A 230686-nucleotide genomic window follows, 5' to 3' on the forward strand; every position below is an offset into this window, starting at 1 on the left:
CAAGAAGAAACTTTTGGATGAAATCGAATGGATTCAGTGCCGAAAGCAAAGGGGTTACAACCGGGAGAGTAGCCCGCGATAATTATCGGGGGCCGCCACATTATTCAAGCCAGCTATATCAGCTGGCTTTTTTTTGTTAATCCTCTTCCTAGCATGTAGTGACAATGGTTGTTTCTGCCGTAGCTTCGTAGGAGTAAAATTGAGATGGGTTCCAAGAAGAAACTTTTGGATCAAATCGAATGGATTCAGTGCCGAAAGCAAAGGGGTACACCCGGGAGAGTAGCCCGCGATAATTATCGGGGGCCGCCACATTATTTAAGCCAGCTATAACAGCTGGCTTTTTTTTTGTTAAATTCAATACCTTTTCCATTTTTCATTTTTATAATATTGTTGCAGTTTTGTAGCAAAGTTCAAATACATGTCAATTCTCTTTCAAGGATTAAAGGTGATATCTGCCAATGAGGTTCAAAAACCTCAAGATTATGTTTTTCATAAAGGAAAATTAGAGTTAGCATCTTCAGATGATTTGCCATCAAATCTAGAAACTATTGATTGCTCCCAAATGCTTGCTTCTAAAGGTTGGGTCGATCTACGATGTGGGGTAGGAGAGCCAGGCCTTGAGTACAAAGAAACAATTGACTCTCTTTGCCAAACTTTAATTGGAAGTGGCTTTACCGCAGCTGTAATCCTTCCCAATACAGAGCCTGTCATCCAAAGTAAAAATGACGTTGACTTTTTAATCAATAGGTCTAAAAAATATTCTGTTGATCTTTTTGCTCAAGGGGCAGTGACGAAGAATACGGATGGAGAGAACCTAACAGAAATTTTGGACATGCACCATCAATCAGGTGTCAAGATTTTTGGAGACGGCACTAAGCCTCTTTCTAATGGAGATAGGTACATGAAAATCCTTCAATACCTTCAGAAATTCGATGGAGTTCTATTTGACCATGCTTATGACCCATTGCTCTCTATCTTTGGACAAATGCATGAAGGAGATAATTCTACTATGTTAGGAATGAAAGGTATTCCTAGCTTAGCGGAAGAGGTCGCCATTCAAAGAAATATTGAAATCTTAAAATACACGGGAGGGAAAGTTCATTTTCAAACCATCAGCTCTGCTAAGGCAGTTAGCCTGATCCGTCAGGCGAAAGAGGAAGGTTTGAATGTAACATGTGATGTCTCCATCTACCAATTGTTGTTTACAGATAATGACTTGATGGACTTTGATCCTAATTATAAAGTGAAGCCTCCTTTTAGAAGTGAATTAGACAAACAAGCCTTATTAGAGGGGGTGAAGGATCATACAATCGATGCGATTGTTTCTAATCATCAACCTCAAGATTATGACTCCAAATTCATGGAGTTTGATCTTGCTGCTTTTGGAATGATTGGTTTGCAGACCTTTCTTCCTGCTATGGTTAAACTAGAAAAGGAATTAGGTTGGCCATTGTTAATGGAAAAAGTAGGAGGGAAGCCTTCGGAGATTATAGAGTTACAGAATGACTCTTGGACGATTTTTAATCCTAATGAAGAATGGCTTTTTAACCGAAAGACAAATACTTCTAATTCACAAAATTCTCCATGGTTTGATCAAAAGTTAACTGGAAGAGTTAATTATGTTATTCAAAAGGGGGAATTAATTAAACTCGATGAATAAGTATTTTAAGTCGGCCTACTTATTTGGAGTACTTGGCGGTGTTCTAGGGCTTGTTTCGTTTTTGGTTCTTTCTATATTTTATGAGGATCCTACCACGCTCAACCTTGTCTTCGGGTATGTTATAACTCCTGTATCCATATATTTGGCGTTACGATATTTTAAAGACTATTTTAATCAAGGCTACCTTTCTTTTGCAGAAGGAATGAGTGTTGGTTTTGTAACTTACATGCTCTTAGCAATTATTTCCTTTCTAGGGATCTATGTTGTTTTGGCGATCAGTCCTGATTTCTTTGAGCTAATAAAAGAAAATAAGGTTCAGACATTAATAGATAGTCGAGAAACCATTGTTTCTCAGGTGGGAGAAGCCTCATTTAATGCTACCTTAGATAGTGTTAAAGAAATGGTGAATTCTGATGTGGCCTTGAATGACGCAATTTGGAAAATCATTCCTGGACTGTTTTTTACTATTATTATTTCTATTATTTTGAGAAAAAACCCTAACTAATATTTTATGGAAGAGCAACAAAGTCCCTTTAAAGCCGCGATCCAACCAGGTTTAACAATCGGTTTGGTGTCCCTAGCGATTACTTTTATTGCATATTTTATTGATGCAACTCTCTTAGGCTCGGCTTGGTTTGGCCTTATTGCCTTGGTCGTTTTCTTTGTTTTGATTATTTATTTTGGGAGACAATACAGAACTGAAATAGGTGGCTTTATATCTTTCGGTGCTGCTTTCAACTTCAGTTTCATAGCTATATTGATCTCAGGTATTATCAGTTTAATAGGACAGGTCTTATTATTTCATGTCATAGATCCTTCTCTCCCTGGGGTTTTAAGTGATTTGGCATTTGAGAATAGTCTGAAGATGATGGAGAGTTTTGGGGCGTCTGCTGATTCGTTAAGTCCTGAACAACTTGAAGAAATGAAAGCCAGTACTTCAAATCAATTCACACTTAGTGGCCAATTGATGGGATTTGGTATTGGAATAATTATTTATGCGATTATTGCTCTAATTTTGGCAGCTATTCTTAAGAAAAGAGATAAATCTCTGGATTATTAATAAACCATGCTTCAAATTTCCGTAGTAGTTCCCGTTTTTAACGAAGAGGAATCATTAGCTGAATTAACTCAATGGATTAGCCGTGTCATGAATGACCACGGCTTTTCTTATGAGGTAATATTTATCAATGATGGGAGTACCGATGCTTCATGGGAAGTAATTAATTCCTTGGTGGCAACAAATCCCTCAGTTAAAGGGCTGAATTTTACGAGAAATTATGGGAAGTCAGCTGCTTTGGATGCTGGCTTTAATAAAGCAACTGGTAAAGTAGTGATTACCATGGATGCTGATCTTCAGGATAGTCCTGATGAGATTCCAGATTTATATAGCATGGTCAGTGAAGGTGGCTTTGATGTAGTTTCAGGTTGGAAGAAAAAACGACATGATCCAATCAGTAAAACTATCCCCTCCCGATTTTTTAACGCTGTGACAAGATGGATATCAGGGATCAAACTCCATGACTTTAATTGTGGGCTAAAAGCTTATAGCAATAAGGTGGTCAAGAATATTCAGATTTATGGAGAAATGCATCGTTACATTCCTCTTTTGGCCAAATGGAATGGTTTTACCAAAATTGGTGAAAAGATCGTTTCTCATCAATCTCGAAAATATGGGTATTCCAAATTCGGGATAGAACGCTTTTTAAATGGATTTCTTGATCTGATTTCCGTTTCATTTGTGCATCGGTATAAAAAGAAGCCTATGCATTTTTTTGGCCTGTTAGGTACGCTTTCTTTTTTCTCAGGCTTTATCATTACTTGCTGGTTGATATTCCAAAAGGTCTATGGAATAAAAATGGGGCTACCTGTTCGTGAGATTACAGATCAGCCCTTATTCTTTTTAGCTTTGGTGGCTTTAATCATCGGTGTTCAGCTTTTTGTAACAGGCTTTATTGCAGAATTAATGACGTCCAATCAATCCAAGGAGGCTGAGTATAAAGTAGACGAGGAGCTTAATTTCAATTATTAATGTTCTTTTCGGTTATAATACCGGTCTTTAATCGCCCAGAGGAATTAGCTGAATTACTAAGGAGTCTGAGTCAACAATCATTTAGGGATTTTGAAGTTTTAGTGATGGAGGATGGTTCTACCATTGATTCTCAATCTATCATTGAGCAGTTTAATGAAAATCTGACCCTCTCTTATATTTATCAGGATAATCAAGGGCAAGGATTTGCCAGGAATGACGGGATGAAGCACGCTAAAGGGGAGTTCTTTGTGATCTTGGACTCTGATGTCATTTTACCAAATAATTACTTAGAACTCCTTAAAAAGGCTGTCAGCGAAAGGAATTTGGATGCATTTGGTGGCCCAGATGCTTCAAATTCTGATTTTAGTATACTTCAGAAAGCAATGGATTTTGCAATGACCTCTTTTTGGACTACTGGAGGAATCAGAGGAAAATTAAAAGATCCCTCAAAATACCAAGCAAGAGGGTTTAATATGGGCGTGTCTAGAAAAGTGTTTCAAATCATTGGTGGTTTCTTAGATCCCAATCAAGGAGAGGATATTGAGTATAGTATCCGAATCAAAAAGGCAGGATTTAAGCTAGAGCTAGTGGAAGAGGCCTTTGTATATCATAAGAGGAAAAACACCTTGTCTTCATTTACCAAGCAAGGATTTTCCTTCGGAAGGAACCGGGTAAATGTCTCCAGGTTTCATTCTGATGCTATTAAAGCAGTTCACTTCTTACCCACCATGTTTCTGTTGTTCTGTATTTCTTGTATTGCTACTTACTTTTTATTTAGCCCAATTTTTTATCTACAGATGCTGATATTATTGTTTTGGGCCGCTGCAATAATAATTCAGTCGAGCCTTAGATATAAGTCTATAATCGTTGGAGGATTAAGTTTGGTTACTTCGGTGATGCAACTATGCTCCTATGGGAGTGGCTTGGTTTATGAATTGTTTAGGAAGCAGGTTTACGGTTGATCAGCCTTTGCTACAGACAAAAATTATCTCATTAGGTGGTAGCGCGTATTTCTTGATCTTATCTGCGGGGAGATTTTTCACAAATTTATTTTCCTCCATGCCGATTCCAGATTTCCTTAATCGCTCGGCATAATCATTTCCATATTTTCTGACATGATCGCGCTGTCCAAAGATTCGCTCTCTTTCAGCCGGCTCGGTCACGCTGGAATCTTCTAAAGTATGTTCAAGTGGATAAACTGGAGATTGGATGATACCCCATCCATTGGCTTTCAAAACACGATTGATTTCTGAACATGCCTTCAAGTCATCTTCTACATGTTCCATGACATGGTTGCAAAAAACCACATCAAAAGTATCCTCCTCGAAAGGTATTTCATGGACGTCCATTTTGACTTTTGCTAGTGGTGATTCCAAGTCAGCTGTGACATAATCTAAATTCTCTAATGCTTCGAATCTTTTTATGAAGCAATGCTCAGGAGCAATATGAAGTACCTTTAATTTGCCGGTAAAAAAGTTGGTCTTTTCTTTTAGAAATAACCACATCAAACGATGTCTCTCCAAGGAAAGGCAGTTTGGGCAAAGTGCGTTTTCCCTAGCAATTCTTCCGTAAGGCAGGAACTTTTTGTACTGGTGATCGCATACTGGGCAAGTTACATCCGAGCCTTTATTGGTCAGTGCCAGGAACTTCATCGCAATCGGACTGACCCGTTGTAAAAATGGTCTGGGTATGTACCGGATGACAAAACTGATAATGTTTTTCATAGCTTATTTTTTCCGGGTACAAGTTACTCAAACTAGCACTTTGAGCCCAGATCTTTAGATTCTTTTAATTCTTTAGGAAGTTTTAGCATTTGAAAGGCAAAAGTCTTTTGGTAAAGAATAATCTCTCATTATTTTAGTTCAATTCTTTTAATCCATATAACTGCACATGAAATATTTTTGCTTTCGATCAGTTCTTGCTGTTTCAATTTTGCTTTTAGGGTCTTCTGTTTTTACTGAAACCTGTGCTCAAGATTCGGTTTCCTATACGCTTCAAGAGATGGTGCAGCGGGCTAAAGATCGCTCCCCAGCTTCATTAAGAGCCAAAACCGCCAGGGAAAATAGATATTGGCAGTACAGGCAGTTTAAGTCGAATTATAATCCTCAGCTACGTTTAACAGGTACTATTCCGGCCTATTCACAAGCCTTCAATAATGTAACTCAACCTGATGGTACTATTGAATTTAGACCGGTGAAGCAAAACTTGGTTGATTTGGGCTTAGGGCTTCAGCAAGTTATTTCTCCTACCGGTGGAATGGTGTCAATCAATACTTCAACAAGCCGGTTTGATAACTTTTTGGCTGGAGACAATGAAATCCAAACAAGGTGGTCTGGTATCCCTATGAACGTTAGTTTGGATCAGCCCATTTTTGCATACAATCCTTATAAATGGGATAAGAAAATTATGCCCTTATTATTTGAAGAAAGTAAGAGGGAGTTTGTAGAGGAATCGGAGCAAATTTCCATGATGGTGACGGAGTTATTTTTTAACTACCTGATCGCACAGGTTAATTTTGAAATTGCTACTCAAAACCTCAAAAATACAGAGCAAATCTTCGGTATTGAGCAAAAGAGGTACGATTTAGGAGCCACTTTTGAGGATGAGCTTTTGCAGGTAGAATTACAAACTTTACAAGCAAAGCAAGATTTGGCAAAAGCTAAATTGGACTTAGAGAGTTCTTCTTTGGCGGTCAACTCTTTTATCGGCCTAAATCAAGCAGCGAATATTTTGTTAATTCCACCTTCTGAAGTTCCCGAGTTTGATGTGGATGTTAATGAAGCGATCGAGTATGCTTTTCAAAATAGATCTGAAGCATTGGGTTTTGATCGGCAACTTATTGAAGCGGAAGCCACAGTGGCAGAGGCCAAGGGTCAAAGAATGCAAATGAATCTTAGGGCGAGTTATGGATATAATAATGCAGCATTTACGCTGTCTGATATCTATCAAAATCCAAATACCCAAGCGTTGGTGAATTTAGGAATCTCTGTCCCTATTCTGGATTGGGGAAGAAATAAATCAAGAATGTCAATAGCCAAGGCCAATCAACAGTTTGTGGAGTATACGGTAGAGCAGGAAACGATCAATTTTGAGCAAGAGATATTCACGAAAGTCAGAAACTTTTTAATGATACGTGAGCGAATCAATGTGACAAGAAAATCTGATGAGGTAGCGGAAAAGCGTTACCAGATTGCATTGAATAGGTATCAGACAGGGAATGTGACTGTCACTGACTTAAATATTGCACAAGGGCAAAAAGATGATAATAAAAGGGCTTATTACAACTCTTTAAAGGAGTATTGGATGGCTTATTTTGAATTAAGAGCCCTGACTTTATATGATTTTGAGAATGATCAACTTCTTTATATCCCTGAGGAGGAATAGGTTTTCTTTTCAAGAAAATTCATGAATTAGAGAATAGTAAATAGAGATTGATGTATTTAATCGTCTGAGCCGGAAGGTCTCTTTTTAGGGGACCTTCCGGCTTTTTTTAATGCTTCATGGATGATCCATTCCAGCTGACCATTGGTGCTGCGGAATTCGTCAGAAGCCCATTTTTCTACAGCCTTCATCATGTTTTCATCTAGTCGAAGTGCAAATGGCTTCTTTTTAGGCATTTTCTTCCTCCTTCCAATATTGGATAAATGATTTTAGTTTTCGTTTTTCGGCTGTTCCCAATAAGATTTTTCGCTTTTCTCCAATATCAATTAGCAAACCCTCATCCCCCAGAATGTTATATAGTTTGGTGGTTTTATTTCGTTTCATTCCCCATCCACCGTAGTCAAACAATGGGTTGAAACTGATTACTTGAAGGCTTTTGATTTTTTCTTTGGGAATGGTTCTCCAGTTTCTGATGAATGGGGAATATTTATAATGAATTCCAGAATGGTCAATTCTCGTCTTTAAGGATATGTTCAATAGGAGCATAAAGACTAAAACCATGATTACCATGACGAAAAAAAGGGCAATCCCTATTTCTCGCCTGTCTTCAGATGTAAAGAAAAGCACCAACATTAAAACTAATGTCGGTACTTCGGTAAGTAGGACCATGTACATGACCCAAGAACCGCGATAGGATTGCTCTTCATTGTAAACTTGGTAACTCATTTCTATTGATTTAGAGTGCCCACATTTAATACTGGGCTTGCGCTTTTATCCGAACAAAGAACTACCATTAAGTTAGATACCATCACTGCTTTTTTATCATCATCAAACTCGATGATGTCTTTGATTTTAAGATCTTCCAAAGCCATTTCCACCATTCCCACAGCGCCTTCGACAATTTTCTGTCTAGCTGCAACGATGGCTGTAGCTTGTTGTCTTTGCAACATGGCCGAAGCAATTTCCGATGAATAAGCCAAGTGAGAAATTCTTGCCTCGATCACTTTGATTCCAGCATGATGTAATCTTTCACTGATTTCTTGTTCTAGAGAATGATTGACATCCTCTACCCCAGAACGTAAAGTGATTTCTGCCTCTTCATCCTCAAAATTGTCATAGGGATATAAACCTGCCATTTTTCTGATGGCCGCATCTGATTGGAGGTGAACAAAATTCTCATAATCATCTACATCAAATGTCGCTTTAAAAGTGTCCTCCACCTGCCAAACTACAATGGTACCTATAAGTACAGGATTACCGATTTTGTCATTTACTTTGACAGGCTTGTTTTCAAAGTTTCTCACTCGAAGTGATATTTTCTTTTTGGTCATAAATGGGTTGACCCAATAGAACCCGTTGGCTTTGACACTGCCTTTATAATCTCCAAAGAGTAAAAGTACCATGGCTTTATTAGGTTCAACGATAAAAAACCCTGCTATAGAAATAAGTGCTACTATCACAGATAAGATTCCCACTATTATCATTAGTTGCTTAATAAACAATGCAACTGCAAATACAAGCAAGCCCAATACAAACAGGATCATAAAATATCCTGACATAGGTTTTGTTATTTTTTCCATGTTATTATGATGTTAAAATGATATCATATTAAATTACGGTAAAAGAATTGGTAAAGTTTGAAAAAATAGCAAAAAAAATACCCCGAGGTTTTCGGGGTATGTCATTTAGAATGGTTTTTCTTATTTTTTGGAGAAGAGGGAGTCTACAAATTCCTTCCTGTTAAATAGTTGAAGGTCAGTCATCTTTTCGCCCACGCCAATGTATTTGACAGGTATTTTAAATTGATCAGAAATCCCGATTACTACACCACCTTTGGCTGTCCCATCCAATTTAGTGATTGCAAGAGAAGTGATTTCGGTCACCTTTGTAAATTCTTTTGCTTGAATAAAGGCATTTTGTCCAGTGGACCCATCTAAAACTAATAGAATTTCATGAGGTGCATCTGGAATAAATTTCTGCATAACTCGCTTAATCTTACCCAGCTCATTCATAAGATTGACCTTGGTATGAAGTCTACCTGCAGTATCTATGATCACTACATCAGCCTGGGTATCTACCCCTTGCTTCACCGCATCAAATGCTACGGAAGCTGGATCGGTATTCATGCCATGCGAGATCACTGGGACACCTACACGATCTCCCCATAAAATCAATTGGTCTACAGCTGCGGCTCGAAAAGTATCTGCAGCTCCAAGGATTACATTTTTGCCAGCAGATTTAAATAGGTTGGCCAGTTTGCCAATAGTGGTAGTCTTGCCTACGCCATTTACCCCAACTACCATGATAACGTAAGGCTTTTTGCCTTCAGGGATATCAAAATCAAGTAGGTCTTGCGTATTGTTCTCCTCTAAAAGACCGGATATCTCTTCTTTTAGAATTTTATCCAGTTCTTCCGTATTGACATATTTGTCTCGCGCTACGCGCTCTTCGATTCTGTTGATTACTTTGATCGTAGTGTCTACGCCTACGTCAGAGGTGATCAGAATTTCTTCTAATTCATCTAAAACTTCCTCGTCAACTTTAGATTTTCCAACTACAGCTTTGCTGAGCTTGGAAAAGATGTTTTCGCTAGATTTTTGTAAGCCTTGATCTAGACTTTCTTTCTTGTCTTTAGAGAAGAAACCAAAAATTCCCATGGTATATTAATTAAGCCGGAATATAACGAAAAAGTCCCTGCTGACCTTAGACCAGAGGGACTTAAATGCATGAAGATGCACTTGGCACTTATTTACTTAAAGTTTCCTGTACCAGAGTGGAAGGAACCATTTCTTCTCTAAAGGTGTAAGCACCAGTTTTATCAGACTTTACAGCCTTGATGACCTTAGCGTATGTTACACCGTCTTTTTTCTTAAGGGTTGCTACTACTTTCTTAGCCATATCTTTGTCGTTTTACAGGATAAATCCTGAGCTAAATTACTTAATTTCTTTGTGAACAGTAACCTTCTTAAGAATTGGGTTGAATTTCTTCAATTCCAATCTCTCAGTGGTGTTTTTTCTGTTCTTCGTTGTGATGTATCTAGAGGTACCTGGCATGCCAGAGTCTTTATGCTCTGTACATTCCATAATCACTTGTACTCTGTTTCCTTTCTTAGCCATCTTCGTGTTTTTTTAAGGTCGTGACTTTGATTATCTGATTACGATCATGCCAGATTCCTCAGCTTCTTTCAAAACTGCAGAAATTCCTTTCTTATTGATAGTCTTCAATGCCTTAGTGCACACTTTAAGTGTGATCCATGCGTCCTCTTCAGGAACGTAGAAAGTCTTCTTGTGAAGATTTGGGTAAAATCTACGCTTGGTCTTGTTGTTTGCATGGGACACGTTGTTACCTACGCGAGGTCTTTTTCCGGTAATGTCACAAACTTTTGCCATGATATAATATCGTAATTTGTATGCGTTTCTGTAATGAGTCTGCAAATATCGGAACTTTTTGGTAATTAACAACAAAGCGTTCCGAAAATATTCCCAATTTCTTTAACCTTTTGGGTAGGGACAGTGTTTACAGCCGTTTCCGCAGCAATAACCCCGTTTCAAATGATACGTTGCAGTAAATACCATCAACCCATCTTCATTAATATAGTAATCTTCAGGTTCTAAACAAGTTTGGTTTTGGTTTGTCTTTTCCTCTTTCATATCTAGGGAGTACAGCCAATTATCCTATTTTTGCCTGTAAGAAGTTGAAGTTTTGAAATACAAAAATAAACAAATCATGCAGACTATCACCTCAAGTCAAGAAGCGATTGAGTTAGAAAATAAATATGGAGCGCATAATTACCATCCGCTACCCGTAGTTTTATCCAAAGGAGAGGGTGTCTTTTTGTGGGATGTAGAAGGGAAAAAGTACTATGATTTCCTCTCTGCTTACTCAGCGGTTAATCAAGGCCATTGCCACCCTAGGATTTTGGAAGCTTTGATAGCTCAGGCGAGTCAGCTTACCCTTACCTCGAGAGCCTTTCATAATGATGTGCTTGGGCCTTTTGAGAAATATTTGACTGAGTATTTCGGTTTTGATCAAGTGCTACCAATGAATACGGGGGCTGAAGGAGTAGAAACAGCCATAAAAATTGCTCGAAAGTGGGGTTATGAAAAGAAAGGTGTAGCTGAGAATCAAGCAAAAATCATCGTTGCCGAGGGGAATTTTCATGGGCGTACGACTACCATCATTTCTTTTTCTAATGATCCCGTGGCTCGTGAAAATTTTGGACCATATACTAAAGGCTTTATAAAAGTACCTTATGATGACGTAGAAGCTTTAAAGTCTGCTTTATCAGACCCAGACGTAGTAGGTTTCTTGGTGGAGCCAATACAGGGAGAAGCGGGTGTCTATGTTCCTCATGAAGGTTATTTAGCTGCAGCCAAAGCAGCTTGTGAGGAGAAGAGCGTACTTTTTATCGCTGACGAAATTCAAACCGGGATTGCAAGAACAGGTAAGTTATTGGCTGTGGATCATGAGAATGTAAAGCCAGATATGTTGATTTTAGGAAAAGCGATCTCCGGAGGTTTTTACCCAGTATCTGCTGTGTTAACAAGTACTTATATTATGAGTGTAATCAAACCTGGTCAGCACGGCTCTACTTTTGGAGGAAATCCCTTAGGAACTAAGGTGGCTATGGCTGCATTAGAAGTAGTGAAGGATGAAAAACTTGCAGAAAACGCGGAAAAATTAGGCGTGGTTTTCAGAGATAGGATGCAGCGTTTAGTTGAAAAGTCAGAGTTGGTGAAACTTGTAAGAGGTAAAGGGTTGTTAAATGCAGTGGTGATCAACGATTCGGAAGATAGCTCAACAGCCTGGGATATTTGTGTAGCGCTGAAGAACAATGGGCTTTTGGCTAAGCCAACCCATGGAAATATTATTCGGTTCGCTCCACCATTGGTCATGACAGAAGAACAGGTTCACGAATGCTGTGATATTATAGAAAAGACAATTTTAGATTTTAAAAAGTAGTATGCTTAAGGCAGTAATCTTTGATATGGATGGTGTGATTTGTCATACCAATCCATATCATTCCAAGGCATTTCAGATATTTTTCCAAAAGAGAGACTTAAATCCGTCTGAGGAAGAGTATCAAGAGCACATGTATGGAAAGAACAATGGCTATATATTAAGTCATTTCTTAGGGAGGAAAATAGAAGGGGAAGAGTTGCTGGAGTTGGAGGATGAAAAGGAAAGTTTGTTTAGAGAAATATATAAGGATGAAGTGAGCCCAATTCCGGGTTTCATGGAATTCTTCGAGGCCTTAAAAAAACAACAATTGTTAGTAGGGGTGGCGACTTCGGCACCAAGGGCTAACTTGGATTTGATCATTAATACCTTGAAGATTGGATCAAAGATGGATTCTCAATTAGCTTCAGAGGATGTGGTTAAGCACAAGCCTGATCCTGAAGTCTACCTGAAAACTGCCAATAAAGTAGGGGTTAAGCCTGAAAACTGCCTAGTGTTTGAAGATTCCTTTTCCGGAGCATCGGCGGGATTAAATGCAGGGATGAAGGTGGTAGGAGTCTTGTCGAGTCATACCAAAGAAGAATTACCAGAGTGCCACTTATATATAGAGGACTATAATTCGATAGATATTGAAGTGGTGAATACCTTATTTAAATAATATGCAAAGAAGACCTAGGAGAAATAGGAAGTCGCAAGCCGTCAGAGAGCTTGTGGAAGAAACATCTGTCTCAGTAAAGGATTTGATTTTCCCCTTGTTTTTGGTGGATGGAAATAAGAAAAAAATCGAAGTGGGTTCCATGCCCGGAATTTACAGGTATTCTGTTGATACGATGCTTTCGGAAATTGAGTCCTGCCTTAAATTAGGAATCAAGTCTTTTGATGTATTTCCTGCCTACCCGGAATCTTTGAAGGATAGTCAGGCCAGCGAGAGTTATAATCCAGAAACGTTTTACCTTAAAGGACTAAGAGAAATCAAGAAACAGTTTCCTGAAATCTGCTTAATGTCTGATGTTGCCATGGATCCTTATAGTAGTGATGGTCATGATGGCATAGTAAAAGACGGTAAAATTTTGAACGATGAAACGCTTCAGGTTTTAGGTAGGATGTCTTTGGCCCAGGCAGACGCAGGGGTGGATATATTAGGACCTTCTGATATGATGGATGGAAGAGTGGGGTTTATCAGGGATCTACTTGATGAGCATGATTTTAAGGATACTTCTATAATGTCCTACACTGCCAAGTATGCCAGTGCATTTTATGGGCCCTTTAGGGATGCGTTGGATTCGGCTCCTAAGTTTGGTGATAAAAAGACTTATCAAATGGATTACTCCAATACAAAAGATGCACTGATAGAGGCGGACCTAGATGTAGAAGAAGGAGCTGACTTTTTGATGGTAAAACCAGCTTTATCTTATCTCGATATCATAAAGCTATTGAATGATAATTATTCTTTGCCTATTGCAGCCTATAATGTGTCTGGGGAATATAGTATGGTGAAGGCTTCTGCTGCAAATGGATGGATTGAATCCAATCGTGCAATGGTTGAGATCTTGACCAGTATCAAGCGTTCGGGGGCAAAAATCATATTAACCTATTTTGCCAAAGAATTTGCTGAATTGAGCCAATAGTACTTATTAGTTGTATTTGAAATTAGAAAAGCCGGTTTATCCGGCTTTTTTTATGAGTAAGGGTATTATTTGAACCCATTTTTTATAAAACAGCAAAAATTTTTTACTGATGTGATAAAAAAAATATCATAAACATGAAAATTTATGTTTTTCATAAAATCTCCTGTTTGATGGAAAATCCTGTTAGAAGGGAAAAATAAGAATAATATTCTGTTTCGAATTTAAAAAAAATAAGAAGGTTTTGAATTGCCCTTTTTGGAATCGATTTCAAAGAATAAATAATACCCTTTCCAAATAATATTTTTTTATTCAACACTATTGCGATATAGTTTGTTTTTGGTCAAAAATTGAAAATTCATTAAAAATTGGGTAAAAATTGAACCTGTTTTCAATATAAATATGTAAAAATTGTAAAAACGGTATTTTTTTATTGCTAATAATCTGTTTACATTCGATTCTGTTTCAAATATAAAACCTATCGAAAATTTTGAAATAAGTTCAAAAGTTAAATAAAACCTATGATGAATTTTGTACCCCTGTTGGCCCAAGAATCGGCCGCAACAATCGATGTAAGCGCTCAATTGACGCAAAATCTCCTGACGACAAACAATGTTTGGATGATGCTATCCACCGCTTTGGTGTTTATCATGCACCTAGGGTTTGCAGGAGTTGAGGCTGGATTTGGTCAAGCCAAAAACACAGTGAACATTTTGTTCAAAAACACGATCACCCCGATCCTTGGTATTATTACTTATGCTCTTGCGGGCTTTTACCTGATGTACCCAGGATTTGAAACTCCAGGGTGGTTTGGTTTCGATGCAGCCGGATGGAGTATGTTCTGGTTTTCTCCAGGAGATGCAGATGTGACAGCAGCTTATGCAGATGCTGGCTACACTTACTGGACTGACTTCTTATTTCAAGCCATGTTTGCCGCAACTGCTGCAACAATTGTATCTGGTGCTATTGCTGAACGTGTGAAGCTTTGGTCTTACTTAATCTTCACCTTGTTTTTTGTAGGTATAGTATATCCTATAATAGGTAGCTGGAAGTGGGGCGGAGGAGCTCTTGATGCAATGGGATTCTATGACTTTGCTGGTAGTACTTTAGTTCACTCTGTAGGTGGATGGGGAGCATTAGCAGGTGTGATTCTCGTTGGGCCTAGAATTGGTAAATATGTAAATGGTAAAACTGTAGATAAGCCTGGTGCTTCTGTTCCATTGGCTGTAATAGGTGTATTCCTTCTTTGGTTAGGTTGGTTTGGATTCAATGGTGGATCTGTACTATCTGCTGATCCAGGGCTAGTTTCTTTTGTTTTAGTGACTACAAGTTTAGCTGCTTGTGCAGGTGGATTAGGAGGCTTTTTGGCCGGATACTTTGTCTTTAAAAGACTAGATCTGGGAATGGTCTTGAATGGAATCTTGGCGGGCCTAGTGGGTATCACCGCAGGAGCTGATGTGATCAATCCTGGTTCAGCCGTGATCGTTGGGTTTATTGCCGGTATTCTAGTTGTTCTTTCTGCTGTTCTTTTGGATAGTTTACGTCTTGATGATGTAGTAGGAGCTGTTTCTGTTCACTTGACTTGTGGAGTTTGGGGAACATTGGCAGTAGGTATTTTTTCAACCAACCCAGACCATTCATTCATTACACAATTGATAGGAGTAGCCGTTTGTGGTGTCACTGCCTTTGTGTCTGCTTTCGTGATTTTCTATGTACTAAAAATGACTATCGGTATCAGAGTGTCTGAAGAGCATGAGAAGAGTGGATTGGATTCACATGAACATGGAATTAGAGGTTACACTATTGTTTATGACGAATAGTCAAATCTCCTTACTGTCCTGCCATGAATTAAGCTTGGCTTCTTTCAATGGCAGGTTAGTACACCCTTTAACTATCAAAAACCAACATATTAAAAATAAAAAATGAAAAATATTAAATTACTTATACTCGCAATTCTTTGTTCAGTTTCGACCTACAGTTTTGGTCAAGAAGAGGAAGAGACTTCAAAATTCACATTTTCAGGTTCTGTGGACGCTTACTTCAGAACGAATTTCAATGCTCCTAACAAAGGAGAAAATTTTCAGGCTCCAGGAAGTTCATTTGGTAACCTGCCAGGGTTCTCTTTAGGTATGGCGAATATCATAGCTACCTATGAAGGTGAGAAAGTAGGTGCAGTAGCTGACTTGGTTTTCGGACCTAGAGGTGAGGATGCGGTATTCGGTTCTCCATTATATGCTGGAGGAATGGCAGGAAGTTCGCAGATTATTAATCAATTGTATGTGTACTGGAATGTCAATGATGTAGTAACTCTGACATTAGGAAATTTCAATACCTTCCTAGGTTATGAGGTTATTTCTCCTACTGGAAACTTTAATTACTCTACCTCTTATATGTTTAGCTACGGACCATTCTCTCATACGGGTTTGAAAGCAGACTTTGCGCTTTCTGATAACTGGTCTTTAATGGCTGCGGTGATGAACCCAACAGATATGACAGAGTTTAATCTGAATGGTACTTATACATATGGTGCTCAGCTTGGGTATTCTACTGAAGCAGGAAGTACTTATCTGAACTTCGTATATGGTGATCAAGATGGAAAATTGGATGTAGATGCAGGTGGTTTAGCTCCAGGGCAAACTTCTATGGGGAATACTTTCCAAGTAGATTTAACAACAGGTTTTAACCTAAGCGAAGCTTTGTATTTAGGTGTTAACACAACTTACAACACTACTTCTTCTGGAGAGGTGTTTAACGGAAGTGATGCTCAGGATGTAGATGGTGATGGTTCTGGATTCTATGGGTTTGCGGGTTATCTGCAAGCAAGTACTTCTGAGAATTTCGCAATTGGTTTGAGAGGAGAATATTTTAGTGTATTCAATAACGGCCTTGATGGGGTTGTTGGGTTAGATGGCGAAGGTGATGGAAATGTTTTTGCGGTTACCCTTTCAGGAAATGCTAAAATTGGAAATAACCTGACATTAATTCCAGAATTAAGATTGGATACTATGGGTGAAGATGACTTCTTCATGAATAAAGAATTGGCAGGAAGTAAAAGTTTGTCGTCATTTTTACTTGCGGCAGTTTTTGCATTCTAAGAAATAAACAGGGTCTATTGTCAATAAAGCCGGGGTGATTTTCATCCCGGTTTTTTATTTTTTGTCACTTTTTGGAATTTGGAAGGGTTCTCCATTGCCTTCTATTCTGAGTTTTTCTGCAATATTTTAATTTTTAGGATTGCTTAGAAACCATATTTTTTTAATGATATATGAAAAAATTAAAATTATATTTTTGATATCCGTCAAATTGATTAAATAAATTTTGATTTTTTTGAAACCTATGGGTTGATTTTCAGTATATTTTATTGAACGTCAACCCAATTACAAAACAATGAAAAGACCGTTTTTATTTCTAGCGGCCATGCTAATTGCAATCAGTTCTTACTCACAGAATCTGACAGGGCCAAAGGCCAAGAATGCCAAGATTTCTGAAAAAACTAAAAATTCTATTGCTGTAGTTTATTACGATCAACCCCAAGACTTAAAGGGACCAGCGGCAAAAAATGCTAAAATCTGGGATAAATCCGGAAAATTATGGGGCATTTCCACTCGGAAAAACATTAACAACCCTAAAGGATTAAAAGCTAAAAACAGAAAAGTTTGGGAAGATCCGGAATTTGCAGCGACTGGTTCCAAAGCCAGTTATAAATTACCGAAGTCCATGAGGAAACGAAAATTCTGGTGGCATTAAAAAAATGAAGCCCGGCTCAGCCGGGCTTTTTTATTGCTATTTTTTTATCCTAAAGATCTTGCTCTCTTTCAAGCATCAAAATAGAACTTTGGGGAACGACAAAGTATTTTTCACCTTCATAGATTACTTCAAAAGAACCAGTTTGTAAAAAGATTGCCAAGTCTCCTTCCTTTGCTTGAAGTGGTACATATTTTACAGCTTCTTCCTTTTCCATCCAAGGCTCATGGTTGTCAGTAGCCATTGGGATAGGATATCCGGGTCCAGTTTTGATGATATATCCTTGCTGAACCTTCTCTTTTTCCTGAACACCTGGAGGCAAGTAAAGTCCTGAGCCAGTTTTCTCGCTGGGCTTCTTCAATTTAATAAGTACGCGGTCTCCCACGACGATCAAATTTTTCAACTTGTTATCTGCTGTCAGTTGCATGGTTTAATTAGCCTTTGATTTGTCTTGTAACAAATAACGGCATCTGCCTTTCAACAGATGCCGTTTTGAGTTGGTTTAGCAGAAGTTATTTCTTGTCTTCGCTAACTTCTTCATAATCTACATCGGAAACTCCGTCTCCATCTTCACTTGAACCTGCCTCAGCATTTGCATCTGGCCCTGGTTGAGCACCTTCAGCGCCTGCGGCATTGTACATTTCTTGAGAAGCAGCTTCCCAAGCTTTGTTCAATTCTTCCATCGCACCGTCAATACCTTCTAGGTTTTGAGCTTGATGTACAGACTTCAAGTTTTCAAGAGCTGAGCTGATAGCAGTTTTGTTTCCTTCAGAGAGCTTGTCTCCGTATTCTTTCAACTGCTTTTCAGTCTGGAATACCAGGCTGTCAGCTTGGTTAAGCTTCTCGATTTTTTCTTTTTCAGCTTTATCAGAAGCAGCATTCGCTTCTGCTTCATTCTTCATTCTGTCGATTTCCTCTTGAGAAAGTCCAGAAGAAGCTTCAATCTTAATTTTTTGCTCCTTACCAGTTCCTTTGTCTTTTGCAGAAACATTCAAGATACCGTTTGCATCAATATCAAATGTTACTTCGATTTGAGGAACACCTCTTTGAGCAGGAGGAATATCAGAAAGTTGGAATCTACCAATTGTTCTGTTGTCCTTCGCCATTGGTCTCTCACCTTGAAGTACGTGGATATCTACTGCAGGCTGATTGTCAGCAGCTGTAGAGAATACCTCAGACTTTTTGGTAGGAATGGTCGTGTTGGACTCGATCAATTTCGTGAATACTCCGCCCATAGTTTCGATACCCAATGAAAGTGGCGTAACATCCAATAAAAGAACGTCTTTCACTTCACCAGTTAATACCCCACCTTGGATAGCAGCACCGATCGCTACTACTTCATCAGGGTTTACACCCTTAGAAGGCTTCTTACCGAAGAATTTTTCTACTTCTTCCTGGATTTTAGGAATTCTTGTTGATCCACCTACCAAGATTACTTCGTCAATATCAGAAGCGCTTAGTCCAGCATCATTCAATGCTTTTTTACATGGATCCATGGATCTTCTTACCAAATCCTCAGATAATTGCTCAAACTTAGATCTGCTCAAGTTTCTAACCAAGTGCTTTGGTCCAGACTGAGTAGCAGTAATATATGGCAAGTTAATCTCAGTAGAAGAGGAGCTAGAAAGTTCAATTTTAGCTTTCTCAGCAGCTTCCTTCAATCTCTGAAGTGCCATAGGATCTTGTCTTAGATCAATTTGCTCTTCTCCTTTGAACTCGTCTGCAAGCCAGTTGATGATTACTTGGTCAAAGTCATCACCACCTAGGTGAACATCACCATTGGTAGATTTTACTTCAAAAACGCCATCACCTAATTCCAAAACAGAAATATCGAATGTACCACCACCAAGGTCATACACTGCAATCTTCATGTCTTTGTCTCTATCATACCATAAGCAAAGCTGCTGCCGTGCTCGTGATGATACGTTTATACGTTTTACTTCCAAACCTGCAATTTGTCCTGCCTCTTTGGTCGCTTGACGCTCAGAGTCATTAAAATATGCCGGAACTGTAATCACAGCTTCAGTTACTTCTTGTCCCAAGAAATCTTCTGCAGTAGACTTCATTTTCTGAAGAATCATAGCAGAAAGCTCTTGTGGAGTATATGATCTGTCACCGATTTTTACTGCGATAGTGTCATTTGATCCTTTTTCTACTTTATAAGAAGCATGTTTCTTTTCTTCAGAAACTTCGGAAAACTTCTTACCCATAAATCTCTTTACAGAAGAAATTGTATTTGCTGGGTTCGTAATTGCTTGTCTTTTAGCAGGGTCACCTACTTTGCGCTCTCCGTTACCGTTGTCAAGAAAAGCGACAATAGAAGGAGTAGTTCTTCTTCCTTCACTATTCTGGATGACTACAGGTTCATTACCCTCCATCACGGCTACGCAGGAGTTGGTGGTACCCAAGTCAATGCCGATAATTTTTCCCATAATTATATTTGTTTATTAGTTTCAATGAGTTACATCTCCCTTTCTTCAAGGGATGTGCCATTACTAAAATTTGAGGATTTTGTGTCAGATTGGCAGAAAGACTGGCAGGTATAAATTTATTCTCCTCCAGATATGTCACCTTATAACCTGCGTCACTTCATTTCTGACAGATTTTTTTATTTTTTCACGACAGCCTTGCAACCTTCCTCTGACAATTGGCATCTACTTTAATATGAGGCGGGATTTTTTTCGACATAACCGAGAAAGGTATAAGTGGTTATTGGTGTTTTTACTAGGCACCCTATTGATTCAAATTAATATACAGTTTGATGTATTTCCTTTTTGTCTAGAGTATTTGAAAACCTCTATTTCAGAATTTAGTTCTTCGATTTTTCTGGGTTAATACAGTTAATACTACTGATTCTCTTATTTTTAAAGATGAATCAAAATCTAACTATTAAGGATATTTTTATTTATCCTATTAAATCTCTTGGAGGTATTCGAGTGGAGGAAGCGTATGTAGAGGAAAAGGGTTTGCAATACGACAGAAGATGGATGTTAGTGACTCCTGATGGAAATTTTATCAGCCAGCGAAAGTTACCTCAACTGGCCTTGTTGCAAGTGGTATTAGCCCAAGATGCCTTATTGGTTTTTGATAAACGTAACCGTTCAAAACAGATCAGAATTCCTTTTGATTCCACCACCGGGAAAACCATTCAAGTTCAGGTATGGGATGATTCCATGGATGCGGAACTGGTGGGAAATGAATTTGACTTTTGGTTCAGTAAAATGCTAGGGACTGAAGTGCTTTTGGTGAGGATGCCTGAGAAAACAAAGAGGCCTGTAGATAGAAAATATGCTAAAAATGGTGAAACTGTCAGTTTTGCTGATGGCATGCCTTACTTAATTATCGGGCAATCTTCCTTAAATGATTTGAATTCTAAAGTTTCCGAAAAAATAACCATGGATAGGTTTCGGCCGAATGTGGTTTTCTCTGGAGGTCCCGCTTTTTTTGAAGATCAAATGAATTTCATCAAAATAGGTGATATAGGATTTTCTGTAATAAAGCCTTGTGCCAGATGTGTCATGATCACGGTAGATCAAAAGTCTGGAGAAAAAGGAAAGGAGCCATTGAAAACATTGGCTGCATATCGTAGTAAAAATAATAAAGTGCTATTTGGGCAAAATATGGTTGCTATGAGTTTTGGGAAAATCCAGGTTGGGGACCCATTGCTTTTGATGGATTGAAAAAATAAACCCTGAATAAATGACTTATTCAGGGTTTCTATTGGATTTAGAATCCTTTTACTGTTTCTATAAATACTTTTACCTTTTCTGGTTTGATGTCTGGGTAGACTCCATGTCCGAGGTTAGCGATATGTCTTTTTCCTTTAAACTGCTCCATCATTTCTAAAGTCGCAGATCTTACTTCTTCTGGGTTACCATAAAGTGCCGCTGGATCAAGGTTACCTTGAAGCGTTTTATTTGCCCCGATTAGTTTATACGATTCTTCAATTCCCATATTCCAGTCCAGCCCTATAGTTTCGCAATTCAATTTCCCCATTTCCTCTCTGGCAAAAAATGCTCCTTTGGCAAAAACGGTAACAGGGACCTCATTGATGGCATCACAAATTTGAGAAATGTATCGATGAGAAAATTCCAGATATTGTTTAGGGCCTAAAATTCCTGCCCAGCTATCAAAAACTTGAACTAAATCTGCTCCCGCTTTTATCTGAGCTTTTAAATAATTGATCGTACTATCTGTGATCATTTGCATCAACTGGTGTGCAAATGCAGGTTGGGTGTAAAGGATTTCTCTTGCTCTAGAAAATGTCTTGCTACCACTTCCTTCTACCATGTAAGCAAAAATAGTCCATGGTGCTCCGGCAAAACCGATCAATGGAACTCTACCATTTAAATTTTTCTTGGTGATTTCTATTGCTTTGATGACATAGCTTAAGTCATTAGCTCCATCCGCAACTCTCAATTTCTTTAGATCCGCTTCTGTTCTTACAGTCTCTGGAAACCAAGGCCCTTTTTTTTCTATCATTTCATAAGGGAGTCCCATGGCTTCTGGGATCACCAAAATGTCAGAAAAAATGATCGCTGCATCCACTCCTAATAAATCAACAGGCTGAATGGTAACTTCTGCAGCAAGCTCCGGAGTTTGAGCTAATTCTATAAAACCACTGACGCTTTCGCGGACTGCTCGATATTCTGGTAGTATTCTTCCTGCTTGACGCATGAGCCAAACTGGGGTTCTTTCCGTCTTTTCGCCTTTGGCCGCTCTCAGCAATAGATCATTTTGTAATTCCATGCCGCAAAGATAACAGCCAAATTAATTTTGACACTGAAAAAATTGAACATAAAAAAAACAGGACTCTCGCATGGCAAAAATCCTGTTTGTGGTAATCAGTTGGTTTAGGTAGTGTTATTTATTTTTTCAATTCTATTTTTGTAAAATCTTCATCTGTTAAACCTAAGTGTTTGGTGACAGCTTCATAATCTGTCCAGTCAATTCTAGCGCCTGAGAAATCTCCAGGAACCACTACAACTCTAAATAGTTGATTGTCTGTCCAGTCTGATGTCAATAGACTATAATCTAGAGGTCCATCTAGAAATACGCTAAAATCACCACTTGTAAAGTCGTAATTGTACATCAAAACGCCTTCTTCGAAGAAAACTGTTTGAGGTAAAGCTCTCCAGATCGGAGTTCCACCGTCGTTTTCCCACTGGATGAAAGCCAATACAACATCACTTTCGACTATAGCTGGATCAAAGGTGAATATTTCTTGGTACCCATTCCCATCATTGAAGTCCACTTCAACCTCAAAAACTTCTGAAACTATATTTACCCCGTCTTGGCCATCAAAACCATCTAATCCAGGAGGTCCTTGTGGCCCAACAGGACCTTCACATGCTTGGAATGAAATGATCCCTATCAGACCAAGGATTGCAGTAATTTTTCTCATTTTGGCGTGGTTTAGTTGAAACATATATCTTTTCACGGTAAGAGTGGGACTTTGGTTGGTTAATCTTACTAACTAAGCCTGTTAAAAAACGTGAATTAATTATCAGCTTTGATCGGAGCAATTACCTGAACCTCGGTCTCAGATATAATTTTATCAATGAATATGCCAGTAAGTTCTAATTGATGATTTTGTGCAAATTCCTTAAGCTTTTTTTGTACAGTTGTAGGGTTTGGCATAACCCATTTACTGCTTTTAATTGTGGCTAGAAGATATTTTGACTCCTTAAAACTCATGGTTTCAAAATTCTGTACAGGCAATGGTTGATCAATTCCCACAAAAACTTCCATGGTGTCCAGCTTTCCAGCGGGCTCAGAATAGTAAATGGTATGTAATTTCGATCCAGGATGTAGGTCCATTTCTGTTTCTACAGAATTAAAGGCTTCTTCCAATTTGGGGTCTTGAGGAGTACCTCTATAATTTAAACCAACTAGTGTAGGAGGTGATTGATCTATGACTTGGATGTCAATAGGCGCATTGCCTCCCAATCGGTTAAATCCCCAATAACCAATACCTGTCAAAAGGATCAGGGTGATTAGGATAACAGCAAACTTTTTACTCATCATTAGAAAAGGTAACGGACACCGATGCCACCTTGAGCTTTAAGATGGCCAATGCGATCCACTAGCTCCATAAAAACCCCGAATTCTGCAAAAACATTCATGGGTAGGTCTGAAAAATAATACTCAGAACCAATAAATGCCTCAGGACCGAAGTCCACATTAGTCCGCTCATCTTTTAAGAGATTTCCATTACCTACTTGCTCAACCGTATAGCTATAGGTTACTCTATTTGTTCGAAGCTGGATTCCAGCTCCACCATAGGCTAATAAATAGCCTTCGGTGATCCCGAAACTATCCGTAAAATCTTCATGGTATGCTGAACGGACATTGAAAGAAAGTCCTTTTTTGACGCCATGACTGATATAGAAGGCATTTGATTCCGGTGGGTTGTTTTCAAAATCCCTTTGGTAATAGCTAGATCCATTTACACCAGCACTACCTATCATTCCTTCTATGGAAATATAATCGCTGATAAAATCTTTATAAGTAATAGAAAATGGTTCTCCTACACGTAGGCCTACTCCTCTTTCTTGGGAAAAAGCTAATACTGGGATAAATAAAATAAGCGCTAGAATTCTAAATTTCACTGGGTAATCTATTATATGGTTTATTAATCTTTTTAAATCGCCATGGTTTTTAACTGCATCTGATGAAGTTGGGTGTAAAAACCGCCTTGCTCCAGCAGGCTATCATGTGTGCCTGTTTCCACAATCTCACCTTTATGAAGAACGATAATTTTGTCAGCTTTTTGAATAGTTGATAATCTATGGGCAATGACGATGGAAGTCCTACCTTTCATCATATTGTCAATTGACTGTTGAATTAATTCCTCGGTTTCTGTGTCCACAGAGGAAGTTGCCTCATCCAGAATGATGATTTCTGGATTATAAACCATCGCTCTTACGAATGAAATCAATTGTCTTTGTCCCACAGATAAGGTGGCTCCTCTTTCCATGACATTATATTGAAGTCCTCCAGGAAGCCTTTCTATAAACTTTCGGGCCCCCACTTGATCCGCAGCATACCATACTTGCTCTTCTGTGATATCTGGGTTGCCTAAGGTGATGTTATAAAAGATCGTGTCAGAGAAAAGGAATACATCCTGAAGTACTACTCCTATATGTTTTCTCAATATCCCCAATTCAAAATCTTTGATATCATTTCCATCGACCGTAATAGAACCTTTGTTTATTTCATAGAAACGAGAAATCAAGTTTATTATTGAGGACTTTCCTGCGCCAGTTGCCCCGACAAGAGCCACTGTCTGACCGCTTTTTACCTCAAAATTGATGTCTTTTAATACATATTCCTCATCGTTATAGGCAAACCAAACATGTTCCAACTTTATGTTTCCTTTGACAGAATCTGGTCTTAAATCTCCTTCATTATCAATATGCTCTTGGTTATCCAAGAGTTTGAAAATTCTGGAGGAACTTACCACACCCATTTGAAGTGTATTGAATCGATCGGCAATCATTCGAATTGGGCGGAAGAATAACTGGAGGTACATGATAAATGAAATCAATACTCCGACTTGAAGCTCCATTCCCAAAACGCCTACGGCACCATACCATACTACTAAACCAATGCCTATCGCTTGAATAATTTCGGCAACAGGAAAATAGATGGAGTAATAAAGGACAGATTTAATATGGGCTGCTCTATGCTCCCGATTGATTTCTTTGAATCTAGAAAACTCTCGTTCCTCTCGATTGAATACCTGAACGATGTTCATACCTGTAATGTGCTCCTGTAAGAAAGAGTTGAGGTTAGAAACCGCATTACGAACATCATTAAAGGTGACTTTGATTTTTTCTTTGAAAATATAAGTGGAAATAATCATTAATGGCAGTGTACATAAACTCACCAAAGTCAGTTTCCAATCGATATAAAACATGACAGCTAAAATCGTGACCAACTGAAGTAAATCACCGATAATAGCAGCTAAACCTTCACTAAATACATTGGCGAGGGTTTCGATGTCAGACACGTTTCTTGTGACGAGTCTTCCTATAGGTGTGTTGTCGAAGAATTTGAGTCTAAGTTTTAATAGGTGTTTATAAAGATTGATTCGAATGTCTCGAATGATCACCTGCCCAATCCAGCCTGAATAAAACGTATGAGCCCATTGAACCAGTGCTTGTAAAATCAACAGTCCTACTAAGATGTAGATGATTTGAAGCAAACCTACGCCATCACCTTTTGCCACATAGTCATCTATCGCTACCTGTATAAAATAAGGGCGTGTAGGTGCCAATGCAGCTAGGGCTACCGTAAGGAAGATCAGGAAATAAAACTGGAGACGGTAGGGCTTTACATGTCGGTAAAGCTGCTTTAATACCTGGGTGTCTACAATTTCACCGGATGAATGTTTTTCTTTCTCTAAACTCAAAATCAGTTAGTCTAAATAGATTTTTTCTGGATAAATAATCCGGCTTAAAAATAGCCCTCTTGCAGGAGCTGATTTTCCAGCGTTTGATCGGTCCTTGGATAAAATAATTTTTTCCATGTCTTCAGGAGCCTTTTTCCCAAGACCCACTTCCATTAAAGTTCCCACAATGGCTCTCACCATTCCACGTAAAAAACGGTTTGCGGTTATATGAAATAACAATTCTCCGTCTTTTTGTTCCCAACTACACGATTTTATATCACAACGAAAATGTTTGACTTCGGTATGAACTTTACTAAAACATTCAAAATCATCATGTTTCAATAAGGTTTCTGCCGCCAAATTCATCTTTTCTAAGTCTGGAATAAAATAACTATGCCAAGCCAATCCGTCTAGAAATGGGTTTTTTTGGAAGATAATTCTATAAACATAAGATCGACTGACAGCGTCAAATCTAGCATGTGCATTTGGGGTGACTTGACGGATAGACATAATAGATATATCAATTGGCAATATACCATTGATTGCTTTTAGAAACTTGCCATAATCTATGTCATCAGCTAAGTCGAAATGGCATACTTGCATTTTTGCATGAACACCAGTATCAGTTCTTCCGCTGCCCATCACAGTTATTGGGCTGCGAAAATAGGTAGAAAGTGCAGATTCAATACATTCCTGAACCGAAAATGCATTATTCTGTATTTGCCAACCGTGATACTTGGTGCCTTTATAGCTAAGCTCAAGAAAATAACGCTTGATTTTTTCCATTGGATGCAAAGATACTATTCCGCAGCAAATCCGATAGAGTTTCCTTCAATCCTTGGTAATGATCTTTTAAGCCTGTTAATTTGCCAAAAAATTATAATAAAATGATTCAACGCGTTCAAACGATATTCTTGTTTTTGGTGGCTGTGGCCATGGGGCTGACCATTGGCATGGAACTTTGGCTTCAGGTAGTTCCTGATTCCAGTGAAACTTATACGCTTTCAGCATTTTCTATGCAGCATCTTTCTTCTTCAGGAGAAGTACTTTCTTCAAATTCTACTTGGTATTTGGCGGCGCTGGCTGCTTTTGTAGGATTTTTAGCGATCATCTCTATTTTTCAATATAGAAGCCGAGCAAGGCAAATGATGATAAATATGATCAATTCCTTGTTTATGGTAGGGATTGTGGTGATAGTATTCTTAACTACTAGCGGAGTTAATACAGAGATAGGAGCCGCTGATAATGGTACTTATAAGATAGGGTTTTGGGCTATTTTAGTTGCAATGGTCTGTAATATGCTTGCCAATAGATTTATTAAAAAAGATGAGGCTTTAGTAAAGTCTGTAGATCGAATTAGATAAAATCTACCTTTGAGAAGTAATCAAAAAAAAGCCCGGATATCACCGGGCTTTTTTTGATTATGCGAACCCATTACCAAAACCTGATTCCTACCGTAGGGTAGAAGGTTTTAAAATTCTCAGTAGCAATCACACCTACTTGGATTGATAGATTTTTATTTAGCTTTCTATTATAATAAGCCTGCATGGTCGTCCCGTTAAATAGCTGGCTTTTTTCGTTTTTGATCAGGTATCCTACTCCAAAAGTATTTCTTCTAGGACCTTGTAGGTTCCCAAGTTCCCAGGCAAACTCTGCGTTGGCAAACCAGTTGCTATTGACTTTTACATTGTTTTCCGATCTATCTGGGAAATAAACTGTGTTTGTAATTGAACCGCCCAAGGAGAAGTTTCTCCAATTTAAATGTGCTCTAAAGCCAACGACGGGAGTGAAATCACCACCTGTATAGTCTAGGCCGACAGGAAAGGTCATTTCTATGCTGTCCACATAGGGGACGTATTTTTTCTCTAATTGATATTTTACATTTTTTAGTGCTGTGGGATGAAAATTCTCTCCAAGCCGATAGGCTATAGTTGTGAATTCAGGGAAATCTGTGGCTTTGCGAAGCAAGGGTTCAAACTCTTCAGTCAATTCAGAAGCTGTATATTCTGTTTTATTGAAATAAAGTACCAATGCACTTTCGTTTGGGAAATCAAAAACCAAGGTGTCAGTGATAGGCCAATCTCGGTCAAGCCATTCCTGAAGGTTATTGGAAAGTTCATTTTCAACTTCCTGAGCTATGCTTTGAAAAGAGCATAGCAATGCCAGGAAAGGAACTAATAATAGTCGTTTCATAATCTTAGATTTAAAGAAGGTTCAGTGAATTATTATTTTTGAAATTTTATTTTAATCGAATTCTTGGAGGGTTCGACTCGACTTACCTGCTGGTTTAATAAAGGATCTGTCTCGCTTTTTCCGAATTGTGTTCTTACTTTAATTTTTTCCTTTAACCCCCAGGATATTTGCACTTTGTGAAAAGTCTCTTGCGCGATCGCTTCTTGTTTAGGAGGGATAATGAGCTCCGAGAAGAACGTATTTTCAAGAGTTAATCCAGTCCGTTCGATCGCTGGTAACTCCAAAGGTTCAGTGTATTCCCGATTGATTTTAGGCTTAGTAGGTATAGGTATCTCCTGCTTAGGCGCTTGTGAATCACTATTAATAATTACCTCTTTGCTTGGTTCTGATTGAACCGGAGAATTATTTTCTGATTTTAGGGTTTCTTCCGCTGGGACCACCAGTTCCGAAATCAATTGTTCATCTGTTTTATTGTCTACAGACTGCCAATAGGCAAGCCCGGAAAGCATCAGGATAAAGGCAAGTGATGCAGCTATTGATACGTACTTCCAAAGTGGAACTACAGGTTTTTTCTGGTCAAGTTCTTTTTCTATCGCATTCCATAGATCAGTCCTTGGCATCCGCTGTGGTAGATTGGAAGCATGCGCTTTCACTTGACTTTCAAAGTCTTTCTGCTGTTGGATTTTACTCCATAAATCCGGTTTTGGTGAATGCTCTTTCATGCTTGGAGTAATTTTGTGATTCGTTTTTTAAGCAGGTTTTTAGCGTAGTTCAGCTGAGATTTTGAAGTGCTTTCAGAAACACCCAACATTTGGGATGCTTCACGGTGAGAATATCCTTCCACAGACAGTAATAAGAATACTGCTCTTGCCCCATTCGGTAAACTTTCTATCGCTTGATCTAGTAATTCAGCGTCAAACCATGCATCAAAATTCTCACTTGTTTCCACCTGGATATCCTCAATTGGTTCGAAGTAAATCTTCTTTTTGCTATGCGATATTGCCTTACGGATCGTAATAGTCTTCATCCAGCTCAATAATGCTTCGGTATGCTTTAGCGAGTATAATTTTTGGAAAATCTCAACATAAGCATCTTGTAATACATCATTTGCCTCATCCTCATCATTGATGATTCTATAGCAAGTTGTATAGAGCATCCCTTTGGTCAATTCGAAAAGCTGAAATTGCGCTGATCTGTCATTTTTCATGACCTGATCTATTAATGTTTTGTCTAGCTTTTGAACTGTCATTGTTTAGGCTTCTAATTCAAAGAGGGATAAAAGTCCCAAATGGTTGGAATCAACTCAGGATTTTTTTTCGTTGTCATGGCATTTTACAAATTCTTTTCTCGCTCAGGGAAATATTGGTAATTTCATGCGCTGCCTTTTGCAAGTATTAACACTCAATTTATGAAACTCGAAACTTACGCCATTCATGGAGGTAATATTGTCTCTGATACAGAAAAACCTGTAGTGCAACCTATCACGATGAGCACCACATTTGTCCATCAGCCTGAGTCGATGATTTATACCCGGGCCAATAACCCCAACCGGAAAGCACTTGAGCAATTGTTGGCAGGTTTAGAAAAAGGTGTGGATGCAGCGGCATTTTCTTCTGGGAATGCAGCCGGAGTGGCGGTTTTTCAAGCGCTTGAGCCTGGTTCACATTTAATCGCACCTGACGATATGTATCATGGGTTGAAAAATGCGATTCTTACGATTTTCAAAGGTGTTCTTGAAGCCACTTTTGTGGATATGACAGATTTGGAAAAAGTGGAGGCCTCATTTAGGCCCAACACTAAATTGGTCTGGGTGGAGACTCCATCGAATCCTTTGTTGAAGGTTACGGACATTGAGGCTGTCGCAAAGTTGGCAAAAGAAAAAAAAGCTCTTCTTGCTTGTGATAATACTTTTGCTACACCGGTTTTTCAGAACCCTATTGATCTTGGAGCTGATATAGTGATGCATTCAAGTACTAAGTTTTTTGGAGGGCATTCCGATATTTTAGGTGGAGCCTTGATTACTAAAGTGGAAGATGAATTTTGGGCTAAAGTAAAAAATGTGCAAACAGGGGGAGGAGCTGTCCCTTCACCAATGGATTGCTATTACTTATGCAGAAGTATCAAGACTTTGCCTTATCGAATGAAAGGGCATGCCGAACATGCGATGGTATTGGCAAATTTCTTATCCAATCATGCTGCGATAGAAAGAGTCTACTATCCGGGCTTAAACGAACATCCCGGACACGACATTGCATCTAAGCAAATGACAGGTTTTGGTGGAGTCCTTTCATTTCAAGTAAAAGAAGGCGCAGAAGCAGCTGATAAGTTGATCCAAAAACTTAAATATTTCACAAACGCTACTAGCTTAGGTGGGGTAGAAAGTTTGATCGAAAGGAGAGCAGCTGTAGAAGGTCCTGATACTTTGACTCCTCAGAATTTAATTCGAGTATCAGTAGGGTTGGAACATTTGGATGATCTTTTAGAAGATTTAGATCAAGGACTTAAATAAAAAAAAGGCTGCTAGGAGCAGCCTTTAGATCTTAAGGGAACTTAAGTTGGTGAATTAATCAACTTTAATCATTTGATTTATTATATAAATTAAATACTTTTTTTTGAATATGAAATGCTTTTAACTAAATGTTTTTCGATAAATAGGAAAATATTTAGATTTCTGAATAATTATCAAGACTCTTTGACTGTTCCTCTCTACCTCTAAATTATATAGGATATAATTTTCTTTATTTAAGTTTAACCTCAGAGGTAGTTAAATTGTTTTGAGGTTGTTTTGGGTTAATACATCATCAACTTGATTTCCTGTGTTTAATGTGCTTGATGGCTCAAAAAGCATCACGGATACTTCTGTTTTTGCTACAGGTTTGTGTTCTACTCCTTTTTGTACAATGATAAATTCATTTTTTTTCAAATGAACTACCTTATCCCTGAAGTGCATATCAAATTCACCATCTAATACATAAAACATTTCATCCTCACCCTCATGGTGATGCCAAATAAATTCGCCTTTAAATTTTACGAGTTTTACATGTTGGTTATTTAATTCACCAACAATCACGGGGTTCCAATAATCTGAAACTTTACTCAGTTTATCGGCAACGGATACTTTTTCGGAAGACATTAATTTTTAAAATTCTGTGGGATAAATATAGAAAAGTAAAATTAGTTTTCTGGGTACCAATTGCGAAGCCTTACTTCCACATTGGGTGCTGTGGCATTAACAAGTTCCTTAAACTTTTCAATATCACCCAGCCCATTGGTTCCTCTATAATGATAAGGGTAAACAATCATAGGTTTAAAGTCAATCACTGCACTGGCTGCCTGATCCACGTCCATGGTATAGGGTAGGTTCATGCAGATAAAAGCGATATCAATGTTTTTTAAGGATCTCATTTCAGGAATATCCTCTGTATCTCCAGATAGGTACACTTTTTTATCACCCATTGTCAGGATATAACCATTTCCTCTTCCCTTGGGATGACGGCTATCATCGGTTTCAGGTAAATTGTACATGGGAATGGCAGATACTGTGATATTTTCTATGGTTTTGGTTTCACCGTTAGATATCACGTCAATTTGTTTGCTGCTATTTTTAGGTAACTTTTCTGCAACAGCCTGTGGGACTACCATGACAGTATTTTTTAAGTCTAGACCATCTAAAGTTTCTTGATTATGATGATCTCCATGAATATCTGTGATCAATACGATATCTGGTTTCTTTTGACCTTCAAAAGCTTCAGCTCCTCCATAAGGGTCCACATAGATGGTCTTTCCTTGATACTCCAGAACTAGCGTCCCATGTAGGATGGGTGTAATTTTAATGTCACCACTAGCAGTGGAAATCATGTCTTGGCCGAAAGCCGTAAAAGAAAGAAAAATGAGTATTGCTGTCAGTTTTTTCATCAAAATGTTATTCTTATTTATTGTAGGAAACCTATTAAAATGTAAAATGGTTTGACCGAATGATTAATTAATATAAAGAATAAGCTTTTATGATTTTGCAAAAGGCCTACGTAAAGTATTGATATTTTAATAAGTTTTACTGTTTTATATGGGTGATAATCACGTTGGATTGAAAAATTCGTAAAATAATCACTATCTTTTATCACTATTAAATTATAAAATATAAATAACTGACTGGTGCAACCAATAGAAATGATTTTAGGGCGACAATTTGCAGATAGTCTCAGTATGCCTGTTTTTTTGGTTGACAAAGAAGGTACTTTGATATTTTATAATGAGCCAGCGGAAGCTATTTTAGGTTTAAGGTTTGGAGAGACAGGTAGTATGAAGGTAGATGAATGGGCCACAGTATTTAAACCCACCGATCAAGATGGAAATATTTTGCCTCCCGAAGGTTTGCCTTTAGTGCAAACCCTAACCAATAAAAAGCCCGCCCATGGATCCTTTTACATTAAAAATCTGAAAGGAGAAAAGCACTTTATTACAGTAACCTCATATCCTATTGAAGGAAGGCCTGATAGGTTTTTAGGGGCTATGGCCATTTTTTGGAATTCAAATTTCTCATGAAAATAAAAATATGGGGATGTAGAGGTTCATTGCCTTCTCCAGGTCCTGAAAATATGGTTTATGGAGGTAATACTTCATGTATCCAAGTAGTTCATAAAGACACTTGCATCGTTCTCGATGGTGGATCTGGTATTCAGAGGTTAGGAAAATATCTGGAACCAGAATTCTCTGAAGTGCATATTCTTTTGACCCATTTACATATTGATCATACAATGGGTTTAGGGTTTTTTCAACCCCTTTATGATCCCAAAGTGAACGTTCATTTCTGGGGTCCTTCTTCTACCTTCGAACCGCTTGTTCAACGACTAAGACGGTATTTTTCTCCACCTTTATTTCCTGTTAGAATGGATGAGCTACCTACCCATCCCGTTATTCATGAGTTAAATAACATGGAGTTTTCAATTGGGGATATCAAGATTACCACCAGTTATATTTGTCATCCTGGCCCAACATTGGGCTATAGGTTAGACGACGGAGAAAGTGTTTTTACTTATTTGCCTGATCATGAGCCTGAGTTGGGTTCCTCTAGTTTTCCTTATGACCCTGAATGGACCAGTGGATATGATTTAGCAAGAAATGCTGACCTTTTGTTTCACGATGGTGAATATACTGCCGAGGAATATAAATCTCGAATTGGTTGGGGACATAGCTCAATAGAAGCAGCTATTGATTTTGGCAAACTTTGTGGCGTCAATAAATTGGGGATATTTCATCATGATCCGCTAAATTCTGACGAAAAGCTAGAAGAATTATTCAACAACAGTATGCAGGCCAAAAAACCACAATTTAATGTGGAATTGTGTAGGGAAGGAGCTGAATATAACCTTGGAGGGGGAGAGTAATTTCAACCTGCCCAGCCTTCTCGATCTAAGCTTCTATATTGGATTGCCTCCGCTAAATGCTCTACTTTAATTTGATCGGATTCTGATATGTCTGCAATTGTCCGAGCAACTTTTAAAATCCTATCATAAGCTCTAGCAGATAAACCTAATCGATCCATTGCTGTCTTGAGCAAGGTTTTACAAGCTTCATTTATTTGACAAACCTCCTTTACTTGATGTGAAGGCATCATTGCATTACAAAAAACTTCAGGGTTATCCTTAAATCTCTCATTTTGTCGCTGACGCCCCAATATTACCCGTTCCCGAATTGCTTGACTTGATTCGCTCTTTCGGGTTGAAGTCATCTCATCAAATTTTACTGGAGTGACTTCTACATGAAGGTCTATGCGATCTAATAAAGGTCCTGAAACTTTGTTGAGATACCTTTGGACGATTCCAGGTCCACAAACACATTCTTTTTCCGGGTGATTATAATAGCCACAGGGACATGGGTTCATGCTGGCTATCAGCATAAAGTTTGCCGGGTAATCCACGGAAATTTTAGCTCTGGAAATGGTCACTTTTCTCTCCTCCAGAGGCTGTCTCATGACTTCCAAGACTGTTCGTTTAAATTCAGGAAGCTCATCTAAAAAAAGCACTCCATTATGGGCAAGTGATATTTCACCCGGTTGGGGATTTCCTCCTCCTCCTACCAAAGCCACATCAGAAATTGTATGATGAGGACTACGAAAAGGTCTTTGCGATAACAAACTTCCGTTTCTACCCAATTTGCCGGCCACGGAATGGATTTTTGTTGATTCTAATGCTTCCTGCAAGCTTAATGGAGGCAGGATCGAAGGTAATCGTTTTGCTAGCATGGTTTTCCCTGCTCCGGGAGGGCCAATCATGATCACGTTATGTCCACCGGCAGCAGCAATTTCCATTGCGCGTTTAATATTTTCCTGACCTTGAACATCAGCGAAATCAAATTCAATCTCATGGAGTGAGTTGAAGAAAATGTCTCTGGTATCAGTAACCAGCGGTTCAATTTCCAATTCACCCTGTAAAAAGAGGGAGGCTTCCTCCATGGTATTTACAGGAATAATATCCATGTTATTGACTATAGAAGCCTCTTTTGCATTTTCCTGTGGAAGTATAAAACCCTTAAATCCTTGTTTCCTTGCCTCAATAGCTATAGGAAGCACTCCTTTAATTGGGCGTAATTTTCCATCAAGTGACAATTCCCCCATGATTAAGTACTTCTCAAGGTCTGGAAATTCCACCTGCTCGGAAGCTTGTAAAATCCCCATGGCAATGGGAAGATCATAAGAAGAACCTTCTTTACGAATATCTGCCGGAGCTAAATTGATCACAACTTTTTGGCGAGGCATCCTATATCCGAAAAATTTCAATGCGGATTCTACACGTTGTTGCGATTCTTTTACTGCCGAATCTGGCAGTCCTACCATGTAAAAGCTAGTCCCTTGCCCAACATTTACTTCAATGGTAATAATATTAGCATCCACGCCGGAAACGGCACTTCCAAAAGTTTTTGCTACCATAGTTTGAAAAAAAGAAAAGGTTTCTTCTTTTTAATATACATTATTTAGGAGAATTAAAGACTTAAAAGCAATTGAAATTTCTTTTTCGCCATTGAAAAGGGGTTATGGTTTTGGAATTACCTTATTCGCTTTAGCCCAATTCTGCCATAAACTATCTAACTCCTGAACTACTTCAGGAAAGTCTCCAGCTACGTTTTTCGTTTCCGTTTGGTCTTCTGTAATTTGAAAAAGCTGCCATGGCTCATTGGCTGCTAAGGTGACAAGTTTCCATTTTTCGGTACGCACAGACCTTCCGCCCTCATGCTCATTGAAAAGGGTAGGGTGCCCTTCCCGTTGTTGATCTTGAAAAACAGGAATTAAACTTTTTCCAGCAATTGGTTTGATCTTATTTCCAGCAAAATCACTTGGGTATTCTGCACTTGCTGCATCAATGAATGTGGCCATGAAGTCCATGACATGGCCTACCTGATTAGAAATACTTCCAGGTTCTGCACTGATTCCATTTGGCCAAAAAGCAATCATAGGAGTATGCACTCCTCCTTCAAAAGATTCCATTTTCCAGTAACGAAATGGAGTGTTGGAAACATTTGCCCATCGCTGACCGATGGAAGTGAAAGTTGTTTGAGGGCCCGGCATTACATCCTTGTCGACTGGGTAAGCGATCGGCTCGCCCTTACGTGTTTGGCTAGGTCGATCAAAGCCAGGACCGTATCGCATACTGCTTTCAGAGCTAGCTCCATTGTCACTTAAGAAAACGATCAAGGTGTTTTCTAGCTCGCCAGTTTCTTTTAGCGTTTCTATAATTCTTCCAATACCTTGGTCCATTCTATCAATCATGGCAGCATGGACTGCCATAGCTCTTGCGTCAAATTCTTTGTCTGGATTATCTTCCCAGCTTAACTCATTATTCCATCGTTCGGAAAGAGGGTAGCGTGCTTCATCAATTATTCCGAGTTCAATTAATTTTTTATAGCGTTGCTCTCGAATGGCATCCCAGCCAACAGTATAAGTGTCTTTATATTTCTCAATATCTTCAGGTAAGGCATGTAAAGGCCAATGGGGAGCTGTATGAGCTACATATAAGAAGAAGGGTTCGTCTTTTTCCACAAACTCCTTAATATAAACTGAGGCAGTATCGTTTATTGCATCGGTGTGGTAATAGTTTTCAGGAACTTCCTTTACCGGCTCGGTGCCATTTACTAAACTAAAGGGGTCAAAGAAATCTACTACTCCCCAGATATTTCCGAAATACTTTTCAAAACCCCGATTAGTTGGGTATTGCTCGATCGGTGAAAAAAGAGGGTGATGCTCCTGGTGATTCAACCAAGCCAATTGCTTTTCTGGTGTGTCCTGAACCACTGTATTTGAAACATGCCATTTCCCCACCATCCCAGTAGAATAGCCTGAACTTTTCAAGACCTCTGCGATGGTGACAGCGGAATTAGAAATGTGCCCACGGTAGGCTTCCTGCCCCGTGTCAGTAGTCATGTGGCCAATCCCCGCCTGATGATTATACAATCCAGTCAATAAGGATGCACGCGTTGGGCAACAACGTGAGGTGTTATAAAATTGGGTGAATCGGATTCCTTGATTTGCCAGCCAATCCAAGTTTGGTGTTTGAATTTCTCCGCCAAAACTACCTAAATCGGAAAAACCCAGATCATCAGCCAAAATAAGAATGATGTTTGGAGCATTTGCTACTTTTGCATCTTCCTTCGCTGTTTTTGTAGAGCAGGAAAAAGCGAAAAGTAGACATAGGAAAATAAGGTTGGGAATCGATCTTTTCATTTTAAACAGGGTACTGTATTTTAATTGAGTGGTTTTTGAAATTTAAGAAAAGTAAAATTGAGTTTTTTGAGATAGAATCTCTAAGACTTTTCAGTCAGATTCTGCGAATGAATCCCCATTTCCGCTGTTATTTCTACAAAAAAAGGAAACTGTTTAAGTTTCCTTTTTTGATTTTGAAAATAGGCGACCTAAAAGATCATTTATGATCAATCGGTATAATTTTGTCTAGGCTTGATTCCTGATTCATCAGACTCTGGATTTACCTTCGAATCGGGGATGTTTTGTTTTTTTGGATTTGCAGGGCTTGGGTGTTCCAGATCATACAATTTAGATTTAAGCTCATGCATTTCGGCTTCTTTTTTCGCCAACTGTTTGGTCATCTTGTTAAGTGTCATTGTGCCGGCTAACCAAGTGATCAGAAAAATAAAAAGACCCCCAAGCATGATTTTTACCATGCTGTCTGAAGTGACTTCATCCATGCCAAAAATGCCTCCTAGCGTATTGAATGCAATGAAAAACACAAGGTACGCCAAAAAGAAAAGCAGTAAGGCTATCTGTGATATCTGATGAAATTTTTTCATAAAAACGTTATTTATATACGAATATACTAAACCGACTGTATACTAGAAAGTTTCTGATACAAGCCTGTTTTCTGCATGAGCTCAGTATGTGTTCCGCGTTGCACAATTTCTCCTTTTTCAATAACTAATATTTCATCTGCGTGCTGAATTGTACTTAAGCGGTGGGCGATGACTAATGTGGTTCTATTGGCCATTAACTTAGTCAAAGCTTCCTGAACTAATAATTCTGATTCTGAATCCAGGGCCGAAGTTGCTTCATCTAAAATTAAAATTGGAGGATTTTTAAGAACCGCTCTAGCAATACTAATTCTTTGGCGTTGCCCTCCGGAAAGTTTGGATCCCCGCTCACCAATTGATGTTTGATACCCATTTTCCATTTGAGAGATAAACTGATGTGCGTTGGCAATTTTTGCTGCCTCTATTACTTGCTCCTCGGTAGCATTTTCTACCCCAAAAGCAATGTTGTTGAAAACTGAATCATTGAATAAAATAGACTCTTGGGTAACAATTCCCATTAGGGACCTTAGATCTACTAAGCTAAAATCCTTTAAGTTATTTCCATCCAGTAAGATTTCTCCTCCTGCAGGGTCATAGAATCTAGGGACTAAATCTGCCAAAGTAGATTTTCCTCCACCGGAAGGGCCCACTAAAGCAATGGTTTTTCCTCTTTCGAGGGTGAATTGAATGTTTTTTAATACCAATGTATCCTCATAGGCAAAACTGACATTCTTAAATTCTATTTCCTTCTCAAACTTCGAAAGTTTCACAGGTTTCTCAGGAGAGTTAATCTGCGGGTTGGTATCTACCACTTCAAAAATTCGATCCGCTGAAGCAATTCCTCTTTGTATGCTGCTTACCGCTCTCGAAATTTCCTTGGCTGGGTTCAATACTTGGGTGAAAATAATGATGTAAGTAATAAAGTCACTGGCTCCTAATTGGGACTCTCCACTTAAGACCAAGCTACCTCCATAAACCAGAATACCCGCAACAACAGTCACACCCAGAAATTGAGAAATCGGAGAAGCCAATTCATTTTTCCGGGCCATGTTGACATTGACGCCAGAGTAATAATCCGTCTCCTCGTCAAACTTTTTCTTCATAAAAAACTCACCATTAAATGCTTTAATGACTCGCATTCCTCCCAATGACTCATCCAGAATATTGACTATTCTCCCCAGTGATTGCTGGCTTTCTACTGCTTTCTTTTTCAGCCTTCTGGTAATTCCACCAATAATTGCCCCGGTGATAGGGATAATCAAAATCGTGAAAAAAGTCAGTTTCGCAGACATGAAAAACAAAACTGCGAAGTATAGAATGATGGTTGCCGGCTCTTTAAAGACAACTCTCAAGGATTGCACAATAGAGTTTTCTACCTCCTGAACGTCATTTGTCATTTTAGACATGAGGTCACCTTTTCGTTCATTGGAAAAATACCCAATATGAAGTTTGCTGACCTGATTAAAAATATCCATTCGCATCCTTTTGATGACTAAGGCACGAACTTTAGCCAAAACTACCCCTGATAAATAGGTGAATAGATTGGATAAGAATACTGAAATGACAATAATGCCGCAGACATAAAACAGCGTTCCCAGTTTACCATACTCTGAAGCAACCTCAAGAAAATAATGATTGAAAAGATGAGAGAAATATTCTACTGAGAAGCTGAAATCTGGTTTTTGTTGGTAGACTTCTAGTACTTGAGGATCCACCTGCTCAAAGATCACATCGAATAAAGGCTTTAAAAGAGTGAAGTTTAGGAGCCCAAAAACAATGGAAAGAAAAGCATATACTATATATACGGGCACGAACTTTCCGTAAGGCTTGGCATAGGAAAGGATTCGTAAATAGGTCTTCATAAACAAATAGTCATGGAATAATCCGCAAGTTACGGAAAAATGGCGCCTGAAGTTTCCAATTAGTAATTGTAATCAGGCCTAGTGAAGTTCCATCGGAATGCTAATTGTAGATAATTGCTTGTCTCTGGACTGTTTAAATCCTGAGCAGTTCTTTGTCGAAATGTATGTGAAGCATCGATAAAGAAATTATGCCTTAGCATATAACTGGCGTTGAGGTTGGATTGAACAACCTTGTTTTCAATCCCCTGCCCAATTTCATTTCCAAATAATCCTGTGGGGCTACCTTCAAGCCTATTTTTTAATACATCACCACCCCAGTTGGTTTCGGCGTCAGGGTCAGCTCCATAAAACTGATACATTCCTGTCAAGGTTAAATTCAATTTGGGAATTGGTTGATATCGGATGATTCCCAGCATCTCCCGGAAGTTGGCTCCTCTAGGGTGTGTAAGCGGAGTTCTCCAGTTGCTGTAGGATTGGAAGTCAACTTTTTCTTGAAAAGTGTAAGGTCTTGCTGAGTTAAATTCCAATTGGAGATCCAGGTTGGAAATTTTGAACAAGTCAATGTATTTGAAGCCTGCCTGGATACCGTATTTATTTCGCTTGGAGCCTTTGCCATCTTGACCGAAAAACTCGGAGAAGACAAATTCATCCAAAGCAAACTGACCATAGAATTGCATCCCTGGATAAAAATTCCACTTACCATCAATTCCCAGCATAACTTTATCCGGTGTTCCTAAGGATTGCTCCACCCACCGGTAAAAACAATTGGATTGAAATAGTTAAAGTCAGCCTTATCAGTCATGACTGACTCAAAGAACCCTAGGTTTATGCTTTTTCCAATGTTGAAACCTAGGCGATGGAATGAAAACCACTTTTGAGTGTACCTTCCATCTGTAGGTCTACCACGATCATAATCTACATCCGCTGTCATTTGAGTCCAGATATTGGTTAGCTGGAACTTCCAAATGCGTGTATTGAATTTGACAAACATGTAGGGATTGGAGAAATCAGAAAGAAGGAAAGAGCGATAACCTTCCCCTATGAAATTTCGATCATGCCCAACTTCCACTTCAATATGCTTAGTGATATTATAGCTAATATGTCCCATTGCCGAGAAATAGCTGTAGCCGTTTCCATTATATTCTTTCCAGAATCCTTGTCCGGGTACAGCACCGTTGTTTTCAGCGTAGCCTTTGACCCAGCTGGGGAAAAATGCTTCCGAGGTCGTGAAATAGGTAAAGAACCCTACCTTCTTATCTACAGATCCTCGTAGAACTACACCTCTGGAAAGTCGATTGGGGTTTTGCTCATTGTCTGGCTCAATACCTCCATTTAGATATATGACAGGACTTACGTGAATGTCAAAATCATCACTATAATAATGTGCAAAATCTCCAGGTCTTCTATAAAGTGCTTTCAGAAATGGTTTCTTGGACTCTGGAGTTTCATGGCTCACAAACTCCCAATTGTCTTGGCTTAGGTAGGCGAGGTTGAATTCATCTACTCTAGATTTAATCACCGGGTCATCCACCAAACTATCCAAGAAGGCTCCCACATCATCTCGGCGATATGGTTTGGTTGCTGACCTATAGACAGGATTATTCCGCCCACGGAGAATGTCATATCGATCCAGGGTATGATAGTAATCTCGATTATAAGGGATGTAGGAACCTTGGGCATTAGCCAAAAAAGGACTGAAAAGGAAGGCTAGAAGGACAATCCATTGAAGATCAGCAGATCCAAGTGATTTTTTTTGCATTAGAATTTGGCTAAAAAAGGTATGTAATACTTAAATAAAGGCAGTATTTTTGAATTTTATAGCGAAAGTTGACTGATTTTGATAAAACCATCAGAAATACTTGATAAAGATTTGGTGGATTTTCTGAAAAAGAATAACTTTGTGCCTCATTTGAAAAAGGTACTAAAAACTAACGATACAATGAAAGCCGATATTCATCCAAACTACAGAGACGTGGTTTTCTATGACACTTCTAGCGAGTTTAAGTTCTTGACCAAGTCTACTATCGAAACTAGCGAAACTATCGAATGGGAAGATGGGAAAGAATATCCTGTGTATAAAATCGAAGTGAGCTCTCAATCTCACCCGTTCTACACTGGTAAGAAAATGATGCTTGATACAGCAGGTCGTGTTGAGAAATTCAACAGAAGATACGCGAAGAAGAAGTAATTCTTCCGAAAAGAATTCTAAAAAGTCTCCTGGGGTATGGAATCCGGGAGACTTTTTTATTTTTGCTCCATGGATAACTTATTGCTGTTTGATGATCCGGCTATTCGGGGATCTTTACTTCCTTTTACTTTTACCAGGCCGGTCGCAGATATCCGAATAGGGATTTTAAAAATTTCTGAAAAATGGCAGGCCTATTCTAAGGCAGAAGTATCCTATTTTACTCAAAAGTATTTGCAGGATAAATTTCCAAGGTCTTCAGGGGATCATTTGGCAGTGAATGGTGCGTGGCTTCCTGGCGAGAAAGAAGTGGCACTATTGAGCAGTCTGAAGAAAAATCAGTCACTTTATTTTGGGAAGATACTCCTAGCCTCACATATCAGTTCTGAGGAGAAGAAATTGGATTCAGCAAAAGAGAAGGAGGTTGTTCAGATTGACTTTGAACCCATGCTTCTTCAAAAAACCTGGAATATCTTCCAATTCAACGGAGCTCAAATAATTTCAGATTATCACATTATCACCCATGGTAGGGTTTCTGAAAAGTTGTCCGATCCATTTACAAAAGTATATGCTCCTGAAAATATTTTTATAGAAGAAGGGGCGAATGTCAAAGCAGCAGTTTTAAATGCAGAAAACGGGCCTATCTATATCGGGAAAAATGCTGAAATTCAGGAGGGTGCATTAATCAGGGGGCCTTTTGCTCTTTGTGAGGGATCTACTGTAAACATGGGAGCTAAATTAAGAGGTGATACCACTGTAGGTCCTTTTTCAAAAGTCGGAGGAGAGATTTCTAATTCCGTATTTTTCGGATATAGTAATAAAGGTCATGACGGCTTTCTTGGTAACTCGGTGATTGGAGAGTGGTGTAATATGGGAGCAGATACCAACACGAGCAATCTTAAAAACAATTATGCCTCTGTCAAGCTTTGGGATTATACCAAAGGTAGTTTTTCAAACACAGGTCTGCAGTTTTGCGGCTTGATGATGGGGGATCACTCGAAGTGTGGTATTAACACCATGTTTAATACAGGGACAGTTGTCGGTGTGGGAGCCAATATATATGGTGGAGGCTTTCCAAGAAATTTCATTCCATCCTTTGCTTGGGGTGGATCTGAAGGTTATTCCACTTATCAATTTCTTAAATTCAAGGAAACTGCAGAGTTGGTCATGGGTCGAAGAAAAGTACCTTGGACTAAAAAAGATGAAGAAATCCTGCAATGGATTTTTGAATTAACCAAAACCTATAGAATTTGGGAGACTTCTTATTGATTAAATAGAAACATGCGTTTTGCAGATATACCGGGGCTTCCCGAAACAAAAAAGAATCTAATCAGTGCCGTCAAGAATAATCATTTGGCCCATGCTTTACTTTTTCATGGTCCAGAAGGTTCTGCCAATCTACCGATGGCTTTGGCACTTTCTACCTATTTATTCTGTCAGAATCCTGGGGAAGAGGATGCCTGTGGAGAATGCTCTTATTGTAAGAGAATGGAAAAGCTGATCGTTCCTGATTTAAATTTCGCTTTTCCATCCATTTCAAAAGAGAAAAAGGATTCTGAAAGCGAGGATGAGAAAAATCACGAGCTTGCCAACTTCAGGAATTTTGTTCTGGAGAATCCTTATGGTAATATCCATGACTTCATTTACTATAGCGGGTTTGAAAAGAAGCAGTTAAATATTTCCAAAAATGCCGCGAAGAGGATCATTCAGTCTCTTTCTCTGATGTCATTTGAAGGAGGCTATAAAATTATGCTGATCTGGGGTGTAGAATATTTACACCCTTCTGCAGCAAACTCCCTCCTGAAAATAATTGAGGAACCACCGGCAAAGACGGTGTTTATGTTGATCACCTCTCAACCAGACCAATTGCTAACAACCATTTTATCCCGAACGCAAAAGGTTTTAATTCGAGGCTTTTCCGACGAAGAAATAGTGAGTCATTTGGTGGGTTCAGAATCCTGTGACCAAAAGACCGCAGAGCAGGTTTCCATGCTTGCAGATGGGAATTTGAGAGAGGCTAATCGCTTGATCAATAAGGTTGAAGATGAGCAAATTAGTAAAGTAAGGCGGTTGTTTCTTTCTTGCTATACCAAGAAGTTTAAAGATATTTTCAATTTTGCCGATGAGTTTCAAAAGTATGACAAGGAGGCTCAAAAGTCCTTCATGCTTTCTGGTTTGAACGTGTTGAGGGAAGTGATGTTGAAAAATGCAGACTTGAATGAATTATTAAGGACAACTGGCTCGGATAGAGAGTTTATAGACAAGATCAGTAAGACGGTATTGGATGAAAATCATGTCATGAAACTCTACAATACCTTTAATCAGGCACATTATCATTTAGAAAGAAATGGCAATGCCAAATTGATTTTCGCAGACCTTTCTATGAAGGTTTTAAAAGCTATGATGAGTAGAACGCATTGACATGGAAAAAAAGATAATAGGAAGAAGAGAGAAAATTTCTATCCCAGAATTTGGGCTCAATTTAGTTTGGGCAAAAGTGGATACAGGTGCCTATACAAGTAGTATACATGCAGAAAATATTAAGGTAGTAGAGGAAGATGGCAAACGAATTTTGACTTTTCAGGTTCTGATGCCAGGTCTAAGGGGCTATACAGGTGAAGTTCTGCGATACGAGAATTTTCGTGAAAAGAGTGTTAAAAATTCATTTGGGCAGGCCGAAATCCGATATTTGATCGAAATAGGATTCAAATTTGCAGGAGAGGAGTACACTGCAGAGTTTACACTTTCTGACCGGTCTAGCATGAGAAACTCCATCTTGCTGGGAAGGAAAATCTTATTTAAGAGATTCCTTGTAGATGTCTCAGGTTATAATCTAGCCAAAATTTATCGTCAAAAGAAGGCTGTAAAATAAAGCCAGACTTTTGTAAAAAACATTCCCATGAAAATCGCTATCCTTTCGAGGAACCCAAATTTATATTCCACCAAACGCCTGTATGAGGCAATAGTGGAAGCTGGTCATGTGCCAATGATTATCAACCATAGTGTTTGTGATTTGATCATTGAGCAAGAGGGGCCATCCATCATCTATAAAGGAGAGAAAATTACCGATGTAGATGCGATCATTCCGAGGGTAGGTGCTTCGGTAACCTTTTACGGAACGGCTGTAGTAAGGCAATTTGAACTCATGGGGGCTTTTTCGGTGGTAAACTCTCAGGCGATTGTCCGAAGTAGGGATAAGTTGAGAAGCTTACAGATTTTATCCAAAGCTGGCTTAGGAATGCCTAAAACAGCATTTACTAATTTTTCAAAAGGCGGAGAAAAGCAAATCATAGAACATGTAGGAGGGGCACCTTTAATTATAAAATTGCTGGAAGGGACCCAAGGTCTTGGGGTAGTTTTGGCAGAGACAAAAAAGGCAGGTCAATCAGTTATTGAAGCTTTTCATGGCCTAAAGGCAAGGATCATTGTCCAAGAATTTATAAAAGAGGCAAAAGGTGCCGATATTCGCGCTTTCGTAGTGAATGGTAAAGTCGTTGGTGCGATGAAGCGTCAAGGAGCAGAAGGAGAGTTTAGATCTAATTTGCATCGAGGTGGAATGGCCACAGTGATTAAACTATCCAGGGCGGAGCGATCTGCAGCGTTGAATGCAGCCAAAGCTTTGGGCTTGGACGTTGCCGGAGTGGACATGCTTCAATCTGCCCGCGGACCGTTAATTTTGGAAGTTAATAGTTCTCCAGGTCTGGAGGGAATAGAAAAAGCTACAGGTCTGGATATAGCAGGCGAAATAATAAAATTTATAGAAGTAGGAGTCAATAAGAAGACTTCAAATACAATCAAAAATCAATGAGTAAATTGATCAAGATCGGTACCAGAGGTAGTAAACTAGCTCTCTGGCAAGCATATTATGTGGAGGAGTTGCTGGTGAAAGCCGGGTTGAAAGCTGAAATTGTGATTATCGATACCAAAGGTGATCAGATTTTGGATGTTTCCATTGCTAAGATTGGCAGCAAGGGTGTTTTTACCCAAGAATTGGAAGATCAGCTTCTTGACGGTAGGATCGATATTGCTGTACACAGTGCCAAAGACATGCAGTCAAATCTCCCTGAGGGATTTGAAATTATAGCATTTACAGAGCGAGAAACAGAGAATGATGTATTGGCTTCCCACAAAAAGGATATTGATCTTTCCGGTGCTTCAAAACCTCTTACTCTAGGAACTTCTTCTACCCGAAGGGTGGCCACGCTTAAGCATTTCTACCCACATGTGAAGACTGTGGAAGTGAGAGGAAATTTACAAACCCGGATTCGAAAAATGGAAGAAGGACTTTGTGATGCACTATTGCTTGCCTATGCGGGAGTTCACCGAATGGGCTATGATGAAATGATTGCTCAGAAACTGGACTTGAATGAATTTACGCCGGCAGTGGGACAGGGTTCAGTGGCTATTGAAGTAGCTGAAAAACTTGACCCTGAGGTGAAAAAACAGATTATTGATGCATGTAATCATACGGAGACATCGCTGAAGCTTCGGGCTGAAAGGGCTTATTTGAGAGTCTTGGAAGGCGGATGTAGTATTCCGGTTTTTGCCTTGGCAACAATGGAAGGCGAGGAAATTAAACTGAAAGGCGGTATCGTTAGTCTCGATGGTTCCGAAAGGATTTCTCTATTGGTTTCTGGTTCTGCTTCAGATCCGGAAAAAATAGGTAAGCAATTGGCTAAAGAAGTCTTTGCGGCTGGAGGAAAGGTTATTCTGGATCAAATCAAATCAACATTAGGAAAGTAATGCGTACTCTAACATCACTTCTTTTACTAGTAGCACTGAGTTTCACTTTTTCCTGCTCAAGTAATAAGGATTCAATTGCTACCATCCATACAGAATATGGAGATATCGTGGCTGTGTTCTTTGATGACACCCCTAATCATAAGTCTAATTTTATCCAACTTGCCGAAGAAGGACGCTTTGATTCCACGGAATTTCACCGGGTGATGAAAGGCTTTATGGCACAAGGAGGAGATGTGTTTACCAAAGAAGGTTTACCTCCGGCAGTTTGGCCTACCCAAGCGCATGAAATCAGACCCAATCATTTTCATAAAAGAGGGATGATTGCCGCGGCTCGTCAGCCAGACGGAATAAATCCAGAAAAGAGGTCTAATGGTTCTCAGTTTTATATCGTATTAGGGCAAGTTTACACAGAGGAAGAGCTATTGGTAGATCTGAGCAAGTTGCAGCCTGCATTTATGAAATACATACAATTGGGCAGCCAAGAGGATTTGAAAAACGAATATATGAGGCTCTATGAAGCGGAGGAATTTGATAGTCTGACCACTTTGTTGATTTCTAAAAAAGATGAAATCGAGGAATCACTAAATATCAATGTGTCAAAGGAATTCTCAGATGAGCAAATCCAGGCCTATACTACTGTGGGAGGAACCCCTCATTTGGATGGAGAGTATACCGTTTTTGGACAAGTGCTGGAAGGTATAGATGTGGTAGAACGAATAGGTGACCAGCCAACAGGTTTCAGAGATAAGCCGACTGAGCCTATCTATATGTCTGTCACTGTAGAAAAAATGTCCAAAAAGCAAATCGAAAAAAAATATGGGTACAAATACCCCGAAAGTAAATAAAAAGAAGCTTTTCATTACGGGAGTCAATGGCTTGCTTGGTCAAAAGCTAGTGGCTCAACTGTTGGAAAAAGATGAATTCGAAGTCATTGGATGTGGAAAAGGTGAAAGCCGTTTGCCATTCGGTGGGTTCAAATATGTCTCTCTGGATATCACTGATGAGGCGAAGGTTCAGGAAGTTTTATCGGAAATAAAGCCAGACATTTTGATTCATGGAGCTGCCATGACCAATGTGGATGAATGCGAGTTGAATCAGGAAGCTGCATATGATGCCAATGTCAATGCTACTTCCTATTTGTTACAAGCATCTGAGAAATTGAATACACATTTCATCTTTGTTTCCACTGACTTTATTTTTTCTGGTGAGGAAGGACCTTTGGATGAAGAAGCTATTGCAAAACCTGTCAATTACTATGGTGAGACCAAGCTAAAAGCAGAGCAATTGGTCATGAATTCTACTTTCAAATGGGCTATTGCCAGAACCGTGTTGGTGTTTGGGATTGCTCATGATATGAGCCGTTCCAACATCATTTTATGGGTTAAGTCATCCTTGGAGTCAGGTAAGAATATTCAGGTGGTGGATGATCAATATCGAACGCCTACATTAGCGGAAGATTTAGCAGCTGGGTGTATATTAATTGCTGAGCAAGGAGCTGAAGGAGTATATAATATTTCAGGTTCAGACTTTATGACTCCATACGAAATGGCGATCATGACGGCAGATTATTTTGACTTGGATAAATCCCTAATTGCCAAAGTTGATTCAAAAATCTTTACACAGCCTGCAAAAAGACCTTTAAAAACTGGATTTATCATAGAAAAAGCTCGAAAAGAGCTTGGTTATCAACCGAAAACTTTCCGAACGGCAATTGGTATTTTAGCAAAACAAATTATCTTAGCCAGCTCGTAAAACTGGGTGAATTTCCCAAATAGTTACTTTAGTATCACTCAAATTTAATTCAATAAAATAATTATGGCAGCAAGTCCAAACACCGAAGAAAGAGGTCAGTGGGGGTCAAGCCTCGGTTTTATCATGGCCGCGGCAGGTTCGGCAGTAGGTCTGGGGAATATATGGAGATTTCCATATTTAGTAGGTGAAAACGGAGGAGGAGCCTTTGTTTTTGTATACATCATCTGTGTTCTTTTAATCGCACTTCCATTGTTGTTCAATGAAATTGCTTTAGGTAGAAGATCTGGTAAGAATCCTATCGGTGCTATTAGAGAAACCGGAGGAAATAAATTTTGGCAATCTGCAGGCGTACTTTGTGTATTAGTCTGCTTTTTTGTTTTTAGCTACTATTCAGTGATTGCTGGATGGACAGTTGGATACATTTTTACAGAAATCATCAATATTCCGATTGATTTCGAAGTGTTTGTGGAGACACCATTGTATGTGATTCCTTTGACCTTCATTTTCATCATGATGACGATTTTGATTGTGCTAGGAGGGGTTTCCGGAGGAATTGAAAAAGCCTCTAAATTCTTGATGCCAGTCTTATTCATCATCATTATTTTCATTGCGGGAAGATCTGTGACATTAGAAGGTGCCCAGGCTGGTATCGAATATTATTTGACGCCAGACTTTGCGAAGATCAACCCTACGGTGATTCTTCAAGCGCTAGGACAAGCCTTTTTCTCCATGTCTGTTGGATGGGGTCTGATGATTACTTTCGGGTCTTATTTGCCTAAAAAATCTAATATTATCCAGTCTGCGGGTTGGATTGCAGGTATGGATACATCAGTAGCTCTTTTGGGTGGTTTGATGGTATTCCCCGCTTTATTTGCCTTGCTTCCTGGGAAAGATCCAGCGGCTGGACCAGCCTTGGTTTTCGACGTTTTGCCTAAAGTTTTTGACGCGATGCCAGGTGGAAATATCATTGGAGGTTTATTCTTTATCCTTTTGATGGTAGCGGCCTTGACATCTACTATTTCCATGTTGGAAGTGCCGGTGGCTTATTTGATCGATGATAGAAAATGGGGACGTAAAAGATCCACTTGGACTGTGGGAATCGCAGCAATGGCACTTTCTGTTCCATCCGCGTTATCTCAAATCCCAGGTAATTTCTTCCATAATTTCCATTTGAATTTCTTCGGAAACAAGTTGGAAGGCTTTTTCGGAATCATGGACTTTGTATTCGGTACCTTCGCAGTGATTGTGATTTGCTTGATGCTGAGTTTATACACGGGTTGGGGTCAAAAAATCTCGGATTATGCAGATGAATTGGCTTCTGGTGCTCCTGGATTTAAAGGTCCTTTCCGTTCTGGTTGGATGTTCTTTATCAAATGGGTTTGCCCATTGGTGATCATTTTATTGATCTTAAATATGGTAGGCGTGTTTGGTGATCCTCAAGCTGCATAAGATTTAATTTACATACTAGTCTATTTAAGAGGCTGTCTCGGAATGCTATTTATAGCCAGACTGAGACAGCTTTTTTTTTGCGTAATTTTTTAAGAGAGTGAATTCGCTGAAATAAAATGGCAGGGGAATTGTTAATTTATTTAAAAAACCTGCGTTAGTATTTTCTAAACCAACGATAGCTAGCATGAAAAAACTTCTTTTTACCCTCGCCTTTTTGAGTTTTGCCCTAGTCGGGTGTTCTCAGGATTTTGCCATTGGACCCAAAGTAGGGATTAGCCAAAGCAAACTGGATCTTTCAAAAGAACATTTCCAATCTGGAGATGCTAAATTCGGATACCATGTCGGTATTTTCGGAAGAATCGGACTTGCAGGTTTCTTTGTTCAGCCAGAGGTTTTGTATACCCAGACGAAAGCAACATTTTCTTTTGATAATATGGGGACAGAGCCAAGAAGTGAGTATGAGTCTACCTTCAATAGACTGGATGTGCCCATTATGGTAGGGTTTAAGTTATTTAACCTTCTAAGACTACAAGCAGGTCCCATCGCAAGTTTTGACGTGAATTCAGAGCTTAAAAATGCCGGGGATGATTTACAAGATGCAGATTTTAAAAAGTCAACGATAGGGTATCAGGCTGGTTTGGGGCTTGATATTGGAAATTTGATAATAGATGCCAAATATGAAAGTGCCTTAGGGAATATTTCTTCCAACGTGGGCTCCTATGAGACGGATCATCGATTGAATCAATGGATTCTTTCTCTAGGTTTCAGACTCTTTTAAAAATTGAAAAAATAAAATCCCGATAGAAATCAATCTATCGGGATTTTTTATGTCTTTATTTTTCGACTATTCTGGTTTTATAAATTACCGAATAGTCGTTTTCCGCTTCCGAAAAATTAAGGGAAAACCAAACCTCATCTTTTGAAACAAATTTGTTTAAGTTTCCAAGGATTGAAGGCTTATGAATAGGCATGCTCAATTCGGAGCCATTAAAAATTACGAATCCCCCTTTATTTATTTTTCCGATTTCTTCCCATGGTTGTTCGCCATTTTCTTCGGCAACTGAATTCGCCTCGCTGTATTCTTCTTTGGTGATTCCACCTAAATAATCTACTAAGAAATGGTTGTCATCTATAACATGGATGCTGTTAATTGTTCCAGCATATAATTCACTGATTTCTATGTTATTGTTGACTTTGTCATCTTTCGGTTCATTTTGGACAAAGGTTTCAAAAGGCAATGTTTTCGTAGACCCTAATTGATTTAAATCGGATAAGGGATAGCCAAATATTTTTGGTTCATGTCGGTAGGAAATAAATAGACTGTCTTCGGATAAGGTCAGTGTTGGGTAATAAGAATAGAATTTATAAGCTTTTTCATTACTGCCGAATTTGGATGTGTTTGGGAATTTGATGGCAGGAGTGTATTCTTCTTTTTGGAGATCTAAAACCTCAACATGAGTTGATTTTGTCTGGTAATCTACCCCTTGCTGTCCGTATTCATTTGAGCCTCTTCCCGGAAGGTTGAGATAGACTTTTTCGTCTTTGATGAATAAATTATCCCTCCCGGAGATAATTATCTGAGCCATACCGGTAAAATCTGGTTTGTAATGTTTGATGAGCTTTCCCTGTAGCTCATATCGATAAACACCACCAGTAGTAGGAATTAAAAACTCCTCATCCGTAAGAAATTGATATAATCCATATAGCCTTTCCTTAAATTGATTTGGCCCTTCACCACTTAGTTTAAATCTTTCTAATATATCACCTTTATTATTTGACACGAAAATGCTGTCACTGTTTTGGTCTCTTAATAAGAAGGTTTTTTGATCAGGACTTACATCTTGTAATTCCATAGTGCCAAGATAATCGACAACAAGAGAATCATAAATTTCAAATTCTAAGGCTAGTTCTGAAAGAGGAGTGGCCGGCTTGGTTTCATCTTTTTCACCTGAGCAGGCAGACATACTTATCGCAGCTATTGAAAGAAGCAATAGGTGGTTCAGTTTTTTCATTTTTGCACCAATTGTAATTTGTAAAAAGTTAGGTATTCCTGCTCTTCGCCGATGTATTCGTCGTTTCGTAAAGCGAAAAATGGTTTGGCAGGATCCTCCATAGCAAAGAGTTGTTTGACTTTATTAGAAATTGGTATCTCATTCGACCAGCCTTTTTCTGTGTCGTAAACTTTGAAATAAGATTGGTTTAGAGCAATAAGTTTGGTGAAATCTTCAGGGAACTTGAATTCAAAGTTGCCAAAAACCTCTTCAGATATCCCTTGGGAATAGTGCACGACCATCAAATTCTTATTAGTAAATACCCCGAAAACATTTCCTTCGATCAATTTTTCGTAGCCATAACGTTCAGTTTTGTCTTTCAATTCTGGAGCTTCGATGAATTTGGAAGGGTTAAATTCTAGGGTCTCAATGTGCCTCCCTGAATCTAGTAGATTAAACCTGTGGATTTTGGGTTCATTATTAAAGTAAAGCAATAGATCATTGTCAGAAAGCGTAAATGAAATAGATGGTCTTTCGTAAAGCAGGCCTGTACTGAATTTTGAAGTGCCAGGAGTACGAATTAATGGACTGCTTTCTCCAGTAACAGGATTTAACTTTTCTAGTAAAAAACTTTCAGATAGATAAGTGTCTGTGTAAGGGCTTTCTTCATCTCTTCCAGGAAAGTGAATTATTATATTGTCTTGCCAAAACTCAAATGATTTCTCATCCATTAAGCCACCAAATGATTGGGATGGAAAGGGCAAGGCAATATTTCTTTTGACGGAAAGATCTTCCTCTAATTTATAATATGGGCCTCTATAATTACCGATGTAGGGATTTCCATCCGGATCAAATTTGACAGTGGAAATAAAGGAAATTGAATTAGGTCCGTCTTTGGCGAAAGTATGAGTGTTCAACACTTGCCCTTCATAATCGATTTTGATTAAAGTATTGGACTTGTAGTCATAGAGCAAACCCTTTCCGTCTCTAAAATCACCAGTAGAAATTTCCCCTAAATAATCCACCTGTATGGAATCAAGGATCTGCAGTTCCCATTCGTTAGAAGTCTGGGCGGATTGGGATTCTTTATTTTCTTTAGTAGCGCAGGAAAGGAGTGAGAGGGTTAAAAAGAGATTTAAAAAGCCTTTATTATTCATTTTCAACTAGTTTCATTTTATAAATTCTCAAAAAATCTTCTTCTACTTCTTCATCCTTTTCTTTTTCCATCCATAAATACCCTCCAGCTGATACAAAACCATCTTTATTGATGTATTCGGGTAACATCAGGTTTTGCTCCAGCGCAAGCGTGTTCTCATCAAAGATTAATACGCCTTGATTGAGTTCAGACTCTAATTTTTTATACAAAGCTTCTGCTTCTTCTGACTTTCCTTGTTCCCAAAGTGCTTCCGCCTCTGATATTTTAGCAGGGTCATGACCTGGATAATAATGGAGAAGAATTTTCCCTTCGGTCAAATGGATATTCCTAATAGCTGGAGTCCCGCCGTTGATGGTGATGGTGCCTTCTGCAAATTGAGCAAAATCCTTTGGCTCTAATTCTTGAAATCCGGGGATAGTGAAAGAAATAACTGTGTCTAATTCAACTGCTGTTTCGGAAAGATTATAAACATTTAGCTTTTGCTCTGCTCCTAAACTGATGTATAGCTTTCCATTTTTTGAAGTAAAGGCAGGAGAGTAATCGCTTTCATAATAGCCTGTGCCATTTAAAAACATACTTCCTTCCTCAAAAGGGACGATCTCTGTTAGTTCTTCGGATTCAGGGTTGATTAGTTCCAATGCTCTGAAAGAATCGTAAAACTTCGATTCTCCAGCAAAACTATCATGCATTCTTACTGATTTTGAGAGCAAGAAATCCTTCCCGTTTAATTTTGTGGTCTCCGTATGTTTCCCGGGGAAACTCATAAAACCCGCCCCGCCTAATGATTCTGGATGATCTAGTTTTTGAATCATATTGCCATCTAAATCATATATGAAAACCCCTTTCATACCCACTACTACCAATTGATCTGATTGGTAAAAACCAGGGATTTCCATCATAAAGCCATAGGCATCGGGAGTGTCCTCCGTTTTAGAGAATTGACTTTTAATGTTTCCTTTTCCATCCGTGACAATGATCCCCTTGCTGGCATAATCATAAAACAAGAGATTTGACCCATCAGGACTGACGTCGGCGATCAAGGGATTTCCTAAAAATTCCAGATCTACAGAGTCCTTGACTTCCCAGGTATAATCAGCTTTTTTGGAGATTTCTTCTTTTTTGCTTTCTGAGCAAGAGAAGAGAGCTATAAGAATTAAAAAACTGAAGGATTTAATAAAAGTGTTCATGTGGCTTAGTTTACTGAAAAATACTAAAATGTAAGTTGTTATAAAAAATAGCATAAAAAAAAGACCTCTAATTCTTGAAATTAGAGGTCTTTTAAATTTTTTTAACCGATTAGGTTACCTTCATCATCCCATTGAGCGACAATTCCTCGCTCTTCTGGTTTTAAATAAAGGGGAACATATTTTTCTGGTAACTTAAAACCATGTTTGTCCATTACTTCTTGTGGAACCCCATCCCAAACGTTAGGCTGGTTTCCTCTATAGTCAATGTACTTCCATCCTGCCTCGGTAGAGAAATATCCTGAGCAAGTTAGATCTCGAAGCATATTAAACCATTTGACAGCACCAGAGTATTCAGGAGCAGCCTTGTCTGGCCAAGCAACTAATTCTACAATCTCAATCACCTGATCATTACTGAGTTCAAGGAAAGGTTTCCCGAACTTTTCATCTGCTTCATAATCCAGCCACATTAAACCTCCTCGCATTGGGGTTTGGAAATGGGGCATGTCTTTCACGATGAATTCCATAAATTCAGGAACTTTCACTTCTGTAGCAGAAGGCGATTCCGAATCTTTTGGAATGATGATATCTACCAAAACGTCAAGTTTTTTCATCTCATCTTCTGTAAAGAAGGTTTCTGAAAGTAACTCTTGGTCTCTTTGGCGTTCCTCGTCAGTTCTATACCCTTTTGTGCCTCCAGTTAGCAATGCGTTCGTTGGAAGGGCTTGCTCTTCAGGCGAGCATCCAGTTAACATTAATCCTGTACCGAGCGAACCGGTAAAGAGTAATTTTAGGTTTTCTCTTCTGTTCATGGCTTAAATGTTTTTCTGTTTTAACTGATCCACAATGTAATCTGATGTTCTCCAGCTAAGTGCCAAAATGGTCCAGGTTGGGTTTTTGTCAGCTTGGGATACAAATGGTCCTGCATCTACTACAAAAACGTTGTCACAATCATGTGCCTGACAGTTAGAATTAACTACAGAAGTTTTTGGATCATTTCCCATACGGGTAGTACCAACTTCGTGAATGATTCTTCCTGGAGCATGAAGCCCATATTCAGATTCAGGTCCTGGCTTGGATCCCAATAGGATTGCGCCTGCATTGGTTAGAATCTCTTCAAAGGTGTCATGCATGTGCTTGGCTTGCTTCAATTCCTGATCACTCCAAGTGTAATTGAATTTCAATACAGGAATACCAAATTTATCTACTGTGTTCGGATCGATTTCGCAGTAATTCTCATGTCTTGGAATACTTTCACCTCTTCCTGACATTCCAAGAGTAGATCCGTAAATTCTTCGAACGTCTTTTTTCAAGCCTTCACCATACCCGCCATTTGGACTTGGTTTTCCAAATTCATCTTTCAGGTATTTTCTCATGGTGTCCATGCCGCCACCTGCACCGTACGAGGGTTGACCCATGCCTCCCCAGTACTCAATGTGGTATCCTCTGGCAAAATCTAGCTTTTTATTATCTCCCCACCAAGGTGTGTACATGTGCATGCCACCTACTCCATCTTCATTATATCTTTCTCGGTCCATAAGATCTGGCAAGATTCCCATTCTGTCAGCTCCAGTAGAATCATGAAGATATCTACCTAATGCATTAGAATCTCCACCGATTCCATTCGGATGTGACTTGGATTTGGAGTTCATCATGATTCTTGCAGACTCGCAAGCAGATGCTCCCAATACCACCACTCTTGACTTAAGTTTGTACTCTTTCATGTCAATTTTGCTGACAAAAGAGACTCCTGTTGCCTTTCCTTGGTCGTTAGTAGTTACTTTTCTCACCATGGAGTGGGTATATAAATCCACCTTACCTTTTTTCATGGCAGGGTGTACAAGGCATGTTCCTGCAGAGAAATCAGCATATACCTGACAAGCTCTATTACATTGCTTACAGAAAAAGCAAACTCCTCTTTCATTATTGATAGGTCTGGTCAACATAGAAAGTCTTCCAGGAATCATTGGCACATTTGCCTTATCAGCACCTTTCTTAAGGAAAAGTTCGTGAAGTCTTGGCTTTGGAGGAGGGAGGAAAAATCCATCAGGTTCATTGTAGATACCTTCTTTTGATCCAAAAACTCCGATCAATTTATCTACACGATCATAGTAAGGCTTGAGATCGTCATAGCCAATAGGCCAGTCTGTTCCCATTCCGTCAATACTTGCTCTTTTAAAATCATTTGGTCCAAAGCGAAGAGATATTCTTCCCCAGTGATTCGTTCTACCTCCAACCATTCTGGATCTAAACCAATCAAATCTAGTCCCATTGTTTCGGGTATAAGGTTCTCCATCGATGTCCCATCCACCAATGGCCGCATCAAAGTCTCCGAAAGGTCGAACCTTAGTTCCGGCTCCTCTTCTTGGGGATTCCCAAGGTGGCCTTAATTGAGTTCTATCTTCGTCTTTTGCCGGGTCAAAATCTCCACCAGCTTCTACTACTGCTACCGATAAACCGGCTTCAGAAAGAATTTTTGAGGCCATGCCACCTCCCGCTCCAGATCCAACTATGATTGCGTCATAGGTGTCTCCAGAAGATTTTATCTGAAAACTCATTTTTGAAATTTTTAATGAAGTTTAAAAATTACTTCAATTTTTTCGAAAATGAAATTTCAATTCCATAATGACGGATTATTTTTAATAAGCGGTGGATAAATTTGAATTTTCAGCACGATGCGAAAGACTAGACCTTCTCTTTTAAAATTTCCCAAACAGTTTCCGCAACAATTATATGGCCTTCTTCTGTGGGGTGAATTCCATCAGGTAAATTTAATTCTTTGATACCGCCGACATCCTGTAGTAAAAAGGGGATTAATTCTACGTCTTTTTCCTCGGCAACTTTAGGGTAAATAGCCTGAAACTCTTGAGTATATTCGATTCCCATGTTTGGAGGAATCTGCATTCCTGCCAAAATGATTTTTGTACTGGGGTACTTAGTTTGAACTTTGTCGATAATAGCTTCCAGATTTTTTTTGGTCTCAGCCAATTGGATTCCTCTTAAACCATCATTTCCACCTAACTCTAAAATAAAAATAGAGGGTTCGTCTTCCAGAAACCAATCAATTCTACTTAATCCACCTGCTGTAGTTTCTCCGCTAAGTCCTCCATTGATGACTTTGTAGTCTTTTCCTAAACTGTCCAAACGATCTTGAATTAACCCGGGAAATGCCAAATCCTGCTCTATCCCATAGCCTGCGGTTAAACTATTGCCGAAGAATAGGATAATCTTTTCGTCGGAGGCTACTTCCTCTTTCTCAGCCTTGGTTTCTGTTTGTACTGATTCTTTTTTCTCCTCTGAACAAGAAGAAAACAAAATCACTAATCCAAAAGAAAATAAGAATAGCCTGCTAAGTGGAAAGTTCATATTGATTAATTTATTGAGGTATAAAACTATTAACTCAAAAGGATTTTTTGATGGAAAGGTTCGGAAATTAAGCTGTTTTTAAGATTTTGAATCAAAGCGGAACTAATTGGCCGTAGGAAAAGGACTCCTAACTGCGCATTATTTGCTGATTAAGGGCATGATTGCTATCTTCCACCAACACTTTGAAGGGTTTACCGTTAAGTTAGGGCTAAACCTTTTATTCACGCCTGTTTTTCACCTATGAGCATTTTATCAGTTTCTGACCTGAGTAAGGTTTACCAAAGTGGCAGTAGAAAGCTTACTGTCTTAGATGATGTAACATTTAATATTGACCACGGAGAAATTATTTCTATCGTGGGGCCCTCAGGAAGTGGTAAGACCACACTTTTGGGACTTTGTGCTGGTCTGGATTCTGCCTCAACGGGTAGCGTCAGCTTGAATGGACAAAATCTTCAGTCTCTCAATGAAGATCAAAGAGCTGCTGTAAGAAATCAACATGTAGGGTTTATTTTTCAAAACTTTCAACTGTTGCCCACTTTGACCGCTTTGGAAAATGTGATGGTGCCTCTTGAATTGAAAAAAAGGAAAGACGCCCGATCCAAGGCTAAGGAGTTATTGGAAAAAGTAGGTTTGGGTGATCGATCTACCCATTATCCTACCCAGCTTTCCGGAGGAGAACAACAAAGAGTCTCAATTGCCAGAGCCTTTGCCAATGAGCCTAAAATTTTATTTGCAGATGAGCCAACAGGGAATTTAGACACTGAAACTGGTGAAATGATCGAAAGGTTGATTTTTGACCTGAATAAAGAACAGGGTACTACGCTAGTTTTGGTTACCCATGATTTAGAATTGGCAGCAAAGACCCAAAGAACCATTCATATTAAAGGAGGAAAAATACAGGAGGAAGCTGATGCCTGATTTCGGATGGATTATAAAGATGGCTTTGCGGGATTTCCGTAAAAACATCTCGCGCCTTTTACTTTTTGTTTCTTCTATTGTAGTGGGTATTGCCGCATTGGTGGCGATCAGCAGCTTTGGAGAAAACTTAACCTCAGATATTGATAATCAGGCCAAAGAATTATTAGGGGCTGATTTGGTGCTTGAAAATAATCAACCACTCGGCGATCAGCCATTGGATACCATGGCGATTCAAAGTGCCACGGAAGTGAATTTTGCCTCTATGGTGGCCTATCCAAAATCTGGGGCAAGTAGGTTGACTCAAGTAAGAGCATTGGAAGGAGAGTTTCCTTTTTATGGGATATTGGAAACAATTCCTGTATCAGGTGAATCTGACTTTCGAAATGGTGGAAAAAAAGCCTTGGTAGAAAAAGCCTTAATGGCTCAATTTAATGCTCAGGTTGGAGATGAAATAAAAGTAGGAGAGGTCCTGTTTACTGTGGTTGGAGAACTGCAAAAAGTGCCAGGTCAAACGGGAATTACTGCAACTGTCGCTCCCGCTGTTTACATTCCCAAAGCCTATTTAGAAGAAACAGGTTTAGTTCAATACGGTAGTAGAGTTAATTACAATCGCTATTATCAATTTGAACCAGGTACGAATGTGGAAGAATTGATTGAGCCTTTCCAAGATCAATGGGATATTGATCGGGTGGATGCAGATACTGTAGAGGATAGAAAACGATCTACCGGAAGGTCTTTTGGGAATATGGCAGACTTTCTAAGCTTGGTTGCATTCATCGCACTTTTATTGGGTTGCGTGGGTGTAGCTAGCGCAGTTAATGTCTTTGTCAAGGAAAAATTAGCTTCTGTAGCCGTGTTGAGGTGTTTAGGGGTTTCTTCCCGAGATGTATTGCTCATCTACCTGACAGAAATAAAAATCATGGGCTTGGTGGGAGCTCTATTAGGAGCTTTTCTAGGAACACTTCTTCAATATATTTTGCCAGTTGTATTTGCCGACTTTTTACCTGTAGAGGTGAGTTTTGGTATTTCTTGGATCTCCGTCGGCTTTGGGGTGATAACCGGGCTATTCGTTGCCGTGTTATTTGCCATGTTGCCACTATTGAAAGTTCGGAATGTTTCACCCATGGCCACTTTAAGGCCAGAAACAGGTGATTCAACCCTGCTAAAAGATCCACTTCGTTGGCTAGTAATAATAGGTATTCTAGGTTTTATTTTTGGTTTCAGTTTCTTCCTTTTGGATCGCTGGACCATGGCCTTAGGTTTTACAGCTTTCGTGGTTTTTGCCTTCGGAACACTCTGGGGCATTGGGCAGCTGATTATGTGGGCTGTCAGGAAATTTTTACCAATTTCATTTGAGTATACCTTGAGGCAGTCTTTGGCCAACCTTTATCGACCAAATAATCAAACAGTATCTCTAATTGCTACAATTGGACTGGGCACAGCGATGATTAGTACTCTGTTTTTCTTGCAAAATCAATTGTTAGAGGAAGCCAAATTTGCTGATAAAGAAGATCAGCCAAATATGTTATTATTCGATATTCAGAGTTCGCAGTTGACAGAGGTGAAAGATAAAATCCTTTCAAGGGATTTGCCGATCATGCAGGAAGTGCCGATTGTCACCATGAACCTTGATGAAATTAATGGAATAGATAAAATAGAAAATGAAGAGCTTCCAGAGGAGGAAGATTATTCTAGATGGATATACAACCGTGAGTTTAGAGTGACTTATCGGGATACTTTGATCTCCTCAGAGACTTTGACAGATGGGGAATTGATCCCAGTGGGAGTTAGGGGAGATAGTGTTTTTGTTTCCTTTGAGAAAGGTTTTGGAGAAGGTAATGGAATTAAGCTCGGTGATGAGATTGTGTTTAATGTGCAAGGAAGGCCCATTAAAACTTATGTAGGAAGTTTTAGGGATGTGAAGTTTACCCAAGTGTCTACCAATTTTCTTGTTCTGTTTCCAACTGGAGTTCTGGAAGCTGCTCCAAAATTCCATGTGTTGATTACCAAAACAAGAAATGACCGGGAAGCAGCAGATGTACAGGCGGATGTTGTGAGGGCTTATCCGAATGTTTCCATTATCAATTTAGGAACCATTGTAGAAACCTTGGAGGAGATCCTAGGGAAAATCAGTTTTGTGATCCAGTTTATGGCATTCTTTAGTATTGCTACAGGAGTTTTGGTATTGATCAGTTCACTGATTATCAGTAAATATCAAAGAATGCGTGAAAGTATCTTGCTCCGGACTTTGGGTGCAAGTTCCGCTGTCGTCAGTAAAATAAATACCTTGGAATACTTCTTCTTGGGTAGCCTCGCCTCACTTTCAGGTATTATTTTGTCCTTTCTAGCCACTTGGTTGCTAAGTGAATTCCTGTTTGAAATTCCATTCCGTGGAGCCTGGGGAGCGGCCTTGATCCTTTATCTCTCAATTACTGTTTTAACGATTGTTTTGGGATGGCTAAATGGACGAAAAATCATCAATAAAGCCCCAATGGAAATTTTGAGAGGGAATTAAGAAATCAGAAAGCAAAAATCAGAATTCCGAACTAATTGGAAAGGCTCGCAGAAATGTGAGCCTTTTTTATTTGGAATATGGATTATGTGTAAAAAGAAAAAGCCCGCTTTTCAGCGAGCTTTTGTACCCAGGGCCGGACCTGCCTGCCGGCAGGCAGGGTCGAACCTATGTTAGAGAAGAGATTTAAGGTATTCTTTACCTATTCCACTTTTAAGATATTTCTCTCTTGCCCTAGCTTCCGTTCTGGTTTTTAACTCTTCAAGGTAGATTCTGACAAAAGGTGCATAAGGCTTTGTGGTCCTGTTATATCCTTTGTTGTGCTCCTCTAATCTTCTTTCAGGGTTGTTGGTTAGACCTACATATATGTAATTCCTGGAAAGGCTTTTTAGCGCATAGACAAAAAAAGTTTTCATTCCTAAATTTAAAAAGAAAAAGCCCGCTTTTCAGCGAGCTTTTGTACCCAGGGCCGGAGTCGAACCGGCACGCCCGAAGGCATTGGTGTTTGAGACCAACGCGTCTACCAATTCCGCCACCTGGGCAGGTGCAATAAACCAAGGTGTTTAAGACTAATGTCTACCATCCCGATTTTATCGGGACCGCCATCTGGGCTATTGGTAAATCTTGATTTCTCAAGATCTCGGCCCGTCACTTCCGTAACGGGATGCAAATATGAGTAAAGAATTTTTTTTCTACAAATTCATTTTTCTACTTCCTGCAAAAAAATTGAACTAAATGCCATTGGTTTATCCTGGAAAAGAGCTTTTGTAAACTTCCATACGGATTTAAAAAGCTCAGAATCACGGTATTGGTTCAGGTGTGCCTCACTTTCCCATTGACTATGGGTAAGAAAAATATTTTTTTGATTTGGGTCTTGCCAAAGCTCTAAATGTTGGCAGCCGGGAAAATTTCGGATGGATTTCTTATGTAATTCAAAGTTTTGAAGGAAATCTTCTACTTTTTCCGGTTGGAATGCCATACGTACAATCCGGATAATCATGCTTCTGAATTAAAGCTTACGTACACCACGCTATCCAACTTCAATCCTAATAATTCCGCACCATTCCCCAGATTGATTCCTATTTCCAATAGGTTTAAACTGTTGAAAAAAGCAAAGCAATCTCCAGGCTCCACTTGCTCATATCCTTTGTCCAACTTATTCAAGGATTCTCTTCCAAATTCAATGGTAAAAGAGCCCGGGTTTAATTGTTCAAAAACCTCTTTTTTGATATTTGTGATCAAGTTACCATATCGGTCCACACGGATCACATGTCCTATGATTTGTTCGCGAGTAGCCTTGGCTTGACGGGACATTAACTTGCGGAAATTGGTCAATGGGCCTCCAAAATCATGGATCGCCGCTCCACTTGCCACTTTAGCAGCTATTGGCGCCAATATATCCTTAGCGGGGAAAGTCGTGTCTTTTAAATGGATGTCAGCAAACTGAACCATAATTCCCGGCTCATGATCTGCCAATAAGCTTAGAATTCCATTGTTAGGGCCGATGAAGATGTGTTCTTCAAGTTTGATTCCAATGTAACCTTGAGTAAATGTGCCAGAGGTATTGATAGCCACCAAATGCACCGTTCCCTTAGGGAAATCACGAAAAGTTGATCGAAGGACAAAGGCTGCATGGGCAATGTCAAATGATTCAATTGAGTGAGATATATCGATGATATTCAATTGAGGATTAATAGCCAGCATTTTGGCTTTTACAGCGGGTACGTAGTAATCTTGGTTTCCAAAATCAGATAGGAATGTCACCAAAGCCATAGGAGCATGTCAATTAAAATTGTGTACTTTTGTTATAAGAGCTGTGGACAAAAATAGAAATTTATTTGTTCGCCTTTAGGATAATCTAATCAAAGAAAACAGATTGGTAGAAAAAGTAATCACTTTAGAAAATGTGCCGTTGGCTGAGTTTTTAGGTACTGCCAACGAAAATATCAAACAGATCGCTAGGGCATTCCCCCAAAGTAAAATTATTTCTAGGGGAAATGAAATTAGAATCAAGGGAGGAGCTCCTGAGATTTTAAGGATCAATGATGTGCTAAACCTGCTTTTAGAGCATTTAGAGAGGTTTGGGCATCTTACGCCGGAGAACGTCAAGGATTACCTTGATGTGGAAGGAGTGCCTTTTGAGGAAGCGTCCAAAGATCAAGTGATCGTGTTTGGTAATAAAGGCCTAGTCATCAAACCTAAGTCTCCAAATCAAAGGAAACTGGTAGAGTCTGCCATGAAAAATGATTTGGTTTTTGCTTTGGGACCTGCAGGTACCGGTAAAACTTATATTGCCGTTGCCTTAGCGGTAAGAGCTTTGAAAAACAGAGAAGTCAAGCGGATCATTATAACCCGACCAGCGGTAGAAGCCGGAGAAAATCTAGGGTTTTTGCCCGGAGATCTTCAGGAAAAGTTAGATCCTTATTTAAGGCCTATTTATGATGCCTTATCTGATATGGTTCCATCCGAAAAGTTGAAATTTTATCAGGAGACGCGAGTCATAGAAATCGCCCCTCTTGCTTATATGAGAGGTAGAACCTTACATGATGCGTTTGTATTGCTAGATGAGGCTCAAAATACCACGAGTGAACAAATCAAAATGTTCCTCACGAGAATGGGACCTAATTCAAAAGTGATCATTACAGGGGACCAGACTCAGGTAGATTTGCCGGTTAGACAAAAGTCGGGACTTTCCGAGTCACTTAAGATCTTAAACAATGTCAAAGGCATCGGGATTGTCAATTTGAGTGGAAAAGATGTTATCAGGCATAAACTGGTGAAATCTATCATTGAAGCTTATGAAAAAGATCAATCAGAAAAAGACCGTCTAAAGAATGAAGGTGGAAGTAAGAAAGATTACGGAAGAGCTTGATTTTAAAGAAGCTTTTTCCATCAGGGAAAAAGTATTTGTTCTAGAGCAAAAAGTAAAAGCAGAAGATGAATATGATGAATTCGAAGATTCCTCAACTCATTTTCTGGCGATTCTAGACGAAGTGCCTGTCGGTACTGCTAGGTGGAGGATTACTGATAAAGGAGTGAAGCTAGAGCGCTTTGCCGTGCTTGGACAATCTAGAGGAAAAGGTGTAGGAAAAGCATTGGTTCAAAAAGTTTTAGAAGATATAGATGCCAGCCCAAAAGCAACTGGAAAAACAAAGTACTTGCATGCACAGTTAAAAGCAGTGCCATTGTACAGTTCATTTGGTTTTAAGGAAATAGGTGATATTTTTGAGGAGTGTAATATTCTTCATCAAAAAATGAAAAAGGCCTAAAAATCGTGTTGAAATATTAAAGATAATAATATGAAAAAATCAATTTTTACACTTGCATTGTTTTTTACTTTCTTAGGCTCAAATATGGCACAGGAAGTAATATCTAGTAGCTCTGGTAATAACTATACAAATGATTTTACGAATGAGGTTCATGTGAATTTCCTGAACCTGATTATGTTGGGCTCATTTGAAGTTGGGTATGAGCGTTATTTGGATCATGATCATTCCTTGGAATTTAAGGGTTTTATCAATGATCGGTTCAATATTAATAATGAGAAAAAAGGGAAGAAATATAAGACCAATTCAGTCCAGGTGTCTATGAATTTCTACTTTGGAGGAAGTGAAAAAGGAAGAATTTTCTTGTTTCCTTTAGCCAAATTAAGGTTTGGAGATTTTGAAGAACCAGGTGATAATGGGGAGATAGTAACGACGGATATGAATTCCTTTATTTTGGGAGCAGGCGCTGGTTACAAATGGGAATTATCCAAAAATTTTGCTTTTGGGCCTTATGCCAGCATTGGTAGAAATTTCAGTGATGAAGTTACAGAGCGATTTGCATCTATAGAATATAACTTGGGTTTTAACCTAGGGTATAGATTCTAAAACATTAATAAATAATAGATTAGAGCCCAATTGGGCTCTTTTTTTTGTGCTAAAAATTATTAACTTAAAGTTTAATTGTTTAGCAGATGAGGTTTTCGGATTTTCCATTTTTACGATACCTACCTTTTTTAATAGCAGGAATCTTTATTGAAAAGCAAGTATTGCTTTCCCCAGTATACCTTTGGATTAGTGTCGGCTTTTTATGGTCGGCTTACTTGGGAATTCTTCTATTTATAAATAAGAAAACCTGGGTAATGAAAACCAGTTTCTTAGCCTATATGATTTTAGTGCTTTTCGGAGCAGCAATCGAGTCAAACCGTATTCAAACTCAGAATAAATCAGATTGGGAGGGAGCCCAAGGGTATATAGCTGAGGTATTGCAGTACGATATGGAAAAGCCAAATTCCTCTGAAAATCGAGTTTTGGTCAAGGCTATACTTCGAAATGGACTTTGGGAAAATACAGATGAGCAACTCTTAATCTACCATCAGAATATTGATCAGTTGGAACCGGGTCAGGTGATTTGGGTAAATAGTGCTCCTGATACCATTCCATCCCCGACCTTTCCTGAGGAGTTTAACTATTCAGAATATTTAGCTAGAAAAGGCATTTTTAGAAGACAGTTTATTGGTCAGGATTTTCTGCTGATTGGAGAGAATCCGAACTCATCCTACTTATATGCCTTAGACCATTTTCGTCAAAGATTGAGTTTGATGTTGGAGGAGCAGATTCCGGATGAGGAAGCAAGGCAAGTCGCAAATGCTCTATTACTTGGACAAAAGCAAAATTTAGACAAGGATGTCCGTCAGGCCTATTCTGCATCGGGAGTCATGCATATTTTGGCTGTCTCAGGCTTGCATGTTGGTATCATCTACCTCATGCTCATGTTTTTGGTAAAGCCGCTGAAGTTAAAAGGGAGGAATCAAAAAATGTATTTCTTATTCGTGGTCCTATTGATTTGGGTTTATGCGGCCTTGACTGGAATGTCTCCCTCTGTCATGCGAGCATCGACCATGTTTTCGCTGATAGCGCTAGGGCAATTGAGAGATCGAAAACCCTCTATCTTCAATGTCTTAGCATTCTCTGCAACCCTAATGATCACCTTTAATCCTTCCGTGATATTTGAAGTTGGGTTTCAGTTGTCCTACCTGGCAGTATTAGGAATTGTCATGCTGCAGCCTCTGATTTTGAAATGCTGGAATCCTCCCAATAAGTGGTTGGAATATTTTTGGCAAATAGTGGCTGTGAGTATCGCTGCTCAATTAGCTACTTTCCCATTGACTCTGTTTTATTTCCATGCTTTTCCAACGTATTTCCTTTTAGGGAATTTGATCATAATTCCCTTGGCATTCCTCATCATGCATTTGGGAATTCCTCTCTTGGCTTTTGGATGGGTACCAGTGCTTGGAGAGCTGCTCGGAGTTTTGGTCAGTAAAACCATTCTATTCCAAAATTTCATCGTCCTTAGAATTCAAAGTCTGCCATACCCTCAGATTGACCAGATTAGCATTGAATGGTATAGCATGTTTTTAGTCTGGGTGCTTTTACTGATTTGGTATTGCTGGCCAGATATGAAAAAAAGAAAACTCGCTTGGATAGGTCTTTTTTCTTTGTTTTTGTGGGCTGGTCTTCGGGTTTATGATCAAACTCAAATTCCCAAGAAAGAGATGATCCTCGCAAGAACAGAATCAGGGGTTTTAATAGAGATTTCCAGTTTTGGAGATTTGATGAGTTGGAATAAGGGGGTAAGGCCAGGTGATATCAGTTTTAAAATTGATCCTTACAGGCTAAAAAATGGCTGGAATCAAATCCCTAAATCCTTACAAGCAATTTCTGTGAATGATTCCTTATTGAGCTTCCCGGTTCATGGGTTTCATTTAGATACAAAAGGCCAAAAGGTTAGGATGCTTAAGGGGAACCCTTCCAAGATTGAAATTTGGTCTTCTGGTAAGTGGTCGAGTTTAGATATTACTGATGAAATTCCATTTCAGAATACTGCTGTAAGAATTCTTTTTTAATTCCTTTTTGGGAATGGCAGTTTATGAAACTAAATTGATTCTTTACAAAAGAAAGAAGCCAATGAATGATGCAGTGATCACCCGAATAGAGGATAGGAAAGGATTTATCAAATTGAACAGACCTGAGAAAAGGAATGCAATGAGTCCTGAATTGATCTCAAGTCTGCATCAGAGTTTTGTGGAAATGAATCAAAATGAGGAGGTGAAAGTAATTATTCTGGAGGCAGAAGGAAAGGCTTTTTGTGCAGGGGCGGATTTGTCGTACATGCAGAAACTTCAGGAGTTTTCCTATGTAGAGAATTTAGAGGATAGCAAGCATTTGAAAGACCTTTTTACTTTGATTTACACACTCCCTAAAGTAGTGATTGCTCAAATTCAAGGGCATGCATTGGCAGGTGGTTGCGGTTTAGTGACTGTATGTGATTTTGCTTTTGCTGTTCCGAATGCACTTTTCGGGTACACCGAAGTTAGGATTGGTTTTGTGCCGGCTTTAGTATCGGTTTTTTTAGCAGAACAGATTGGGATGGCCAAAACACAGGAGTTGCTGCTTTCAGGTGAATTGATTTCGGCAGCAAAAGCTGCAGAATTAGGTTTGATCACGGAGGTCTGTCATGATGAATTTTTGGAAAAAGGAGTTTTGGATTTTGCAGATAAGCTTATCCATCAGAATTCTGGCGCTTCCATGGCCACCACTAAAAACCTGCTAAGATCTATTCACCAGGTTAATAGACAGCAAAGCCTGGAACATGCCTGCGAAGTAAATGCGAAAGCAAGGTCCCATGAAGATTGTGTCAAGGGAATTTCATCATTTTTGAATAAGACTAACCCCAACTGGTAATTGGAAAATAGGGCCAAAGAGATACTCCAGCAGGTTTTTGGATTTGATGAATTCAGACCTGTTCAAAAGGAGGTGATTGATGCTGTGATTTCCAAGAGGGATTCCTTGGCATTGCTTCCTACGGGAGGAGGGAAATCTTTGTGCTTCCAAATTCCTGCATTAGTAAAAGAAGGTATTTGTCTTGTGGTAAGTCCTTTGATTGCTTTGATGAAAGATCAAGTAGATGGACTGAAAAGCAAAGGTGTAAAAGCAGCGGCTATCTATTCGGGTATGAGTTATCGTGAGATTGATAATACCTTGGATAATTGTATTTATGGGGATTACAAATTTTTGTATGTTTCTCCGGAACGGCTAAAAGTTGATCTTTTTATTGATCGGTTTAAACAAATGTCTGTCAACTTAATCGCAGTGGATGAAGCGCATTGCATTTCCCAATGGGGATATGATTTTCGACCCCAATACCTCGAAATAGCTTCTATCAGGCAGTATCATCCCAAGGTGCCAGTTTTGGCTTTGACAGCATCCGCAACCCCAAAAGTTTGTGAAGATATCCTGGAGAAACTTCTTATGAAATCTCCAATGGAGTTTCGGCAGAGTTTCGCTAGGGAGAATTTGAGCTTTAGCGTTCGACTCGTAGAAAACAAGTTCGAAAAAGGGGTAGAGGTTTTAAATAGAGTGCCTGGTTCAGCGATTTGGTATGTCAGAAATAGACAAGGCACACAGCAAATTGCTCGTTCTTTAAGCCAGTTGGGTATTTCTGCCAGTGCTTACCATGCCGGCATGTCAATGCCGGATCGAAATGCCGCCCAAATGGCATGGAAGTCAAATCAGATCAGAGTGATGGTTTCTACCAATGCTTTTGGGATGGGGATAGATAAGGCAGATGTGCGAGTGGTGCTCCATAGTGACTTGCCAGAAAACCTTGAAAATTATTACCAAGAGGCAGGTAGAGCTGGAAGAGACGGACAAAAAGCATTTGCCGTACTGATGAGTAATGAGCAAGATTTTGAGTTGTTGATGGAAAGGGCTGCTTTAGTCTATCCACCTATTGATTTTATCAAAAGGGTCTACCAATGTTTGGCAAATTATTACAAACTGGCTGTTGGCAGCAATATGTTCAGCAGCTTTGATTTTGAATACAGTGAGTTTGCCAAAAACTATGATTTAGGAGTTTTAGAGACTTTTTATGCTTTGAAAGTGCTGGGTGAAGAGGGACTGATTTCCTTGAATGAAAGTTTTTTTGCTCCCTCAAGAGTACATTTTCTTGTAGATCCTGCCAGATTATATGAGGTTCAAATTGCTCATGCCAAGCTAGATCCCGTAGTCAAAGTATTAATGAGAACCTATGGAGGTAATTTGTTTTCGGAGTACATGTCTATTCAGGAAAGAAAGCTTGCCAAAACCATTGAGATTTCAGAGAATGAATTGATCAAAAGGCTTCAGAAATTGAATGAATTGGAGGTGATGGATTACGATCAGCGAAAAGATAAACCTCAGCTTACCTTTTTAACTCCGAGGTACGATGCGGGAAAACTCCCTTTGAATTTTAATAGAATAGAAAGCAGGAGAGAGCTGACAATGGATCATGCGAAAAGTATGGTGGCTTATGCCCATCAAAGTCAGATTTGCCGTACCCAATTTATTCAGGAATACTTCGGAGAGGCTACTGATAAGCAATGCGGGATTTGTGACTGGTGTCTGGAGCAAAAGAAAGCTAATTCTCAGGATAAGGAAGAAAAAAAGCTTGAAGAGCTAATCTTGGAAACCATCCAAAAGAATGAGGGGTTATCAGAGGGTGAGTTATTTGAGAAGATGGAAAAACCAGCAAATCAAAAGACTCTTTCCATTTTGAGAAAAATGGAAGAAAGAGGTGAGATCACCTTACTTTCCACAGGGAATTATATACTTTCAGATAATGAGTAATTTCTTTGATGATTTGTTTAATAAAGTGTTTCGGAATTCTGATGATTCTACAGTAAATCACAAGGAGAATTTTAAGATAAAAGAGGCAGAATTAAAGGAGGCTGTTCAATGGGCTGAATCGGAGGATGGAGAGGAAAAAATGAATTTGGTATATAAGAATTACCATTTCAAAAAAACTCAAATTGATGAAACCCCTCAAATTCACGTTTTAGATTCTCCCTATGCTAATGGATTTGCTGTTATTTATGATTTTCCATTTAATGACAAATCTTTTTCCATGCTTTTCTTGGCTTTTAGCCAGCGTGTTATAGCTTTGGGTTATCGTCAAGTAAGTTTGGACAGGAAATTTGAAGAAGTTAACGATCAGGTAAGACTTATAGAAAAGTTTTATTTCAAACCACCCCTCCAAACTCCTATTCAGGGCGAACTGATTTCCCAGCTGTACGGGAATGTAACCCTCGAAAAGGTAACTGTGGATAACCGGCCAAGTTTTATTAAATTTTTGGTAACGGTTTATTCAGACAGATACTATGATAGCCCAAGACCTTTTGATCAATTGCTGGATTTACTATTTAATGTAAACAAAGATGGATAGAACGATATTAAAAAGTCAATTAGAGCGATATAGAACTCCATATGAAGAAGAATCCGCATTCATAGATTCTTTTATCGACTTGACTAGTGATCCTTTGGCTTACAAAAGGGAGCGATTGGAAGGGCATTTTACTGCCTCTGCTTGGATAGTGAATAGAAGGCGAACGCATACTTTGCTGACTTTACATAGAAAATTAGGTCGGTGGCTTCAACTGGGAGGGCATGCCGATGGAGATGAAAACCTGATCGAAGTGGCAATGAAAGAGGCGAAAGAAGAGAGTGGTTTAACTTCTTTGGATTTAGTGGACTCAACTATTTTTGATCTGGATAAGCATATTATTCCAGAGCGCCCACATGTTCCCGAACATTATCATTTTGATGTGCGGTATATCTTGGAGGCTGATATCAACGAGCCTCTGCATATCAGTGATGAAAGTATTTCCTTGGCCTGGATCACCTTTGATTCAGTAGTGGATATGATAGGGTACAATCCCTCCATTCTTCGCATGTTGGAAAAAACCAGTAAGTCAGAAATATTGCTATAATGAGTAAAACGGCAAATCCCGAATTGCTGGATGCTTTCGATTTTTCTATCCCTTTACAAATTCGATTCTCAGATATTGACGGTTACCAGCATGTCAATAATGGAGTATATTTCAATTACTATGAGCATTCCAGAGCAGTTTTCCTTTCGGATGTATGCGATTGGAATGTAATGGAAATAGGTGTGGTGGTAGCCAAAATTGATATTGATTATTTCAGGCCAATTCATCTTCAAGACACTGTTTCAGCTTATGTAAGATGTTCTAAGATTGGGAACTCCTCTTTCGTTTTGGAACAAATTTTAGCAGGTAAAGCAGCAGGGGGAGAGGAAGTGATTTTTTCAAAATCCAACTGCACCATGGTTTCTGTGGATATGAAAACCATGAAGCCTGTTTCTGTACCAGAAGCTTATCGACTTAAACTTGGCGCATAGATCGTTTTGCCACGTTAGATTTCCTATCTTTGCCGAAAAATTAGCCCTGTGAAACGTATATTAATAATTGGCCTTTTAGGCAGTATTTTGATGAGTTGCCAACCTAGTGAGGAAGAACTTCTTCAAGCCGGTATAGAAAAAATGGATCAGCAATCCTGGTCTGAGGCTATTCCCTATTTTGACAGGGCTTTAGAACAGAACCCTGAAAATGCAACGGCCTTGAATGCTAAAGGTGTGGCTTTATTTCAACAGGAAAAATTTGAGGAGGCTATCCCTGTTTTTACAGCAGCGATCGAGTCTGACAGTAGTATTTATAAGCCGTGGTTCAACAGAGCCAATGCAAATTTTGAATTGGGAAATTTAAAGGAGTCGCTAGCTGATTTCAATATGGCTAATGGACTTGATCCTTCTCAAACGGATATTTATTACAATAGAGGTGTCGCTTTATTGGGTTTGGAAGAGTATGAAGATGCAATATTAGATTTTGATGCGGCACTTCAAGTAAACCCTAATCAAGCACTTGTTTACTTTAATAAAGCAAAAGCGCAATTAGGAAATAATAATCCTGCTGGAGCCCTTGAATCCCTGACTAATACCGTAAATCTTGATGCGAAAAATGCTGCAGCTTACTATCTTCTTGGGGTTACAAGAATGAGTGCTACAGGTGAAAAGGAGGAAGGTTGTGCTGATTTGAAAATGGCGCTAAACTTAGGTTATACGGAAGCCAAAACTTGGATAGACGATTTTTGTGACTAAGCAATGGCGGTAATCGGTCAAGACATAGCAAAAGCCAAAAGATTTCTAGATGAAGGGAAACTTGTGGCTATCCCAACAGAAACTGTTTATGGGTTGGCAGGAAATGCCTTAAACCCATTGGCTGTAGCTTCTATTTTTGAGACGAAAAATCGTCCAAGTTTTGACCCGCTGATTATTCACACCTCTTCCATGGATCGGGTAAAAGATTTTGTGGAGGAAATACCTGATCCATTATACAAATTAGGAAAGTCAATTTGGCCAGGGCCTTTGACGCTTTTGCTTCCCAGAAAAGCCATTATTCCTGATTTAGTAACTTCTGGTCTCGATCGTGTGGCGATCAGAATTCCCAATCACCCTTTAACACTTGAATTGTTAGAGTCACTTGATTTTCCTTTAGCTGCTCCAAGCGCAAATCCCTTTGGATACATTAGTCCCACACAGCCCAGACATGTGGAGGCACAATTGGGAGATAGCATTCCTTATATTTTGGATGGTGGAAATTGCCAAGTGGGCTTGGAAAGCACCATCGTCGGAATGGAGGAGGGTCAGGTTGTTATTTACCGTTTGGGAGGATTGGAGCTAAATGAAATAGAGGATTTGATTGGTCCTGTTCAGGTGAAAAGCCATAGTACTTCCAACCCACAAGCTCCGGGATTATTGGCAAGTCATTACGCACCTAGAAAGCCTTTTGTGCTTGGAGATCTTGACTTATTGATCGAAAAATACAGTCTGGAAGGCACTTCTTTTGCACTGATAAGTTTAGAAAAGTCTTTTTCTGACATTCCAGAAGCGCATCAAATAGCGTTAAGTAAAAATGGCGATTTGAAAGAAGCAGCTAAAAACCTTTTTGCCAGCATGAGGCAATTAGATGAGCTTGATGTGGAAGTGATCTTGGCAGAAAAAATGCCAGCTAAAGGACTTGGTCAAGCGATAAATGATCGCTTAAAAAGGGCAGCAGCAGAAGCTTAAGCCTCAAAAAATGCAAGGATTTTAAATTGAAATGCTCCAAAGGTCGATTTTTGATTGAATCTTTGATAAATTCACCTTCTTTTTAAATAAAAGCCGAATACCATAAATCTATTTTCCTACTATGAATCTTAGAATCAAAAATATCGATAACCTCAGCTTTGAGGGTAAAAAAGCCTTGGTTCGTGTCGATTTCAATGTTCCTCTTGATGGAGAGTTTCAAGTGACTGACGATACGAGAATTCAAGCAGCATTGCCTACTATCAATAAAATATTGAATGATGGCGGAGCAGCAATTTTGATGTCCCACCTTGGAAGGCCAAAATCAGGACCTGAAGATAAATTCTCATTGAAACACATTGTTTTGGAATTAGAGAAGGCTTTGGGTCGACCTGTGAAATTTGCACCTGACTGTATTGGGCAAGAGGCTGAGTTATTAGCTGAATCATTGAAGCCTGGAGAAGTCTTATTACTTGAGAACTTAAGGTTTTACAAGGAAGAGGAAAAAGGCGATGTTGAATTCGCTGAGAAGCTTTCAAAGCTTGGAGATATTTATGTCAATGATGCTTTTGGAACTGCCCATAGAGCGCATGCTTCCACATCCGTTATAGCACAATTCTTTAATGACAAAGTTTGTGGTTACTTGATGCTTTCTGAATTGAAGAATGCTGAAAAAGTTTTGGGTAAACCTGAAAGACCTTATACAGCCATCATGGGTGGTGCAAAAATCAGTGATAAGATCCTTATCATCGAAAAGTTATTGGATAATGTAGATAACCTGATCATTGGCGGTGGCATGTCCTACACTTTTGCGAAAGCTCAGGGAGGTACTGTAGGTGATTCATTGTTAGAAGCGGATAAGTTGGATTTTGTGTTAGAATTGATGGCAAAAGCCCGCAAAAAAGGAGTAAATCTGCTTTTGCCTGTTGATACTGTTATTTCTAAGGCTTTCGCCAACGATGCTGAGCAGGGATTAGCTGTAAGCGGTGAGATTCCTGACGGTTGGATGGGATTGGATATCGGTCCTGAAACGAGAAAACTATTTGCTGAAACCATCTTAAACTCTAAGACTATCCTATGGAATGGTCCTATGGGAGTTTTTGAAATGGAATCTTTTGATAAAGGGACCAAAGCAGTGGCAGAAGCATTAGTAGAGGCAACCAAAGCTGGTTCTTATTCACTAATAGGAGGAGGAGATTCTGCAGCAGCCATCAATAAGTTTGGCTTTGGAGGAGATGTTTCCTTTGTGTCCACTGGAGGTGGAGCTTTACTAGAGCATATGGAAGGTAAAGTGCTACCTGGTGTAGCTGCACTTGAACCATAAAAAACAAAGACTATTTCAATAGTCTTCTCAATAGAAAAAGGGCTGCTAAATTTTTTAGCAGCCCTTTTTGTTATTTAGTTTTGTGATTATCTGCAATCTTGCCAGTACCCAAAATTTCTTTGCTCACATTGCCAGAAGATAAAAGATAGAAGCAAGCAAAATTTTTATAATCTCATTATCATATGATGCTTTTGAATACTTACTGGTAAAAATTGGTGATACATACAATTAATTAAGAAATTCTAGACCCTATCGGGGTCAAAGCTTTATAGCCCAGGGTTTCAACCCTGGGCTATAATGGATTAGATTTCTCCAAGCGCTGGCCCGGGATTTTATTTCTGAGACGCATCGTTTTGCCAGCAAGATGGAACCAAATCTTATAATGCTTTTGGATATTTACTGGAATAAAAGCGGATATACATAATTAGTTTTTTATCCAAGCTTATTTGAAATCCAATTCCACTAAAACTGGAAAATGATCGGAGGGATATTTTTTTCCATAGTTGTCAGATAGAATCCCATGTCTGATGACTTCTATTGGGCCATAAACAAATACATGATCTATAATTCCATCAGGCATTCTCTCCCAGTCAAAGCCTGTAAAGGTTCCTTTCGGTCCATAAGAAGGTATTTTTGAAATAAGTCGTGAATCCTTCCATGCTGGATTAGACGTAATGGTAGTATAAGCAGGATTGTCTGGCGTGACATTAAAATCCCCCATCATGATAGCAGGGGCTCCCTCTGGATTTAACTTAGCAACTTGATTCATTACCAGCTTGCTACTTTCCTCACGAGCTTGTTGACCTATATGATCGTAATGAATGTTGAAAATAAAAAAAGTGACGCCTTCCCGATCTTGAAATTTACCCCAAGTGCAAATTCTATTGAGTGCAGCATCCCATCCTTTGCTTGGTTTTTCCGGTGTTGGAGAAAGCCAGAAAGTCCCCGAGTCAAGTAATTTAAAATTATCCTGATTGTAAAGGATAGCAGCGTATTCACCTTTTTCGGTTCCGTCGTCACGTCCGACACCAATAAATGAATAGCCCAAGCTATTACTTAGTCCTACCACTTGATCATGTAAGCCTTCTTGAATCCCTACAATCTCAATTTGGTGGAATTGTATCAATTTGCTGACTTCTGGAAGACGGTTCTCCCATAAATTTCCAACATCATTATTATTCGCATAGCGAATATTGAAAGTGGCAAAATTGTGTGTTTGGGCTTGACTCATCAAACTTGTACTGAAATAGAACAAGCATAAAAAGAGTAAGCTGAAGAATGAATTAAACAGGGTTGATTTCATAAAAGATAAACTTTATCATGTAAAAGTATTCAAGTTCTAAAATTGCATTCTAAATTCAGAAAATGAAAACCTTTTATCCCAAAGACCTATCTACTTTACAGTTTTATGGACTGCTCCAAGGAGCGGTAGCGCCAAGGCCAATTGCTTTCGCGAGTACCATTGATAAAGCAGGAAATGTAAATTTAAGTCCCTTTAGTTTTTTTAATCTTTTTAGTTCACAGCCGCCCATATTGATCTTTTCCCCTTTGAGGAGAATGCGTGATAATACTACCAAGCATACCTTAGAAAATGTGCTGGAAGTCCCAGAAGTGGTAATCCATATCGTGCATTATGGTATGGTAGAGCAAATGTCCCTTGCCAGTACAGAATATGCCAAGGAAGTAAATGAATTTGAAAAAGCAGGTTTAACAGCTGTTGAATCCAATGAAATTAAACCACCAAGAATTGGCGAAGCCCATGTGGCATTTGAGTGTAAGGTCAATGAGGTGAAATCTCTTGGCGAAGGAGGAGGAGCAGGAAATCTGGTCATCTGCGAGGTGTTGGCGGCTCATGTTAATGAGGAGATATTGGATGAAAACGGCGTAATTGATCCGAAAAAATTGGATGCCGTGGCCAGATTAGGAGGCAACTGGTATTCGCGTGCCAATGGGGACTCCCTCTTTCAAATCCCAAAGCCATTAAGGAACCTGGGGGTAGGAGTGGATCAAATTCCTGAAGAAATCAAGAATAGCACGATTTTGACTGGAAATAATCTGGGGAGACTGGGGAATGTGGAAGAGTTACCGACTGCAGAAGAAGTCTTGGATTACAGCCATCGGGAAGAGATCCAGGAAATAAGAGTACGATTTGTCAACGACAAGGAATCCTGGTTGGATCATCTGCATTTACTTGCCAAAGAAAAATTGGAGCAAGGAGAGATTGAAGAGGCTTGGAAAATACTGCTACAAAAAAGATGAAAATAGAGGCTGTCTGAAAAAAGGGGGAAATCCCAATTTTCGAAACAGCCTCTTTTCTTTTATCGAATAATATAGTCTTGGGGAAGTCTTACCATAATTCCCTGATAATTTTTCAATTTTTTCGACTGCTCGTAGATAGCAAAATTTTCACCTAATTCTGATTTGAGGATTCTCAACTGTACATTATTCGAAAACTCATTCATGATGGTTTCAAACCAAGGTTTTTGCTGAGGATAATAAATAACACGATAATCCGAGCTAGCATCGATTCGTTCTGCAGCAAGTTCAATGGTGTCATCCAAGCTTCCTAGAACGTCTACCAAACCTCTTTCTTTGGCTTGATTTCCTGTCCAAACCCTTCCTGAAGCGACTTCTTTCACCGCCTCGGCGCTCATTCCTCTACCTTCAGAAACTCTGGAGATAAAGGTTTCATAGCCTTTTTCTACATTGGTTTGTACAATCTTTCTTTCTATATCAGTCAATTCTCGGGTAGGGTTCATGAAATCGGATAACTGCCCAGTTTCTACTACATCACTGGTGATTCCCAATTTTTCATTTAATAGCTCTTGCGCATTAAACCATATTCCAAAAATCCCTATGGAACCTGTGATTGTGTTAGGCTGAGCTACGATCGTATCGGCAGGTGCTGAGATATAATATCCTCCTGAAGCAGCTACCTCACCCATGGAAACGTAAAGTGGTTTCGCTTTTTTTGCTTCTGTCATTTCTCTCCAGATAACTTCTGAAGCCAATACGGAACCTCCTGGAGAGTTTACTCTTAAGACGATAGCTTTGATGTTATCATCTTTTCTAGCCTTACGAATTTCTTTAGCAAACTTATCTGAACTGATTGCTCCTTCCACACTACCATCCACAATTTCACCTTCAGCTAAAATCACAGCGATTCGATTAGAGGATGTGATGTTTTTAGTCTTTACCGTGGTATTTAACTTGGTGGCATTTATCGTACTGATATCATCATCTTCTCCTAATCCTAGTTTTTCACGAAGTTTTGAGTGGATTTCATCTTCATAAGCTAATCCTGTAACCAATTTGTAAGTAACCGCATCTTCAGGCTCCCTCACGAGCATCATATTATTGGTTTTTGTTAAGCTATCAAGATTAACATCTCTAGATTCTGCGATGTTTTTCAAAGCAAAGTCGTTCATGTCAGATAGAAAAGCTTCAGTTTGAAGTCTATTTTCTGGTGACATTTGAGTGAGAATAAATGGCTCAACGGCACTTTTGAATTCACCTACACGAAATACTTCAGGCTTCACTCCAACTTTGTCAAACAAGCCTTTTAAAAATAGCGTGTTTGAAGAGAACCCGTTAAAGTCAATTCCTCCCATTGGGTTCAGATAAATCTCATCCGCTACAGAAGCTAGGTAATAACCTCCTTCGGTAAATATTTCATCATATGCCAGAATAAATTTCCCAGAGCTTTTAAAATCTTCTAAAAACTCTCTTATCTCAAGCAAATTAGCCTGACCAGCATTTACCAGTCCGGTATTTAAATAAATTCCCTGGATGTTATCGTCTTCTTTTGCAGCTTGGATAGCCTTTTTTAGATTAACAAGTCCAGCGGTCATGGGACCGCCAAAGCCGGAGCCAAAAATTGATAGGTCAAGATCGTCATCGGCAGTCCTTTCTACAATGGTTCTGCCATTAAGGTTAAGGTGTAAGATGGTATTTTCTTTCACTGTCACTTCCTCTGATCCGGAGGCAGCTATCATTCCGATGATACCAAAAGAAACCAAAATGCTCAAAACACTAAATATGATCAAACCCACTATGACTGCGAGCACATTACCTAAGAATCTCATAATTGATTAATTTAAGATGCGAAAATAAACTATTTTGCCGTAGGATTAAAGAGCTATCCTACCGAATGATATGAAGTCTTTAGTAACGTTAATTTTAGGCGGGAATCGAGGAGATAGAAAAATCTTACTTGATTCAGCTGTCGATGCCTTGGCAAGCAAATATGAACTGGTTAATAAATCCTCTGTTTATGAAACTGAAGCTTGGGGTGGAGTAGCCAAAGGGCTATTTTTAAACCAGATAATACAAATAAAAACCGATCAGGCACCCTTGAATTTTTTGGCCTTTATTCAGCAAGTTGAAATGAGTCTTGGTAGGGTAAGAGATGAGTTTTGGGGAGACCGAACAATGGATATCGACATCTTGTTTTGGGATGATTTGATCATTGATTCTCCTACCTTAAAAATTCCCCACCCATACATGAAGGCGAGAAAGTTTGTGTTAGAGCCCCTCAATGAGCTTTCTCCGGATTTTATACATCCTGTTTTAGGAAAGACAATAAACGTTCTCCTACAGGAGTGCAAGGATAAATCAAAAGTAAGACGGATAAAAAAGTAAACCCGCCGGAGCGGGTTTAACTATTTTAGATTCCAGCAACTTCAGCTTCGGAATGTATTTTTTTGACAAGACCTTGAAGTACTTTTCCTGGTCCGCATTCTATAAATTGTTCCGCGCCATCTTTCACCATGTTTTGAACGGACTGAGTCCATTTCACTGGTGCAGTTAATTGAGCAATAAGGTTGGATTTTATATCTGCTACATCACTGACAGCAGTGGTGCTGACATTTTGATAAACGGGACAGATTGGTTTAGAAAATTCAGTTGACTCAATCGCTTTTTGAAGTTTTTCACGTGCTGGCTCCATCAAAGGAGAATGGAATGCGCCACCAACTGGAAGAGGTAAGGCTCTTTTAGCACCTGCAGCTTTCATCTTTTCACATGCAATTTCAATCCCTTTGTTGGATCCTGAAATCACGAGTTGACCCGGGCAGTTATAATTAGCAGGAACGACGATTTCTTCTGTGATTTCCGCACAAATTTCTTCTACTTTCTCATCTGCAAGACCCAAGATCGCAGCCATGGTGGACGGGTTGATCTCACAGGCCTCTTGCATAGCCAGGGCTCTTTGATAAACAAGTTTCAAACCGTCTTCAAATGCCAATGTACCATTTGCTACAAGGGCAGAAAACTCTCCTAAGGAATGTCCAGCAACCATGTCTGGAGCAAAATTAGGAGTGGTTTTAGCCATGATTACAGAAAGAAGAAAAATGGCAGGTTGGGTGACTTTTGTCTGCTTTAACTCTTCTGCAGTCCCATCAAACATGATGTCAGTAATTCTAAAGCCTAAAATCTCATTGGCTTGTTCAAACAATGCTTTTGCTTGTGGATTTTCCTCGTAAAGGGCTTTTCCCATTCCTGGGAATTGGGCGCCTTGGCCCGGAAACACAAATGCTTTCATTCAATTGGATTTTGTTGTTGGGCAAATATAATGCTTTTCGATCAGCAGATTAGCTACAGACCTACTGAGAGATAATCAGGGAGTTTTTCTTGAGTTAAAAATTTATCCTGCTCCTCTTTTGTGGGAAGTCTACAAGTCGATTTTTTACCGTACCATTTGTACCTATTCTTTCCTATCCAATTATAAAAGTAATCTCTAAACCCTACGGGCAAAAAAATCAGCGGGTATAACACTGGCCAAAGTCCGGACAGGTTTTTTGCGATTTTTAGTGCAGCTGTGCTTTTATAAAAAATTTGATTTGCTTCTAAAAGCACGATGGAATCCAAATAATTTTTATCCACTGAAAACTGGGATAGTATTTTTTTACTCACCTCATCTTGCAATGCTCCCACAAGATATTTGTTATCCTTATCTCTTTGAATAACAAAGTCTATGGAAGCATTGCAGAGGTTGCAGACACCATCAAAAAAGATGATGGATTGCTTATGACTCATCGTAAAATCTGGATCGTTCCTTTTAAGCTCTCTTTCTGCTGGTTAGGGTCCAAAACATCGTAAGTAACCGAACCGGAATAGAAGTAAGTTCCTGCTGGAAGATCATTTCCGTTTTTGTCTTTTCCATCCCATCTGATGAAAATGTCATTTTCATTAGACTCAAGACTGTTGTAAGTGAACACTTCAGCACCCCATCTATTGACAATCAATATTTCAACGCCTAAAACAAATCTTGGACACTGGGAGAATGGATTATCGAAGGCCATAAAGGTTTCATTCAACCCATCACCATTTGGTGTGAAGGCGTTCGGTAAATTATAAGTTGGGCAGTTCTCAACACAAACGACGTTACTAGGCTCACTTTCATTACCTGATCTATCCACAGCGGTGATATAATAACATCCGCGGTAGGTCATTAAGTCAGTAACTCTTGTTTGAAGCTCCAAGGCAGAGATTTCCTTGATCATGGTATACTCGCTATCCTCGCCTTCATTCGTATAGTAAAGTCTGTAAGAACTTAACTCATCATCACATTCGCCACTAAAGTCAGGAGTCCAACTTAAGTCATGATAGAATGTGGAGGTGTTACATGGTTGCTCAGCCAAGTATTCTTCGCAAAGAGGTCCTTCAAAGGTCAAGACTGGAGGACAAGGAAGTCTATTGTCATCTGGTTTTGCACAGACAATTTGAGATTTGTTTTCCAGAGGATAGACAAGGCCGTCCACATTGTAAGAACCCTTGGTAATAACGTAATAGCAATAAGAAATATCTTTTTCCAGTGGTACACCATTAAAGCTTCCATCATCCAAGAATTTGAACCCATCCTGTGTGACATCCACATCCGCAATTTTCACGAAAGTGTCAGCATCCGAAGAGTTAGCATCCGTTCTATTTCTATAAACCTCGTGTTCATATTGAGCCACGCTGTTGTTCCATGGCACGGAAAATTCCCAAGTCAACTCAATGGACTCATTGATGATAGTTGGTTCCAGCCAAACTGAAGAAGCTTTTGAGGAGGTGTCTATTTTGGTGCCTCGGTCTAACAGAATCACCTCGTAATTATAAACTAGGTTTTCGGTATTTAATCCTGTATCAGTTAATAGAGTGTCTGAGGTTACTCCTAAAGAAACTTGATCTTGATTTCCCGTAAAGCCTGTATTTCGAAGAAGCTCATAAGTAAAAGGTCCAGGATATACGGTCCTATCAATGTCGTAAGGAGGTGTCCATTTTACGAAAATCTCGCCTGCTGTAGGGTCAGTTTCCTCAACACTAACATTGGTGATAATTGGAACATCCACATCAACGGTAATACAGAATTCTTCAGACACGACGCTTTCTCCTAATCTTGGAGCAGGGAAAGCGGCTACAAGTCTGTAACAATACGTGTTTCCTGGAGCTAAACCGTCATCGTTATTGGTGTCGGTAAAGCTAAATGTTTCCATGTCAGTAATTCCTACCAACTCATATCCAGCTCTAATGCCTGTTTCACAGCTGTCTGGCTCGTAAGGATCTGAATTAATTCTTCTCCATACCTGCATTTCAGCTGCGGAATTCGAACAAACATAAGGGTCCCAAGAGATCTCGGCAGACCTACCTGCCTGTTGCTCTATTTGATCAACTTCTGGAGCAGGTCCAATAACTTTTATTCTCCACGTTTGAATATCTACTAAGCTTGGTCCTGAATCAGGTTGATCCGAAATTCTTACGCGTACATCGTATTCTCTGGCTCGGATATGATTACAGATTGTTTGCCATTCAAAATTAACAATGCCTGGACTGGGTTGAAATTCAGCTTCAGGAGAGTAACTAGCAGGCGAAGTATCTATTTCCATTGGCTCACCATACAATTCTATTCTTATCGGGTCTCCGTCAGGATCTGACCCTTGAATGATATCAGTGAGTAAAGTGCCCGCTTCCACGCAGACATCATCAGGAAGAATTAACTCTGGCCTTCGATTATCTGAGTTTTCTATTATTATCTGCATATCCCTGACGACATAGCCTATTTGGACCCATTCACCATCGAGTTTTCGAAACTCTTTTATTCGAAAAGCCACGTTAAATTGCCCCGCAGTTCCCGGGGCATCCCAAATTAAATCTCCAAAAATGGGATCTAAAGTGAGAGTAGCAGGGGTGCTACCGTCTTGCTTGTTAAAGCTAAATTCAGAGGAAGCAGGGCTTCTATAATTATTTACAGGTCTTTGGAATTGCTGCTTAGGCACATCCATTTCATAAGCCAAACTATCCCCATCTGGATCATAGGCTCCGGGATTATGAATATATCTAGAGTTGATGGCACCATTATCTACTGGTGGTATCGTCAAAACCGGAGAGTTATTCACTCCTATGAAAGGGTCAATTGTAATTTGAGTTTCCACATAAAACGGCGTATCTACCGAATTGTCCATATTTAAGGTTCTGTCATTTCTATTGAATTCTTGAAAACGAATAGTGTAAACACCTGGACCTTGAAATGTGTGCTCAATGACAAAAGTGTTTTTTTCAATTTGGTTTCCTAAGTCTGTAACAAGACTAAAAGCACTTTCAGTATTCAAGCCATCGACCACCCGACCATCACCGAAATCAATTTTTCCCGGGCCAAAAACTACTGAAGATCTTGTATCGGTATATCCGACCACAATGATGTCATACTTAAGGGTTTGAACAGATGTTCTTTGGACTCTGATCTCACCTGCTCTGATGTGTGTGGCCATTGCTTCAGTCAAGCCTATCAGAAAGAACAATAAAAATAATCCTAAGGAATGTTTCAGTTTCATGTTGGTCAAATTGCTCTGGTCACTTATTGAGATACGTGTAATCTACAAAAAGTGGTTCGATGGTAATCAATATCGATCGATTTTCTACCTATACGAATAAAACGGAAGAAAGTAGAAAATCCTCTTAAAATCAAACAATAAAAATTCATTGCTTGTTATAATGACGTTCAATTTAATAGATGGCTACAAAAACACCTAGTTATTTAGAACAGTTTAAAATAAGCAATCCTTTTTTAGTAGGATTGTTTAGTACCTCATCCAAATGTAAATTTGGCGGTAATAATCAAAGATTTCGTTCTAATCTAATCGCAAAAATTGTATGAGCTGGGTTACAAAAACCTTGAGTAGCACAATAGGCAGGAAACTGATCATGGCATTGACCGGACTTTTCCTGATCCTGTTTTTAACAGGTCACGTTTCGGGAAATTTACTGTTGTTTAAGGATGATGGTGGTGAGGCATTTAATATTTATGCCAAGTTTATGACCACCAACCCCGCAGTAAAGCTTCTATCGTACCTGACTTATATTTCGATCATTGGTCACGTGATATTTTCCATTTGGCTTTCTAAAACAAATAAGTCAGCACGACCTGTTGGTTATGGCGTCTCTACTCCGCCGTCTACTACTCTTTCCTCCCGTAACATGGGAATCTTGGGAACGATCATTTTGATTTTCATTGTTGTTCACATGCAAAGCTTTTGGGCTCAGATGCATTGGGGAGATTTACCCTTTGTGACTTATGAGGGTGAGCAATACAAAGATCTGTACAGTATCGTGACTTTTGCTTTCCAAAATGAGTTGATGGTAATTGGGTATGTGGTAGCCATGGCTTTCTTGGCATTCCACCTTTCTCATGGATTTTCAAGTGCCTTTCAGACCCTTGGTTTGAACCACGCGAAGTATTCACCAGCCATCGAGGTGATCGGAAAAATTTATTGCATTCTGGTGCCGATTCTTTTTGCCAGCATGCCAGTTTATATCTATTTCACACAGAGCTAATCAATAGTCCCCTATGATACTAGATTCAAAAACCCCAATCGGACCTTTAGCCGAAAAGTGGACTAAACATAAGTTTAATAGTAAGCTGGTGAACCCAGCAAACAAAAGAAAATACGAAGTAATCGTGGTTGGAACCGGTCTTGCCGGAGCTTCAGCGGCTGCTTCTTTGGCAGAGCTTGGCTATAACGTGAAAGCATTTTGCTTCCAGGATAGTCCTCGTCGTGCGCACTCTATTGCAGCACAAGGAGGAATCAATGCTGCTAAAAACTACCAAAATGACGGTGACTCGGTTTATAGATTGTTCTACGATACCATTAAAGGTGGTGATTACCGTTCTCGTGAATCCAATGTGTACCGTCTTGCAGAAGTATCTGTCAATATCATTGACCAATGCGTAGCGCAAGGGGTTCCTTTTGCTAGAGAATATGGTGGATTGCTTGCCAACCGATCCTTCGGTGGAGCGCAGGTTTCCAGAACTTTCTACGCGAGGGGCCAAACGGGACAGCAGTTGTTACTTGGAGCTTATTCTGCTTTGAGCCGTCAAGTTGCCAATGGTAAAGTGAAGCTTTATCCTCGTACCGAAATGATGGATGTCGTGACTATCGACGGACATGCTAGAGGTATTGTGACAAGAAACTTGATCACCGGTGCAATCGAAACTCATGCTGCTCACGCAGTACTATTATGTAGTGGTGGATACGGAAACGTATTTTTCCTTTCTACCAATGCAATGGGATCGAATGTGACCGCAGCTTGGAGAGCGCATAAAAAAGGTGCTTACTTCGCTAATCCTTGCTATACACAGATTCACCCTACCTGTATTCCTGTTTCAGGAGATCATCAGTCCAAGTTGACTTTGATGTCAGAATCCTTGAGAAACGATGGACGTGTTTGGGTGCCAAAGACAAAAGAAACGGCAGAGAAACTTCGCAAAGGAGAAATTAAGCCAAAAGATATTAAGGAGGAGGATCGTGATTACTACTTGGAGAGAAAGTATCCAAGTTTTGGTAACCTGGTTCCTCGTGATGTGGCCTCCAGAAATGCGAAAGACGTATGTGATGAGGGCCGCGGAGTGAATGAAACAGGTCAAGCTGTATTCCTTGATTTCCGTGATGCGATCAATCGAGACGGCGAGGATGCGATCCGCGCGAGATACGGTAACTTGTTTGATATGTATCAGCAGATCACTGGAGAGAATCCTTACCAGACTCCAATGAAAATATATCCTGCAGTTCACTACACCATGGGTGGACTTTGGGTTGATTATAACTTATCTACCACCGTTCCGGGTCTTTATTCCCTTGGTGAAGCTAACTTCTCAGATCATGGAGCAAACAGATTGGGAGCTTCGGCTTTGATGCAAGGTTTGGCTGATGGATACTTTGTGGTTCCTTATACGATCGGTGATTATTTGGCACAAATAGGCCCAGCACCTGTAGATGCAAATCATCCTGAATTTGCGAAAGCAGAAAAAGGTGTGAAAGATGCGATTCAAAAGCTTTTAAGTATCAACGGAACCAAAACTGTCGATTACTTCCATAAAGCTTTGGGACATATCATGTGGGAATACTGTGGTATGGCAAGAAATGCTGAAGGTTTGACCAAAGCAAAAGGCATGATTCAGGAGCTTAGAAAAGAGTTCTGGAAAGATGTAAAAGTACTTGGTGCAAACGAAGAGCTGAACCAGACTTTGGAGAAAGCGAGCCGAGTAGCTGATTTCTTGGAGCTTGGAGAATTGATGGTGGACGACGCATTAAACAGAAATGAATCTTGCGGTGGACACTTCAGAACAGAATCTCAAACTCCTGAAGGGGAGGCTCTGAGAGATGATGAGAACTTTGCTTATGTAGCTGCTTGGGAATTTATGGCAGAAAATGCGCCTGAAACGCTACACAAAGAGCCGCTTGTGTTTGAAAACGTGAAGTTGACTCAGAGATCCTACAAATAAATTCAAGACTTTAATTCATAACTATTAATTATGAAACTGACATTAAAAATATGGAGACAGAAAAACGCCAACGATAAGGGCGGTTTTGTCACCTATCCAATAGATGGTATTTCCACTGACATGTCATTCCTAGAAATGATGGATGTCTTGAATGAGGAACTAGCTGTCAAAGGAGAAGATCCAGTGCATTTTGATCATGATTGCCGTGAAGGTATTTGTGGCATGTGCTCACTTTATATCAATGGTCATCCTCATGGCCCTAAACAGACGACTACTTGTCAGCTACACATGCGTTCTTTCTCTGATGGTGATACCATCACGATTGAGCCTTGGAGAGCTGCAGCTTTCCCCGTGGTGAAAGATTTGGTAGTAGAGCGATCTGCTTTTGATAGAATTATTCAGGCAGGTGGATATGTCTCTGTAAACACAGGTGGTGTGCCAGATGCAAATGAGATTCCTATTCCAAAGAGAATAGCTGATGAAGCTTTTGATTCGGCTACTTGTATCGGTTGTGGAGCTTGTGTTGCAGCATGTAAAAATGCTTCCGCAATGCTATTTACCTCTGCGAAAATCTCTCAACTGGCGATGCTTCCACAAGGTCAAGTGGAAAGAATGTCCAGAGCAGAGAAGATGATTGCCCAGATGGACGAGGAAGGTTTCGGAGCTTGTACTAACACAGGAGCCTGTGAGGCTGAATGCCCTAAAGGAATCAGCTTGACGAATATTGCTAGAATGAATAGAGAGTTTTTCTCTGCTTCTGTGAAAAGTGAGAATGTATAATTGAATCAAGTATTCTTATAGAATTTAAAAGCCGGCGAGAGCCGGCTTTTTTTGGTTTGGAGTGAATCATGCTGTAGCATGAAAGAGGTTCGTATATATTCGGTTTAAAGGGGGGCTGTGAAACTTTTGATTTTAGAGAGGTGCAAGGTTATTTTTTTACTGTTTTTGTGGAAATTTTTGTGGAAATCTTAGTAGAATGATGGTGGGAGAGTGGGTTTGAAAAGGTTTTTAGAGAAGAATATTTCTTAATTTGATCAGCTGAAAGCTTACCGGAAAATCAGAGCTAACTTATTGAATAGATAACCTATACTATGACTGAGCAAGAACTATCCAACCTTAGTGACGAAGAATTACTGGAGCACGCTAAAAATAATAAGCCCTCCCCCATCTTTGATGCGTTCTTTATCGGCTTTCTGATAGGGATACTTATTTTTGGTTTCCTCGCTGATGGCATGGGATTTCTTGCCTTAATTCCTCTTTTCCTGATTTATCTTTTTCTGAAGAAACCTAAAAAACAAGCCATCATTAAGAAGGAGTTACAGCGACGCAATCTTTCATAATCTCAGTACTAAACAAAGAAAAGTGTTTAAGAAAAAATGATAGGGATTTTCATTATAGCTGCAGTTTCCTGGTTGCTTTTATATCTGGTTGAAAAGAAAAATATTTCTGTATTAGGATTTCTTCCAATTGGCAAAAGATTAAATCAATTCTTAATCGGGTTTTTAATCACTGGAATACTCTGCATTCTTGTTCAATTTTTAGAATCATATCTTAAATCCTCTACTTGGATATTGAATAAAGATATTACTGGCGGTATTATTTTAGAATCATTTTGGTGGGATTTTAAATCAGTATTAACAGAAGAATTGATTTTTCGAGGAGCATTATTATATATTCTAATCCAAAAAATAGGCTCAGCAAAAAGTGTTTTAATTTCCGCAATCGCTTTTGGAATTTATCATTGGTTCTCATTCGGCGTTTTAGGGAATTTGATGGCAATGATTCTAGTTTTTATCGGTACTGGATTAATGGGCTACGCATGGGCTTTGGCTTTCTCAAAAACGAAATCGATCCTGCTACCATTTGGGCTTCATCTGGGATGGAATTTTGTTTACAATACCATTTTTTCAAATGGTCCCTTGGGTGATCTTGTTTTGATTTCAAAAGGTGGAATCGAGTTAACCGATTGGGTTTCCTTATTGAACTTTGTTAGTGGTTTGGTATTCGTTCCAATTATAGTCTTGATTTATGTCAAGTATTTTGTAAAAGATGAAACCGAAAAAATAAAGAAATAAAGTCTGCCTAAAACCATTTCTCAAACCAATAGTTGGTATTAAAGTGATTTTACCAATTAGTAGGTAAGTTTTGGACTTAAAAAGTAGGGTATGAAGGGATTTTGACTCATTCTAATCCTGCTTTTCTTAAATCTAAAAAATTATATTAATTAAGTATTATTTTGCACTGTTTGACTAATTTTTACATTAAAATACTTAAAATTCGCTTAATTAAGCATTAAAGCATAACTTTGAAAAGTTATAATTTAGAATGAATTTATTACAAATAAAAAATAGGTATGAGTTGGATAGATCTGGGGATCTTTTTGGCCTACATGATAGCGATGCTGGGTGTAGGATTTTTTTATATGAAAAAGAACACAGGTCAGGAGGATTATTATGTTGGCGGAAGAAGCATAGGTAGCTGGCATATTGGGCTATCTGTTGTTGCTACAGATGTAGGTGGAGGATTTTCAATCGGATTAGGAGGCTTAGGTTTCGCCATGGGGATTTCAGGTTCCTGGATGCTTTTTACTGGACTTCTTGGAGCATGGTTGGCAGCCGTATTATTGATTCCAAGAGTAAAAGCAGATCCCGCTTTTGCCAAATTTTTTACTTTCCCCCAAATCATGGGGCATTTGTATAACTCCAATGCAGCAAGAGTTTCAGCCATCATTTGTTTCTTGGGCTATTTAGGATTTACCTCCTCCCAATTATTAGCTGGGGCTAAGCTTGCCTCTGGAACTTTCGAAGCTTTGGATCTAGATGTTGCCTTATTGATTATGGGTGGGATTGCCGTCATTTATACTGTATTGGGAGGTCTTAAAGCCGTGATCTATACAGATACTGTTCAATGGATCATTTTGATGCTAGGTTTGATGTTTATAGGAGTGCCCATGGCTTACAATTTTGTAGGTGGTTGGAGTGGTATTTCTGAAACTTTACCGGCTTCTTTCTTTTCATTTAGTAACTTAACATGGCAAGATTTAGCAAATTGGGGAATTACTATCATCCCAATTTGGTTTGTAGGTATGACTTTGTACCAAAGGATCTTTGCTGCAAGGGATGTCAAGTCAGCAAAGAAGGCATGGTTTATTGCCGGTCTCTTTGAATGGCCCATCATGGCATTTCTAGGAGTATCCTTAGGCTTACTTTCCAGGGTAGCCGTGGAACAAGGAGTTCTGGAAGGCTTTGATTTAGGAATGGATCCAGAAATGGGCCTTCCTGTATTGCTAAGCCAAATATTACCGGCGGGGATTTTAGGATTGATGATGTCAGCCTATTTTTCCGCAGTGTTGTCTACAGCGGATTCTTGCCTAATGGCAGCTTCTGGTAATATGACAACAGATTTATTGGGGAAGTTTTTGAAAGGAAAAACCCTCAAAGAAGAAATGAGAGTCAGCCAGGTCTTGACTTTGGTGATTGGAGGAGTAGCAATTTTGATTGCGATGCAAATGACGGAGGTTTTGAGCCTCATGCTTTATAGTTATGCATTTATGGTCTCTGGTCTATTAGTCCCTGTCATAGGCGGCTTGTTCTTTCATCAAAACAATGGGACTGCCGCGGTAGTTTCTATGATTGCCGGAGGAGCCGTCACTGCAGGCTTGACCATTTCTGAAATAGCATTGCCTTTTGGACTTGATGCCAATTTATTTGGTTTGACAGTCTCCTTGCTGGCTTTTGTGTCAGTTATAAAAATTCAAAAAGAAACTAGTTCTAAGTTAAAATCTATATGATCAAGCTCGAAACTTTATCCGCGATTGATTCCGCGACCTTCCTACAAAAAAATGAAATAGCAGATTTTCTTTTCCACCACCTGGGAAAGTATGGTGATCCAAAAGATGACATTATGAAATGCTTGGATTATGCCCTTGACCAAGGATTACATGGGGGAGGATATGTGGTGCTAGCTAGAGAAAAAGGCGAAATCGTGGGTGCATTAGTGATGAACAAGACGGGAATGTCTGGTTATATTCCGGAGAATATATTAGTTTATATTGCCGTTGATGAGAAACAACGTGGAAAAGGAATCGGAGGGAAAATCATGACTACAGCCATAAACATGGCAAGTGGTGCTGTGGCACTTCACGTAGAACCTGATAACCCTGCTAGGAAACTTTACGAAAGACTCGGTTTTACCAACAAATATCTCGAAATGAGATTGACCAAATAAAATGGCTTTACTGACTTTACACCGTACGAAACTCAAAGAGAATTTTGAGTTTTTGAAAGAACTTTTTGATTCACAAAAAATATCCTGGGGCGTTGTTTCCAAATTACTTTGTGGAAATAGAATGTATCTGCAGGAGTTGATAAACCTGGGAGTGCGGGAGATTCATGATTCTAGGATCAGCAATCTAGCCATGGTCAAAAAGATTAAACCATCTGTACAAACAGTCTATATCAAGCCCGTTTCCAAAAGAAATGTGGGTAAAATGGTGGAGTTTGCAGATGTCAGCTTAAACAGTGAGTTAAATACAATTCATTGGATTAGCGAAGAAGCTGTGCTTCAGAAAAAGAAGCACAAAATCATCATTATGGTGGAGACCGGTGACCTGAGAGAAGGAGTGATGGGGGAACAGTTAGTGGAATTTTATTCCCAAATTTTCCAGTTGCCAAATATTGAAGTCATCGGTTTAGGGACGAATCTCAACTGCCTGAATGGGGTAATGCCATCTACAGATAAATTGATTCAGCTTTCTCTCTACAAGCAAATCATTGAGCTTAAATTCAATAAAAAAATACCTTGGGTTTCTGCCGGTACTTCTGTGACTATACCCTTGATGTTGACTCATCAATTACCATTGGGAATTAATCATTTCCGTGTTGGTGAAACCTTGTATTTTGGCTTGGACCTTTTTGAAGAGAAGTTGATAGAGGGAATGCAAGGAGATGTTTTTGTGCTTCACACAGAAATTGTGGAAATGCAAGAGAAACCTATGTTACCCGTTGGTAATCTGGCAAATAACCCACAAGGAGAGACAGCTGAAATAGATACAGAGTTGTATGGGCAAAGTTCTTTCCGGGCTATTTTGGACATAGGTTTATTAGATGTGGATCCAAAATATTTGATTCCAAAAGATCAGGGAATTGAGATTTTGGGAGCTAGCTCTGATATGATCATTATCAATCTTGGGAAGAATCTTCAAAATTATAAAGTGGGAGATTCTCTAACTTTTGATCTGAAATATATGGGGGCCCTTGGACTACTGAATTCTGATTACGTGGATAAGAAAGTAATCAGCTAAAAATTAATCAAAACCACTTTTCTAGGATTTTTTGGCATTGACTTAGTTTCAATTGAGGGGAAACCAAAATTGAAAACATGAAAAAGCTATTGCTAATTATCGCCCTAGGATTCATTGGAATTTCAGCATCTCAAGCACAATCAGAAAAATTAGGAGGATTTGGAGTCCGAGGTGGAGCCAGCCTTTTCAACTTCGGAGGTAGTGATGTTTCTGAAAATGATTATACCAATCGTGTAGGATTCCATGTAGGTGGATATACGATGCTGTTTATGACAGAACGTCTTTCTTTGGAACCGGGATTATATTATTCTGTCAAAGGAACTCAAAACGATGACTTTGCAGACAGTAGAGCGATTTTGAATTACTTGGATATTCCAGTGCTTTTCAGAATGTACCCTTCAGAAGGGATCAACATCTTTGCTGGACCACAGATTTCTTTCTTAATGAATTCGAAGTTTGAAGGAGATTTCTTTGGAAACACTATTTCCTATGATTCTGATGCCATCAAAGAGACCGACTTAGGTCTTGTACTGGGTGTTGGTTATAATTTACCAAAAGGATTTAACGTACAAGCGTCTTACGATTACGGCTTTACTCCGATTTTCAAGGACAGTGATGCGGATGTGTATAACAGAGGATTTAAATTATCTGCTGGATATACTTTCTAAATTTAAGCAAAAAACAAAAACACCTCTGAGATAAAGCAGAGGTGTTTTTTTTATGTAGGAGTGCCAATAAAAATCACTCTGAACGCCTGACTGATATAAGTAAGAAGTCGAAGCGTTCTTGACATTTCTCGGATTGACACACTTTCCGAACCTTTAGTTAAACTCTCGATTTTTGTAAACTCGAGTTCTAATTCATACTATTAATCCAGTCTTTGATTAGTTGCACGCCTTCTATGTGCACTGTAGTTCTTCCAAGTTCTGGCATCGCAATACCCACTTCGGTGGAATTCATACGGTGAGTAATGATCGATTCATCTGCCTTTCCTGGGACAATGTCATAATCAAAACTTCCAGCTCCATTTCCAGCAGCAACAGGAGTTTTCATAACCCCTAATTTCATCTGATCCTCTTGATCAAAAGTTAAAAATAGTCCAGAAGTACTTGCAGGTCCCTCGGCGCTGTGACAATGAGAGCAATTGACATCAAGGTAAGCCATCGCCCTCTTAGACAAGGCTTGTGATTCATCCTGATAATTGATCATTGATGGGTAAGTTTCTTTACCTTCAAATCCCTCTAGAATTCCGGACTCTTGCCAATGCGCCAATTGATTTAATGTAGTGTCTTGATAGTTTAAATCATGATTCAAATGCTTGATTTGAGCCCCTATTGGAGCTAAAACCTCTGATTTATTGTGGCAGGTCTTGCATTGATTTTTGTTTGGGATCAGGTAATTGATCACTTGATCTTCTCCCTTTAAATCAGTGAACTTCACCGTTTTTTCTCCACCCACTACTTTCAATACTGCTTCCGTCTGTTCCTCATTCCAAATGTATGGAAAGGCCTCCCAGCCATTTTCCTCTAGAATCAACAACCGGGTTTCTATAATCCTTTGCTTACTCGTCTGGTCTCGAAGATCCTCAGTAAAGTAAAAATTCTTGATTAAAATAGTCCCTATTGGGTATTGGAGTTCTCCTTCAGAGATTCCAGCTTTCTGACCAGAAGGGATCTTGATAAAGCGTTTTTTGAGCGCATAGTCAGTAAATAAAGAGGATGCAGGCTCATAAGGGATTACTTCTTCCCTTGGATTTAAGTTGGCAAGCTCCCCTTGGAAGAATTGATAGGTGGAAAGTTTTTTGTAGGGCAAATTTCCATCTGCAATTTCTTCAGGTAATGGTTCAGATTTCTGGGTTGCATCCTGAACAGATGAGTTGTTACAACCAGCAAGTTGTATTGCCAAGATGAAGGGGATTGCTCTGAAAATATAACTTTGGATACTCATCTTTTTAAAGGGAAGCCAAACTTGAAACATCTGTTGAAACGCTCACCTGACAGTTTTGAAAGAGTTCGTAATCTTTGAAAGCCTGAATGTTCTCATCTCCATCCATCAAGTAAAAACGAGTAAAATGCATATTCTCTATTCCTTCTTCTTGAATACAAATCTTCATTGGATTCGTCTCTATCTTTTCGCTGATGGAAGTGTCCCAAATACCATCATAAACAATGTCTTGGGTTTTTCCTTTGCCATGGGCATTATAGACTGATATCAATTGACCTAGTTCTCTGGATAAATCAGGTATTTTCAGTGTTCTTTCGTAGTGATTTCCATGAATGTATACATCTCTGCTGTATGGTGACCAGTTAGGTGCCTCTGATGGGAAACCGGTAATTTGGTAGCTCGCAATTGCAACACCAGTCGTTTTATTACCTACGATGTTGTTATTGAAAATCTCTACTTCTTTTGCTGCGAGTAGCACAATTCCAGATCCTGGAGGGATCATCGTAACCGTATTTCCATTAGGTCCTTCGCCTAATGGAGTGGCAAAGTTTTCATGATTGTTTTCGATGATTTCGTTATCATATATCTTAGTTCCACGTCCGTCGGCTTTTGGTAAGCCAGGTAGATTAAAAACTAGAATTCCTCCCGAATTATCTCTAGCGACGTTATTGAATACTTCCGCATTGTCACAATTTTCAATTTCTATACCTGCCACATTTCCGAAAGCAAGCGAGTTTTTTACAATGATGTTCTCAGATTGACCTACGTAAATGCCAGCGTCTTTGGAATGAGAAGCGATGCAATTGTCTATCACTACATTTTTGCATTGAACAGGGTAAATGGCATATGTTCCGTTTTTGGATTTATCTCCATTTGTCCAGGTTACATTTATTTCCCTGAAAGTTATCCCATCCGTATGCTGCGCTTTTACACCATCACCGGGAGCATCTTCAATACTGAATTTCTCAAGTAAAATATTGTTCCCTACAATTTTAACTCCCTCTCCGCCGCTATTAAGGCCTCTAAAGGATAGCACAGATTCCTCCATTCCTGAGCCAATGATTTTGATGTTTTTCTTATTGTCAAGAATCAATTGTGTCTTTAGCTCATAGAAGAGAGGTGCTATGGTAATGGTACCTCCATCCTCAACCATAATAAAGTCTTCAACCAATTTGTCTACTTGCTCTTGGCTTGCTCGAGGAAGCTTTGAGGAGTCAAATGATTGCTCGTTAGAACTACTTGAGCAGCTAGCTAAGCAAAACAAAAAAAGAACTGAGAAAAAGAGATTTATCCTGACCATGGCTTGATTGGGTTTTATTCAAAACTATGAACCTCAAAGATTGCCGGTCTTCAGAAAAAATACTATTGATAAAAATCAACAAATCAGATTTTTGCGCGGATCCGGCTTAGTGTTTCTATACTCATATCCAGATAAGAGGCTATATGCCCAACAGATGCTTTCTGTATCACTTTAGGTCTATACTCCATCAGTTCAAGGTAGCGTTCTCGAGCTGATTTAAATTTTGAAAATATCTGTTGCTCCTCTAAAACAATGTAATATTCTTCCAGAATCATCCGGTAAGCCCTTTCTGTTTCAGGATGATTTTCAAACATATTTAACAAGGTGTCATGCGAAATTCTATAGGCAATGCTCTTTTCAAGAGTTTCTATATTTTCATAAGAAGGTTTCCGGGTAATGAAAGAATGCATGGCTGTAACGAACTCTCCATCTAGAGTAAAAGAAACAGTGATGTCACGATTTTCTCGGGTGTAATAACTACGGGCAGATCCTGTCAAAAAATAATAAAGGTACTCACTGACCTTCCCTTTTTGTTCCAGTAATTCCCCCTTTTCAAATTTCACCTCTTCCAGATTACTCAAAAAACCGGCCTTAGCGTTGTCGCTTAGAAAGGGGAATTTGTCAAATATTCCAAGAAAATTTTCCATAGTATCTTACTAAATAAAGTTGCTAAAAATCATTTTTTTCAAAAAGCTTCTGTTAGATTCAAAGATTGATTGAAAAAATATAGCTTACTGATATACTTTTACGAACAATTGATTTTAAACCTCAATTTAACAATCGAAAGCAAGTCTTTTATAGAATAGCGTTAAAATAAAGGCAGATGAAGTATTTTTTACCCCTAATTATATTCTCAATCCTTTCTTTAGAGAGTTTTGGACAAGCTGGTATTAGAGCAGGGATGAGTTCGGGAAACTTTACCAATTCTAATTACAAAGCCATGCTCGGGATACACGGGGGAGTTTATTATCGGGCTGAGTTAGGCTTTATTTCCATCGAACCTGGGGTTCAGTTTGCTCAGAGAGGATCGAAGAGAAACGATGGGCAAACAGGTAAAGTCATCACGGAGAGGCTCAATTACGTGGATGCACCACTGCTTTTCAGAATCAATTTTCTTCCAGAAGTTCATTTATTTGTCGGGCCACAGGCTTCATTTTTGATTTCTAGGAAATATGAATTTGAAGGAGATGTGGATACCAATTCAGAAGCTTTCCCAAAAACAGAATTTGGAGGAGTAGGGGGAATAGGCGTTAGTTTTCCTTATGGCGTTAATTTCCAAGTCAGTTTTGATATCGCTAAAACAGATTTGGGAGACTATTATCCAGATAAAAGAAATAAGGTGCTGAAGCTTTCTTTGGCATTTGACTTGTATTGATATCAGCCTAATAGCTAATTATTCCCTGTTTGTGTATTAAAATATTTAATCTTTTAGGTTTAAATTCGCATTAAATAGGTTCTTTTTAGAAAAAGGCATTATAAATCAAACCAAATAAATTTAACAGGACACATGAAAAAGTTGTTGTTTTTAATCTTTTCGATTGGGCTAATCTCTACGGCCCAAGCCCAATTTGGAGTGAGAGCTGGGTATAACTCATCGAATTTCTCTGATACTAATTTTGATAGCAAGCATGGTTTTCATGTGGGAGCATATTATAAAATTGATGCTCCAGTGGTTGCCATTGAACCTGGGATTCAGTTTACTCAAAAAGGATATACAGGAATGGACGCTGCAAGTGGTGATGATATCACAGAAAAAGTGAATTACATAGACGTTCCAGTTCTAGTTAGAGTGAATATTTTGCCTATTGTCAATGTCTTTGCAGGTCCTCAAGCCTCGGTTTTGATCTCTAGAGATTATGAATTAGGAAATACCTCAGATTCAAGTACAGAAGTGATCAAAGGATATGATATTGGCGCTGTATTAGGTCTTGGAGTGAATTTACCTTTAGGACTTAACTTGCAGGCTAGTTACGATTTGGGATTGTCAGACCTGAATTATTTTGATACAGATGTGAAAAACAGAGTGTTTAAACTGTCACTAGGTTTAGACCTTTAAATAAAAATTTTACCACAATGTGAAAGCCTGGCGAAAGTCAGGTTTTTATTTTTTCACTCTGTCTGGATTGTCTTCAATGAATGATTTCCAGCCCTTACTTCTTCCTCTTGTCTGTACACGGCCTTCATGAAAATGATGACATAAGGCTACAGCCAAAGCATCGGTTGCATCCAGCATTTTGGGGAGCTCTTTCAAATCAAATAAAGTTTGTAGCATGGCTGCTACCTGTTCTTTGGAAGCATTCCCATTTCCAGTCACAGATTGCTTGACCTTCTTAGGGGAATATTCGGTGATCGGTATTTCTCTGGCTAAAGCAGCTGCCATGGCTACTCCCTGCGCTCTTCCTAATTTGAGCATGGATTGTACGTTTACTCCGTAGAAAGGTGCTTCCAAAGCAACCGAATCGGGTAAGAATTCCTCAATTATTCCAGAAATTCTCTCAAAAATCTTCTTCAATTTCAGTTCGTGAGTCCCATATTTTTTCAAATGGATCACACCATATTGAAGCAGCTCGTATTTTTTGCCTTCAGTCTTGATCAAACCATAGCCCATCACATTGGTACCAGGGTCTATGCCTAAAATTATTTTTTCCTTCGTGGGATTTTTCACTTCTTTACTCACCTTCGCAAGTTAGCCCAAAAGATGCTAAAATTTTACCTGATAGGAATTCTCTGTTACTGCCTGCTACTTTGGTTGATGGCTAGGACTTGGCCTAAAGCGGTAAAAAGTCTTGAACTCCCAAAGTCAAAAATTCCTATCAGTTTAGTAATTGCTTGTCGCAATGAAGCTCTTAGAGTTCCCTCCCTAGTGTCGCAAATAAGAAATCTGGACTATCCCTATTTAGAAGTGATATTGGTAGATGATCATAGTGAAGATCAAACTTTTGATCTCCTAACTGCTGAATTAGAAGGGGAAGAGCATGTGAAAATTCTCAGAGGGGTGGGAGTTGGTAAGAAAACTGCCATTTCTCAAGCGGTTTCTATTGCTTCCGGAGAATTGATTCTCTGTACTGATGCTGATTGTAACTGGCCTCAGGATTGGTTAGAAACCTTAATGGCTCCCTTTAGTGATCCTAAAATTCAGCTGGTTGCCGGTCCAGTTCTCTGTGAAGAAAATGAGCAATTCCTGTCTAAATTTCAAAAAATAGACTGGTTGAGCATATTGATGGTCAGCAATTTTGCGATACAAAAAGAGAGGCCAATCATGTGCAGTGCGGCGAATATGATGTATAGAAAAACTGCTTTTGAAAAGGTAAATGGTTATTCTGGAAATGAAAAATATTGGTCTGGAGACGATGAGTTTTTGCTTAAAAAGATGGTTTCACATTTTGGCCCTGAGGCAATTCAATACCTGCCGTTTCAGCAGTCTTTGGTGAAAACCCAAGCAGAGTCAAATTGGAGCTCATTGTTTAACCAACGAATTCGATGGGCAGGAAAATGGAAAGCGCATGAGTCAAGCTTTCATATTTTGTCTGCTTTCCTACCGTTTTTGATGCAGTTATTCTGGATATCCTCTTTTGTATTGCTGACTTTAGATTGGGAAGGGGGCATGATATTTCTTGCGGTCTGGGGAATTAAAATTGTGGGAGAAGCACTAGCTTTCGGAAGGATTACAAGAAGTCTGAATACTCCCTTATCTTTGAGTAACCTAATCTTGACTTCATTTATTCATCCATTTTATGTGCTTGGAATTGGGATTGGGTTGATTCGAGGGAAGTACAGTTGGAAAGGCAGAAAGAATCTCGCATTATCAAAGATTGAAAAAACATGACAGACCGGGAATTTGATTTGATGGATGAATTGTACTTTGTGCAACCCTTTCAATACTTACAAGAGACATTGGGTTGGGAGGAAAAGGTAATTCTAGAGTCACTAGAAAGCTTGTACAAGCGGGGCTTGATAAAATGCCTGAAAAGTCCGGATGAGGAATGCTTTTATCAGGTGAACATCCAGGAGGAAGGCAGTAAATTATATTTTCTAGCGACTAAAAAGGGGCTTATGGCTCATAACACGATTTAATCATTGGATACAGAAACTTTTAAATATCAACGTAAAGAGTTAGAGCTAAAGGCTTTATTGGAAATCACTCAGGCGATTAATGAGAATCAGTCTGAGGTAGTTTTGAGCAATATTTTCAAGTTTACCTGTTTGGTGCATTTGAATATTAAAGCATTGGTCTTATATCTGGCGAAGGATGGGGCTTTTGAGAAAATGATTTCTCATGGAGTCAAAGCAAAAGTGCCTCAGCTAATTCCTCTTGATGATATTCAAGATGAAAAATCCTCCGGACAGCTTCGAATAGAGCTTGCTGATGAATTCTCTTTTAGGGAATTAGAGACCTACCTTCCAGTTTATCACAAAGATAAGATGCTGGCTATTTTGTTTTTGAAAAGGAAAGATCTCGACCAAAGTTTAGATTTAGATTTCACAGAGGCATTGACCAATATTTTGGTTGTTGCTTTGGAGAATAAACGCTTTGCAAGAAAGCAATTACAACAAGAGGTTTTAAATAGAGAGATTGCGATTGCTAGCCAGGTGCAGCAGATGCTGTTTCCGGCAGAACTGCCAGATACCGAGGATTTAAAAGCTAAAGTCACCTATTTCCCACACAGCATGGTGGGTGGAGATTATTATGATTTAATCCAACGAACAGAAGATGAGGTGTTTTTCTGTATCGCGGATGTGTCAGGAAAAGGGTTTTCTGCAGCCTTATTGATGTCAAATTTTCAAGCCACCTTACGAACCCTGCTTCGAAGTGATGCTGATTTGAAAATGATAGTCAATCAACTGAATTTTACACTTTTTGAAAACACAAAAGGAGAGCGATTTATCACTTTCTTTCTGGGGTATTATAATTTCAAAACCAAGAAGCTCCATTATGTAAATGCAGGCCACAATCCTCCGATTCTATGTTTCGATGAGAAAAAGGAAAGTGAGCAACTGGATGCAGGAACCACTATTTTGGGGGCATTTGAGGAGCTTCCTTTTATTGAAGTGGGAGTCCGGGAAAACTTAAATCAATTCACCATTCACTTGTATACTGATGGATTGACTGAAGCGCTCAATAAGGAGGAAGAGGAATATGGGGAAGAAAGATTAGAGAAGTTTGTGGACGAGCATCTATGTGTAGATCCAGATGATTTTCATCGTGAATTCTTTAAAGAAATGAGAGCGTTTTCTGAAGATATTCCGCTGAGAGACGATTTGACTTTGCTGAGCATTAGCGTTCGATAGCCATGGTTTTTCATACCGTTCCAAAGCCCGTACAGAAACTTTTTCCAAATCGGATTTGGGATATGGAAAGCAATTCAAATGAGGTGTTTCTCACCTTTGACGATGGTCCTGTGCCTGGAATCACAGATTTTGTTTTGAATGAGCTTGCCAAAAGAGAAATGAAAGCAAGTTTCTTTATGGTAGGGGATAATATCAAAAAGCATCCGGAATTGGCTACTGAGGTTTTGAAAGCTGGGCATCAGATAGGGAACCATACCTTTCATCATTTCAATGGTTGGAAGACAGGTAAAGAGGCTTATCTGAAAGACATTCAAGACTGTGATCGTATCATTCAGGAAGTACTCCAGACTCAAACGCATCTGTTTCGCCCTCCCTATGGGTTAATCGGCCCATCACAAGCTTCAAAAGTAGCGGAGTCAAAAAAAATTATCATGTGGAGTGTTTTGAGTGGGGATTATGATTTGAGTCTCCAGACCCATACGATATTGGAAGAGACCGTGAAAAATACGAGGGCTGGATCAGTGGTATTATTTCACGACCAGGAAAAAACGCGGCATAATTTACCAGAAATTTTACCGGCGTATTTAGACTTTATTCAAGAAAAGGGGTGGAGGACAGCGATACTACCATAATCTTTTTTGCAATCATTCTGGCAGGATTACTCCCTGTTCAGTATGTGATATTGCTCTTACGGGCAAAGCTTTTTTGGGTGAATTTTTCATCTGCTACACCCAAGGTATTGCCAAAAGTTTCTGTGTTAATATCTTCTAGAAATGAAGAGAAAACCTTGCCTTCACTACTGGCATCCCTTGAAAAGCTTCAGTACCCCCAAGAGAAAATAGAATTCCTCCTGGCCGATGATGAAAGTACGGATCAGACTAATATGATCTTAGAAAAATGGTGTGCCCAAGAGGGTAATCGTCAGCTTTTTGTTTTGGATACTCAAACTGTCAGAAAAGCTCATTTAAATGGAAAAGCTAATGCTTTGGCATGGATGGGAGAAAAGGCTCAAGGGGATTATTTGTTTTTTACTGATTCGGATTGCCAAGTAAACCCTAATTGGATTTTAGAAGGTGTCCAAAGCATGGGCAAAAACACGGGGGTTCTCAATGGAGTCACAGAGGTGGTACCCCAATCCTTATTGGGAGAATTTCAAAAATTGGATTGGTGGAACACCCTAGGAATCATCAAGATTGTGTCGGATTGGGGTGGACACACCACTGGACTAGGCAACAATATGGTTATTTCCAGAGAGGCATATTTGACTTCGGGAGGTTTTCCCGGCATTCCACCAACTTTAACAGAGGATTTGGAAATCGCCAGATTAATAAAGGATTCGGGCTATGAGGTGCATCAGCAAGTAAGTCCTAATATGCTTGTTTTTACCAAAGAGGAGAATTCCTGGAAGGGCCTTTTGAGTCAACGTACGCGATGGATGAAAGGTGTATTGACTTTGCCTTTGGGATGGAAACTAGCCTTGGGTACCCATCTCTTATTTTTCATTGCAATTACCTACTTATTTGTTCAGAATATTGCCTTTGGGCTTTCCATTTGGGTAGTAAAGATTCTTCTACAATCCTTGTTTTTAATTCAAGTTTCCAAGAGAGCCGGAAGGAGACTTTTCTGGGCTTGGCTACTTTTATATGATTTTTATTATTTGCTTGCAAGCACACTTACTATTCTTTATTATTTTTGGCCTTCCAAAATCACGTGGAAATCGAGACAATACCCATGAACCTAATAGAAACACATGCCCATATTTACTCTAAGAAATTTGATGCTGACAGGGATCAGGTGATAGAGGATATCCGAAATGCTGGAATCGAACGTGTCTATATGCCCAATGTGGATGTGGAAACGATAGATGCCATGCTGGAGTGTGAGCAAAAGTACCCTGATTTGTGTATTCCGATGATGGGATTACACCCATGTGATGTGAAGGAGGATTTTCATGAGCAACTCCGCGTGATGGAAGACTGGTTAAATAAGCGTCCATTTGCTGCAGTTGGAGAGATTGGCTTGGATCTTTATTGGGATAAAACTTTTTTCGAACAACAAAAGGAAGCATTGAAAATTCAGATTTCCTGGGCAAAGAAAATGGAACTTCCTATTGTTTTGCATTGTAGAGAATCGATGGATGAAACCATTGAAATTATCAAAGAGGAACAGGATGGAAACTTAAAAGGCATTTTCCACTGTTTCACCGGATCAGTAAGTCAGGCAAATGAAATTATAGACCTTGGATTCCTGTTAGGAATTGGAGGAGTTGCTACCTTTAAAAATGGAGGTTTAGATAAAGTAATTCCAGAGATTGGTTTAGAGAGTCTAGTTTTGGAAACAGATGCGCCCTATTTGGCGCCTGTTCCCAATAGAGGGAAAAGAAACTCACCGGCTTACTTGCCACTTATCGCAGAGAAAATCGGAGATTACCTGTCGATTTCGAAGGAAGAGGTGGCGAAAAAAACGAAATTGAATGCATTGAACTTATTCAGGGAGCTTGAGCAATGAATTATAAGATAGTAAGATTAAATACAGGGCTTCGCACAAGCAAAACCTCATCGGTATTGATTATTTATACGGGAGGAACTTTAGGGATGGCATATGATGATTCAGGTTCTCTTGTCCCGTTTAATTTTGGTCAGATTCTGGAGAAAATACCTATTCTCTCGAATATGAATATTGCGATTACCGTGATTTCATTTCCCGAACCTATTGATTCATCCAATGTGTCCATGAGTCACTGGAAGGACATGGCTTATATCGTCTATGAAAACTATGATAGCTACGATGGATTTGTGGTATTGCATGGTACGGATACGATGGCATATTCTGCATCCATGATGAGTTATATGCTACAGGGATTGAATAAGCCGGTGATCTTTACGGGAGCACAGCTGCCCATTTCTGCTATGCGTTCAGATGCAAGGGAAAATTTGATGACCTCTTTAGAGATCGCTACTGCAAAAATTAATGGTAAGCCGATTGTTCCTGAAGTATGTATTTTCTTTAATCATATGCTTTTGCGTGGAAATAGATCCAAAAAAGTACAGTCAGTCCATTTTGATGCATTTGAGTCAGAGAACTTCCCTCCTCTGGCTGAGGCAGGAATTGTCATTGATTACAATACCGCTGCTATTCGACCTTATCAGCCACAAGAGGAGTTGGTTTATATCAACAAGCTTGACAATCGTGTGATGGTTCTTAAGCTTTTCCCAGGCATTACAGCGGATATTATGGATGCCTGCTTTGCGATAAAAGGGCTTCGAGGAGTTGTTTTGGAGACCTATGGATCAGGAAACTCTCCCAGTGAGGGTTGGTTTATGGAGTCTTTGGCCAAAGCTGTGAAGAAAGGATTAATCATTTTGAATGTTTCTCAATGTAATGGGGGTCGAGTGATCCAGGGGAGGTATGAAACCAGTAAAGAGCTGCTTAATGTGGGAGTGATCAGTGGAACAGATATGACCACAGAAGCTGCCGTAACAAAACTGATCTTTTTGCTGGGTCAACATCAATCTACAGAAGAAGTCAAAAAGAAATTGGTCGTGCCTATGGCCGGTGAAATGACAGCCTAAAAGTTAAAATCAGGATTTTTTCAAGTAAGTCTTGGAAACGGATTTAATAATATTTTTCTTTGCACTCCGATTTGCAAAGGCAAGTCTAGATTAATCCTACAGAGAGGTGTCCGAGTGGTTGAAGGAGCACGCCTGGAAAGCGTGTATACCCGTGAGGGTATCGAGGGTTCGAATCCCTTCCTCTCTGCAAAACAAGCCTTTTCGCCTAGCGAAAGGGCTTTTTGCTTTTTAGCCGTCAAGCTTGCTTGAGTGGCTAATGAGCAAAAAGACCAAAACGAATGAAGTGAGTAGGCTTGGGTTGCAGCCCACCTCCCCTTTGGGAAAGGCGAAGCCAATCCCTTCCTCTCTGCAAAACAAGCCTTTTCGCCTAGCGAAAGGGCTTTTTGCTTCTTAGCCCAAGAAGTAAAGTTCACTGTAGGGAGATTCGCGAGAGGTCGTGCGGCATGGCTCTCTTATTTCAATTTGTCAAACTTAGGAGTTGGGATTCTGAGAGAATAGATCTTTTTATGTATCAAACCCTTTATTAAAAAGCCGTTTTTGCTAGACTAGCAGTCTTCACCTGATTTTGATCTCCAATAACTTCCGTCCAGGCAAAGTAGATGTTCTCTTTAAAAATTTCCATTTGAGGGAAGCCGCTCTTGCGGGCAGGATCTATTGGAGTGATCTGAATAGGATTGCCCATTCCTCCATCGGTAACTTTTGCAGCTTTAAAATAAGTTTCCTCTCCTTCAGTTTCCATCCAGGTTAGGATTGCTGAGTGATCATCCAAAAGTGCTACATCCACTCTTCCTAATGCATCTGAGCCACTGACTTGGATTGGCGCGCTAAAAGATTCCCCAGCGTTTCTTGAAAAGGCTACCTTTACTTTGGGTTCATTATTTACTCCGGTAAACCAGGCTACAACCACAGTTTTACCTTTTGCATCTACTTTGGGACCGTTTACTGGACATCCATTGATTTCCCAGCCGTCTGAATGAACCGGTTTAGGTGTGGCCCAATGGCCATCAACTAATCGTGTGATATAAATGTCCCGAACTTCTGAATCAGATCGATCTCGATATACCACGATAGGTCCATTCTCGGTGATGGCAGTGGTAGTTTGACAGCAATCGCAGGTCCTGGAATCTAACTCAACTTCATCGGTAATGCTTCCATCCAAATGAACTGTAGCTGCTCGAATCGACATAGCGCCTCCTCCATGTTCATCATGATCATGCCCTTCCGACATTCCAGTGTTTCTTCCGTCTAGCCAAGTGATAAAAAAGGAATCGGTACTATAAGGTACAGCAGAGACAAACCCATGTTCGGTGAAAGTAGAATCGGTATGTAGAGGTAGATTTATTTTCCAGCTTGAATCATTATTCTTTAATAGGTTCAGCTTCACATCATATGAATACGTTCCTCTGGATGATTTTTGAAGAAAATGAGTCATCAAGTGACCCTTGTTTTCAGTAATGGATGGAAAATCTGCCCAGTTGATAAACCAATCAGAACCTTGGGTAATTTTCTTGGGTACTTGCCATTGATTATCTGTCAATTGAGAATATCGCAACTCAGTAGTAGAGTCATTAAGTTTTTTTACCCAAGAAATCACCGGCCCATCTGATCCTGTAAAAAGATAGGGAAGAGAAGTTTGCTCGGTATCAGGGAATGGGATTGCTTTTAAAGAAGCATCTTCTTTTTTCGACTCAGCGCATGAAAATAAAACAGCAAGGATAAATCCTAGGTGAAATGACTTATGTAACTTCATTTGGGAAGATTTAATATTTCCTGAATCTCTTCTTCTGAACCCCAATTTATTCTGCCTGTTTTGGAAAAAGTTTTTTCACCTTTTTCATTGAATACAAATGTGGTGGGGAGGGCATAAATTTTCAGGTTTGTGAGCGCTTCTTTATATCGAAAGGATTCAAGGTCAATTTTCTTTTTCTCCAGAAAATCGTTGATTTCTTCTGTAGTCTCTTCTGATACTAAGAGTACCCTGAAATTATTTTGCTCTAAGGTTAACTCTGCTTTTTCCAAAGCTGGAAGTTCCTCGATACAAGGTTTACACCAGGTAGCCCAAAAATGCACCACTAGTTTTTGATCTTCAGAATCGGACAACTTAAATGCATTGCCTTCCATATCCTCCAGTTTATCCTTCAGCATCCTGAATTCTGAACTCTTGATATTTTCAGAAGAGGATTTTTGGCAAGCTGATAAAATGAAGCTTAATAAAAACAAGAAGAATAAAGATCGGAGCAAATTACTGTTGTTTAAAGTAGAGAATTGAAATTAGGACTTTTTCCCTTAGTCCTGAATAAGCATAGTGAATTTTGAAGTCTGGATTTCGGAGCAATAAGATAGAAGAGCCAGAGTTTCAGGATATACTATTAAGATTTGGGCGAAGTGTAAAATTTATTTAACGTGAAATAAGAAGATTAAAGAATAATTAATGTTAAAAGATTTTAGGAAAGTTTGTTTGAGAAATGGATAGCGAATCATTTTTTGTAACTTACTTACGAAATCGAAAAGTTTTAAAAGGCTTATAAACGTTTAGGTAGAGATGTTTTATCTCTATTTAAATATTTGAGACAAAGGCTCTAAAAAGATTGGATTGAGCTTTATTTTCTAGATATTTGAAAGAAATTACCGAAAGTATTGAGATTATAGAACCTTTTACAGTCCAAAGGAATATATTCCGCTCGTGTAAAAATTGCTCCGTTTTCAGTTTGAAAGCGGGATTTTTCCAAAAAATCTAAAAGAGTCCATTGTTTTTTGAAATTAAAAAATGATAACTTTAAAACTCGATTTTAGTGAAGAAACCATTTAACCTTTATCAAAAGTCTATTTAAAAATCAAATTATGAGAAAGTTAATCGCTTTGTTCATGCTTGCAGGTATCATGTTTGTTCCTGTTTTCGCAAACGCACAAGAAGCAGAAGCTGATTCTGCAGCTCAAGAAGAAATGGCTCCTGTAGTAGAAGAACCTGCTGCATCATCCACAATTGTAGACGACGAGATCGTCGCAGAGGAGCAAAGCTTCCACCAAGTAGTAAAAGAGAAGTTTATTGAGGGAGATCCTTTGTACATGACTCCAGTATTGATCTGTTTAATCTTAGGTCTTGCTGTAGCTCTTGAAAGAATCATCACTTTGAACCTTTCTACTACAAACACCAAGAAATTATTGGCAAAAGTTGAAGATGCGCTATCTTCAGGTGGAGTAGAAGCTGCCAAGGATGTAACTAAAGGCACAAAAGGCCCAGTTGCTTCTATTTTTACTCAAGGACTAATGAGATACTCAGAAGGTATCGAAATGGTAGAGAAATCTATTATTGCTTACGGTTCTGTTGAAATGGGTAGATTGGAAAAAGGTCTAGTTTGGATCTCTTTGTTTATCTCTCTTGCTCCAATGTTGGGTTTCATGGGTACAGTAATTGGTATGATCGGTGCATTTGACTCTATTGAGGCTGCCGGTGATATTTCTCCATCTTTGGTTGCTGGAGGTATTAAAATTGCCCTTTTAACAACAGTTGCTGGTTTGATCGTTGCGATTATCCTTCAGTTGTTCTACAACTATTGTGTTGCAAAAATTGACTCTTTGGTTAACGACATGGAAGATGCATCAATTACTTTGGTGGACATCTTAGTGAAGCACAAATTGACTGGTAAGTAAGCCGTCAAAACCTTGCGTTTCAATAAATTAAGTTAACCCCAAAGAAAGCTACATTATGGATACTTATGACATTTTATTATACGGTAGTTACTTACTCATTGCGGTTGGAGCATTCGTTGCAATTGTAATGCCTTTGATCAAGTCTTTGGATAATCCAAAAAGCTTGTTGAAGACAGTAGTAGGTATCGTAGGCATTGCGGTGTTGTTCTTTATTGCTTATTCAATATCAAGTAATGAAGTACTTCCAAAATTTGAAGCTGATCCTTTTAACCTAACACCGGGAAGTTCTCAGTTGGTAGGTGGAATGTTGATCACTACGTACATCCTTGCGATTGTTGCCTTGGTAGGAATCGTATTTACTGAATTAAATAAAGCGATAAAGTAATATGGCTAGAAAGAAAAATAGAATGGTCCAGGAGGTCAATGCAGGTTCTATGGCAGACATAGCTTTCTTGCTCCTGATCTTCTTTCTCGTCACTACTACTATTGCATCAGATAAGGGTATTTTGAACGTACTTCCACCTAAAGTGGATCCTAACGTTCCGCCACCAGACATTCAAAAGAATGAGCGTAATATTTACACCATTCTTGTCAACGCGAACGATGATCTTCTTGTAGAAGGAGAGTACAGAGAAAATGCCGATGGATTAGACAAAGATGTGAAGGCTTTTGTTTTGAACTTCGGAGCTCCGGATGAAGAAGCAGCTGCTCTTTACAATTCCTTGCCCGCATCTCTTCAAGCAGAAGCAGCAAGAAATCCTGAATCTTCGGATCATCCAAGTGAAGCCGTTGTTTCCATCAAGACAAACAGAGGTACTAGCTATGAAAAATACCTAGAAGTCCTTGACTTGGTGAAAAAAGCGTACTTCGATATCTATGCAACTAGAGCGAACTTAACAACAGATGAGTACAGAGCTCTTGGTGGTAAAGATGACGCAGAACAAGCGCTTATAGACAAAGGGAAAGAAGGCATTGCGATGCAGATTTCCATTGCAGAACCAGATAAACTAGGAAGTAATTAATATGGGAAAGTTCGGAAAGAAAAATAAAGTCTCTGAGAATATCCCAACGTCGGCGTTGCCGGATATTATCTTCATGCTTCTTTTCTTCTTCATGGTAACTACCGTGTTGAGAGATCAGGAGATATTGGTTGAGCAAAAGATTCCTCAAGCTACCCAGCTTCAGAAATTGCAGAAGAAAACGTTGATCTCTTACATGTTCATTGGAAAGCCAAAAAACGTAGCCTTGTATGGTTCTGAACCAAGAATTCAGGCAAACGATGCGTTGATGAATCCAAGTGATATTGTTCAATGGGTAAACCAGGAAAGAGATTTACTACCTGAAGCAGATCGTGGAGGAATTACCATTTCTTTGAAAGTGGATAAAGATGTAAAAATGGGTCCTATCTCTGATGTTCAGACTGAGCTTAGAGAAGCAGATGCCCGAAGAGTTCTTTACGCTTCCGTTGGGAAAGTGGCAAATAACTAATAAATACTACTCTGTAAATAGAAAGCTATCCCTTAATTTGGGGTAGCTTTTTTTGTTTATACTCATGCTAGCAACTCTTAAGAATAAAAAGAAGGTCCAAAACGGTTGGGCAATGTATGATTGGGCCAATTCGGTATATAGCCTTGTCATCACTTCTACCATTTTCCCTGTTTATTATAACAGCGTAACCAAGTCCTCAGACGGATCGGATTTAGTTAGTTTCTTTGGAATAGATATGATCAATACGGTCTTATACTCCTATTCTATTTCCTTCTCTTTTTTAGTTATTGCCCTGATTTCTCCCTTGCTTTCTGGAATCGCGGATTCGACAGGAAAGAAACTGGGTTTTATGAAATTCTTTGCCTATATGGGTTCTATTTCCTGTGTGGGGTTATTTTTCTTTGATGGGAGTAATCTTGAATTTGGTGTCATTGCTAGTGTGCTGGCAAGTATTGGGTACGCAGGAAGTATTGTGTTCTATAATGCCTATTTGCCTGAAATATCGGAGGAGAAAGAGTATGACTTTTTAAGTGCCAAAGGTTTTGCTTTGGGCTACATAGGATCCGTAATTCTTCTGGTGGTGAATTTATTGATGATTCAGTTTCCATCATCTTTCGGTATTCCTGATGATGGGATTGCAGCTAGACTTTCCTTTTTAATTACAGGTATTTGGTGGGCTGGATTTGCTCAAATTACCTTCAACGTATTACCCAAAAATCCCTATGGTAGAAATGTGACCCGAGAAATTTTATCCAAAGGGTATAAAGAAATTAGAAAAGTGTTTTTTGAGGTTCGAAAGATTGGCGTGATGAATAAGTTCTTGGCCTCATTCTTCTTTTATTCCATGGGCGTTCAGACGGTGATGTATCTAGCTGCAAGTTTTGGAGATAAAGAGCTTGGCTTGCCTGGAGATCAATTGATCTTGACCATTTTGATCATTCAGTTTGTAGCCATCATAGGAAGTTACTTTTTTGCTTATATCTCAAAAAAGTATGGGAATAAACCGAGCTTGGTAATCATGGTTTTGATTTGGATTCTTATCTGTGGGGCTGCTTATTATGTTTACTCCGTGTATGAATTCTTTGCTCTTGCAGTAGTGGTTGGTCTGGTAATGGGAGGGATTCAGTCTCTGTCTAGGTCTACCTTTTCTAAACTGATTCCAGAATCGACTACGGAACATGCATCTTATTTTAGTTTTTATGATGTGACAGAGAAATTGGCGATTGTAATTGGTACATTTTCCTATGGAGTAATTGAGCAATTGACAGGAAGTATGCGTAACAGTTCTTTATCATTAGGAATCTTCTTCTTGGTGGGACTAGGCTTCCTTTTATTAGTAACAATTCCCAAAACTCAATTGAATTCTAGTAAAACATAAAAGTGATGCTGAAGATTATTGAAGGTGAACAAGTCAAAGTACTTGATAAAAAACATATAGAAAATTCTGGTCAATCCAGTCATGAGTTGATGGAGTTGGCAGCCATTGGTTTTACCAAATGGTTTCTACATCAAAAATCCTTTCGTAAGGAGCATGTGTATATTTTTTGTGGCGCAGGGAATAATGGTGGAGATGGTTTAGCCATTGCCCGAATCTTAGTAAACCACGAATTTCAGGTAACAGTCATTCCTTGTTTTGAGGATGAAAATAAACTCTCTCACGATGCAAAGCTAAATTGGGATCTATTACCCAAATCAGTTCATAAACTTAGCCTTGAGGAAATTGGTAATCCACATGACGCTGTGTTTATAGATGCGTTTTTAGGGGTGGGATTGAAAGGTAACCTAAGGGAGAGTGCTGTTCCCATCATTGACAAGATCAATGCGATGGTTGGCCCCAAAGTGGCAGTTGATATTCCGAGTGGTTTGCCATCCGAATCTACTTCAGATAGTGTAGTAGTAAAAGCTGATTATACTTTGACTTTTGCCTTCCCAAAGTTGAGCTTGCTACTACCGGAAAATGCAGCGTATGTTGGGGAAATGGAAGTTGTTGATATCGGGATTCCAGAAGATGAATTTCAGGAGTTTACTTCCCAAAAGTTTTTCATTTCTGCTAAGGATATTCCACAGCTTCATCCACAATTTAACCGGTTCTCCTACAAAGGAGATTATGGCAAAGTATTGATTACAGGTGGAAGCCCAGGAAAAATGGGGGCTTTGATCCTTTGTGCAAAAAGTGCACTACGATCTGGATCGGGATTGGTGACATGTCATGTGGAAGATACCGAAAGGCATATTATTCAGACGGCCGTACCTGAAGCCATGGCCACCTGGGGTTTAATTGCGAATCTTGACTATTACGATGCATTGGGAATAGGTCCTGGCTGGGGTCAAGATGGAAAGGCTCATTTGTTAAAGCAAATACTTGGAGAATACAAGAAGCCAGTTGTCATTGATGCGGATGGCTTGAACATACTTGCTAGAAAAAAAGAACTTTTAGAATCTGTTCCCAAAAATTCTATTTTGACACCGCATCTGGGAGAGTTTAAGCGATTGGCAGGAGAAAGTGAGAATCATTTGCAGCGTTTAGAAAAGGTAAAAGAATTTTCTGCCAAGCATCAGCTTATTGTGGTTCTAAAGGGTGCTAATACCGTTATCACTCTTCCGGATGGAAGACAATTGTTTAATTCCTCAGGAACGAAATATATGGCTACAGGAGGCTCGGGTGATGTGCTTACAGGAATAATTACTTCTTATTTAGGACAAGGTTACAGTCCTGAAAATGCAGCAATTTGCGGTGTTTATCATCATGGTTTAGCCGGTGAGTTCGCTGGAAAAGATAAAAGAAAGGGGCTTATTGCTTCAGATATTATTGATGCTATTCCCGAAACTTACCGTCTATTGGATATTCCCTGATTGGTTATAACATTCAAACAATAGTTTAGGGGTTGACCTACCTAATTTTTCAGATGAAAAACGAAAGACTTTTACTCTATACCTTAGCCCTCATCAATTTTGTGCACATGGTGGATTTTATTATCATGATGCCCTTAGGTCCTCAATTGATGAGGATTTTTGAAATTAGCCCGAGGGAATTTGGCTTGTTAGTTTCTTCCTATACTTTCAGTGCGGGCTTTTCGAGTTTTTTTGGAGCTTTCTTTTTAGATAGATTTGATCGGAAGAAAATCCTGCTGGTGGTTTATGTAGGATTCACTTTGGCAACCCTTGCCTGTGCTTTGTCTCCAAGCTATTCAATTTTACTGATTTCCCGAGTTCTATCTGGCTTGTTTGGAGGATTGACTTCCGCATTGATATTGGCAATTATAGGGGATGTAATTCCAAATGTAAGAAGAGGTGCTGCTATGGGATTGGTAATGGCTGCATTTTCAGCTGCTTCTGTGCTAGGAGTACCTCTGGGATTGTTTTTGGCCAGTATTTCCAACTGGCATACTCCTTTTTTTATTTTGGCGGGAGTTTCATTTCTTAGCTTGGGAATGATTTTAAAATTTATTCCTTCGATAAGGGAGCATTTAGATCAAGGGTATATCAGGCCGAATCCGATTTTGGTGGTATCCAGAGTCCTCCAAGACAAAAATCAAATGCGGGCAATTAGTCTTTCTGTGATGATGATGTTTGGTCAATTTATGATCATCCCATTTCTTAGCCCTTATTCAGTTTCAAATATTGGTTTTTCAGAGGTACAATTGACCTACATCTACATAGCTGGAGGAGCCTTTACCATTTTTACTTCCCCTTGGGTAGGTAAACTTTCAGATAAGTATGGTAAGCTAAAAATATTTACAATTTTCATGAGTTTGAATGTGATCCCTATTGGGATCATCACACATTTGGGACAAACTCCCATTCCATATGTACTTTTAGTGAGTACCATGTTTTTTGTAACTTCCAATGGCAGGTTTGTGCCTGCAGCGGCATTGGTGACAGGAACGGCAAAACCTGAAAATCGTGGCAGTTTTTTGAGTTTTAATTCAGCAGTTCAACAATTGGCGATTGGTGTAGCTTCTTTAATTGCAGGTTTGATTATTGGTGAAACGACCTCTGGGGAGTTGACCAACTTCAATTATGTGGGTTATCTAGCAATCGTATTCAGTCTATTATGTATTCCTTTAGCTAGAAGAATTAAAGTAGTCAGTTAAAAAGAGTGGGTTGAATTGAATTTTAAATTCAACATGGATAGAAAATAAATTCATATCGATGGAATCTAAGGTTAATTCTTGTGTACGATGCGGTGTAGAACTCAAGGGTAAATATTGCTCTAATTGCGGTGAAAAAAGGATTGAAAGTGAAGATAAAAAGCTGAATCATTTTTTGGAAGAGGCCATTTCTTCAGTTTTTGTTGCTGATGGGAAATTTTTTAAAACGATTAAATTACTTCTAACTAACCCTGGAGAACTCACCAAAAGTTTTGTTTTGGGTATAAGGAAAAAATACCTTTCGCCACTTCAGCTTTTCTTTTTTGCAAACCTGGTTTATTTCATTTTTCCTTTTATATCCACATTCAATACTACCTTGGATGTTCAATTAAACAATCTTCCCTATAGTAATTCAATCCGTCCGATAGTAGAATCCTATCTTCAAGAAAGTCAAAAATCACTCGAGTCCTTTACTTTGGAATATGAAGGGATTTCATCTTCTAATGGGAAGCTTTTATTGATTGTATTGGTTTTGCTCCAAGGCTTGTTTCTGAAACTGCTTTTCTGGAAAAGAAAAAACCTGTTCTTGGTGGATTTTCTTGCCGGTTCGGCGTATTTCTATGGGTTTTATATTCTATTTGTTCTGGTTTTACTACCAGGGATAATCATGCTCTTTGGAGATGTGTTAGGTATGTCCTTTAATTCATTTTTTAATGAGTTGACACTTTCCATCACTTTTCTACTTGTGATTATTTTATATATGTATTTCTTAATCAGAAAAGCCTATGATGCTAGTAACATTGGGTCTTTGTGGAGAAGTGTCTTATTGGGATTTTTTATTATTCCCAGTTTTATAATCTATCGATTTATATTATTCTGGATTACCTATTGGATGGTGATATGAATAAAAAAATCCCCAGCTTAGAATAAACCGGGGATGGAATTTTTAAAACTCAGCATTACCTGGGGTTCTTGGGAATGCAATGACATCTCGAATGTTACTCATACCCGTAACGAATAAGACCATTCGCTCAAAACCTAGCCCAAAGCCTGCATGAGGAGTAGCGCCAAATCTTCTGGTGTCTAAATACCACCACATTTCATCTTGTGGGATATTCATCTCTTCCATACGTTGAGTTAGGACATCCAGTCTTTCTTCTCGTTGAGAGCCACCCACGATTTCTCCAATTCCAGGGAAAAGAATATCCATGGCTGCGACAGTTTTGCCGTCATCATTCTGACGCATATAGAATGACTTGATCTCTTTTGGGTAATCAGTAAGAATAACTGGCTTTTTGAAATGTTTCTCTACCAAATACCGCTCGTGCTCAGATTGTAAATCAGCACCCCATTCATCGATTAGGTAAGCAAACTTCTTCTTTTTGTTTGGTTTAGAGTTACGAAGAATGTCGATGGCCTCTGTATAGGTCAATCTCACAAACTCATTTTCTGCGACAAACTTTAATTTTTCTACCAAGCCCATTTCACTTCTCTGATCCTGAGGCTTGCCTTTTTCTTCTTCAGCAAGTCTTTTGTCCAAGAATTCAAGATCACTTCCGCAATTATCCAATGCATATTGAATGATGTACTTCAAGAAATCTTCAGCAAGATCTTGGTTGTCCTCGGCATCATAGAAAGCCATTTCAGGCTCAATCATCCAAAACTCAGCAAGGTGTCTCGCTGTATTGGAATTCTCTGCACGGAAGGTAGGTCCGAACGTATAGATTTCTGATAAAGCCATTGCAGCCAATTCACCCTCAAGCTGTCCTGAGACCGTAAGGTTCGCTTCTCTTTCAAAGAAATCTTCACGGTAGTCGATGTCTCCATCTTTGGTAAGAGGAGGGTTTTTTAAATCTAGCGTCGTTACTTTAAATGTTTCTCCTGCACCTTCTGCATCAGAAGCGGTAATGATAGGCGTATGGATGTAGAAGAAGCCCTTATCATTAAAATATTTATTAACTGCGAAGGCTAATGCATGTCTTACTCTAAAAACCGCGCTGAAAGTATTTGTACGCATTCTTAGGTGAGCAATTTCTCTTAGAAACTCTAAAGAATGCCTTTTAGGCTGAAGTGGATATTTCTCAGGATCTGCTTCTCCCAAAACTTGGATGCTGATGGCGTTTAGCTCTGAAGCTTGTCCTGCACCTTGTGATTCCACCACAGTTCCTGTCACTTTTAGACAAGCTCCTGTTGCACATTTTTTCAGAATATCCTCTGAAATAATAGTTGGATCTGCGACAATTTGGTAATTGGTAATCGTGGATCCATCGTTTAAGGCGATAAAAGAAACATTTTTGTTACTTCTCTTCGTACGAACCCAGCCCATGAGTGTCACTTCTTTTCCAACAGGACTTTCATCCAGGATGGTCTTGATTTTGACCCGTTTGTTAAATGCCATTAGGAGTTATTATTTAAGGAAAACCAAATTTCCGAGTGTTTTTAAGTGGAATGCAAAAAAACGATTAAATAAGCTTTTTATCAAAAAATTGCTTGTTTTTCCTAACTTTGGATATGAGGCTTTTTCAAAAGAAAAGGCCTTTTTTGAACCCAAATGCAGGTTTTATCTGATTACAAATGCAAAAGCTAAATCTTAGCCATTCACTTTCTCAAAAACTATCTCCTCAGCAGATACAATTTATCAAATTGTTGCAGGTTCCAACGGCTGAATTAGATGCCCGGATCGAAGAGGAATTAGAAATTAATCCTGCCTTAGAAGAAGGAAAGGATGAAGAACCCAAAGAGGAATTCGAGGATAATTATGAAGAAGAAGCAGTTCCGGAAGAGCGAGATGTGAATATTGATGATTATCTGGATGATGAGTATGGAGGATATAAAATGCAGGGTGATGGGAATTATAACTCAGATGAAGAAGATCGGGAAATGCCATTATCTAGTAACTCCTCGCTTCATGAACAATTAATTTCCCAGCTCAACTTCCTTAAACTGGATGATAGACAAAGGACTATTGGTCAGCAACTGATTGGTAGTATTGAAAATGATGGGTATATCCGTCGTGACCTCGAAGCAATTATTAATGACCTTGCTTTTAGCCAAAATATAGAGACTGATATTGATGAACTAGAGGAGATCTTAAGGAAAATTCAAGCCTTTGACCCAGCGGGCATTGCCTCAAGGAACCTTCAGGAATGTTTGACATTACAGTTGGAAAGAAAAGAACATCCAGAGGATCCTACGGTTATTCATGCGCTTAAGATTATTCACGATTGTTTTGATGAGTTTACTAAAAAGCACTACTCCAAGATTCAGAAAAGGTGTGACCTGAGTGAAGAGGAAACAAAAGATGCTGTACATCTAATCACAAAACTCAATCCTAAGCCAGGAGGGGTTTCGGATGGATTGGTAAGAACTCAATATATTATCCCTGATTTTATTTTGACCAACAACGGAGGTAAAATGGAAATCAGTTTGAATTCCAGAAATGCACCAGAGTTGAGGATTTCAAGATCATATTCTGAGATGTTTGATGCCTATGATAAGAGTGATAAGAAAGATAAGAAGCTGAAAGAAACAGTAACTTTTGTCAAGCAAAAGCTAGATGCTGCCAAGTGGTTTATCGATGCGATCAAGCAAAGACAAAATACTTTGTTGCGTACAATGGAAGCCATATTAATGTATCAAAAAGAATTCTTTGTGGATGGCGATGAGACCAATTTACGTCCAATGATTCTTAAAGATATTGCAGAAAGGATCGACATGGATATCTCTACCGTTTCTAGAGTTGCGAATAGTAAGGCCATTCAAACAGAGTTTGGAGTGTACCCTTTGAAATATTTTTTCTCGGAAGGTATTGCAACAGATAGTGGTGAAGACGTAAGTAATAGAGAAGTGAAGTCAGTGCTTCAGGCGATGGTTGATGCAGAAGATAAGAAAAAGCCATTGTCAGATGATAAGCTTGTGAAAATGCTTAATCAAAAAGGATACAATATTGCCAGAAGAACAGTTGCTAAATACAGAGAGCAACTTCAGATTCCTGTTGCACGATTAAGAAAGGAACTTTAGTGCTAAGATTTATTTCCCTTTTTCTATCAGTCGTATTTCAGCCTCTCCTTATACCAACTCTGGTATTTGGGCTTTTGCTGTATTTAGTTCCAGAAGCTACCAGTGTTCCAGAGGTGTTTAAGGGTAATATTCTGCTTTTGGTAGTACTTTCTACTTTAGCTATACCCATGGTAACTATTTTTGGGTTAAGGCTTAGCGGAACTTTGAAAAGTATCCATATGGAGGATATCAAAGATCGGGTGATCCCTTTTATTATAACCACCTTTTATTTTCTGTTGACCACCTATTTTTTGAGAGATAAGTCAGAGATAGATCCCGTGCTTTGGCAATCTTTAGGGCTTATTTCCTTGACTATATTAGGTTTGACCTTAGTCACCTTTTGGTGGAAGATGTCAGCTCATATGACAGGGTTTGGGGGGCTAGTTGCTACAGTTGTAGTGTTGGGTATGAAGTTTCCTACATTTACGCCATTATACCCTTTATTACTGGCGATCTTTCTTTCAGGTATTGTCGGGAGCTCTAGACTTTATTTAAACGCTCACAAGCCTATTGAGACTTATGTTGGCTTTGTTTATGGCTTTGTAATGTGTTTTGTAGGCTTTCAGTTTATCTACACTTAATTCTTTTTTCCAGGTCTTTCTTAAAAGGGGAATGCATAAAAATAATAAAGCCGAGCATGGAATCATGCTCGGCTTTATTATTCAATAATTTTTAAATTTCTAGAATACGTTGACTGCTACACCGAAATTCAATTGAGAAGCGGCAGTGCCATAGGGGCCTTTTCCGGCTTGGAATGTGCTATTTAATCCATAGTAGAACCAAGTGTAGAAACCAGGAGATCCAGCCTTAAAAGTCAGTCCATATCTAATTTTCTCCAATCCATAATTCTGGCTGTCTTTGACTTTTCTTTTAAGTCCATCAGCATCCTTAAATTTGTTTTTGGTATGAGCTTCGTATAAGATGCCTACTTTTGCTCCAATGCTAAATCTGAATCCTTTGGAATGGTTCGTTTTGTTTAAGTGATAGACAAAGTCTAAAGGAATATCAAAATAATTTACTGCAAGGGAATTGGTTTTGATACGAATGTCATCACCATAAATTTCAGTTAGGTCGACCATCTCACTGGACTCAGTTCCTAATAATGGATTGTTGACCAAGTTTTGTGGGTCTTTAAAAGCATACTTATCAGAACCCACACCAAAACCAGGGTTGAAAGTGATACCTGATTCTTCTCCAAATATTTTAAATGGATGCTGAAAATAAACATTGAATGTTCTGGAATCGAAAAAACTCAATCCCATGTCTTCTGGTCTATTATTTAGTTGGTTAAACCCAAACTCAAATACCAAGTCACTTGGGATATTTGGTCTGCCTCCAATAGAGTTTTTTGGTTTTTCTTGCGCAAAGGACGTTTGGATAATTACCAAAGCGAACAATAAGGTGTATATTTTTTTCATTAATTCGGGATAGAATTTAGCATTCATCGCGGGCAAAAATAGGAAATACAAAAGGATTTACCCCGATTTTAGTCTTAATTATTCTTAAGTAGTTCGAAGTAGTTTGCTGATAATTTTAAATGAATTGAATTTCATGCTTGTGATAAAATTATTTTTGATTTACCTTTGCCTTCCGTTTCGGCCTCGTAGCTCAACTGAATAGAGCACTTGATTACGGCTCAAGAGGTTTCAGGTTTGAATCCTGACGAGGTCACCAAGCCCAACTTAGCAGTTGGGCTTTTTTTATTTTAAATTATATGTATATCCGCTTTTATTCCAGTAATTATCCAAAAGCATTATAAGGTTTGGTTCCATCTTGCTGGCAAAACGATCTGTCTCAGAAATAAAATCCCGGGCCAGCGCTTGGGTAGAATACTAAATCATATAACCTAGGGTTAAAACCCTAGGCTAATGATATTCAATCCCGCTTTCGGGGCCTGGCTTGCCCGCCGTGGCGGGGCTAATAATATTCGACCCCGGATGGGGTCTAGAATTTCTTAATAAATTGTATGTATCACCAATTTTTACTAGTAAGTATTCAAAAGCATGATATGATAATGAGATCATAAAAATTTTGCTTGTTTCTGTCTTCTGGCAAGGTGAGCAAAGAAGTTTTGGTACTGGCAAGATTCCGGATAATCACATTAAATTATTTATTGGATAACCAGAGGTTTCAGCCCGCGATAGTTATCGGGGTGAATTCCCGCTGCGGGACAGGCTCTGACGAGGTCACCAAGCCCAGCTTAGCAGTTGGGCTTTTTTTATTTCAGCCATTAGTCTACTTAAAAGTAAACGTAAGCTTCCTTTTTAAATTACCTAATGACAGCTTTGACTTAGCTTTCAGATTGAATGTTTTTATTAAAACTATTTTTTCCTCATTTTTAGAGATTACTATTTAGGAAATTTCAATGAAAAAGTGCTTTCCACTATTGTTCCTTGCTTTAGCTAGTTGCGGCCTCTTTGAGGACACAAAGTTAGTTGACATCCAAAAGGTAGATGGGCCTTGTACCATCGTCTTAAAAGATGGTTCTACCATAGAAGTTGAAGGAAGTATAGAAGTGAGCAAGCGATACAAAGGGATCACCTACAGAGATGAGGAGGGTAAGATATGGTCCTTATTCGAGGATGAATATGATTCTTATTCCTGCGGGAATTAATAAAAAAAGTAGTTACTTCTAATAAGATAAAGGAATAAAAAAAGCAGCCCTCGGGCTGCTTTTTTTTATTTTTAATGAGCTGGAACGGCTGCAGGTTTAGACCCCTTTTGCCAGAAGAAAAGGAGAATAAAGGCTACAATTAGAATAATAGGGAAAGTAGTCATAGTAGAAAGTGTTGCCTGTCCGGCAGCAAGATCTAACTCTGTTCCTGTTAGTCCCAAAGCTTTTTGTTCTGCTATGTCGCTATCAATCCATCCTCCAATAATAGGTTGGAAGATTGCAGTTGAAAACATACCTACCCCTCCAATAATGGACATTCCTAATGCTCCACTTTTTGGGATTTTAGCAGCTACAAAACCAATCATTGTTGGCCAGAAGAAAGCTACTCCTACAGCAAAGAAGATGGCTGCAACATAAACCATTGCTCCGATTTGCGTGCTAAATAGGTAAATACCTATAGTTGAAATAATAGCGCCTGCTAACAATACGCCAGTCTGTCCTAACACTTTTGTAACAGGTCCACCAAAGAATCTTAAAACTGCCATTAGTCCGGTAGTAAGTGCAAGGATTAACATTGGTTTTGCACCAGAGCTTTCCATTACTAATCCTGTCCATTTTTGAGGGCCAAATTCGGTGATTGCTGTAAGAGCCATGCAAGCAAATATGAAAAGGAACAATGGAGTAAACATTGCTTTAAAATTGTCTGAAAGCGAACCAGCTTGTTCAACGCTAGCTTTAGGGAAGGTTTTTCCATTAAATAGGAATGCGTAGATAAGTGCAGGGATTGGGATTAACCAAAATTGACTTTGCCAAGAAAAGCCAAGAGTTGACATTAATTCGGAAAGTAAAGCTCCTACAAAAATTCCACCTGGAAACCACATGTGGAATCTGTTTAGCATTTTATTCATTTTCTCTCCTGTGTACATGTCAGCAATCATAGGGTTACATGCTGCTTCTGTACAACCGCAACCAATACCCATCAAAAGATTGGATGCAAGAAGAATGACAAAGCTTGCTTCTGAGACAAAATAAATTGCAAAAAGAGTCATCGCTGCTCCCACAAAGTGAGAAAGGAAGGCGATTTTCATAATTTTTTTCGGGCCAATAGTGTGATAGATAAGGCCACCGATAATCATTGCAATAGGAAAGCCAAAGAACCAAAGTGAGTTAAGGTAACCAAGGTTTTCAGCACTGTATCCTAAATCTATGCCGAGTTGTTTTAGAGTTCCGGCACTAATACTAAATGAAAATGCAGTCGTAATCAATGCAAAGCAACTTGCATTGAAGAGTGCACTTTTGTTGAGGGTTTGAGTCATAAGTTTGGAGTTTTGGTTATCGGGTCAATAATTTAGCGTTAGATATAGCCTTGAAAATAGGAAAAATATCGGATTTGGGCTTTTCCGATTGTATAATAATTTTTTAAAAGATTGCAGTTATTTTACTGCAAGACTAATAATGAGCTGGTTACCTTATCCTCAAAGCCAAATTCATCATTTCTTAAAAGTAAAACGACCACGTAGGTTCCCTCAGGAATATCTTTTCCATTGACTTTTCCATCCCAGTTTAAGATTGGAGAATTCACCGGAATTTCATTTGCCAAGTCATGATGAATTAGAGCTCCTTGTCTATTTAAAATGAATAATTCAGCCTGTGATACGCCTTCACTCAAGATGATTCTAAAGTCTTTGTCAGGATTTCCCAAAATCATCGCATTGGGATATACTACATTAAAATTGCAGGCATCATAAGTGGAAAATTCTTTTGAGAACATACAGCCATCCTCAGTAATGACATCTAATCTATAGTCTCCTAACTCTTCAGGTTTAAAAGTAGAGGCAGTGGAAACTAGCTCGTCTTCAAAGTACCAAAAATAACTTTCAAATTCTCCAGGGTCTATTGCCGGGATCGTGTTGTTTTCGATGGAGCACCAGGCGTAGGAATCCTCTACAGTTGGAGGTGTCGTTAATTCACTTAGCTCTACTTCAATTATACCTCTTCCAATCTCACAGCCTAGTTTATTATATGCGATTGCTTCATAGGAACCTGCTTGGCTAGATTCAATTTCCAATAATCCATCGAATTCTGTGAGCTCTGTTCTGTTGTTTAAAGAGTCGTAAAATACCCACTCAATATCAGTCACCTCATCTTCGTCAGTTTCAAGTGTGATAAGACCCAAACCTGGATCCGGGCATATTTTAGTTGCCTCAAGATCCATTGGAACATTTGTAATAGGGGCCACAACTTCAAACCCCACAGGTTGAACTGGACAATAACCACTTGATTTGGGTTGCACCAATAAAGAGTAGAATCCAATGGAGCTAGGGTAAAACTCACCACTCCTGCCTACTATTTTACCTTCATCATTAAGCCACCTGATACTTGCTTCTTCCAATTCGATTCCCTCTAGATCAATAGTGTACTTGATTGGATCAAAACATTTTTCTACCGTTAGAACTGGGGCAAATGAGATGGAACTAGAATAGGTAGCATTGAAATTGATTGTTTTCGGGCAAAGGTTAGAGCTGGGGTCATTACTTTCTCCATAAATGCTATAAGCTCCTTCATCTTCAATTAAAAAAGATTCTCCAGACTGAATAGACTTTTCAGAACCATCAGGATAGGTTAATGTAAAATTCAGGTTTTGATCGGTCTCGGGATCCAGTTGAAAGGTTTCACAAATATTCAAGTCTAAGGGTACTGTGAAATTAACCTGAGGTGCATTTTCTATTTTAAAGTCTTGGATTGGGTAGGTACAACCACCCACCTTCAATTCCAGGAGATAATTCCCATTAGGTATGTTGATTTGCACTTGACCGCTTGTTGGGATTGTGCCAGACTCTACTTCACCTTTAAATTGAGATAAGACTCTATATTCTGAATTAGCCACCGTTGTGCCAAAATCTATTGTGGTAATCCCATCGAAAACCCCAGTAGGGGAACAAGATTCGTTTTCATAACTGTAACTCGGGTTGAATTCTGTCGGCGGATTTAGGTTGTCTAAAGCTACCAATGTAGTAGTTTGGCAACCGTTTTTTTCCAATACAACAGAATATACTTGAGCGGGTAGACTGCTGTAATTTACTTGCTCTCCTGCAGATCTAGGCCCCTCAATGATATTCAATTCAGGGATATAAAAAGCATCTATTTCTGTATCGAAAGTCAGCTGAAAACTCCCGTTATCAATTGAACAGTCATTTGGTTGGCTTAATATCGTCGGGGTGACTTTAGGTGCTTCAAGAAGTTCGAAGCCAATGATTCTCTCTGAAAGACAATCAGGGAAGTCTTCAGAGTAAGTTTGAAATGTGACCAAGTACAAGCCTGGGCCAGAAAGCTCATCAGATTCTAACTCAATGTCAAAACCATTCCCTAACGATTTTCTAACTCCTGTGTAGTCTTTCTGAATAAACCACTCCCCAGAAAGTGGAGTATCCAACCCTATCTCGATGGTTTCTCCTTCACAAATCTGTGTTGAAGATGGAATAATCTGAAAGTCGATTGGAGGGCCTACAAAGGTGCTTCCATTGATTAGGCAGGATTGACTTCCATCTGGGTTCGTTTGATAAAGCTCTACAATGTGATATCCAGCGCTATAAGTCTCAAACTCATTACCCCTACCAATTTCTACCCGTTCTCCCACATCATTCAAAGAGTACCAAGTGATGGTGTAATCTGATAGATTTGGTGTATTGGGGTCAATGGCAGTTAAGAGGGTGGAAGACCCTGCACATAATAAGTAATCAGGTAATAGCGCCAAGTCTGGACCTTTTTGCACCTGAACTGGTTTATCTTCCACATAAAAATCCGCATCAGTTCCCCGTCTGACTCTCAGGTTCACGTTGTAGTTCCCCACTTCACTAAAATAAAACTTGTAGGTTTCTAGCTGACCACTAGATTTTTGTTCTAATACTTCACCTGAAGGCACCCTTGAAACTGTCCACTCATAAACATCACCTGTTTCTCCTCCAGCACTAAAAGTACCCAACACACCACCAGCTACAAGGCATAGGTTAGTTGGTCCATTGATCTGCAAATCTGCAAAACTGGATTCGTAGCTATGAAGCTCTTTTTTTAAAGGAAATAATTCTTCTCCGGATGCCGGGAATGTGGCGATGATTAACGTCCAAATGAAGAGCATCCCAATCTTCCATTTCGGAAATTGAGCCTTTTCTTTCAAGGGTCTATTTTTTTAGGGTGTGTGGCAAAAATACGGGCTTTTGCCAAAATATTTTTGACTTGATAAGAATTGGCAAAAAATATTCCAATTAGGGTGTTGATTCTAGATTTAATTTATTCTATAACCATAATTGAGCCTAGATACTCTTCATTTATCTCTTTGGCGTAGTTTTTATAATTGACACGAATAGAATATGAGCCATTGGGGATATTTTCCCCATTGACTGTCCCATCCCATACACATGTGGATTCCTCATTAATTAAGTCAGTGTTTTTGCAATGAAAAATTAATTCACCCCATTTATTAAAAATCCAAAGCTCTAACTCATCTACCAGATAGTTGGTGTAAATCAAGAAATTCTTTTCAGGGTCACCCAATTCCAGTGCGGTAGGGAAAACTATTTTAAGCTCACACTCTTCAATTGTTTCAAATGTGGTCGAGTAAGGACAGCCTTCTTGACTATAAACTATCAATTCAAATTCACCTATTAATAAAGGTTTGTAGGTTTGGCTTGTTGATACAAGATTGCCTTCATGATACCATTCGTAAGCGGCAAAACTCCCTGGGTCGATTGTAGGGGCAATGTCATACTTAGGGCAAACCTGATAGCTTTCTTCTGTTACAGGTCTTACTTCATCAATACTCCTTAGGATCAATACTTGGTCCATTCCCAGGAGGCAGGGGACTCCACTAAATATCCTAGCCTCATAGGTTCCTTCCTGAGTAGCCAGAATTTCTGGTTTATTTCTTTCAGAAGTTAATTGAGACTGATTACCACTGATGTCTGTAAACCACCATTCAATGGTTTCAACCTTCTCGAAATCAGTCTCTAAAGAAATTGCAGCATCTGCTGCATCAGGACACAAAGGTTCTGCTAAAAGGCTTGCCTCCAAGCTCAAAACTGGCTCTTCAACTTCAAATAATATGGGTTCAAGATCGCATGGAATACTTCCTTTGGGTTGAACCTCTAGATAAAATGTTCCAAAAGTGTTAAGAGTAAGAAACTCATCTGTGCCAATTAATGTGAGGTCAGCATCGTACCAGAAAATATTTGCATCGGCCACAGTGGCTCCTGAAAGTTGAGCTTGATATATTTTCTCCCCATTGCAATCCTCGCTAAATAAAATCGGTGAAAAGGGAATTGGCTGGTTTACAAAAACCTCAAATTCTTTGATTTCTGGACAGTTTGGAGAACTTGTCTCAGGATTAAAACCATAGAGTGAAAAAGTGCCTGTTTGATCCAAAGTAAAGGCTTCACCAGCAGACTTTTCAACTGAAGTCCCATCTGGGTAAGTTAGAATGAATTCTAAAGGCTGATTTGTTTCTGGAATATATTCATAGGTTTCACATATGGATAACGAGGCTGGAACATTAAATTCTACCCTGTCCAAAGTGAAATCCAATTCCATCGAGTTTCTACCCAGTTCACAATCTTTGCCAATCTCTGGAATAATACTAAATACAGCAGCTTCATAAACCCCATCTTCAAAAACTGTTATTTCAGTTTGATCTTTAAATTGGTCCAATTCCTCTATTCCTCCTAACTCATCATATCTTCTCCACCTAATGTCTGTTACTTCAGAGAAAAATGTAGTACTTAAATTGATGGTCGCTCCAGGCCCAAGTTCACATAATTTAGTGCTAGTCAAAGTAACGTCAACCTCTAATATAGGCTCTTCAATCAAGAATGTTTTTAAAGGGTTTGGGCAAGCTTCACTATTGGCTGGTTGAACATCTAGTTTAAATTCTCCAATCGAAGTTGGAAACATATTTTGGCCAGTACCAATCAACTCATCATTTTCATTATACCAGGAGAAGATCACCGTATTGGGATCTATACCATTGATATCTGCAAAATATGTTCTGTTTCCAAAGCAGTCTTGCTGGATAAGTTTAGGTTCAAACTCTACTGGCTGCACAAGGTTAACCTCAAATGTTTTGGAAGTAGGACATGTTAATGGATCAGTGGGTAATGAACCAATTAATTTGTATGTGCCAGCTTCTATTAGTGTAAATGGTTCATCTTTGGCTTTTATTTCGATCGTGCCATCAGGATATTCTAGACTAAACTCTAAATCTTGATTGGTTTCAGGCGTTAATTCATAGGATTGGCAGATAGTTATCTCATTTGGAACATTAAATTCTGTTTGGGAAAGCCCTGGGACTTCAATCAATTCTGATTTTGGTAGACTACAATCATCAACTCCATATAATTCAAAATAATACCGACCACCTGGGATATCTATTTTCGCAAAATTGGCATTCAAAAAAGAATCATTCAAAACCTCTGTGCCTTTCTCATTGATCAACCTGTAGGAACCATCAATCGGACCATTAGTAAAATCAATGGTGATAGATCCGATGGTTTTTCCATCGGGTGTACACTCCTCACCAACAATTTCTGCTACTTCAAATTTCAAAGATTCAGGTGGATCTTGCAGCGATACGACTGAACCAATTGAATTGGTGCAGCTGCCTAAGAGACCAATTAAGCTGTAGGCACCAGACTCTAATCCGGAAAACGTATAGGTATCTCCGGCAGCCAAAGCAGGTGAGTAGATTCCTAGGCCTTCAATGAAAACATAATCTAATGGTGTGGTGGTTTGAATCGTTAACTCACCATCGTATACTTTACACCCTGAGGCTCCTATAGTGCTAACTAGGAAGAACTCTGGTTGAGGATAATATGTTAAGTCGGTTGATTTCTCTGTAAGACAATTGGATACACTTGGGCTTGGAGTAAAGATAATTTTATAATCTCCTTCCCCATCCAGATTTTGGTTAGGAAAAAGGTTTACGCTGCTTCCTTCTGTAAGATAGGTTCTGATTCCTGTTCCCACTTTTTCATAATACCATGTTCCCGATACCTGGGGATCAGTTTGAAAATTGACTTGTAAATCAGGACATACTTGATTTTCAGTTTGCAAGATCTGGTAGTCGGTTACTCCAGAAACAGTGGTGGGTTGAGTAGTAATGCAATCCTGCGTACCAGAAGAATCCTCAAAGTAGAACTCCACAAAGTAATCACCTGGAGAAGTTACTTGAACAATGTTATCTGTTCCTATAACGGCCCCTGATTCATCAGTCCATTCAAATTGGTAATCTTCAAAATTCTGACTTTCTGGGTCAATAGCCATCAAATCCAGTGGAGTGCTCCCGCAAATTTCATAATTTGACTCAAGTACAACGTCAGGGCCTTTGATCAAATCTACATCTTTCGTGTCCGTGAAAATGACGGATGCACCTCGCTTGACAGAAAGCTCAACTGTATGCGTTCCTATTTCTGAAAAAGTATAACTGATGGTTTGAAACCCTGCACCTCCAGACCTATCGAATAAAATTTCGCCGCTAGGGCTTAATATCTTCCAGGAATAAACATCCGTTATAGGATCCCCAGCTCCGAAAAAATCCCCTATTATACTACCATAAACGTTACATAATTTGTCGGGACCAATTAACTCTGGATCTACCATTTCTCCAACGTGTACTTCCGCGCCTTCTTTTCTTGAAAAATCCGGATTGGTTACAGCAATAGTGGTTGACACACTAATCAGCAAGATTAGCGACGTTAAAATAAAAAGCCTTTTTTCTATAGGTAACTTCAAAAGTTTGGATAAATTATTCGAGAATCAGACCTCTAAGCTACCATATTTATTAGGTCAAAAAAAATCCAAATACCATAATTGATATTTGGATTTAATGATTAATTAAAGGAGTTATCTAACAAAAAACCAGTCAGTTGAGCTGCTCATTTTATCTGAGTACTCATACCGTTCTTCATTGAATAATTTCAATTTTTCAGGTTCTTCTATTCTATTCTTGATCGCAAAGTTAGTCATCATCCCTCTGGCTTGTTTTGCAAAAAAACCAACGACCTGATACTTACCCTCTTTATATTCTTTGAAATGAATATTTATCAAGGGAGATTTTAATGTTTTTTGGTGTACAGCCTTAAAATATTCCTGAGAAGCTAAATTGATAATCGGTTCACCTTTTGCAACTTGATTGATGGCTTTCGCGATTTTCTTATCCCAAAATTCATAAAGATTTTTCCCTTTTTTGTTTTCCAGCTTTGTTCCCATTTCCAAACGATAAGGCTGGATTAAATCCATAGGTTTTAATAAACCATACAGCCCTGATAAAATCCTTAGATTTTCCTGAGCAAAATTGAAATCTTCCTCTGTGTAGTTATCTACATCAATTTTGGTGTAAACATCTCCTTTGAATGCTAGCAGTGCTTGCTTGGAGTTATCAAAATTGAAATCTCGTTTAAAAGTTTTAAACCTTTCTTCATTGAGCTCCGCTAAAGAATCACTGATATGCATCAAATTAGAAATCTCTTTCGCAGATTTTTGCTTTAGAATCCTAACCAGTGAACGGGTGTCTGTCAGGAAATCAGGTAAACTATGCTCTTTGATGCTAGGGTCACTGTAATCTAGGGTCTTTGCAGGGGAAATAAGTATTAACATGTTATTGAATGACTGTAACTGCTTTTGTTATTTTTTGGGTAATATTTTGATCTTCACTAGTCAACTTCACAACCACCGCATATGTTCCATTTGGAACAAAATTTCCATTTAATTGGCCATCCCAAGGACAAAACGCCTGTCCTGGTTCTAGGTTTTCATGGTCACAATAGAAGATCAATTCTCCCCATCGATTATAAATAAACACTTCAACAAAGTCAATGTATTCATTGGCATATAAAATGAAATTCCTATTTGGATCATTTAATACGACACCATTAGGGAAGGAAATTTTTAATTCACAATCCTCTATAACTTCAATTGTTTCAATGTAACTACATCCGATATTATCGGAAACCTCTAGAGTATAAATGCCTGGAAGAGTAGGAGTGAAAACTGAATCTTGAGAAACTTCATTCCCATTTAAAGTCCAGGAGTAATTATCATACATCCCCGGGGAAATACTTTCTGTTACACCTTCCAGTTCACAAATTGTAATTGATGTTGGAACAACAGGGGGGACGATAGAAGATTTAGCTACAACACCATTGGCTCTGCCAATCTCACAACCTTGAGAACTTCTCAAGATTGCTTCATAGGTGCCTTCTTGCGAAACTTCTATAATTGGCATGTCATCCAAAGTAGGAATCCTAGTTTTAGTACCACCTTGACCTATAAACCACTCAATGGCTGCAACATTACTCAAATCTGCGTCTATACTGATTGTGGTACTTGTCTGATCCACGCAAAATGGAGTTACGTCCAACGCCACTTGTAAATCGTCCACCAAGATTTCTGCTTCAAGTGAAATAGCTGCAGTTTGACAAAGTCCTCCTGAACTTGGTTGTACTTCCAAAGAATAGGTACCCTCTCTACTGGGTACAAATATTTGTGACCTACCTACAATTACTCCTCCTTCATCTTTCCATAAGAAAATCACGTCATCAGGTAGGGCATTGTTCAATATCGCTTCATATTGATAGCCTGATTGACAATCCACAATAGGTGGGGAAACCTCAAAGTCAATTGGTTGAGTGATATTAGCAACCATATCGATGGTTCTTGGACAATTTTCACCGGTAGGATCTTCACCTAATACGGTGTAAGTGTCACTTGATGTAATGATATAACTTCCATCGGGTTCAGCTGATACAGTGACACCTGAACTATTTGTGACTGTATAAGTCAATGTATCAGGAGAATCAGGTGTAAAGGTAAAGCTTTCACAAGCCGTGAAATCGGTAGGAACTGAAAAAACTACCTGATTCTTTTGGGCTATGGTATAAACAGTTGGATCTGGTATTTTACATCCTGATGCATCACTTACTTCTATCAAATAGTCCCCGTAAGGAACTTCAACGTCAAATGAAGGTTGATTTGGAAGTGGAGCTGTGAAAGTTTGTCCATCTCCCTGCCTAACAATTGTATAATCACCTATTTGAGCAACGCCTCCATCAAAAGAGATAGTAATAATTCCTGGGTTCACTCCTGTAGGGCTACACAACTCATCTTGTGTGCTCACAGTAAATTCTAATAGCTGTGGTGGGTTAAGGTTTTCAACTGTAACAGATCCAGAGTAAACGCATCCGAGGGAATTCTCAGCCTCAATAGTGTAAACTCCCGGAAGTAGGTCAATAACTTGAACAGTACTTCCTGCCATGACATTGTTGAATACTTCTCCAGTTTCTAAAACGGTTAAAGTTTCTGCCGTTCCTTGCATGGTTACTTCGAAAGAACCATCTGCCGTGCTACAATCAGTCGCTGGATTTGTTTGGGTTGCAGTGAAAATTGGTAATTCATTTACCAAAAGATCAACTTTCTTTTCAACAGTACATCCTTCTAGAATAGGGTCTTGAGTGACAAAAATGATTTCGTATTCTCCCGGGCCAGGAAGCGTGTTGATAAATAATTCAAGTTCGAAGAAGTTACCTAAGGAAGTACGGGTAGGGTCTCCGTCTAGAGTGTAAAACCATTCCCCAGTAATAGGTGTGTCTGGAGCGAAAATCAAAGATGTTTCCTCATAACAGACTTCTTCAGCTGTCTGGTTTAGTTCAAATTCAAATGCTGGGCCAACAAAAACCTCTGCAGTAGATGGGCAAGTTTCATACAAGGCTGCCTCATCATCTGAAAGTCCGTCAGGAAGTCGGAAGCTTACTGATACAGAGTAAATGCTCTCTTCTTCCACAGTAATAGAATTAGAGTTTTCATCACCGATAAGTTGGCCAGCTGCATTTGTCCACTCAAAATCATAAATTCCTTCTGCTGGATCATAGCCATCTATGGCTGTCAATGTAACCGGGCTATTAGAACATAAAGTTACGTCATCTTCTAAAGTAAGAACTGGAGGCTCATCCACTTGGATTTCTAAGCTAGCCTCGTAATAAGTTGGGTCACCACAACGGTCAACTCTCAGGTCTACGGTATACAATCCTGCCTCTGCAAAAATGTGCTCGTAAGACTGAAACTCTTCTCCAGGTCCCCCAAAATTATCCAAAACAACCAATCCATTTTCATCTGTGATAGTCCAGAAGTAGCTATCAATATCGGGTTCCCCCCCACCTTCAAACAGGGCTCCAGAATCATTTTCAGGATCAAGGCAAATTCTTGGAGGTCCAGACAGTGCAGGCTCTGGAATAGAGCTGCCGGAATTTTGAACAAATGATGGCAGTCCTAAATTGGATGTTCCTGGCATGGGCTCCACGCCGTCCATGTTAAAGCTGCTTTCAGAGTCGCAGCCAGACCCTACACTAATTTGTCCAATTCTATTGTCTCCTACCACTGCAACATAAATTTGCCCATTAGGACCAATTTGTAGTGCGCCTAGATTTTGTCCTGATGTTTGACTGATTGCATTTTTAGTGCTGTTTATACAAGCTTCAATTTCTGCTCTCGTACTGGCTCCGTCAAAACATGTGGGGCAAACCGTTGCGTCTGGGTCATCATTTTCTACAGCTTTGACAATAAATTCTTCAATACCAGGTCCGCCGTTTCTATAAGATACAAAGACTCGTTCTCCATCTTCAGAAAACTCTAAGCCATACACCTCTCCATCGCAGCCCAAATCTATTCGGGCATATTCTGTCATTTCACCAGTATCTGAATCAAAATCAAAGAGCTCTAATTTATTACAACCGCCCTCAGAAATAGTCACCGCTACTTTATCGCCATCGGAATTGAATTTCATTGCACCCACACCTGAATTGAATCCGTGATTACTTCCAACAGAACTTAATACCGGTGGGCCAATTCCTTCTGCCGTGACGGGATACCCTCTGAATGTGTTGTTTCCTAACTCATGAAACATCATCCAAGTTGTATCACCGGCACTATAGGCTGCGGTATGTTCAGTTGATGGGCTGAATAAAAAATTGTCTTTTGTAACTACATTTCCAACTCCCGAAGGATTTTCAGCCTTGATATCTACAAGTGAATAACTTACTTCATTGGAGCCATTGGCAGCTTGCTGGGTGGTGAATAAATAAAATAAAGTTTGCTCATCTGGAACAGGAACTGCAAGAACAGATTGACTAGCAGAGTTATCACCACCAATCGTATCTCCGTTTTCCATTATGTTTCCATTCAAGTCCCAAACAGAGTCTCCATCTGTGTAAAATAGAACTTGTCCTGTTTCATCTGAAATCGTAGTTGTACCTGCAGGAATATTTTGAGGATGTCTGCTTTCGATCGGTCTAGGAGTAGGGGCATCTGGATCGTCAGGGTCTGGGTTGAAGTCTAACCCAGCTCCATCACCAAAATACCAAATGTTATTACTTTGATCTTCCAGATCCCAAATCTTAATTCTGATCTCGGCGTAGGCATAGCAGGAAGAACCTGGTTCTCTTACAAGTGCCCAATACAAGCCGGGTTGACAAACTTCATTTTCAGTTCTGGTACCCCAACCTTCATCTCTGTGGTTAGACCAGAAATATTCATAATTATCTCCTCCTCCAGAACCACCGCCTCCGGAACCTCCACCGATACCAGGTGCTCCACCTTCACCATCTCCACCTTGGTTTTGTGCTTCAAGTAATGGCCCGATGTCTATACAAGACATACAAAGTGTTGTGTCAGAAGGAGTAAAGTTTGCCTCTAGATTATTTTCAGTTAGAGGAATAGATTTAGTAGATGTCTGAGAAGTTCCATCTTCATACTCAACCGTTAAGGTCACGGAAATATCAGTTCCAGATGCTGCATCTGCAGGAATTAAAAAGTGCTCTTGGTCATAATCTGCATCCAATTCATTGCCATCTGAGTCTGTAAGCGGTGGGCTGAATTCCCAGCTATAACTACTAGGTGTATAATTTTCAGGAGTTAATATACTAGTCAGCTGAATGGGGTTATTAGCACATGGCATTTCGGGATCCCATGTGAAATCTACAGAAGGGGCAATATCAGCATTGGGGGCAAAGACAGGGAAAATCGTCCCGCAGAAATCAGCTCCCATGAAAGGGTCTTCCTCAAGTGTGACTAAAGTAAGGTCTATTTCATCTGGATTATCCACTTTCCCTATCAATTGAGGACCGCCTGCTACTTCTTCATAAATATAGTACAGGCTTCCATCTGGCCCCACTTTCACATCGTGGATGGTGTCAATAGGTGTAGTGAGCGGGAGTGTTTCAGGAGTTGCCGAGAGATCATTGGAAGGGACTCTATATAATGAATCTCCTAAAGAATAATAGATGAAACTACCATCGGGCGAAAATTCTGCTCCTCCATATTCCCCGGATCCAGGCACTGTAGTGATAGGGCTAGAGTTACTAAAAGATCCATTACTGGAATTAAAATCCAAAACAGTAATTTGATCACTGCTATTGGCAGGAATAAGGATTAATTTACCTGCAGATTCATCAAATATAATCCTTTCGGGAGTAAAGGGTAAACTTTGAGTGTCTGTTGTACTAAAGCTTCCTTCCGTAGTTTCAATCCTCTGTGAAACCAAATTCCCTCCATCAAAGCTGATGAGATAGGAAGGAGAAGAAGATGTTTTTACTACTAATAATGCTCCAGAGGCATTTCCCATAGACACGTCTTTGGAAGTTACCTCACCTAAAGGTCTTTCGTTCCCACTTGCCTGTCCGGGGGCGTTCATGTCTACTAAAGCATATTGAAGCTCTCCACCTGGAGAGGTATAAAAAATATAGAAAAGCTTATTTCCTTCAGGATCGTATTCAAGAAATCCTGTGGCTACTTGCTGTGAACCATCCACATTTCCATTTAATCCAGGAGCCGAACCTTCGATTGGAGCTTGGCTAAAATCATATACAAGTTCTCCATTTGTCTGAAATAAAGGTTGACCAGTGATCGGGTCAATGGCAATAGCTGAGTTGTTTTTTCCTAAAAGAACCGAGTTAGGTAAAGATTGTACGGTTGCAGTTCCCCCTTTACCAAAAGAAAGATAATTGCTATCGCCAGTTTCGCAACTTCCAAAAATCCACTCATTTTCATTAAAACCCTGAGAAAGGACTTTTGATTCTATACCAAATAGTGTATATAGTAAGAAAAGGCTAAAAATGTACTTGAACCTTATGGAATTAGGGTTGCTTTTCATAATTTTCGAACTGCTTTTAAAACAAGCTCACTTAAATGTCGTTTTAATAGCCAACTGAATATTCAAATAAACGAACAAAACTTTGTTACGGTCTCAGGCTCTTAATGTTTTTTTTTGGATTTGCTGTCTCGGACTGCATTTTAATGCGTTTGGACAGGATCCACAATATAGCCAATATTATGCTGCCCCTCTTTATTTGAACCCAGCGATGGCTGGTAGTGAATTAACAGGACGCATTGGCTTTAATTATCGCAACCAGTGGCCTAGCATAGATGCGCAATTCACCACCTTCTCTGCCTATTATGACACTTACCTCCCTAACTATAACTCTGGTGTGGGGATAATGGTTATGCAGGATACTGAAGGAGCTTCAAAATTAAGGTCTACGACTATTTCTGCACTTTATTCCTACGAATTAAAATTAGGAGATAATTCCTATTTCAGACCAGGATTTCAAGCTTCTTATATCAGACGGGAAATCGGTTTTTATGAAAACCTGATATTTGCCAATCAAATTAATCCAAATGATCCTTTTGGACCTATACTTCCAGGAACTGACTTAGCGGGTCTTGGTGATCCAGTCAATATGCTTTCGCTCTCTTTGGGCGGAATGTTTTTTACGGAAGATTTTTGGGTGGGAGTGTCAGCTCACCATGTTAACCAACCTAATCAATCCTTTATTGATGGAGTTAGTAAACTTCCTACAAAATTTTCTTTACACGCAGGTTATAGATTTGACTTGGGAGAAGGGTCTATGCGACAAGATTTTACGCATATAAGACGCAAGCGATACCTAACCCCAACGATCAATTATAAGAGGCAAGGTCCTTTTGAGCAGCTAGATGTAGGAGCGTATTTCTATGTAGAGCCCATTGTTTTTGGACTTTGGTATAGAGGAGTGCCTTATAAGCGAGTGGAAGAGCAAAGTAACCGAGATGCAATCGTGATGATGGTGGGGGTTAATTTGCTTAGCGGATTGAATATTGGATATAGTTTTGATTATACTGTTTCCCAACTGGGGATTCAATCAGGAGGGGCGCACGAGTTAAGTCTTTCCTGGACGCTACCTAATAAATACGAAGGGAAACCTAATCGAAGAGATACCATACTCCCTTGTCCTAAATTCTAATTTTAGAAATAAAAAATAAAAAAAGCTGAATTGAGTAAACACTTCAGCTTTTTTTATGGGTTGAAATAATGATTAAAGAGTATAGAACTCTTCCCATCCTCTTCTTGGTGCCTCACCTGTTAGTAATTGATTTGCCAATGGATTATTGACAATTCGATGAGTTTCTCTGTCAAACTCCAACTTGGTATTTAACTGCTGAGCTAATACTCCCAAGCAGAATACTTGGCTTAGAGGTCCTGCAACATCAAATGGTGATCTTGTTTTTTCTTCTCCTTTTGATGCCTTTAGGAAGTTCGCAAAGTGATTAGATGGACTTTCTGGGACTTCTGGAAGCATGCTAGCCATTTCTTTTTCCTTATCTCCCAAAATGGACAAGGTGCTTCCGTGGGAGCCACCTTTAAAAGTAAGGTCCTTACCATAAATTATCTTACCAGGGTTTAATCTGGAAGGTTGAATTTGTCCTGTACTTGCTGCTGGGATATCCGCATTCAACTCGGATACTCCATAATTATCTGGAACAGGTGGAACGTTATCTACGCCGTCATACCAAGTTAGGGTCATCGCTGGCATATCTTTTCTTTCAGGAAATTTAAACGCCAGTGTTGAAGACATTGGGAAGAAGAAGTTATTATGTCCCCTGAGCATGACAGGATCTACTTCATATGGTAATCCTAATTCTAAGAATTCATGAACGGTATCCATGGTGTGTGCTCCCCAGTCACCTAATGCTCCCATTCCAAAGTCATACCAGCAGCGCCATTGCCCATTGATGAAATCCTTATTGTAGTCATGTTCACTTCTGGCCATCAGCCAATTGTCCCAATCTAAAGTGGAAGGGATGGGTTCGGCTTTTGGAAAACGCTGCATGTTAACATCCCATCCATGCCACCTTCTTGGGCTGTTCATATGGGCAGTTACAGCGGTGACATCTTTAATGATTCCAGCTTCTTTCCAAGCTTTAAATTGGAAGTAATTACCTTCTGAATGCCCTTGATTACCCATTTGAGTAACTACTCTATGTCTTTTTGCACAATCCATCATTAAGGCAACCTCATTGAATGTTCGGGCCATAGGTTTTTCTACATATACATGCTTCCCCTGAGACATGGCCAACATGGTGATTGGGAAATGTGAAAAATCAGGCGTTCCAACAGTGATTGCTTCAAAGCCTTTTCCAAATTGATCAAACATTTCTCTGAAATCCTGGAATCGTTTTGCATTTGGAAATTTATTCATGATTTCCTGAGTATGCGGGGCTCCCATGTCTACATCGCAAAGTGCGACAATGTTACAAAGTCCTGTATCATATAGAGCATTAATGATTTGAGCTCCTCTATTTCCAATACCACAGCAGGCTAGATCTACTTTATCACTCGGTGCAACATGGCCCAAAGGTTTACCGAAAACAGATGATGGGACAAAGCTGATGCCTGCTGCACTCAGTGCACTGGTCTTAATGAAATTCCGTCTATTCTTGTTCATATCTTGAAAATTGAATGGGTTCATTGTTAAATTGAAGTTAAAAAGTAAGAAATATTAGTTAAGTTTTCTGGTTAAATTAGCTCAGAGGGGCGAAAACTAACGGAATGGATTTCGGAAAATAAATAAAGATTAGGCTATAGAATTCCATTCAAGCCTAGTTTTTTTTAAATTCCATTTTACTTCATTATTCCGCAAAGAAAACTTTGATTCAATGAGAGATCTATCAGATTATTCTCAACCTATTACAGATCTTTTTGATCTACCGAAATCGGAAGAGGACTGGGAGAGATACAAATTATCGGAGGATCAAATTGCTTCTTTTCATGAGTTAGGGTATTTAGCAAACGTCCGATTGTTGGACGATGAACAAATTAGAGTATTAAAATCTGCTCTTGATGAGGTGACCGACCCAAAACACCCGCTCCACCATCTATTTCATGAATTTCATAGTAATGAATCAACAGACCCAGATAAGGTCCTGTTTCATTCTTTAGGCCATTGGAGAATTCACCCTGCCTTTCACGATGTGATTTGGAATCCTGCCTTTTTGATGGCTTCAAGCCAGTTGCTGGGAGGGAGGTCTGTCAGGTTTTGGCATGATCAATTATTTAGTAAACCCGCTCGGCATGGAGGAAATGTAGCTTGGCATCAGGATTACTCTTATTGGACAAGAACGGTGGATATGCAGCATCTGACATGCTGGTGTGGATTGGATGATGCCAATGAAGAAAATGGATGCCTTCATTACATTCCTGGTTCTCATCGATGGGGTTTATTGGATAAACCGGCATTGGCAGGAGAAATGGATGGCTTGAAAACAATGCTAAATGAAGAACAACTCGCTTCTTTTAATCCAGTACCTATTCCATTGAAAGCTGGCTGCGCTACTTTTCATCACCCTTTGATGGTCCATGGTAGTTTTGCGAATCATTCCTTAAAATCTCGGAGAGCTTTTGTGCTCAATGTATTTGCGGATGGGACGGTTTCGGACACAAATGAGCCTTTATTAGAAGGTGTTCCGGTGATTCCAAAAGGTGAAAAAATGGGCGGTAAGTTTTTTCCATTGATTTTTAAAGTTGATTAAGGTTTAAAAAATTGCCAACTAATCTTGAAAAGCTATATTAGGGCTCTTGTACTAAGCCCAATTCCAAAATAAACATGAAAAACATTCTTTCTTTACTAGCCCTCCTTTTAAGTTTTACGGCCTCATTCTGCCAAAATGGAGAAACTTTCTTACAATTTGAAGGTCAAAATGGACCCGGAAAAGGGAAGAATGTGGTGTTGATTTCTGGAGATGACGAATACAGATCTGAAGAATCTATGCCCATGATGGCAAAAATACTCTCAGAAAAATATGGGTTTAACACGACGGTGCTTTTTCCGATTGAGCCTGAGACGGGAAACATTGTTCCAAGCTATCAAAATAATATTCCAGGATTAGATCACTTGGAATCTGCCGATTTGGTGATCATGTTGATTCGATTCCGAGATCTTCCAATGGATCAAATGAAACATTTGGAGAATTATTTTAAGGCTGGTAAGCCGTTTATAGCTTTAAGAACTTCCACACACCCATTTATGATTAAGGATTCTAATTCTCCCTACTTCAAATGGAATTATAATAGTAAAGAGCCTGGATGGGAAGGGGGATTTGGACAACAAATAGTTGGTGAAACCTGGGTTGCCCATCACGGAATTCATAAATCAGAAGGAACCAGAGCATTGGTTGATGGAGTAGATAGAGATGCTGATCATCCAGTTCTTAGAGGGGTGGACGATATTTGGGCACCGACCGATGTGTATTCTATTAAAAATCTTCCATCCTCTGCAAACGTTCTGCTGTATGGACAGTCTACAGCGGGAATGACCGCTGAAGCTCCTTTAATGTATGATAAGTCCATAATGCCTATTGCCTGGACAAAGGAATACTCTTTAGATGGCGGAAAGACCGGGATGGTTTTTGGCAGCACTTTAGGATCTTCGTTAGATTTTGAATCTGAAGATATGAGAAGGTTAATTTTGAATGCTTCCCTTTGGTTGCTCGAGATGCCTGATGTGATTACTCCAGATTTATCGGTTGATATCATAGGTGATTATGAACCTACGATGTTTGGCTTTGATAGCTTTAGGAAGGGGATGAAAGTGAGTGATTTTAAATGATTCGAAAATCCCCCTAGCCCCCTATGGAAGGGGGATTAAAAAAACATAAATAAACCCATGAACAAAATAGGATTTAATGTGCTGGCATGGTCAGCAGAAATGTCAGATAATTTATTGCCCGTTTTGGACCGATTGAAAAAGATCGGATATGATGGTGCCGAATTTTTTATCGGGGGTTCCCCTGAAGAATCCTTTAAAATGATTGGTAAACATTGTGCTGACATTGGTTTGGAAGTAACAGCAGTGACCGTAATGGGACCTGAGCAAAATGCCATTTCTCCAGATGCTAAAATTCGAGCTGCGGCAAGCGAGCAACTCAAATGGGTGATTGACCGGGCAGCAGATTTGAATGCGCAAGTGCTTTGTGGACCTTATCATTCTGCATTTACGGTTTTTGCTTCCCGAGAACCTTTAGAGGATGAGTACAATTGGTCCGCGGAATACCTTCATGGAGTGGCTGATTATGCTAAAGAAGCTGGTGTTTTGTTGACACCCGAAGCTTTGAACCGATTTGAGTGTTACCTCTGCAATACGATGGAGCAACTTTCTTATTTATTGAAGAAGGTAAATCACCCTAATGTGCAAGCGATGTTTGATACGCACCATGCGAATATCGAGGAGAAGAAATTAGGAGAAGCAATCAAGTATATCGCGCCCCAGTTAGGGCACTTTCATATCTCCGAGAATGACCGTGGCACACCCGGGTCTGGTCATGTAAACTTTGATGAAACTTTCAAAGCCTTAGCTGAAGTGAATTACAAAGGTTGGTTGACTATCGAAGGGTTTACCAGAAACGATCCTGCTTTCGCAAACTCCATAGGTGTGTGGAGGAATTTCTCTGAACCTTGGGACATGGCCGAAAAAGGGTTTGAGCTAATCAAGGGAATGGGAGAGAAGTATGGGTTGTAAATAGCGGAGATGGGAGGTCGAGATTACAAATCTCGACTATCGTAGATGTAGTTAGAGAAAAATGATTTATGATGTGGAGTTTATGATCTAAGGAAATAAAGGCTCCCCATTGGAATTTGTCGTAAGCATCTCACTCATATAATCAAAAAATGGGCGCATTGCCAAAAATGTTAGGATGACTTCTTTCTGAAAATCATTGGAAAACACTTCCTTATCAGTGAATGTCCTTTTTACGATAAATTGCTTTTTCTTGATCAAATCAATCGCTGGGTTGTTTTTATCAAAGCCCTTTGGAGCGATCTTGACTGCATCTTCCCCTTGTAGTTCTCCGAAGTACTCCTTGAAAATTTTGTGAGTAGTTATCCTCTGAATTTCGGAAGTATCCATCGCAAACTCCTCCCGAATACGGAGTAAGTCTTCCTTGTTTGGAGCCCAAAAACCGCCACCTACAAAACTGTTGTCTGGTTCTAATTGAATATAATATCCTCCTCTTAGAAGTGGTTTTGTACGGGAATATCCAGCTCCAAAATTGCTTTTGTAAGGAGTTTTATCTTTTGAGAAACGAATGTCCCTGTAAATTCTGGAAACATGTACCCTGTTTAAGCTATCGTATTTTTGAAGTTCTAAAAATACCTTATTGAAAAAGGATTTATTCTCCTTCGCAAGCTTATCGTATAATGGTTTGTGTTCTGTAAACCATTCACGATTGTTGTTTTCTTTAAGTTGTTTAAGGAATTCAAAACCTTCTTTCATCATTGGTTAGGTATTGCTGTTATTAATCAATTTTGCCTTTGGTTCTCCTCAATTCTAGTTGTTAGGTTTTTTTTGATCCATTTCTAAACCAATTGTAGTTCTAGGTTTAAAGCCAGGCCATTCTTTGGCCTCTGGGTCTGCGTTCACATCCAAGTATTTCTGATAACTGCTTTCGCCCTTCAAATATTTACCTAAAAAGGCGGTGACAAAATGTTGATTGATATTATTCATTCTTCTTGAATCCCAAACCGAATCCGCATATCTTAAATACTCATTGATATCTAATTCCGGATTTAAGGATTCTTTAGGTGCAGGATTAGGAGCTACATTATGTCTAGCTTCTATGAACGTGAGCAAATACCTCTCAGAGTTAATTGCCCCATCATAAATTGCCTTTGTTCCATCTTCATAACCAGAAATATCATCCTTGCTTCCAGCGATGAATAGGGATGGGATTTTGATTCCTGCCAGACCTTCTGCATTCCATACCCCCCGCTGCATTCCCCAAGGAGCAAAAGCCACAATTACCTTGATTCTTGGGTCTATGGATGCCTCAAATTCGGGGTTTCCTACTGTGCGCTTTAACAAGGCATTGCTTCCTCCAGTCATCCCTCCAAATAATTGGGCTGCCTGAGGACTATATCCGGCACCTGCGACATTAACTGCACCATAGCCACCCATGGAGTAACCAATTAATGCTGTATTTTCCGTGTCTACTAAGTCTTTTAAAAAGGAATTCCCATCCTTTTCCAATCTAGCCATTTCATTGAGCACAAAGAGATCATCCAAAGAACGGTTTAATAATGTGCTCTGAAAACCTGCAGCATCCCTGAAGGTTGCTTCGGTATGGTCGATTGCCACTACTACATAGCCTTTGGAGGCAAGATTCTCTGTCAAATAAGTCATTAGATACCTAGATCCTGTGTATCCATGCGAAACAATTACTAAAGGAAATGAACCATCTGAATAAAGAGGATTAGCATCTCTTGAGGCTCTTCCCAAAAAAGTAAAGGGAATAATAGGTCTGGTAGGTGAACCGTTCTGCCCCATTACCTCATCGTAAGAAATCAACTCATCTGATTTATTGGAGTTTTTGGAGGGATACCAAACTTCTACTTTCAAAGGTCTATTGTAAAGTGAATCATCACCTTTTCCATAGTTCAAGATGTCCAGCTGGTTTTCATTGACGAAATCTAAAGTTCTGACTCCTACAGAATACTCTCCTCCAGCTGCCAATTCTGGGGCATCAGGCAAAAGATCACCATAGATGAATGGTTCTGATTGGGCTTGCGCAAAACTGATGGTATATGTGAAAAAAAATATTAGTAATGGAAGAGTGAATAAAAAGGGGGCTTTTATTTTCATTGGAGAAGTTTTTTGGGTTCGTTTTCTAAGATATGCTTAATTATCAGTCTTGGAAAATTTAGGTGAATTCAACATCGTCAGTTCTTGATGACAATTAAACTGAGTGGTGTTTTGAAAAGGAAAACAGTAGGTAAAGGAGAAAGTTTTAATCAATCCCTGATTTATTTCTTAACTATTATTCCAGAGTTTAAAGGTTCTGGATTTTGAGAAAAGAGAAGGATATTCACCTGAGTTTTCTAAATTCATGTCACCTAATCTTTTTTCAACATGTACTTTTCAAACAAACTCATTCTATCTACACTGATTTTTATTCTCATTTCAGCCTGTCAGGCTCCAAGCGAAAAAATTGAGCAGGCAAGCGCTGATCCGTTCGACACTATGACATCCTTGGAATGGATTGATTTGTCCTATTCATTTGATTCCACTACACTGTATTGGCCTAATAATCCGCTTGGCTTTCAATTGGACGTTGAAGCAGAAGGAATTACAGATTTAGGCTACTATTATTCATCCAATAGCTTGACCACTCCTGAACACGGAGGTACTCACTTAGATGCACCGATTCATTTTTCAGAGTCTGGCAAAACAATGGACGAACTTACTTTGGATCAATTAACGGGAGAAGCAGTGTTAATTGACGTCAGTGAACAAGCGCTTCCAAACTCAGATTATCTGGTGGATACTGCTGCTATTTTAGGCTGGGAAAGCCAACATGGTATAATTCCAGAGAATACCATTGTATTGTTCCGAACAGGCTATGGGGCCTTTTATCCAGATAGAGAAAAGTATTTTGGAACGGCCAAAATGGGAATGGAAGCAATTCCTGAGCTACATTTTCCGGGCATTTCTCCTGAAGCAGCTAGTTTTTTGGCAGAAAAGAGAAGGGTAAAAGCGGTTGGGCTGGATACTCCAAGTTTAGATTTTGGTCAAAGCAAAGAGTTTAAGACGCACCAGATTTTAATGGGTTATAATATTCCAGGCTTTGAAAATATGGCGAACCTAAATCAACTACCAGAAAAAGGAATTTACATCATTGCTTTGCCAATGAAAATCAAAGGAGGAAGTGGTGGGCCTTTACGAGTGATTGCGGGAATAAAGAAATAATTAGCTCCTTTTAATGTTTCCTTGAGAAGGAGGCTACTTGTACTTATCATTGAGACCTTTTCCTTCTGAAATCATCGGGATAATTTTCTCCAATCGTGAAACTTGAGTTGCCTTTCTTTTGGCAGTGGCGATGTATTCAATATACTCCTTTTGTTTATAGGGAGTAAGATTATCGAAGGCTTCTTTTAACTCTTTGTTTGCTTTTAATTTCGCTTGAAAAATAGATGGAATAGGGATGGGCTCAGATTTTTCTGGCTTCCAGGTTTTTCCATCTTTGGCATTTTTTATGGCCTCTGTGACATATTCTAGGATTTTCTTTTCCTCGATTTCATTCTGACCCTCAAAGCGCCATTGTCTCATGGCTTTAGTCTTTCCTTCTTGGGCATTAATCAATACTTGATAGGGGTCTGAAAGGAATACCCCATCATAAAACCAGAGGGCGAAGTAGTTTTTCATACCGGCAAAACCCATGATATTTTTATCTTCATAGGTGTAAACCGGCATTCCCCATTTCTTGGTTTCAGTCAATTCAGTTTGTGAAAGTATCTCTTTAATGCGGGATAAAGCCTCAGTCCAATCCGTTCCCTTTGCCATAGTTTGATAATTTGACTAAGACTAAAAATAATAAAAATAGATGATTTTGATCCCCATAATAAGGATCTCACTATTGGAAAAGGTTGATGGGGACTTATTGATTAATGGGAAGATTTCTCACTTAAAATCCCCAAAAGCTTAAATAATGTCTTTTGAAAATTCATCACTTCTTCTGCGTCTATGGATTCATCTTGGAAGGACTCCACAATTCTATGGGGGATTGAAATTGCCTCATTTTTCAATTCCTTCCCCTCATTTGTCAATGTGATGAGAACTGTTCGCTCATCTGACTTGGAGCGTGCGCGCTTGATAAGTTTCTTTTGTTCTAAGCGTTTTAATAAGGGCGTCAAAGTGTTTGATTCCAGAAAAAGTCTTTCTCCAATTTCCTTAACGCTCTGCTCCTGATGCTGCCAAAGGACAAGCAGTACCAAGTATTGTGGATAGGTAATATCCATCTTTTCCAAGTAAGGAGCATATACCTTGGTAGTAAGCCTTGAAGCAGCATATAATGGAAAACATAGTTGGTTTTCCAAATAGAGCGAGGCGGTTAAATCTTCTTTCATTTTTTTAATGTTTCCAAAATGATTTTTTCCATTTTTTCAGGTTTGGTCGTGGGAGCAAACCTTTTAACGGGGTTTCCTTCTTTATCTAATACAAACTTCGTGAAATTCCATTTGATCTTACTTCCCAAAAGTCCTCCGGAAAGTTTAGACTTTAAATATTTGAAAATAGGATGAGCGTTTTTTCCATTCACTTCAACCTTTTCAAACATTGGGAAACTTACGCCGTAGTTTATTTGGCAAAATTCTTCAATTTCCTCGGATGAACCAGACTCCTGATTGGCAAATTGATTACAAGGGAATCCAAGGATTACCAAGCCCTCATCTTTGTGTTTTTGATATAGGTTCTCCAAACCTTCATATTGAGGAGTAAGTCCGCATTTACTTGCTGTATTGACTACTACCACAGTTTTACCGCGATATTCTTCCATACTTACACATTTCCCATTCAGCTTTTGGGCTTCAAAATCATAAAATGTCATCTTACTAACTTTATTTTTTATTACGGTTGATTAAATATTTTAATGCGCCAGTGGACCATAGAGCCCATATAATTAAAACAGGCTGAAAGAATAATCGGATCAATCTTTTCTGATCTGTATCTAAGCCAAAGGCGCTAATTTCATTGGTGTATTGTGAGATGTTTCCCGGAAAAATCAACACATAGAATATAGCCAAGGCTATCCCTACTTTAACCTGATGTCTCCAAAGGAAGATCATAGCCAGACCAAAAAGGATTTCCACAATCCCAGAAGAGATGACTACAAAATCCATAAATGCGGGATCGCTAGGTAGCCATCTGGGAACTTGGGCCTGAAATTCTTCTCTTTGGAATGTCAGGTGACCTATACCCGCGAGTGTCATAAATCCTCCGAGTACAACTCTCATTATTTTTTGAAATAGATTCGTTTTCATATTAATATCGCTAGAGATTAAATCGTGTGCGATACAAATGTAAGTATTATTAAATTGTTAGCCAAAATTGATGATTTTAAGTAGAGTTAAGAACCTTTAGGTTTTGAATGAATTTAGTTTTTTTTGACCCTAGTATTTAATGCTTTGTTCATAAGTATCAATACCAAAAGAAAGATCCCCAAAAATCCCACTAAAGTAGAATACCCAGTAAGAGTAGAGATTTTGCCATAAACAAATGGCATCAACAGAATGCCCACATAGGCACTGGCCATTTGCATTCCCATGATTTTTTGAGAGTATTTTTCTCCAAAATTTATCGGTGTTTCATGTAAGAGGCTAGGGAAAATTGGGGCACATCCTAAACCAACCAGAATAAATCCAGGAATAAGCATGGATGTAAAGGGCGTAGATAAAAGAACTAACCCAATTGCTATTATACCCTGCCCACAATATATCAATTGACGATTGGTAAAATAATTTGTCAAATAACCAGAAAACAACCTTCCAACAGTTATTCCTATATAATAAAGTGAAACCAGTCTTGCTGCTTGATCTGCTTCAAAGCCTTTCTCAAACACAAGAAAACTTGCTCCCCATAGACCAAAACTAGCCTCAATGGTACAGTAACAAAAGAAAACCAACAAGGCTTGTTTTAGGCCAGGTATAGTTCTAATTAAGGTGACGAGATTTTTGGAATGACTTTTTTCGTTTGGATCATTCACAGCCTGTTCTCTTTCCCATAGAGGAAGTGAAAGTATTAAAATTGCTACTAAACCGAATTGAATCCAGGCTATCGTATTATATCCCTCTGTCCATGCTCCATTTTTTGCTAAGTAACTTGCCATGATTATTGGTCCAATGGCTGCTCCAACGCCCCAAAAAGCATGTAGCCAGTTCATGTGCTTGGCTTGATAATGAATGGCTACATAATTATTGAGTGCTGCATCCACACTTCCTGCGCCTAAACCAAGCGGTACTGCTAGCAAGCAGAGGAAAAAAAAATGTTGGGAATAAGAAAACCCCATCAAAGCTAATGCGGTTAGGATAACACTAAAAGTAGTCACCTTAGCTTCTCCAAACTTCTCTAAAAAATATCCACTAAATAAGCTTGAAATTACTGTTCCTGAACCCACAATCATTGAAATGATCCCTGCAAAATCCGCTGGAACATTCAAATAATCAATCATTGCAGGCCAAGCAGATCCAAGTAATGCATCAGGTAAGCCTAGGCTAATAAAAGCCAAATAAATTACCAAAAGTAGTAGTAGCTTTCTCAAGAGTAGTTTTGAAATGGTTTTTTCCAAAAAATCATAAACTGGGAAGAATTTGATGACTTTTCCATATTAGAGCTTCTAAATTAGTGATGGGAATTCCTAGGCCTAAATAACTGAAAGATCAATAAGGAGATATTTGCTCTTTATTATTTTATGGGTACTATAATTAGAGAATTACTGAGTGAGTTTAATTGGCTTTTTAGGAGCATATATTACTTACCTTTTGAAACCCGGTCCTTTCACTACCTGACCAGGCAATGAACCAGTATGCTCTCCATCTTTGAGCACCTGTTTTCCATTGACAAAAACATGGACCATCCCGGTGGCATATTGCATAGGTTCTTCGAAGGTCGCATGATCCTGAATTTCATTCGGGTCAAAAATTGCCAAATCTGCAAAATAGCCTTCTTTCAAAGCGCCACGTTTTTTGATCTTCAAATTAGTTGCAGGTAGTGTTGTTAATTTGTAAATGGCCTCTTCCAGTGGAATTACTTTTTCATCTCTGACATATTTCCCTAAGACTCTAGAAAAATTACCGAAAGCTCGGGGATGATAGCTGGACTTCAAGAAAACCCCTTCGATAGCGTAAGAACCTGCATCAGATCCAAAACTCATATAGGGAAGAGCAATTTGTTTTTTGACATTCTCTTCAGACATTAAAAAATAGATGGTACCAACGCGGCTTCCATCTTGTACCACCAAATCCATTGCTGTTTCTTCTGGAGAAACACCTCTCATTTCTGATACTTCTGCCAAAGTCTTTCCGGTAAGGTATTTCAAACTATCGTTTTTAAACCCTACTAAAATGATTTTTTCTGGTCCTTCAACTGCTTGCATCAAACTTTCCCATTCATTGGTAGGGGTGGTCATTTCCTTCAAAACTTTCTTTCTGATTGCAGGGTCTTGAAGTCGTTCGGCCCACTTATCATAGCCTCCTTCCTGAACCCAAGGTGGCATAGAAGCATCTAATCCAGTAGCTCCAGCTACATAATTATACATGTCTGTAGTGATTTCGAGACCAGCGGCTCTGGCAGAATCAATTTTTGCCACCACTGCATCGTATTTATCCCAATTTGCCTGACCACTCATTTTGAGATGATACACTTCCGCGCGAATATCCGCCTCATCTGCAATACGGATTAGTTCGTCCAGGCTTTCCAAAAGCCTTCCACCTTCACTTCTCATATGAGAAATATACATGCCATCGTATTCTGAAGCCACTTTGCAAAGCTCGATTAACTCTTCTGTGCTTGCATAAAAGGCAGGTGCATAAATCAAAGATGATCCAACACCCAATGCTCCTTCCTCCATGGCCTTGCGAACCAAGTTTTTCATGGCTTCCAATTCTTCTGAAGTTGGGGTACGATCCTCGTATCCGATTTCATGGATCCTGACCGTCGTAGCTCCAATGAAAGAGGCAACATTTGTAGATATGCCTTTTTCAACCAAAAAATCCAGGTATTCGCTGAGAGAAGTCCATTGGATTGGGAATTTGATGTCAGCTTGTGCTTTGAGTTCGTCTTCTTTCATTTCCTCATTCAGAGGTCCCATGGACCATCCTTCTCCAAAAACTTCCAAGGTAACCCCTTGCCGAATATCGGACTGAGATCTCCCATCCTCAATCAATGATTCTGTTGCCCAGCTTAGCATATTGATAAAACCCGGAGCAACGACCAGGCCTGTTGCATCGATCTCTAACTCTGCTTTGGAGTCTGCCAAATCACCGATGGCAACAATTGTGTCAGCTCGAATTCCCACATCTCCTACATACCCTGGTTTTCCAGATCCATCTACTATTTGCCCGTTTTTAATTAGAACATCATAGGTTTCTGGTGAAGAGCATGCAGCTACAAGAATGAGCGCTACGAATAAGGAAAACGTTGATTTCATGATTGTATGTTGTGGTGGTAAAAAGTTGGAATAAGATAACAAAACATCTACAATATTCCGCCTCGGTCTTTGTCTTCATAGACCATAATTATCCCACTTTTAAAACATCAGCCAACTCCATAGCACATCCCCAAGCTACCGTATATCCTGCACCTCCATGTCCATAATTGTGAAAAACGTTTGGGAATTCTAGATCATACTCAAATCGTACGGCCGTTCTCTTAGGTCTTAATCCGACCAATTCTTCTAAAATCCTGGGAGTTTGTGTAATACCAGAATCTTTAATCCTTTTCAAAATTATCTGGGTGTCATCAGAGTTCAATTCTCGATTCCAGTCATTTTCATAATCCGTTCCTCCAATAATAGTGTCTCCACTTCGATTGATGATATACCTCAAGGCTCCCTTTTTTGTGGGATCGGCAAAAGAGATGGAATCCATTTTTTCACATCTAAGAATCTGCCCCCGAATTGGATAAAGTTCCTTGTCATTGCAAAGTTCCTTGGCTCCAAGTCCTGTGCAATTCACGACCAAATCATCCAATTTGGCCATTTCTTCCAAAGATGAAATCAAGTCTATTTGAAATTGCCCGCCTTTGGCTAAAAATTGATAGAATAGGTAGGGCAAATACATGCCAGGCTCAACCAATGGAACTTCAGCATATAAGGCCTGATCTATTCCTTTTGGTAACTCCTCTTTCGTTGCTTCTCTTACTGTTCCTTTCGGTAATTGATCTTTCCAATCTGTGTTGGAATCTGAAGTATAGGCATTGATAAAAGGAATAACAGAAACGCCTGAAGGGAAAGCTAAATCTTTCAAATAACGGGTATAGGACTGCGTTGCCCAAGTATTGGTCTTTTCTTTAGGAGCGATTTCAAAAGGAAACCAAATCGCCCCAACTTTATTGGAAAGGCTGTTTTGAAAGGATTCTTTCGCAATGATTTTAACCTGAAATCCTGCTTCTTGCAAAGCAATGGCAGAGGTCAAACCAATAATACCAGAACCTACAACTGTCACAGGTTTCATTTCTTTGGTTTTATTATAGCTTTTGTCAGACAGCAATCGATTTTATTCCTTTTAATGATTTAAACTATCATAAACCACATTCACTTTTCCAGTTTCATCCAGAATCCCTTCCATTTTCAGTGTGGTGATTACAGGTTCATTATCCATTCTGATCAAAGTAACTTCATCAAAAGCCATGGAGTCTCGCGGATTTTGGGAGCCTCCGGTTGTTCCTAACATAATGTAATCCCGACCTTGTCTTTTGCGATACGAATAGGAGTGAACATGCCCATTGAATACCGTGTAAGGCCGATCTTTTAAGAGCGCTTCCAGTCGTTCCAAACCTTTATTATCCTCATGCAGCCAAAGAGGTTTGTGCATCAATAAAAAAGTCCATTTCACATCAGGGTATTTGGCTAGAACTTCTTTAAAGTATTCAAATTGCTCTGTACTCATGCCACCAATATTCCGCTCGGCCATTTTATAGTAATCTGATTCTTCGTAGGAGCCCTCTATTTCTCCAGCTATAATTTTTAAAGCTTTGGCGCGAGCCTCATAAATTTCCATCATCCGCTTTTCCTCATAATCTTCAGAGTCGAGCATCAAAAAGAGGACGTTTTCATAGACAAAATGATAATAACGACGCCCAAATCTATTTTCAAAAAACTTCCGCATCACTGGATTGGTGAGGTCATGATTTCCTCCCAAATGGAAAAATGGCATGTTCAAATGGGAAGTTCTTCCATCAAAGGAATCCCATTCTTTAGCAAGTTGAACGGTGTCTTCGGTACCTCCCTCGATCAGGTCTCCCACACTCAGAACAAAGGTTGGATCTAGGCGATTTAGCTGTCCCACGGCCGTTCCATAGATATTAGGGCGTTCCCCGCCGGTAAGATCAGAAATAATAGCGAAGGTGAAATCTTCCTCTTCCAGTTCAAATGTGTCACTCGTCCAAGGAGTAGGTCCACTTGAAATGTCATGTTCAAATGTTGGTTTTTGCTCGGTTGGAGCTTGACATCCAAAAACTATTAGGCATAATGTCAAGTAGATATTTAAAACTTTCATAAGGGTGGTTTTTAGCAAATTATTGATCCAACTCTACTTCCCTAATCTAGCCATATTCTAATTTAAAAAACTGAATGCCTATTTCGATTTTCATTTTGTATCTGGATAAAATCAATTGGGAATTGCATTATTCTCCTGATAAAATATAATAGTACATTTATTTTCAATAGTTTAGAGTAAAGCCAAATCCTTTTTATTGTATGAGCTCCCAGCCTTCAAGCATATCTAAAAACGAAAAGCATCAACCTTGGGTGAAGACTTCTCATTGGATAATCACTATTAGTTTTTTGTTGCTGGTATTTACAGGAATTGAAATTTTGATGGTGCATCCGAGGCTTTATTGGGGAGAAGTTGGAAATGAATTGACGCCTGCATTTTTAGAATTACCCATCAGCAGAAATCATAATCGATCTGATTGGGAAGCTGAAGTTCCATTCTTTGATACAGAGAATTCGCCAGTCAGCGCAGGAAGAAATGGAGAAGAAGAAATGTTTAATGAAAATGGATGGGGGAGAAGCTTACATTTTTTGTCTGCTTGGTTTCTAGTCGTGACAGGTTTGGTGTATGTGATTCTTGGTTTGTTGACAGGCCATTTTCAAAAACATATCTGGCCAAGACTTAGGGAACTTTCACCTGTGCAGCTATTTCGTGATATCAGAGAGCATATTAAAATGAAAATTGCACCGCCTACAGGAGGGCCACAATATGGAGTCTTGCAAAAGATCGCATACATGAGCATAATCTTTATTTCGCTTCCAATGGCGATTATTACTGGATTTACCATGTCTCCTGCGATCACAGCAGCTTTTCCGTTTCTATTGGAAATTTTCGGAGGTTATCAGACTGCCAGAACCATCCATTTTTTCACTTCCATAGGTCTGGAGATTTTCCTGGTGATGCATATTGCCATGATTATTTTGTCAGGGTTTAAACAACAAGTACGATACATGACCATTGGAAAACAGCCATGAAGAAAAAGCAGATTATAACTAGACGTGCAGCGATTACCACGGGAGTAGCAGCGTTGGGAGCATTGCTGATACCTGGATGTAATCAGCCAATGCCACCTAACTATGGGAATATCCTTCGAATGGGTGATAATTTCACATACGCTGCACATCGAGCTTTATTTTCCAGTCAATCACTGGCCAAAGAATATAGCTTCAGCGATATTTCATCCATGCCGGCCACAGGCACCATCAATCCAGCTGATACTTCCAAGGAATATTTTAGTGAGACATATGATAAGCACTTGCGGTCAGGGTTTGAAAATTGGCAATTGCCTGTAGAAGGACTAGTGGCTAGACCGGGAAACTATTCATTGGATCAACTCAAGAAATTTAATGCTCGTACCCAAATCACAAGACATACCTGTGAAGAAGGATGGACTGCTATCGCTGAATGGTCCGGGGTTCCATTGAAAGCACTTTTGGAGCACGCCGGAATGATGCCTAAAGCACGATGGGTGAATTTTTATTCCTATGATGGTTGGTTGGATTGCATTGATTTAATAGATGCTTTTCATCCCCAAACTATATTAGCCTATGGCATGAATGGGAAAAACTTATCCATTCCACATGGAGCACCAATTCGATTGAGGTTAGAGAGACAAATAGGATTTAAAAGCATGAAATATCTTGAGAAAATCGTGGTTACAGAAAATTATGTCGATCCAGGAGATATCGGATGGGCATGGTATAATGGCTTTTAAAAAAATAGCCCGATCAAGATTGATCGGGCTATTTTTTTTGAGTGTATTCCAACTCAATTAAAATTCTTGATCAGTTGGTAACTGAATTGTAGGATTTCCAAGTAGTTAGTCTTACTGATTTTTTCATCGATTCCATGGAATTTTGTCATGGACTCAGAGTTAACCCGCATCGGATAAAATCGATAAACCTCCTCCGAAACTGAATAGAAATACCGGGAATCTGTGGCTCCTCCCAGCAAACCAGGAACTACCACTGTATTAGGGTGAAGTCCTCGGATGGTTTTTTCAAGGGTTTTGTAGGCATCTGAATTTACCGTTGAAACTTGTGGAGGATCAGTAAGGAAGCCTACCGGTTCCACTTTTACTTTATCAGAAATCACAGACTCGATATGTGCCTGAACTGATTCAATGGTTTCCCCAGGAAGGATTCGGAAATTGATCGTTGCCTCGGCCACTGTCGGAATAACGTTGTTTTTTACCCCTCCATCAATAATTGTTGGTGCTGTGGTGGTGTGGGCATTCAATCCCTCTAAAAGCTGCTTTTTGAAAAGCCAAGGGTTGGCAAATGCCAGACGGGTCATAAATGGGAGTTCAGGCCCTAAATATTCCAATTGTGAATCGATAGGAGGTACAAGTTTGTAAGGTAATTGATTGTTTTCCAGATCCACGATCGCTTGGGCCAGCATCCCAATGGTGTTTTCACGAGGAGGAGCAGAACTATGCCCTCCATTTGTTTCCACGATTAAACGGAAGGATGCAAACCCCTTTTCTCCTAAATTGATCATGGCTACAGGTACATCTACTCCGGGAACTAATCCTTCGGCTATAAACCCACCTTCGTCTATTGTCATTGCTGCTTGAATCCCCTGAGCCTTAAGATGCTCAGCAATTTTTGCAGCGCCTTTTCCCCCACCCACTTCTTCGTCATGTCCTGAAGCGATGTATATGGTCCTAGTAGGTTTAAAATTTTCTGAAAGCAGTTTTTCAACTGATTCCAAAACCGCGATCAAGGTACTTTTATCGTCCATTGTTCCTCTACCAATGATGTGGGTATCAGTGATTTTTCCTTCAAATGGAGCTGCTTCCCAGTCTCCAAGAGTTGGTTGGTCTATTGGGACCACATCTTGATGGGACATCAAAATTATGGGCTTTTTGGATGGATCTGAGCCTTCCCATTTATAAAGCAGACTGTAAGTGTTGATTTTTTCCAGTGAAAGATTTGCATGGGTCAATGGAAAAGTTTCTTCCAAAAAACGGTGAAATCCAAAGAAGGCAGCCGAATCCGGAATTGCATCTTCACTGACTGAGATGGTTTGGAAAGTAATGGCTTTGGAGAGATTTTGGAATACCTGATCTGAGAAGTTTACAAGTTCAATTGGTTCCGCATCCACCTGTTTCGATGTAAAACGAAAGGTGTTGAACAATAAAATGGCAACTACTGCTATGAGCAATAGTAGCAGGCCGAGGAAGAATTTTTTCATGGGTGGGGTTTTTTCTAGATCTTAATTTAATCCAAATACTAGGAAAACCCCGAAAGTGGAGCTGATTGTTTACTGAATGGAATTAACCTATAATAATAGGTGTAATTTGTGTTTTGGGACTGGTTGGGAGTTCTATGTTTTTTTTAATCAGGTATATTGATTCTGCATCCAAACGCTTACTTTTTTTAAATTTCCGAACAGTAAAATGTGCCTGAACTAAATGTTGGGCTACTTTCCCTCCTCCAACTACCAAGAGGTTTTCAGCATCTTTTCTAGCTAAGAAGGAAGCAGCCAAAGCAGAGGTGCAGGCAGTTCTTCGGGCAGTTAATTCTGTCGCATTCATCATGGCTAAAGGTTGGCCAGTTTTAGAATTGCTCAAAATATACTAGGTATTTTTCCTTTCTAGTTTCCTCCGGTTTTCTCTATTTCAATTTTTCTGTTTTTGCGTTCTAAAGCTTTGTTGAATTCCTGAATGTCGTTATTGACCAAATCAGAAAATTGCTCAATCGCCACTTTCAATCGTGCATCCAAAACCTCATAAACTTCTCCCTGTTGATCAGTAGGACGATAATCCATTCCGCTGGCATTGATGTCGCTGGCCAAAGCACTCAATCGACCATAGAGTTTGATAGGTGATCGAAAGGCATCTTCTCGCGCTCCAGTCAAGTGAATATCATAAAGTTTGGATGCCACTTCCTCAGCAGCTTCTTTGAGTCTTAGTGCCTCTTTCTGAGTTTTGCTGTCTGATTCTTCTTCTAGGATTATGTCCAATTCCTTTCGAAGCTGTTCTACTGCATTGATATTACTTACCGCCAAGTTCATGGCATCCCGCAATTGCAAGGAGAAAGCAACTTGCTCTTGAATATCTTCCAAACTGCCTTCCGAGTAGGGATCTTTTAATACGTTGAATTTGGCTGAAGTCTGAACTACTTCATTTCCTGCCGAATCTGTCAAGATCAAGGTAGCCATGTATTCACCCGGAACTACTCTGGGGCCATATTGTCCTGCCATTAGGTCTAAATCCCATTGCACCAAAGGTCTCCAACCTTCTCCGTTGAGTTGAACCCAAGGTCGGCCAGGAGGGGCCACTCTTAGTTTTGGCGTATAGGTAGGCTCATAGCGTAAATCCCATTGAGCACGGTTGGCTCCTGCTTTTTTATTGGCTTGCAGGGTTCTTACCAATTCACCTTTGGAATCTTTGATCTCAATTTTTGCTTCACCCGCAAAGTTTTCGGGCAAATGATAGTTCAGGCTAGCGCCATAGCTTGGGTTACGACCTGAGTTATTACTTCTGCCATCTGTTTTGATGCTTTCCCGGTCATTGAACCTATAGGCATCACGAACATCATAGAAAGCAATCGTTTGATTTTGATCCAGATTTCTAATTGCAGCAAGGTCATCTAGAATATAATAGCCACGGCCATAGGTGCCGACTACCAAGTCATCAAAACGCTCCTGAATTTCCATCCAATAAACAGGGGCGGGAGGAAGATTGAGTTTTAAACGACTCCAGCTTTGGCCATCATTATGGCTGATATAAATACCTTTGTCAATCCCTGCATAAAGTAACCCTTCCCTTTTGGGATCCTCCTTGATTACATGCACAAAACTTGATTCGGAACTAGGAATACCATCTGAAATCTTTGTCCAACTTTGACCATAATCAGTTGTTTTGAAAATATAAGGATCAAAATCACCCATTTGGTGTAAATCAACGGTTATATAGGCCGTGGATTTGTCAAATCTAGAGGGCTCAATATTGGCGATGGTGCCCCATTTTGGAAGATCAGGAATGTTAGCGGTAAGGTTGGTCCAGTTCTCACCACCATCTCGAGTCAATTGTACTTGACCATCGTTGGTGCCTACCCAAATCACACCTGCCTCAAATTTTGATTCTTCAATAGCAAAAAGAGTTGCTCCATCAAAAGTCATCAGGTTGTCAATAGCTACCCCTCCTGAGTTTTTTTGATGGTCTTTTAAATTTAAAGTGAGATCAGGGGAAATAATTTGCCAGCTTTGGCCATCATCATCAGTTTTGTGGACGAACTGGCTACCCACATAGACTCTTCCTTCGGTATGAGGTGAATGGCTCAGTGGGAAATTCCAGTGCCAGCGATATTTTAAATCTGCTGGGGCCCAACCATAGCCAGCTTCAGGCCATACTCTGACCTCTCTTGACTGACCGGTTCTTAAATCATGTCTTTCCAATCCTCCATCATAGCAGCCAGACCAAATGATGTTGTTGTCTACAGGATCAGGTTTGGCAAAGCCACTTTCACAGCCTCCCACACCCTTCCAAAGGCCTAAAGGAATGTAGCCAGCCAAAGAGTTACTCGGTCCCATGTAAGACCAGCCATCTTGTCTGTTGCCAAAAACATTATAGGGAATCTGGTCATCCACTGCCACATGATACATCTGTGCAATGGGTAAAACGACCCCTTGGAAAGATTTGCCATGGTTATAGCTGATGCTTACGCCCCCATCATGTGCTACCATAATGCGATCAGGATCGGTAGGGTCTATCCAGATATCATGATTGTCTCCACCACCTCTCGGAGGTCTTGGATTTCTTGTTTTGCCACCATCCAAGGAATGCACAAAGCGTACGGACATGGAATAAATTTCGTTTGGATCGCCTGTATTCACTCTAAGTCTGGTGTAATAAGGGGCACGTTCATTCCAGTCATGTTCCTGACTCATCAAGGTCCAACTCATTCCTTTGTCAGAGGAGCGCCAAACTTCAGGGCTTTCCGCCTCAAAAAGGGCATAGACCACATTCGGATCACTATGGGAAACGGCTACAGAAGTCTTTCCTACAGGCCTTTCTGCACCAGATGTCAAACCATTTTTGCTCATGGGTTCCCAAGTATCACCCCCATCGGTAGATTTATAAATACCACTGCCTTCTCCTCCGGAATTGAGTCCCCATGTGTTGATGTGGATCGACCACATGGCTGCATAAAGGATGTCAGGATTTTGTGGGTCAATGGCTAAATCGGAAGCCCCTGTGCCTTCGTCAATAAATAGCACATGCTCCCAAGTATCACCTCCGTCTTTGCTTCGAAAAATTCCTCTTTCTTTTTGTGGACCATAAGTATGGCCTAAGGAAGCTGCATAAATGATTTTGGGATCTTTTGGATGAACCAGCACCCGACCAATTCGTCCAGTTTTTTCAAGGCCTTTGTGTTCCCAGGTTTTGCCCGCATCAGGAGAGAAATAGATGCCATTTCCCATAGCATGTGCAGGTCGGATAACAAAAGTCTCACCGGTGCCCACCCATACTTGATTCGGATCTGAGGGAGCCAGTTCCACAGCTGCAACAGATGAAATATCTTGATCATCGAAAATAGGTCGCCAATTAATCCCCATGTCTTCGGTTTTCCAAAGACCCCCAGAAGCTGCGCCGATGTAGGCCACTTGAGGATTTCCGGGTTCACCGATGACTGCGATGGCACGATTGCCTTCTGGGCCAATAAAGCGAAATTGATGATTGTTGAGTTGCTCGTCTAAGGAAGTTTGAGCAAGAGTTATTGAAGTGAGTATAAGGAGTGTTAAAAAGCTAAGTAAGGTTCTTTTCATGGTAGTGTGAATGCTTGCGAATATCAAAATAGGTAATAATCACTTAAAATGTATTCTAGACAATGAAAAGAGGAATCCGGCATAAAAAAGTGGAGCCGATTTCTTATTAAATAGCACGCACCATCATTACCATCTCACCGGGAGACGGTCAGGTATCCCAGGTGAGTTAGCAATCGCTCTAAACGTAGCTATTTAAGCAAAGGTAATTGTCAGACTATTGTAAAGCTTTTTCTACTGTAGCTTTTCCTCCTACCACTGGAAGGGTTAAGACAGTTCCATTCAGATCTATCGTCAGTTCAGTACCGGGCTTGGGTAGAATTGTATACTCAGCATCAGAGGAGAAGATCATCAGACCAATTTGCTGGCCTGCAGGGATGATCTGATCGTCTGGCTGCAAGTCGAAACTTACCTCGTAGAATTTTCCTGGCACCAAAGGTTCTCCTTTGCGGATGGAGGCGTGATTTTGTGGGTCTGCCCATCCTCGGGTGATGATGTTATCTGTGATTTTTGAATTTCTTCCTTCTGTCCAAGGAAGGGAAACTAACCAAACTGAAAGGTTAGCAGCAGGCTTACTTGAAGCCAGTTTTACTTTGATTGTTGAGATTCCTGAAATATGAATCGGCGCTTTGAGAACCGGGCTGAGGTAAAGCAATCGATGCTCGGTGTAATCTGCCTGAGCAAGTGCGGATCCAGGAAAAGAATAGTTATCTACCAATGTTTCCTGCTTTCCGGTAGTCATATTTTCAAGTCCCATCCCGCCTGTTGCAGGAGCACCTGGGCTCAGATAAAAATTAACAGGGGAAGCTTGAGGATTCGGGTAATCTGCATATGGAGTTGGGTTGCTTCGCTCATCCTGCTCACGGACTATCCAGGCTTTTGGTTCCTCTTCCACACCGTTTTCCACTCCATGCAAGTACCGAGTAAACCAACGATTCATCATCGAAAAAGGTGGAGGTCCTCCATGCCCGTTTTGATGATAATAGATCTTTGCTGGTATTCCTTTCGCGCGAGCCGCGTCATAAATTCTATAGCTGTGCTCAGGCATGACGTTCCAATCATTGAAACCATGCGACATCAATAATGCGGCTTTCATTGGCTCCATGTCATTGAGGTAATCACGGCCAGCCCAGAAGTCATTATAGTCACCAGTAGCTCGATCCATGCCTTGGGCCATTTCTGTATCCCGGACGGTCTTATTGCTATACGCTCTTTTGGATTCATCACCACTATGGATGAAATCATACAATACATCAATGTCTTCTCCCAAATATCCTCCCGGTGATCGTACGAGTCCATTGGATCTGTAATAATGGTAATAGGATGTGTTGGGTGCGATGGGGATAATTGCTTCCAACCCTTCTACGCCTGTTGTTGCCGCAGCCAAGGGAAGTGTGCCGTTATAGGAAGTTCCTGTCATACCCACTTTTCCAGTGGACCAATAGGCAGACACTTTTTCATTTCCATCTGGCGTAGTATAGCCATTGTCTTTTCCTGTTAGCCATTCGATGACAGCCTTTGGTGCCAAAGATTCATTGTCACCACCGACGGTAGGTGAACCTTGTGATAATCCGGTTCCCGGAGAAGAGGAGTGAACCACGATGTATCCACGTGGTACCCATTGCATAATTTCGGAATTAGAGATGATCGGCCGCCCACCTGTTCGCACTACCTCAAACTTGTTTCTAGGAGGTGCCGGAGCTCCCAATTCATGTTTTACATCCCAAAAGATGGGAGCATTTCCTGCCGTGCCTGCATAATAAGGACTGCTGGCATAGATTACAGGAAGCTTAAGTCCCTCTGTCTCGGTTTGCTTCGGTCGGGTCACATCCACATGCATGCGGTCTTTTTTACCGTCACCATCTGTATCAAACTCCGTTTCCACCCAAAGATCAGTACGGATCCAATTGGAAGAATCTTTCAGTTCCGGGATGATTTGCGCTTCTCCATTTTCAAAAATAGGTTTGACTTGAGCGAGTAGAGAATGAGCTCCCATTCCGAAGAAAAGGAGAAAAAGTAAAGCTTGGTTGAGGGATTTCATAAAGCGTGAGTTCTTGATTTTATAAGGAAATTCAATATAAGGCTAAATGGCTTATACGAAGAGGTGCTTTTATAAGATTGCCTCTTTGATTAGATAAATGGTAAGGATTACAACCCCATAGATAAAGATCTGGCTTTACCTAGAGGGAGTTTCAGATTTACCTTTGATTCTTACAATTGATTTCTAATTCAGAAAATTCAGTACTGCTTGAGCAGCATGATAGCCACACATACCATGAACTCCCCCTCCTGGAGGCGATGAAGAGCTGCAAATAAAATAGGAGGTATTTGGTATTCTATAAGGATCAAAAAGGTTAACTGGCCGTGTATAGAGTTGTCTAAGATCTTGTATGCCACCGTTAATATCTCCACCAATATAATTGGGGTTATAGGTTTGCATATCTGCAGCATTCATCTTATTTCTTGACAGAATCAAGTCTTTAAATCCGGGAGCAAATCTCTCAATTTGGTCTTCGATCTGTTGGGTCATATCTCTGGTCGAACCGTTAGGGACATGGCAATAGCACCATACGGTATGTTTGCCTTCAGGTGCTCTTGATTGATCAAAAAAGCTTTGTTGCGTCAAAAGCACAAATGGCTTCTCAGGATGCTTGCCTTCAAATACTTGACTTTCAGCTTCTGCTATTTCTTCAAAAGTACCTCCTATGTGAACAGTGGCTGCTTTGCTACAATTTTCATCTTTCCATGGAATAGGGCCATCAAGTGCCAAATCAAGCTTAAAAACCCCTGGGCCATAACGGTAACTTTTAAGTTTTTTAGCGTAGGATTTAGGGATTTGATTCTCAGCAATAGAAAGGATTTGTTTAGGAGTAATGTCAAAAAGAACAGCCTTGGCTTCTGACAATTGGTCCACTGATGTAATCATTTTTCCTGTTTCAATTTCCCCTCCTAAATAGGTGAAATGCTCAGCTAAAGCATTGGAGAGTGATTGAGATCCGCCTTCTGGCAAAGGCCAGCCTACTGCATGACCTGCAGCACCTAAAACCAATGCAATAGCAGAAGTAGCGGTGTTATCTAAAGGTTGAATGGAGTGAGCAGCAAGTCCTGCAAACAGCGCCCTGCTTCTGTCTCCTTTAAATTTTGAGTTGACAAGCGAGGAAGCAGATCGAATGGCATTTAACCCAAATTTCGCAACTTTTATGGGGCTTTTGGGAATAGGATTAAATGGCCCAAGCAAATCTGGCAGCAGGTCATTAAAATCTTTGATGATTGGGGAAAAGAGTTTTAGATAAGCAGCGCTATCTATTCCAAGTTCACTTGCTGTCTTGTGGATATCCAGATCCATGATGACTGCAGGCTCGTTATCTAGGGGATGTGCTACTGGAAATCGAGGTGTAATCCATTTGAGTCCATATTTTTCCAAAGGAAGAGTTGTGAAAAATGGGGATGCCATCGCCATTGGGTGAATCGCGGAACAGACATCATGTTTGTATCCCGGAAGGGTCAAAAACTTTGTTCTTGCTCCTCCGCCCACGGTGTCGCTTGCCTCAATAATTTTAATTTTTTTACCCTTTTGAGCTAGAGCGATACCGGCTGCAAGTCCATTGGGACCTGATCCAACAATTATTGCATCGTATTGCTTATTCTTATCTACAACCTCCAAATGCTTTAAAATTCAATTTGTTCTTGTTTCCTTTTAGTTCTTATCTGTTTAATGATTGCATTTAGGTAACACCCTAGGACCACAAGCATAATTATTAAACTGGTAATATTTGAATCGAAGCCTAAATTGAAAGTGATATCATATAGGTCTAAATGAATTTCAAAGACAAACCATGCTATAAAATACAATCCACAAGTCACCGCAAATACCCACAACCAATTTATGGAAGCCCATTTTTTCTTTGTCTTATTTTCGGAATTAAGAACGTAAGGCATGAACAACAAGTAGATTGGTAAATTGCCTGTAAACTTAATATTCAGAATCAATAGATTCATTATGTGGAATAATATCGCAATGATTATAAACCATGAAAAGTATCTTTTATTCAAGAGCAAAAGAATAAATCCTAACTCAAATAAAACACCTACATAATCAAAAAATTCCCAGATAAATACAGATTGAACATTTAAAAATAAAGGTGCTAAAAGGTCATGGCGATCCCTAATGTAGTAATTATCAATAAAGTGATGTCTTACAGCTTGGGTATCAAATGATAACCAGTTGCCCATTAATTTTGGTAAGCCAGCAGTGAACATGCCAAATGCCAAAATGCTTGCTAATAAAAAAATAGGCCATCCATTCGATACTGGTTTACTTTTTCGCAGTGTTTTATCGATCGAATATTCAGACCCCCAACCAGCTATTCCCATGAAAAGGGGTATCCATATGGTGACCATCCAAGCATGATCTATTTTGCCAAATGAAAACTTGATAGTAAACAGAATTAGGTAAAGTAGGGTCAAACCTATGGAGCAAAACCTAGTATAAAACCCAAAGAGTACACACAGGTGAAAAAGCACCAGCAAGGACGAAAAGAGTCCTATGATAAAAGCTGGAGGAAACCCATCTAATAACTGAGCATAACTTAAGAAAGGTGGCTGAAAGATTAAGTCAGGATATTGAGCTAGATATCTAAAATCAGGAATCCCTAAAACAAAAATGATGAAAATGCTAAATACGATCCTATAGGCCCCCATAGCTTTGGGATCCATTCGATATTCATCGAATACTAAATGATCAAAATATGAAAGTATTTTACTCATTAGATTGTAATTCTATTTTAACATAATTGATCAATGTCCCCTCTTTTTCTAATTCGTTAGTGTTCAAGTCGTAATTGTATTGCATTTCTAAAATGGAAATGTTGGAAATTTCTTTATCAGGGATATTTTCTTTGAGATTTTTTGAAACCCAATCTTCAAATTCTTTTTTTTCTGATGTCCTTTCTTTTGAATTTTGATAATTACTTGCTATTAAATCAATGCTAGGTTTGTTATAGCTGATTTTTGGTAAGAATTGATCTAATGAATAAAGAATACTATCCTGCTGATCATCTGAATGAAGATAGACTTCATATTGATTGATTTTTTTGAATCCCCCATTTTGTCCTGTACTACTGAAACTAGGAAATCTAATAGCGGGGTAAGGTTCAGCTTTATACTTGTTAATAATCAAAAGTTGAAAAAAAAGGCCTGCCCAAAAAATTAAAACGATAGTTCGAATTGCTGCTTTTGTCATATTCTTTTGATGTAAATTTCTAATGGGTTTTTAAAAATTCAGCTATTAAATAATTTGGCTTTATTCACTTTACTGTAAAGGAGGATTTAGGATTTTGCTTGTTTGGAATTAGTTATTGTGCATCCTAAAAAGAGATTCAAATTTAGGTTTAATAATTTGAATTTCTATTAAAGATTTGCTTGACTTAAAAAGTTCTTTTGGTCTAGGGGGAACACCCTCAAAAGAGGGATTCATTCAATCAAAAAAGTTCAATTTCAGCATTTATTAAGGTTATCCCTGGTTTTCCACCTTTTATACCAGTCTTTACTTCTTGTGAATTCCAAAAAATATTCCAGGTAATTTATTCTGGTTTCAAAAGTACGTTGAGCCAGAAATTGATCTGATTCAAAATCCCTATTTGTGGCATTCTTCAGCTGAACCAGTAAAGATTGATAATCTTCTATTAAATATTAACCTTTCCAATGTATCTATCAATTACAATGTGCTTGGCAGGCAGATGTGATTGAATCTGATTAGCAATACCGAGAAAAAACAAACAGGGAGCCCTTCGCGCTCCCTGCTTTATATTTAGAATGGCTTTAAAGCCATCTCAAGCCTTGTTGCATCAGTCACAGTATTCTGGGGAAGAGAGAGAGTTGATGAAGTTTTCGAGCTTGGATCCGAGGGTGAGCATCTGCGACCGTTCAGGGCTATTCTTTGGAAGTGAGGCTACCTGAGCCGGAGTGAAGGTTTTGAACAGAATCTCAGCTGCGTTGAGTTCCGCTAACACCGCCGACGGATCTACATCACGATATACGTTCCAAACGTTCAACTTCGCTGCCATGAACTGATGGGCAAGCAGGTAATACGCATTTCCGGCGGGCGGTGTTTTGAATATCTCTATCCAAGTAGCATCGCTGATGTAAAACGGTGTTTCCGGCCCATTTGGCAGTAACACCCACGTCGGATCATATTTAGTGTTACGGAAGTTTGAGTGCGACTTCCAGTATCCTGGGCCCAGTGCACACCCATCGATCAGCGACTCTATGGATTGGCCATCTATCTTTGCCGAGGCTTCAAGGTCGGATTCTAACTTTATTTGTGTGTTTAACATATCTGTGTCAACCCCTTCACTAAGGAGGTCTGCAGCGGCAAATTCCTGATCGGGTTGTATGTCACTCATGCTTTCCATTTCACAGGACGCCAGGAAAAAAATGCCGAGGAAAAGTACTAGGTTATTTTTCATATTATTTAAATCAGGTTAGAAAATGAATTTTAAATACAATTGAAACTCAAATTTTAAGGTATAAATCTTAGAGCTTAAAAATTGCCGAGTCAGGACGAACTTTATCGATTGCTTTCCCAACAGGGTGATTTATTTTTCGGGGGAGGGTTTCCACAAAAACGGATACCGGTTTGATCCATTATCTTGATATTAGTCTCTACAAGTTTTAGAAAGATTTATGGCTAAAAACTTTATCCTGTCCCAAGATCGATTTTAAACACCCAGTTGGGTAAGTTGCTTGATGTTTTGAGCTAAATTCTTCAATTCTCTTTCCTGATATTCATTCAAACTTTGACAAAAGGATTTGAAACTGATTGATGAGAAAAATAACAGGAATAAAAGAATCTTACTTTTCATATTCACAAAATATAGCCAACGGCTCTTTTTATGAAAATAGTGGATAAATAAATGTGAAAACCTGTCACCCTGAGTTATTTGAGTTTTTCAGCAAGATTTTCTATCTAGTGTGACCAAGCATCTTCACTGATCATTCATATCAAGGTGAGATGCCATCATGGGGAATTAGTGTTTCTGTTTTTTCCTTTTGGAACCAGTTTTTGAAATAGTATTGTAGCTTAAAGAAAAAAGTTGAAAAACGCTTACCCTTTTGACCCTTCTATCAAACATCACCTGATTATCGCCTTTGGTCTGGCAATCTGGATATTTATTTTTTTGTTTTTTACAGAGCCGCTTGATGTGGGGCAGCTTGATGATATCGATAAACTGAAATTCCCACCAATTTACGGGCTGTTTGGAGCAACTTGCTACTTGCTTTGCCTTCCTTTGCAAGTATGGCTTGCAGAGAAGGAAGGGAAGTGGCTTCTTGGTTCAGAGTTAATTTTTATGTCCACATTAATCTTGATTGGATTTGTCACCACCTGGCTTGTTTACTTTTATATTGTGATGGATGCAAATCCCTACGCTTATACTATTGACTATTTTGCAAAAGCTATCTATTTGCCTGCTGCTTTGACGGTATTTCCGATTTTGGGGATCAGTCGTTGGTCTTTTGGTAAATACAAGGAGAAACAACTCGAAAAAGATAAAATTGAAATTCGGGGAGTCGGGAATTTTGAAGGGCTTCGATTGCATTGGAGGGATTTGATTTATATACAATCTTCGGATAATTATGTGGAGGTCTTTTTTAAAGATGGGGAGAAATTAAAAACACAATTGATCCGAAATAAACTATCCACGGTAGAGGAGCAGGTTCCAGAACTGATCCGGACGCATCGTTCTTTTTTGATAAATCCAGCGCATTTTAATCAATGGAAAACGGGTAATAGAAAATTGCATATCTGCCTGAGTGAAGGAATAGAAGTGCCCGTGTCCAAGACATATCAAGAGGGCTTAATAGCTGCTGTTAATTTCACCACAGATTAGTGCAATTTCGCCACAATGCTTGTTTAATGTCTCCAGAGGTTGATTTGAGTTTGTATGTTTGAATCAGTCAAACACAAAAATCAATCTCAATGAAAAAATTATCAATTTTAATTCTGCTGCTTAATTTTAACTTAAACCTTGCAGCAAAAAGCAACTGTGATTGTGCTTCTGAACTTGATTTCGTTTATGAGCAAATCCAAACAACAGCCTCGTTCAAAGATCAGATTAAAGGCGAAAAGAAGTTGATGTTTAAAGAGAATTACCAAAAGCTAAGAGCTCAGATGAAGGATGAGCAGAGTAAGTTAGATTGCTTTTGGAAGCTGAATCAACTCATGTCAATGGTGCAGGATAAACATGCTACTCTCACTGAGAATCCTTCGAGCCTAGATGAGAAAAACCTTCAGAATTCTAGTTTTATAGCACGGTACAGAGAAACTGATGAATTCAAAAACTTTCCTAGGAGCGACAGAAATTTAGACGAATTGGCTAAAAGTCTGGATGGAAAAAGCCTAGATGAAGTTGAAGGGGTTTATACCATTGGCAGCAAGCTAAAGATGGGAGTTTATCGGGTTGCTGAAGACAGTTTGGTGGGGGTGATTCTAGAGTCCCAAGATGAAATCTGGGAGCCTGGGCAAATCTTCGCTTACCTTAAGCAATCCAACATCGATTCACATTTCGACATCATGCACTATGGAACGAATCAAAAAAATCTCAAATTCTCTAAAGCTCAATTCTTCGACCATGGGATGCTTTTTCCATCCGTGTTGAAAGAGAATCTTAAAAATAACCACGCGTGGATAGATAAGGCAGCGGAGGATTCTTATCAACTTTCAAATTTGTCCGATGATATTCAATACGTATGGCTAAATAGCTTCAGTCGCACGACCAAACCTAAAGATCGGGATGCGCTTATCTCACAAATCCAGACAGATCTTACCGCCAAAAATCTGATCATTGATCTTAGGAATAATGGGGGCGGAGCTGATAAAATCTCCCTTCCCATACTCAAGGAACTGAAAAAAAAGAAAGTTAACATCTATGTCATTACCAATTTTTTCACCGGTTCCAACGCCGAAATGACGACTGTTCGCCTAAAGGATAAATTTGATGCCATCCAACTGGGGCAGAGAACCTATGGCGCAATTAGCTACGGGTCTAACTATGGAAAAAGCTTTAATTCGCCTTCTGGTCTTTTTAATTTTTACCCCACGGATATGCGTCAGCGAGAATTTATTGAATTTGAAGAAGTGGGTGTGCAGCCGGATGTCAAATTGAATCAGGAATCAGATTGGGTGGAGCAGACGATAGCTTACATTCAAAATTCAGATAAGTAAAGTAAGGGATTGAAGTGTTTGACGACGAGTTGATCCTAGAAAAGGCCATCTTTCGGGATGGTCTTTTTGTGATTTAGCCTGTTATGGGGAGGTTTCACCAAGGTTGGGGATGACATTTATTATCAAAAAAGGCTGAACTCTTTCGAATTCAGCCTTCCTATATCTAGGACTTATTTAACATCTACTCCTTGGTGGTTTCGATAACTCCCCTGAAATAGCCAAGAGATTCCCCTATGCCCATAAATGGATTGTCCATATTTCTTTCATGTTCCAGGCTGCAAACCCCAGTGTAACCCACTTTTCTGATCATTCTGACCATGGCAGGAAAGTCGATGATGCCGCGACCTACCTCGAGTGAATAACCCTGTTTTGTTGGTCCTGTCACATCTTTGATGTGCATATCGAATACACGTGTGTGATATTTTTCCATATCGGCTACCGGGTCTTTTCCATTTCGGGTGTCATGTCCAATGTCCAAGCACATTCCAATTCTTGGATCTAGGTCTTTGGTGTGGTTCCAGACATCATCAGCATCTTGATAGATTTCGATATCTGGTCCGTGCAAATGAATGGCGAATTTAAAATCATACTCCTTCACCTTTTGATCGACGTAGGGAAGCAGCTCCACATTAGGGACACCCACGATCAGCTTTACTCCAACACGTTTTGCATAATCAAATGCCTTATCGATCTCCTCTTTAGATTTCATATAGATTGGGCCAACCGCATATCCGGTGATATCATGGGCTTTCAGTTTTTCATGAAATTCGGCAATTTCAGCATCGGTGCTATTCATTGGCAAATGAAAATCTTTGATGCATAGGTAATGAACATCCAAGGCCTTCAATGTTTCCAATGTCTTATCCAGGTCAAATTTCACGAAGGTGTATCCGGCAAGTCCTACCTTAAACGTTTCACCTGTTTCAGGTGGTAGTTGGGGTCCAGGCCTGTTGTCCTGTGCTTTGCAAACCATCAAGGAGAGTGCGAATACAAAGGTTAAGAGGGTCGATTTCATGTGTTTATAATTTTTCGTTTTGGCCAAATGGAATCTCGCAGAATATAATCATTCCAGTGTAGGACTTTTTATTCATGCTCGATTTCATAAAAGTTATTTTGTGATTATTGTCCACCAATTTAGTAAATGCAACCCAAAGACAGTCCTTGAGTTTGAGCAATACTGCGGAATCGATTTCCGTTTGGGACAAAGTATAGGGAGTGGGAGAAATCTGACTTATTCTTGAAATCAATAATGTAGTTTCCGATCTAATTTTTTTAAGCTTTGGAAGTCCTCTTCTTTTTTTGGATGGAAATTTAAAGACTCGAAATGGGAATGTTTTTTCACATATGAACTGTTTAAATTCGGATTTTGCTTTCTAAAATACTTCCAAAAGGCAACAGCAGTTAAATAGTACAATTTCCTCTTTTGGCTGTATGATTGATCTGATCTAATGCAAAATCAAATCAATCATGCATGAAATTCAAAACTACGCTACAAATTTAGCTTGGGTAACCATTGGCATTTCCGCTTGCCAGGAGAAAATCTCCTATCCGGTATTTAAAAAGCGCAAACATTCAGTATATTCTTCACCTCATCTTTTATAAAACGCCAAAATGAAATCAAAGGAAATACTAATTATTCTTACGCTCATTGTGGTAGGAACTTACTTTTCGATTGTAGGATTAATCGAGGCTGGAGGCTTTCTAAAGCCCTTAGCAATCGCAGTTTTGTTGACTTTGATTTGCATTCCTTTGTGTAGAAAATTGGAAAGCTTGAATTTTTCCAAAGGCCTCTCAGCTTTTGTAAGTGTGCTTTTGAGTTTGCTGGCGTTCTTATCTTTTTTTGTCATCATATCTGCGCAGGTAGCAAATGTTTCCGAGCGATGGCCTGAGATAAAAAGTAAAGCAAAACCGAAATTGGAGGGATTTCAGCAGAAAGTCACGGAAAAAACGGGATTAAACCTAGAACAGCAATTAGGGATGTTTGGTTTTTCGGGACAAGACTCAGGGGCCAAGCCAAACGAAGAATCTGAAAAAAGACTTGATTCAAACCAATCCACTGATAAGGCTAATTCAGATAGCCAGCCTTCTCCCGAGAAAATTGTATCCAATGCCTCCCAAGAAGTGGGGGTTATAGTAATGAACTTCTTTAGTTTTTTATCCAGTTCTGTACTGACATTGGTTTACTTGTTTTTTTTATTACTTTATAGAAATAAGGTTAAGCTTTCGATTCTGAAATTCTTCAGTGAAGAAAACCAAAAAGAGGCAGAGGAAGTGATGAGTCATACTGTAGAATTGGGGCTGAATTTCATTGTAGGAAGATTTATTCTAATAGTCTTTTTGGCTATTATTTATTCAATTGGTTTGTCTATATCCGGAATTGAAAATGCCATTTTGATCAGTGTAATTGCGGCAGTTTTATCTTTAGTGCCTTTTATTGGGAATATTATTGGATATGTTTTAGCTATTATTATGGCTGTCTTTGCAGGAGCAGAACTTGGTGGAATAATAGGTGTGTCCCTTACTTTTGGACTTGCTCAATTTGTCGAAAGCTATATCCTGGAACCTTATGTCGTAGGGAGCAAAGTAGAAGTCAATCCTCTGGTAACAATTATGGTGGTGATCTTAGGAGGAGCAATATGGGGGATAATAGGAATGATATTGAGTATTCCTATTGCTGGTATCGCGAAGATAATTTTTGATGCAACTCCTGCACTCAAACCTATGGGATATGCATTAGGTGAAGAGGACGTAGAAGGAGCAGATGAACAGAATTTCCTGAGCAAATGGGGAGAGAAGCTTTGGGTTAAATTCAGCAAGAAATAAGGTGATGCCTGAGAGGAGTTTGAGATAATCAATCGTAGTTACAAACTACGCTTAGAAAACGATTTGACAACACCCAGATGGGGGTTGTTTCTAATGCCTATTTTGGGTGCGCTTTGGCTAAGTTTGCTTTAGGTCTTTTTCCAAGTTGCCACATTAATATCCCTCCAGTTATAAACATCCAAATACTATAGGCTCCAGTTGGTATGCCCATTTCTACATTATTTAATATTGAGGTAGCAATCACAAATGCCAAAGTACCGTTTTGTATACCGCTCTCCACAGTGATTGAAATGGCACTCTTTAAATCCAATTTAAACAATCTAGCTGTTAAATAACCCATCCCCATTGTCAGTATATTTAATAGCAAAGTTGCCAGCCCTACTTCTTTCATTGCTGGACCTATCATGTTGAAATTTGCGGCCACCACAGCCAGAAAGACCAAAATAAAGATTACAGTAGAAGCAATACGCATTGGTTTTTCCATTCGTATTGCAAAGTTTGATTTGAATTTACGAATAAGCATTCCTATTGAAATAGGAATAATAGTAATGACTAATATCTGGAGGATAGTATCAACTATGGGTAATTCGATTGTGGTATTTGTGTCAGTGCCAAAATATTCTAGTACATAGGACAGGATAAAAGGTATTGTAACTACACATAAAACACTAGCTGTAGCTGTTAATGTAACAGATAAGGCAATATTTCCCTTACAAACCTGTGTTATCAAATTGCTTGTTGCACCGCCTGGACAAGTAGCCAGAATCATTAATCCGACTGCCATTACTGGATTTAAATTAAAAGCTAGTGCTAATAAAAAACCAATAATTGGTAAAAAGATAAGTTGATTGGTAAGACCAATTAAAATGGATTTTGGATTCTTTAGAATTCTAGTAAAATCAGATGGGACTAAGGTCATCCCCATTCCTAGCATAATAATAGCAAGAGATAAGGGTAAAAAAACTTGGCTTACAATTTCAGCTGCGGTCATCGGTTGATTAATTAGTTTAATACTACTTCTTAATTGTATTTAGTCCTTCTATATCGAAACCCTTTATTAGTATATATTTTCCAATAGTGATGCTATAGAGAAAGTTATGCTTAGTTGTCTGTTTTTTAATATACTATTAAACTCATGCTAGACAATATTCACTGCGATTTAATTTCAAAATAATCCTGTCAGTTCTGGAATTGTATAAAAGCCTGAAGATTACTTTTATTCCAGCGCTAGGAATCCCGCCACGGCGGGCAAGTACTCCGGAATGGAAGGGATGATTGAGGTGGATTATTGGTAAACAACATGTTCTTATCAATTTCAAATTGATAAGAATATTAAAGTAGGACAAGGCGTTAAAAAAACATCCTATGAATGTTTTTAGCCTTGGGCCGGTCCACGACAATTGTCGGGAGTAGGGCAGGCAAACTACTGTTAGAAAACGATTTGACTACACTCAGGCTGGGGAGCTTTTTTTTATTCAAAATTTCAATTGTTCAAGTTTACTGCGAGAGAACCTAGCAAGAAGAAGTTGCTACTACTGCCGCTGTCCAGACCAAGGTTGAATTCACTTGGAGCTTGAAGCCATCTTCCTTCCAATCGGAAAGTGAGTAATTGTCCGATCTTCCAATCAGTGTTGATTGAGAGGCCACTGGTTTGAATGCCTTCATTTACGTTGCTAGGGGCAATGGCCTGAAATGGATCGTGGTAATATTCGTATCGGATGGCCGATGCAAAGCTCTTGGTAAATCTTCGCTGCAAAATAAGGGAAGTTCCCCACCAGTTACGATCGGCATCCAAGAGAAGGGTTCGTTTGCCTACGTCCAATCCGGCGATCAAATGCCAGGAAACGGCAGGTTTCCAGTCCACATAGAAATCGGAAAAAAAGAGATAGGTTCCAGCCTCTTTGCTCTGATCTGTTCCCAGAAAGGTACTCCAGTTGAAAAGGACTTTTTCACTGGGGGCAAAAGAAGCTTGGGTGCCAAAAGATGGATTATTTCGTCCCGGGATACTTTGGATTCGTTGCCAACCATTCAGATACAGAAAGGCAAAATACCAGCGTTCATTTTTTTGCCAGCTGAGTTTTGCCCCCGTTTCGAAATAAGGGCTATTCTCTGCGATAATGGATCTGGAAAGTGTCAGGTTCTCTGTTGAGATGGCACTTTCGAAACCAATATGGGAAGGCATCACCCCGACATCCAGCCAAACGTTTTTTTCTGTGTTGAGGGCATATCCCAAATTGGCCTCATGAATCCATCGAAGGGCTTTCGGTTCGGCGCTGTAGTTGTCCTGTGGGTATGTTCCTTGTTGCAGAGCCAAATTGGCTCGGAATCTACCTGATTCGAAGGAAGCTTTGATCAAAGCAAGATTGACAGCAACTTTATTTTTACGGTTGTGACTGAAGAGAAATGGATAGCGACTTCCACTCGTATTATCGTCAAAGTCGTACCCATAATACAATTCAACGAAGCCGGATAATTCAATCTTTGCTACAGAGTCTTTTTCCTGAGCCATGCTCAAGAAAGGTCCAAATAAGACAAAAAAGAAGAGAAATACTCTTGATGTGCACATGGAGCAACAGAATCTATCCATAAACCACAAATTATCCTTTTTTGCCCAATATTCGAATTTTCTATTTTTTACCCGAGTAAAAATGATGCGAGTCAGAACAGGAATAGTAGAAAAGCCGGAAGATTACTTGTATTTCAGTACTAGGAATCCCGCCACGGTGGGCAGGTACTCGGGAATGAAAGGTTTGATTGAGGTGGATTATTGGTAAAAATGGCTCGTTTGGACCAATTTCAAATTGGTAAGGATATTAGGGTGTAGTTACAAACTACACCCAGTCCAAAGAACGATCTGACTACACCCAGATGGGGTTTCCTTCCGAAAGTAGCTTTTGCCTGATTTTCCTGAAAAATTTTAGCATTGATTTGTGGTTTATCCTTATGGATCTTAACTTTTATTGAGCATTGGGTTCTTTGGAAATCCCTCCCTTATTCTCATTCTTTTTCAAGCATAATCTGCTTCTCCAGATTTCGATATTTTATCAATAAATTATTAAAACTCTCCAGTCTATCTATTTCTACCCAGTTTTTCACCACTAAAGCAGCCTCAATAGTGAGAATGATTTCGCCTACATTTTCCTCAATTTTGACTACCTCTGCTAGCTTTGATTGATTTGATAGTCTTTTTGATAAAGAGCTAAACCCTAATTTTCTGGCCTCGGAAAGTAAACTCAAATAAGCAGGGTCTAATTGATTTCTTTGATTTTCGACAGTTGATTGTAATCTCAAAATGTCCAATAAACTATTTTGAATATTTGTTGGTATTAATTTTAAGTCCCCGGTTTCTTTTAAAGTAGTCATTGTGTTGGTATAAAAATTAATGATAGGGTAAGTATATTCGACTTTGCTTAGATTTTCTATAGTAGTTTCAACAGCAATATCAGACTCTGAAAAAGTTTCTACATAAGTTTCATAGGAATTAATACTACTTTCTATACGCTTAATAAAATAATGTATGTTGGTGGTGTCTGTGGCTATATCACTCAAAAGCTGGTCATAATATTGTTGTTTTTTCTCTTCAAGTTTTTTTGACTCATTCCAATTATTAATCTGAACAGCAATCAAAATACCGATAACCACTAATATGATTTCTCCAAAGGCATAAAAGAGGTATTTCTTAAAATCCCCTGAATCAAATAGCTTTTGCCTAATTTTTCTGAATAAACTAATCATTTATTATGTTTTGAAGGAGCATATTGAGTTCGTCGAGTTGAACTCATATTGTCTGCAGATCATTTTGTTTACTGGTCTCATTTCCAATTAGATATCTCAAATCTTTTTTTAAACTCTCGTCTTGCCGCAGCTCTTCTACCACTGATTTGGCAACAAGGGGATCTAGATTTATTTCACATTTATCCGGTAAAGCTGTCAGATAATTACTCCTCGATTTCACATAGATATCGTCGCAGTTGGATCGAATTTCTGTCTGGATTTCATCTGGCATTTTTCCTCTTAAATTCAGCCGATAGGTATTCTCTAGTTTTAAAACCCCAATTTCGGTCCATTCTATCTCATAAAATCGGACTAAGGCTGTTTTTAGGGCCTCGTTTTGAATCAGGTTAATTTGACCAGAAGCAATAAGCTCCTTATAAGTGGAGGAAGCAGAATTGGAGTCTTGCAGCTGGCTCGCCTGATACATATCTATGAGATTTTGAACTGAATCCGGATAAGCATCTGGCGAATTTTCAAATATAGCAAGGGCTTTTTTGGCATGGCCAATCACCTGATTGGAATAATTTATTGTCGCTTCTAGGATTAATTTTTCTTCTTTGACATCCTCCAAAAGGCGTTTGTAGTATTGAGTTTCTAGATTCCGGTTTATACGGTTTTGATTCCAGTTATTGATTGACAATGCAATTAATATCCCAATCACCACCAGGATAATTTCCCCAAATGCATAGACTAGATATTTTGTGAACTTGTTTTGAACCAACATATTTTGACGAATTTTTCTGAAGAAATTGATCATGGTTTAGTGGTTGGTCTAGTTAGTATCAGGCTAGTGTACAATTAGTTTGTTGGTGCTTTGATTACTAATATACTTTTATACTTTGCATTTTTGGGAAAATTGATAGAGTTTTCAATTCATTCAGGGTTTGGATTATTCCACAAGACCAATTGCATCCTGATAACTTTACAGGATGTTTTTAGCCTTGGGCCGGCTAGCAGGGCCGGCAAACTACACCCAGTCCCAAGAACGATCTGACTACACCCAGATGGGGGTAAGGGGCTTCAAGAAAAGCTCGTAATGTTTTTCTTATCTGGATTTTTCCAAATAATCCAAGGTTGTCTTGGCTTTTAGTATATATCTATCAAAATCCTGCCGTATTAATTTTCTGTAGGCTCCAATCATTCCCACTTGTGTTTTGATGTAATCATTGTTCTTGATTTGATCCCATTGCACCTGGTATTGAGAAGGATTAGAATCTATTGCTTTTTGGAATTCATAAAAATCCTGATAGAGTTTAGGGCTGTGAAATTTCAACATTTCATCTCGGTAATCATACCATATGGTTTGTAGGATTCGGGTATTTAAAAGTTCAAACCAGGTATTATTTACATAGTATTCATCCAAAAGCCTTTTCAATTCCATATCCTTAAACAAGTGGATATTATTACTATTGATCAAGTCGTTATAGGTAGAGGAAATAAGAGATTTATTCGGCACGTACCCACAAAAAATGAGCGAATTTGTTAGCCTTAGCGTATCGATCTCAATCAGACTATTGTCTAAAAATGACTCAAGATAAAAGCCTTCTGTTTCGGCATTTGTATTAATTACATTAAGGGCTTCAAGGTTTTCAATATCATTTTTCAAATCAACAATTAAATTATCAATGAATGATTGCCTCAAGTTATTGTTCTTTCTGTTTTCATTCCAATTATTTACTTGTAAAGCCAGCAAAATCCCTATCATGACCAGCGCAATTTCACCAATGGCATACTTTAAGTATTTTATAGTATTATTTTTCATCATAAGGTCGTAGCGTATTTTTCTAAAGAATTTTATCATTTGCTTTTGTATAGGAATAAAGAAAGCTAGGGATCTTGCTAGTCTTCGCTTTTAAGCCAATAAATCCCATGATTTAATGTACTGCCTATTCAGAGAAGAACCAAAATAAGCTATCTCCGGGACTAGGTGTAGTTACACCCAGAAGACGAACAATCTGACTACACTTAGACGGGGATTTTTAGCACAGAACCCTCACTTACATTTATGTGCTGTTGGCTGCCCGTATTTATTTTCTTATGATGAATAGTTATTCAAAGGAATGCTCACTGGTTTAAAGCTTTTTCCCAAATCCTTTGTTGCCAAAGCAGAACTATAGACGATTTCAGGTTTGCCTACCGGAAGTTGATTGTTGAGCATCAATGTCACATCTGATACCCTATAACTTTCACTGGACAAAAGATAGTTTTTACCGTGGGTGTTTTTGGTTGTAGCCACTTTGAAAATCGCTTCGGCAACATCTTCTACATCTATCAATGCCCATAATACATCCACATCATAGATCATTTGTATGAAGGGATTGGGGGCAATTTTATTTTTAAACAGAAATTGTATACCCGTTGAAGTTGAATCTTGTCTGTTTGACAAAGATTTTCCCATCACACCCGTCGGTGAAACAGAAGTTATTTCAAAACTTAGATCAGGGTGGTCTGCTATGAATTTATTGACGGCCTGATTGGCGATAAACTTTGCCTGGGCATAAGGAATGCCTTCTTCACTCATAAACGGAGCATCATTTTCAGTGATCTGGTCATTTTCAGTTTTTCCTTCGGGTAAAAATGGGAAGCTTGTGTTGTAAGCCGCCACCGATGCAATAAAAATGACTTTTTCTATCCCGGGAGTCTTGAGAACTGCTTCAAGGAAGTTTTCTGTACCCTTTATGGTAGGGTCAAACAATTCTTTCTGAAGGTCTTTGACATCCAATTGAAAAGGTGTTCCTCCGTGAATTACTATTTCACAGTCTTTCAAAAAATCCAAAAGCTCCTGTTTGTTTTCCACATCCAATTGAGCGATTTCTAGGTTCTCAGCATTTTTTAGGCTGAGTAAATGTTCATACTTTTCTTTTTTGGAAAGGTCCGTAGTAGATACTTTTACCTTGTATCCTTCATTCAGAAGCTTTTGGGTGTTATAGCTTCCTATAAAGCCTGAACCTCCGATGATGCCTGCTTTTTTCATTTCATTTTTTGTTTAAATAGTTACTAAAATTGTCTTTTCACTTTGAATTAGGTTGTGTTCCCAAGCGGGATCAGCCAACTTGTTTATTGTCACGGTTTCTCCTTATCTATTTCTCGAAATTGGTAGTAATGACATGGCTTACCCTTCTTATCTGATTCACAATACCCTCTACTATCTCCTGGATAAGAGTTCGGATTCGGGATTGCAAATCCCGAACAGCTGCTTATAGATACATGATGCAATCAATCTATCTGTTGTGGTCCTTTTCGCATTGGATGAACTTTGCCATAGCTGAGATTCCTCCAAAGCCATTCCATCGGGCCATAGTGAAAATATCGAAGCCAAATCGGACTGAGTATCAATTGAAAGATCCAGATTCCAACGACCACATAAAGCAATTCGTAGCGTTGAAGCTTTCCTATTAGCCCAAAGCCTACTCCAGTAAAAATGAACATGCAGAACACGGAATGCATCATGTAATTGGTCAAGGCCATTTTGCCTACGGCAGCTAGTCCATTTTTCAACCATGCAAAAAATGGAGCCTTAGAAAAAAGCATAATCAAACCCACATGACCGATGGAGACAAAAAATCTCCCCCAGTAGTAAGTGATATCGGCTTGCTTAAAGGATAGAATTGAAAAATTAGCGTCAAGAATGGTCTGCATTTCGTAGTAATTGATTGCTAGTCCGACCGCATAGCCAATCAATACCATCAGCCAATACTGAGAAGCGGGTTTTTCTCCAGTGAGAAATCCCCACCTAAATAGGGCGATCCCGAAAAGCATCATACTCAGCACATCCCAAACATCGGAGCGATAGGGAGCTTCCATGTCAAACTCCATATTTAAAGGAGCTAAAAATGCCACTGCACCAAAATAACCCTTTTGCATTCCGGTATTAAACTCCTCCGCGGCTTCCGGAGATCTTTCTTTTACCTGCCCTTCCCAGGTTTCTTGGGCAGCTTTCAGTTCTTTTGAAAGTTCTTGGCCGGAAGCAGTCATCGTATTCGCCTCCTCTACCTGATTTACCAGTTTCTTTTGTGCTGAATAGTCAAAATAATTCCAAGTAGTCCCAATACAAAAAAGGAGGAGCGCAGTAAAGATCAATTTCTTAGGAGCCATCAGCCGGAATGAATAGACCAAAAAACCCATCAAAGCATAATCATAAAGGATTTCGCCAAGCCAAAGCAATAGGTAGCCATGAATCAATCCAAATACCAACAGCCACAATAGTCTCCGGAAAAATATGTCAGCGGCCTTAATGCCAGCGCCTTTCTTGCTAAGTCGATCTAGAAAAATAAACATCCCTACACCGAAAAGTAGAGAAAACAAAGCACGCATTGTACCTTCAAAAAAGAGGTTGGTCATCATCCAGGTGTAGAGGTTGAGGCCGGTATCGCCACCTTGGACTGTGGGATCATTGTAGCCAAAGCCCAGGCCGAAGCCATTAATATTCATCAATAAGATTCCAAAAAGTACGATCCCTCGCATGATGTCTAAGGAGAGAATTCGATCCGATTGCTTGATTGGGATCAGTTCAGCAGTTGAGGTTTGTTGCATAAATTGAGCGCGAAGGCCTGTTTGTTATAGAAAAATGTGAAAGCTAGATAAGCTATTCATTTATCAATTGACAAAACTTGGGTCTTGGACTAATGAAGCTTTTTTATGTCCTAATGCACTAATATTATTTTCGAAAAATGTACGGACTAGTCAAAATGTGTAGTGCTCAAGTGTCCATGATGAAAGGTTTGATTGAGGTGGATTATTGGTAAAAATGGCTCGTTTGGACCAATTTCAAATTGGTAAGGATATTAGGGTGTAGTTACAAACTACACCCAGTCCAAAGAACGATCTGACTACACCCAGATGGAGCTATTTTTACTATAACAAATTGACTACACCCAGAAGGGGAATATGATCAGGGTTTTAGGATTGCTGCAAGTAGATTTAATTTAAGTTATTGTCATAGCAAACTATTATTTATAAAAACGGATACCTTTGGGAATTTCCGAACACCTCCAAGCGAGGATTAATGTAAAAATTGAAACGACCAACGATCCCATACATTCTATTGATGAAAAATTGCCTTTTACTTGTTATAGGAATATTTATTATAACGGCTTGCCAGACCAAGGAAGACCAAGAGCCAGTAATCCCTCCCTACTTTATCGATGGTGGCGAGGATTTTTTGAATGTTAATAAATTCTCAATTCGACTGAATGCAGATAGTTTAAAGTTGAGTGAAAGTGGTCTTTGGACAATCCTTAGTGGGCTCGATGAAGAAAAAGTGTCTTTCGAAGATCCAAAGAATCCCAAAACCATTTTTCATGGAATGCCGGGGGAAAAATATGAATTACTTTGGGAGGTTAAATTTGGAGCTAAGAGCAGTTCGGATACTGTCGTCGTTACATTCGCTCCATTACAGACTGAAATCCTTGAAGTAAGTGGAGATTCCTTTCAGACCAGAAAAATGCTTACTGGCAAATCCTATGATCACGGATTATGGACTATAGAAGGGGATTATCATCATTTACGAGGTTTAAGCAATCAAGGGTTGGTAGACGAGAAAGACCCAAACGTTCTTATATATGGCTTAGAAAATACCACCATAAAAATCACTTGGACCACTTGGTATGGAAGTAAATCCGCCTCCTCCTCGATTGAATTTGAAAGTGGGGAATACCAACAGGAAGAAGCGCTTCAAGAGTTGCAGATATTAAATAATGATTACTACTATAAAGTAAATGAAAATGGTGATGTTATAGAAATCAATATGTTAGGAATACCCAGGGCTTGGATTTTTAGCGATCTAGAACAATTTCCAGAACTCCAAGCACTTAAATATCTTGAGAAATTAAGGATTCCAGGGAATCCCATCTATGATTTCCCTGAAGTAATAACAAAAAGTTATCATAAGCTTAAATATTTAGACCTTTCACACAATCACTTTACTACTATCCCCGAAGACTTTGGGAATCTGACAGAATTAGACACACTAATTATAAGTTCAATACCTAATCTTAGTACGCTACCAGAGAGTATAGGCAACTTGAAAAAATTGAGATACCTTGATATGGTGGATGCTGGATTGACCAGCTTACCTGAAAGTTTCAGTGAAATGACTAACCTCAATTATGTAAGTCTTGAATTGAATAACATTGCCAAACTTCCGGAGCAGATTGGAAATCTTAAAAATTTAGAAACGTTTAGAGGCCCAGTTTTATCAGAAAGTATTCCAGCTTCTTTTTCAGATTTATCCTCTCTTAAGTTCTGTTTTTTTACAGTGAAAGGACCCAATGCTACCTTACCGGAAGATTTTGGTAGATTAACTAATCTTGAAACATTATGGCTGACAGGTGATTATCTAAGACTTCCTGCAAGCTTTGTCAATTTGACAGAATTACAGGATTTATCAATCACATACAGCACAGGATTGACTGAAATTCCAATGGACTTCGGGAAGTTGAATAAATTAAATAAGTTAGTATTAGTGGTACGGATGCCTCGACTTCCGGAAAGCTTTGATCAACTCGTTAATCTGCAATATCTCAGTCTGCATGGAGAATTGAACTACTTGCCAAATAATATTGGTAATCTTAAAAACCTAATTGGATTAAGTGCCAGTAGTATAAAATTAAAGGAATTACCAGAAAGTTTTGCCGAGCTAAAATACTTACGAGAGGTTAGATTAATTTCTAATGAAATTACACATCTACCCGCTTCCATTGGGGAGTTGGATAATTTATATCTTATGGATATAGGAAGAAATGATATTTCTGAAATCCCACCTTCAATTGCAAAACTCGCGGATACACTTCGATATTTAGCAGTGAATGGGAATAATTTCACACAGAGTCAATTCGATTGGCTGAAAGAAATGCTTCCTAATACTGAAATAACTTTTACCCTGCCAGGTGATTAAATCGCCTGTGGGGTAGAAAAGAAGGATTAGAAGGTCTGATTGAGGTGGATTATTGGTAGACAGCGCGTTCTTATCAATTTCAAATTGATAGGAATATTAAAGCAGGACAAGGCGTTAAAAAAAACATTCTGTGAATGTTTTTAGCCTTGGGCCGGGTAGTAGGGCAGGCAAACTACGCTTAGTAAACGATCTGACTACACCCAGATGGATGATTATTAGTTATACTTAACTATTTATTTATAATCAATTCTGATACTTCTACCAGAAAATCGATTATTAAATCAATAAATTGAATAACAAAATTAATTGATTCAATTTGAATTGTTTGATCTGTCAAGTAGATGTAAGCACCGTTTGATTTCTCAATAAATGAAATTAGATTTTCATTTTGAGGGTTATTTAAATCTATTCTACCTCTTTTATGTGCAATTGCATTTCTAATATTCCCGTAAAAATTTATTTCTCTCCATTTATCGTTTAAACTAGTTAGATTAATTCCAATAACTATTTTCAAATATTTATAAGCTTGTTGAATATAACCTTTAGAATTGATGTCTTTAGGTCCAATTTTCAAATTATCTAAATGTTGAATCATTTCACAAATTGAAAAGAACTCGCTTTCGAATTTAGAATATACAGTAAGGAATGTGGACTCATTCAGTATGCTAGAGAATTGGTCATGGTTATAAACTTCATCTTCAAAAATAAAATGTGCTTCAGGTAAATCTGGGTTTGTTTTTCTTTCGGACTCCCATTCCCTATACTTTTTTTCTAAATCTGATTCAATATTTCGAATCATTGATTGGGACTGATTTAAGTATGATTTAATTGCATCGAATTGAAATTCATAATTTATTTTCGCATCTGTTAAGAACCAATACTTTTGACTTCTTCTATTTTCCATATCTATTAATTGCCTACTCTTTTACAAACCACCTGCCTACATAGGCAGTAAATGTTCCAAATAATCCTACTCCGGTGGTCATTAGTACGGCGGCGTTTAGCCCCCCCCCCCCCAACTTTGCCAATCTCCAATATCCCAACTAATCCCTCCCCTCACAATACCCAGTACAGGGTATATTTTCTAAAAGCCTTCCTTCTTAGCTTACCCCCCCCTTGTCTAATCTACCTTCCACATCTGTTAGTCAGTATCTCCTGCCTTGGTGCTTGAATATGAGGTGCTCGTGGTCGATGACGAATAGGTGAAGTAGGGAACATCCGATGACTCGGTATCAGAGATTTGTGGTGGAGGTGAAGTGAACAGGATTTATGATTTCTGATTTTAGATATCAGATTTATTGTGTTAGAGTTAAGACTTGAGAAATAGTGTCAACTCTTTCCAAAATCTCCTGATTTGTATTTAGTAAATCCTAATTAATTTCAGATTAAATCGGTTTTAATTCATCTGCCGCTGCAATATTCTTTTTTTAAATCAATTGAATCTTCTCCACCTAATTCAATGGCCTTTGAAAAGTCTTGGCAGGCTTCTTCAATTTTATTCATTTGAATCAAGGATTTTCCTCTGTTTCGGTAGGCTATATAATAAGTTGGATCTAACTCAATTGCTCGTGTAAAATCAGGGATTGAACTCTCAAAATCCCCAAGATTTGCTCTCGTGTACCCTATATTGTTGTGATGCCAAGGATTAGATGGTTCCAGTTCAATAGCTTTAGAAAAATCTAGAATAGATTCAAAATAATCAGGAGGTGATTTTCTCGCCTTACAAACTCCTCTATTGACATACGACTTTGCATCAAAAGGATTTAATTTGATTGCTTTGGAATATTCAACAATTGCATCTTCGAATTTATTCTGAGAAGCGTAAAGGACACCTTTGTTATAAAAGGCATCTGCAAAGAAAGAGTCTATTTCAATTGCGAGATCATAATCTTTCAAAGCACCTTCAAAATCACCTTTTCTTTTTTTGATATTTCCCCTATTAGAATAGGCTTCTGCCATATCAGGGTCGATTTGTAATGCAAGTTCATAATCTTCCAGCGCCCCATTTAAGTCACCTTTATCAGATTTTATTGCTCCCCTATCTATATATGGTTTGGCATAACCCGGGTTTAGATAAATTGATTTTTCGTAATCTTCTAAAGCGCCTTCTATATCATGGAGTTTAAACCTTAAATGTCCTCGATTGGAATAAGCCAAATAAAATGTTGAATCTATAGAGATTGCTTCATCAAAATCTGAAAATGCATTCTCATATTCCCCAAATTGCATCCATATAGTACCTCTATTTACTATAGGGAAAACAATAACAGGATGCTCGTATTCTATTGCCTTGTTAAAATCTTCAATTGCGCCTACAAAGTCATATAACCTTAACCTAACAACACCTCTATTATAATAAGGAAGTGGATTGTATCTATCATAAAATATTGCTTTAGAGAATTCAGATTCAGATTCTTCAAGTTTTAATTCATTTTGCAATTCAACAGCTTTAGCATAGTGGTCTTTATAAGATTGTGAAATTGCAGGTATAGAAAGGCAAAGGAACAATGCAAGTTGGAGTGTGCGTTTCATAGATTGATAAAAACCATGAGTTTGAAGGATGAAAATTCAGAAAAATAATTCGTTTTTTTAATTAATAGTTGACTTTTTTCAGAGTTCTGTTTTTAGGAAAAAGCAGGAAGTGAGGCAAGCAGGAGAATTAAAAGGAATATAGTACGCACAATGAGTTTTCTTTGAATTCAGTATTATTTTTCTTTTTGTTTTCAATAGTCTTTCCTGTACTTGCAAGGCAAAAAGAAGATTTATGGCCCCAAAGTTTCTTGCCGAATTCCGAGTAAAAATGATGCGAGTCAGAGCTGGTATTGTAGAAAAGCCGGAAGACTTTCTATATTCAAGTGCAAGGAATCCCGCCACGGCGGGCAAGTACTTGGGATTAAAAGGTTTGATAGAAGTGGATTTTTGGTAAGTGGTCCTGATAAACCAATTACAAATTAGTTAGGATAGTAAAGCAGGACAAGGCGTTATAAAGCAATTCAGTGAATTGTTTTAGCCTTGGGCCAGTCCACGACAATTGTCGGGAGTGGGGCAGGAAAACTACGCTTAGAAAACGATCTGACTACACCCAGATGGGGGAAATTGGTACGATTTGACTACACCCAGAAGGGGACTTATACTTCGCCATACTCTTTTTGAGCAAAATATTCGTAATCCAGAATCAGCTGATCGATAAACTCAAGGGGTTTGGTATCGTAGCTGACCTGAAGCAGGGTACTGGTCTTTTCTGCTAATTTATTGATCAGTGCAAAATCATGAGATTTTAGCGCTTCTATCCTGATTTTTTTGATCTGAGTAAGCTGAGAATCATTCAAGTTGATGACTTGAGGGTATTTGGGTTCGTGTTCTTTGTTTACTTTGGTCAGTAGATCCTCCCGTTTTATTGCCTCTTGTTTTAGGGAAATGACAGTCGTTCCGGCAGCTAGGTCACCTAGCCTTTGGCCCTTGCCTCCTAAGAGAATCGTCAAAAGTGCAATCCCCCCAGAACTGAGTGTGATATCCACGGGTCTAAGAATCCATCGAAGCAGGTAACTACCAATGGTAGCTCTCGTGCCATCGAGCTGCACTACCCGAATTTCCATGGTATACTTACCTATTGACTGCCCATTCATAAAGATTTCAAATAGCAAATGATACAGCAGAAAAGGTAAAATAAGAAGTGTTGTTACGGCTATGGAACCGTTTTCAATTTTTAAAATGAAAAATGCAGTTATCGAAACCAAAATGAGATATACTCCTATGATAAAGAAGTCTATGACCTGGGCTAAAATCCTCGTTCCTACCGTTGCAGGGGATTGTCGGATCTGGATATTATGGGCCGTTTCGATATAATTTTCTTCCATCATTTGAAGGTGTCAGGGTTCTAAAATAAAGTTATCAGGAAAAATACCTTTACCATATTATTTAATAAAAATAATTTAATAGTTTTAGCAGAACCTAGTTGACTGAATGAGAGAATCCCTTTTTATCAAAAAGAATCAAGCTAAATGGCGTGAATTTGAAGAGCATATTTCTAAAAAAATACCCTTCCTGCTTCAGATTTAGCTGATTTGTACTTGGAGGTATCAGATGATCTCAATTTTGCCAGAACTTTTTTTCCAGAAGGAAAAACTGCTTCTTACCTCAACCATTTAGCCTCTCAATATCACCGGGAAGTATATCAAGACAAAAAGTTGGGAGCCAAAGCAGTGCTGGATTTTTATACAAAAGATTTTCCACTGTTGTTTTATAAATACCTTCCGCAGCTGGCTGCTTCTTTCTTTGTATTTGGCCTTTTTGTACTAATGGGAGCTTACTCTGCGAAAACTGATATTTCCTTTGTCCGCTCCATTCTTGGAGATGGCTATGTCAACCAAACGCTCGCGAATATAGATTCGGGTGACGCTATGGCTGTATATAAAAAAATGAACCAAATTGATATGTTTTTGGGAATCACAGTCAATAACATACGAGTGGCCATTACTGCTTTTGTAGCAGGGATCTTTGTGGGAATAGGCACATTGCTGGTATTGATGTACAATGGTGTCATGTTGGGATCATTCCAATATTTCTTCTTCGATCAAGAGTTATTCTGGGAATCTGCCCGTACTATTTGGATTCATGGTACGATAGAGATTTCGGTCATAGTCATTGCCGGATGTGCAGGTTTGGTTTTGGGAAATGGACTACTCTTTCCAGGCACATTTACCCGCATGTACTCCTTCCGTCAATCCATAAAAGATGGATTGAAGATTCTAATGAGTACCATTCCGTTTTTTGTATTAGCGGGGTTTTTAGAATCATTTGTCACGCGCTTGACTCAGATGCCTGATTTTCTCAGTATTCTGATCATCCTTGGGTCTTTTGCGCTGATCGTATTTTACTATGTTTACTTACCAATCAACCTAAATAAAAAGTCTACCACATGCAGCAGCAGTCCTACCTTGAATTAAGAGAGCGAAGAGAATTGGGAACGATCCTTTCCGATTCATTTACCTTCATTAGAATCAATAGAAGCCTCCTTTGGGACGTGCTATTAAATACCTCTGGAATTTTCTTTCTGTTGGCGATAGTGGTAGCAGGATTCTATCAGTATGCTACTACTTCCTCCTGGATGACCTCTGATCCACTTAGCTTTTTTTTGGTGCTTTTTTTATTGATGCTTACCAGTATCCTTTTTTATGCCTCTTTATCAGCTGCGATTTATGCTTTTATGAATAATTACATAGACAATAAAGGGGATGTACAAAAGGAAGTTGTAATTCAGGAAGCCCGATCCAATATGGGGGATCTGATTATACTTTCTATTATCACTGCAATAATCATGTTTTTCGGGTTTATATTTTTGGTTATTCCCGGAATTTATCTTTCAGTTCCTATGGCTATGGTTTATCCTGTATTCTGTTTCCAGAAACTGGGGAAATTTGCCAGTATTAGCGGGGCATTCAAACTTATTTCGGATTATTGGTGGGTTACCTTTGGTACTCTTTTGGTCATCTACATTGTATTTATGATCATGTCTTTTGTATTTCAACTTCCGAGTACAATTTACCTGGCCGTCATGGCTTTTTTCTCCGCGGCAAGTGGGAATCCAGAGCTTTCGGGTGATTTTATATACTTGATCTTATCCACCATAAGTTCGGCTGCCAGCAACTTACTCTCTGTCATTATAGTCGTTTGCTTAGGCCTGGTTTATTTGGATTTGGATGAAGAACAAAATAGAACTGGGATTAAGGCAAAACTCGAGGAACTTGGCTAGAATTGGACTCATAGCTCTTCTGTTTTTTTTGTTCCAATGGCAATCATTTGCTAGACCGGACATCCTGACCTTGCAAGACACTGTGCTTGCTGGCAATGACAGCTTAGGCTTTATTTACCATGAGGCTTGGTCATTCGAAGAAGGGTATGAAGAGAGCTATCTTTCCAGTGAAGCTTATTTATATAAAGAAATCCAGCAAGAGGAAAACTGGCTTCAGCGTGCAAATAACTGGTTGAAGGCAACTTGGAATAGATTTTTGGAATGGCTCTGGGATGGAGTAGCGCTTTCTGGGTTCTGGAAGGTTTTTTTTCAATTGGCCCCCTATTTATTAGTCTTGGCGCTTATGGTTTTACTCGTCTGGCTCGCCATGAAATTCAGTTCAGAAAACAACCGAGATCTTAAAGAACAGGTTTCTGGTATTAGTTCAGATGAAATTCTGATTAAAAGTAGCAATCTGAAAAAACTGGCTGAAGAAGCTCTACAGAATCAGGATTTTCGACTTGCCCTGAGATACAGATACCTATTGGTGCTTAGGCACCTGATCGAGCAAAAACTAATTTTATGGAAATCTTCCAAGACGAATTATGATTACCAAAAGGAGTTGAAGGAAAGCTCTTTCCTTGCAGCATTCACGGAAGTGACGCGAATTTATAATTTCGTTTGGTATGGGCATTTGGATCTGGATGCCAAGACTTATGCTGAATTTGAACAAGCTTTCAATCATATAGACCAACAGTCATGAGTCAGGGACAAAAGATTATAATGACTGTTCTTTCTCTATTGCTTTTGGGCATCCTTTTGCTGATTTATTCTAGTCCAGCGCCTTTGGATTGGTCGCCAAGTTATGAACAAAATGACACCCGCCCATTGGGGGCGAAAGTATTCTATGACCTGGTTCAGAAACATCCGGGGGATTGGAAAGATAGTACGATCCCTCCTTTTGAGGCCATTGAGGAAATCCCAGACTCGGCTACTTACGTGTTTATCAACGACTATTTCAGTACAGATCCGGATGAGTTTGGGCACCTTTTGAATTGGGTTCGTAGGGGTGGGCATTTGTTTGTTTCAGCTTCTGGTATTTCTAAGGTCTTGTTGGATAGCTTGGCTTTGCGTGAACAAGTCTTTCCTGAAGCTTTTGAGGCAGAACGGATTTATACCTTAAGTTTGGAAAGCCCTATGAACTTGTCTCAACCTGCTACTTTTGACCAATTACATCGTGGGGAGTATTTTGAATGGGGCGATACCACGCAAGTACAAGTCTTGGGGAAAATCAATGACCAGAATAGTTTAGATCCAGAAGAATCCAAGCCAAATTTTATCCAGCTTAGAGAAGGAAATGGACTTGTTACATTGCATGCTTTTCCAGAAGTGTTTTCCAATTATTTTCTCTTAGATCAAGTCAATAAATCTTACACAGAACAGGTATTGGGAACCTGGGATTTGGATCATCCGGTTCTGCTGGATCATTACATCAAATCAGGCAAAATTTCCAGTTCCTCACCTTTGTACTTAGTGCTGAGTAATCGGTATCTCAAGGCAGCCTATTTTACTTGCTGGGTTTTGCTGCTGCTTTGGGTGGTATTTGAAGGAAAGCGGAAACAAAAAGCGATTAAGCTTATCAGACCTCCCGAGAATAAATCCTTGGAATTTGCGAAAACCATCTCCTCTATTTACCTCAACCAAGAGGATATGACTCAGCTTGGGCAATTGCAATTGAGTTTATTCTGGTATTACTGCAGGACTCAATTCAATTTGTATGAAGAAAACAGGGAGGAGCTTGCTGAATCATTGGCCAACAAAAGTGGCGTGAGTTTGATTGAAACCCAAGGATTACTAAAACAACTCACCTTGCTTGAGACTAAAGAACAGCTGAATCAAGAAGATATACAGCGGATTAATGAATTCATAGAAGACTTTAAATCAAAACAAACTCATGGAAGAAATCTCCAACCCGCAGGATAGTGGCAATCCTTTTGGCAATCGCCTGCCAGTGGAACAGGTTGCTCAGGGGATAGAAAAAGTCCGTCAAGAAATAAAGAAGACAATTGTAGGTCAAGACGAAATGATTGAACTCATGATCGTGGGGCTTTTAAGTAAAGGGCATATCCTACTTGATGGGGTTCCGGGTATTGCAAAAACCCTGACCAGTAAACTGTTTGCCAAATCAGTCAATACCGGGTATAGCCGAATTCAGTTTACTCCAGATCTCATGCCGGCAGATGTCCTGGGTACATCGGTTTTTAATTCAGGGAATTTTGAATTCAAGAAAGGTCCTATTTTCTCTAATATTATCCTCATAGATGAAATCAACCGTGCCCCTGCCAAGACTCAATCCGCAATGTTTGAAGTCATGGAAGAAAGGCAGGTTACGATGGATGGGCATACTTATCCCATGGCTCAACCTTTTATGGTTTTGGCCACACAAAACCCCATCGATTCTGAGGGAACGTATCGCTTGCCTGAAGCTCAGTTGGATAGATTTCTTTTCAAAATCCATCTTGATTTACCTAACCTTGAGGAGGAAATCTTGATTCTCAAAAACCGTGGTTCTGAGACGGAAAATGAGCCAAATGTAGTTCCAGCAATTTCAGGAGAAGATGTTCTAAATTTTCAGAAATGGACCTCCGTCATCAGAGTTGAGGAAAAATTAATCCAGTACATTGCTACGATTGTTGTGAAAACAAGAAATCATCCCAGCCTTTATGCTGGTGCCTCACCTCGTGCTTCATTGGCGATATTCCGTGCTTCACAGGCATTTGCGGTGATCGAAGGGAGAGATTTTGTCATTCCAGAGGATATAAAAAGAGCTGCAATTCCAGCCATGCGTCATCGAATTATTCTCAATCCAGAGAAGGAAATGGAAGGAATTTCTCCTGACTTGGTATTGGAAGGTATCATTCAATCTATCGAAATCCCACGTTAACTTGTTTACATTCTTTAAACAGTTGTTTTTGGGGAAAAGACTCTATCTCGGGTTGGTTGCCATTGGGATTTTGTTTTTCCTGTCTTATTGGTTTTGGGTTTTATATCCCATTGCCCTCTTTTTTATGTCCATGCTGCTGGTACTTTTTGCTGTGGATTTTCTATTGATTTTTGGGAAAAGGTATGGTATTTCTGGAGAGAGAAAACTTCCTGAGAAATTTTCCAACAGTGATGAAAATGAGGTAGGTGTTTCTTTGAGGAATGACTACCGGTTTTCAGTTCGACTTTTTGTGCTGGACGAATTACCTGAGCAGTTTCAAAAAAGGGACTTTGGGTATTATACAAGTTTAGCTTCAGATGAAGTTCAGGAGAGTTCTTATTTGCTAAGTCCCAAAATGAGAGGGGAATATCAATTCGGTAGCCTTCATGTTTTTGCCTATGGGCCACTGGGGCTGGTTGCCAAACGCTATAGTTTTGATAAAAGCCAAGTGGTGAAGGTGTACCCTTCCTTTTTGCAAATGAGGAAATATGAGTTTTTTGCTTTTAATGCATTGAAGCGAGAGCATGGACTCAAAAAACTTCGGAAGTTTGGACAGAGTAGGGAGTTTGAACAAATCAAACCCTATGTTTCCGGAGATGATATTCGGAACCTCAATTGGAAAGCCGCTGCTAAATCAGGTAAGTTGATGACCAATCACTTTCAGGAGGAAAAATCCCAGCCGGTTTATTCTATCATTGATCTAGGAAGAGTGATGAAAATGCCCTTTGCAGGACTTAGCTTGTTGGATTATGCGATCAACAGTAGTTTGGCATTTACTAACATAGCACTGAAAAATGGGGATAAAGCTGGGTTGGCTACTTTTTCAAATCAAATAGGGCCTACCTGTGAAGCCAATCGTAGGCCTGCTCAGCTGATGTCTGTGATGGAGTTACTTTATAATGTGAAGACAGGATATCCTGAGTCAGATTTCGGGAAGCTCTATAGCTGGGCAAGGAAAAAGCTGGGCCAAAAAAGCTTGCTAATTATTTACACTAATTTTGAACATGCAGGAGCGATGAAGCGGCAATTGCCCTTTCTCAAGGCACTGTCCAAACACCATTTGGTTTTGGCAGTGATTTTTGAAAATCACCTACTGGTTAATTTTTCTAATGAACCAGCGAGTACCCTGTCAGAAATTGCCGAAAAAACCATCGCAGCGAAGTTTGTTTATGACAAAAAGCTTATAGCAAAGGAGCTGAACAGACATGGGATACAGACCATCCTCTGCGCACCGCAGGACCTGAGCATGCAAACCATCAATAAATACATGGAAATAAAAGCTAAGGGATTGATTTGAAAGATTCGCTGCTGATTGCTCTTGCGAAGATGGGCAATCCCAAAGTTTCTTACCGAATCCCCTCAAATTTGGATAATGCTTTGGTAAGGGTTTTAAAAGCCTTTTTTCCTTGCCTATCTAAACCTTTTAAATCTAGCGGGTCTTCTTCAAGCCAGTCATCCTGAATATTAAAAAACTCTCCAGTTTTGTAGAGCTTGTATTCTTTGTTCCAAACAAACTCCTGCAGGCTTTCCAGATCTCCATTTCTTGAATACCAACTGTATATCCAATTTCTAGGATTTCCTTCTTTACCCATTAGTTGTGGCATAAAACTCACCCCATCTAATGGGATACCATGAACTGCTTTTATTCCTGCCAAATCCAGAAGTGTAGGGAGAAAATCACTAAAATCTATTAAATCTTCATTTTGTATACCAGAGTCAATTTTCCCCTTCCACTTCACCACCAAAGGAACGTGAATTCCATTTTCCGTGGTAAACTTTTTTCCTCCGGGATAATCTTTCCCTCTATAGCTAGAAACAATGGGTTGATCCGTGCCATTGTCTCCTGTGAAAATAATAATCGTTTCCTCACTTAATCCCATCTCTTCTACTTTGGCAATAATTTTCCCGACAGTCTTATCCATGTAGGCCACCATATCACCAAAATATTGAGGGTCCCCTTTGTAAGTTGGCGAACCTGGGCTGGAAGGGTCCCAATCTTTTGAATCTGGCGTGGGCACAAAGGGGCAATGGGTTATGATCATGGGGTAATAGGCGAAAAATGGTTGATCCTTATTTTTCTCCATAAAATCAATCAAAAAATCACTGGTAATATCGGTAGAGAATTGACCTCCGTCAAAATGTTTTGGGACACCATTGATTTCCAGAACCGGGTTGGAATAGCGGGTGTCATTTCCATTCTTATCCGTTGCACCCAGCATATGTTGCCATAAGCAGGATTCCTCAAAACCAAAATGCTGAGGTGAATCGCTCTCTTTTCCAAGTTGCCATTTCCCCGCAATAGCTGTTTTATATCCAGCGTCTTTTAGCAATTTGGCAAACGTGGTTTGGCTGCGGTCGAGTTGACCGAAAACCGTATAGTTTCTGACATTGTACTGCCCTGTCATGATCTGTACTCTCGAAGGGGTGCAAAGTGGTTGCGCAAAAGCGTTTTCAAACTTTGCTCCTTGAGCTGCCATAGCATCAATAAAAGGAGTTTGATAGGATGTGCCTCCATACGAACCAATGGTTTCTACTCCCAAATCGTCTGCCATGATCAAGATGATGTTTGGAGGTCTATCTTGGGCAAAAGATTGAAAGCTAAGAAAAAAAATACCTGAGATGATTATTAAAAACCCGGGAAAGGAGGCAGTTGAAGACATGATATTAATGGGGAAAGAATTTCTTCTAAACAAAGTAAGGCTTGAAATAAGCAAAAGCTAAAATCCTGAATGTTTTTCCTTTTCCTTACTTTTTTAGTTGGTGAGTATGTATTGCATATACCATTGATAAGCTTTTTCGCCACTGATTTCTGTGGGGTGGTGAAAATTCTCTTCTGAAATGCATTAATGTTTTGATTTATTTTCCCACTTAACCTTTAGTGCAGAAATCCCCCTTGATTCAAATCTGGAGTCTGACAAAATTTTAAACCCATTTTTTGTATAAAATTTCAATGGTGATTTATAAAACTCACTGTTTTTCTTTTTGTCATGGTTATGGTCGATAACCCAACCATTTAATTCAGATTCTCTTTGTTTTGCAAGCTCAAGTATGCTAGTTCCTATTCCTTTTCCTTGAAGCTTTGAATCTAAAATTATAGCAAACCATTTTTCGTTGTCTCTCAAAAAATCAAAGTACCAACCTTTGATCTTGCCTTCTGAATTAATTAAAAGTAGATGATTTTGCTCCTTCAGTTGATTGAGGTAATTCTCAAAATCTGTAATTGACTTATGGGCCAGCTTTTCAGGATATTCATTGTTCCATAGATCAAAAACCTCAAGTTTTTCGGATTCTGAAAGTGCTGAACATTGGATGAAATCCATTTTTGAGATTATTTAAATTGGGCTAATGGTTTGCGGTTTTCGAAAGTTGCGGGAGTAAGGATGTGAACTTATCGGCTAACGATTTAGTTTATAGGGAATTAAATTTAGTTCTTATTTGTAAAACCCGTAATTTGAGATGAACCGCTGTTGCCCACAGTTATTATATAATTCTTTCTCTTTCTAATTCAAATTTCCAATCTACTTTGATAGCCTTAAAAAGTGCAATTTTTTTTGCTTTAGCAATATCAATTATTCCTTGGATTTCATTCCTTGGAAATTCTGCACCAATAATTATCTCCTTAAAAAAGGAATCAGGAATTTTAAATTTTCTTTGGTCAGAAGAAGGTTCTACATCTTGATCATATATCTTTACTAATCTATATTCGTCTTCGTATTCCCAATTTTTTGCTTTATAGTGGGTTTGGAGTTCATAAGTTTCTGGAAGAATTGCCTTTATCGGATCTATCAATGGATATGTATTTGTGTAAGTAACAAAACCACCGTAATAAAAATTTTTTGAATTAGTTAAAGCTTCTAAATCAAACCCATAACAAATTCCTTGGTGATTTTGTCCATAATGACTCCACATTAATATATCATTCCATTTTTTAGTTAAACAAAGTATTCCTAAAATTTTACTTTGTGTATCAATACTGATTTCGCTTATATTTTTTTGAAGAATTTCAGGATTTTTCCACATAGATTTTTTGAAGTTTTCCGAAACTTTTTCAAAATCTTCTCCATCTAATAAAATTTTTAGTTTTTGCCTAGATAATATTCTTTCTGCATATTCAAAGGCTCTTTCTTTTGTTTCTAAAAGTTTTAGGCAAGGTGGAATCCTGCAATCAAATGGATCATTAAAACTTGTTGAACTTGATAAAAACAATTCATTTTCAAACAATATTTTCCGACTATGATCTGCAGTAAAATCTTTGTATTTATAAATGATTTTTGGTTCTTCCATATAAATTGTGAGCAACACTTGTATAAACCCCATTACCAACTGCCTATAGCGTTTATATCGCATTTATCCACAAGGGTAAAAGTTGTTTCGAAACCAAATTAAAAAATTCGTTCGGATTCTATTCTAGAACTGCCCAAACATCTTAATTACAAATCAATTCTCTTGATTTAAAAGTAAAAGGGAAGCTTGATTATTTATTGTTTTGCTCAGGATTCTTGATGATAACATTTTGATAGCTATAGGGGATTTCTATTCCTTCTTCATCAAATCTTTCTTTAATGGATCGCAGTAAATCGCAATACATTACAAATCCATTTGAGGCAGTGTCAGAATATGCCCAAGCCTTTAATGTGACAGATGAATTACCAAGGGCCACCACTCTGGAAGTGACTTCAGGCACGTTATTTTGAATGTCTTCTGCAGTTCTGTTGTCCAAATGAAGTGGGTGCTTGATAATTTCTTCTTCCATTATTTTAAGGGCTTTCCCTAAATCTGAATCATAGCCGACTCCAATCTCTATCATTTTGCAAACCTTCGTTTCGGTCAAGTTTGCATTCACAATTACCTGAGTGCTTATTACTGAGTTGGGTACTATAACCCGGTTGTTTTCGAAGTCTCTGAGAACTACCTGCCTCAGATTGATTTCTTCCACAATTCCGGTATAAGTTTGATTAAAAGTGATTCGATCATTGATTTTGAAAGGCTTGAACATGACAATTAGAAAACCACTCATAATATTGCTCAGTGCCTGTTGAGATGCTAAACCAGCGACAAGTGATAAAATACCTGCACCAGCCAATAAAGAATGGCCCACAATTTTCATTTCAGGGATCTGCACAAGCGCGAAGGAAATCCCGATGATATAAATAATTGCTGTGATGACTTTTTTGGCAAAAACGTAGCTTGTGGGGTCGATATGCTTTGTTAGAACAAGCTTCTTGATATATTTTTCAGACAAATGCTTGAAAGTAAAGGCAATAATAATCGTGGCGACGAATATTATTCCTACAATGAGTAATGTTCTAAAATCTGTGAAAATTGATTTTATCATAATTTCTGTTCAATCCTTTTTAAAATTTCTAATTGGGCTGCTTGACTTTCGAATAAGGACTGGATTTGTTCCCCAAGGATCAAGTCTATTTTTTGGTTTAAGGCATTGATTTCCAATTCAGCTTTCAGATTAATGAGGTAATCATTCTCTCCACGTTTCCTGTCTTTTTCTTCTTGCCTATTCTGACTCATCATGATCACAGGTGCCTGCAAAGCCGCAATGCAGGAAAGTATGAGGTTCATCAGGATAAAAGGGTATGGATCAAAGTTGTCCTTTACCGGAGTCAACGTATTGAAAAGTATCCAAACAACCAGGATTATTAAGAAAGTAATGATGAATGCCCAGCTGCCGCCGAATTTGGCAACCTTGTCAGAAATACTTTGCCCCTTGGTCAGTAGTTCTTTGGGAGGGTTTAACAGGTTATTGGTGATCAAATTCTGATCTTCAATTGCTTTCTTTACTATCTCTTGAAGCTTCTTGATCTGCGCATTTTTAGCTGTCAATAAATTATCTAAATCCTGGTCCATAGCCTGTGTTTCGATTGGAATTTTTTTTATTAAATATAACAGCTATTTGCGAGCGATTATATCGCATTTGTCCACAAGGGTAATAGATCTTACGAAACCAAATTAAAAAATTCTAAAAATGTAATACCTGATTATTTTTTGTTTCCCAAATTATGGAAAACCACCAGCCCATCTTTACCAGCAACAGCGATATCCTTCCATCCATCGCCATTCAAATCTTCTACTGAAAAATATAAGCCGGTTCCCTTTCCTTCTCCTGCAGGTCCGTAGCTGATCACGTTTTTGGAGAAAGATTCTCCATTCCATTTGAAATAATAAAGCCCCACATAGTCTTTGCCCCCCGGGTCTTTACCATTATGAGCCCGATGGCGCTTGCCAGTGACCAACTCATTTTGTCCATCATTATCGATATCTACCCATTCCATGGTATGGTATTGGGATTGAAAAGGATCGATTTGATGCTTGACAAAACTGATTTCACTTCCCGATTTCTTCTGCTCCATCCAAAACAAACCAAAAGCATGTGCCTTCCCAACAATGATATCAGGTAATCCATCAGTATTGACATCCGCAACAATCATCGGAATACTGGCATCACCTAAGTCAAAATCCTCATGTAAAACCCATTTCCCGGTTTTTAGATCGTTTGGAGCTTCCAGCCAGCCGTTGGAAATCACCAGATCTTTGCGCCCATCTCCATTGATATCCCCCAATCCCAGACCATGGCCATGCATATCGACAACAGGGTATTTTTGGAACTGATCAGGGCCGGTTTTTTTATAATATGCCAAGGCTTTTCTTGGAGTATTTGGAAAGATTTCCAAAACCCCATCGCCATCTATATCCCAACCTCGTGTTGTTTCTATATTCCCTGTTTTGGCAATTTCATGAGTTTTCCATTCTGATCCATCTCCCGGATTTTCCTTCCAGATCAAGGTTCCCTCAAACCATCCTCCGGTCACAAAATCCATCTTTCCATCCTCATTCACATCCATGGGAATGGTCGAAAAATCCTCATAATATTCCCCAAAACGTTTGACTTGGCCAATCAAAGAGCGATCGACAAATTCTGGGCCTTTGTACCAAAAACTACCCGAAACCAAATCCAAAACCCCATCATTATCTACATCAAATACTCCTACCGATTCCGTGCTTTCAAAAGCAATGAACTGTTTTTCGAATTTGACAGTCATTTCTTGGGCATAACTACTCAAAGAAAAACTTACAAAAAGCAGTAAAAATACGGGTTTGATTGGGTTCATGGTGTCATTTGATTATTGTACAAAGTACTATGTACCATGCACAAAGAATTGATGAATCTTGATTTTTTGTAGAGATAACTCTGTTGCCTTCTCTTCTTTTTGAAAGGGCTGAAATTTGAAGTAATCATTCTGAAGTCTGAAGTCATAATTCAGAAGTCTGAAATGTGACAACTGACAACTGACCACTGACCACTATTTTTCCATTGGATGCATTTCAAGCAGATCTGCAGGCTTATAGAATCCTTCATGATCTTTAATCTCTTCTCTGACTTTTTTGACTAAATCAGGAGAAATTGCTGAAGCCTGATTACCAAATGAATTTCTTACAAATGTCAACACTGCAGCCACTTCAGAATCATCCAGCATACCTTCGAATGGAGTCATAGGAACTTGACCTGGGTAGTCCTTACCCAATACTGTAATCGGACCTAACAAGCCTTTTAAGGCAATCTTAATCAAGCGCTCTTCATTTCCTGTCACCCAAGGTGTGCCTGCTAAAGGAGGGAAGCCAGATGCAGCCAGTCCTCGACCATTTTCCTGATGACAGGTAGAGCAGAATCCTTCTCTTGCATAAATCTCTTTGCCTAAAACAAATAGTTCTCTATCCGATCCAGTCAATGAGGATTTTATATCTTCTTCTTTTTTCTCAGCGACAGAAAGGCCGTTGATATGTGCAATGGCAGTTTCCAAAGTTCGAGGAATCCAAGTTTGGTCTTTTTCCTGTTTTTCGGCTTCCGCCAAAATTGGAACGCCCACTTCTTTTGGTAGCCAGGAAGCTGCTGCTATGGCTTCCATTCTCACTCTTCCATTAGGGTCTTTTACAGCGGCCATTAGCAAGTCTGACTGATCAGCTACCTGATGTCCTGTATACCTCAAAACCCTGACAGAAGCTGCCCTGACACGGTAATCTTCCGATTGTAAAAGCTGCTTCAAGAGATCCTGGTTTACTTTATTGATGCCCCAGGTCACCCAAAGACCTTCTAATCGATGGTGCTCATAGCGAGGATCTGAAGGATCCAATTCAGCGATCCATTTTTCTACTGCCTGATACACTTCATCCGCATCTCTGCCTCGAAGTTCTCTTCGGGTACGATATCTGGTTCTATATTCTGGAAGTTTAAGGTTTTCTAATAATTCAGGTATGCTTGCGCCATCAATTTTTGCTGGTTCCAATAATGGGCGCGAAGGATAAGTGACTCTATAAATTCTGCCATGTACATGATCTCTGAATGGGTCTCTAGCATTATGTTGCATGTGACCGATCAGGATGTTGTGCCAATCGACCACATAGAGAGATCCATCTGGTGCGATCTCCATGTCTACAGGTCGGAAATTCCCGTCTGTAGAGGTGATTAAGTCTTGTGACCAATTAGTAGTAAAACCAACCGTGTCTTCTTTGACTTTATGCTGTTTGGTTCCCAAGAATCCAATGGTATTATTAATGATCAAATCTCCCTGAGCTTCTTCAGGAAAATGTCGGCTATAAATAAACTCCAAACCAGATGTAGGCCGAACCATATGTTCCTGCTCAATCAAATTTGGGCCTTTATAATTGGCATTTCCATACCTAGGATACACTGAGCCAGGAAGCATCCAGTTGACGTTAGGGCCGGAAGTCTCTGCGTAGAAGTTCTGTCCCCATTCATCAAAAGCGATTCCCCAAGGATTTGGGATGCTCACTTGATTTACTCTTTCCAATTTATGTCTCTTGGGCTCATATCTGTAAAAACCACCGTTAGTCGCTCTGACAGGGCCATAGGAGGTTTCGATATTAGAGTGAAGGAACACGCCCTCTGCCATATGAATAGCTCCACTTTCATCCGTAGTAAAAGCAGAAATGGCATGATGCGTATCATGATCATCAAAACCACTTAATAGGATTTCTTTGCTATCAGCTTTCCCGTCACCGTCAGTATCTTTCAATAACACCAAATTGGGAGCTTGAGAAACGTAAACTCCCTCCGTAGCGATTTCAAATCCAACAGGGATAGAAAGTCCATCAGCAAAGACCGTTTCTTTATCAGCCTTGCCATCGTTATCAGTATCTTCTAAAATGATAAGTTTATCATTGGGTTTAGAATCTCCTGGCTTGTAATGAGGATAACTAGGCATCACCGCCACCCAAAGACGTCCTTTATTGTCAAAAGACATTTGTACTGGATTGGCTAGCTCTGGGAATTCTTCTTCAGAGGCAAAAAGCTCAATTTTATAACCCTCAGGAACTGTGATGGTTTCAAGAGCATCCTCTCCATATTTATATTCCAAATCTCCATTTGCATCAGGGTTGTAATTCGTTTTTACTTCTGGCAAAGTTCTGGTCAATGCATCAGCAGCTGCTAAATCTTTCTTTTCTCCTTTCGTGGCCATCCAAATAGCAGTATCACGGATAGCAGTCATTTGACGAATTTTTTCCAATTCAAATGGGTAGTTGTCTGGTCCAAATGGATCATACCTTCTTCCAAAAACATGGACCCCATTGGGTATTTTATAATCGTTGTGCCAGATCCAGTTTTTTTCCATGACAGCTTCATGGATCAGCTCTTCATGTTGAGTTGCCTTTGACTGCCCTCCAAAAAGTTCATCAGCTAAAAACTCAGAAAACATTTGATAACCTTTGTCATTTAACTGAGATCCATCAATGGTTAATGGCTCATTTTCCATCGCATACCATTTCTCGCTAGGCCCGAAAGCATCAATGAAAATAACATTCTCATATTTGGAAGTAACCTCTTCCATAGCTTCAGTATAGCTTAATAAATTCTTGTTTTCTTGCTCTCCATTTGGAACATCCAATTGATCAGAAAGATCCTCAAATGCAATTGGAGACACTATCGCTAATTGTGGAGGAAGAGTGTCATGGTAATTTTGTGAGAGGGTGTGTCGGATAAATGCATCCAATTCCGCTTTGTAATTTTCAATTCCTGCTTCTCCCTGAAAACTTTCGGGACTTCCAAAAAATCCAATAATGATATCTGCATTCAATCTATTTAACCACTCATCAGGCTTTTCAAAAAAACCTATGCTACCAGAAGGTGTTGCGTATTCTTCTTGAAATTCCTCTGCTCCGGGAAAAGCCCAAGGGTCATTGGTAGCGGATCTAGGTCTGAATCCCGGAGTGTCACCAGGATCACTCATGTTTCTGATGAAAAGCTCTTGATCCGGAAACCTCTTGTAAATTTCCGTTTCAAAGTATCCGAAATTCATCATTCGGGACCCTAGGTTATTGCCAACCATGGCGATCGTACTGTTTTTTTTAACCTCTAACTTTTTGTCAGGCGTGCAACTAAATGCTAAAAGTCCAACTACGACAACAAGTAATTGGAATAGTGATTTTGTTCTTTTCATGATTGGGTATTCACATCTATCCTAAGTTTAAGGAGAAATGCAGGGTTTAACAAGATTATTGTAGTCTTCGGAAATATTCTGTGGTTAAATGGAAAATTTGAGAAACTAGTTATAGGTTTTTTGAAAATTTTCTATCCTGTACAATCAGGTTTGAGGATTTTACAAAAAAAATGCGCAAGTAAAACCTGCGCATTAAAATTATCAGTTTTGTTCTGGTTAGAACATTCCTTTGAAACTTTCTATTTTTTGATCCACTTGAGTGTCTACATAAAAAGTCAACATGACGTCTGCCCACATAAATGTGACAGAAGCAACTTTATTATCCTCCGCAGAAATGAAATAAGCTAACCTTTCAAAAGTCTCTGGTGCTGGAATAGGAGATACTTTGATCGCTACAGCATCATCTTTCATCATAGCCTCTTCGTCAATTCCACCATCTTTCATATAAGCAAAGACAGCGTTTCCTTTTCCATTGAGGTGAATAGTCCAATCACCACTTTCCATTGGTGTAATGAAGAGAGAGTATTTTCCTGCGCCAAGGGTTTTACCACCTACACTTACTGGCGTGCTAAACTCTATCATTGTTGGGCCATTGGCACCTGCTCTCCAGGTAACTCCGTATTTTTCTAGTTCTCCAAATACTTTTCTTCCTTTTACCGCAGGGGATGAGTAGTCTATACTGATTTTAGTGAAACCAACTACCTGAGATACGAAGGCTGCTGGGCTAGGTGCGGGAGATTGTAATTGGGCGAAAGACTGTGAAGTAAAAGCCAAGAAGACACCTAGTGCCAAAGTCAGGTAAATGTGTTTTTTGTTCATTCGTGTTTGTTTTGATATAGAAATTTATTTTAATAATTCTTTTTTGATGAATGCGACGCTTAAAGGAATTTGTTCTACGGATCTAGAACTCTCATCCTCAATAGTCAAGTATTCCGTGTTTTGCTTTTTGGCTTGTTTTATCAAACCTGCAATGTCCACATCACCAGTGCCAAGTACTACATTGGTCTCAACATCTCCATGACCATCGTTTGAGTTGGGAGTTCCAATCAATCTATCCTTTAAATGGAGCATGGGGAATTTCCCCTTATATTTTTTCATGATTTTCAATGGATCTCCTCCGCCCATTTTTACCCAAAAAACATCCATGTTGAAAGCGAAATTTTCTGCGTTTTTCAACATGTAGTCCATGATAGTTCCTTTTCCTTCTGGGTTGGGTGAAAATTCATAACCATGAGGGTGATATAAAAATTGAAGTCCTTCCGCTTGAAAATCTTTTCCTACCTGATTAAACAAGGCTGTGGCCACCTTGATTTCATCTAATGAAATTGGGCCATCCTCATGTGGAATCCAATAGCAAGTCACGTATTTTGCCCCATACTTTTTAGCCTGATCGACGATGGGTTGGATAGTCTTGGTTAATTGGTTGTAATCAGCACCTACACCTATAAATTTCAGATCGTTATCAGCCAAAAGTTTTTGATATTCAGTATCTGTCATACCGTAATTTCCCCCTCCTTCAAGGTTAGAAATTCCCCATTCTGAAATGAGCTGATGGTACTTGACAGGATCTTCTTTCATTTCATTTCGAAGGGAGTAAAGCTGTAAAGCGATCTCCTGAGAAAATGCGGTTGAGGTACACAAAAACGTGAAAATTGCAAAGAACAGGAGTTGAAACTGTTTTTTCATCTGGGTTTAATGTTTTGTTTCTCGTAAATTACGAAGATTGTTCGGTTTAATTACCAGAATAATGTATATCAAATCAATATCCCAAATTTTATGAAAACAAGTCGCAGAGACTTTGTCAAACAAACTTCCCTCGCGGGTCTAGCAATGAGTTTAAAACCTACATTTTCTTTTGGATTTAACACAGATGTAATAATTGGTCACGGAGACTTTCAGTACAAAGTCGATAAAGAGTGGGGGATGCTGGATCCTTCAAAAGTTCCGGTAGTCAATTGTCATGAAATGATCATGGATCGAAAGGGTCGTATGATTATGATTACAGACGAAGCAAAGAACAATGCCATTATTTATGATCAATCTGGAAAACTACTAGATACTTGGACTTTAAACCTCGACAGAGCTCACGGACTGACCTTGGTGGATGAAGGTGATGCGGAGTATTTATGGGTTTCTGATAACGGAGGAAGAGTGATTAAAACAACCCTTGATGGGAAAGTTGTGACAGAAATAAAGTCCCCTGTTTCAGAAGGTATTTATACTGAGAAAATGTCCTTTGTGCCTACAGAAACGACCATCGGACCCAATGGAGATTTATATGTAGCAGATGGCTATGGGTCGCAATATTTTTTGCAGTATGATAAGGATGGTAATTTCAAAAGGAAGTTCGGTGGTCCCGGTTCGGAAGATGGGCAGTTTAGCACAGCTCATGGAATCACAGTTGACTATAGAAATGGTAAACCAACCTTGCTTTGTACCTCTAGAGGCCATAATTCCTTTAAAAGGTTTACACTGGATGGTGAATATATAGAGACGATTTTTTTACCGGGTGCATTTGTTTGCCGACCTGTAATCCATGGCGATAACCTTTATGCCGGTGTTTGCTGGTCAAGATTAAGATACTTGGAACAAACTCCAGATTCAGGTTTTGTGACCATTTTGGACAAGAATAATAAGGTGGTTTCAAATCCTGGAGGCACGGCTCCAGAATATCGAGATGGGAAATTACAATTGATGGTTCAAGATCAACCCATATTTAAGCATTGCCATGATGTCTGTATTGATCAGGATGAAAATATTTATGTGTGTCAATGGAATGCCGGGAAAACATATCCTATCAAATTAACCAGAGTTTAAATGAATTAACCTAAACATATAAATTATGAAAACAGTAACTGTAGGCTGGTTTGAAATCCCTGTGGAAGATATGGACCGAGCGATTGCATTTTATGAAAAAGTGTTTGACTGTAAGCTGAATAAGCAAGTAATGGGTGATTTTCAAATGGCTTGGTTTCCTTGGGATGAAACCGGAAAAGGGGCTGGTGGCAGCTTGGTCTATCACAAAGAGTTTTACAAAATCAGTGATCTCGCTGGGCCATTGATTTATTTTTCTTCAGCGGATTGCGACATTGAGCTTGGAAAAATCGAAGAGGCTGGAGGAAAGATTCAAATTCCAAAAAGGATGATCGCACCTGATATAGGGTATATGGGTGTGTTTTTGGACTCTGAAGGCAATCGAATTGCCCTGCATTCTCAAAGCTAAAATTCCAAAAATAGTAAGTGGCTTAAATGAGTTTGTTTGATTTAGAATTTGATCCTAAGAAAAACCTTCTTCCGTTAGATGGGACGGTTAATTATTATGGCAAATTATTGAGTCTAAAGGAAGCAAACTCTTATTTTTCTGTTTTGATGGATTCTATCGAGTGGAGGAATGATGAGGCCATAATTTTTGGGAAGAAGATAATCACCAAGAGGAAAGTGGCTTGGTATGCACAGTCAGCTTTTGAATACACTTATTCAAATCACACGAAAACTGCTTTGCCTTGGACTCCAGAATTGCAGGAATTGAAATCGAAAATCGAAGAAAAGACAGGTGAGACTTTTAATTCCTGCCTGCTAAACCTATACCATAATGGCAGTGAAGGAATGGCATGGCATAGTGATGGGGAGAAAGATTTAAAAAGGAATGGGGCTATAGCATCCCTGAGTTTAGGGGCGGAAAGGAAATTTGCTTTTAAACATAAGGTAAGCAAGGAAAAAGTAGAAATGATTTTAGAGCAAGGGAGCCTGCTAGTGATGAAAGATGAGACCCAAAGCAATTGGTTGCATAGACTTCCACCCACGAAAAAGATTCATCAGCCCAGAATAAATCTGACCTTTCGAACCATCGTTGAATCTGTTTGAGGTTAAACGAGAACTACCTTTAAGCTTTTTGCACCATGTGCGCCTATAACGAGGGATTGTTCTATATCAGCGGTTTTGGAAGGCCCAGCGATAAATACCCCAAAACCGGAATGTTGTAAGCCTATTTTTTCATAAGCTTCATGCATGTTGTTAAGGATTTGGGATTTTTCTAAAATAATCACCAGGTGTTGGGTGATGAAAGGTACTGCTCGCAAACCTAAATTTTCATCGTCCAGCCAGATCGCCGCATTTTCGGCTACTCCAAGTTGCCCGTCGATGATTGCAAGATCCAAGTCTTCCAAATCATGAGGATCCTCAGGAAGGTCGACAGATTTTAAATCTGGAAGGAGTTTCGAGCCTGAATAAACTTTTGGGAATGCTCCGGAATTCACCATATCCCAAAGCTCTTCCTTGAAAATTAAAGACCCTTTGTTATTCTGAAGTGAAGTTCCAAAAACGGTTACAGGGTCACCTTCAGAATCAAAAACAGGGACTTCAGGCAAAGGTTTTACTTCCTGTCCAAGCGCTTTAATTTTAGATAGAATGGATTCTCTACTACTCATGATCTATTTTTTTGATACCACTCCTTAAATGACTGTTTTGGTGTTGCTGGCAAATCGCGTCCTTTACCCCATGCATTTAGCGGATTATAAATGATGCTATTTGGGAGAGTCTTTAGTGTTGCCCGAAGCATCTTGCCTGAAATTTTATATGCCAAAGGACTTTTAAATATTCCATTGGCCAGCTGCATCGATAAACCCTTTCCAGTGATCCCCTGAGCCTTGGTGATTTCCTGTCTCCATTCGTAGAGTTGCTCGTGGATATTGATCTTTACAGGGCAAACATCTGAGCAGCTACCACATAGTGTAGAGGCAAAAGGTAATGTGCTATATTTTTTCACGTCGATTCCTGGCGAAAGAATAGATCCGATAGGACCGGGAACAGTACTTCCATAGCTATATCCCCCGCTTCGACGATAGATAGGGCAGGTATTCATGCATGCCCCGCAACGGATACATTTAAGAGAATTCTTGAATTTATCTCGAGCAAGTTGATTGGTTCTTCCATTGTCTACCAAAATCAAGTGCAACTCTTTGCCAGGAGCCGGACTCCTGAAATGTGAGTTGTAATTGGTGATGGATTGTCCGGTGGCAGATCGAGCCAAAAGTCTTAGGAAAACTCCCAGGTCGGCTCTTCTAGGAATGATCTTTTCTATTCCCATACAGGCAATATGAACATCCGCGAGATGCACTCCCATATCTGCATTTCCTTCATTGGTACAGACCACAAACTCACCAGTTTCAGGAATGGCAAAATTCACTCCCGTGATGGCTACTTTGGCTCCGAGAAATTTATTCCTTAAGTGCTCTCGAGCTGCATGGGTCAAATATTCTGGATCTTCGTTTCCTTTTTGGGTCTTTAGTTTTTTATGAAAAAGCTCTGAAATATCTCCTTTTTTCAAATGAATCGCAGGAAGGACAATATGACTAGGAGGTTGTTTCATAAATTGAACTATCCGCTCACCCAAGTCGGTATCAACTACCTCGACTCCATTTTTCTCCAAAAAAGGGTTTAAGTGACATTCTTCTGTCAGAATTGACTTACTCTTTACAATGGCTTTGCATTTCTGCTTCTTTAGGATTTCTAGGACAATCTTATTATGCTCTTCAGCGTCCTTTGCCCAATGAACATGAATTCCATTTTCAGTAGCTTTCTTTTCGAGTTCAGCTAAATAATTGTCCAGATTAGAAAGAACATGGTCTTTAATTCCTGAGGCGATTTTTCTAAGCTCTTCCCATTCCGGGATTTTTTTACTGGAAATATCTCTTTTCTCCCTTACAAACCAGAGAGTCTCATCATGCCAATGGGCACGTTTTTCATCTTTGAGAAATTTCGCTGCCTGACTTGGATGACTCATGAAATGGCTTGGTTTAGGATTTCTGCCAAATGCATAAATTTGACCTGATTATTATTTCTTTGGGCGATTCCTTGAAGGTGCATAAGACAGGAAACATCACCGCCACAAATAATTTCTACTTGATGTTCTAGATGGTCCGAAAGACGATCTTTTCCCATTTGCACAGAGAGCGCTTCTTCAGAAACGGCAAAGGTTCCTCCGAATCCACAGCACTCATCTTTTCTGGCAAGTTCAACCCATTCCAAACCCTTAATTCCTGCAAATAATGCTTTGGCTTTGTTGAATGGGGCTTCGTTAAGTTCAGAAGAGGAACTTAGCCTAAGGCCTCTTTGACCATGGCATGAGGAGTGAAAACCAATTTTATGAGGAAAGCTTCCCTGAATGGTGTCCACCTTCAGGATATCGGTAATAAATTCACTCAATTCGTAGGTTTTTGCCTGCACTTCGGCTTGTTCTTTTCCTCCTTCTTTTAAACAAGGTTGATGCTCTTTTACGTGAAGGACGCAGCTGCCAGAAGGAGCTACTATATAGTCGAAGTCTTTAAAAGTCTCAATAAATTGTCTGGTGGTGCCCTCAGTGTCTCGCTCATAGCCTGAATTTGCCATAGGTTGGCCGCAGCAAGTTTGATTCATTGGATAGCTCACGTTGCAGTTAAGCTTCTCCAAAAGCTCAAGGGTTGCTTGACCCACATGAGGGTAAAACTGATCTATGTAGCAAGGGATAAAAAGGGCAACTTTCATGAAATTTTAAAATTAATTCATTGTGCATTTTTCAATGCTATGGTGAATTTACACGAAATACGACAACCGCCGAAGAATTAAATGGCTGGTGGTTTGAAATCAGGTTGAACAAGCAAAGCAGCACCAAGTGCTGTTCCCAAAGCAAAATCACTGGTAAGAATATTTAATCCAGGCAATTTTTTTCTAAGCATTCCCACAAATATTTCATTGGCATTGAAGCCACCATCAATAAACATTCTTTTTACTGAGGTGCCAGACCAAACGAGATTTATGGCAGCTATCTGCAATTCTGTGAGCTCATGAATAAATGTATAATAGGCATCTTCAAAATCTTCAAATTGATTAAAGTCCATCTCTTCTGCTTGAGTTAATCCGTAATTCTCAGGACTTAAATAATGGAACTTGATTTTTTGAGGAGAAGATTTGATTTTTTCGAACCTGGCCTCATCAAACTTTAATTTCTTATAAGTCCCTAAGGGTTTGTTGAAGAAATCATACATTTTTCCCACTTGGTATTTATGTTCCTCTCCGATAAAGAGTCTACTTATTTTGATTGGGTCTCCAGTGATACCAATAAACTGAAGGCAATCTTTCAAAAGCTCTGATTTAGTTAACTGAGTTTTATTGAAAGGGTTTATGCAAATGGACCATGTTCCTGTAGATAGGAGCATAAAAGGTTCGTTTTCCTTTTTTAAATAAGGAAGGAGCGCAGATGAAGAATCATGGACTCCTATTCCAGAGGGGATACTGCCAAACTCAGGTTTTGTCTGGAAGATGGTAGAACTTGGGATCGCTGGAAGTAAGAGGTCTTGTAAATTATTTTCATCAATCCATTTATGATATTTTTGCTCATGAAAATTCCAAAGACCTGTATGGCATCCAATACTGGTGAAATCTGAAACGAATTTTCCTGTGAAAATTGAACTCAAGTACTGAGGTAAATGGAAAGTATGCTTGATTTTTTTAAATAAATCCGGCTTTTCATTTTGGATGTAATAAAGCTGTAAACCAGAGTTGAGCATCGCTAATGGTGGAGAGGCAGTTTTGGTGCAAAAATCCATTTTCCCACCTTGTTCCTCGTAGAATTTATCCAGCAATGCTTCAGGAAATGGCTTGAGGTAATCATAGAGTGGAGTTACGGGATCACCATTTTCATCGGTGTGTACCAGAGTAGCCCCATAACTCGTAAAGTTGATGCGTTGGATATCAAACTTCTCCATTTTCTGTGCCTCGAGAAAGGTTTTAACCATCCATTCTTTTAGCTCATCGATAGGCTCTGATTTAAATCCGTCTTCATCCTCTCCTGGTTCCAGCCTGTGGTAAGTTTGATAAACTTCTTCGAGTTTACTGTCAAAGAGGAAAAACTTTTTATTCGTTTTCCCAATATCAAAAATAGCTGTAACTGGAATTTTGCTCATAGATTTTCTGGGCCTTGCATGAAGCAAGTAGGATTTAAAGTGATTTTCTTACGATTAAGCGGAAGGGGTTTTTGATTGGGATTTTATCTTCCTCTCCCATGATTTGACGTCCGATCGATTTTCCCATATGAATGAAATCTGTAGAAATTGTTGAAATTCCTTTATCAAGAATTTCCTTCAGAGGGGTTTCATTGTAGGAGATTAATCCCACATCCTGACCTAGAGTTAGCATTTGCTCTCTCGCCTTTTTGATGATGTTTACTAAGTCAGACTCAGCAAGGACTAGAAACAAATCCCCATCACTTATTGGCGCATCATCAATACCATCCAAAATCATGTTTTCGAAGTCATGGAAGAAGCAGAATCGTTTAAACCCATCCACAATTTCCAAAGGGTACATATCTCCTTTTGGGAAGACAAGAATCATTTTTTTGTACTTCCTCAAATGACTTAATCCTGTCTCTAATGCAGCAAAAATATCCTTTGCAAAATCCTGGAATACTCCTGGGAATTCATTTTCATGACCTTTTATGGCTCTGTCCATGATCAAGAGTTTGTCTTTTGGGATCTTTTTTAATAGTTCATACCCACTGATAGGGTGGGTTTCTTTATCAAAGAAATGTGGGGCAATCACATAGTAATTGTATTTCCCTACATTTTGATGAATAAGATCTTCCAGTAGATCCACATTGTAGTGATGTACATGCATGTCTACTGTAGCATGTTCACCTAGGGTCTCAATGATGGTGTAATAAATGATTTTCTTATAAGAACTGAGCTTGTTGAAAAGCAATAAGACTTTGACTTTGTTCTCCACATTGGTGGAGGTGACATAAAACCCTTTGCCCCTTACGGAACTAATGATTCCTCTGTCTTTCAGTTCGTTATATGCTTTCTCTACCGTGTCTCTTGATAGCAGAAAATCAAAACTGGTTTCATTGATAGAAGGAATTCGATCCCCGATTTTTAGTTTTCCTTTTTCTATTTCATCGAGGATCAAATTCACTACTTGCAAATACTTAGGGGTTCTTGAATCCGTATGGATTCTTTCCGATTTGTCCACAAGCATGGTATTTTGGGTTTGGTTGGAATTTCATTCCTATTGTTATCTCGGGAAAGCAGGCGCTAGCCCACCATCCACATTGAGCATATTTCCAGTTGTTTTATCGAGCATTCCGGATACGAAGGCAAAGGCAGCGTCTGCGATATCCGAAGTTTTCACGGATTCTTTGAGCAGGGTTCTGTTGGCATAGTAAGCAGGGAGTTCTTTGACTTCGATGCCATAGGCTTTGGCTCTGTTTTCTGCCCATCCACCTTCCCAGATGTTTGAGTTTTCGATTACCGCATCGGGGTTGACCACGTTGACACGGATTTTTTCAGGTCCCAGTTCGGCAGCCATGAGTCTGGACATGTGCAGCTGAGCTGCTTTTGCCGTTCCGTAAGCAACGTTCTTAGGTCCAGCCACCAAGGCGTTTTTACTGACGATGTTCAGGATATCTCCTCCGAATGCCTGCTGCTTCAAGATGCTTACCCCGGCCTGGGAAACCTCAAACTGCCCTTTGACCAAAATGTCAAGGAGTTTGTTCCAGTCCTGATCGGTATGATCTTCAAAAGCCTTGGAGATGGAGATACCTGCATTGTTTACAATGATGTCGATTCCCCCGTATTTTAAACAGATAGCCTGCATGGCATTTTGGAGACTCTTTGGATCAGTCACGTCCAGGGTTACCCCAAGGAAAACGTCTTTTCCATATTTTTTCATCATCTCAGCTTCGGTTTCTGCAAGTCTGTCCGCATTGATATCGGTCACCACGACGCAGGCCCCTTCCTGGATGAATTTCTCTGCTATTCCTTTTCCGATTCCTCCGGCACTTCCGGTGATCAGGGCAATCCTTCTGGATAATGGCTTTTCCTTAGGCATACGCTGAAGCTTGGCTTCTTCCAATAACCAGTATTCGATGTCGAAAGCTTCCTGTAAGGGTAGGGAAACGTAAGAGGAAACAGCTTCGGCACCTCTCATGACATTGATGGCGTTGATGTAAAACTCAGAAGCCACCCGTGAAGTCTGCTTGTCCTTGGCAAAGGAGAAGAGTCCCACACCCGGCCATAAGATGATGACAGGATTAGGATCCCTCATTCCCGGAGAATTGGGATGCTTATGCTTTTCGTAATACTCGGCATACCGCTCGCGGTAAGCCTGAAATTCTTTTTCCAGATCAGCCTTCAGGGCATTCGGATCCGAAAGATCTGTGTCTGCAGGAATGTCTAAAACCAGCGGAGAGATTTTGGTACGCAGGAAGTGATCCGGACAGGAAGTTCCCATAGGAGCGAGTTTGCCCAGGTCATGTGAGTTGATGAACTGCAACACCACTTCTGTATCAGCAAAGGTGCCGACCATCTTCTTTTCTGAAGAAGCAAGACCACGAAGCACAGGGGCCAGTAGCGCTGCCTGAGAGGCACGCTGTTCTGCAGGTAGAGAGCTTACTTTGGTTCCGCCGAAGACCGGTCTGTTCTTCCCGTAGTTTTCTTCTAGATAAGCGGAAGCCGTTTCAATTACTTCCAGACTGTTGATATAGCATTCAAAGGAGGTGTCACCCCAGGTGAAGAGCCCGTGTCCACCGAGCATGATACCGCGGATTCCCGGATTCTCATCAAGAGCCTGCTTGAGCTGAAGTCCCAGGTCAAAGCCCGGACGCTGCCAGGGTACCCAGGCAATCTGACCTTTCCAGAGTTCCTGAGTGATCTTCTCCCCGTCTTTGGAAGCGGCAATGGCAATGGCTGCATCAGGATGCAGGTGATCGATATGTTTGAAAGGCAAAAATGCGTGCAAAGGGGTGTCGATGGAAGGGGCCTTGGAGTCCAGGTCGTAGATACAGTGGTTAAAAAGTCCCACCATCTCATCTTCAAATTCAATCCCCCGATAGATTCCTTTGAGAGCTCGGAGCTTGTCTACGTAAAGTCCGGCCAAACCTGCCTTTTTGAGGGTACCGATGTCCCCACCGGAACCTTTGACCCACATCACTTCCACGGTTTCCTTGGAAAGAGGATCTGCTTCATAGGTTTTACAGCTGGTGTTTCCCCCACCGTAATTGGTGATTCGCAGGTCAGCTCCCAGGATATTGGATCTATAGATCAATAGGTCTACTTCATTTCCCTCCATTTCGGCAGCTTTTTTATCATCCCATAAAAAGCTGACATGGTTGAATTTTTTGGTATTCGTATTCATGTTAATAGTTCAAGTTTAATGGTTTGAATATGGGGTAATCTAAGGTTTTTGGTGTCCTGTGCTGTCTTGAAAAAATGAATTGATTCATCTTTCAAGGCTTGTTTATCCCTTCTTTATAAAGGAGATACTTCAAATATAAATTTAGAAAATAGAAAGGGAAGAGAAACGACAATTTAGGATTAATCCATCTTTTTTGACTTTTTTAAGGATGGGGCAGGATAGTTTGGATGAAGAATTTAAACTTTTTACGAGTTAATATGAAAGAGCAAAAACTATTTAAAAAGATTGTTAGTCAAAACAATGAATATGAAAGGACGCCTGTTCCTTCTGATCAATTAAAATCTGGTAAGAGCTTTTTGGGGATGTATGCAGGTGAACATACAGCAGGGACCGAGTTTGTGATCGGGCCACTTTTTGTAGCACACGGAGTTTCAGCAGGTGATCTGATGATTGGGCTTTTGATAGGAAATCTTCTCGCTGTGCTAAGCTGGGGCTTTTTAACAGGGCCGATAGCCACTTCTAAAAGAATGACACTTTACTATCAGTTGGAAAGGATCACAGGGAAGTCAGTTGTCAATTTATATAATCTTATCAATGCTCTGATGTTTTGCTTTTTGGCGGGATCGATGATTGCAGTTTCTGCAACTGCAGTAGGAATTCCCTTTGATTTAGCGATGCCTACACTGACTGATTGGTATCCTAAAACCCCCGGTTGGATAGTGGCTGTAATCATCATGGGTGCTATAATTACCTTGATAGCGATTCGTGGCTATTCGCAAGTTGCCAAATTCGCCAACGTCATGGCGCCTTGGATGATATTGATATTTATCTCAGCAGCATTTGCAGCCCTACCTCAATTGGGAGTCCATAGTTGGGATGAATTTTGGGTGGCAGCAAATGAAGTAATTTGGACTGGAGTCCCTTTGGCAGGTATGTCTAAATTCAGTGTTTGGCATATCATCTTTTTCTGTTGGTTCTGTAACATGGCTATGCATATTGGTATGTCAGATTTGACGATTTTACGTTATGCTAAATCCTGGAAATATGGTTTCTTTTCATTTGCCGGGATGTATATAGGCCATTTTGTAGCCTGGATTGCTTCAGGGATTTTATATGCAGTTTTCTTACAAACCAATGCCAATTCTCAGGAATTCGCCCCAGGACCTATTGCTTATCAGGCTGCTGGTGTGGCAGGAGCTGTCTGCGTAGTGGTGGCTGGATGGACTACAGCTAACCCCACCATCTATAGAGCCGGATTGGCATTACAGGGAATATTCCCAAAAACCAAAACCTGGAAAATCACCGCAATCGTTGGTGGAATTACCAGCTTGGCAGCCTGTTTTCCCGCATTGGTGATGAAGTTGCTGGATTTTGTGGCATTGTATGGCTTAGTCTTGATGCCTATGGGAGCCGTGATTTTTGCTGATTTTTATTTTGCTGATAAATTCGGGTTCCAGCAAGAACAAGCTTTGAACAATAAAAAGAATTTCACTTGGCCAGCCTTGGTAGCATGGCTAAGTACCTTACTGTGTTGCTACCTCATGAATTATTTTTACGGTCTTGATATCTATTTTCTTGGATTGCCAGGTTGGTTTATTGCCGTCCTATTATTTGTAATCTTTTCCAAAATCAAATTCCCAACTACTAAAGCTAAATTGGCATGAAAACTATCTTAAAAATAGCATCCTATATTGCTTTGGCGATGACCATCATTCCTCCAATAATGTATTTCAAATCGGCCATTTCTTTGGATTCTAGCCATTTGTACATGACACTAGGAATGTTGCTTTGGTTTGGAACGGCACCTTTTTGGATCAATAAAAAAACAGAAGAACAACAGAATAAATGAAACTTACTTCAGATAAAATACAAGAATTAAATCAATCAAAACTTTCCTCTCATCAAGAAGAATTGAATTTTCTTTCCAACAGACTCTCGAAAGAGGGGCATGATGTTGAGTCATTAATTCAAAAAATTAAAGATTTTCAAATAGCTGTGCCAAGTTGGGCTTTAGGAGCAGGAGGGACACGGTTTGGAAGGTTTGGAATCGGAGGAGAACCAAGGACTTTAGAGGAGAAGCTAGAAGATATAGGCTTGTTAAAAGCTTTAACACAGAAAACAGATAGTGTGTCCTTACATATACCATGGGATATCCCATCTGATGTTTCAGGGGTCAAAGAGCTGGCAACTGACCTTGGAATTGGTTTTGATGCTATGAACAGTAATACTTTTCAGGATTATGGTCAAGCAGAAACTTATAAGTTAGGGTCTTTAGGAAATGCCAAAAAATCAATTCGTGATCAGGCTGTAGCTCATAATATTGAAGTAATAGAAATAGGGGAGAAACTTGGTAGTAAAGGTCTCACGGTTTGGCTAGCAGATGGTAGTAATTTCCCGGGGCAATCGAGTCTTCGGAATTCACTCCAGTGGACCCAGGAATCCTTGCAGGCAATCTATGGAAAAATGCCAGGTGATTGGAAAATGTTACTTGAATACAAGCCTTACGAACCTAATTTTTACCATACCATTATTCCTGATTGGGGGACATCCTCTTTGCTTTGTAAATCAGTTGGTGATAGAGCCAAAGTACTAGTGGATTTAGGCCATCATTTGCCTAATACGAATATTGAACAAATTGTCGCCACCCTGATGTATCAGGATATGTTGGCAGGATTTCACTTCAATGACAGTAAGTATGGAGATGATGATTTGACAACAGGTAGTATCAAACCTTATCAGCTGTTTTTGATTTTTTGTGAGTTAGTTTCCGGAGCGGAAGATGGAGCTCAAGCTTGGGAAAGTATTTCCTGGATGATTGATGCAAGCCATAATACCAAAGATCCCATAGAAGACTTGATGCAAGCACTTGAGATGATAGGTGTCTGTTTTACCAAAGCATTATTGGTAGACAGAAAGAAACTATCCGCCTGTCAAATCGAAGGAGACGTGGTAGGTGCTCAGGAATGTCTTCAAGCTGCATTCCAATGTGATGTGCGTCCTTTGGTGAAAGAAGCGCGAATCCAAAACGGGGGAGCTTGCGATCCTATTTCAGTTTACAGAGAGTTAGAAATCCGTAAAAAACTGATTAATACAAGAGGAGCTGACTCCAGATCAACAGGACTTTAATCTTAAAGTAATCGGATTAATGAAAGCAATTTCGAGATATTCAATAAATTGAAGGTTCTAATGAAACCCGAAAAACCTATGAAAAACTTCTTGATATTGCTTTTTGGCTCACTGTTGATTTTTTCCTGTAACAGCCCAAAAACAGAATCTGAAAATTCAACCCTTGATAAGGATAAAGAGTCAAAAACTAATTATCAAACTACTGGATCGATCGAAAGGCTCCTGCCTGAACTGGATGGACTAATACCCAACGAGGCTGAAATTGAAATTTTGGCATCGGGCTTTGATTGGATCGAAGGTCCGCTTTGGTTAGCCGATCAGAATGCGCTGCTTTTCTCGGATGTTCCACAAAATCGAATTTGGAAATGGACGGAGAAAGATAGTTTGGAATTGTTTTTAGAGCCCTCAGGGTATCTTGGAGATGAAGAAAATAAAAGAGAGCCCGGTTCCAATGGCTTAATGCTGGATGCTGAAGGGAATTTGATTCTTTGTCAGCATGGAGAGAGACAGATCGGTAAAATGATTTCTTCAATTAATCAGCCTAAGGCAGAATATGAGATTTTGGTAAATACTTTTGTAGGGAAAAAATTTAATAGCCCGAATGACTTAGCGATTAATGAAGGAGGTGCTATTTATTTTACAGATCCTCCTTATGGTTTGGATCCCTGGAATACAAAAGAATTAGATATTCAAGGAGTTTATCAGCTGGATTTTATGGGGAATGTTTCTCTGCAAATCGACTCTTTAGCCAGACCTAATGGAATAGGATTGAGTCCTGATGACCAGCATTTGTATATCGCCCAATCGGACCCAAAACAAGCTAGGTACTATCAATATGACCTGGATGAAAATGGGAATGTCTCTGCAGGAAGAATGATTTTGGATGTCACTCAGCTTGTAGGCATGAATAATCCAGGTTTACCTGATGGACTAGCGGTTCATTCTTCAGGACATTTATTTGCAAGTGGGCCAGGAGGCATCTTGATCATTAGCCCGGAAGGAAAGCATTTAGGGACAATAAAGACAGAAAGAGCTACTTCAAATTGTACGTTTGATGCGGATGAAAATTACTTGTACATGACCGCAGATATGGACTTGTTAAGGATTCAATTGAAGTAAATCTAAAGGTCTGTCCAGTCCCATAATACAATGGCCCAGGTTTCAAATTCATCTTTAAACAGGTGAATCGTTTCAAATCCCATTTTTTGATGGGCTTTTAAAGATCGGAGGTTGGAAAGTGAGATTTCTGTGATAGCAAAATCATATTTGCTGGCAAAAAAGGATTTGTAAGCTTGATAGCATTGGGAGAATAGTCCTTGACCTCGATGTGTTTTTCCAATGCATACCTGTCCCACGGTTATGTAATTGTAATCTTTGATAGGCCGGTTTTTGAATTGTATTTTATCAAATTGTTCAAACATTGGGACGAGCATAGGAACATCTGCTCTTGAGGTCTTGGTCATAGCTAAAACATAAGCCACCACTTGATCTCCTTTCTTGGCTATAAGGTGTTGCTCTATGGAATTGAGTTTAGATAATAATTCTAAATTATGTTCTACTCGGACAAACCCTTGTTCATTTTTCTCTTCTTCAGAAATATTTTGCAATAGGTTTTCCCTTTGAAGGTCTAATATTCCTACTAAATCTAATTCTGTTTCGGCTTGCTGAATTTTCAATCTCGTACAACTTAAGAGTAAGTGGCATCGTCCATTCCTTGAATAGAATCATCCTCCGGTGGTGATTCTGAGTTTCCCTTTGGCTCTTCAGCTTTCTTTTCTTCTTTTTCGGGTTTTTTCTCTTCAGGAATATAGGTAGGTGGAATAGTTAATTCATTACCATCTCTTTGTGCGCGATAATGTGGAGACATGATTTCTACGCCTGCATTTTGAAAAGCATCTTGGATATTTGCATGTAAATCGGAATAGCTTTTCGCGGCTATTTTTGTGTTTGCAGTATATGCATTTATCTGGTAGCTGACATAGTAATCATCAAGGCTGGTTTGAAGTACAAATGGCTTGGGTTCTTTGATGATACTTTCAACTTCCAGTGCCGCCCCGATCAGTAATTCATGGACTTTTCTCCAGGGAACATCATAGCCTATGGTCACAGTGCTGTGTAAAATCAAACCGGCTCCATGATCTTCTACGGAGTAATTAATCGTGTTTCCATTTAGAATTGACGAATTAGGAATGGTTACTTCCTCATTTTTTATGGTTCGTAAGCGAGTGACAAGCATCGTTTTTTCGATCACATCGCCCGTTGTATCCCCTATTTTTACCCTGTCCCCAATTTTAAATGCCCGCATATAAATAATAACTAAGCCGGCGATGATATTACTGATGGCTGATGATGAGCCTAAGGAAATCAATAAGCCTAAAAATACACTTACCCCTTGAAAAGCAGGAGAATCTGAACCTGGGAGGTAGGGGAATATGACAATAAAAGAAAAGGCAAAAACAATAATTTTAACCAAATTAAATGTCGGCTTAGCCCATTCTGGGTAAAAACCTGGTAATCGAAGATTTCCTCTTTCGATCTCTTCAGAAATAAAGCTGATAAACTGACCAATGTAATAGGTGATTACGACGATCACTAAAATGGTAAATAGGTCAGGTAGATAGCTGAAAAAGGAATAGAAAAAGGAAACTAATGGGTTGGTTACATATCCAAGGAGAACGCTGGCCAGTCTTTTGGTAGTAGGGAAAATGCTAAATACTAAGGGAAGGGCGAGATATAATAGGATTATGATAAGCAGAATTTTAACCACCCTCATGAGAGTTTTTAATACCCTTTCTTCCCTTTCTGCTGATAGCAGCTCGAAGTCTCTGACCTTGATCCCTTTAAAATAATGATGCCACCTCCTTAGGATAAAATCAATCAATTTGTTGAAACCTTTATTGATGAATCTTACCAGCAAGATGACTATTATAATCACCCCTATCAGTAAGCCTGTTCTGGTTAAATTTTGAATAAAGGATCTGTTATTATGATTTGCAGCATAGGAATCCTTTATTGATTGGATGTAGAATTCAGCGATCTCTTCTTGATCATTACCTATAAATGCAGCATCCTGAGCCGTTACGCTCCCTAAGATGATATCTCCATGTAAGATTTCAATTGCAACCTCATCTTGGCTCAAGCTCAACAAGGTGGTGTCTAGACTTTCAGCATCGAGTAAAAGGTCTAGTTTATTTGAAAAATTAGTAGCCCTTTCCTCTTGTGAAAAAGGGCCTAGCTTTGCTCCAATGTAAAACAAGGTGTCTTCATAAAATACCACTGGGTATACCTTCGGTTTTTGGAGGCTGTCAGCTAGCGTGCTGTTGATCGTGTCTTTGGCCGTTGTGTCTCCCGATTGGGCAAATGCACCTACACTTAGTAAGAGGAAGAAAGCGAATGTTAAAATTCTCTTTAACGAAGTTAGCATGTAGTAAAAATAGTGGTTTTAACCCCTCAAGAATATTCTTTTGAAATTTCTAAACCGTTTGCAGCATTAAAATAAGTAATTTTGATGGTTTTCAGTAGATTTGATCAAAAACCATTTTACTTATGACTTTCAATAAAGTGTTTTATGGAATCTGGGCGGTATTATTCGCTCTTTTTGCATATTGGCAGATTAATGACCCCGATCCGGAACTCTGGGTAAGTGTTTATGTTGTCGCAATTATTTTTTGCCTGTTAGGATTTAAAGGCATTTTCCCGAAAATTCCTTTGACAGTGGTGGTGGTAGTTTGTCTGGTTGGAGCAGCGCTCTATTGGCAAGGGGAAGTTGGAAGCTGGGTTTCCCAAGAAGTGGAGCAACATAATCTTAGCATGAAAAATGATTTTATGGAAGAGTCCAGAGAATCCTTTGGCTTATTGATCATTTCCCTTGTGATGTTGCCAGGACTCATAAAAGCCTGGAAGAAATAATAAAACAAACCCTAAAGAAATAACCTATGAAATTACGTTTGACGATTGCTCTATTCTTCATTTTAAGTAGTTTTTGTTCTATGGCACAGCAAGGAGAAACCCTTAATTCGACATACTTCGAAATTCGAAAATATTATGCTAATCCCGGTAAACTTCCTGCTTTGATCAAAAGGTTTGAAGATCATACCATGCGTATTTTCGAAAGAGTTGGGATGGAGAATGTTATTTACTTGGTCCCAACTGAAAATGAAGATAATTCCTTGACCTATATTTTGGGTTACCCTGATGAAGCTGCTAGGGATCAAATGTGGCAGCAATTTGGGAATGATCCTGAATGGCAAAAAGTATTCAGTGAATCTAGGGTTGATGGTCCTTTAGTTTCAAGAGTAGATCAAACGTTTATGACTTTGGCTCCAGGATTAAATTCTTCTCCTATTCCAGACAATAGTGGGATTTTTCAACTACGGATTTACACTTGTTTTGATGGGAAGTTGGATAACTTAATCGCTAGGTTTAAAGATCATACTCAAGAGTTGTTTGCAAGACAAGGCTTGAAAAATTATCCCTATTGGATATCCAAAGAGAAGGATGGAGGGCAATCTAAGTTGGTATATCTTTTAGGACATGAAGATCAGGAATCATTTGAAGCAGCGTTTCAAGCCTTTTTAAAAGATCCTGATTGGGTAAAAGCAAGAGATGCTTCTGAAGAAAATGGAAAGATTGTAGAAAAAGTTGATGCTACATTTTTTAAGCCTTTGCCATTTTCTCCTATAAAATAATGGTGTCCAATGAAGTGAAATAAAAAAAGCCAACTCTAATGTTGGCTTTTTTATGGTTTACCGATGAATTATCTCGGGAAAGCAGGCGCTAGCCCACCATCCACATTGAGCATATTTCCAGTTGTTTTATCGAGCATTCCGGATACGAAGGCAAAGGCAGCATCAGCGATATCCGAAGTTTTCACGGATTCTTTGAGCAGGGTTCTGTTGGCATAGTAAGCAGGGAGTTCTTTGACTTCGATGCCATAGGCTTTGGCTCTGTTTTCGGCCCATCCACCTTCCCAGATGTTTGAGTTTTCGATTACCGCATCGGGGTTGACCACGTTGACACGGATTTTTTCAGGTCCCAGTTCGGCAGCCATGAGTCTGGACATGTGCAGCTGGGCTGCTTTTGCCGTTCCGTAAGCAACGTTCTTAGGTCCAGCCACCAAGGCATTTTTACTGACGATGTTCAGGATATCTCCTCCGAATGCCTGCTGCTTCAAGATGCTTACTCCGGCCTGGGAAACTTCAAACTGCCCTTTGACCAAAATGTCAAGAAGCTTGTTCCAGTCCTGATCGGTATGATCTTCAAAAGCCTTGGAGATGGAGATACCCGCATTGTTTACAATGATGTCGATTCCCCCGTATTTTAAACAGATAGCCTGCATGGCATTTTGGAGACTCTTTGGATCAGTCACGTCCAGGGTTACCCCAAGGAAGACGTCTTTTCCATATTTTTTCATCATCTCAGCTTCGGTTTCTGCAAGTCTGTCCGCATTGATATCGGTCACCACGACGCAGGCCCCTTCCTGGATGAATTTCTCTGCTATTCCTTTTCCGATTCCTCCGGCACTTCCGGTAATCAGGGCAATCCTTCTGGATAATGGCTTTTCCTTAGGCATACGCTGAAGCTTGGCTTCTTCCAATAACCAGTATTCGATGTCGAAAGCTTCCTGTAAGGGTAGGGAAACGTAAGAGGAAACAGCTTCGGCACCTCTCATGACATTGATGGCGTTGATGTAAAACTCAGAAGCCACCCGTGAAGTCTGCTTGTCCTTGGCAAAGGAGAAGAGTCCCACACCCGGCCATAAGATGATGACAGGATTAGGATCCCTCATTCCCGGAGAATTGGGATGCTTATGCTTTTCGTAATACTCGGCATACCGCTCGCGGTAAGCCTGAAATTCTTTTTCCAGATCAGCCTTCAGGGCATTCGGATCCGAAAGATCTGTGTCTGCAGGAATGTCTAAAACCAGCGGAGAGATTTTGGTACGCAGGAAGTGATCCGGACAGGAAGTTCCCATAGGAGCGAGTTTGCCCAGGTCATGTGAGTTGATGAACTGCAACACCACTTCTGTATCAGCAAAGGTGCCGACCATCTTCTTTTCTGAAGAAGCAAGACCACGAAGCACAGGGGCCAGTAGCGCTGCCTGAGAGGCACGCTGTTCTGCAGGTAGAGAGCTTACTTTGGTTCCGCCGAAGACCGGTCTGTTCTTCCCGTAGTTTTCTTCTAGATAAGCGGAAGCCGTTTCAATTACTTCCAGACTGTTGATATAGCATTCAAAGGAGGTGTCACCCCAGGTGAAGAGCCCGTGTCCACCGAGCATGATACCGCGGATTCCCGGATTCTCATCAAGAGCCTGCTTGAGCTGAAGTCCCAGGTCAAAGCCCGGACGCTGCCAGGGTACCCAGGCAATCTGACCTTTCCAGAGTTCCTGAGTGATCTTCTCCCCGTCTTTGGAAGCGGCAATGGCAATGGCTGCATCAGGATGCAGGTGATCGATATGTTTGAAAGGCAAAAATGCGTGCAAAGGGGTGTCGATGGAAGGGGCCTTGGAGTCCAGGTCGTAGATACAGTGGTTAAAAAGTCCCACCATCTCATCTTCAAATTCAATCCCCCGATAGATTCCTTTGAGAGCTCGGAGCTTGTCTACGTAAAGTCCGGCCAAACCTGCCTTTTTGAGGGTACCGATGTCCCCACCGGAACCTTTGACCCACATCACTTCCACGGTTTCCTTGGAAAGAGGATCTGCTTCATAGGTTTTACAGCTGGTGTTTCCCCCACCGTAATTGGTGATTCGCAGGTCAGCTCCCAGGATATTGGATCTATAGATCAATAGGTCTACTTCATTTCCCTCCATTTCGGCAGCTTTTTTATCATCCCATAAAAAGCTGACATGGTTGAATTCATTATTTTTTATTGTCATTTATTTTGGGTTTAAATAAGAGATGCAAGTAAACAATCAATTTAGGAGCAAAATGTTTGCTCGCTATCCTGTTCTATACTGTGTTGTTAATTGTTATTTGTGTTTATATAAGGAAAAAAATGATTATAAATGGTATAGGGTTGATATTTTAATATGTTTTGAAGTTCAGAGAAAAAATAATGTTTAGTTATTTTCAATAAAACTCTTGAGAATGATGAAAAGTGTTGGTAATTAGGGGATTGTATTTTTTAAAGTTTTGATAAATTTTCTAAATGTGAATTTTGATATTGATGAAGCTGTTTTTTTAAGTTTTATATAATAACTCTTATATAATTTTAAATACTTCATAAAACAGCTATATCTATCCTGTTCTGTCCTGTTGTTTTTTAGCGAAATATAATTTCTTATTTCAGGATGCGACAGGATAGGTGTTGTGTGTATTAATGCTTAATTCAAAGAAATTACCGCTTGTTAACATTAACCCAAAATTCTATGAAGAACCATTATCTATTATGTAAGAAGCATTTTTATTTGCTTCTGTTTATTGTTCTATCCTTTAATCTAACTGCTTATTCACAGTCCTCAAGTGTGCGTGGAACAGTCATAGATGAAACGGGGGAGCCAGTACCAGGTGCAACCGTGATGATTAAAGGAACGCAGGTAGGAACCGTCACCGATATTGATGGTGTTTTTAATATTGAAGCCTCTCCAGGAAATGTGTTAGTATTTTCCTTTATAGGGTATACTCCTTCAGAAGTAACCGTTGAAGCTGGAAAAACCAATTACGATGTAACCATCGAATCTTCCATGTCAGATCTATCTGAGGTGGTCGTGGTAGGTTATGGTAGTCAAATTAAAAAGGAAGTGACCGGAGCTATTCAAACCATCAGTGAAGATGAATTGAAGGATATGCCGGTAACTACCACAGCTCAAAAATTACAAGGTAAACTTGCTGGTGTTCAGATCAACCAGACAACTGGTAAACCAGGACAAGGAATGAATGTCCGAATCCGTGGCCAATTGTCTGTTTCAGGAGGTAGTGACCCTTTATATGTAGTGGATGGTTTCCCGATTACAGGTGATATCAATACACTCAACCCTGACGAAATTCAGGATATTACAATTTTGAAAGATGCAGCTTCTACTTCTCTTTATGGTTCAAGAGCCGCCAATGGCGTTGTTTTGATCACAACTAAAAAAGGGAAAGTTGGTCAGACAAATGTGAATCTGAATGTATACACAGGTTTTCAAAAGGTTCCTGAAAATGGAAGACTTGAAATGTTAAATGCTGAGGAGTTTGCTCAGTTTAAGAAAGAATATTATGAAGATGCAGGACAGCAAGTACCGGCAATCTTTCAAAACCCATCGGATTTTAGAGATAAAAACAACGATTGGTATGGTGCCATGTTGGAAACTGCACCAATTACTAACTACAACCTGACTATTACTTCTAATAAGGAAAAAGTAAATACTGCGATCGTAGCAGGTGTTTTTGATCAAAAAGGGGTAGTTAGAAATACAGATTATGAGAGATATTCTATTAGAATGAACACAGATTACACTGTGTCTGACAAGGTTTCGATTGGTTTGAATGTGGCACCAAGCTACATCGTAGACAATACTCCACAAACGGATGGTTCTAGAGGAACAGGTATTTTATTCAATGCCCTTCACACTTGGCCAGTGATGGATATTTATGATGAAAATGGCGACTTGACTTATTTCAATCGATTCCCAGCTGAGACAGGAAATATCTTCGCCTATCCAAACTGGTTGAGATCTGCCGACGAAATTACCAATCAGACAAAGAGGGTAAATATTTTGGCAAATACTTATGCTGAATGGAGACCAATTAAGGGGCTTTCTTTGAAATCGACCTTTAATACAGAAATTAGAAATTCAAATTATTTCTTCTTTAACCCTTCTACAGCAACTAACAGAATTAACGTTTCAATCCCAACAGTTGCAGTTTCGATCAGAGATAATTATCGAGACTTATCATGGTTGAATGAAAACATTGCGACTTACACTAATAATATTGGTGATCATAACTTTGAAGTATTGGCTGGTTTTTCTAATCAAAAGTTTAGAAGAGACAGAACTAGAATTCAAGCTGATACCTACGCAGATGATCGGCTTCCAACAATTCAGGGAGCAATCAATATCAATAGAGGTGGGACACTTTCTGATGTAGACGAATGGTCATTGACTTCTATTTTCTCAAGATTGACCTATAATTACAAAGGTAAGTACTTGTTTACCGCGGCAGTGAGAGGTGATGGTTCTTCCAGATTTGGAGAAGATAATCGATGGGGTATTTTCCCTTCTACATCTGTAGGTTGGGTTTTATCTGATGAAAGCTTCTTAAATACTAGCTCAACTGTTTCCTTTTTGAAATTAAGAGCGAGTTTCGGGGTGACAGGTAACAATAATATCGGTAACTACACTCAATATGCTTTGGTGAATAATACCATCAACGCAGCCTTTGATAACAATGTAGTGCCAGGTGCAGCAGTTACTTCTTTAAGCAATACCAATCTTGGTTGGGAAACCACAGCTCAATTTGATATTGGACTGGATTTAGGCCTATGGGATGATCGAGTGACTTTTGGTTATGATTACTATACCAAGAACACCACCAACTTATTGTATGCGGTTCAGGTACCACAAGAATCCGGTTTCACGAATTTCAATGATAACATCGGTGAAATTAAGTTCTGGGGACATGAATTCACGATCAATACCGTGAATACAACTGGACAATTTAGATGGACTACGAATGCTAACTTATCCATCAACAGAAATGAAGTATTAGAACTTGCTGATGGAATCGACCGAGTTTATGGATATGCACATATCACGCAAGTAGGACAGCCATTCGGCCAGTTTTATGGATTGCAGAAATTAGGAAATTATGCCAATGCAGAGGATTTGGCAAATTCTCCAGTGATTCCTGGTAGATCAACAGTTGGTAGTATTAAGCTTGCTGATATTAATGGTGATGGTGTGATTACCTATGGAGGTGATAATGATGATAGAACAATCATCGGAAATCCTTTCCCTGATTTTGTTTACGGTTTTACTAACAACTTCAAGTGGAAGAATTGGGATGCAAGTATCGTAGCATCAGGATCTCATGGAAATCAGTTGTATATGAGACACCTTTACTCCACAGCTAACCTAGATGGGGTATTTAATATGGTGGCTAAAGTTGCAGACCGTTTCAGATCTCCAGAAAATCCTGGTGAAGGAATTTTTGGTACTACTGTCGGTGGAGGTAACGTAACCGGTATTGAGCGTGACTGGCCTAACAGTAATTTTGTTTGGGATGCTTCTTATTTCACAATTAGAAACATTACAGTAGGGTATAATTTCACGAATTTACCAAAAGCGATAAAATCTGCTCGTCTTTATGCCTCAGGACAAAACATGTGGGTTTTTACCAAGTATTGGGGTGGGTCTAACCCAGAGGTTAGTATGCAGAACAATGGCCAGGGAGATGGTGGAAACTTAAGCCCAGGAATTGATTTGGCTGGTTATCCAGTTCCTAGAACTATCACATTTGGTGTAAATATCACCTTTTGATTGATCCCATCTCATTAGTAAAAATCAAACTGAAGAAAAAATGAAAAAACATATATTAGGCTTTGCAGTAGCATGTATTTTATTGACTGGCTGTGAAGATTTTCTAACGGTAGTACCTGAAACTCAATTGAGTTCTGCTACCTTTTTTAAGAATCAAAATGATTTTGAGCAAGCTGTCAATGCAGCATACGTTCCGCTTAGAACGATTATAAATGATCGGGCTTGGCTTTTAGGGGAAATGCACTCAGATAACACCTATTACGCCAGAAATGTACTATTTGGTGCTACGGATAACCAAGAAGATATTGCGGATTTCTCTATTCCTGAATCCAACGGGACTTCGGCAAATACCCATGTTCTGAACCAATGGAGACAGGATTATTTGATTATTTCCAGAACAAATCAAATTCTTGCTGTCATCGATGATGTTGAATTTGACCAATCTGCCAAAGATAATGTCAAAGGTCAGGCTCTATTTTTAAGAGCTTATGCCTACTTCGAATTAGCAAGGTATTTTGGAAGTGTACCATTACACTTGACTCCGGTAGCTACTAGAGAAGAAGCAGCTTTGGACCTTTCTCCTGAATCAGAAATTTATGCGCAGATAGAGCAAGATTTACAGGCAGCTATTCCTTTGCTTCCTAAAAAATCAGCACAAGAGCCTGGAAGAGCAACGGAAGGAGCTGCCAGAACTTTGCTAGCGAATGTATTTATAAACCAGAAGAAATGGTCTGATGCAGAGCAAGTTCTAACTCCTGTTGTGACAGGTGGAGAATATATGCTAATGGCTGATTATGCGATGGCATTCCCTGGAAATACTTCTAATAAAAACAATTCTGAATCTGTTTTCGAAGTTCAGTTTATAGAGGGTGCAGCGGGATTGAATGGTAATTTTATCTATCAATTCATGCCAAGACCTATTAGTGCAGATGAATTGCAGCCAATCATGGGCACAAGTAATCCTCAAAACATAGATGGAGAAGGAAATAATATCCCTACTCCAGATATTATTGCGGCTTATGAAGAAGGTGATTTAAGAGAAGAGGCTTCGATTGGTTATGTGTTCTTGTCTGGAAGTTTCAGGGATGATAAGACTTATCCATATATCAAGAAACACGCAAAGCAACATTCTCAGCACAATAACACCGGTACCAACTGGGTGGTTTATCGCTATGCAGAGGTTTTATTGTTTATGGCTGAAATACTAAATGAGCAAGGTAAGTCTGGAGAAGCTGCTGCCTATTTAAACCAAGTAAGAGAGAGAGCAGGTCTTGATGCTACCACTGCTTCAGGACAAGCAGAATTGAGAGAAGCGATCTTTAAAGAAAGAAGAGTAGAGCTAGCTTTTGAAAACAAAAGATGGTTTGATATACAGAGAACGGATAGAATTGAAGAGATTATTAGACCATATGGACAGAGAATTATTGCCAATCCTCTGGACTATTACTATCCTCCAATTGAAGGTGCCGTTCCAAGATCAAATGCATTTACAAACCTAAGTAAGTTTTATGCATACCCTGCTGCTGAGTCTGATCTCAGTCCTTACTTCTAAAAGATAGATAGATTGGTGGTTGCCCTTGCTCGTAGCAAGAAATTGTTACAGGCAGGGGTCAATTACTTTATACTACCGTTCTTGTATTTATCCGTGTATTTCTTACGGAAAATTTGTTCTTTGATTAAGTTCTTTAACTATTATCAATTCAATTTATTCCCATTTATCCTATGAATCATAAAAATCATTTGGCCAAAATTCTGATGTACTCCCTATGTGTATTTGGAGTTTTTTCTTGTGCCAAAAAAGAAGAACAAAAACCTTTACACCCGAAGGTTGAAAAATTAAAATTGCCTCCGGGGTTTGTTGCAGAACATATTTACAGTCCTGGTGAAAATGACCAAGGCTCTTGGGTTGCCATGACCTTTGATGACAAGGGTCGAATGATCACGGCAGATCAATATGGTGGGCTCTATAGATTGACCATACCTGCCATTGGATCAGATTCATTAGCTCCTAAAGTAGAAAAGTTAGTAGTAGGAAATGAAACTGGGGGCAAGCTGGGAATGGGATATGCTCAAGGTTTGCTTTATGCATTTAACTCCGTGTATGTTATGGTGAATCATAGGGGGAATGATGAGTTTGAAAAAACTACTGGAATGTATAGAATCCAGGATAGCAATGGGGATGATCAGTACGACAAAGTTGAAATGATCAAACTTTTTAGTGGGGATCCAGGAGAGCATGGTCCTCATAGTATGATTTTATCACCTGATGGTCAATCGATTTATATTTCTGCTGGTAACCATGTAGATGTTCCAGAAATGGACAGCTATAGACTTCCAAATGTTTGGGACAGAGATAATCTTTTTCCAGAAATTAAAGATCCACGTGGCCACGCAAACAATAGAATGGCTCCTGGAGGCTGGATAGCAAAGACGGATCCTGAAGGGAAGAGCTGGGAGCTTTTTGCTGCCGGATTCAGAAATGAATTTGATATCGCATTCAATGAGAACGGTGATTTATTTACCTATGATTCTGATATGGAATGGGATTTTGGAATGCCTTGGTATCGACCAACAAGAATTTGTTATGTGCCAAGTGGAGCTGAATTTGGGTGGAGAACCGGTAATCAGAAATGGTCTCCGAATTATCCTGACAACTTACCTGCAGCATTGAATATTGGACAGGGATCACCAACCAACGTGATGTTTGGAACCAATTCTAATTTTCCTGATAAATACAAAAAAGCTCTTTACACTTTTGATTGGAGTTTTGGAATTATCTACGCTACCACCTTGACTCCTGAAGGAGGTTATTACGATGCCAAAGCAGAAGAATTTATTTCAGGATCTCCTCTGCCCTTAACAGATGGTGAATTTGGGCCTGATGGATCAATGTATTTCCTTACAGGAGGTAGAAGGTTGGAGTCTGATCTGTACCGAGTGTATTATGATGGAGATGAGGCAGCTGGAACAGTTTCAAAGCAAACGCTTACAGAAGAGCATAATATTAGAAGAAAATTGGAAGCTTACCATAGTGGTGGCCCAAAGGCGGGAGCGATAGAAGAAGCCTGGCCTTATCTTGGTCATGAAGATCGGTTTGTTCAGTATGCTGCAAGAGTAGCCGTAGAACACCAGCCGATAAGCGAATGGAAAGCTAAAGCATTGGCAGAAGAAGATCCAAACGTCGCAATTCAAGCGGCTATCGCTATTGCTAGACATGGGGATGCCAGTGATGCAACGCCATTGTTGGATAAGTTGACAAGTATTGATTATGGCTCATTGGACGAGAAAGGGAAGCAAAATATTTTGAGAGCAATTGAATTAACGCTTTTCAGATTTGAAAACTCTTCCAAAGCTTCCTTCCCAAAAGTTATTGATTACCTAAATCCTAATTACCCTTCAGGAAATAATAATTTGGATAGAGAATTGGCTAAGCTGCTTTCATATACAGGAGCACCTGATGCTGTAAGCAAAACAATTGCCTTACTTGATAATGCAAAAGATGATGAGAATTATCAAAAGACATTTACCTCATCCTCTGACCTGATCATGAGAAACCCACAATATGGAATGGATATTGCCAATATGCTGGCGAATGTTCCTCCTGCTCAACAAACCTATCTAGCAGTTGTATTAGGTGGTGCTGAAAAGGGCTGGACTCCTGAACTGCATGATAAATATTTTACTTGGATCAGAAATGCCTTCAATTATAAAGGCGGTAGAAGTTATGTAGGATTTGTGGATAGAGCTAGAAAAATGGCCTTGTCTCATGTCGCCTCCTCAGAAATGGCTAAATATGATGAGATGTCGGGGGCAGCGCTATTGACAGGAAATGGAAATGATATCGTCCAATCAGATATTCAGCCTGAAGGCCCAGGAAGAAGGTGGACTTTAGAAGAAGCTGAGCCATTGGTGGAAAATCTATCGGGAAGGGATTATGTGAAAGGAAAAGCAATGTACGCAGCTACTTTATGTCAGTCTTGCCATACCATGCAAGGAGAAGGAGGAATTATCGGTCCTGATTTAACACAACTGGGAACTCGTTTTTCACCCAAAGATATTTTGGATGCAATTATTAATCCGAGTAAAGTGATTTCTGATCAATATGCTGCAACTGCATTGGTGTTGAACGATGGGAATTCTGTGGTGGGAAGAGTAACAAATGAGGATGATGCAAATTATTATGTTTCGCAAAATCCATTTGCTCCTGAGACGATCAGGACTGTTCCAAAATCAAGTGTATCGGCAGTTAAAACTTCTGATGTTTCTATCATGCTTCCAGGAATGATCAATAGATTAAATGAAGAAGAGTTGAAAGACTTGATGGCCTATCTAGTTTCAGGTGGAAATCCAGATAGCCCAGTCTTTCAAGAAGGTACGTCCAATTCAGAAGACTAATTAAAAATGAAAAAAGTAAATTATTTATTAATTGGAATCTTGCCAACAATAGTTTTTGGCTTATTGATGAGCATGATTCCAGCCAAAAATACTGAGTCAGTCTTTCCTGAAGACCAATCTGGTTTTAAATCCATTTTTGATGGAAAATCGCTGGATGGCTGGAAAGGAGATCCTACTTATTGGTCTGTTCAGGATGGAGCAATAGTTGGCTTGATCACACCCGAGACCCTGTTAAAAGCCAATACCTTTTTGATTTGGCAGGGAGGTCAGCCGGGAGATTTTGAGCTGAAAGCAAAATTTAGAATTTCTGAATCCGGGAATTCAGGGATCAACTATCGAAGTGATATGGTGGAAGATGTTCCTTATGCACTCAAAGGTTACCAAGCTGATATCGATGGAAAGATCAATTATACCGGTCAGAATTATGAGGAGCGTAAGCGCACCACTTTGGCATATCGTGGACAGAAGACTAAAATCACACCTCAGCCTAGTCCAAATGGGAATTTGAGAGATTATGTAGAAAGAAATGCATGGAAAGGTCTCCATGTGACCGAAGAACTAGGTGATCGAGATGAGCTGAAGAAGAAAATCAATTTCGAAGGCTGGAATGATATTCATATCGTGGCCAAAGGGAATGTTTTAAAACACTATGTCAATGGAATTTTGATGAGTGAGGTTGTAGACGATGATCCTGCAAACTTTTCGGCAAAAGGCTTTTTGGGTGTTCAAGTCCATGTAGGACCACCGATGAAAGTAGAGTACAAAGACTTACTATTGAAGATGGATTAATAAGATTGGGAATTTATTAATTGTTGAGGTTGAAAGCACCGGAAAACGATCTGTTTTACCGGTGTTTTTTTTTAACTAATTATTTGACCATTGATCAACCTATTCTTGATAAGTCTGGTGGATAGAATTAACTTTTAAAACCTGACACTACAGGATGGGATTTAGGACTCAGAATTAGAAATTATGACCTTATTATAGAAGATGAATTCACCCAAAATAGCACAAATAGAACCCTGGAAGCACAAAATATCCAATGCTCATCAATTAGGAGGGATAGAAACTTCTGTTCTTGATAATGGACTTGGGAGAGGTGTTAGAGTCGCTTGGATTAATACAGGGACTGGGCTTCGATATAAAGTGTTGTTGGATAGAGGTTTTGATATTTTGGATTGCTTCTATAATGAGAGTAGTCTTTCATGGATCAGTCATGCTGGGGTTTTTGCTCCGCAACCTTTTTCAAATAAGGGAATTGATTGGTTAAGGACTTTTGGCGGAGGGATATTGACTACTTGTGGACTATCCAATGCAGGACCACCTAATTCAGATGAATTGGGAGAGAGAGGATTACATGGAAACTTCAGTAATATCCCTGGGGAGCTGATTTCCATCAAAAATCCAGATTTAAGTTCAGGTGATTTAAGCTTTGAGCTTGTAGGGAAAATCAGGGAAACCAGCACTTTTGGACCTAGCCTCGAACTGACAAGGAAGATTTCAGGGAAGCTCGGGGAGGCTGCAATTCATGTTGAGGATACAGTCGTGAATAAAGGAAATACTTTAGCACCTCATATGTTACTCTATCATATCAATTGTGGTTGGCCACTAATCGATGAGGATACAAGAATTATTTGGAATGGGGAGATCGTTCCCAAATCAAATGATGAAAATAACACTGCTTTTAATAAGGAACACAAGTTTACTAAATGTGCTCCACCACTAGAGGAACATGTAGGGTTTGGGGAAGATGTCGCATTTATTCAGCCCAAAGAGGATGAGAATTCTCAAGTAACTTGTGGATTTGCAAATGACCAGTTGGCACTTGCTCTAAAAATCAGTTTTTCAAAAGAGCAACTGCCATGGTTAATCCATTGGCAACATTGGGGTAAAAATGAATACGTTACCGCTTTAGAGCCAGCGACTAATCCACCTATTGGACAAGGGGCGGCGAGAGAAAACGGAACATTGATTCAATTGAAGCCCGGAGAAAGTAAAGCCTATCATCTAAAACTGGAAGTACTTACGGGAGATGATGTAAAAGAATTTTAAACTTAGAACTATACAATACAAATCAATAAACCCATGAGTTTAGCAAAAAAAGCCCTCGAACAAGGAGAGGGGATACTTAGATTAACCCCGACTTGGGTCCCACGGTCATTCTGTGTACCAGGGAGGAGAATAAAATTACATCCTGATGATTACTATAGTCTTGGAGGTGCAAGAGGTGGGATTGATGAGCGCTGGTTTTCATCAACAACTCCAGCAGAAAATGGCCCTTTGACAAGTAAGAATGAAGGGTTAAGTCATATAGCTTTTGAAGATGGCGGAAAGACCGAATTGTTTCTCTTAAAAGATGCTATTGATGAATTGGGAGGTAAAATAATCGGAGATAGGCTTTGGAACAAGTACAAAGCTTGGCCGATGTATTCTAAGTTTTTTGACAACATGGGGCCGCTACCCCATCATATTCATCCGAGTGATGAATTTGGTAAGTTAACCGGGCAAAATGGAAAGCCTGAAGCTTATTATTATCCTCCGCAGCTAAATAATCATGGTGGAGATTTCCCATATACCTTTTTCGGAATTGCTCCAGGGACTACCAAAGAGCAAATAAAAGAGTGCTTGATGAATTTCAATGTGGGAGATAATAAAATCACCAATTATTCTCAGGCATTTAAGCTTCAGCCAGGAACAGGTTGGGATGTTCCCCCGGGCATGCTACATGCACCGGGAAGTTTATGTACTTATGAGCCACAAAAGGCATCAGATATTTTTGCCATGTACCAATCCCTGGTTAATGAGGCGATAATTCCAGAGGAGTTACTATGGAATGCTACTCCAAAAGATCGAGTAGGAGATTATGATTTATTGGTGGAAATGATTGACTGGGAATTGAATGTGAATCCTAATTTATTAGAAACCCGATACATGGAGCCGATTCCTGTGAAAGACAGAGCTCAAATGAATGCAGATGGGTATGATGATAAGTGGATTTGCTACCGATCTCATGACTACAGTGCCAAAGAGCTGACCATTTTCCCTGGTGAGACTGTGACTATCAAGGACAGCGCGGCTTATGGAATGATCATGATGCAAGGCCATGGTACGATGGGGACTTGGGACATAGAAACTCCATCTTTGATTCGCTTTGGTCAATTGACACATGACGAGTATTTTGTTTCAGAAGAGGCAGCAAACGCAGGAGTGAAAATCACAAATCTTTCCAAAACAGATCCAATTGTCATGTTAAAACATTTTGGTCCTGATAATCCAGATTTAAAAGTGGTGGAATAGCAATTTTCCTTTCACTTGAAAATAAACTAATGCAATAACAAATAACCCATTTTTGACTATGAACAATTTTCCAAAACTACATAACGCAACTTGGCCAGGATTAGTAGGTAAAGGGCCGGATTCGGAGCCTGTGATTCCTTTTGATACCATGCTGGAAATGACAGCAAAGGCGGAAGTGAACGGAGTGAAATTTGATGGGCTAGATATTGGCCTGTTGGAGCCTCATTTTGATCTAGATAATCCAGATGAACCTAAAAAGTTAGCGGATAAAGTATCTAAATTAAATTTGAATATAGGTTCTATGGTGGCACCCATTTGGGCAGGATCCGCCATGGGAACAGCTGACCAAAGGAAGACTTTTCTTGATATGGTTAAGAAATCGTGTGAGTTTGGGAAGCAATTAAATGAATTGGGAGTTAGGCATTATGGGGTAGTTAGAATTGATTCGG

At 39.3% G+C, this 230686-nt stretch carries 209 protein-coding genes, 3 tRNA genes and 1 pseudogene (1 of these 213 only partly in view); 109 read left to right on the forward strand and 104 right to left on the reverse strand.

Annotated elements, in window-relative coordinates; genetic code table 11:
• The first annotated feature begins 418 nt into the window (after window positions 1–418).
• From ALPR1_RS04680 to ALPR1_RS04700, 5 genes are read left to right on the forward strand one after another with little or no spacing between them, the layout of a single operon-like run.
• On the forward strand, window positions 419–1660 hold the full coding sequence (locus ALPR1_RS04680) for a dihydroorotase (RefSeq protein WP_008198808.1): 1242 nt from the start codon (window positions 419–421) through the stop codon (window positions 1658–1660).
• Window positions 1653–2165, forward strand: coding sequence for a DUF4199 domain-containing protein (locus ALPR1_RS04685; protein ID WP_008198810.1), 513 nt, complete (start codon window positions 1653–1655; stop codon window positions 2163–2165). Before ALPR1_RS04680 ends, ALPR1_RS04685 begins: the two co-directional genes overlap by 8 nt.
• Before the next feature lie 6 nt (window positions 2166–2171).
• On the forward strand, window positions 2172–2720 hold the full coding sequence (locus tag ALPR1_RS04690; RefSeq protein WP_008198811.1) for a DUF4199 domain-containing protein: 549 nt from the start codon (window positions 2172–2174) through the stop codon (window positions 2718–2720).
• Between the two features lie 6 nt (window positions 2721–2726).
• On the forward strand, window positions 2727–3689 hold the full coding sequence (locus tag ALPR1_RS04695) for a glycosyltransferase family 2 protein (protein ID WP_008198812.1): 963 nt from the start codon (window positions 2727–2729) through the stop codon (window positions 3687–3689).
• A complete protein-coding gene (locus tag ALPR1_RS04700) occupies window positions 3689–4651 on the forward strand; it encodes a glycosyltransferase (RefSeq protein WP_008198814.1) in 963 nt (320 codons plus the stop codon). Before ALPR1_RS04695 ends, ALPR1_RS04700 begins: the two co-directional genes overlap by 1 nt.
• Here ALPR1_RS04700 and ALPR1_RS04705 read toward each other — a convergent pair whose 3' ends face one another.
• Window positions 4652–5413 (reverse strand): class I SAM-dependent methyltransferase, encoded by a 762-nt coding sequence (locus ALPR1_RS04705; RefSeq protein ID WP_008198815.1) that lies wholly within the window; start codon window positions 5411–5413, stop codon window positions 4652–4654.
• A gap of 166 nt (window positions 5414–5579) precedes the next feature.
• On the opposite strand from ALPR1_RS04705, the gene ALPR1_RS04710 reads away from it, so the two are divergent.
• Window positions 5580–7073, forward strand: coding sequence for a TolC family protein (locus ALPR1_RS04710; RefSeq protein WP_008198816.1), 1494 nt, complete (start codon window positions 5580–5582; stop codon window positions 7071–7073).
• Between the two features lie 56 nt (window positions 7074–7129).
• On the opposite strand, the gene ALPR1_RS20505 is transcribed toward ALPR1_RS04710, so the two are convergent.
• The 8 genes from ALPR1_RS20505 to ALPR1_RS20880 form a co-directional block, all read right to left on the reverse strand.
• Entirely contained in the window at window positions 7130–7306 is a 177-nt protein-coding gene (locus ALPR1_RS20505; RefSeq protein WP_008198817.1) for an Arc family DNA-binding protein, read from the reverse strand.
• Entirely contained in the window at window positions 7299–7796 is a 498-nt protein-coding gene (locus ALPR1_RS04715) for a YdbT family protein (protein ID WP_008198818.1), read from the reverse strand. Before ALPR1_RS04715 ends, ALPR1_RS20505 begins: the two co-directional genes overlap by 8 nt.
• Window positions 7797–7798: 2 nt before the next feature.
• A complete protein-coding gene (locus ALPR1_RS04720; protein WP_008198820.1) occupies window positions 7799–8650 on the reverse strand; it encodes an SPFH domain-containing protein in 852 nt (283 codons plus the stop codon).
• 120 nt (window positions 8651–8770) lie between these two features.
• Window positions 8771–9727, reverse strand: a complete 957-nt coding sequence (gene ftsY / locus ALPR1_RS04725) for a signal recognition particle-docking protein FtsY (RefSeq protein WP_008198822.1) — start codon at window positions 9725–9727, stop codon at window positions 8771–8773.
• Between the two features lie 88 nt (window positions 9728–9815).
• Window positions 9816–9968 carry a DUF4295 domain-containing protein gene (locus ALPR1_RS20510; protein ID WP_008198823.1) on the reverse strand — a complete coding sequence of 51 codons (153 nt, stop codon included), beginning with the start codon at window positions 9966–9968 and terminating at the stop codon, window positions 9816–9818.
• 36 nt (window positions 9969–10004) lie between these two features.
• Complete coding sequence (gene rpmG, locus ALPR1_RS04730) at window positions 10005–10187, reverse strand: 50S ribosomal protein L33 (protein WP_008198824.1); 183 nt, start codon at window positions 10185–10187, stop codon at window positions 10005–10007.
• A gap of 30 nt (window positions 10188–10217) precedes the next feature.
• Window positions 10218–10460 (reverse strand): 50S ribosomal protein L28, encoded by a 243-nt coding sequence (rpmB, locus tag ALPR1_RS04735; protein ID WP_008198825.1) that lies wholly within the window; start codon window positions 10458–10460, stop codon window positions 10218–10220.
• A 102-nt stretch (window positions 10461–10562) separates the two neighbouring features.
• Window positions 10563–10721, reverse strand: coding sequence for a DUF5522 domain-containing protein (locus ALPR1_RS20880; protein WP_161599217.1), 159 nt, complete (start codon window positions 10719–10721; stop codon window positions 10563–10565).
• Between the two features lie 76 nt (window positions 10722–10797).
• On the opposite strand from ALPR1_RS20880, the gene rocD reads away from it, so the two are divergent.
• The 6 genes from rocD (at window position 10798) to ALPR1_RS04765 (ending at window position 17402) form a co-directional block, all read left to right on the forward strand.
• Window positions 10798–12033 (forward strand): ornithine--oxo-acid transaminase, encoded by a 1236-nt coding sequence (gene rocD, locus ALPR1_RS04740; protein ID WP_008198826.1) that lies wholly within the window; start codon window positions 10798–10800, stop codon window positions 12031–12033.
• Window position 12034: 1 nt separating this feature from the next.
• Window positions 12035–12688, forward strand: a complete 654-nt coding sequence (locus ALPR1_RS04745; protein WP_008198827.1) for an HAD family hydrolase — start codon at window positions 12035–12037, stop codon at window positions 12686–12688.
• A 1-nt stretch (window position 12689) separates the two neighbouring features.
• Window positions 12690–13658 carry a porphobilinogen synthase gene (gene hemB, locus ALPR1_RS04750; protein WP_008198829.1) on the forward strand — a complete coding sequence of 323 codons (969 nt, stop codon included), beginning with the start codon at window positions 12690–12692 and terminating at the stop codon, window positions 13656–13658.
• Between the two features lie 521 nt (window positions 13659–14179).
• Complete coding sequence (locus ALPR1_RS04755; RefSeq protein WP_008198831.1) at window positions 14180–15475, forward strand: ammonium transporter; 1296 nt, start codon at window positions 14180–14182, stop codon at window positions 15473–15475.
• A 102-nt stretch (window positions 15476–15577) separates the two neighbouring features.
• On the forward strand, window positions 15578–16750 hold the full coding sequence (locus ALPR1_RS04760) for a porin (RefSeq protein ID WP_008198833.1): 1173 nt from the start codon (window positions 15578–15580) through the stop codon (window positions 16748–16750).
• A gap of 292 nt (window positions 16751–17042) precedes the next feature.
• Window positions 17043–17402 (forward strand): hypothetical protein, encoded by a 360-nt coding sequence (locus tag ALPR1_RS04765; protein WP_008198835.1) that lies wholly within the window; start codon window positions 17043–17045, stop codon window positions 17400–17402.
• A 49-nt stretch (window positions 17403–17451) separates the two neighbouring features.
• Here the strand turns inward: ALPR1_RS04765 and ALPR1_RS04770 are convergent, their stop codons facing one another.
• Together ALPR1_RS04770 and dnaK are read right to left on the reverse strand one after the other, a co-directional pair.
• On the reverse strand, window positions 17452–17826 hold the full coding sequence (locus tag ALPR1_RS04770; protein WP_008198837.1) for a co-chaperone GroES: 375 nt from the start codon (window positions 17824–17826) through the stop codon (window positions 17452–17454).
• A gap of 85 nt (window positions 17827–17911) precedes the next feature.
• Window positions 17912–19831, reverse strand: coding sequence for a molecular chaperone DnaK (gene dnaK, locus ALPR1_RS04775; protein WP_008198839.1), 1920 nt, complete (start codon window positions 19829–19831; stop codon window positions 17912–17914).
• Window positions 19832–20269: 438 nt separating this feature from the next.
• On the opposite strand from dnaK, the gene ALPR1_RS04780 reads away from it, so the two are divergent.
• Window positions 20270–21079 carry an MOSC domain-containing protein gene (locus ALPR1_RS04780; RefSeq protein WP_008198841.1) on the forward strand — a complete coding sequence of 270 codons (810 nt, stop codon included), beginning with the start codon at window positions 20270–20272 and terminating at the stop codon, window positions 21077–21079.
• Between the two features lie 46 nt (window positions 21080–21125).
• On the opposite strand, the gene hemE is transcribed toward ALPR1_RS04780, so the two are convergent.
• The 6 genes from hemE to truA all read right to left on the reverse strand — a co-directional run bounded on the left by hemE (window position 21126) and on the right by truA (window position 26580).
• The gene (gene hemE, locus ALPR1_RS04785; RefSeq protein ID WP_008198842.1) at window positions 21126–22148 is read right to left on the reverse strand and encodes a uroporphyrinogen decarboxylase; all 1023 of its coding nucleotides are present in this window, start codon (window positions 22146–22148) and stop codon (window positions 21126–21128) included.
• A 118-nt stretch (window positions 22149–22266) separates the two neighbouring features.
• Complete coding sequence (locus tag ALPR1_RS04790; protein WP_008198843.1) at window positions 22267–22803, reverse strand: hypothetical protein; 537 nt, start codon at window positions 22801–22803, stop codon at window positions 22267–22269.
• A 95-nt stretch (window positions 22804–22898) separates the two neighbouring features.
• Window positions 22899–23426, reverse strand: a complete 528-nt coding sequence (locus tag ALPR1_RS04795; RefSeq protein WP_008198844.1) for a hypothetical protein — start codon at window positions 23424–23426, stop codon at window positions 22899–22901.
• On the reverse strand, window positions 23426–24010 hold the full coding sequence (locus ALPR1_RS04800) for a hypothetical protein (protein WP_008198845.1): 585 nt from the start codon (window positions 24008–24010) through the stop codon (window positions 23426–23428). Before ALPR1_RS04800 ends, ALPR1_RS04795 begins: the two co-directional genes overlap by 1 nt.
• Window positions 24011–24042: 32 nt before the next feature.
• Window positions 24043–25815, reverse strand: a complete 1773-nt coding sequence (locus ALPR1_RS04805) for an ABC transporter ATP-binding protein (protein ID WP_008198846.1) — start codon at window positions 25813–25815, stop codon at window positions 24043–24045.
• Between the two features lie 6 nt (window positions 25816–25821).
• Complete coding sequence (gene truA, locus ALPR1_RS04810; RefSeq protein ID WP_008198847.1) at window positions 25822–26580, reverse strand: tRNA pseudouridine(38-40) synthase TruA; 759 nt, start codon at window positions 26578–26580, stop codon at window positions 25822–25824.
• A gap of 101 nt (window positions 26581–26681) precedes the next feature.
• Between truA and ALPR1_RS04815 the strand changes: the two genes are divergently transcribed.
• On the forward strand, window positions 26682–27158 hold the full coding sequence (locus tag ALPR1_RS04815) for a DUF4293 domain-containing protein (RefSeq protein ID WP_008198848.1): 477 nt from the start codon (window positions 26682–26684) through the stop codon (window positions 27156–27158).
• A 70-nt stretch (window positions 27159–27228) separates the two neighbouring features.
• Here the strand turns inward: ALPR1_RS04815 and ALPR1_RS04820 are convergent, their stop codons facing one another.
• From ALPR1_RS04820 to ALPR1_RS04830, 3 genes are read right to left on the reverse strand one after another with little or no spacing between them, the layout of a single operon-like run.
• Window positions 27229–27987 (reverse strand): hypothetical protein, encoded by a 759-nt coding sequence (locus ALPR1_RS04820; RefSeq protein ID WP_008198849.1) that lies wholly within the window; start codon window positions 27985–27987, stop codon window positions 27229–27231.
• Window positions 27988–28019: 32 nt separating this feature from the next.
• Window positions 28020–28709: a hypothetical protein gene (locus ALPR1_RS04825; RefSeq protein WP_008198850.1), complete on the reverse strand. Its 690-nt coding sequence runs from the start codon at window positions 28707–28709 to the stop codon at window positions 28020–28022.
• On the reverse strand, window positions 28706–29236 hold the full coding sequence (locus tag ALPR1_RS04830; RefSeq protein WP_008198853.1) for an RNA polymerase sigma factor: 531 nt from the start codon (window positions 29234–29236) through the stop codon (window positions 28706–28708). Before ALPR1_RS04830 ends, ALPR1_RS04825 begins: the two co-directional genes overlap by 4 nt.
• Window positions 29237–29395: 159 nt before the next feature.
• Between ALPR1_RS04830 and ALPR1_RS04835 the strand changes: the two genes are divergently transcribed.
• Window positions 29396–30496: a trans-sulfuration enzyme family protein gene (locus ALPR1_RS04835; protein WP_008198854.1), complete on the forward strand. Its 1101-nt coding sequence runs from the start codon at window positions 29396–29398 to the stop codon at window positions 30494–30496.
• A gap of 255 nt (window positions 30497–30751) precedes the next feature.
• On the opposite strand, the gene ALPR1_RS04840 is transcribed toward ALPR1_RS04835, so the two are convergent.
• Together ALPR1_RS04840 and ALPR1_RS04845 are read right to left on the reverse strand one after the other, a co-directional pair.
• A complete protein-coding gene (locus tag ALPR1_RS04840; protein WP_008198855.1) occupies window positions 30752–31120 on the reverse strand; it encodes a cupin domain-containing protein in 369 nt (122 codons plus the stop codon).
• Between the two features lie 41 nt (window positions 31121–31161).
• Window positions 31162–31902 carry an MBL fold metallo-hydrolase gene (locus ALPR1_RS04845; RefSeq protein ID WP_008198856.1) on the reverse strand — a complete coding sequence of 247 codons (741 nt, stop codon included), beginning with the start codon at window positions 31900–31902 and terminating at the stop codon, window positions 31162–31164.
• Between the two features lie 252 nt (window positions 31903–32154).
• On the opposite strand from ALPR1_RS04845, the gene ALPR1_RS04850 reads away from it, so the two are divergent.
• Together ALPR1_RS04850 and ALPR1_RS04855 are read left to right on the forward strand one after the other, a co-directional pair.
• Complete coding sequence (locus tag ALPR1_RS04850; protein ID WP_040302564.1) at window positions 32155–32529, forward strand: PAS domain-containing protein; 375 nt, start codon at window positions 32155–32157, stop codon at window positions 32527–32529.
• The gene (locus ALPR1_RS04855; protein ID WP_008198857.1) at window positions 32526–33371 is read left to right on the forward strand and encodes an MBL fold metallo-hydrolase; all 846 of its coding nucleotides are present in this window, start codon (window positions 32526–32528) and stop codon (window positions 33369–33371) included. The genes ALPR1_RS04850 and ALPR1_RS04855 overlap by 4 nt, the downstream gene beginning before the upstream one ends.
• Before the next feature lie 2 nt (window positions 33372–33373).
• Here ALPR1_RS04855 and ALPR1_RS04860 read toward each other — a convergent pair whose 3' ends face one another.
• From ALPR1_RS04860 to ALPR1_RS21075, 6 genes are all read right to left on the reverse strand, one after another.
• On the reverse strand, window positions 33374–34912 hold the full coding sequence (locus ALPR1_RS04860; protein ID WP_008198858.1) for a YifB family Mg chelatase-like AAA ATPase: 1539 nt from the start codon (window positions 34910–34912) through the stop codon (window positions 33374–33376).
• A 102-nt stretch (window positions 34913–35014) separates the two neighbouring features.
• Complete coding sequence (locus tag ALPR1_RS04865; protein WP_008198859.1) at window positions 35015–36700, reverse strand: arylsulfatase; 1686 nt, start codon at window positions 36698–36700, stop codon at window positions 35015–35017.
• Window positions 36701–36906: 206 nt separating this feature from the next.
• Window positions 36907–37281, reverse strand: coding sequence for a hypothetical protein (locus ALPR1_RS04870; protein ID WP_008198861.1), 375 nt, complete (start codon window positions 37279–37281; stop codon window positions 36907–36909).
• A gap of 26 nt (window positions 37282–37307) precedes the next feature.
• Entirely contained in the window at window positions 37308–39140 is a 1833-nt protein-coding gene (locus tag ALPR1_RS04875; protein ID WP_008198862.1) for an ABC transporter ATP-binding protein, read from the reverse strand.
• 59 nt (window positions 39141–39199) lie between these two features.
• Window positions 39200–39889, reverse strand: a complete 690-nt coding sequence (locus tag ALPR1_RS21070; RefSeq protein ID WP_316929468.1) for a hypothetical protein — start codon at window positions 39887–39889, stop codon at window positions 39200–39202.
• Window positions 39874–40899 (reverse strand): hypothetical protein, encoded by a 1026-nt coding sequence (locus tag ALPR1_RS21075; RefSeq protein WP_316929469.1) that lies wholly within the window; start codon window positions 40897–40899, stop codon window positions 39874–39876. Before ALPR1_RS21075 ends, ALPR1_RS21070 begins: the two co-directional genes overlap by 16 nt.
• 180 nt (window positions 40900–41079) lie before the next feature.
• Here ALPR1_RS21075 and ALPR1_RS04885 point away from each other — a divergent pair, with 180 nt between their 5' ends.
• From ALPR1_RS04885 to ALPR1_RS04930, 10 genes are all read left to right on the forward strand, one after another.
• On the forward strand, window positions 41080–41328 hold the full coding sequence (locus ALPR1_RS04885; RefSeq protein ID WP_008198863.1) for a type B 50S ribosomal protein L31: 249 nt from the start codon (window positions 41080–41082) through the stop codon (window positions 41326–41328).
• 69 nt (window positions 41329–41397) lie between these two features.
• Window positions 41398–42594: a GlmU family protein gene (locus tag ALPR1_RS04890; RefSeq protein ID WP_008198864.1), complete on the forward strand. Its 1197-nt coding sequence runs from the start codon at window positions 41398–41400 to the stop codon at window positions 42592–42594.
• A 12-nt stretch (window positions 42595–42606) separates the two neighbouring features.
• The gene (locus ALPR1_RS04895; protein WP_008198865.1) at window positions 42607–43746 is read left to right on the forward strand and encodes a DNA polymerase III subunit; all 1140 of its coding nucleotides are present in this window, start codon (window positions 42607–42609) and stop codon (window positions 43744–43746) included.
• Window position 43747: 1 nt separating this feature from the next.
• Window positions 43748–44197 carry an ATP-dependent zinc protease family protein gene (locus tag ALPR1_RS04900; protein WP_008198867.1) on the forward strand — a complete coding sequence of 150 codons (450 nt, stop codon included), beginning with the start codon at window positions 43748–43750 and terminating at the stop codon, window positions 44195–44197.
• 27 nt (window positions 44198–44224) lie between these two features.
• Window positions 44225–45133, forward strand: a complete 909-nt coding sequence (rimK, locus tag ALPR1_RS04905; protein WP_008198869.1) for a 30S ribosomal protein S6--L-glutamate ligase — start codon at window positions 44225–44227, stop codon at window positions 45131–45133.
• Window positions 45130–46068 carry a hydroxymethylbilane synthase gene (gene hemC, locus ALPR1_RS04910; RefSeq protein ID WP_008198871.1) on the forward strand — a complete coding sequence of 313 codons (939 nt, stop codon included), beginning with the start codon at window positions 45130–45132 and terminating at the stop codon, window positions 46066–46068. The genes rimK and hemC overlap by 4 nt, the downstream gene beginning before the upstream one ends.
• Window positions 46068–46913, forward strand: a complete 846-nt coding sequence (locus ALPR1_RS04915; protein WP_008198872.1) for a peptidylprolyl isomerase — start codon at window positions 46068–46070, stop codon at window positions 46911–46913. Before hemC ends, ALPR1_RS04915 begins: the two co-directional genes overlap by 1 nt.
• Complete coding sequence (locus tag ALPR1_RS04920) at window positions 46885–47820, forward strand: SDR family oxidoreductase (RefSeq protein ID WP_008198874.1); 936 nt, start codon at window positions 46885–46887, stop codon at window positions 47818–47820. The genes ALPR1_RS04915 and ALPR1_RS04920 overlap by 29 nt, the downstream gene beginning before the upstream one ends.
• Window positions 47821–47883: 63 nt before the next feature.
• Window positions 47884–49269, forward strand: a complete 1386-nt coding sequence (locus tag ALPR1_RS04925) for a sodium-dependent transporter (protein ID WP_008198876.1) — start codon at window positions 47884–47886, stop codon at window positions 49267–49269.
• 184 nt (window positions 49270–49453) lie between these two features.
• Window positions 49454–50047, forward strand: a complete 594-nt coding sequence (locus ALPR1_RS04930; RefSeq protein WP_008198878.1) for a porin family protein — start codon at window positions 49454–49456, stop codon at window positions 50045–50047.
• 55 nt (window positions 50048–50102) lie between these two features.
• Here the strand turns inward: ALPR1_RS04930 and ALPR1_RS04935 are convergent, their stop codons facing one another.
• From ALPR1_RS04935 to ALPR1_RS04960, 6 genes are all read right to left on the reverse strand, one after another.
• Window positions 50103–51281 (reverse strand): hypothetical protein, encoded by a 1179-nt coding sequence (locus ALPR1_RS04935; protein WP_008198880.1) that lies wholly within the window; start codon window positions 51279–51281, stop codon window positions 50103–50105.
• On the reverse strand, window positions 51278–52417 hold the full coding sequence (locus ALPR1_RS04940; RefSeq protein ID WP_008198882.1) for a hypothetical protein: 1140 nt from the start codon (window positions 52415–52417) through the stop codon (window positions 51278–51280). The genes ALPR1_RS04935 and ALPR1_RS04940 overlap by 4 nt, the downstream gene beginning before the upstream one ends.
• Entirely contained in the window at window positions 52410–53603 is a 1194-nt protein-coding gene (locus ALPR1_RS04945) for a DUF4221 family protein (protein WP_008198883.1), read from the reverse strand. Before ALPR1_RS04945 ends, ALPR1_RS04940 begins: the two co-directional genes overlap by 8 nt.
• A 101-nt stretch (window positions 53604–53704) precedes the next feature.
• Window positions 53705–54412 (reverse strand): gluconate 2-dehydrogenase subunit 3 family protein, encoded by a 708-nt coding sequence (locus ALPR1_RS04950; protein ID WP_008198885.1) that lies wholly within the window; start codon window positions 54410–54412, stop codon window positions 53705–53707.
• Between the two features lie 3 nt (window positions 54413–54415).
• A complete protein-coding gene (locus tag ALPR1_RS04955) occupies window positions 54416–56158 on the reverse strand; it encodes a GMC oxidoreductase (protein ID WP_008198886.1) in 1743 nt (580 codons plus the stop codon).
• Between the two features lie 127 nt (window positions 56159–56285).
• A complete protein-coding gene (locus tag ALPR1_RS04960; protein WP_008198887.1) occupies window positions 56286–56966 on the reverse strand; it encodes an arylesterase in 681 nt (226 codons plus the stop codon).
• Window positions 56967–57206: 240 nt separating this feature from the next.
• Between ALPR1_RS04960 and ALPR1_RS04965 the strand changes: the two genes are divergently transcribed.
• The gene (locus tag ALPR1_RS04965) at window positions 57207–57884 is read left to right on the forward strand and encodes an ABC transporter ATP-binding protein (protein WP_008198888.1); all 678 of its coding nucleotides are present in this window, start codon (window positions 57207–57209) and stop codon (window positions 57882–57884) included.
• On the forward strand, window positions 57877–60399 hold the full coding sequence (locus tag ALPR1_RS04970; protein ID WP_008198889.1) for an ABC transporter permease: 2523 nt from the start codon (window positions 57877–57879) through the stop codon (window positions 60397–60399). Before ALPR1_RS04965 ends, ALPR1_RS04970 begins: the two co-directional genes overlap by 8 nt.
• 170 nt (window positions 60400–60569) lie before the next feature.
• Here ALPR1_RS04970 and ALPR1_RS04975 read toward each other — a convergent pair whose 3' ends face one another.
• From ALPR1_RS04975 to ALPR1_RS04990, 4 genes are all read right to left on the reverse strand, one after another.
• Window positions 60570–60812, reverse strand: a complete 243-nt coding sequence (locus tag ALPR1_RS04975) for a GIY-YIG nuclease family protein (RefSeq protein ID WP_008198890.1) — start codon at window positions 60810–60812, stop codon at window positions 60570–60572.
• A 44-nt stretch (window positions 60813–60856) separates the two neighbouring features.
• A tRNA-Leu gene (locus ALPR1_RS04980) sits at window positions 60857–60938 on the reverse strand.
• A 158-nt stretch (window positions 60939–61096) separates the two neighbouring features.
• A complete protein-coding gene (locus ALPR1_RS04985) occupies window positions 61097–61396 on the reverse strand; it encodes a putative quinol monooxygenase (protein ID WP_008198891.1) in 300 nt (99 codons plus the stop codon).
• Complete coding sequence (locus tag ALPR1_RS04990; RefSeq protein ID WP_008198892.1) at window positions 61393–62169, reverse strand: SAM hydrolase/SAM-dependent halogenase family protein; 777 nt, start codon at window positions 62167–62169, stop codon at window positions 61393–61395. Before ALPR1_RS04990 ends, ALPR1_RS04985 begins: the two co-directional genes overlap by 4 nt.
• A 103-nt stretch (window positions 62170–62272) precedes the next feature.
• On the opposite strand from ALPR1_RS04990, the gene ALPR1_RS04995 reads away from it, so the two are divergent.
• The 12 genes from ALPR1_RS04995 (at window position 62273) to ALPR1_RS05050 (ending at window position 73663) form a co-directional block, all read left to right on the forward strand.
• Window positions 62273–63268 (forward strand): PhoH family protein, encoded by a 996-nt coding sequence (locus ALPR1_RS04995; RefSeq protein ID WP_008198893.1) that lies wholly within the window; start codon window positions 62273–62275, stop codon window positions 63266–63268.
• Window positions 63231–63665: a GNAT family N-acetyltransferase gene (locus ALPR1_RS05000; RefSeq protein WP_008198894.1), complete on the forward strand. Its 435-nt coding sequence runs from the start codon at window positions 63231–63233 to the stop codon at window positions 63663–63665. The genes ALPR1_RS04995 and ALPR1_RS05000 overlap by 38 nt, the downstream gene beginning before the upstream one ends.
• 30 nt (window positions 63666–63695) lie before the next feature.
• Complete coding sequence (locus ALPR1_RS05005) at window positions 63696–64268, forward strand: DUF3575 domain-containing protein (RefSeq protein ID WP_008198895.1); 573 nt, start codon at window positions 63696–63698, stop codon at window positions 64266–64268.
• Between the two features lie 86 nt (window positions 64269–64354).
• Complete coding sequence (locus tag ALPR1_RS05010) at window positions 64355–66286, forward strand: ComEC/Rec2 family competence protein (protein WP_008198897.1); 1932 nt, start codon at window positions 64355–64357, stop codon at window positions 66284–66286.
• Between the two features lie 61 nt (window positions 66287–66347).
• Entirely contained in the window at window positions 66348–67124 is a 777-nt protein-coding gene (locus tag ALPR1_RS05015; protein ID WP_008198898.1) for an enoyl-CoA hydratase/isomerase family protein, read from the forward strand.
• The gene (locus ALPR1_RS05020; RefSeq protein ID WP_008198900.1) at window positions 67125–69047 is read left to right on the forward strand and encodes a RecQ family ATP-dependent DNA helicase; all 1923 of its coding nucleotides are present in this window, start codon (window positions 67125–67127) and stop codon (window positions 69045–69047) included. It abuts the gene before it with no gap.
• A complete protein-coding gene (locus tag ALPR1_RS05025) occupies window positions 69040–69642 on the forward strand; it encodes a hypothetical protein (RefSeq protein ID WP_008198901.1) in 603 nt (200 codons plus the stop codon). The genes ALPR1_RS05020 and ALPR1_RS05025 overlap by 8 nt, the downstream gene beginning before the upstream one ends.
• Window positions 69635–70186 carry an NUDIX hydrolase gene (locus tag ALPR1_RS05030; protein WP_008198904.1) on the forward strand — a complete coding sequence of 184 codons (552 nt, stop codon included), beginning with the start codon at window positions 69635–69637 and terminating at the stop codon, window positions 70184–70186. Before ALPR1_RS05025 ends, ALPR1_RS05030 begins: the two co-directional genes overlap by 8 nt.
• A complete protein-coding gene (locus ALPR1_RS05035; RefSeq protein ID WP_008198905.1) occupies window positions 70186–70617 on the forward strand; it encodes an acyl-CoA thioesterase in 432 nt (143 codons plus the stop codon). The genes ALPR1_RS05030 and ALPR1_RS05035 overlap by 1 nt, the downstream gene beginning before the upstream one ends.
• Before the next feature lie 90 nt (window positions 70618–70707).
• Window positions 70708–71373, forward strand: coding sequence for a tetratricopeptide repeat protein (locus tag ALPR1_RS05040; protein ID WP_008198907.1), 666 nt, complete (start codon window positions 70708–70710; stop codon window positions 71371–71373).
• Between the two features lie 3 nt (window positions 71374–71376).
• Window positions 71377–72342: an L-threonylcarbamoyladenylate synthase gene (locus ALPR1_RS05045; protein ID WP_008198910.1), complete on the forward strand. Its 966-nt coding sequence runs from the start codon at window positions 71377–71379 to the stop codon at window positions 72340–72342.
• 121 nt (window positions 72343–72463) lie between these two features.
• Complete coding sequence (locus tag ALPR1_RS05050; protein WP_008198911.1) at window positions 72464–73663, forward strand: phosphoglycerate kinase; 1200 nt, start codon at window positions 72464–72466, stop codon at window positions 73661–73663.
• A gap of 442 nt (window positions 73664–74105) precedes the next feature.
• On the opposite strand, the gene ALPR1_RS05055 is transcribed toward ALPR1_RS05050, so the two are convergent.
• Entirely contained in the window at window positions 74106–74966 is an 861-nt protein-coding gene (locus ALPR1_RS05055) for an endonuclease/exonuclease/phosphatase family protein (RefSeq protein WP_008198913.1), read from the reverse strand.
• Window positions 74967–75028: 62 nt separating this feature from the next.
• On the opposite strand from ALPR1_RS05055, the gene ALPR1_RS05060 reads away from it, so the two are divergent.
• Window positions 75029–75922: a flavin reductase family protein gene (locus tag ALPR1_RS05060; RefSeq protein WP_008198916.1), complete on the forward strand. Its 894-nt coding sequence runs from the start codon at window positions 75029–75031 to the stop codon at window positions 75920–75922.
• Window positions 75923–75981: 59 nt separating this feature from the next.
• Here ALPR1_RS05060 and sppA read toward each other — a convergent pair whose 3' ends face one another.
• Window positions 75982–77748, reverse strand: a complete 1767-nt coding sequence (sppA, locus tag ALPR1_RS05065; protein WP_008198918.1) for a signal peptide peptidase SppA — start codon at window positions 77746–77748, stop codon at window positions 75982–75984.
• Window positions 77749–77818: 70 nt separating this feature from the next.
• Between sppA and folK the strand changes: the two genes are divergently transcribed.
• Window positions 77819–78304, forward strand: coding sequence for a 2-amino-4-hydroxy-6-hydroxymethyldihydropteridine diphosphokinase (folK, locus tag ALPR1_RS05070; RefSeq protein WP_008198919.1), 486 nt, complete (start codon window positions 77819–77821; stop codon window positions 78302–78304).
• 25 nt (window positions 78305–78329) lie between these two features.
• Here folK and fabD read toward each other — a convergent pair whose 3' ends face one another.
• The 3 genes from fabD to ALPR1_RS05085 are packed head-to-tail and all read right to left on the reverse strand — an operon-like array spanning window position 78330 to window position 82476.
• Window positions 78330–79205: an ACP S-malonyltransferase gene (gene fabD / locus ALPR1_RS05075; protein ID WP_008198921.1), complete on the reverse strand. Its 876-nt coding sequence runs from the start codon at window positions 79203–79205 to the stop codon at window positions 78330–78332.
• Between the two features lie 53 nt (window positions 79206–79258).
• A complete protein-coding gene (locus ALPR1_RS05080; RefSeq protein ID WP_008198922.1) occupies window positions 79259–79699 on the reverse strand; it encodes a thiol-disulfide oxidoreductase DCC family protein in 441 nt (146 codons plus the stop codon).
• Window positions 79696–82476: a T9SS type B sorting domain-containing protein gene (locus ALPR1_RS05085; RefSeq protein ID WP_008198924.1), complete on the reverse strand. Its 2781-nt coding sequence runs from the start codon at window positions 82474–82476 to the stop codon at window positions 79696–79698. The genes ALPR1_RS05080 and ALPR1_RS05085 overlap by 4 nt, the downstream gene beginning before the upstream one ends.
• A 319-nt stretch (window positions 82477–82795) precedes the next feature.
• Between ALPR1_RS05085 and ALPR1_RS05090 the strand changes: the two genes are divergently transcribed.
• The 9 genes from ALPR1_RS05090 to ALPR1_RS05130 all read left to right on the forward strand — a co-directional run bounded on the left by ALPR1_RS05090 (window position 82796) and on the right by ALPR1_RS05130 (window position 91394).
• Window positions 82796–83476, forward strand: a complete 681-nt coding sequence (locus ALPR1_RS05090) for a succinate dehydrogenase cytochrome b subunit (RefSeq protein WP_008198925.1) — start codon at window positions 82796–82798, stop codon at window positions 83474–83476.
• Between the two features lie 13 nt (window positions 83477–83489).
• On the forward strand, window positions 83490–85424 hold the full coding sequence (locus tag ALPR1_RS05095) for a fumarate reductase/succinate dehydrogenase flavoprotein subunit (protein WP_008198927.1): 1935 nt from the start codon (window positions 83490–83492) through the stop codon (window positions 85422–85424).
• A gap of 30 nt (window positions 85425–85454) precedes the next feature.
• A complete protein-coding gene (locus ALPR1_RS05100; protein ID WP_008198929.1) occupies window positions 85455–86204 on the forward strand; it encodes a succinate dehydrogenase/fumarate reductase iron-sulfur subunit in 750 nt (249 codons plus the stop codon).
• Window positions 86205–86515: 311 nt separating this feature from the next.
• Window positions 86516–86764, forward strand: coding sequence for a hypothetical protein (locus ALPR1_RS05105; protein WP_008198932.1), 249 nt, complete (start codon window positions 86516–86518; stop codon window positions 86762–86764).
• 36 nt (window positions 86765–86800) lie between these two features.
• Window positions 86801–87499, forward strand: coding sequence for a CPBP family intramembrane glutamic endopeptidase (locus ALPR1_RS05110; RefSeq protein WP_008198935.1), 699 nt, complete (start codon window positions 86801–86803; stop codon window positions 87497–87499).
• A gap of 278 nt (window positions 87500–87777) precedes the next feature.
• Entirely contained in the window at window positions 87778–89214 is a 1437-nt protein-coding gene (locus ALPR1_RS05115; RefSeq protein ID WP_008198936.1) for a sodium:solute symporter family protein, read from the forward strand.
• Window positions 89211–89651: a GNAT family N-acetyltransferase gene (locus tag ALPR1_RS05120; protein ID WP_008198937.1), complete on the forward strand. Its 441-nt coding sequence runs from the start codon at window positions 89211–89213 to the stop codon at window positions 89649–89651. The genes ALPR1_RS05115 and ALPR1_RS05120 overlap by 4 nt, the downstream gene beginning before the upstream one ends.
• 1 nt (window position 89652) lies before the next feature.
• Entirely contained in the window at window positions 89653–90726 is a 1074-nt protein-coding gene (locus tag ALPR1_RS05125; protein ID WP_008198938.1) for an alanine/ornithine racemase family PLP-dependent enzyme, read from the forward strand.
• A 77-nt stretch (window positions 90727–90803) separates the two neighbouring features.
• Complete coding sequence (locus ALPR1_RS05130) at window positions 90804–91394, forward strand: porin family protein (protein WP_008198939.1); 591 nt, start codon at window positions 90804–90806, stop codon at window positions 91392–91394.
• A 187-nt stretch (window positions 91395–91581) separates the two neighbouring features.
• On the opposite strand, the gene ALPR1_RS05135 is transcribed toward ALPR1_RS05130, so the two are convergent.
• The 3 genes from ALPR1_RS05135 to ALPR1_RS05145 all read right to left on the reverse strand — a co-directional run bounded on the left by ALPR1_RS05135 (window position 91582) and on the right by ALPR1_RS05145 (window position 94617).
• On the reverse strand, window positions 91582–92631 hold the full coding sequence (locus tag ALPR1_RS05135; protein WP_237701614.1) for an SO2930 family diheme c-type cytochrome: 1050 nt from the start codon (window positions 92629–92631) through the stop codon (window positions 91582–91584).
• A gap of 46 nt (window positions 92632–92677) precedes the next feature.
• Complete coding sequence (locus ALPR1_RS05140) at window positions 92678–93970, reverse strand: parallel beta-helix domain-containing protein (protein WP_008198943.1); 1293 nt, start codon at window positions 93968–93970, stop codon at window positions 92678–92680.
• 83 nt (window positions 93971–94053) lie between these two features.
• Window positions 94054–94617: a Crp/Fnr family transcriptional regulator gene (locus ALPR1_RS05145; protein WP_008198944.1), complete on the reverse strand. Its 564-nt coding sequence runs from the start codon at window positions 94615–94617 to the stop codon at window positions 94054–94056.
• Window positions 94618–94793: 176 nt separating this feature from the next.
• Between ALPR1_RS05145 and ALPR1_RS05150 the strand changes: the two genes are divergently transcribed.
• Entirely contained in the window at window positions 94794–95345 is a 552-nt protein-coding gene (locus ALPR1_RS05150; RefSeq protein ID WP_008198945.1) for a porin family protein, read from the forward strand.
• A 132-nt stretch (window positions 95346–95477) separates the two neighbouring features.
• Window positions 95478–96026: a porin family protein gene (locus ALPR1_RS05155; protein ID WP_008198946.1), complete on the forward strand. Its 549-nt coding sequence runs from the start codon at window positions 95478–95480 to the stop codon at window positions 96024–96026.
• Between the two features lie 45 nt (window positions 96027–96071).
• Here the strand turns inward: ALPR1_RS05155 and ruvC are convergent, their stop codons facing one another.
• Window positions 96072–96647: a crossover junction endodeoxyribonuclease RuvC gene (ruvC, locus tag ALPR1_RS05160; protein ID WP_008198947.1), complete on the reverse strand. Its 576-nt coding sequence runs from the start codon at window positions 96645–96647 to the stop codon at window positions 96072–96074.
• A 21-nt stretch (window positions 96648–96668) separates the two neighbouring features.
• On the opposite strand from ruvC, the gene ALPR1_RS05165 reads away from it, so the two are divergent.
• From ALPR1_RS05165 to ALPR1_RS05200, 8 genes are all read left to right on the forward strand, one after another.
• The gene (locus ALPR1_RS05165; protein WP_008198948.1) at window positions 96669–97796 is read left to right on the forward strand and encodes a glycosyltransferase family 2 protein; all 1128 of its coding nucleotides are present in this window, start codon (window positions 96669–96671) and stop codon (window positions 97794–97796) included.
• A complete protein-coding gene (locus tag ALPR1_RS05170) occupies window positions 97793–98044 on the forward strand; it encodes a hypothetical protein (RefSeq protein ID WP_008198949.1) in 252 nt (83 codons plus the stop codon). The genes ALPR1_RS05165 and ALPR1_RS05170 overlap by 4 nt, the downstream gene beginning before the upstream one ends.
• Window positions 98045–98047: 3 nt before the next feature.
• Window positions 98048–99259: a PP2C family protein-serine/threonine phosphatase gene (locus ALPR1_RS05175; protein WP_008198950.1), complete on the forward strand. Its 1212-nt coding sequence runs from the start codon at window positions 98048–98050 to the stop codon at window positions 99257–99259.
• A gap of 62 nt (window positions 99260–99321) precedes the next feature.
• On the forward strand, window positions 99322–99891 hold the full coding sequence (locus tag ALPR1_RS05180) for a polysaccharide deacetylase family protein (RefSeq protein ID WP_237701615.1): 570 nt from the start codon (window positions 99322–99324) through the stop codon (window positions 99889–99891).
• Between the two features lie 77 nt (window positions 99892–99968).
• Complete coding sequence (locus ALPR1_RS05185) at window positions 99969–100994, forward strand: glycosyltransferase family 2 protein (protein WP_161599218.1); 1026 nt, start codon at window positions 99969–99971, stop codon at window positions 100992–100994.
• Window positions 100991–101767 (forward strand): TatD family hydrolase, encoded by a 777-nt coding sequence (locus tag ALPR1_RS05190; protein WP_008198954.1) that lies wholly within the window; start codon window positions 100991–100993, stop codon window positions 101765–101767. Before ALPR1_RS05185 ends, ALPR1_RS05190 begins: the two co-directional genes overlap by 4 nt.
• Window positions 101764–102831 (forward strand): asparaginase, encoded by a 1068-nt coding sequence (locus tag ALPR1_RS05195; protein ID WP_008198955.1) that lies wholly within the window; start codon window positions 101764–101766, stop codon window positions 102829–102831. Before ALPR1_RS05190 ends, ALPR1_RS05195 begins: the two co-directional genes overlap by 4 nt.
• A 100-nt stretch (window positions 102832–102931) precedes the next feature.
• Window positions 102932–103018 (forward strand) — tRNA-Ser (locus ALPR1_RS05200).
• A gap of 336 nt (window positions 103019–103354) precedes the next feature.
• On the opposite strand, the gene ALPR1_RS05205 is transcribed toward ALPR1_RS05200, so the two are convergent.
• Both ALPR1_RS05205 and ALPR1_RS05210 read right to left on the reverse strand, forming a co-directional pair.
• Complete coding sequence (locus ALPR1_RS05205; RefSeq protein WP_008198956.1) at window positions 103355–104581, reverse strand: hypothetical protein; 1227 nt, start codon at window positions 104579–104581, stop codon at window positions 103355–103357.
• Window positions 104578–105072, reverse strand: a complete 495-nt coding sequence (locus ALPR1_RS05210; protein ID WP_153231768.1) for a TlpA family protein disulfide reductase — start codon at window positions 105070–105072, stop codon at window positions 104578–104580. The genes ALPR1_RS05205 and ALPR1_RS05210 overlap by 4 nt, the downstream gene beginning before the upstream one ends.
• Window positions 105073–105672: 600 nt before the next feature.
• Here ALPR1_RS05210 and ALPR1_RS05215 point away from each other — a divergent pair.
• From ALPR1_RS05215 to ALPR1_RS05250, 8 genes are all read left to right on the forward strand, one after another.
• On the forward strand, window positions 105673–106482 hold the full coding sequence (locus ALPR1_RS05215; RefSeq protein ID WP_008198958.1) for a MotA/TolQ/ExbB proton channel family protein: 810 nt from the start codon (window positions 105673–105675) through the stop codon (window positions 106480–106482).
• Window positions 106483–106537: 55 nt separating this feature from the next.
• Entirely contained in the window at window positions 106538–106867 is a 330-nt protein-coding gene (locus ALPR1_RS05220; protein ID WP_008198960.1) for a hypothetical protein, read from the forward strand.
• A gap of 1 nt (window position 106868) precedes the next feature.
• Window positions 106869–107504: an ExbD/TolR family protein gene (locus ALPR1_RS05225; protein ID WP_008198961.1), complete on the forward strand. Its 636-nt coding sequence runs from the start codon at window positions 106869–106871 to the stop codon at window positions 107502–107504.
• A 1-nt stretch (window position 107505) separates the two neighbouring features.
• A complete protein-coding gene (locus ALPR1_RS05230) occupies window positions 107506–107970 on the forward strand; it encodes an ExbD/TolR family protein (protein WP_008198963.1) in 465 nt (154 codons plus the stop codon).
• Between the two features lie 64 nt (window positions 107971–108034).
• Entirely contained in the window at window positions 108035–109348 is a 1314-nt protein-coding gene (locus ALPR1_RS05235; RefSeq protein ID WP_008198965.1) for an MFS transporter, read from the forward strand.
• A gap of 5 nt (window positions 109349–109353) precedes the next feature.
• Window positions 109354–110823, forward strand: coding sequence for a bifunctional ADP-dependent NAD(P)H-hydrate dehydratase/NAD(P)H-hydrate epimerase (locus tag ALPR1_RS05240; protein WP_050776366.1), 1470 nt, complete (start codon window positions 109354–109356; stop codon window positions 110821–110823).
• 53 nt (window positions 110824–110876) lie between these two features.
• Entirely contained in the window at window positions 110877–112064 is a 1188-nt protein-coding gene (locus ALPR1_RS05245; RefSeq protein WP_008198970.1) for an MFS transporter, read from the forward strand.
• 58 nt (window positions 112065–112122) lie between these two features.
• Window positions 112123–112965 carry a DUF3667 domain-containing protein gene (locus ALPR1_RS05250; protein ID WP_008198971.1) on the forward strand — a complete coding sequence of 281 codons (843 nt, stop codon included), beginning with the start codon at window positions 112123–112125 and terminating at the stop codon, window positions 112963–112965.
• Between the two features lie 42 nt (window positions 112966–113007).
• On the opposite strand, the gene asnS is transcribed toward ALPR1_RS05250, so the two are convergent.
• A complete protein-coding gene (asnS, locus tag ALPR1_RS05255) occupies window positions 113008–114459 on the reverse strand; it encodes an asparagine--tRNA ligase (RefSeq protein ID WP_008198973.1) in 1452 nt (483 codons plus the stop codon).
• 176 nt (window positions 114460–114635) lie between these two features.
• Between asnS and rpoN the strand changes: the two genes are divergently transcribed.
• Together rpoN and ALPR1_RS05270 are read left to right on the forward strand one after the other, a co-directional pair.
• Window positions 114636–116081, forward strand: a complete 1446-nt coding sequence (gene rpoN / locus ALPR1_RS05265; protein WP_008198975.1) for an RNA polymerase factor sigma-54 — start codon at window positions 114636–114638, stop codon at window positions 116079–116081.
• Between the two features lie 74 nt (window positions 116082–116155).
• Window positions 116156–116701: a PA-phosphatase gene (locus tag ALPR1_RS05270; protein WP_153231769.1), complete on the forward strand. Its 546-nt coding sequence runs from the start codon at window positions 116156–116158 to the stop codon at window positions 116699–116701.
• A gap of 99 nt (window positions 116702–116800) precedes the next feature.
• On the opposite strand, the gene ALPR1_RS05275 is transcribed toward ALPR1_RS05270, so the two are convergent.
• Window positions 116801–117538, reverse strand: a complete 738-nt coding sequence (locus tag ALPR1_RS05275; protein WP_040303244.1) for a porin family protein — start codon at window positions 117536–117538, stop codon at window positions 116801–116803.
• Between the two features lie 179 nt (window positions 117539–117717).
• Here ALPR1_RS05275 and ALPR1_RS05280 point away from each other — a divergent pair.
• Both ALPR1_RS05280 and ALPR1_RS05290 read left to right on the forward strand, forming a co-directional pair.
• Window positions 117718–117794, forward strand: a tRNA-Arg gene (locus ALPR1_RS05280).
• A gap of 691 nt (window positions 117795–118485) precedes the next feature.
• A complete protein-coding gene (locus ALPR1_RS05290) occupies window positions 118486–118734 on the forward strand; it encodes a hypothetical protein (protein WP_008198979.1) in 249 nt (82 codons plus the stop codon).
• Window positions 118735–118805: 71 nt separating this feature from the next.
• Here the strand turns inward: ALPR1_RS05290 and ALPR1_RS05295 are convergent, their stop codons facing one another.
• The 5 genes from ALPR1_RS05295 to ALPR1_RS05315 form a co-directional block, all read right to left on the reverse strand.
• Window positions 118806–120050 carry an MFS transporter gene (locus ALPR1_RS05295; protein WP_008198980.1) on the reverse strand — a complete coding sequence of 415 codons (1245 nt, stop codon included), beginning with the start codon at window positions 120048–120050 and terminating at the stop codon, window positions 118806–118808.
• 122 nt (window positions 120051–120172) lie between these two features.
• Window positions 120173–122908, reverse strand: a complete 2736-nt coding sequence (locus ALPR1_RS05300; RefSeq protein ID WP_008198981.1) for a hypothetical protein — start codon at window positions 122906–122908, stop codon at window positions 120173–120175.
• Window positions 122909–123021: 113 nt separating this feature from the next.
• Window positions 123022–126453 carry a T9SS type B sorting domain-containing protein gene (locus ALPR1_RS05305; RefSeq protein ID WP_040302573.1) on the reverse strand — a complete coding sequence of 1144 codons (3432 nt, stop codon included), beginning with the start codon at window positions 126451–126453 and terminating at the stop codon, window positions 123022–123024.
• 171 nt (window positions 126454–126624) lie between these two features.
• On the reverse strand, window positions 126625–127377 hold the full coding sequence (gene yaaA, locus ALPR1_RS05310) for a peroxide stress protein YaaA (RefSeq protein ID WP_008198983.1): 753 nt from the start codon (window positions 127375–127377) through the stop codon (window positions 126625–126627).
• Window position 127378: 1 nt separating this feature from the next.
• Complete coding sequence (locus ALPR1_RS05315; RefSeq protein WP_008198985.1) at window positions 127379–132922, reverse strand: T9SS type B sorting domain-containing protein; 5544 nt, start codon at window positions 132920–132922, stop codon at window positions 127379–127381.
• Between the two features lie 82 nt (window positions 132923–133004).
• Between ALPR1_RS05315 and ALPR1_RS05320 the strand changes: the two genes are divergently transcribed.
• Window positions 133005–134051, forward strand: coding sequence for a PorP/SprF family type IX secretion system membrane protein (locus tag ALPR1_RS05320; RefSeq protein ID WP_040302575.1), 1047 nt, complete (start codon window positions 133005–133007; stop codon window positions 134049–134051).
• 72 nt (window positions 134052–134123) lie between these two features.
• On the opposite strand, the gene ALPR1_RS05325 is transcribed toward ALPR1_RS05320, so the two are convergent.
• Window positions 134124–135533, reverse strand: coding sequence for a Gfo/Idh/MocA family oxidoreductase (locus ALPR1_RS05325; RefSeq protein WP_040303246.1), 1410 nt, complete (start codon window positions 135531–135533; stop codon window positions 134124–134126).
• A 211-nt stretch (window positions 135534–135744) separates the two neighbouring features.
• On the opposite strand from ALPR1_RS05325, the gene ALPR1_RS05330 reads away from it, so the two are divergent.
• From ALPR1_RS05330 to ALPR1_RS05340, 3 genes are all read left to right on the forward strand, one after another.
• Window positions 135745–136617, forward strand: a complete 873-nt coding sequence (locus ALPR1_RS05330; protein ID WP_008198990.1) for a phytanoyl-CoA dioxygenase family protein — start codon at window positions 135745–135747, stop codon at window positions 136615–136617.
• A gap of 74 nt (window positions 136618–136691) precedes the next feature.
• On the forward strand, window positions 136692–137693 hold the full coding sequence (locus ALPR1_RS05335; RefSeq protein ID WP_008198991.1) for a ThuA domain-containing protein: 1002 nt from the start codon (window positions 136692–136694) through the stop codon (window positions 137691–137693).
• 57 nt (window positions 137694–137750) lie between these two features.
• The gene (locus ALPR1_RS05340) at window positions 137751–138602 is read left to right on the forward strand and encodes a sugar phosphate isomerase/epimerase family protein (protein ID WP_008198993.1); all 852 of its coding nucleotides are present in this window, start codon (window positions 137751–137753) and stop codon (window positions 138600–138602) included.
• Between the two features lie 87 nt (window positions 138603–138689).
• Here ALPR1_RS05340 and ALPR1_RS05345 read toward each other — a convergent pair whose 3' ends face one another.
• Both ALPR1_RS05345 and ALPR1_RS05350 read right to left on the reverse strand, forming a co-directional pair.
• Window positions 138690–139358, reverse strand: coding sequence for a DUF2461 domain-containing protein (locus ALPR1_RS05345; RefSeq protein WP_008198995.1), 669 nt, complete (start codon window positions 139356–139358; stop codon window positions 138690–138692).
• Between the two features lie 51 nt (window positions 139359–139409).
• Window positions 139410–140720, reverse strand: coding sequence for an alpha/beta hydrolase family protein (locus ALPR1_RS05350; protein ID WP_008198997.1), 1311 nt, complete (start codon window positions 140718–140720; stop codon window positions 139410–139412).
• A gap of 267 nt (window positions 140721–140987) precedes the next feature.
• Here ALPR1_RS05350 and ALPR1_RS05355 point away from each other — a divergent pair, with 267 nt between their 5' ends.
• Window positions 140988–141824 (forward strand): cyclase family protein, encoded by an 837-nt coding sequence (locus tag ALPR1_RS05355; RefSeq protein ID WP_008198998.1) that lies wholly within the window; start codon window positions 140988–140990, stop codon window positions 141822–141824.
• A gap of 33 nt (window positions 141825–141857) precedes the next feature.
• Here ALPR1_RS05355 and ALPR1_RS05360 read toward each other — a convergent pair whose 3' ends face one another.
• The 8 genes from ALPR1_RS05360 to ALPR1_RS20215 form a co-directional block, all read right to left on the reverse strand.
• Window positions 141858–142418 carry a YdeI/OmpD-associated family protein gene (locus ALPR1_RS05360; protein WP_008199000.1) on the reverse strand — a complete coding sequence of 187 codons (561 nt, stop codon included), beginning with the start codon at window positions 142416–142418 and terminating at the stop codon, window positions 141858–141860.
• A 101-nt stretch (window positions 142419–142519) separates the two neighbouring features.
• Window positions 142520–142981 (reverse strand): MarR family winged helix-turn-helix transcriptional regulator, encoded by a 462-nt coding sequence (locus ALPR1_RS05365; protein WP_008199002.1) that lies wholly within the window; start codon window positions 142979–142981, stop codon window positions 142520–142522.
• The gene (locus tag ALPR1_RS05370; RefSeq protein ID WP_008199004.1) at window positions 142978–143460 is read right to left on the reverse strand and encodes a glutathione peroxidase; all 483 of its coding nucleotides are present in this window, start codon (window positions 143458–143460) and stop codon (window positions 142978–142980) included. Before ALPR1_RS05370 ends, ALPR1_RS05365 begins: the two co-directional genes overlap by 4 nt.
• A gap of 10 nt (window positions 143461–143470) precedes the next feature.
• The gene (locus tag ALPR1_RS05375) at window positions 143471–143893 is read right to left on the reverse strand and encodes a DoxX family protein (protein WP_008199005.1); all 423 of its coding nucleotides are present in this window, start codon (window positions 143891–143893) and stop codon (window positions 143471–143473) included.
• A gap of 113 nt (window positions 143894–144006) precedes the next feature.
• Window positions 144007–145170 carry an MFS transporter gene (locus ALPR1_RS05380; RefSeq protein ID WP_040302578.1) on the reverse strand — a complete coding sequence of 388 codons (1164 nt, stop codon included), beginning with the start codon at window positions 145168–145170 and terminating at the stop codon, window positions 144007–144009.
• Window positions 145171–145383: 213 nt separating this feature from the next.
• The gene (locus ALPR1_RS05385) at window positions 145384–147057 is read right to left on the reverse strand and encodes an N-acyl-D-amino-acid deacylase family protein (RefSeq protein WP_008199007.1); all 1674 of its coding nucleotides are present in this window, start codon (window positions 147055–147057) and stop codon (window positions 145384–145386) included.
• Between the two features lie 88 nt (window positions 147058–147145).
• Entirely contained in the window at window positions 147146–148081 is a 936-nt protein-coding gene (locus tag ALPR1_RS05390) for an FAD-dependent oxidoreductase (RefSeq protein ID WP_008199008.1), read from the reverse strand.
• Between the two features lie 51 nt (window positions 148082–148132).
• Window positions 148133–149125: a metallophosphoesterase family protein gene (locus ALPR1_RS20215; protein WP_008199009.1), complete on the reverse strand. Its 993-nt coding sequence runs from the start codon at window positions 149123–149125 to the stop codon at window positions 148133–148135.
• A 200-nt stretch (window positions 149126–149325) separates the two neighbouring features.
• Here ALPR1_RS20215 and ALPR1_RS20220 point away from each other — a divergent pair, with 200 nt between their 5' ends.
• A complete protein-coding gene (locus ALPR1_RS20220) occupies window positions 149326–150096 on the forward strand; it encodes a cytochrome b/b6 domain-containing protein (RefSeq protein WP_008199010.1) in 771 nt (256 codons plus the stop codon).
• On the forward strand, window positions 150093–150836 hold the full coding sequence (locus ALPR1_RS05405) for a molybdopterin-dependent oxidoreductase (RefSeq protein ID WP_008199012.1): 744 nt from the start codon (window positions 150093–150095) through the stop codon (window positions 150834–150836). Before ALPR1_RS20220 ends, ALPR1_RS05405 begins: the two co-directional genes overlap by 4 nt.
• 53 nt (window positions 150837–150889) lie before the next feature.
• Here ALPR1_RS05405 and ALPR1_RS05410 read toward each other — a convergent pair whose 3' ends face one another.
• From ALPR1_RS05410 to ALPR1_RS05445, 8 genes are all read right to left on the reverse strand, one after another.
• A complete protein-coding gene (locus tag ALPR1_RS05410) occupies window positions 150890–152317 on the reverse strand; it encodes a M20 family peptidase (protein ID WP_008199014.1) in 1428 nt (475 codons plus the stop codon).
• An 82-nt stretch (window positions 152318–152399) separates the two neighbouring features.
• Entirely contained in the window at window positions 152400–152696 is a 297-nt protein-coding gene (locus ALPR1_RS05415) for a hypothetical protein (RefSeq protein ID WP_237701617.1), read from the reverse strand.
• A 23-nt stretch (window positions 152697–152719) separates the two neighbouring features.
• Window positions 152720–155896 carry a VPS10 domain-containing protein gene (locus tag ALPR1_RS05420; protein WP_008199018.1) on the reverse strand — a complete coding sequence of 1059 codons (3177 nt, stop codon included), beginning with the start codon at window positions 155894–155896 and terminating at the stop codon, window positions 152720–152722.
• Window positions 155897–156110: 214 nt separating this feature from the next.
• Complete coding sequence (locus ALPR1_RS05425; protein ID WP_008199021.1) at window positions 156111–157934, reverse strand: Xaa-Pro dipeptidyl-peptidase; 1824 nt, start codon at window positions 157932–157934, stop codon at window positions 156111–156113.
• 183 nt (window positions 157935–158117) lie between these two features.
• Window positions 158118–159557: a phytoene desaturase family protein gene (locus tag ALPR1_RS05430; protein WP_008199025.1), complete on the reverse strand. Its 1440-nt coding sequence runs from the start codon at window positions 159555–159557 to the stop codon at window positions 158118–158120.
• A gap of 5 nt (window positions 159558–159562) precedes the next feature.
• Window positions 159563–160660: an HTTM domain-containing protein gene (locus ALPR1_RS05435; RefSeq protein WP_008199026.1), complete on the reverse strand. Its 1098-nt coding sequence runs from the start codon at window positions 160658–160660 to the stop codon at window positions 159563–159565.
• Window positions 160653–161135: a hypothetical protein gene (locus ALPR1_RS05440; RefSeq protein WP_008199028.1), complete on the reverse strand. Its 483-nt coding sequence runs from the start codon at window positions 161133–161135 to the stop codon at window positions 160653–160655. Before ALPR1_RS05440 ends, ALPR1_RS05435 begins: the two co-directional genes overlap by 8 nt.
• A 604-nt stretch (window positions 161136–161739) precedes the next feature.
• Window positions 161740–162360, reverse strand: coding sequence for a hypothetical protein (locus ALPR1_RS05445; protein WP_008199030.1), 621 nt, complete (start codon window positions 162358–162360; stop codon window positions 161740–161742).
• 627 nt (window positions 162361–162987) lie between these two features.
• Between ALPR1_RS05445 and ALPR1_RS05450 the strand changes: the two genes are divergently transcribed.
• Together ALPR1_RS05450 and ALPR1_RS05455 are read left to right on the forward strand one after the other, a co-directional pair.
• Window positions 162988–163782: a LytTR family DNA-binding domain-containing protein gene (locus tag ALPR1_RS05450; RefSeq protein WP_008199031.1), complete on the forward strand. Its 795-nt coding sequence runs from the start codon at window positions 162988–162990 to the stop codon at window positions 163780–163782.
• Window positions 163783–163871: 89 nt separating this feature from the next.
• Window positions 163872–165116 (forward strand): S41 family peptidase, encoded by a 1245-nt coding sequence (locus ALPR1_RS05455; protein ID WP_008199033.1) that lies wholly within the window; start codon window positions 163872–163874, stop codon window positions 165114–165116.
• A 181-nt stretch (window positions 165117–165297) separates the two neighbouring features.
• On the opposite strand, the gene ALPR1_RS05460 is transcribed toward ALPR1_RS05455, so the two are convergent.
• Complete coding sequence (locus ALPR1_RS05460) at window positions 165298–166131, reverse strand: sugar phosphate isomerase/epimerase family protein (RefSeq protein WP_008199034.1); 834 nt, start codon at window positions 166129–166131, stop codon at window positions 165298–165300.
• A gap of 596 nt (window positions 166132–166727) precedes the next feature.
• Here ALPR1_RS05460 and ALPR1_RS05465 point away from each other — a divergent pair.
• The gene (locus ALPR1_RS05465) at window positions 166728–167939 is read left to right on the forward strand and encodes an AI-2E family transporter (protein WP_008199035.1); all 1212 of its coding nucleotides are present in this window, start codon (window positions 166728–166730) and stop codon (window positions 167937–167939) included.
• A 97-nt stretch (window positions 167940–168036) separates the two neighbouring features.
• Here the strand turns inward: ALPR1_RS05465 and ALPR1_RS05470 are convergent, their stop codons facing one another.
• On the reverse strand, window positions 168037–168930 hold the full coding sequence (locus ALPR1_RS05470) for a bile acid:sodium symporter family protein (RefSeq protein ID WP_008199036.1): 894 nt from the start codon (window positions 168928–168930) through the stop codon (window positions 168037–168039).
• Window positions 168931–169422: 492 nt separating this feature from the next.
• Window positions 169423–170448, reverse strand: coding sequence for a porin (locus ALPR1_RS05475; protein WP_050776367.1), 1026 nt, complete (start codon window positions 170446–170448; stop codon window positions 169423–169425).
• On the opposite strand from ALPR1_RS05475, the gene ALPR1_RS20920 reads away from it, so the two are divergent.
• Window positions 170447–170713, forward strand: a complete 267-nt coding sequence (locus ALPR1_RS20920; protein ID WP_050776368.1) for a hypothetical protein — start codon at window positions 170447–170449, stop codon at window positions 170711–170713. The genes ALPR1_RS05475 and ALPR1_RS20920 overlap by 2 nt on opposite strands.
• Before the next feature lie 223 nt (window positions 170714–170936).
• Here ALPR1_RS20920 and ALPR1_RS20925 read toward each other — a convergent pair whose 3' ends face one another.
• The 5 genes from ALPR1_RS20925 to ALPR1_RS05505 form a co-directional block, all read right to left on the reverse strand.
• Window positions 170937–171674 (reverse strand): DUF6090 family protein, encoded by a 738-nt coding sequence (locus ALPR1_RS20925; RefSeq protein ID WP_008199038.1) that lies wholly within the window; start codon window positions 171672–171674, stop codon window positions 170937–170939.
• Window positions 171675–171717: 43 nt separating this feature from the next.
• A complete protein-coding gene (locus ALPR1_RS20930; RefSeq protein ID WP_008199039.1) occupies window positions 171718–172470 on the reverse strand; it encodes a DUF6090 family protein in 753 nt (250 codons plus the stop codon).
• Window positions 172471–172758: 288 nt separating this feature from the next.
• Window positions 172759–173478: a DUF6090 family protein gene (locus ALPR1_RS20235; protein ID WP_050776370.1), complete on the reverse strand. Its 720-nt coding sequence runs from the start codon at window positions 173476–173478 to the stop codon at window positions 172759–172761.
• Window positions 173479–173748: 270 nt separating this feature from the next.
• Complete coding sequence (locus ALPR1_RS05500) at window positions 173749–174687, reverse strand: NAD-dependent epimerase/dehydratase family protein (protein ID WP_008199041.1); 939 nt, start codon at window positions 174685–174687, stop codon at window positions 173749–173751.
• A 242-nt stretch (window positions 174688–174929) separates the two neighbouring features.
• On the reverse strand, window positions 174930–176246 hold the full coding sequence (locus ALPR1_RS05505; protein WP_008199042.1) for a DUF418 domain-containing protein: 1317 nt from the start codon (window positions 176244–176246) through the stop codon (window positions 174930–174932).
• A 514-nt stretch (window positions 176247–176760) separates the two neighbouring features.
• Between ALPR1_RS05505 and ALPR1_RS05510 the strand changes: the two genes are divergently transcribed.
• Window positions 176761–178608: a leucine-rich repeat domain-containing protein gene (locus ALPR1_RS05510; RefSeq protein WP_008199043.1), complete on the forward strand. Its 1848-nt coding sequence runs from the start codon at window positions 176761–176763 to the stop codon at window positions 178606–178608.
• A gap of 229 nt (window positions 178609–178837) precedes the next feature.
• On the opposite strand, the gene ALPR1_RS05515 is transcribed toward ALPR1_RS05510, so the two are convergent.
• Window positions 178838–179512 carry a hypothetical protein gene (locus ALPR1_RS05515; RefSeq protein ID WP_008199044.1) on the reverse strand — a complete coding sequence of 225 codons (675 nt, stop codon included), beginning with the start codon at window positions 179510–179512 and terminating at the stop codon, window positions 178838–178840.
• Between the two features lie 497 nt (window positions 179513–180009).
• Entirely contained in the window at window positions 180010–181140 is a 1131-nt protein-coding gene (locus ALPR1_RS05520) for a tetratricopeptide repeat protein (protein ID WP_040302583.1), read from the reverse strand.
• Between the two features lie 232 nt (window positions 181141–181372).
• Here ALPR1_RS05520 and ALPR1_RS20935 point away from each other — a divergent pair, with 232 nt between their 5' ends.
• A complete protein-coding gene (locus ALPR1_RS20935) occupies window positions 181373–181534 on the forward strand; it encodes a hypothetical protein (protein WP_153231770.1) in 162 nt (53 codons plus the stop codon).
• A 202-nt stretch (window positions 181535–181736) separates the two neighbouring features.
• Here ALPR1_RS20935 and ALPR1_RS05525 read toward each other — a convergent pair whose 3' ends face one another.
• Window positions 181737–182468, reverse strand: a complete 732-nt coding sequence (locus tag ALPR1_RS05525) for an RDD family protein (RefSeq protein WP_237701618.1) — start codon at window positions 182466–182468, stop codon at window positions 181737–181739.
• Window positions 182469–182678: 210 nt separating this feature from the next.
• On the opposite strand from ALPR1_RS05525, the gene ALPR1_RS05530 reads away from it, so the two are divergent.
• From ALPR1_RS05530 to ALPR1_RS05555, 6 genes are read left to right on the forward strand one after another with little or no spacing between them, the layout of a single operon-like run.
• Window positions 182679–183554, forward strand: a complete 876-nt coding sequence (locus ALPR1_RS05530) for a stage II sporulation protein M (protein ID WP_237701619.1) — start codon at window positions 182679–182681, stop codon at window positions 183552–183554.
• Window positions 183527–184360, forward strand: coding sequence for a hypothetical protein (locus tag ALPR1_RS05535; RefSeq protein WP_008199048.1), 834 nt, complete (start codon window positions 183527–183529; stop codon window positions 184358–184360). Before ALPR1_RS05530 ends, ALPR1_RS05535 begins: the two co-directional genes overlap by 28 nt.
• On the forward strand, window positions 184353–185102 hold the full coding sequence (locus ALPR1_RS05540; RefSeq protein ID WP_008199049.1) for a DUF4129 domain-containing protein: 750 nt from the start codon (window positions 184353–184355) through the stop codon (window positions 185100–185102). Before ALPR1_RS05535 ends, ALPR1_RS05540 begins: the two co-directional genes overlap by 8 nt.
• Window positions 185099–186322: a DUF4350 domain-containing protein gene (locus ALPR1_RS05545; RefSeq protein WP_008199052.1), complete on the forward strand. Its 1224-nt coding sequence runs from the start codon at window positions 185099–185101 to the stop codon at window positions 186320–186322. Before ALPR1_RS05540 ends, ALPR1_RS05545 begins: the two co-directional genes overlap by 4 nt.
• On the forward strand, window positions 186294–187283 hold the full coding sequence (locus ALPR1_RS05550) for an AAA family ATPase (RefSeq protein ID WP_008199054.1): 990 nt from the start codon (window positions 186294–186296) through the stop codon (window positions 187281–187283). The genes ALPR1_RS05545 and ALPR1_RS05550 overlap by 29 nt, the downstream gene beginning before the upstream one ends.
• Before the next feature lies 1 nt (window position 187284).
• The gene (locus ALPR1_RS05555; RefSeq protein ID WP_040302586.1) at window positions 187285–188619 is read left to right on the forward strand and encodes a DUF58 domain-containing protein; all 1335 of its coding nucleotides are present in this window, start codon (window positions 187285–187287) and stop codon (window positions 188617–188619) included.
• A gap of 49 nt (window positions 188620–188668) precedes the next feature.
• Here ALPR1_RS05555 and ALPR1_RS05560 read toward each other — a convergent pair whose 3' ends face one another.
• From ALPR1_RS05560 to ALPR1_RS05600, 9 genes are all read right to left on the reverse strand, one after another.
• On the reverse strand, window positions 188669–189982 hold the full coding sequence (locus ALPR1_RS05560) for a sulfatase-like hydrolase/transferase (protein WP_008199056.1): 1314 nt from the start codon (window positions 189980–189982) through the stop codon (window positions 188669–188671).
• Between the two features lie 183 nt (window positions 189983–190165).
• Entirely contained in the window at window positions 190166–190642 is a 477-nt protein-coding gene (locus tag ALPR1_RS05565) for a GNAT family N-acetyltransferase (RefSeq protein ID WP_008199057.1), read from the reverse strand.
• 160 nt (window positions 190643–190802) lie between these two features.
• Window positions 190803–191606, reverse strand: coding sequence for a DUF2971 domain-containing protein (locus ALPR1_RS05570; RefSeq protein WP_008199058.1), 804 nt, complete (start codon window positions 191604–191606; stop codon window positions 190803–190805).
• A gap of 190 nt (window positions 191607–191796) precedes the next feature.
• Window positions 191797–192657: a mechanosensitive ion channel family protein gene (locus ALPR1_RS05575; RefSeq protein ID WP_008199059.1), complete on the reverse strand. Its 861-nt coding sequence runs from the start codon at window positions 192655–192657 to the stop codon at window positions 191797–191799.
• On the reverse strand, window positions 192654–193184 hold the full coding sequence (locus tag ALPR1_RS05580) for a DUF1003 domain-containing protein (RefSeq protein WP_008199061.1): 531 nt from the start codon (window positions 193182–193184) through the stop codon (window positions 192654–192656). The genes ALPR1_RS05575 and ALPR1_RS05580 overlap by 4 nt, the downstream gene beginning before the upstream one ends.
• Window positions 193185–193315: 131 nt before the next feature.
• The gene (locus tag ALPR1_RS05585) at window positions 193316–194446 is read right to left on the reverse strand and encodes an FG-GAP repeat domain-containing protein (protein ID WP_008199063.1); all 1131 of its coding nucleotides are present in this window, start codon (window positions 194444–194446) and stop codon (window positions 193316–193318) included.
• A 192-nt stretch (window positions 194447–194638) separates the two neighbouring features.
• On the reverse strand, window positions 194639–197791 hold the full coding sequence (locus ALPR1_RS05590) for a PVC-type heme-binding CxxCH protein (RefSeq protein ID WP_008199066.1): 3153 nt from the start codon (window positions 197789–197791) through the stop codon (window positions 194639–194641).
• Window positions 197792–198007: 216 nt separating this feature from the next.
• Entirely contained in the window at window positions 198008–198610 is a 603-nt protein-coding gene (locus tag ALPR1_RS05595; protein WP_008199068.1) for a DUF2911 domain-containing protein, read from the reverse strand.
• Window positions 198611–198634: 24 nt separating this feature from the next.
• The gene (locus ALPR1_RS05600; protein WP_008199069.1) at window positions 198635–199477 is read right to left on the reverse strand and encodes a sugar phosphate isomerase/epimerase family protein; all 843 of its coding nucleotides are present in this window, start codon (window positions 199475–199477) and stop codon (window positions 198635–198637) included.
• Between the two features lie 90 nt (window positions 199478–199567).
• Between ALPR1_RS05600 and ALPR1_RS05605 the strand changes: the two genes are divergently transcribed.
• Genes ALPR1_RS05605 through ALPR1_RS05615 form a run of 3 tightly spaced genes read left to right on the forward strand, consistent with a single transcriptional unit; the run spans window position 199568 to window position 201655 of the window.
• Window positions 199568–200608, forward strand: coding sequence for a 6-bladed beta-propeller (locus ALPR1_RS05605; protein ID WP_008199070.1), 1041 nt, complete (start codon window positions 199568–199570; stop codon window positions 200606–200608).
• Between the two features lie 25 nt (window positions 200609–200633).
• Entirely contained in the window at window positions 200634–201014 is a 381-nt protein-coding gene (locus ALPR1_RS05610) for a VOC family protein (protein ID WP_008199072.1), read from the forward strand.
• Between the two features lie 26 nt (window positions 201015–201040).
• Window positions 201041–201655 (forward strand): alpha-ketoglutarate-dependent dioxygenase AlkB family protein, encoded by a 615-nt coding sequence (locus tag ALPR1_RS05615; protein WP_008199074.1) that lies wholly within the window; start codon window positions 201041–201043, stop codon window positions 201653–201655.
• Between the two features lie 2 nt (window positions 201656–201657).
• Here ALPR1_RS05615 and ALPR1_RS05620 read toward each other — a convergent pair whose 3' ends face one another.
• The 6 genes from ALPR1_RS05620 to ALPR1_RS05645 form a co-directional block, all read right to left on the reverse strand.
• Window positions 201658–202218: a LutC/YkgG family protein gene (locus ALPR1_RS05620; protein ID WP_008199075.1), complete on the reverse strand. Its 561-nt coding sequence runs from the start codon at window positions 202216–202218 to the stop codon at window positions 201658–201660.
• Window positions 202215–203573, reverse strand: coding sequence for a lactate utilization protein B (locus ALPR1_RS05625; RefSeq protein WP_008199076.1), 1359 nt, complete (start codon window positions 203571–203573; stop codon window positions 202215–202217). The genes ALPR1_RS05620 and ALPR1_RS05625 overlap by 4 nt, the downstream gene beginning before the upstream one ends.
• Complete coding sequence (locus ALPR1_RS05630; RefSeq protein WP_008199077.1) at window positions 203570–204313, reverse strand: (Fe-S)-binding protein; 744 nt, start codon at window positions 204311–204313, stop codon at window positions 203570–203572. Before ALPR1_RS05630 ends, ALPR1_RS05625 begins: the two co-directional genes overlap by 4 nt.
• 77 nt (window positions 204314–204390) lie before the next feature.
• Window positions 204391–205731, reverse strand: a complete 1341-nt coding sequence (locus tag ALPR1_RS05635; RefSeq protein WP_008199078.1) for an FGGY-family carbohydrate kinase — start codon at window positions 205729–205731, stop codon at window positions 204391–204393.
• A 34-nt stretch (window positions 205732–205765) separates the two neighbouring features.
• A complete protein-coding gene (locus ALPR1_RS05640; protein WP_008199079.1) occupies window positions 205766–206800 on the reverse strand; it encodes a GntR family transcriptional regulator in 1035 nt (344 codons plus the stop codon).
• Window positions 206801–206836: 36 nt separating this feature from the next.
• Window positions 206837–208957 carry a bifunctional rhamnulose-1-phosphate aldolase/short-chain dehydrogenase gene (locus ALPR1_RS05645; protein WP_008199080.1) on the reverse strand — a complete coding sequence of 707 codons (2121 nt, stop codon included), beginning with the start codon at window positions 208955–208957 and terminating at the stop codon, window positions 206837–206839.
• A gap of 257 nt (window positions 208958–209214) precedes the next feature.
• On the opposite strand from ALPR1_RS05645, the gene ALPR1_RS05650 reads away from it, so the two are divergent.
• The 4 genes from ALPR1_RS05650 to ALPR1_RS05665 are packed head-to-tail and all read left to right on the forward strand — an operon-like array spanning window position 209215 to window position 213202.
• Window positions 209215–210621 carry a purine-cytosine permease family protein gene (locus tag ALPR1_RS05650; RefSeq protein ID WP_008199083.1) on the forward strand — a complete coding sequence of 469 codons (1407 nt, stop codon included), beginning with the start codon at window positions 209215–209217 and terminating at the stop codon, window positions 210619–210621.
• Complete coding sequence (locus ALPR1_RS05655; protein ID WP_008199086.1) at window positions 210618–210806, forward strand: hypothetical protein; 189 nt, start codon at window positions 210618–210620, stop codon at window positions 210804–210806. The genes ALPR1_RS05650 and ALPR1_RS05655 overlap by 4 nt, the downstream gene beginning before the upstream one ends.
• Complete coding sequence (locus tag ALPR1_RS05660) at window positions 210803–212083, forward strand: TIM barrel protein (RefSeq protein ID WP_008199087.1); 1281 nt, start codon at window positions 210803–210805, stop codon at window positions 212081–212083. The genes ALPR1_RS05655 and ALPR1_RS05660 overlap by 4 nt, the downstream gene beginning before the upstream one ends.
• 60 nt (window positions 212084–212143) lie before the next feature.
• Window positions 212144–213202 (forward strand): SMP-30/gluconolactonase/LRE family protein, encoded by a 1059-nt coding sequence (locus ALPR1_RS05665; RefSeq protein WP_008199090.1) that lies wholly within the window; start codon window positions 212144–212146, stop codon window positions 213200–213202.
• 2 nt (window positions 213203–213204) lie between these two features.
• Here ALPR1_RS05665 and ALPR1_RS05670 read toward each other — a convergent pair whose 3' ends face one another.
• Window positions 213205–213759, reverse strand: a complete 555-nt coding sequence (locus ALPR1_RS05670) for a GNAT family N-acetyltransferase (RefSeq protein ID WP_008199091.1) — start codon at window positions 213757–213759, stop codon at window positions 213205–213207.
• 11 nt (window positions 213760–213770) lie between these two features.
• Window positions 213771–215507, reverse strand: coding sequence for a mechanosensitive ion channel family protein (locus tag ALPR1_RS05675; RefSeq protein WP_008199094.1), 1737 nt, complete (start codon window positions 215505–215507; stop codon window positions 213771–213773).
• A gap of 122 nt (window positions 215508–215629) precedes the next feature.
• Between ALPR1_RS05675 and ALPR1_RS05680 the strand changes: the two genes are divergently transcribed.
• The gene (locus ALPR1_RS05680) at window positions 215630–215992 is read left to right on the forward strand and encodes a transmembrane 220 family protein (protein WP_008199096.1); all 363 of its coding nucleotides are present in this window, start codon (window positions 215630–215632) and stop codon (window positions 215990–215992) included.
• Window positions 215993–216018: 26 nt separating this feature from the next.
• Window positions 216019–216771 carry an NIPSNAP family protein gene (locus ALPR1_RS05685; RefSeq protein ID WP_008199098.1) on the forward strand — a complete coding sequence of 251 codons (753 nt, stop codon included), beginning with the start codon at window positions 216019–216021 and terminating at the stop codon, window positions 216769–216771.
• Window positions 216772–216839: 68 nt separating this feature from the next.
• On the opposite strand, the gene ALPR1_RS05690 is transcribed toward ALPR1_RS05685, so the two are convergent.
• Window positions 216840–218960, reverse strand: coding sequence for a bifunctional rhamnulose-1-phosphate aldolase/short-chain dehydrogenase (locus ALPR1_RS05690; protein WP_008199100.1), 2121 nt, complete (start codon window positions 218958–218960; stop codon window positions 216840–216842).
• A 492-nt stretch (window positions 218961–219452) separates the two neighbouring features.
• Here ALPR1_RS05690 and ALPR1_RS05695 point away from each other — a divergent pair, with 492 nt between their 5' ends.
• The 7 genes and pseudogenes from ALPR1_RS05695 to ALPR1_RS05725 form a co-directional block, all read left to right on the forward strand.
• Window positions 219453–222545 (forward strand): SusC/RagA family TonB-linked outer membrane protein, encoded by a 3093-nt coding sequence (locus tag ALPR1_RS05695; protein ID WP_040302588.1) that lies wholly within the window; start codon window positions 219453–219455, stop codon window positions 222543–222545.
• Window positions 222546–222585: 40 nt separating this feature from the next.
• Complete coding sequence (locus ALPR1_RS05700; protein ID WP_008199104.1) at window positions 222586–224097, forward strand: RagB/SusD family nutrient uptake outer membrane protein; 1512 nt, start codon at window positions 222586–222588, stop codon at window positions 224095–224097.
• Between the two features lie 170 nt (window positions 224098–224267).
• Window positions 224268–226940 carry a c-type cytochrome gene (locus ALPR1_RS05705; RefSeq protein WP_008199105.1) on the forward strand — a complete coding sequence of 891 codons (2673 nt, stop codon included), beginning with the start codon at window positions 224268–224270 and terminating at the stop codon, window positions 226938–226940.
• Between the two features lie 6 nt (window positions 226941–226946).
• The gene (locus ALPR1_RS05710; RefSeq protein WP_008199106.1) at window positions 226947–227729 is read left to right on the forward strand and encodes a 3-keto-disaccharide hydrolase; all 783 of its coding nucleotides are present in this window, start codon (window positions 226947–226949) and stop codon (window positions 227727–227729) included.
• Between the two features lie 201 nt (window positions 227730–227930).
• Window positions 227931–228992 carry an aldose 1-epimerase family protein gene (locus ALPR1_RS05715; protein WP_008199107.1) on the forward strand — a complete coding sequence of 354 codons (1062 nt, stop codon included), beginning with the start codon at window positions 227931–227933 and terminating at the stop codon, window positions 228990–228992.
• Window positions 228993–229025: 33 nt separating this feature from the next.
• Window positions 229026–230237 carry a cupin domain-containing protein gene (locus tag ALPR1_RS05720; protein ID WP_008199108.1) on the forward strand — a complete coding sequence of 404 codons (1212 nt, stop codon included), beginning with the start codon at window positions 229026–229028 and terminating at the stop codon, window positions 230235–230237.
• A 58-nt stretch (window positions 230238–230295) separates the two neighbouring features.
• Window positions 230296–230686 (forward strand): annotated as a pseudogene (locus ALPR1_RS05725) (sugar phosphate isomerase/epimerase family protein); it runs 628 nt beyond the window's last position.

This window comes from Algoriphagus machipongonensis (genome assembly GCF_000166275.1).
Lineage (GTDB): Bacteria > Bacteroidota > Bacteroidia > Cytophagales > Cyclobacteriaceae > Algoriphagus > Algoriphagus machipongonensis.

Coding starts and splice junctions, on each gene's coding strand:
- ALPR1_RS04680 (WP_008198808.1), top strand. CDS start 419: ATGTCAATTCTCTTTCAAGGATTAAAGGTGATATCTGCCAATGAGGTT.
- ALPR1_RS04685 (WP_008198810.1), top strand. CDS start 1,653: ATGAATAAGTATTTTAAGTCGGCCTACTTATTTGGAGTACTTGGCGGT.
- ALPR1_RS04690 (WP_008198811.1), top strand. CDS start 2,172: ATGGAAGAGCAACAAAGTCCCTTTAAAGCCGCGATCCAACCAGGTTTA.
- ALPR1_RS04695 (WP_008198812.1), top strand. CDS start 2,727: ATGCTTCAAATTTCCGTAGTAGTTCCCGTTTTTAACGAAGAGGAATCA.
- ALPR1_RS04700 (WP_008198814.1), top strand. CDS start 3,689: ATGTTCTTTTCGGTTATAATACCGGTCTTTAATCGCCCAGAGGAATTA.
- ALPR1_RS04705 (WP_008198815.1), bottom strand. CDS start 5,413: ATGAAAAACATTATCAGTTTTGTCATCCGGTACATACCCAGACCATTT.
- ALPR1_RS04710 (WP_008198816.1), top strand. CDS start 5,580: ATGAAATATTTTTGCTTTCGATCAGTTCTTGCTGTTTCAATTTTGCTT.
- ALPR1_RS20505 (WP_008198817.1), bottom strand. CDS start 7,306: ATGCCTAAAAAGAAGCCATTTGCACTTCGACTAGATGAAAACATGATG.
- ALPR1_RS04715 (WP_008198818.1), bottom strand. CDS start 7,796: ATGAGTTACCAAGTTTACAATGAAGAGCAATCCTATCGCGGTTCTTGG.
- ALPR1_RS04720 (WP_008198820.1), bottom strand. CDS start 8,650: ATGGAAAAAATAACAAAACCTATGTCAGGATATTTTATGATCCTGTTT.
- ftsY (WP_008198822.1), bottom strand. CDS start 9,727: ATGGGAATTTTTGGTTTCTTCTCTAAAGACAAGAAAGAAAGTCTAGAT.
- ALPR1_RS20510 (WP_008198823.1), bottom strand. CDS start 9,968: ATGGCTAAGAAAGTAGTAGCAACCCTTAAGAAAAAAGACGGTGTAACA.
- rpmG (WP_008198824.1), bottom strand. CDS start 10,187: ATGGCTAAGAAAGGAAACAGAGTACAAGTGATTATGGAATGTACAGAG.
- rpmB (WP_008198825.1), bottom strand. CDS start 10,460: ATGGCAAAAGTTTGTGACATTACCGGAAAAAGACCTCGCGTAGGTAAC.
- ALPR1_RS20880 (WP_161599217.1), bottom strand. CDS start 10,721: ATGAAAGAGGAAAAGACAAACCAAAACCAAACTTGTTTAGAACCTGAA.
- rocD (WP_008198826.1), top strand. CDS start 10,798: ATGCAGACTATCACCTCAAGTCAAGAAGCGATTGAGTTAGAAAATAAA.
- ALPR1_RS04745 (WP_008198827.1), top strand. CDS start 12,035: ATGCTTAAGGCAGTAATCTTTGATATGGATGGTGTGATTTGTCATACC.
- hemB (WP_008198829.1), top strand. CDS start 12,690: ATGCAAAGAAGACCTAGGAGAAATAGGAAGTCGCAAGCCGTCAGAGAG.
- ALPR1_RS04755 (WP_008198831.1), top strand. CDS start 14,180: ATGAATTTTGTACCCCTGTTGGCCCAAGAATCGGCCGCAACAATCGAT.
- ALPR1_RS04760 (WP_008198833.1), top strand. CDS start 15,578: ATGAAAAATATTAAATTACTTATACTCGCAATTCTTTGTTCAGTTTCG.
- ALPR1_RS04765 (WP_008198835.1), top strand. CDS start 17,043: ATGAAAAGACCGTTTTTATTTCTAGCGGCCATGCTAATTGCAATCAGT.
- ALPR1_RS04770 (WP_008198837.1), bottom strand. CDS start 17,826: ATGCAACTGACAGCAGATAACAAGTTGAAAAATTTGATCGTCGTGGGA.
- dnaK (WP_008198839.1), bottom strand. CDS start 19,831: ATGGGAAAAATTATCGGCATTGACTTGGGTACCACCAACTCCTGCGTA.
- ALPR1_RS04780 (WP_008198841.1), top strand. CDS start 20,270: ATGAATCAAAATCTAACTATTAAGGATATTTTTATTTATCCTATTAAA.
- hemE (WP_008198842.1), bottom strand. CDS start 22,148: ATGGAATTACAAAATGATCTATTGCTGAGAGCGGCCAAAGGCGAAAAG.
- ALPR1_RS04790 (WP_008198843.1), bottom strand. CDS start 22,803: ATGAGAAAAATTACTGCAATCCTTGGTCTGATAGGGATCATTTCATTC.
- ALPR1_RS04795 (WP_008198844.1), bottom strand. CDS start 23,426: ATGATGAGTAAAAAGTTTGCTGTTATCCTAATCACCCTGATCCTTTTG.
- truA (WP_008198847.1), bottom strand. CDS start 26,580: ATGGAAAAAATCAAGCGTTATTTTCTTGAGCTTAGCTATAAAGGCACC.
- ALPR1_RS04815 (WP_008198848.1), top strand. CDS start 26,682: ATGATTCAACGCGTTCAAACGATATTCTTGTTTTTGGTGGCTGTGGCC.
- ALPR1_RS04820 (WP_008198849.1), bottom strand. CDS start 27,987: ATGAAACGACTATTATTAGTTCCTTTCCTGGCATTGCTATGCTCTTTT.
- ALPR1_RS04825 (WP_008198850.1), bottom strand. CDS start 28,709: ATGAAAGAGCATTCACCAAAACCGGATTTATGGAGTAAAATCCAACAG.
- ALPR1_RS04830 (WP_008198853.1), bottom strand. CDS start 29,236: ATGACAGTTCAAAAGCTAGACAAAACATTAATAGATCAGGTCATGAAA.
- ALPR1_RS04835 (WP_008198854.1), top strand. CDS start 29,396: ATGAAACTCGAAACTTACGCCATTCATGGAGGTAATATTGTCTCTGAT.
- ALPR1_RS04840 (WP_008198855.1), bottom strand. CDS start 31,120: ATGTCTTCCGAAAAAGTATCCGTTGCCGATAAACTGAGTAAAGTTTCA.
- ALPR1_RS04845 (WP_008198856.1), bottom strand. CDS start 31,902: ATGAAAAAACTGACAGCAATACTCATTTTTCTTTCTTTTACGGCTTTC.
- ALPR1_RS04850 (WP_040302564.1), top strand. CDS start 32,155: ATGATTTTAGGGCGACAATTTGCAGATAGTCTCAGTATGCCTGTTTTT.
- ALPR1_RS04855 (WP_008198857.1), top strand. CDS start 32,526: ATGAAAATAAAAATATGGGGATGTAGAGGTTCATTGCCTTCTCCAGGT.
- ALPR1_RS04860 (WP_008198858.1), bottom strand. CDS start 34,912: ATGGTAGCAAAAACTTTTGGAAGTGCCGTTTCCGGCGTGGATGCTAAT.
- ALPR1_RS04865 (WP_008198859.1), bottom strand. CDS start 36,700: ATGAAAAGATCGATTCCCAACCTTATTTTCCTATGTCTACTTTTCGCT.
- ALPR1_RS04870 (WP_008198861.1), bottom strand. CDS start 37,281: ATGAAAAAATTTCATCAGATATCACAGATAGCCTTACTGCTTTTCTTT.
- ALPR1_RS04875 (WP_008198862.1), bottom strand. CDS start 39,140: ATGAAGACCTATTTACGAATCCTTTCCTATGCCAAGCCTTACGGAAAG.
- ALPR1_RS21075 (WP_316929469.1), bottom strand. CDS start 40,899: ATGCAAAAAAAATCACTTGGATCTGCTGATCTTCAATGGATTGTCCTT.
- ALPR1_RS04885 (WP_008198863.1), top strand. CDS start 41,080: ATGAAAGCCGATATTCATCCAAACTACAGAGACGTGGTTTTCTATGAC.
- ALPR1_RS04890 (WP_008198864.1), top strand. CDS start 41,398: ATGGATAACTTATTGCTGTTTGATGATCCGGCTATTCGGGGATCTTTA.
- ALPR1_RS04895 (WP_008198865.1), top strand. CDS start 42,607: ATGCGTTTTGCAGATATACCGGGGCTTCCCGAAACAAAAAAGAATCTA.
- ALPR1_RS04900 (WP_008198867.1), top strand. CDS start 43,748: ATGGAAAAAAAGATAATAGGAAGAAGAGAGAAAATTTCTATCCCAGAA.
- rimK (WP_008198869.1), top strand. CDS start 44,225: ATGAAAATCGCTATCCTTTCGAGGAACCCAAATTTATATTCCACCAAA.
- hemC (WP_008198871.1), top strand. CDS start 45,130: ATGAGTAAATTGATCAAGATCGGTACCAGAGGTAGTAAACTAGCTCTC.
- ALPR1_RS04915 (WP_008198872.1), top strand. CDS start 46,068: ATGCGTACTCTAACATCACTTCTTTTACTAGTAGCACTGAGTTTCACT.
- ALPR1_RS04920 (WP_008198874.1), top strand. CDS start 46,885: ATGGGTACAAATACCCCGAAAGTAAATAAAAAGAAGCTTTTCATTACG.
- ALPR1_RS04925 (WP_008198876.1), top strand. CDS start 47,884: ATGGCAGCAAGTCCAAACACCGAAGAAAGAGGTCAGTGGGGGTCAAGC.
- ALPR1_RS04930 (WP_008198878.1), top strand. CDS start 49,454: ATGAAAAAACTTCTTTTTACCCTCGCCTTTTTGAGTTTTGCCCTAGTC.
- ALPR1_RS04935 (WP_008198880.1), bottom strand. CDS start 51,281: ATGAAAAAACTGAACCACCTATTGCTTCTTTCAATAGCTGCGATAAGT.
- ALPR1_RS04940 (WP_008198882.1), bottom strand. CDS start 52,417: ATGAATAATAAAGGCTTTTTAAATCTCTTTTTAACCCTCTCACTCCTT.
- ALPR1_RS04945 (WP_008198883.1), bottom strand. CDS start 53,603: ATGAACACTTTTATTAAATCCTTCAGTTTTTTAATTCTTATAGCTCTC.
- ALPR1_RS04950 (WP_008198885.1), bottom strand. CDS start 54,412: ATGAACAGAAGAGAAAACCTAAAATTACTCTTTACCGGTTCGCTCGGT.
- ALPR1_RS04955 (WP_008198886.1), bottom strand. CDS start 56,158: ATGAGTTTTCAGATAAAATCTTCTGGAGACACCTATGACGCAATCATA.
- ALPR1_RS04960 (WP_008198887.1), bottom strand. CDS start 56,966: ATGAACTTTCCACTTAGCAGGCTATTCTTATTTTCTTTTGGATTAGTG.
- ALPR1_RS04965 (WP_008198888.1), top strand. CDS start 57,207: ATGAGCATTTTATCAGTTTCTGACCTGAGTAAGGTTTACCAAAGTGGC.
- ALPR1_RS04970 (WP_008198889.1), top strand. CDS start 57,877: ATGCCTGATTTCGGATGGATTATAAAGATGGCTTTGCGGGATTTCCGT.
- ALPR1_RS04975 (WP_008198890.1), bottom strand. CDS start 60,812: ATGAAAACTTTTTTTGTCTATGCGCTAAAAAGCCTTTCCAGGAATTAC.
- ALPR1_RS04985 (WP_008198891.1), bottom strand. CDS start 61,396: ATGATTATCCGGATTGTACGTATGGCATTCCAACCGGAAAAAGTAGAA.
- ALPR1_RS04990 (WP_008198892.1), bottom strand. CDS start 62,169: ATGGCTTTGGTGACATTCCTATCTGATTTTGGAAACCAAGATTACTAC.
- ALPR1_RS05000 (WP_008198894.1), top strand. CDS start 63,231: ATGAAGGTGGAAGTAAGAAAGATTACGGAAGAGCTTGATTTTAAAGAA.
- ALPR1_RS05005 (WP_008198895.1), top strand. CDS start 63,696: ATGAAAAAATCAATTTTTACACTTGCATTGTTTTTTACTTTCTTAGGC.
- ALPR1_RS05010 (WP_008198897.1), top strand. CDS start 64,355: ATGAGGTTTTCGGATTTTCCATTTTTACGATACCTACCTTTTTTAATA.
- ALPR1_RS05015 (WP_008198898.1), top strand. CDS start 66,348: ATGAATGATGCAGTGATCACCCGAATAGAGGATAGGAAAGGATTTATC.
- ALPR1_RS05025 (WP_008198901.1), top strand. CDS start 69,040: ATGAGTAATTTCTTTGATGATTTGTTTAATAAAGTGTTTCGGAATTCT.
- ALPR1_RS05030 (WP_008198904.1), top strand. CDS start 69,635: ATGGATAGAACGATATTAAAAAGTCAATTAGAGCGATATAGAACTCCA.
- ALPR1_RS05035 (WP_008198905.1), top strand. CDS start 70,186: ATGAGTAAAACGGCAAATCCCGAATTGCTGGATGCTTTCGATTTTTCT.
- ALPR1_RS05040 (WP_008198907.1), top strand. CDS start 70,708: ATGAGTTGCCAACCTAGTGAGGAAGAACTTCTTCAAGCCGGTATAGAA.
- ALPR1_RS05045 (WP_008198910.1), top strand. CDS start 71,377: ATGGCGGTAATCGGTCAAGACATAGCAAAAGCCAAAAGATTTCTAGAT.
- ALPR1_RS05050 (WP_008198911.1), top strand. CDS start 72,464: ATGAATCTTAGAATCAAAAATATCGATAACCTCAGCTTTGAGGGTAAA.
- ALPR1_RS05055 (WP_008198913.1), bottom strand. CDS start 74,966: ATGAAATCAACCCTGTTTAATTCATTCTTCAGCTTACTCTTTTTATGC.
- ALPR1_RS05060 (WP_008198916.1), top strand. CDS start 75,029: ATGAAAACCTTTTATCCCAAAGACCTATCTACTTTACAGTTTTATGGA.
- sppA (WP_008198918.1), bottom strand. CDS start 77,748: ATGAGATTCTTAGGTAATGTGCTCGCAGTCATAGTGGGTTTGATCATA.
- folK (WP_008198919.1), top strand. CDS start 77,819: ATGAAGTCTTTAGTAACGTTAATTTTAGGCGGGAATCGAGGAGATAGA.
- fabD (WP_008198921.1), bottom strand. CDS start 79,205: ATGAAAGCATTTGTGTTTCCGGGCCAAGGCGCCCAATTCCCAGGAATG.
- ALPR1_RS05080 (WP_008198922.1), bottom strand. CDS start 79,699: ATGAGTCATAAGCAATCCATCATCTTTTTTGATGGTGTCTGCAACCTC.
- ALPR1_RS05085 (WP_008198924.1), bottom strand. CDS start 82,476: ATGAAACTGAAACATTCCTTAGGATTATTTTTATTGTTCTTTCTGATA.
- ALPR1_RS05090 (WP_008198925.1), top strand. CDS start 82,796: ATGAGCTGGGTTACAAAAACCTTGAGTAGCACAATAGGCAGGAAACTG.
- ALPR1_RS05095 (WP_008198927.1), top strand. CDS start 83,490: ATGATACTAGATTCAAAAACCCCAATCGGACCTTTAGCCGAAAAGTGG.
- ALPR1_RS05100 (WP_008198929.1), top strand. CDS start 85,455: ATGAAACTGACATTAAAAATATGGAGACAGAAAAACGCCAACGATAAG.
- ALPR1_RS05105 (WP_008198932.1), top strand. CDS start 86,516: ATGACTGAGCAAGAACTATCCAACCTTAGTGACGAAGAATTACTGGAG.
- ALPR1_RS05110 (WP_008198935.1), top strand. CDS start 86,801: ATGATAGGGATTTTCATTATAGCTGCAGTTTCCTGGTTGCTTTTATAT.
- ALPR1_RS05115 (WP_008198936.1), top strand. CDS start 87,778: ATGAGTTGGATAGATCTGGGGATCTTTTTGGCCTACATGATAGCGATG.
- ALPR1_RS05120 (WP_008198937.1), top strand. CDS start 89,211: ATGATCAAGCTCGAAACTTTATCCGCGATTGATTCCGCGACCTTCCTA.
- ALPR1_RS05125 (WP_008198938.1), top strand. CDS start 89,653: ATGGCTTTACTGACTTTACACCGTACGAAACTCAAAGAGAATTTTGAG.
- ALPR1_RS05130 (WP_008198939.1), top strand. CDS start 90,804: ATGAAAAAGCTATTGCTAATTATCGCCCTAGGATTCATTGGAATTTCA.
- ALPR1_RS05140 (WP_008198943.1), bottom strand. CDS start 93,970: ATGGTCAGGATAAATCTCTTTTTCTCAGTTCTTTTTTTGTTTTGCTTA.
- ALPR1_RS05145 (WP_008198944.1), bottom strand. CDS start 94,617: ATGGAAAATTTTCTTGGAATATTTGACAAATTCCCCTTTCTAAGCGAC.
- ALPR1_RS05150 (WP_008198945.1), top strand. CDS start 94,794: ATGAAGTATTTTTTACCCCTAATTATATTCTCAATCCTTTCTTTAGAG.
- ALPR1_RS05155 (WP_008198946.1), top strand. CDS start 95,478: ATGAAAAAGTTGTTGTTTTTAATCTTTTCGATTGGGCTAATCTCTACG.
- ALPR1_RS05165 (WP_008198948.1), top strand. CDS start 96,669: ATGCTAAAATTTTACCTGATAGGAATTCTCTGTTACTGCCTGCTACTT.
- ALPR1_RS05170 (WP_008198949.1), top strand. CDS start 97,793: ATGACAGACCGGGAATTTGATTTGATGGATGAATTGTACTTTGTGCAA.
- ALPR1_RS05180 (WP_237701615.1), top strand. CDS start 99,322: ATGGAAAGCAATTCAAATGAGGTGTTTCTCACCTTTGACGATGGTCCT.
- ALPR1_RS05190 (WP_008198954.1), top strand. CDS start 100,991: ATGAACCTAATAGAAACACATGCCCATATTTACTCTAAGAAATTTGAT.
- ALPR1_RS05195 (WP_008198955.1), top strand. CDS start 101,764: ATGAATTATAAGATAGTAAGATTAAATACAGGGCTTCGCACAAGCAAA.
- ALPR1_RS05205 (WP_008198956.1), bottom strand. CDS start 104,581: ATGAAGTTACATAAGTCATTTCACCTAGGATTTATCCTTGCTGTTTTA.
- ALPR1_RS05215 (WP_008198958.1), top strand. CDS start 105,673: ATGAGAAAGTTAATCGCTTTGTTCATGCTTGCAGGTATCATGTTTGTT.
- ALPR1_RS05220 (WP_008198960.1), top strand. CDS start 106,538: ATGGATACTTATGACATTTTATTATACGGTAGTTACTTACTCATTGCG.
- ALPR1_RS05225 (WP_008198961.1), top strand. CDS start 106,869: ATGGCTAGAAAGAAAAATAGAATGGTCCAGGAGGTCAATGCAGGTTCT.
- ALPR1_RS05230 (WP_008198963.1), top strand. CDS start 107,506: ATGGGAAAGTTCGGAAAGAAAAATAAAGTCTCTGAGAATATCCCAACG.
- ALPR1_RS05235 (WP_008198965.1), top strand. CDS start 108,035: ATGCTAGCAACTCTTAAGAATAAAAAGAAGGTCCAAAACGGTTGGGCA.
- ALPR1_RS05240 (WP_050776366.1), top strand. CDS start 109,354: ATGCTGAAGATTATTGAAGGTGAACAAGTCAAAGTACTTGATAAAAAA.
- ALPR1_RS05245 (WP_008198970.1), top strand. CDS start 110,877: ATGAAAAACGAAAGACTTTTACTCTATACCTTAGCCCTCATCAATTTT.
- ALPR1_RS05250 (WP_008198971.1), top strand. CDS start 112,123: ATGGAATCTAAGGTTAATTCTTGTGTACGATGCGGTGTAGAACTCAAG.
- asnS (WP_008198973.1), bottom strand. CDS start 114,459: ATGGCATTTAACAAACGGGTCAAAATCAAGACCATCCTGGATGAAAGT.
- rpoN (WP_008198975.1), top strand. CDS start 114,636: ATGCAAAAGCTAAATCTTAGCCATTCACTTTCTCAAAAACTATCTCCT.
- ALPR1_RS05275 (WP_040303244.1), bottom strand. CDS start 117,538: ATGAAAAAAATATACACCTTATTGTTCGCTTTGGTAATTATCCAAACG.
- ALPR1_RS05290 (WP_008198979.1), top strand. CDS start 118,486: ATGAAAAAGTGCTTTCCACTATTGTTCCTTGCTTTAGCTAGTTGCGGC.
- ALPR1_RS05295 (WP_008198980.1), bottom strand. CDS start 120,050: ATGACTCAAACCCTCAACAAAAGTGCACTCTTCAATGCAAGTTGCTTT.
- yaaA (WP_008198983.1), bottom strand. CDS start 127,377: ATGTTAATACTTATTTCCCCTGCAAAGACCCTAGATTACAGTGACCCT.
- ALPR1_RS05315 (WP_008198985.1), bottom strand. CDS start 132,922: ATGAAAAGCAACCCTAATTCCATAAGGTTCAAGTACATTTTTAGCCTT.
- ALPR1_RS05325 (WP_040303246.1), bottom strand. CDS start 135,533: ATGAACAAGAATAGACGGAATTTCATTAAGACCAGTGCACTGAGTGCA.
- ALPR1_RS05330 (WP_008198990.1), top strand. CDS start 135,745: ATGAGAGATCTATCAGATTATTCTCAACCTATTACAGATCTTTTTGAT.
- ALPR1_RS05335 (WP_008198991.1), top strand. CDS start 136,692: ATGAAAAACATTCTTTCTTTACTAGCCCTCCTTTTAAGTTTTACGGCC.
- ALPR1_RS05340 (WP_008198993.1), top strand. CDS start 137,751: ATGAACAAAATAGGATTTAATGTGCTGGCATGGTCAGCAGAAATGTCA.
- ALPR1_RS05345 (WP_008198995.1), bottom strand. CDS start 139,358: ATGATGAAAGAAGGTTTTGAATTCCTTAAACAACTTAAAGAAAACAAC.
- ALPR1_RS05350 (WP_008198997.1), bottom strand. CDS start 140,720: ATGAAAATAAAAGCCCCCTTTTTATTCACTCTTCCATTACTAATATTT.
- ALPR1_RS05355 (WP_008198998.1), top strand. CDS start 140,988: ATGTACTTTTCAAACAAACTCATTCTATCTACACTGATTTTTATTCTC.
- ALPR1_RS05360 (WP_008199000.1), bottom strand. CDS start 142,418: ATGGCAAAGGGAACGGATTGGACTGAGGCTTTATCCCGCATTAAAGAG.
- ALPR1_RS05365 (WP_008199002.1), bottom strand. CDS start 142,981: ATGAAAGAAGATTTAACCGCCTCGCTCTATTTGGAAAACCAACTATGT.
- ALPR1_RS05370 (WP_008199004.1), bottom strand. CDS start 143,460: ATGACATTTTATGATTTTGAAGCCCAAAAGCTGAATGGGAAATGTGTA.
- ALPR1_RS05375 (WP_008199005.1), bottom strand. CDS start 143,893: ATGAAAACGAATCTATTTCAAAAAATAATGAGAGTTGTACTCGGAGGA.
- ALPR1_RS05385 (WP_008199007.1), bottom strand. CDS start 147,057: ATGAAATCAACGTTTTCCTTATTCGTAGCGCTCATTCTTGTAGCTGCA.
- ALPR1_RS05390 (WP_008199008.1), bottom strand. CDS start 148,081: ATGAAACCTGTGACAGTTGTAGGTTCTGGTATTATTGGTTTGACCTCT.
- ALPR1_RS20215 (WP_008199009.1), bottom strand. CDS start 149,125: ATGAAAGTTTTAAATATCTACTTGACATTATGCCTAATAGTTTTTGGA.
- ALPR1_RS20220 (WP_008199010.1), top strand. CDS start 149,326: ATGAGCTCCCAGCCTTCAAGCATATCTAAAAACGAAAAGCATCAACCT.
- ALPR1_RS05405 (WP_008199012.1), top strand. CDS start 150,093: ATGAAGAAAAAGCAGATTATAACTAGACGTGCAGCGATTACCACGGGA.
- ALPR1_RS05410 (WP_008199014.1), bottom strand. CDS start 152,317: ATGAAAAAATTCTTCCTCGGCCTGCTACTATTGCTCATAGCAGTAGTT.
- ALPR1_RS05420 (WP_008199018.1), bottom strand. CDS start 155,896: ATGAAAAGAACCTTACTTAGCTTTTTAACACTCCTTATACTCACTTCA.
- ALPR1_RS05425 (WP_008199021.1), bottom strand. CDS start 157,934: ATGAAATCCCTCAACCAAGCTTTACTTTTTCTCCTTTTCTTCGGAATG.
- ALPR1_RS05435 (WP_008199026.1), bottom strand. CDS start 160,660: ATGAGTAAAATACTTTCATATTTTGATCATTTAGTATTCGATGAATAT.
- ALPR1_RS05440 (WP_008199028.1), bottom strand. CDS start 161,135: ATGACAAAAGCAGCAATTCGAACTATCGTTTTAATTTTTTGGGCAGGC.
- ALPR1_RS05445 (WP_008199030.1), bottom strand. CDS start 162,360: ATGAAAAATAACCTAGTACTTTTCCTCGGCATTTTTTTCCTGGCGTCC.
- ALPR1_RS05455 (WP_008199033.1), top strand. CDS start 163,872: ATGAAAAAATTATCAATTTTAATTCTGCTGCTTAATTTTAACTTAAAC.
- ALPR1_RS05460 (WP_008199034.1), bottom strand. CDS start 166,131: ATGAAATCGACCCTCTTAACCTTTGTATTCGCACTCTCCTTGATGGTT.
- ALPR1_RS05465 (WP_008199035.1), top strand. CDS start 166,728: ATGAAATCAAAGGAAATACTAATTATTCTTACGCTCATTGTGGTAGGA.
- ALPR1_RS05470 (WP_008199036.1), bottom strand. CDS start 168,930: ATGACCGCAGCTGAAATTGTAAGCCAAGTTTTTTTACCCTTATCTCTT.
- ALPR1_RS20920 (WP_050776368.1), top strand. CDS start 170,447: ATGCTCAAGAAAGGTCCAAATAAGACAAAAAAGAAGAGAAATACTCTT.
- ALPR1_RS05475 (WP_050776367.1), bottom strand. CDS start 170,448: ATGGCTCAGGAAAAAGACTCTGTAGCAAAGATTGAATTATCCGGCTTC.
- ALPR1_RS20925 (WP_008199038.1), bottom strand. CDS start 171,674: ATGATTAGTTTATTCAGAAAAATTAGGCAAAAGCTATTTGATTCAGGG.
- ALPR1_RS20930 (WP_008199039.1), bottom strand. CDS start 172,470: ATGATCAATTTCTTCAGAAAAATTCGTCAAAATATGTTGGTTCAAAAC.
- ALPR1_RS20235 (WP_050776370.1), bottom strand. CDS start 173,478: ATGATGAAAAATAATACTATAAAATACTTAAAGTATGCCATTGGTGAA.
- ALPR1_RS05500 (WP_008199041.1), bottom strand. CDS start 174,687: ATGAAAAAAGCAGGCATCATCGGAGGTTCAGGCTTTATAGGAAGCTAT.
- ALPR1_RS05505 (WP_008199042.1), bottom strand. CDS start 176,246: ATGCAACAAACCTCAACTGCTGAACTGATCCCAATCAAGCAATCGGAT.
- ALPR1_RS05510 (WP_008199043.1), top strand. CDS start 176,761: ATGAAAAATTGCCTTTTACTTGTTATAGGAATATTTATTATAACGGCT.
- ALPR1_RS05515 (WP_008199044.1), bottom strand. CDS start 179,512: ATGGAAAATAGAAGAAGTCAAAAGTATTGGTTCTTAACAGATGCGAAA.
- ALPR1_RS05520 (WP_040302583.1), bottom strand. CDS start 181,140: ATGAAACGCACACTCCAACTTGCATTGTTCCTTTGCCTTTCTATACCT.
- ALPR1_RS20935 (WP_153231770.1), top strand. CDS start 181,373: ATGGCCCCAAAGTTTCTTGCCGAATTCCGAGTAAAAATGATGCGAGTC.
- ALPR1_RS05525 (WP_237701618.1), bottom strand. CDS start 182,468: ATGATGGAAGAAAATTATATCGAAACGGCCCATAATATCCAGATCCGA.
- ALPR1_RS05535 (WP_008199048.1), top strand. CDS start 183,527: ATGCAGCAGCAGTCCTACCTTGAATTAAGAGAGCGAAGAGAATTGGGA.
- ALPR1_RS05545 (WP_008199052.1), top strand. CDS start 185,099: ATGAGTCAGGGACAAAAGATTATAATGACTGTTCTTTCTCTATTGCTT.
- ALPR1_RS05550 (WP_008199054.1), top strand. CDS start 186,294: ATGGAAGAAATCTCCAACCCGCAGGATAGTGGCAATCCTTTTGGCAAT.
- ALPR1_RS05560 (WP_008199056.1), bottom strand. CDS start 189,982: ATGTCTTCAACTGCCTCCTTTCCCGGGTTTTTAATAATCATCTCAGGT.
- ALPR1_RS05565 (WP_008199057.1), bottom strand. CDS start 190,642: ATGGATTTCATCCAATGTTCAGCACTTTCAGAATCCGAAAAACTTGAG.
- ALPR1_RS05570 (WP_008199058.1), bottom strand. CDS start 191,606: ATGGAAGAACCAAAAATCATTTATAAATACAAAGATTTTACTGCAGAT.
- ALPR1_RS05575 (WP_008199059.1), bottom strand. CDS start 192,657: ATGATAAAATCAATTTTCACAGATTTTAGAACATTACTCATTGTAGGA.
- ALPR1_RS05580 (WP_008199061.1), bottom strand. CDS start 193,184: ATGGACCAGGATTTAGATAATTTATTGACAGCTAAAAATGCGCAGATC.
- ALPR1_RS05585 (WP_008199063.1), bottom strand. CDS start 194,446: ATGAACCCAATCAAACCCGTATTTTTACTGCTTTTTGTAAGTTTTTCT.
- ALPR1_RS05590 (WP_008199066.1), bottom strand. CDS start 197,791: ATGAAAAGAACAAAATCACTATTCCAATTACTTGTTGTCGTAGTTGGA.
- ALPR1_RS05595 (WP_008199068.1), bottom strand. CDS start 198,610: ATGAACAAAAAACACATTTACCTGACTTTGGCACTAGGTGTCTTCTTG.
- ALPR1_RS05600 (WP_008199069.1), bottom strand. CDS start 199,477: ATGAAAAAACAGTTTCAACTCCTGTTCTTTGCAATTTTCACGTTTTTG.
- ALPR1_RS05605 (WP_008199070.1), top strand. CDS start 199,568: ATGAAAACAAGTCGCAGAGACTTTGTCAAACAAACTTCCCTCGCGGGT.
- ALPR1_RS05610 (WP_008199072.1), top strand. CDS start 200,634: ATGAAAACAGTAACTGTAGGCTGGTTTGAAATCCCTGTGGAAGATATG.
- ALPR1_RS05615 (WP_008199074.1), top strand. CDS start 201,041: ATGAGTTTGTTTGATTTAGAATTTGATCCTAAGAAAAACCTTCTTCCG.
- ALPR1_RS05620 (WP_008199075.1), bottom strand. CDS start 202,218: ATGAGTAGTAGAGAATCCATTCTATCTAAAATTAAAGCGCTTGGACAG.
- ALPR1_RS05625 (WP_008199076.1), bottom strand. CDS start 203,573: ATGAGTCATCCAAGTCAGGCAGCGAAATTTCTCAAAGATGAAAAACGT.
- ALPR1_RS05630 (WP_008199077.1), bottom strand. CDS start 204,313: ATGAAAGTTGCCCTTTTTATCCCTTGCTACATAGATCAGTTTTACCCT.
- ALPR1_RS05635 (WP_008199078.1), bottom strand. CDS start 205,731: ATGAGCAAAATTCCAGTTACAGCTATTTTTGATATTGGGAAAACGAAT.
- ALPR1_RS05640 (WP_008199079.1), bottom strand. CDS start 206,800: ATGCTTGTGGACAAATCGGAAAGAATCCATACGGATTCAAGAACCCCT.
- ALPR1_RS05645 (WP_008199080.1), bottom strand. CDS start 208,957: ATGAATACGAATACCAAAAAATTCAACCATGTCAGCTTTTTATGGGAT.
- ALPR1_RS05650 (WP_008199083.1), top strand. CDS start 209,215: ATGAAAGAGCAAAAACTATTTAAAAAGATTGTTAGTCAAAACAATGAA.
- ALPR1_RS05655 (WP_008199086.1), top strand. CDS start 210,618: ATGAAAACTATCTTAAAAATAGCATCCTATATTGCTTTGGCGATGACC.
- ALPR1_RS05660 (WP_008199087.1), top strand. CDS start 210,803: ATGAAACTTACTTCAGATAAAATACAAGAATTAAATCAATCAAAACTT.
- ALPR1_RS05665 (WP_008199090.1), top strand. CDS start 212,144: ATGAAACCCGAAAAACCTATGAAAAACTTCTTGATATTGCTTTTTGGC.
- ALPR1_RS05675 (WP_008199094.1), bottom strand. CDS start 215,507: ATGCTAACTTCGTTAAAGAGAATTTTAACATTCGCTTTCTTCCTCTTA.
- ALPR1_RS05680 (WP_008199096.1), top strand. CDS start 215,630: ATGACTTTCAATAAAGTGTTTTATGGAATCTGGGCGGTATTATTCGCT.
- ALPR1_RS05685 (WP_008199098.1), top strand. CDS start 216,019: ATGAAATTACGTTTGACGATTGCTCTATTCTTCATTTTAAGTAGTTTT.
- ALPR1_RS05690 (WP_008199100.1), bottom strand. CDS start 218,960: ATGACAATAAAAAATAATGAATTCAACCATGTCAGCTTTTTATGGGAT.
- ALPR1_RS05695 (WP_040302588.1), top strand. CDS start 219,453: ATGAAGAACCATTATCTATTATGTAAGAAGCATTTTTATTTGCTTCTG.
- ALPR1_RS05700 (WP_008199104.1), top strand. CDS start 222,586: ATGAAAAAACATATATTAGGCTTTGCAGTAGCATGTATTTTATTGACT.
- ALPR1_RS05705 (WP_008199105.1), top strand. CDS start 224,268: ATGAATCATAAAAATCATTTGGCCAAAATTCTGATGTACTCCCTATGT.
- ALPR1_RS05710 (WP_008199106.1), top strand. CDS start 226,947: ATGAAAAAAGTAAATTATTTATTAATTGGAATCTTGCCAACAATAGTT.
- ALPR1_RS05715 (WP_008199107.1), top strand. CDS start 227,931: ATGAATTCACCCAAAATAGCACAAATAGAACCCTGGAAGCACAAAATA.
- ALPR1_RS05720 (WP_008199108.1), top strand. CDS start 229,026: ATGAGTTTAGCAAAAAAAGCCCTCGAACAAGGAGAGGGGATACTTAGA.